The sequence below is a fragment of the Bacillus sp. OTU2372 genome (assembly GCF_038440275.1).
Classification (GTDB): Bacteria; Bacillota; Bacilli; order Bacillales; family Cytobacillaceae; genus Neobacillus; species Neobacillus bataviensis_B.
Window position 1 is genome coordinate 57,672 of record NZ_JASATK010000001.1, and the last position, 230,686, is coordinate 288,357.

225 protein-coding genes, 1 tRNA gene, 1 riboswitch and 1 other annotated feature (1 of these 228 running past the window's edge) are annotated in these 230,686 nt (G+C 38.2%); of the genes, 147 read left to right on the forward strand and 79 right to left on the reverse strand.

All coding sequences use genetic code 11. The annotated features are described in order from the left end of the window. Positions 1 to 120: 120 nt before the first annotated feature. On the reverse strand, positions 121 to 375 hold the full coding sequence (locus tag AAHB15_RS00325) for a YhdB family protein (protein WP_098529714.1): 255 nt from the start codon (positions 373 to 375) through the stop codon (positions 121 to 123). Positions 376 to 524: 149 nt separating this feature from the next. Between AAHB15_RS00325 and AAHB15_RS00330 the strand changes: the two genes are divergently transcribed. Both AAHB15_RS00330 and AAHB15_RS00335 read left to right on the forward strand, forming a co-directional pair. Beyond that, complete coding sequence (locus tag AAHB15_RS00330) at positions 525 to 1,508, forward strand: M14 family zinc carboxypeptidase (RefSeq protein WP_335573353.1); 984 nt, start codon at positions 525 to 527, stop codon at positions 1,506 to 1,508. 141 nt (positions 1,509 to 1,649) lie between these two features. Beyond that, a complete protein-coding gene (locus AAHB15_RS00335) occupies positions 1,650 to 3,065 on the forward strand; it encodes a SpoVR family protein (protein ID WP_098529716.1) in 1,416 nt (471 codons plus the stop codon). 82 nt (positions 3,066 to 3,147) lie between these two features. Here AAHB15_RS00335 and ald read toward each other — a convergent pair whose 3' ends face one another. Beyond that, positions 3,148 to 4,281, reverse strand: coding sequence for an alanine dehydrogenase (gene ald, locus AAHB15_RS00340; protein ID WP_342041532.1), 1,134 nt, complete (start codon positions 4,279 to 4,281; stop codon positions 3,148 to 3,150). Between the two features lie 135 nt (positions 4,282 to 4,416). After that, the gene (locus tag AAHB15_RS00345) at positions 4,417 to 5,649 is read right to left on the reverse strand and encodes a PucR family transcriptional regulator (RefSeq protein ID WP_342041533.1); all 1,233 of its coding nucleotides are present in this window, start codon (positions 5,647 to 5,649) and stop codon (positions 4,417 to 4,419) included. Positions 5,650 to 6,239: 590 nt separating this feature from the next. On the opposite strand from AAHB15_RS00345, the gene alaP reads away from it, so the two are divergent. Continuing rightward, on the forward strand, positions 6,240 to 7,640 hold the full coding sequence (alaP, locus tag AAHB15_RS00350) for an alanine permease AlaP (protein WP_342041534.1): 1,401 nt from the start codon (positions 6,240 to 6,242) through the stop codon (positions 7,638 to 7,640). Positions 7,641 to 7,769: 129 nt separating this feature from the next. Next, positions 7,770 to 8,588 (forward strand): 5'-nucleotidase, lipoprotein e(P4) family, encoded by an 819-nt coding sequence (locus tag AAHB15_RS00355; protein ID WP_446715833.1) that lies wholly within the window; start codon positions 7,770 to 7,772, stop codon positions 8,586 to 8,588. A 66-nt stretch (positions 8,589 to 8,654) separates the two neighbouring features. Here the strand turns inward: AAHB15_RS00355 and AAHB15_RS00360 are convergent, their stop codons facing one another. The 4 genes from AAHB15_RS00360 to AAHB15_RS00375 all read right to left on the reverse strand — a co-directional run bounded on the left by AAHB15_RS00360 (position 8,655) and on the right by AAHB15_RS00375 (position 11,727). Beyond that, entirely contained in the window at positions 8,655 to 9,020 is a 366-nt protein-coding gene (locus AAHB15_RS00360) for a cytochrome-c oxidase (protein WP_342041535.1), read from the reverse strand. 130 nt (positions 9,021 to 9,150) lie between these two features. Beyond that, a complete protein-coding gene (locus AAHB15_RS00365) occupies positions 9,151 to 10,407 on the reverse strand; it encodes a DUF445 domain-containing protein (RefSeq protein ID WP_342041536.1) in 1,257 nt (418 codons plus the stop codon). Positions 10,408 to 10,510: 103 nt separating this feature from the next. Beyond that, a complete protein-coding gene (locus AAHB15_RS00370; protein WP_335571669.1) occupies positions 10,511 to 11,176 on the reverse strand; it encodes a DUF3939 domain-containing protein in 666 nt (221 codons plus the stop codon). 248 nt (positions 11,177 to 11,424) lie between these two features. Beyond that, a complete protein-coding gene (locus AAHB15_RS00375) occupies positions 11,425 to 11,727 on the reverse strand; it encodes a HesB/YadR/YfhF family protein (RefSeq protein WP_335571670.1) in 303 nt (100 codons plus the stop codon). Positions 11,728 to 12,084: 357 nt separating this feature from the next. Between AAHB15_RS00375 and AAHB15_RS00380 the strand changes: the two genes are divergently transcribed. Next, entirely contained in the window at positions 12,085 to 12,381 is a 297-nt protein-coding gene (locus tag AAHB15_RS00380) for a hypothetical protein (protein ID WP_098529724.1), read from the forward strand. A gap of 98 nt (positions 12,382 to 12,479) precedes the next feature. Here AAHB15_RS00380 and AAHB15_RS00385 read toward each other — a convergent pair whose 3' ends face one another. The 5 genes from AAHB15_RS00385 to AAHB15_RS00405 all read right to left on the reverse strand — a co-directional run bounded on the left by AAHB15_RS00385 (position 12,480) and on the right by AAHB15_RS00405 (position 17,826). Beyond that, positions 12,480 to 13,832: a hemolysin family protein gene (locus tag AAHB15_RS00385; protein WP_098529725.1), complete on the reverse strand. Its 1,353-nt coding sequence runs from the start codon at positions 13,830 to 13,832 to the stop codon at positions 12,480 to 12,482. A gap of 61 nt (positions 13,833 to 13,893) precedes the next feature. Beyond that, the gene (locus tag AAHB15_RS00390; protein WP_335571688.1) at positions 13,894 to 14,295 is read right to left on the reverse strand and encodes a MerR family transcriptional regulator; all 402 of its coding nucleotides are present in this window, start codon (positions 14,293 to 14,295) and stop codon (positions 13,894 to 13,896) included. Between the two features lie 192 nt (positions 14,296 to 14,487). Beyond that, a complete protein-coding gene (locus AAHB15_RS00395) occupies positions 14,488 to 15,798 on the reverse strand; it encodes a hemolysin family protein (protein WP_098529727.1) in 1,311 nt (436 codons plus the stop codon). Positions 15,799 to 16,002: 204 nt separating this feature from the next. Continuing rightward, positions 16,003 to 16,554 (reverse strand): GNAT family N-acetyltransferase, encoded by a 552-nt coding sequence (locus tag AAHB15_RS00400; RefSeq protein ID WP_144567387.1) that lies wholly within the window; start codon positions 16,552 to 16,554, stop codon positions 16,003 to 16,005. A 117-nt stretch (positions 16,555 to 16,671) separates the two neighbouring features. Next, a complete protein-coding gene (locus AAHB15_RS00405) occupies positions 16,672 to 17,826 on the reverse strand; it encodes a histidine kinase N-terminal domain-containing protein (RefSeq protein ID WP_335571671.1) in 1,155 nt (384 codons plus the stop codon). Between the two features lie 212 nt (positions 17,827 to 18,038). Further along, positions 18,039 to 18,147: riboswitch (TPP riboswitch) on the forward strand. A gap of 119 nt (positions 18,148 to 18,266) precedes the next feature. Here AAHB15_RS00405 and thiT point away from each other — a divergent pair. The 7 genes from thiT to fumC all read left to right on the forward strand — a co-directional run bounded on the left by thiT (position 18,267) and on the right by fumC (position 26,160). After that, positions 18,267 to 18,857, forward strand: a complete 591-nt coding sequence (gene thiT / locus AAHB15_RS00410) for an energy-coupled thiamine transporter ThiT (protein WP_335571672.1) — start codon at positions 18,267 to 18,269, stop codon at positions 18,855 to 18,857. A 174-nt stretch (positions 18,858 to 19,031) separates the two neighbouring features. After that, complete coding sequence (locus tag AAHB15_RS00415) at positions 19,032 to 19,256, forward strand: FeoA family protein (protein WP_098529731.1); 225 nt, start codon at positions 19,032 to 19,034, stop codon at positions 19,254 to 19,256. Then, complete coding sequence (gene feoB, locus AAHB15_RS00420) at positions 19,256 to 21,259, forward strand: ferrous iron transport protein B (protein WP_342041537.1); 2,004 nt, start codon at positions 19,256 to 19,258, stop codon at positions 21,257 to 21,259. Before AAHB15_RS00415 ends, feoB begins: the two co-directional genes overlap by 1 nt. Positions 21,260 to 21,280: 21 nt before the next feature. Further along, entirely contained in the window at positions 21,281 to 21,436 is a 156-nt protein-coding gene (locus tag AAHB15_RS00425; protein ID WP_342041539.1) for a FeoB-associated Cys-rich membrane protein, read from the forward strand. Positions 21,437 to 21,595: 159 nt separating this feature from the next. After that, entirely contained in the window at positions 21,596 to 22,051 is a 456-nt protein-coding gene (locus AAHB15_RS00430) for a helix-turn-helix transcriptional regulator (protein ID WP_335571675.1), read from the forward strand. 133 nt (positions 22,052 to 22,184) lie between these two features. Next, positions 22,185 to 24,224, forward strand: a complete 2,040-nt coding sequence (locus tag AAHB15_RS00435; protein ID WP_342041540.1) for a transglycosylase domain-containing protein — start codon at positions 22,185 to 22,187, stop codon at positions 24,222 to 24,224. Between the two features lie 511 nt (positions 24,225 to 24,735). Beyond that, positions 24,736 to 26,160 (forward strand): class II fumarate hydratase, encoded by a 1,425-nt coding sequence (gene fumC, locus AAHB15_RS00440; protein ID WP_446715834.1) that lies wholly within the window; start codon positions 24,736 to 24,738, stop codon positions 26,158 to 26,160. Positions 26,161 to 26,346: 186 nt separating this feature from the next. Here the strand turns inward: fumC and AAHB15_RS00445 are convergent, their stop codons facing one another. Next, the gene (locus AAHB15_RS00445) at positions 26,347 to 26,553 is read right to left on the reverse strand and encodes an alpha/beta-type small acid-soluble spore protein (RefSeq protein ID WP_098529737.1); all 207 of its coding nucleotides are present in this window, start codon (positions 26,551 to 26,553) and stop codon (positions 26,347 to 26,349) included. A 374-nt stretch (positions 26,554 to 26,927) separates the two neighbouring features. Here AAHB15_RS00445 and AAHB15_RS00450 point away from each other — a divergent pair, with 374 nt between their 5' ends. Further along, on the forward strand, positions 26,928 to 27,125 hold the full coding sequence (locus tag AAHB15_RS00450; protein WP_285857767.1) for a hypothetical protein: 198 nt from the start codon (positions 26,928 to 26,930) through the stop codon (positions 27,123 to 27,125). Between the two features lie 50 nt (positions 27,126 to 27,175). On the opposite strand, the gene AAHB15_RS00455 is transcribed toward AAHB15_RS00450, so the two are convergent. The 8 genes from AAHB15_RS00455 to AAHB15_RS00490 all read right to left on the reverse strand — a co-directional run bounded on the left by AAHB15_RS00455 (position 27,176) and on the right by AAHB15_RS00490 (position 34,877). Then, a complete protein-coding gene (locus AAHB15_RS00455) occupies positions 27,176 to 28,276 on the reverse strand; it encodes an ABC transporter ATP-binding protein (protein ID WP_144567396.1) in 1,101 nt (366 codons plus the stop codon). 106 nt (positions 28,277 to 28,382) lie between these two features. After that, the gene (locus AAHB15_RS00460) at positions 28,383 to 29,285 is read right to left on the reverse strand and encodes a PucR family transcriptional regulator (RefSeq protein ID WP_335571678.1); all 903 of its coding nucleotides are present in this window, start codon (positions 29,283 to 29,285) and stop codon (positions 28,383 to 28,385) included. Positions 29,286 to 29,405: 120 nt separating this feature from the next. Further along, positions 29,406 to 29,591 (reverse strand): hypothetical protein, encoded by a 186-nt coding sequence (locus AAHB15_RS00465; protein WP_335571689.1) that lies wholly within the window; start codon positions 29,589 to 29,591, stop codon positions 29,406 to 29,408. A gap of 135 nt (positions 29,592 to 29,726) precedes the next feature. Next, entirely contained in the window at positions 29,727 to 29,936 is a 210-nt protein-coding gene (locus AAHB15_RS00470; RefSeq protein ID WP_335571679.1) for a YheE family protein, read from the reverse strand. Between the two features lie 77 nt (positions 29,937 to 30,013). After that, positions 30,014 to 31,057: a YheC/YheD family endospore coat-associated protein gene (locus tag AAHB15_RS00475; RefSeq protein WP_342041543.1), complete on the reverse strand. Its 1,044-nt coding sequence runs from the start codon at positions 31,055 to 31,057 to the stop codon at positions 30,014 to 30,016. Beyond that, positions 31,054 to 32,418: a YheC/YheD family endospore coat-associated protein gene (locus AAHB15_RS00480; RefSeq protein WP_342041544.1), complete on the reverse strand. Its 1,365-nt coding sequence runs from the start codon at positions 32,416 to 32,418 to the stop codon at positions 31,054 to 31,056. Before AAHB15_RS00480 ends, AAHB15_RS00475 begins: the two co-directional genes overlap by 4 nt. Continuing rightward, a complete protein-coding gene (locus AAHB15_RS00485) occupies positions 32,396 to 33,499 on the reverse strand; it encodes a YheC/YheD family endospore coat-associated protein (protein WP_342041545.1) in 1,104 nt (367 codons plus the stop codon). Before AAHB15_RS00485 ends, AAHB15_RS00480 begins: the two co-directional genes overlap by 23 nt. A 1-nt stretch (position 33,500) precedes the next feature. Beyond that, positions 33,501 to 34,877, reverse strand: coding sequence for a YheC/YheD family endospore coat-associated protein (locus AAHB15_RS00490; RefSeq protein WP_335571684.1), 1,377 nt, complete (start codon positions 34,875 to 34,877; stop codon positions 33,501 to 33,503). A gap of 150 nt (positions 34,878 to 35,027) precedes the next feature. Here AAHB15_RS00490 and AAHB15_RS00495 point away from each other — a divergent pair, with 150 nt between their 5' ends. From AAHB15_RS00495 to AAHB15_RS00505, 3 genes are all read left to right on the forward strand, one after another. Continuing rightward, positions 35,028 to 35,375, forward strand: a complete 348-nt coding sequence (locus tag AAHB15_RS00495; protein WP_098529746.1) for a YlbF family regulator — start codon at positions 35,028 to 35,030, stop codon at positions 35,373 to 35,375. A 118-nt stretch (positions 35,376 to 35,493) separates the two neighbouring features. Continuing rightward, positions 35,494 to 36,363 carry a Cof-type HAD-IIB family hydrolase gene (locus AAHB15_RS00500; protein WP_335571685.1) on the forward strand — a complete coding sequence of 290 codons (870 nt, stop codon included), beginning with the start codon at positions 35,494 to 35,496 and terminating at the stop codon, positions 36,361 to 36,363. A 496-nt stretch (positions 36,364 to 36,859) separates the two neighbouring features. Beyond that, positions 36,860 to 37,651 (forward strand): enoyl-CoA hydratase, encoded by a 792-nt coding sequence (locus AAHB15_RS00505; RefSeq protein WP_335571686.1) that lies wholly within the window; start codon positions 36,860 to 36,862, stop codon positions 37,649 to 37,651. Positions 37,652 to 37,987: 336 nt separating this feature from the next. Here the strand turns inward: AAHB15_RS00505 and AAHB15_RS00510 are convergent, their stop codons facing one another. Then, the gene (locus AAHB15_RS00510) at positions 37,988 to 38,173 is read right to left on the reverse strand and encodes a YhzD family protein (RefSeq protein ID WP_144567405.1); all 186 of its coding nucleotides are present in this window, start codon (positions 38,171 to 38,173) and stop codon (positions 37,988 to 37,990) included. 165 nt (positions 38,174 to 38,338) lie between these two features. Here AAHB15_RS00510 and AAHB15_RS00515 point away from each other — a divergent pair, with 165 nt between their 5' ends. From AAHB15_RS00515 to AAHB15_RS00540, 6 genes are all read left to right on the forward strand, one after another. Then, positions 38,339 to 39,238: an ABC transporter ATP-binding protein gene (locus AAHB15_RS00515; protein ID WP_335572686.1), complete on the forward strand. Its 900-nt coding sequence runs from the start codon at positions 38,339 to 38,341 to the stop codon at positions 39,236 to 39,238. Next, positions 39,231 to 40,484, forward strand: a complete 1,254-nt coding sequence (locus tag AAHB15_RS00520; protein WP_335572685.1) for an ABC transporter permease — start codon at positions 39,231 to 39,233, stop codon at positions 40,482 to 40,484. The genes AAHB15_RS00515 and AAHB15_RS00520 overlap by 8 nt, the downstream gene beginning before the upstream one ends. Before the next feature lie 110 nt (positions 40,485 to 40,594). Next, positions 40,595 to 41,815 carry a metallophosphoesterase family protein gene (locus AAHB15_RS00525; protein WP_342041546.1) on the forward strand — a complete coding sequence of 407 codons (1,221 nt, stop codon included), beginning with the start codon at positions 40,595 to 40,597 and terminating at the stop codon, positions 41,813 to 41,815. A gap of 16 nt (positions 41,816 to 41,831) precedes the next feature. Further along, the gene (locus AAHB15_RS00530) at positions 41,832 to 44,831 is read left to right on the forward strand and encodes an ATP-binding protein (RefSeq protein WP_342041547.1); all 3,000 of its coding nucleotides are present in this window, start codon (positions 41,832 to 41,834) and stop codon (positions 44,829 to 44,831) included. 55 nt (positions 44,832 to 44,886) lie between these two features. Further along, complete coding sequence (yhaM, locus tag AAHB15_RS00535) at positions 44,887 to 45,831, forward strand: 3'-5' exoribonuclease YhaM (protein WP_098529754.1); 945 nt, start codon at positions 44,887 to 44,889, stop codon at positions 45,829 to 45,831. Positions 45,832 to 45,955: 124 nt separating this feature from the next. Further along, positions 45,956 to 46,144: a sporulation YhaL family protein gene (locus AAHB15_RS00540; protein WP_176541166.1), complete on the forward strand. Its 189-nt coding sequence runs from the start codon at positions 45,956 to 45,958 to the stop codon at positions 46,142 to 46,144. An 83-nt stretch (positions 46,145 to 46,227) separates the two neighbouring features. On the opposite strand, the gene AAHB15_RS00545 is transcribed toward AAHB15_RS00540, so the two are convergent. Beyond that, positions 46,228 to 47,100: a peptidylprolyl isomerase gene (locus AAHB15_RS00545; RefSeq protein ID WP_342041549.1), complete on the reverse strand. Its 873-nt coding sequence runs from the start codon at positions 47,098 to 47,100 to the stop codon at positions 46,228 to 46,230. A 221-nt stretch (positions 47,101 to 47,321) separates the two neighbouring features. Between AAHB15_RS00545 and AAHB15_RS00550 the strand changes: the two genes are divergently transcribed. Both AAHB15_RS00550 and AAHB15_RS00555 read left to right on the forward strand, forming a co-directional pair. Further along, positions 47,322 to 47,408 (forward strand): YjcZ family sporulation protein, encoded by an 87-nt coding sequence (locus tag AAHB15_RS00550; protein ID WP_098529756.1) that lies wholly within the window; start codon positions 47,322 to 47,324, stop codon positions 47,406 to 47,408. A 33-nt stretch (positions 47,409 to 47,441) separates the two neighbouring features. Then, the gene (locus AAHB15_RS00555; protein ID WP_040204450.1) at positions 47,442 to 47,534 is read left to right on the forward strand and encodes a YjcZ family sporulation protein; all 93 of its coding nucleotides are present in this window, start codon (positions 47,442 to 47,444) and stop codon (positions 47,532 to 47,534) included. Between the two features lie 91 nt (positions 47,535 to 47,625). Here the strand turns inward: AAHB15_RS00555 and AAHB15_RS00560 are convergent, their stop codons facing one another. Further along, a complete protein-coding gene (locus tag AAHB15_RS00560; protein ID WP_098529757.1) occupies positions 47,626 to 47,805 on the reverse strand; it encodes a hypothetical protein in 180 nt (59 codons plus the stop codon). Positions 47,806 to 48,083: 278 nt separating this feature from the next. On the opposite strand from AAHB15_RS00560, the gene AAHB15_RS00565 reads away from it, so the two are divergent. Further along, positions 48,084 to 48,422: a DUF1878 family protein gene (locus tag AAHB15_RS00565; protein WP_251564153.1), complete on the forward strand. Its 339-nt coding sequence runs from the start codon at positions 48,084 to 48,086 to the stop codon at positions 48,420 to 48,422. An 11-nt stretch (positions 48,423 to 48,433) separates the two neighbouring features. Here AAHB15_RS00565 and AAHB15_RS00570 read toward each other — a convergent pair whose 3' ends face one another. Both AAHB15_RS00570 and AAHB15_RS00575 read right to left on the reverse strand, forming a co-directional pair. Then, the gene (locus AAHB15_RS00570) at positions 48,434 to 49,009 is read right to left on the reverse strand and encodes an HTH-type transcriptional regulator Hpr (RefSeq protein ID WP_098529759.1); all 576 of its coding nucleotides are present in this window, start codon (positions 49,007 to 49,009) and stop codon (positions 48,434 to 48,436) included. Positions 49,010 to 49,177: 168 nt separating this feature from the next. Continuing rightward, entirely contained in the window at positions 49,178 to 49,540 is a 363-nt protein-coding gene (locus AAHB15_RS00575; protein WP_342041551.1) for a YtxH domain-containing protein, read from the reverse strand. A gap of 171 nt (positions 49,541 to 49,711) precedes the next feature. On the opposite strand from AAHB15_RS00575, the gene AAHB15_RS00580 reads away from it, so the two are divergent. Further along, entirely contained in the window at positions 49,712 to 49,903 is a 192-nt protein-coding gene (locus tag AAHB15_RS00580) for a hypothetical protein (protein ID WP_144567413.1), read from the forward strand. 54 nt (positions 49,904 to 49,957) lie between these two features. Here AAHB15_RS00580 and AAHB15_RS00585 read toward each other — a convergent pair whose 3' ends face one another. Both AAHB15_RS00585 and AAHB15_RS00590 read right to left on the reverse strand, forming a co-directional pair. Then, on the reverse strand, positions 49,958 to 50,485 hold the full coding sequence (locus AAHB15_RS00585; protein ID WP_342041552.1) for a tryptophan transporter: 528 nt from the start codon (positions 50,483 to 50,485) through the stop codon (positions 49,958 to 49,960). Between the two features lie 154 nt (positions 50,486 to 50,639). After that, positions 50,640 to 51,059, reverse strand: a complete 420-nt coding sequence (locus AAHB15_RS00590) for an HIT family protein (protein WP_098529763.1) — start codon at positions 51,057 to 51,059, stop codon at positions 50,640 to 50,642. Positions 51,060 to 51,699: 640 nt separating this feature from the next. Between AAHB15_RS00590 and AAHB15_RS00595 the strand changes: the two genes are divergently transcribed. The 3 genes from AAHB15_RS00595 to AAHB15_RS00605 all read left to right on the forward strand — a co-directional run bounded on the left by AAHB15_RS00595 (position 51,700) and on the right by AAHB15_RS00605 (position 54,463). Continuing rightward, on the forward strand, positions 51,700 to 52,440 hold the full coding sequence (locus tag AAHB15_RS00595; RefSeq protein WP_144567415.1) for an ABC transporter ATP-binding protein: 741 nt from the start codon (positions 51,700 to 51,702) through the stop codon (positions 52,438 to 52,440). Continuing rightward, the gene (locus tag AAHB15_RS00600; RefSeq protein WP_342041554.1) at positions 52,433 to 53,644 is read left to right on the forward strand and encodes an ABC transporter permease; all 1,212 of its coding nucleotides are present in this window, start codon (positions 52,433 to 52,435) and stop codon (positions 53,642 to 53,644) included. Before AAHB15_RS00595 ends, AAHB15_RS00600 begins: the two co-directional genes overlap by 8 nt. A 96-nt stretch (positions 53,645 to 53,740) precedes the next feature. Further along, positions 53,741 to 54,463, forward strand: a complete 723-nt coding sequence (locus AAHB15_RS00605; protein ID WP_098529766.1) for an EcsC family protein — start codon at positions 53,741 to 53,743, stop codon at positions 54,461 to 54,463. A gap of 20 nt (positions 54,464 to 54,483) precedes the next feature. On the opposite strand, the gene AAHB15_RS00610 is transcribed toward AAHB15_RS00605, so the two are convergent. Then, on the reverse strand, positions 54,484 to 55,659 hold the full coding sequence (locus tag AAHB15_RS00610; RefSeq protein ID WP_342041555.1) for a M20 family metallopeptidase: 1,176 nt from the start codon (positions 55,657 to 55,659) through the stop codon (positions 54,484 to 54,486). A gap of 146 nt (positions 55,660 to 55,805) precedes the next feature. Here AAHB15_RS00610 and AAHB15_RS00615 point away from each other — a divergent pair, with 146 nt between their 5' ends. Then, positions 55,806 to 56,441: a phosphatase PAP2 family protein gene (locus AAHB15_RS00615; RefSeq protein WP_342041556.1), complete on the forward strand. Its 636-nt coding sequence runs from the start codon at positions 55,806 to 55,808 to the stop codon at positions 56,439 to 56,441. A 200-nt stretch (positions 56,442 to 56,641) separates the two neighbouring features. Here the strand turns inward: AAHB15_RS00615 and AAHB15_RS00620 are convergent, their stop codons facing one another. Together AAHB15_RS00620 and AAHB15_RS00625 are read right to left on the reverse strand one after the other, a co-directional pair. Continuing rightward, complete coding sequence (locus AAHB15_RS00620) at positions 56,642 to 58,039, reverse strand: hypothetical protein (RefSeq protein WP_335571394.1); 1,398 nt, start codon at positions 58,037 to 58,039, stop codon at positions 56,642 to 56,644. Between the two features lie 132 nt (positions 58,040 to 58,171). Then, positions 58,172 to 58,666, reverse strand: coding sequence for an antibiotic biosynthesis monooxygenase family protein (locus AAHB15_RS00625; protein WP_342041559.1), 495 nt, complete (start codon positions 58,664 to 58,666; stop codon positions 58,172 to 58,174). Between the two features lie 245 nt (positions 58,667 to 58,911). Here AAHB15_RS00625 and hemE point away from each other — a divergent pair, with 245 nt between their 5' ends. The 10 genes from hemE (at position 58,912) to AAHB15_RS00675 (ending at position 69,606) form a co-directional block, all read left to right on the forward strand. Continuing rightward, positions 58,912 to 59,958 carry a uroporphyrinogen decarboxylase gene (gene hemE, locus AAHB15_RS00630; protein WP_335571396.1) on the forward strand — a complete coding sequence of 349 codons (1,047 nt, stop codon included), beginning with the start codon at positions 58,912 to 58,914 and terminating at the stop codon, positions 59,956 to 59,958. A 313-nt stretch (positions 59,959 to 60,271) separates the two neighbouring features. Continuing rightward, a complete protein-coding gene (hemH, locus tag AAHB15_RS00635; protein ID WP_335571397.1) occupies positions 60,272 to 61,201 on the forward strand; it encodes a ferrochelatase in 930 nt (309 codons plus the stop codon). A gap of 39 nt (positions 61,202 to 61,240) precedes the next feature. Further along, entirely contained in the window at positions 61,241 to 62,653 is a 1,413-nt protein-coding gene (gene hemY / locus AAHB15_RS00640) for a protoporphyrinogen oxidase (protein ID WP_342041874.1), read from the forward strand. 109 nt (positions 62,654 to 62,762) lie between these two features. Next, positions 62,763 to 63,497 (forward strand): MBL fold metallo-hydrolase, encoded by a 735-nt coding sequence (locus AAHB15_RS00645; protein WP_342041561.1) that lies wholly within the window; start codon positions 62,763 to 62,765, stop codon positions 63,495 to 63,497. Between the two features lie 16 nt (positions 63,498 to 63,513). Beyond that, positions 63,514 to 64,503, forward strand: coding sequence for a lipoate--protein ligase (locus AAHB15_RS00650; protein WP_342041563.1), 990 nt, complete (start codon positions 63,514 to 63,516; stop codon positions 64,501 to 64,503). A gap of 136 nt (positions 64,504 to 64,639) precedes the next feature. After that, a complete protein-coding gene (locus tag AAHB15_RS00655) occupies positions 64,640 to 66,202 on the forward strand; it encodes a fatty acid--CoA ligase family protein (RefSeq protein WP_342041564.1) in 1,563 nt (520 codons plus the stop codon). 69 nt (positions 66,203 to 66,271) lie between these two features. Further along, complete coding sequence (locus tag AAHB15_RS00660) at positions 66,272 to 67,048, forward strand: enoyl-CoA hydratase-related protein (protein WP_335573043.1); 777 nt, start codon at positions 66,272 to 66,274, stop codon at positions 67,046 to 67,048. Positions 67,049 to 67,207: 159 nt separating this feature from the next. Continuing rightward, positions 67,208 to 67,939: an AzlC family ABC transporter permease gene (locus AAHB15_RS00665; protein WP_342041567.1), complete on the forward strand. Its 732-nt coding sequence runs from the start codon at positions 67,208 to 67,210 to the stop codon at positions 67,937 to 67,939. Then, entirely contained in the window at positions 67,929 to 68,237 is a 309-nt protein-coding gene (locus tag AAHB15_RS00670; protein ID WP_335573045.1) for an AzlD domain-containing protein, read from the forward strand. Before AAHB15_RS00665 ends, AAHB15_RS00670 begins: the two co-directional genes overlap by 11 nt. Before the next feature lie 97 nt (positions 68,238 to 68,334). Then, positions 68,335 to 69,606, forward strand: coding sequence for a M48 family metallopeptidase (locus AAHB15_RS00675; protein WP_342041568.1), 1,272 nt, complete (start codon positions 68,335 to 68,337; stop codon positions 69,604 to 69,606). A gap of 112 nt (positions 69,607 to 69,718) precedes the next feature. Here AAHB15_RS00675 and AAHB15_RS00680 read toward each other — a convergent pair whose 3' ends face one another. After that, positions 69,719 to 69,955, reverse strand: coding sequence for an IDEAL domain-containing protein (locus tag AAHB15_RS00680; RefSeq protein WP_098529780.1), 237 nt, complete (start codon positions 69,953 to 69,955; stop codon positions 69,719 to 69,721). 193 nt (positions 69,956 to 70,148) lie between these two features. Here AAHB15_RS00680 and AAHB15_RS00685 point away from each other — a divergent pair, with 193 nt between their 5' ends. Continuing rightward, positions 70,149 to 70,706 (forward strand): competence protein ComK, encoded by a 558-nt coding sequence (locus AAHB15_RS00685; RefSeq protein ID WP_335573047.1) that lies wholly within the window; start codon positions 70,149 to 70,151, stop codon positions 70,704 to 70,706. A 6-nt stretch (positions 70,707 to 70,712) separates the two neighbouring features. Here the strand turns inward: AAHB15_RS00685 and AAHB15_RS00690 are convergent, their stop codons facing one another. After that, entirely contained in the window at positions 70,713 to 71,075 is a 363-nt protein-coding gene (locus tag AAHB15_RS00690) for a hypothetical protein (protein WP_335573048.1), read from the reverse strand. A gap of 274 nt (positions 71,076 to 71,349) precedes the next feature. Here AAHB15_RS00690 and AAHB15_RS00695 point away from each other — a divergent pair, with 274 nt between their 5' ends. The 5 genes from AAHB15_RS00695 (at position 71,350) to addA (ending at position 81,060) form a co-directional block, all read left to right on the forward strand. Further along, positions 71,350 to 72,288: an LCP family protein gene (locus AAHB15_RS00695; RefSeq protein WP_342041569.1), complete on the forward strand. Its 939-nt coding sequence runs from the start codon at positions 71,350 to 71,352 to the stop codon at positions 72,286 to 72,288. A gap of 18 nt (positions 72,289 to 72,306) precedes the next feature. Next, positions 72,307 to 72,972 (forward strand): TVP38/TMEM64 family protein, encoded by a 666-nt coding sequence (locus AAHB15_RS00700; protein WP_335573050.1) that lies wholly within the window; start codon positions 72,307 to 72,309, stop codon positions 72,970 to 72,972. Continuing rightward, entirely contained in the window at positions 72,962 to 73,516 is a 555-nt protein-coding gene (lepB, locus tag AAHB15_RS00705; RefSeq protein ID WP_098529785.1) for a signal peptidase I, read from the forward strand. The genes AAHB15_RS00700 and lepB overlap by 11 nt, the downstream gene beginning before the upstream one ends. Positions 73,517 to 73,793: 277 nt before the next feature. After that, on the forward strand, positions 73,794 to 77,288 hold the full coding sequence (gene addB, locus AAHB15_RS00710; protein ID WP_342041570.1) for a helicase-exonuclease AddAB subunit AddB: 3,495 nt from the start codon (positions 73,794 to 73,796) through the stop codon (positions 77,286 to 77,288). After that, complete coding sequence (gene addA / locus AAHB15_RS00715; RefSeq protein ID WP_342041571.1) at positions 77,281 to 81,060, forward strand: helicase-exonuclease AddAB subunit AddA; 3,780 nt, start codon at positions 77,281 to 77,283, stop codon at positions 81,058 to 81,060. Before addB ends, addA begins: the two co-directional genes overlap by 8 nt. A gap of 36 nt (positions 81,061 to 81,096) precedes the next feature. Here the strand turns inward: addA and AAHB15_RS00720 are convergent, their stop codons facing one another. From AAHB15_RS00720 to AAHB15_RS00745, 6 genes are all read right to left on the reverse strand, one after another. Beyond that, positions 81,097 to 81,315 (reverse strand): spore germination protein, encoded by a 219-nt coding sequence (locus AAHB15_RS00720; RefSeq protein WP_101649170.1) that lies wholly within the window; start codon positions 81,313 to 81,315, stop codon positions 81,097 to 81,099. Positions 81,316 to 81,371: 56 nt separating this feature from the next. Continuing rightward, positions 81,372 to 81,761: a spore germination protein GerPE gene (locus tag AAHB15_RS00725; protein WP_335573053.1), complete on the reverse strand. Its 390-nt coding sequence runs from the start codon at positions 81,759 to 81,761 to the stop codon at positions 81,372 to 81,374. Continuing rightward, positions 81,742 to 81,948 carry a spore gernimation protein GerPD gene (locus AAHB15_RS00730; protein WP_144567437.1) on the reverse strand — a complete coding sequence of 69 codons (207 nt, stop codon included), beginning with the start codon at positions 81,946 to 81,948 and terminating at the stop codon, positions 81,742 to 81,744. Before AAHB15_RS00730 ends, AAHB15_RS00725 begins: the two co-directional genes overlap by 20 nt. Beyond that, positions 81,945 to 82,562 carry a spore germination protein GerPC gene (gene gerPC, locus AAHB15_RS00735; RefSeq protein WP_342041572.1) on the reverse strand — a complete coding sequence of 206 codons (618 nt, stop codon included), beginning with the start codon at positions 82,560 to 82,562 and terminating at the stop codon, positions 81,945 to 81,947. Before gerPC ends, AAHB15_RS00730 begins: the two co-directional genes overlap by 4 nt. A 111-nt stretch (positions 82,563 to 82,673) precedes the next feature. After that, positions 82,674 to 82,922: a spore germination protein GerPB gene (locus AAHB15_RS00740; RefSeq protein WP_144567439.1), complete on the reverse strand. Its 249-nt coding sequence runs from the start codon at positions 82,920 to 82,922 to the stop codon at positions 82,674 to 82,676. 18 nt (positions 82,923 to 82,940) lie between these two features. Beyond that, complete coding sequence (locus AAHB15_RS00745) at positions 82,941 to 83,162, reverse strand: spore germination protein (RefSeq protein WP_335573054.1); 222 nt, start codon at positions 83,160 to 83,162, stop codon at positions 82,941 to 82,943. A gap of 344 nt (positions 83,163 to 83,506) precedes the next feature. On the opposite strand from AAHB15_RS00745, the gene AAHB15_RS00750 reads away from it, so the two are divergent. From AAHB15_RS00750 to AAHB15_RS00760, 3 genes are all read left to right on the forward strand, one after another. Continuing rightward, positions 83,507 to 83,866: a YisL family protein gene (locus AAHB15_RS00750; protein WP_335573055.1), complete on the forward strand. Its 360-nt coding sequence runs from the start codon at positions 83,507 to 83,509 to the stop codon at positions 83,864 to 83,866. A gap of 117 nt (positions 83,867 to 83,983) precedes the next feature. Next, positions 83,984 to 84,256, forward strand: a complete 273-nt coding sequence (locus tag AAHB15_RS00755) for a ubiquitin-like small modifier protein 1 (RefSeq protein WP_098529796.1) — start codon at positions 83,984 to 83,986, stop codon at positions 84,254 to 84,256. 1 nt (position 84,257) lies between these two features. Continuing rightward, the gene (locus tag AAHB15_RS00760; RefSeq protein ID WP_335573056.1) at positions 84,258 to 84,530 is read left to right on the forward strand and encodes a hypothetical protein; all 273 of its coding nucleotides are present in this window, start codon (positions 84,258 to 84,260) and stop codon (positions 84,528 to 84,530) included. A gap of 43 nt (positions 84,531 to 84,573) precedes the next feature. Here AAHB15_RS00760 and AAHB15_RS00765 read toward each other — a convergent pair whose 3' ends face one another. Next, positions 84,574 to 86,403: an aldehyde ferredoxin oxidoreductase family protein gene (locus AAHB15_RS00765; RefSeq protein WP_342041573.1), complete on the reverse strand. Its 1,830-nt coding sequence runs from the start codon at positions 86,401 to 86,403 to the stop codon at positions 84,574 to 84,576. A gap of 227 nt (positions 86,404 to 86,630) precedes the next feature. Between AAHB15_RS00765 and AAHB15_RS00770 the strand changes: the two genes are divergently transcribed. Beyond that, entirely contained in the window at positions 86,631 to 87,662 is a 1,032-nt protein-coding gene (locus tag AAHB15_RS00770) for a ThiF family adenylyltransferase (protein ID WP_342041574.1), read from the forward strand. Between the two features lie 320 nt (positions 87,663 to 87,982). Here AAHB15_RS00770 and AAHB15_RS00775 read toward each other — a convergent pair whose 3' ends face one another. Continuing rightward, on the reverse strand, positions 87,983 to 88,546 hold the full coding sequence (locus AAHB15_RS00775; RefSeq protein ID WP_335573059.1) for a DUF2777 domain-containing protein: 564 nt from the start codon (positions 88,544 to 88,546) through the stop codon (positions 87,983 to 87,985). A gap of 238 nt (positions 88,547 to 88,784) precedes the next feature. Between AAHB15_RS00775 and asnB the strand changes: the two genes are divergently transcribed. Further along, positions 88,785 to 90,632, forward strand: a complete 1,848-nt coding sequence (asnB, locus tag AAHB15_RS00780; RefSeq protein ID WP_342041575.1) for an asparagine synthase (glutamine-hydrolyzing) — start codon at positions 88,785 to 88,787, stop codon at positions 90,630 to 90,632. Positions 90,633 to 90,759: 127 nt separating this feature from the next. Further along, on the forward strand, positions 90,760 to 92,265 hold the full coding sequence (locus AAHB15_RS00785) for an alpha-amylase family glycosyl hydrolase (protein WP_342041576.1): 1,506 nt from the start codon (positions 90,760 to 90,762) through the stop codon (positions 92,263 to 92,265). 33 nt (positions 92,266 to 92,298) lie between these two features. Here the strand turns inward: AAHB15_RS00785 and AAHB15_RS00790 are convergent, their stop codons facing one another. After that, positions 92,299 to 93,171, reverse strand: coding sequence for an SDR family oxidoreductase (locus tag AAHB15_RS00790; RefSeq protein ID WP_342041577.1), 873 nt, complete (start codon positions 93,169 to 93,171; stop codon positions 92,299 to 92,301). Positions 93,172 to 93,324: 153 nt separating this feature from the next. Further along, entirely contained in the window at positions 93,325 to 93,816 is a 492-nt protein-coding gene (locus tag AAHB15_RS00795) for a YajQ family cyclic di-GMP-binding protein (RefSeq protein ID WP_335573062.1), read from the reverse strand. A 259-nt stretch (positions 93,817 to 94,075) separates the two neighbouring features. Here AAHB15_RS00795 and AAHB15_RS00800 point away from each other — a divergent pair, with 259 nt between their 5' ends. Continuing rightward, positions 94,076 to 94,939 (forward strand): CvfB family protein, encoded by an 864-nt coding sequence (locus AAHB15_RS00800; protein ID WP_335573063.1) that lies wholly within the window; start codon positions 94,076 to 94,078, stop codon positions 94,937 to 94,939. A 72-nt stretch (positions 94,940 to 95,011) separates the two neighbouring features. Next, a complete protein-coding gene (locus tag AAHB15_RS00805; RefSeq protein ID WP_081810752.1) occupies positions 95,012 to 95,143 on the forward strand; it encodes a DUF3941 domain-containing protein in 132 nt (43 codons plus the stop codon). 256 nt (positions 95,144 to 95,399) lie between these two features. On the opposite strand, the gene AAHB15_RS00810 is transcribed toward AAHB15_RS00805, so the two are convergent. After that, positions 95,400 to 96,248 (reverse strand): DegV family protein, encoded by an 849-nt coding sequence (locus AAHB15_RS00810; RefSeq protein WP_144567451.1) that lies wholly within the window; start codon positions 96,246 to 96,248, stop codon positions 95,400 to 95,402. Positions 96,249 to 96,367: 119 nt separating this feature from the next. On the opposite strand from AAHB15_RS00810, the gene AAHB15_RS00815 reads away from it, so the two are divergent. After that, positions 96,368 to 97,210, forward strand: coding sequence for a YitT family protein (locus AAHB15_RS00815; RefSeq protein WP_144567452.1), 843 nt, complete (start codon positions 96,368 to 96,370; stop codon positions 97,208 to 97,210). Between the two features lie 199 nt (positions 97,211 to 97,409). Here the strand turns inward: AAHB15_RS00815 and AAHB15_RS00820 are convergent, their stop codons facing one another. From AAHB15_RS00820 to AAHB15_RS00830, 3 genes are all read right to left on the reverse strand, one after another. Further along, the gene (locus tag AAHB15_RS00820) at positions 97,410 to 97,595 is read right to left on the reverse strand and encodes a DUF3813 domain-containing protein (RefSeq protein ID WP_098528332.1); all 186 of its coding nucleotides are present in this window, start codon (positions 97,593 to 97,595) and stop codon (positions 97,410 to 97,412) included. Position 97,596: 1 nt separating this feature from the next. Continuing rightward, complete coding sequence (locus AAHB15_RS00825; RefSeq protein WP_176541100.1) at positions 97,597 to 97,749, reverse strand: hypothetical protein; 153 nt, start codon at positions 97,747 to 97,749, stop codon at positions 97,597 to 97,599. A gap of 128 nt (positions 97,750 to 97,877) precedes the next feature. Beyond that, positions 97,878 to 98,687 carry a Cof-type HAD-IIB family hydrolase gene (locus tag AAHB15_RS00830; RefSeq protein WP_335573065.1) on the reverse strand — a complete coding sequence of 270 codons (810 nt, stop codon included), beginning with the start codon at positions 98,685 to 98,687 and terminating at the stop codon, positions 97,878 to 97,880. A gap of 307 nt (positions 98,688 to 98,994) precedes the next feature. Here AAHB15_RS00830 and AAHB15_RS00835 point away from each other — a divergent pair, with 307 nt between their 5' ends. The 3 genes from AAHB15_RS00835 (at position 98,995) to AAHB15_RS00845 (ending at position 101,492) form a co-directional block, all read left to right on the forward strand. Continuing rightward, positions 98,995 to 99,303 (forward strand): metal-sulfur cluster assembly factor, encoded by a 309-nt coding sequence (locus AAHB15_RS00835; RefSeq protein WP_098528334.1) that lies wholly within the window; start codon positions 98,995 to 98,997, stop codon positions 99,301 to 99,303. A 10-nt stretch (positions 99,304 to 99,313) separates the two neighbouring features. Next, complete coding sequence (locus AAHB15_RS00840) at positions 99,314 to 99,652, forward strand: DsrE family protein (protein ID WP_335573066.1); 339 nt, start codon at positions 99,314 to 99,316, stop codon at positions 99,650 to 99,652. A gap of 712 nt (positions 99,653 to 100,364) precedes the next feature. Then, on the forward strand, positions 100,365 to 101,492 hold the full coding sequence (locus tag AAHB15_RS00845; protein ID WP_342041578.1) for a TIGR04053 family radical SAM/SPASM domain-containing protein: 1,128 nt from the start codon (positions 100,365 to 100,367) through the stop codon (positions 101,490 to 101,492). Positions 101,493 to 101,541: 49 nt separating this feature from the next. Here the strand turns inward: AAHB15_RS00845 and AAHB15_RS00850 are convergent, their stop codons facing one another. Continuing rightward, the gene (locus AAHB15_RS00850) at positions 101,542 to 102,240 is read right to left on the reverse strand and encodes a Crp/Fnr family transcriptional regulator (RefSeq protein ID WP_335573068.1); all 699 of its coding nucleotides are present in this window, start codon (positions 102,238 to 102,240) and stop codon (positions 101,542 to 101,544) included. A gap of 319 nt (positions 102,241 to 102,559) precedes the next feature. On the opposite strand from AAHB15_RS00850, the gene moaA reads away from it, so the two are divergent. Beyond that, the gene (gene moaA, locus AAHB15_RS00855; RefSeq protein WP_342041579.1) at positions 102,560 to 103,576 is read left to right on the forward strand and encodes a GTP 3',8-cyclase MoaA; all 1,017 of its coding nucleotides are present in this window, start codon (positions 102,560 to 102,562) and stop codon (positions 103,574 to 103,576) included. Between the two features lie 68 nt (positions 103,577 to 103,644). On the opposite strand, the gene ric is transcribed toward moaA, so the two are convergent. Continuing rightward, positions 103,645 to 104,343, reverse strand: a complete 699-nt coding sequence (ric, locus tag AAHB15_RS00860; protein ID WP_342041580.1) for an iron-sulfur cluster repair di-iron protein — start codon at positions 104,341 to 104,343, stop codon at positions 103,645 to 103,647. 230 nt (positions 104,344 to 104,573) lie between these two features. On the opposite strand from ric, the gene AAHB15_RS00865 reads away from it, so the two are divergent. The 3 genes from AAHB15_RS00865 (at position 104,574) to AAHB15_RS00875 (ending at position 107,410) form a co-directional block, all read left to right on the forward strand. Next, on the forward strand, positions 104,574 to 105,839 hold the full coding sequence (locus AAHB15_RS00865) for a molybdopterin molybdotransferase MoeA (RefSeq protein WP_342041581.1): 1,266 nt from the start codon (positions 104,574 to 104,576) through the stop codon (positions 105,837 to 105,839). Beyond that, positions 105,827 to 106,363, forward strand: coding sequence for a molybdopterin-guanine dinucleotide biosynthesis protein B (gene mobB / locus AAHB15_RS00870; RefSeq protein ID WP_335573072.1), 537 nt, complete (start codon positions 105,827 to 105,829; stop codon positions 106,361 to 106,363). Before AAHB15_RS00865 ends, mobB begins: the two co-directional genes overlap by 13 nt. 318 nt (positions 106,364 to 106,681) lie before the next feature. Further along, a complete protein-coding gene (locus tag AAHB15_RS00875; RefSeq protein WP_342041582.1) occupies positions 106,682 to 107,410 on the forward strand; it encodes a YwiC-like family protein in 729 nt (242 codons plus the stop codon). Between the two features lie 43 nt (positions 107,411 to 107,453). Here AAHB15_RS00875 and AAHB15_RS00880 read toward each other — a convergent pair whose 3' ends face one another. Then, on the reverse strand, positions 107,454 to 108,146 hold the full coding sequence (locus tag AAHB15_RS00880; RefSeq protein WP_446715835.1) for a Crp/Fnr family transcriptional regulator: 693 nt from the start codon (positions 108,144 to 108,146) through the stop codon (positions 107,454 to 107,456). Between the two features lie 271 nt (positions 108,147 to 108,417). Between AAHB15_RS00880 and AAHB15_RS00885 the strand changes: the two genes are divergently transcribed. Continuing rightward, positions 108,418 to 108,597 (forward strand): YjzC family protein, encoded by a 180-nt coding sequence (locus tag AAHB15_RS00885; protein WP_098528344.1) that lies wholly within the window; start codon positions 108,418 to 108,420, stop codon positions 108,595 to 108,597. A gap of 120 nt (positions 108,598 to 108,717) precedes the next feature. After that, positions 108,718 to 111,318, forward strand: coding sequence for an ATP-dependent chaperone ClpB (clpB, locus tag AAHB15_RS00890; RefSeq protein ID WP_335573074.1), 2,601 nt, complete (start codon positions 108,718 to 108,720; stop codon positions 111,316 to 111,318). Between the two features lie 47 nt (positions 111,319 to 111,365). Here clpB and AAHB15_RS00895 read toward each other — a convergent pair whose 3' ends face one another. Further along, positions 111,366 to 111,551, reverse strand: a complete 186-nt coding sequence (locus AAHB15_RS00895; protein ID WP_098528346.1) for a YjzD family protein — start codon at positions 111,549 to 111,551, stop codon at positions 111,366 to 111,368. 183 nt (positions 111,552 to 111,734) lie between these two features. Here AAHB15_RS00895 and AAHB15_RS00900 point away from each other — a divergent pair, with 183 nt between their 5' ends. The 4 genes from AAHB15_RS00900 to AAHB15_RS00915 all read left to right on the forward strand — a co-directional run bounded on the left by AAHB15_RS00900 (position 111,735) and on the right by AAHB15_RS00915 (position 114,700). Then, a complete protein-coding gene (locus AAHB15_RS00900) occupies positions 111,735 to 112,457 on the forward strand; it encodes a hydrolase (protein ID WP_335573535.1) in 723 nt (240 codons plus the stop codon). Between the two features lie 80 nt (positions 112,458 to 112,537). Then, positions 112,538 to 113,359 carry a hypothetical protein gene (locus tag AAHB15_RS00905; RefSeq protein WP_335573534.1) on the forward strand — a complete coding sequence of 274 codons (822 nt, stop codon included), beginning with the start codon at positions 112,538 to 112,540 and terminating at the stop codon, positions 113,357 to 113,359. Between the two features lie 170 nt (positions 113,360 to 113,529). Next, positions 113,530 to 114,477, forward strand: a complete 948-nt coding sequence (locus AAHB15_RS00910; RefSeq protein ID WP_335573533.1) for a BMP family ABC transporter substrate-binding protein — start codon at positions 113,530 to 113,532, stop codon at positions 114,475 to 114,477. Between the two features lie 22 nt (positions 114,478 to 114,499). Further along, a complete protein-coding gene (locus tag AAHB15_RS00915; protein WP_261380761.1) occupies positions 114,500 to 114,700 on the forward strand; it encodes a ComZ family protein in 201 nt (66 codons plus the stop codon). 19 nt (positions 114,701 to 114,719) lie between these two features. Here AAHB15_RS00915 and AAHB15_RS00920 read toward each other — a convergent pair whose 3' ends face one another. Then, positions 114,720 to 114,992 carry a hypothetical protein gene (locus AAHB15_RS00920; RefSeq protein WP_335573532.1) on the reverse strand — a complete coding sequence of 91 codons (273 nt, stop codon included), beginning with the start codon at positions 114,990 to 114,992 and terminating at the stop codon, positions 114,720 to 114,722. Between the two features lie 203 nt (positions 114,993 to 115,195). On the opposite strand from AAHB15_RS00920, the gene AAHB15_RS00925 reads away from it, so the two are divergent. From AAHB15_RS00925 to AAHB15_RS00940, 4 genes are all read left to right on the forward strand, one after another. After that, a complete protein-coding gene (locus AAHB15_RS00925) occupies positions 115,196 to 116,128 on the forward strand; it encodes a beta-ketoacyl-ACP synthase III (protein ID WP_144567467.1) in 933 nt (310 codons plus the stop codon). A 53-nt stretch (positions 116,129 to 116,181) separates the two neighbouring features. Continuing rightward, positions 116,182 to 117,420: a beta-ketoacyl-ACP synthase II gene (gene fabF / locus AAHB15_RS00930; RefSeq protein ID WP_144567468.1), complete on the forward strand. Its 1,239-nt coding sequence runs from the start codon at positions 116,182 to 116,184 to the stop codon at positions 117,418 to 117,420. Positions 117,421 to 117,554: 134 nt separating this feature from the next. Next, positions 117,555 to 118,340 carry a DUF2268 domain-containing protein gene (locus tag AAHB15_RS00935; protein WP_335573531.1) on the forward strand — a complete coding sequence of 262 codons (786 nt, stop codon included), beginning with the start codon at positions 117,555 to 117,557 and terminating at the stop codon, positions 118,338 to 118,340. Positions 118,341 to 118,549: 209 nt separating this feature from the next. Beyond that, positions 118,550 to 119,296, forward strand: a complete 747-nt coding sequence (locus AAHB15_RS00940; RefSeq protein WP_144567470.1) for a YjbA family protein — start codon at positions 118,550 to 118,552, stop codon at positions 119,294 to 119,296. A gap of 65 nt (positions 119,297 to 119,361) precedes the next feature. Here AAHB15_RS00940 and trpS read toward each other — a convergent pair whose 3' ends face one another. Together trpS and AAHB15_RS00950 are read right to left on the reverse strand one after the other, a co-directional pair. Continuing rightward, positions 119,362 to 120,351, reverse strand: coding sequence for a tryptophan--tRNA ligase (trpS, locus tag AAHB15_RS00945; RefSeq protein WP_335573530.1), 990 nt, complete (start codon positions 120,349 to 120,351; stop codon positions 119,362 to 119,364). 52 nt (positions 120,352 to 120,403) lie between these two features. Next, positions 120,404 to 120,659 (reverse strand) — a binding site (T-box leader). A gap of 56 nt (positions 120,660 to 120,715) precedes the next feature. Continuing rightward, positions 120,716 to 121,072: a DUF3899 domain-containing protein gene (locus AAHB15_RS00950; RefSeq protein ID WP_335573529.1), complete on the reverse strand. Its 357-nt coding sequence runs from the start codon at positions 121,070 to 121,072 to the stop codon at positions 120,716 to 120,718. 223 nt (positions 121,073 to 121,295) lie between these two features. Between AAHB15_RS00950 and AAHB15_RS00955 the strand changes: the two genes are divergently transcribed. The 5 genes from AAHB15_RS00955 (at position 121,296) to AAHB15_RS00975 (ending at position 127,055) form a co-directional block, all read left to right on the forward strand. Next, a complete protein-coding gene (locus tag AAHB15_RS00955) occupies positions 121,296 to 122,981 on the forward strand; it encodes a peptide ABC transporter substrate-binding protein (protein ID WP_342041583.1) in 1,686 nt (561 codons plus the stop codon). 112 nt (positions 122,982 to 123,093) lie between these two features. Next, positions 123,094 to 124,023: an oligopeptide ABC transporter permease gene (gene opp3b, locus AAHB15_RS00960; protein WP_144567474.1), complete on the forward strand. Its 930-nt coding sequence runs from the start codon at positions 123,094 to 123,096 to the stop codon at positions 124,021 to 124,023. Further along, the gene (opp3C, locus tag AAHB15_RS00965; protein WP_335573527.1) at positions 124,024 to 125,052 is read left to right on the forward strand and encodes an oligopeptide ABC transporter permease; all 1,029 of its coding nucleotides are present in this window, start codon (positions 124,024 to 124,026) and stop codon (positions 125,050 to 125,052) included. Between the two features lie 17 nt (positions 125,053 to 125,069). Further along, positions 125,070 to 126,113 carry an ABC transporter ATP-binding protein gene (locus AAHB15_RS00970; protein ID WP_335573526.1) on the forward strand — a complete coding sequence of 348 codons (1,044 nt, stop codon included), beginning with the start codon at positions 125,070 to 125,072 and terminating at the stop codon, positions 126,111 to 126,113. Then, positions 126,114 to 127,055 (forward strand): ABC transporter ATP-binding protein, encoded by a 942-nt coding sequence (locus AAHB15_RS00975; protein WP_335573525.1) that lies wholly within the window; start codon positions 126,114 to 126,116, stop codon positions 127,053 to 127,055. It begins immediately after the preceding gene. Between the two features lie 79 nt (positions 127,056 to 127,134). Here AAHB15_RS00975 and AAHB15_RS00980 read toward each other — a convergent pair whose 3' ends face one another. Next, positions 127,135 to 127,320: a hypothetical protein gene (locus AAHB15_RS00980; protein ID WP_098528362.1), complete on the reverse strand. Its 186-nt coding sequence runs from the start codon at positions 127,318 to 127,320 to the stop codon at positions 127,135 to 127,137. A gap of 562 nt (positions 127,321 to 127,882) precedes the next feature. On the opposite strand from AAHB15_RS00980, the gene spxA reads away from it, so the two are divergent. From spxA to pepF, 5 genes are all read left to right on the forward strand, one after another. Continuing rightward, a complete protein-coding gene (gene spxA, locus AAHB15_RS00985) occupies positions 127,883 to 128,278 on the forward strand; it encodes a transcriptional regulator SpxA (protein WP_144567479.1) in 396 nt (131 codons plus the stop codon). 273 nt (positions 128,279 to 128,551) lie between these two features. After that, entirely contained in the window at positions 128,552 to 129,223 is a 672-nt protein-coding gene (gene mecA / locus AAHB15_RS00990) for an adaptor protein MecA (RefSeq protein ID WP_335573524.1), read from the forward strand. Positions 129,224 to 129,299: 76 nt separating this feature from the next. Then, entirely contained in the window at positions 129,300 to 130,811 is a 1,512-nt protein-coding gene (cls, locus tag AAHB15_RS00995) for a cardiolipin synthase (protein WP_342041876.1), read from the forward strand. Positions 130,812 to 130,919: 108 nt separating this feature from the next. Beyond that, complete coding sequence (locus AAHB15_RS01000) at positions 130,920 to 132,116, forward strand: competence protein CoiA (protein WP_342041584.1); 1,197 nt, start codon at positions 130,920 to 130,922, stop codon at positions 132,114 to 132,116. 143 nt (positions 132,117 to 132,259) lie between these two features. Further along, a complete protein-coding gene (gene pepF / locus AAHB15_RS01005; RefSeq protein WP_335573522.1) occupies positions 132,260 to 134,080 on the forward strand; it encodes an oligoendopeptidase F in 1,821 nt (606 codons plus the stop codon). Positions 134,081 to 134,192: 112 nt separating this feature from the next. On the opposite strand, the gene AAHB15_RS01010 is transcribed toward pepF, so the two are convergent. From AAHB15_RS01010 to AAHB15_RS01025, 4 genes are all read right to left on the reverse strand, one after another. Beyond that, entirely contained in the window at positions 134,193 to 134,366 is a 174-nt protein-coding gene (locus AAHB15_RS01010) for a hypothetical protein (RefSeq protein WP_335573521.1), read from the reverse strand. Positions 134,367 to 134,837: 471 nt separating this feature from the next. Further along, complete coding sequence (locus AAHB15_RS01015; RefSeq protein ID WP_261380762.1) at positions 134,838 to 135,716, reverse strand: ClpXP adapter SpxH family protein; 879 nt, start codon at positions 135,714 to 135,716, stop codon at positions 134,838 to 134,840. Further along, on the reverse strand, positions 135,700 to 136,110 hold the full coding sequence (locus AAHB15_RS01020; protein ID WP_335573538.1) for a globin domain-containing protein: 411 nt from the start codon (positions 136,108 to 136,110) through the stop codon (positions 135,700 to 135,702). The genes AAHB15_RS01015 and AAHB15_RS01020 overlap by 17 nt, the downstream gene beginning before the upstream one ends. A gap of 130 nt (positions 136,111 to 136,240) precedes the next feature. Then, positions 136,241 to 136,831, reverse strand: coding sequence for a CYTH domain-containing protein (locus tag AAHB15_RS01025; protein ID WP_342041585.1), 591 nt, complete (start codon positions 136,829 to 136,831; stop codon positions 136,241 to 136,243). Positions 136,832 to 136,988: 157 nt separating this feature from the next. Here AAHB15_RS01025 and AAHB15_RS01030 point away from each other — a divergent pair, with 157 nt between their 5' ends. From AAHB15_RS01030 to AAHB15_RS01045, 4 genes are all read left to right on the forward strand, one after another. Further along, the gene (locus tag AAHB15_RS01030) at positions 136,989 to 137,357 is read left to right on the forward strand and encodes a UPF0738 family protein (protein WP_144567486.1); all 369 of its coding nucleotides are present in this window, start codon (positions 136,989 to 136,991) and stop codon (positions 137,355 to 137,357) included. A 66-nt stretch (positions 137,358 to 137,423) separates the two neighbouring features. Beyond that, positions 137,424 to 138,062 carry a GTP pyrophosphokinase gene (locus AAHB15_RS01035; RefSeq protein WP_098528371.1) on the forward strand — a complete coding sequence of 213 codons (639 nt, stop codon included), beginning with the start codon at positions 137,424 to 137,426 and terminating at the stop codon, positions 138,060 to 138,062. 39 nt (positions 138,063 to 138,101) lie between these two features. Further along, positions 138,102 to 138,896 (forward strand): NAD kinase, encoded by a 795-nt coding sequence (locus AAHB15_RS01040; RefSeq protein ID WP_335573519.1) that lies wholly within the window; start codon positions 138,102 to 138,104, stop codon positions 138,894 to 138,896. A 17-nt stretch (positions 138,897 to 138,913) separates the two neighbouring features. Next, on the forward strand, positions 138,914 to 139,819 hold the full coding sequence (locus AAHB15_RS01045; protein WP_335573518.1) for an RluA family pseudouridine synthase: 906 nt from the start codon (positions 138,914 to 138,916) through the stop codon (positions 139,817 to 139,819). 32 nt (positions 139,820 to 139,851) lie between these two features. On the opposite strand, the gene prpE is transcribed toward AAHB15_RS01045, so the two are convergent. Continuing rightward, complete coding sequence (gene prpE / locus AAHB15_RS01050; RefSeq protein WP_342041586.1) at positions 139,852 to 140,592, reverse strand: bis(5'-nucleosyl)-tetraphosphatase PrpE; 741 nt, start codon at positions 140,590 to 140,592, stop codon at positions 139,852 to 139,854. 91 nt (positions 140,593 to 140,683) lie between these two features. Here prpE and AAHB15_RS01055 point away from each other — a divergent pair, with 91 nt between their 5' ends. The 3 genes from AAHB15_RS01055 to AAHB15_RS01065 all read left to right on the forward strand — a co-directional run bounded on the left by AAHB15_RS01055 (position 140,684) and on the right by AAHB15_RS01065 (position 144,345). Next, on the forward strand, positions 140,684 to 142,543 hold the full coding sequence (locus AAHB15_RS01055) for a monovalent cation:proton antiporter family protein (protein WP_342041587.1): 1,860 nt from the start codon (positions 140,684 to 140,686) through the stop codon (positions 142,541 to 142,543). Positions 142,544 to 142,651: 108 nt separating this feature from the next. Further along, positions 142,652 to 143,416: an enoyl-ACP reductase FabI gene (fabI, locus tag AAHB15_RS01060; protein WP_335573515.1), complete on the forward strand. Its 765-nt coding sequence runs from the start codon at positions 142,652 to 142,654 to the stop codon at positions 143,414 to 143,416. A gap of 215 nt (positions 143,417 to 143,631) precedes the next feature. Beyond that, a complete protein-coding gene (locus AAHB15_RS01065; RefSeq protein WP_342041588.1) occupies positions 143,632 to 144,345 on the forward strand; it encodes a CotO family spore coat protein in 714 nt (237 codons plus the stop codon). A 128-nt stretch (positions 144,346 to 144,473) separates the two neighbouring features. Here AAHB15_RS01065 and AAHB15_RS01070 read toward each other — a convergent pair whose 3' ends face one another. After that, a complete protein-coding gene (locus AAHB15_RS01070) occupies positions 144,474 to 144,992 on the reverse strand; it encodes a CotY/CotZ family spore coat protein (protein ID WP_335573513.1) in 519 nt (172 codons plus the stop codon). A gap of 142 nt (positions 144,993 to 145,134) precedes the next feature. Here AAHB15_RS01070 and AAHB15_RS01075 point away from each other — a divergent pair, with 142 nt between their 5' ends. The 7 genes from AAHB15_RS01075 (at position 145,135) to AAHB15_RS01105 (ending at position 148,974) form a co-directional block, all read left to right on the forward strand. Beyond that, positions 145,135 to 145,488, forward strand: a complete 354-nt coding sequence (locus AAHB15_RS01075) for a DUF1360 domain-containing protein (RefSeq protein ID WP_342041589.1) — start codon at positions 145,135 to 145,137, stop codon at positions 145,486 to 145,488. Positions 145,489 to 145,810: 322 nt separating this feature from the next. Further along, positions 145,811 to 146,278: a YhcN/YlaJ family sporulation lipoprotein gene (locus AAHB15_RS01080; protein ID WP_335573537.1), complete on the forward strand. Its 468-nt coding sequence runs from the start codon at positions 145,811 to 145,813 to the stop codon at positions 146,276 to 146,278. Positions 146,279 to 146,294: 16 nt separating this feature from the next. Further along, a complete protein-coding gene (gene spoVAC, locus AAHB15_RS01085; RefSeq protein WP_144567495.1) occupies positions 146,295 to 146,771 on the forward strand; it encodes a stage V sporulation protein AC in 477 nt (158 codons plus the stop codon). Then, positions 146,772 to 147,797: a stage V sporulation protein AD gene (gene spoVAD / locus AAHB15_RS01090; protein ID WP_342041590.1), complete on the forward strand. Its 1,026-nt coding sequence runs from the start codon at positions 146,772 to 146,774 to the stop codon at positions 147,795 to 147,797. It abuts the gene before it with no gap. Positions 147,798 to 147,801: 4 nt separating this feature from the next. Beyond that, positions 147,802 to 148,158, forward strand: coding sequence for a stage V sporulation protein AE (spoVAE, locus tag AAHB15_RS01095; protein ID WP_144567497.1), 357 nt, complete (start codon positions 147,802 to 147,804; stop codon positions 148,156 to 148,158). A 109-nt stretch (positions 148,159 to 148,267) separates the two neighbouring features. Next, a complete protein-coding gene (locus AAHB15_RS01100; RefSeq protein ID WP_144567498.1) occupies positions 148,268 to 148,384 on the forward strand; it encodes a YjcZ family sporulation protein in 117 nt (38 codons plus the stop codon). Positions 148,385 to 148,719: 335 nt separating this feature from the next. Continuing rightward, positions 148,720 to 148,974, forward strand: coding sequence for a stage VI sporulation protein F (locus AAHB15_RS01105; RefSeq protein ID WP_098528385.1), 255 nt, complete (start codon positions 148,720 to 148,722; stop codon positions 148,972 to 148,974). Between the two features lie 22 nt (positions 148,975 to 148,996). On the opposite strand, the gene AAHB15_RS01110 is transcribed toward AAHB15_RS01105, so the two are convergent. From AAHB15_RS01110 to AAHB15_RS01130, 5 genes are all read right to left on the reverse strand, one after another. Beyond that, positions 148,997 to 151,297, reverse strand: coding sequence for an ATP-dependent helicase (locus AAHB15_RS01110; protein ID WP_342041591.1), 2,301 nt, complete (start codon positions 151,295 to 151,297; stop codon positions 148,997 to 148,999). A 109-nt stretch (positions 151,298 to 151,406) separates the two neighbouring features. After that, complete coding sequence (locus AAHB15_RS01115; RefSeq protein ID WP_335573510.1) at positions 151,407 to 151,853, reverse strand: GNAT family N-acetyltransferase; 447 nt, start codon at positions 151,851 to 151,853, stop codon at positions 151,407 to 151,409. Positions 151,854 to 151,859: 6 nt separating this feature from the next. Continuing rightward, positions 151,860 to 152,372: a YjcG family protein gene (locus AAHB15_RS01120; protein WP_335573509.1), complete on the reverse strand. Its 513-nt coding sequence runs from the start codon at positions 152,370 to 152,372 to the stop codon at positions 151,860 to 151,862. Between the two features lie 113 nt (positions 152,373 to 152,485). Continuing rightward, positions 152,486 to 153,208, reverse strand: coding sequence for an alpha/beta hydrolase (locus tag AAHB15_RS01125; protein ID WP_342041592.1), 723 nt, complete (start codon positions 153,206 to 153,208; stop codon positions 152,486 to 152,488). Between the two features lie 100 nt (positions 153,209 to 153,308). Beyond that, the gene (locus tag AAHB15_RS01130) at positions 153,309 to 153,533 is read right to left on the reverse strand and encodes a hypothetical protein (protein ID WP_335573507.1); all 225 of its coding nucleotides are present in this window, start codon (positions 153,531 to 153,533) and stop codon (positions 153,309 to 153,311) included. A 166-nt stretch (positions 153,534 to 153,699) separates the two neighbouring features. Here AAHB15_RS01130 and AAHB15_RS01135 point away from each other — a divergent pair. Together AAHB15_RS01135 and AAHB15_RS01140 are read left to right on the forward strand one after the other, a co-directional pair. After that, a tRNA-Val gene (locus AAHB15_RS01135) sits at positions 153,700 to 153,772 on the forward strand. A 354-nt stretch (positions 153,773 to 154,126) separates the two neighbouring features. Further along, on the forward strand, positions 154,127 to 154,879 hold the full coding sequence (locus AAHB15_RS01140) for a GntR family transcriptional regulator (protein WP_342041593.1): 753 nt from the start codon (positions 154,127 to 154,129) through the stop codon (positions 154,877 to 154,879). Between the two features lie 112 nt (positions 154,880 to 154,991). Here AAHB15_RS01140 and AAHB15_RS01145 read toward each other — a convergent pair whose 3' ends face one another. From AAHB15_RS01145 to ttdA, 3 genes are all read right to left on the reverse strand, one after another. Next, complete coding sequence (locus AAHB15_RS01145; RefSeq protein ID WP_342041594.1) at positions 154,992 to 155,789, reverse strand: fumarylacetoacetate hydrolase family protein; 798 nt, start codon at positions 155,787 to 155,789, stop codon at positions 154,992 to 154,994. Between the two features lie 262 nt (positions 155,790 to 156,051). Then, positions 156,052 to 156,663, reverse strand: coding sequence for a L(+)-tartrate dehydratase subunit beta (gene ttdB, locus AAHB15_RS01150; RefSeq protein ID WP_342041595.1), 612 nt, complete (start codon positions 156,661 to 156,663; stop codon positions 156,052 to 156,054). Next, positions 156,660 to 157,571 carry a L(+)-tartrate dehydratase subunit alpha gene (ttdA, locus tag AAHB15_RS01155; RefSeq protein WP_335573503.1) on the reverse strand — a complete coding sequence of 304 codons (912 nt, stop codon included), beginning with the start codon at positions 157,569 to 157,571 and terminating at the stop codon, positions 156,660 to 156,662. Before ttdA ends, ttdB begins: the two co-directional genes overlap by 4 nt. A gap of 636 nt (positions 157,572 to 158,207) precedes the next feature. Between ttdA and AAHB15_RS01160 the strand changes: the two genes are divergently transcribed. Further along, positions 158,208 to 159,554: an MFS transporter gene (locus AAHB15_RS01160; RefSeq protein ID WP_342041596.1), complete on the forward strand. Its 1,347-nt coding sequence runs from the start codon at positions 158,208 to 158,210 to the stop codon at positions 159,552 to 159,554. A gap of 201 nt (positions 159,555 to 159,755) precedes the next feature. Here AAHB15_RS01160 and AAHB15_RS01165 read toward each other — a convergent pair whose 3' ends face one another. Next, positions 159,756 to 160,604 (reverse strand): DNA-3-methyladenine glycosylase family protein, encoded by an 849-nt coding sequence (locus AAHB15_RS01165; protein ID WP_342041877.1) that lies wholly within the window; start codon positions 160,602 to 160,604, stop codon positions 159,756 to 159,758. Positions 160,605 to 160,802: 198 nt separating this feature from the next. Here AAHB15_RS01165 and AAHB15_RS01170 point away from each other — a divergent pair, with 198 nt between their 5' ends. Both AAHB15_RS01170 and AAHB15_RS01175 read left to right on the forward strand, forming a co-directional pair. Beyond that, positions 160,803 to 161,408: a bifunctional transcriptional activator/DNA repair enzyme AdaA gene (locus AAHB15_RS01170; protein WP_342041597.1), complete on the forward strand. Its 606-nt coding sequence runs from the start codon at positions 160,803 to 160,805 to the stop codon at positions 161,406 to 161,408. Continuing rightward, on the forward strand, positions 161,392 to 161,919 hold the full coding sequence (locus tag AAHB15_RS01175; RefSeq protein WP_335573500.1) for a methylated-DNA--[protein]-cysteine S-methyltransferase: 528 nt from the start codon (positions 161,392 to 161,394) through the stop codon (positions 161,917 to 161,919). The genes AAHB15_RS01170 and AAHB15_RS01175 overlap by 17 nt, the downstream gene beginning before the upstream one ends. A 264-nt stretch (positions 161,920 to 162,183) precedes the next feature. On the opposite strand, the gene AAHB15_RS01180 is transcribed toward AAHB15_RS01175, so the two are convergent. Then, positions 162,184 to 164,757, reverse strand: a complete 2,574-nt coding sequence (locus AAHB15_RS01180) for a rhamnogalacturonan lyase (RefSeq protein WP_342041598.1) — start codon at positions 164,755 to 164,757, stop codon at positions 162,184 to 162,186. A 491-nt stretch (positions 164,758 to 165,248) separates the two neighbouring features. Between AAHB15_RS01180 and bglB the strand changes: the two genes are divergently transcribed. The 26 genes from bglB (at position 165,249) to AAHB15_RS01310 (ending at position 198,523) form a co-directional block, all read left to right on the forward strand. Continuing rightward, positions 165,249 to 166,334: a beta-galactosidase BglB gene (gene bglB / locus AAHB15_RS01185; protein WP_335574788.1), complete on the forward strand. Its 1,086-nt coding sequence runs from the start codon at positions 165,249 to 165,251 to the stop codon at positions 166,332 to 166,334. 17 nt (positions 166,335 to 166,351) lie between these two features. After that, entirely contained in the window at positions 166,352 to 167,365 is a 1,014-nt protein-coding gene (locus AAHB15_RS01190; RefSeq protein WP_342041599.1) for a sugar kinase, read from the forward strand. 41 nt (positions 167,366 to 167,406) lie between these two features. Further along, a complete protein-coding gene (gene kduI / locus AAHB15_RS01195; RefSeq protein WP_335574790.1) occupies positions 167,407 to 168,237 on the forward strand; it encodes a 5-dehydro-4-deoxy-D-glucuronate isomerase in 831 nt (276 codons plus the stop codon). 66 nt (positions 168,238 to 168,303) lie between these two features. Beyond that, entirely contained in the window at positions 168,304 to 169,146 is an 843-nt protein-coding gene (locus AAHB15_RS01200) for a sugar phosphate isomerase/epimerase family protein (RefSeq protein WP_335574791.1), read from the forward strand. A gap of 24 nt (positions 169,147 to 169,170) precedes the next feature. Further along, on the forward strand, positions 169,171 to 169,926 hold the full coding sequence (gene kduD / locus AAHB15_RS01205) for a 2-dehydro-3-deoxy-D-gluconate 5-dehydrogenase KduD (protein ID WP_335574792.1): 756 nt from the start codon (positions 169,171 to 169,173) through the stop codon (positions 169,924 to 169,926). Positions 169,927 to 170,058: 132 nt separating this feature from the next. Further along, positions 170,059 to 171,366, forward strand: coding sequence for a Gfo/Idh/MocA family protein (locus AAHB15_RS01210; RefSeq protein ID WP_335574793.1), 1,308 nt, complete (start codon positions 170,059 to 170,061; stop codon positions 171,364 to 171,366). 202 nt (positions 171,367 to 171,568) lie between these two features. Beyond that, positions 171,569 to 172,597, forward strand: coding sequence for a glycoside hydrolase family 88/105 protein (locus AAHB15_RS01215; protein WP_342041600.1), 1,029 nt, complete (start codon positions 171,569 to 171,571; stop codon positions 172,595 to 172,597). Between the two features lie 77 nt (positions 172,598 to 172,674). Continuing rightward, positions 172,675 to 174,756, forward strand: a complete 2,082-nt coding sequence (locus AAHB15_RS01220; RefSeq protein WP_342041601.1) for a glycosyl hydrolase 115 family protein — start codon at positions 172,675 to 172,677, stop codon at positions 174,754 to 174,756. Positions 174,757 to 174,886: 130 nt separating this feature from the next. Further along, complete coding sequence (locus tag AAHB15_RS01225; protein ID WP_335575765.1) at positions 174,887 to 175,567, forward strand: rhamnogalacturonan acetylesterase; 681 nt, start codon at positions 174,887 to 174,889, stop codon at positions 175,565 to 175,567. A gap of 47 nt (positions 175,568 to 175,614) precedes the next feature. Next, complete coding sequence (locus tag AAHB15_RS01230; RefSeq protein ID WP_342041602.1) at positions 175,615 to 177,618, forward strand: beta-galactosidase; 2,004 nt, start codon at positions 175,615 to 175,617, stop codon at positions 177,616 to 177,618. Then, positions 177,615 to 177,929 (forward strand): L-rhamnose mutarotase, encoded by a 315-nt coding sequence (gene rhaM / locus AAHB15_RS01235; protein WP_335575763.1) that lies wholly within the window; start codon positions 177,615 to 177,617, stop codon positions 177,927 to 177,929. The genes AAHB15_RS01230 and rhaM overlap by 4 nt, the downstream gene beginning before the upstream one ends. A 276-nt stretch (positions 177,930 to 178,205) precedes the next feature. Further along, positions 178,206 to 179,996: a sensor histidine kinase gene (locus AAHB15_RS01240; protein WP_342041603.1), complete on the forward strand. Its 1,791-nt coding sequence runs from the start codon at positions 178,206 to 178,208 to the stop codon at positions 179,994 to 179,996. Next, entirely contained in the window at positions 179,974 to 181,536 is a 1,563-nt protein-coding gene (locus AAHB15_RS01245) for a response regulator transcription factor (protein ID WP_335575063.1), read from the forward strand. The genes AAHB15_RS01240 and AAHB15_RS01245 overlap by 23 nt, the downstream gene beginning before the upstream one ends. 25 nt (positions 181,537 to 181,561) lie before the next feature. Continuing rightward, positions 181,562 to 182,854 carry an ABC transporter substrate-binding protein gene (locus tag AAHB15_RS01250; RefSeq protein WP_335575062.1) on the forward strand — a complete coding sequence of 431 codons (1,293 nt, stop codon included), beginning with the start codon at positions 181,562 to 181,564 and terminating at the stop codon, positions 182,852 to 182,854. 182 nt (positions 182,855 to 183,036) lie between these two features. Beyond that, positions 183,037 to 184,347, forward strand: coding sequence for an ABC transporter substrate-binding protein (locus tag AAHB15_RS01255; protein ID WP_335575061.1), 1,311 nt, complete (start codon positions 183,037 to 183,039; stop codon positions 184,345 to 184,347). A gap of 161 nt (positions 184,348 to 184,508) precedes the next feature. Next, positions 184,509 to 185,393 (forward strand): carbohydrate ABC transporter permease, encoded by an 885-nt coding sequence (locus AAHB15_RS01260; RefSeq protein ID WP_335467830.1) that lies wholly within the window; start codon positions 184,509 to 184,511, stop codon positions 185,391 to 185,393. A gap of 3 nt (positions 185,394 to 185,396) precedes the next feature. Beyond that, on the forward strand, positions 185,397 to 186,236 hold the full coding sequence (locus AAHB15_RS01265; RefSeq protein ID WP_335575060.1) for a carbohydrate ABC transporter permease: 840 nt from the start codon (positions 185,397 to 185,399) through the stop codon (positions 186,234 to 186,236). Positions 186,237 to 186,309: 73 nt separating this feature from the next. Continuing rightward, the gene (locus AAHB15_RS01270) at positions 186,310 to 186,954 is read left to right on the forward strand and encodes a YesL family protein (protein WP_342041604.1); all 645 of its coding nucleotides are present in this window, start codon (positions 186,310 to 186,312) and stop codon (positions 186,952 to 186,954) included. Positions 186,955 to 187,131: 177 nt separating this feature from the next. Next, positions 187,132 to 190,320, forward strand: a complete 3,189-nt coding sequence (locus AAHB15_RS01275; RefSeq protein WP_446715839.1) for a rhamnogalacturonan lyase family protein — start codon at positions 187,132 to 187,134, stop codon at positions 190,318 to 190,320. Between the two features lie 117 nt (positions 190,321 to 190,437). Beyond that, positions 190,438 to 191,229, forward strand: a complete 792-nt coding sequence (locus AAHB15_RS01280; protein ID WP_335572591.1) for an alpha/beta hydrolase — start codon at positions 190,438 to 190,440, stop codon at positions 191,227 to 191,229. A gap of 47 nt (positions 191,230 to 191,276) precedes the next feature. Further along, positions 191,277 to 192,149 carry a glycoside hydrolase family 43 protein gene (locus AAHB15_RS01285; protein ID WP_335572590.1) on the forward strand — a complete coding sequence of 291 codons (873 nt, stop codon included), beginning with the start codon at positions 191,277 to 191,279 and terminating at the stop codon, positions 192,147 to 192,149. 155 nt (positions 192,150 to 192,304) lie between these two features. Further along, positions 192,305 to 193,021 (forward strand): (Fe-S)-binding protein, encoded by a 717-nt coding sequence (locus tag AAHB15_RS01290; RefSeq protein ID WP_342041606.1) that lies wholly within the window; start codon positions 192,305 to 192,307, stop codon positions 193,019 to 193,021. 51 nt (positions 193,022 to 193,072) lie between these two features. After that, positions 193,073 to 194,497, forward strand: a complete 1,425-nt coding sequence (locus AAHB15_RS01295) for a LutB/LldF family L-lactate oxidation iron-sulfur protein (RefSeq protein ID WP_335572588.1) — start codon at positions 193,073 to 193,075, stop codon at positions 194,495 to 194,497. 1 nt (position 194,498) lies between these two features. Next, positions 194,499 to 195,218, forward strand: a complete 720-nt coding sequence (locus AAHB15_RS01300) for a LutC/YkgG family protein (RefSeq protein WP_335572587.1) — start codon at positions 194,499 to 194,501, stop codon at positions 195,216 to 195,218. 152 nt (positions 195,219 to 195,370) lie between these two features. Continuing rightward, positions 195,371 to 196,333 (forward strand): Gfo/Idh/MocA family protein, encoded by a 963-nt coding sequence (locus AAHB15_RS01305; RefSeq protein ID WP_342041607.1) that lies wholly within the window; start codon positions 195,371 to 195,373, stop codon positions 196,331 to 196,333. 120 nt (positions 196,334 to 196,453) lie between these two features. Next, entirely contained in the window at positions 196,454 to 198,523 is a 2,070-nt protein-coding gene (locus AAHB15_RS01310) for a bifunctional aldolase/short-chain dehydrogenase (RefSeq protein ID WP_335572585.1), read from the forward strand. A 205-nt stretch (positions 198,524 to 198,728) separates the two neighbouring features. Here the strand turns inward: AAHB15_RS01310 and AAHB15_RS01315 are convergent, their stop codons facing one another. Further along, positions 198,729 to 199,616, reverse strand: a complete 888-nt coding sequence (locus AAHB15_RS01315; RefSeq protein ID WP_335572584.1) for a LysR family transcriptional regulator — start codon at positions 199,614 to 199,616, stop codon at positions 198,729 to 198,731. A 267-nt stretch (positions 199,617 to 199,883) separates the two neighbouring features. On the opposite strand from AAHB15_RS01315, the gene AAHB15_RS01320 reads away from it, so the two are divergent. From AAHB15_RS01320 to AAHB15_RS01345, 6 genes are all read left to right on the forward strand, one after another. Continuing rightward, positions 199,884 to 200,936 (forward strand): quercetin 2,3-dioxygenase, encoded by a 1,053-nt coding sequence (locus tag AAHB15_RS01320; protein ID WP_335572583.1) that lies wholly within the window; start codon positions 199,884 to 199,886, stop codon positions 200,934 to 200,936. A gap of 2 nt (positions 200,937 to 200,938) precedes the next feature. Further along, positions 200,939 to 201,889 carry an alpha/beta hydrolase gene (locus AAHB15_RS01325; RefSeq protein ID WP_335572582.1) on the forward strand — a complete coding sequence of 317 codons (951 nt, stop codon included), beginning with the start codon at positions 200,939 to 200,941 and terminating at the stop codon, positions 201,887 to 201,889. A 524-nt stretch (positions 201,890 to 202,413) separates the two neighbouring features. After that, positions 202,414 to 203,352 carry a fumarylacetoacetate hydrolase family protein gene (locus AAHB15_RS01330; protein WP_342041608.1) on the forward strand — a complete coding sequence of 313 codons (939 nt, stop codon included), beginning with the start codon at positions 202,414 to 202,416 and terminating at the stop codon, positions 203,350 to 203,352. Continuing rightward, a complete protein-coding gene (locus AAHB15_RS01335) occupies positions 203,349 to 204,308 on the forward strand; it encodes a VOC family protein (protein WP_335572580.1) in 960 nt (319 codons plus the stop codon). Before AAHB15_RS01330 ends, AAHB15_RS01335 begins: the two co-directional genes overlap by 4 nt. A gap of 19 nt (positions 204,309 to 204,327) precedes the next feature. Then, positions 204,328 to 205,512 carry an acyl-CoA dehydrogenase family protein gene (locus AAHB15_RS01340; protein ID WP_342041609.1) on the forward strand — a complete coding sequence of 395 codons (1,185 nt, stop codon included), beginning with the start codon at positions 204,328 to 204,330 and terminating at the stop codon, positions 205,510 to 205,512. A gap of 20 nt (positions 205,513 to 205,532) precedes the next feature. After that, positions 205,533 to 205,976 (forward strand): pyridoxamine 5'-phosphate oxidase, encoded by a 444-nt coding sequence (locus AAHB15_RS01345; protein ID WP_335572578.1) that lies wholly within the window; start codon positions 205,533 to 205,535, stop codon positions 205,974 to 205,976. Positions 205,977 to 206,107: 131 nt separating this feature from the next. Here AAHB15_RS01345 and AAHB15_RS01350 read toward each other — a convergent pair whose 3' ends face one another. Continuing rightward, positions 206,108 to 207,001, reverse strand: coding sequence for a LysR family transcriptional regulator (locus AAHB15_RS01350; protein WP_342041610.1), 894 nt, complete (start codon positions 206,999 to 207,001; stop codon positions 206,108 to 206,110). Positions 207,002 to 207,197: 196 nt separating this feature from the next. On the opposite strand from AAHB15_RS01350, the gene AAHB15_RS01355 reads away from it, so the two are divergent. Together AAHB15_RS01355 and AAHB15_RS01360 are read left to right on the forward strand one after the other, a co-directional pair. After that, positions 207,198 to 208,226 carry a quercetin 2,3-dioxygenase gene (locus AAHB15_RS01355; RefSeq protein ID WP_335572576.1) on the forward strand — a complete coding sequence of 343 codons (1,029 nt, stop codon included), beginning with the start codon at positions 207,198 to 207,200 and terminating at the stop codon, positions 208,224 to 208,226. 57 nt (positions 208,227 to 208,283) lie between these two features. Next, on the forward strand, positions 208,284 to 209,237 hold the full coding sequence (locus AAHB15_RS01360) for an alpha/beta hydrolase (RefSeq protein WP_335572575.1): 954 nt from the start codon (positions 208,284 to 208,286) through the stop codon (positions 209,235 to 209,237). Positions 209,238 to 209,535: 298 nt separating this feature from the next. Here AAHB15_RS01360 and AAHB15_RS01365 read toward each other — a convergent pair whose 3' ends face one another. Then, entirely contained in the window at positions 209,536 to 210,294 is a 759-nt protein-coding gene (locus AAHB15_RS01365; RefSeq protein WP_335572574.1) for an MBL fold metallo-hydrolase, read from the reverse strand. A 117-nt stretch (positions 210,295 to 210,411) separates the two neighbouring features. Here AAHB15_RS01365 and AAHB15_RS01370 point away from each other — a divergent pair, with 117 nt between their 5' ends. The 6 genes from AAHB15_RS01370 to AAHB15_RS01395 all read left to right on the forward strand — a co-directional run bounded on the left by AAHB15_RS01370 (position 210,412) and on the right by AAHB15_RS01395 (position 217,462). Beyond that, positions 210,412 to 210,822, forward strand: coding sequence for an Lrp/AsnC family transcriptional regulator (locus AAHB15_RS01370; RefSeq protein ID WP_335572600.1), 411 nt, complete (start codon positions 210,412 to 210,414; stop codon positions 210,820 to 210,822). 241 nt (positions 210,823 to 211,063) lie between these two features. Further along, a complete protein-coding gene (locus AAHB15_RS01375) occupies positions 211,064 to 211,360 on the forward strand; it encodes a hypothetical protein (protein WP_335572573.1) in 297 nt (98 codons plus the stop codon). A 5-nt stretch (positions 211,361 to 211,365) separates the two neighbouring features. Next, entirely contained in the window at positions 211,366 to 211,875 is a 510-nt protein-coding gene (locus AAHB15_RS01380; RefSeq protein ID WP_335572572.1) for a family 43 glycosylhydrolase, read from the forward strand. Continuing rightward, entirely contained in the window at positions 211,826 to 212,410 is a 585-nt protein-coding gene (locus tag AAHB15_RS01385; RefSeq protein ID WP_342041611.1) for a hypothetical protein, read from the forward strand. The genes AAHB15_RS01380 and AAHB15_RS01385 overlap by 50 nt, the downstream gene beginning before the upstream one ends. A 781-nt stretch (positions 212,411 to 213,191) precedes the next feature. Further along, positions 213,192 to 214,463 (forward strand): MFS transporter, encoded by a 1,272-nt coding sequence (locus AAHB15_RS01390; RefSeq protein ID WP_342041612.1) that lies wholly within the window; start codon positions 213,192 to 213,194, stop codon positions 214,461 to 214,463. A gap of 173 nt (positions 214,464 to 214,636) precedes the next feature. Then, positions 214,637 to 217,462, forward strand: coding sequence for an alpha-L-rhamnosidase (locus AAHB15_RS01395; RefSeq protein ID WP_342041613.1), 2,826 nt, complete (start codon positions 214,637 to 214,639; stop codon positions 217,460 to 217,462). A 77-nt stretch (positions 217,463 to 217,539) separates the two neighbouring features. On the opposite strand, the gene AAHB15_RS01400 is transcribed toward AAHB15_RS01395, so the two are convergent. The 5 genes from AAHB15_RS01400 to AAHB15_RS01420 all read right to left on the reverse strand — a co-directional run bounded on the left by AAHB15_RS01400 (position 217,540) and on the right by AAHB15_RS01420 (position 222,556). Further along, positions 217,540 to 217,668: a hypothetical protein gene (locus AAHB15_RS01400; RefSeq protein ID WP_335572569.1), complete on the reverse strand. Its 129-nt coding sequence runs from the start codon at positions 217,666 to 217,668 to the stop codon at positions 217,540 to 217,542. A 17-nt stretch (positions 217,669 to 217,685) separates the two neighbouring features. Next, positions 217,686 to 219,275 carry a DcuS/MalK family sensor histidine kinase gene (gene dcuS, locus AAHB15_RS01405; protein WP_335572568.1) on the reverse strand — a complete coding sequence of 530 codons (1,590 nt, stop codon included), beginning with the start codon at positions 219,273 to 219,275 and terminating at the stop codon, positions 217,686 to 217,688. A gap of 31 nt (positions 219,276 to 219,306) precedes the next feature. Next, positions 219,307 to 219,984 (reverse strand): response regulator, encoded by a 678-nt coding sequence (locus tag AAHB15_RS01410; RefSeq protein ID WP_335572567.1) that lies wholly within the window; start codon positions 219,982 to 219,984, stop codon positions 219,307 to 219,309. 111 nt (positions 219,985 to 220,095) lie between these two features. Further along, complete coding sequence (gene dctA / locus AAHB15_RS01415; RefSeq protein ID WP_335572566.1) at positions 220,096 to 221,349, reverse strand: C4-dicarboxylate transporter DctA; 1,254 nt, start codon at positions 221,347 to 221,349, stop codon at positions 220,096 to 220,098. A gap of 190 nt (positions 221,350 to 221,539) precedes the next feature. After that, positions 221,540 to 222,556, reverse strand: a complete 1,017-nt coding sequence (locus AAHB15_RS01420) for an AraC family transcriptional regulator (protein WP_342041614.1) — start codon at positions 222,554 to 222,556, stop codon at positions 221,540 to 221,542. 239 nt (positions 222,557 to 222,795) lie between these two features. On the opposite strand from AAHB15_RS01420, the gene AAHB15_RS01425 reads away from it, so the two are divergent. The 6 genes from AAHB15_RS01425 to AAHB15_RS01450 form a co-directional block, all read left to right on the forward strand. Next, positions 222,796 to 223,713 (forward strand): DMT family transporter, encoded by a 918-nt coding sequence (locus AAHB15_RS01425; protein ID WP_342041615.1) that lies wholly within the window; start codon positions 222,796 to 222,798, stop codon positions 223,711 to 223,713. Between the two features lie 246 nt (positions 223,714 to 223,959). Then, entirely contained in the window at positions 223,960 to 225,378 is a 1,419-nt protein-coding gene (gene rhaB, locus AAHB15_RS01430) for a rhamnulokinase (protein WP_342041616.1), read from the forward strand. A gap of 20 nt (positions 225,379 to 225,398) precedes the next feature. Continuing rightward, complete coding sequence (gene rhaA, locus AAHB15_RS01435) at positions 225,399 to 226,652, forward strand: L-rhamnose isomerase (protein ID WP_342041617.1); 1,254 nt, start codon at positions 225,399 to 225,401, stop codon at positions 226,650 to 226,652. A gap of 239 nt (positions 226,653 to 226,891) precedes the next feature. Beyond that, positions 226,892 to 227,908 (forward strand): AraC family transcriptional regulator, encoded by a 1,017-nt coding sequence (locus tag AAHB15_RS01440; RefSeq protein ID WP_342041618.1) that lies wholly within the window; start codon positions 226,892 to 226,894, stop codon positions 227,906 to 227,908. Positions 227,909 to 228,068: 160 nt separating this feature from the next. Continuing rightward, positions 228,069 to 229,337, forward strand: a complete 1,269-nt coding sequence (locus AAHB15_RS01445; protein ID WP_342041619.1) for a glycoside hydrolase family 1 protein — start codon at positions 228,069 to 228,071, stop codon at positions 229,335 to 229,337. Positions 229,338 to 229,549: 212 nt separating this feature from the next. Continuing rightward, positions 229,550 to 230,686 carry the 5' portion of an MFS transporter gene (locus AAHB15_RS01450; RefSeq protein WP_342041620.1) on the forward strand. It continues 156 nt past the right edge of the window, so 1,137 of the gene's 1,293 nt are visible here — the first part of the coding sequence; the start codon lies at positions 229,550 to 229,552; the stop codon falls past the right edge of the window.

Here is a 230,686-nt window from a genome sequence, read left to right on the forward strand (position 1 = left end):
GGGTGTAGATTAGCGTTATCAAGAATAAAACGGCCTCCATATAGGAAGCCGTTTTTTTTGGTGGAATTCTATTTTCCCGGTAGAAAATTTTTCTTAACAATTTGGTATCCACTTTTTTTTTCAGGAAAGACTATACATCGGTAAGCCATTTTCATCAGGATCAAGTGATTCATTAGCATGGTCAATGTAACGGAGAAGATTATATAATTTTGTCTCAATCACGGTGTAGTCTCGTTCAAAATTATATGCGTGCAGGAATTGTTCAATCTTTTTCGATAAAAATTGGTCCTTTGTCCGGACCATTAAAATTAATAAATTGTCCCATTCGGATCTATGCGTATAATATAACGCTCGGTCGTAATCCAGTTTATTCATTCGTTTTTGCCTCCTCCATATTAGGAGTTGACTATATTTTATGACATTCCCCGGATAACTTTCACAGAAAATGTTGGACACCTGATGTTTACGCTGTTTTTAAGATTTACCAGTATAAAAAAGTTTTTTAAAGAAACGTGGTGCCTTAATTGGGTCGATTAATTTGTGTGCTTTTCTGCTTATTCACACTAACAAATTCTGCGGCTGATGCGAAGATTGTAAAAGTGGATAAACCGTACTCATACGAATGTCTGCAACAAGATCTGAAACAAATTAGTAAAAAGTACCGGGAACATATTGAAATTAAAACAATTGGAACAACGCATTTTGGAAGGGAAATTTGGGGAGTAAAGTTAGGAGAGGGAAAAACTAATATTGTATTGATTGGTGCTCATCATGGACGAGAGTGGTTGACAAGCGCCCTTTTGATGAACATGCTCGAGAGTTATGCCGAAGCATATCAGAGAGGTAAGAGAATTGGGTTTAGGTCAACAGATATCCTAAATCAGGTTTCTATTTGGTTTATACCAATGCTTAATCCGGATGGAGTGACCATTCAACAAAATAATCTCAAATCATTTTCGCCGGATTATCAAAAACAATTGTTACTGATGAATGAAGGCTCAAGAAATTTAAAGAGATGGAAGGCTAATGGGATAGGAGTGGATTTAAACAGACAATACCCCGCAGGCTGGAGAAGGCTTAACCAAGAACAGTCAAACCCAAGCTATGCATTTTATAAAGGTAAAAAACCTCTTGAATCCAAAGAGGTCATTGCTTTAACCAATTTTATTAGAGAGATAAAACCTTCGATTGCAGTTGCTTATCATACAGCAGGCAGGGAGATTTTTTGGAATTACAAAAATGGAAAACATATGAATCGTGATTATAAGGTTGCAAAGAAGGTATCCAGGCTGACCAACTATAAATTAGCAAAACCAGACCCAGAGGCATTTGGCGGTGGCTTTACAGATTGGTTTATTACAACATATCACAGACCGGCTATGACCATTGAAATTAGTTACCTAGTTGGGGAAACTAGTCCGCCCCTGTCAGTTTTTAATACCGAATGGAAGCGGAATAAATATGTCGGTCTTCTTCTTGCGAAGGAAGCAAAAAAGATGGGTCAATAAATTAAATAACTAATAATAAACTTTTATCCTAAACAGTAGAATCACAAAAACATAACGGCTTGCATTGTTTTTTGGCCATCTCTCTCATCAATCCCACCTTTTCTTCATACATTGTGTTAAGAGGAAAAGGGGGAGTGAGGAATGAAAGTTGAAGATCGCAAGCAGCTAGAATATGCAATTAGTGAAATTACCGAAATTGCCAGAGGCTTTGGTCTGGATTTTTATCCAATGCGCTATGAAATCTGTCCAGCTGAAATTATCTATACTTTTGGTGCTTATGGTATGCCAACTCGATTTTCACATTGGAGCTTCGGGAAACAATTCCATAAAATGAAACTGCATTATGATTTAGGTCTAAGTAAAATTTATGAGCTCGTAATAAATTCTAACCCTTGTTATGCATTTTTGCTTGATTCTAACACCCTTATTCAAAATAAGTTAATCGTTGCCCACGTTTTGGCTCATTGTGATTTCTTTAAAAATAATGTCCGCTTCCAGAATACCAAGCGGGATATGGTAGAAAGTATGGCTGCTACTGCAGAGCGAATCCATAAATATGAAATACAATATGGAAAGAAGGAAGTAGAAACTTTTTTAGACGCTGTGTTGGCAATTGATGAGCACATTGACCCTTCTCTAATGAGGCCGAAACTTTCATGGTCCATAACAGATGTAGATGACGATGAAGATGATGAGCAGCGAAATGTAACCCCATATGATGATTTATGGAAGCTGGATGAAAAGGAAAATAAGGTAATCAGCAGCCCGAAGAAAAGGAAGTTCCCGCCCAAACCGGAAAAGGACTTATTATTATTTATTGAAACCTTTAGTCGAGAGTTAGAGGACTGGCAGCGCGATATTTTAACCATGATGCGTGAGGAAATGCTCTATTTCTGGCCGCAGCTTGAAACGAAAATCATGAACGAGGGTTGGGCTTCATTTTGGCATCAACGGATATTACGCGAATTGGACTTAACAAGTGGTGAAGCGATTGAATTTGCAAAACTGAATGCGGGAGTTGTTCAGCCATCCAAAACGGGAATCAACCCTTACTACCTTGGTATAAAAATCTTTGAGGATATCGAAGAAAGATATAATAACCCAACTGAAGAGATGAAACGAAGAGGTGTTCAGCCAGGGTCTGGCAGGGAAAAGATGTTCGAGGTGCGGGAAGTTGAATCAGACATATCTTTCCTGCGTAATTACTTAAACAAAGATCTAGTGATGAGAGAGGATATGTATCTTTTCCAAAAGCAGGGAAGGGATTATAAGATCGTTGATAAAGAATGGGAACATGTCCGTGATCAATTAGTGAATATGCGTGTGAACGGAGGATTCCCTTACATCACTGTCAATGATGGCGATTTCTTGAAAAATGGAGAGCTGTACTTAATGCACTGGTATGAGGGTGTAGAATTAGACGTAAAGTATCTTGAAAAGGTACTTCCGTATATTCACCAGCTTTGGGGCAGACCTGTCCATATAGAAACCATGATTGAAGAAAGAAAAATGCTGTTTTCCTATGATGGTAAAGGTGTACATCGAAAATATTTATAAAGTAAAGGCAGCTATTTTAAATAGCTGCCTCTTTGCTTATGCCTCTAAACTGTTTGGAATGGATGGAGGAGAGGATCCTGTATTAGATAACAACAGATTCTTTCTCAAGTGCCTCTTCTACTGAAACATATTTAAATCCTAGGTCTTTTGCCACTGCTTCATAAGTAATATCCCCATTTGCAACATTAACGCCAAGCTTTAAAGCAGCATTTTCCGAAATGGCTTTTACAACCCCTTTATTAGCGATTTGTAATGCATATGGAACGGTAACATTCGTAAGGGCAATTGTTGAGGTTCTTGGAACTGCCCCAGGCATATTGGCAACGGAATAATGAACCACACCATGTTTGACAAAAGTAGGATTATCATGTGTTGTTACATGGTCAATGGTTTCAACAATTCCGCCCTGGTCAATCGCGACATCGACAATAACAGATCCTGGCTTCATTGTCTTCACCATTTCTTCAGTTACTAGTTTCGGAGCCTTTGCACCTGGAATTAACACCGCTCCAATGAAAAGATCGGCTTCCGCAACTGCTTCTGCGATGTTATATGGATTTGACATTAATGTTTTAACTTGATTTCCAAAAATATCATCTAACTGGCGTAAACGGTCTGCGCTTAAATCGATGATCGTTACATCAGCACCTAGCCCAATTGCCATTTTAGCAGCATTAGTTCCAACAATACCACCACCAAGAATAGTTACCTTACCACGGTTAACTCCTGGTACGCCAGCTAGAAGGATTCCTTGACCGCCATTATTCTTTTGTAAGAATTGTGCACCAATTTGTGCGCTCATGCGACCGGCTACTTCACTCATTGGGGTAAGCAGCGGAAGAGTTCTGTTCACAGAGACTGTTTCATAGGCAATGGCAAGAACACCTTTATCTTTAAGTGCCTTTGCTAAAGCAGGTTCAGCAGCTAGGTGCAAATAAGTAAATAGGATTAACCCTTGGCGGAAATACTGATATTCACTCTCTAATGGCTCTTTTACCTTCATAATCATTTCTGATTTTGTCCAGACATCTTTAACATTTTCAATGATTTCTGCGCCCGCTTTTGAATAGTCCTCATCAGTGAAACCGCTTCCAACACCGGCGTCTTTTTCTACTAATACATTATGGCCAGCTTTTACTAATGAAACAACACCAGCTGGAGTTAGTGATACACGATTTTCGTTATTTTTAATCTCTTTAGGTACACCAATAAACATATCTGAAGTCCTCCCTAATACTTAAAAGTATTTCCTTGCTATGGCTAAAGTATAAAATGTTTTTCTCGGAAATACTTTGTTTAGAAAGTAGAAAATTTTTTATCCCATTTGGAGATTTTCACAAAATGTTCAAATCTATTTATATTTCTCGAGCTTTAGGTCAATATAGAGAAGCATTTTCTGGCTAGGGTCCTTAAAATTCACATCGCCAATTTCAGAAATCCGCTTTAACCGATAATTGAGAGTGTTCGCATGAACATTTAGTTCCTTAGCGGCATCATTTATATTGTTATCTTTATTTAAGAAAACCTCTAACGTTTCAACTAAATTACTATGATGTCTTTGGTCATATTCTTGCAGCCTTTTTAAAGAATAATTTTCAGAAGCCTCGCTTTGTCTTTTTTCCAAAATAAGTTCAAAAAGTTGATAAATTCCCAGTTTTTGATAATTAAAAATTTCTTTAGTTTCTGCTGGAAATTTTTCTTTAATTGATAAAACACTTAAGGTTTCTTTATATGCTTGGCCAATTTTTTGATAATCATCATAAATACTGCTGTATGCAGGAGTGATTCCTTTAATCTGGTACCGCTCGTCCATTGTCGAAACAAAGGTCTGAACAAAACGGTTAAACTCTTGATAAGGCTCTTTATTATTAACAGCGGAGATTAAGACAATTAGTTGATTACAGTCAATTGTATAGAGCAGAATTTTCATCAGTTGACTGGTTTTTAATAAATAAGAGATGTTTTGTTCTACTTTACTTGTTATGTTTTCAGGAAATTGAAATACCGCAATAACAAAGGAAGGGGAGGGAGTAATTTTCAATGCATGAAAACGCTCATAGATGTCCTTTTCACCCTTCAAGTGTCCTGTTAGTAGTTTCCAGAAGAATTCCTGAGAATGTTCTTCTTTTTTATTTTTCCTTGTTTGTAGCTGTAAAAGTTTATTTTTGGCCGAATCTGCCGCTTTTTTGAGTAAATCAAAATCCTTATCAGTTAAGGTTTTGTCAATTTCTATCGCCCAAATAAAACCTAATACCTCATCTTGCTTCCAAATAGATATAGCAACTCTATTATTAAGTCCAATATCATCCATATTCTTAACACGGATGGGTTCACGGGTTTGCAGAAGGGCTGGAATGGTTCCTTCTTTCCATAATTGATTAATCACCTTCTCAGGCACTCTTCGTCCGATGATGGTATAGATCCTTGCGGGGTCAGTCCGTTCATCATGTGTGCTATAGGCAAGAAGTCGATGGTTAGCATCTTCAATAGTAATCGGGCAATTTAAAACTTGGCTTATTAAATCAGCAAATTCTTCTAAACTATCAAAAGCGGTTTTAAACGGATCATGTTGTCTCGTATTCAAAATGAAAACCTCCACAATGTCTATCACGGAAATGATTTTATTCTTTAGTAGGTAAGAAAGTATAAAAGTTTTTACCTAGAGAATTGTCCAGCTCCAGCGCCTAGCCCCTCGAGGTCACAAGCATATCCAGTTGCGGCTCCTTGGAACTCGAAGCCTAAGCCACCCCCTGAAGAAGGCAAAAAGCACCTTCTTGCAGGGTGCGTCTTAGTCTAGAGTCCCAGGGCAGTCGCCTCACATTTAGGTCAATCCGTCCAAAAGGTTAAAGAGCAACCTTTCGGCCGGCTCGTCTTGTGCTTGTTGGGGCTGACCAAGGAGCTTGCGATTTTCTTAGTTTAATTCTACAAAAAGTTATAGTAAATTTCTCGATATTCTACAAAAAAGATTGTTCATAGAAATGTTAAAATAATGTCAGAAAATGTTCAAAAATTTTTTCAGTAGATTTGAAAGCGCTAACAACAAAAAAGAGGAGGATGGTCAGTCGCATTAATTGCTGATAAGTAGTATGATAATAATTCATAAATTATTTTTTGTCAAAAGTCGAACAAGTGGATGAATGGGAAATTGAAGTTTTTTCAGGAGGAGATTCATAGATGGGGAAAAACACTCAGAACAAAGAACTTCATCGCGGTTTAGAGGAAAGACATATAACGTTAATGTCTCTCGGTGCAGCTATTGGGGTAGGATTATTTCTTGGTTCAGCGTCTGCGATCAAAATGGCGGGACCAGGTATTTTGGTTGGTTACGCATTTAGCGGGTTAATCATGTTTTTTATAATGAGAGCCTTAGGTGAAATGGCAATTCAAAAACCGGTAGCCGGTTCTTTTAGTAAATATGCTCGTGATTATTTAGGGCCACTGGCGGGATACATAACAGGTTGGAATTATTGGTTTTTATGGGTCGTTACTTGTATGGCTGAAATTACTGCCATCGGTATTTATATGGAATATTGGTTTCCAGCTGTTCCAAGATGGATATGGGCGTTAGCAGCACTTGTCATTATGGCGTCAGTCAACTTCCTTGCTGTTAAAGCGTATGGGGAATTAGAATTTTGGTTTGCCTTAATTAAGATTATTACAATCATTGCTATGATCCTAATCGGTGTCGGGATGATTATCTTTGGTCTTGGGAATGGCGGAATTGCAACTGGTGTCAAGAATTTATGGGAGCATGGCGGTTTCTTCCCGAATGGAATAAAAGGTGTGTTATTATCCCTGCAAATGGTTATGTTCGCCTACTTGGGAATTGAAATGATCGGGGTTACAGCTGGAGAGGTAAAAAATCCGGAAAAGTCGCTTGCAAGAGCAATAGATACAGTCTTTTGGCGGATTCTTCTATTTTATGTTGGAGCACTGTTTGTAATTATGTCAATTTATCCATGGGAGGAAATTGGTACAAAAGGGAGTCCATTTGTACTGACCTTTGAAAAAATTGGCATCCCTGGGGCGGCTGGTATTATAAACTTTGTTGTTCTAACTGCAGCTCTTTCATCTTGTAATAGTGGTATTTTTAGTACAGCTAGGATGCTATTTAACCTTGCTGAGCATGGTGAGGCACCTAAAAACTTTGGTAAGGTTACCAAAAGTGGTGTTCCCGGAGTGGCTGTGGTTGCCTCTGCAGGAGCTTTACTGATCGGGGTTATCCTAAATTATATTGTCCCTGCAAAGGTATTTACTTGGGTTACGAGTATTGCTACGTTTGGTGCGATTTGGACTTGGGGAGTCATTCTTTTATCGCAAATTCGTTATCGCCAAACTCTTAAACAGAGTGAAGTAAAGGCACTAAAATATAAAATGCCATTATTTCCTTATACATCATATCTCGCCTTAGCCTTTTTAGCGTTTGTCATAGGATTGATGGGTTATAATCCTGATACAAGAATTGCTTTAGTAATCGGACCGTTATTCCTAGTCTTCTTAGTAGCAGTCTACTATATCAAAGGTTTTCATAAACGAGATAAGATAGAAACTAATGTAAAAAAACGAATCATTTAAACAGGAAAGAGCAGTAAGTCGTTTTAATTGGACTTGCTGCTCTTTTTTTACAAAAATATCTAATACTCAAATGTTAGGATGTTCCTTTCTTTCACATACTATTATTGTAAAAAAAGGAGGGTATTGTGATTGAAGAGGAAGATTGGATGGCTATTAACCTTAATTATGGTTCTGTCACTCTCAAGTCTAAATGTAAAAGCTGAGACGAAAGGCAGTTCTTCGTTAAACCTGTATGATCAAAATACCATGTCTGTACTTTGGTTTCAAAACTCAGCCGAAGCAAAAGCTTTATATTATCAAGGTTATAACATGGGGAGAATGCGATTAGATGAACTATTAAGGGACCGACCTAAAACAACCGGATTAAAACCCGCAATTGTCCTAGATATTGACGAGACGATCCTTGATAACAGTCCGCATCAGGCGTGGTTTGTCCTTCATGGCAAAGGAGTCCCGTTCGGCTGGAATGAATGGTTTAGACGTGGGGAAGCAAAAGCCTTGCCTGGTGCAATTGAATTTTTGCAATATGCTAATGCAAGGGGAGTCGATATTTTTTACATATCGAATCGAAACGAAACGGAAAAAAAAGCAACCATGAAAAATTTATTAAATGTAGGTGCTCCTCAGGTAATTAGTGAGCATGTGTTATTACAACAGCCCGGAGAAAGAGGGAAGGAGACCCGCCGCATTCAGGTAGCAAAAACTCGCGACATTCTTTTGTACTTTGGAGACAATTTAGGTGATTTTAGCGGGTTTGATGGGTTAACGGTTTCAGAAAGATCTCATGAGGTGAATAAACGTAAGGATGAGTTTGGCCGTAAACTGATTGTTTTCCCAAACCCAATGTATGGCGATTGGGAGGGTGCTATTTATCAATACGACTATAGAAAAACAAATGAAGAAAAGGACAGGCTAAGAAAGAAGTTACTAGAAATTTATATACGGTAAATCCATAAAAAAGAAGACACCTATTGGGGTGTCTTCGCTTATTTTAGGAGATAGATAAGGACAAGTTTATTGTTTTACATTTTTCAAGATGTTTATCGCAAAGACTATAATCCCAATAACTAGTAATGTTCCACCAACAGCAACTGTAGGTCCGGCACTATCTACACCGGAGACCAAAAGGGCAAGCCCAATCATCATAATTGGAAGTGAGATATTATGGAGCCAAAAATGAACCTTCGCAAGTTTTGTTTCAGCCGCATTTGGAAACCCGACATAAATCAAGCCGGCAAGTGCCATTGACATCCATCCTAATAAATTAATATGCACATGAACAGGTGTAAGGTCAAAGGCTTCCGTCATCGACATATACATACCAATGAGTACCCCAATAACAAAATAAATCACAGAAATTTTAATCAATTTAACTGCCATTTTCCTGCCCCCTTATGTTGAAAATATGACTATAGTACTAAATATGAAGGGAGGAACTGAAAAAGAACCATTTTCTGGTAGGGGCTTTTGGAAGATCTCAAAAAAAAAAGCCTTAATATATAAGGCAAATTTAAAAGAAAGCTCTAAACCCAACTAAGATAAGTCCTATCAAAAATCCGCAAACAGCTCCATTAACCCGGATCCATTGCAGGTCTTTTCCAACGTTATTTTCGACCATGTTAATCAATGTTTTATCATCCAATTTGTCTAAATTTTCTTTGACAAGCTTACCAATTTTAGAATGATTTTTATCTACAAAGGAAGAAAGTTTTGATTTAATCCACGTATCAATGGCCTCTATTTTTTCGGGGCTATTTTTTAATTCTGTTAGCGTGTCATTTATAAATGGAAGTAAGTAATGATTTAAAAAGCCAGGTTCTGCAACGAAATCGATAGCTTTTTGCTGAAACTGTTCCAATATATCATTAATTTGCTCTTGTGACTCCCATTTAGTAATGGCATGTGATTTCAAATTCGAAAGTTCTTCATAGATTTTTTCGTCTGTTTTAATTGATTCAAGTTTATTTCGGATATGAATCAATAAAGTTCGGCGATTTGGGTTATAGGGGTCACTGTAACTGGCAACCCCTTTTTGAATTAGGTTTTGGATAATGTTACCCAATTTTTCCTCGTTAACAAGATTACTAAAAGATTTCAGGGCAAACTGCATAAAGCCATCTGCTTTGATGTTTTCCACAGCATCCACTGCCATTCCGCCCAGCTTATATTTAGTGGAATCTTTCGCGGCCCATTCATCGATTTCCTTGAGAATGTAATCTAAGGTCTTTTCGTCGTATTTTCGTTCTGTTACTTGCTCAATAAGTAAGGGAAGATATTTTTTTATATCCCAGTCATCTAATTTAGCTTTTAGTTCTTTTTCGATAATTGGTGTTAGCTTTCTTACCTCTATTTTTTTAATCAAGTGTTGAACAAGCGTGACGACATTTTTTTGCAGCGGTTGGGAATTCATTTCAGTCTCTAAAATCTCTATAAGCTTATTTGTGAAAGCAATCGTATTGATTTTTTTACGAATACTTTCCTTAGTAAGCCACTCATTTTCAAGCATGGATATTATTCCTGCAGTAATTCTTTGCCGGTTCTTTGGCAGCAGGGCAGTATGGGGAATTGGAATTCCCAGAGGATGCCGAAAAAGTGCAGTTACTGCAAACCAGTCTGCTAGTCCACCGACGAGCCCTGCTTCAAAACCCCCCTGGAGGATATTTCCCCAAAATGAATCCTGCAATGGAATGGTAGCAATAAATCCGATTCCCATGATTATAAGAGAAATAGTCGCTAAATGATGCGATTTATTTTTCTGTTTTACCATCTTTGTATCCCTCGTTTTTAAATTTTATTAATTAGTTAGTGCTATTATCTCAATATAGTTGAAAGAAAAGCAAAAAAAACTACCTAAAAGAAAGAAATTCCTCTCAAAGTTGAGAGGAGTTTTTATTCTCGGGTCTAATATGTGTGATGAGACCATCTAAATCGGTAATATAAAACTGTGTAACAGGGGCCTTTTTTAAGTAGTGTTCTTGGAGGAGAATATAATAGTTTACCCTGTGCAGCGGATCAAAATTTAACATAGGATATTCTTTATGGTCCTTCACATATTGATCAACCGCCTTTTGGACCATATCCATTTCAATTGGTATTAGTTTTTCATTCTCTTCGAATAGATCATAGGTTTCCTTCGACATATAAAATTTTTTATAAGGAATTCCGCCAAGATAGGGAGCAAGCTTCTCAAAATCAATGCTATTATCATCTTGAACTAAAATGGTACGGAAAACTCCTTTTGGAAGTTTATCAGAATATTCCCTAATGGCTTTACGCACTTGGTCGATCGTAACCTCGATTGGTGGATAGTTAATAATAGAGTCATTATTAGACTTTTTATCATCTTTAGTTGTATCGCCTGGCATTTTAATATTTTTGGGGATTTTTGAATATAAGGTTAGTCCACCAACTCCGATTACCAACAATATTCCTATTATGGTGAGGGTTGAATCAATTTCATACCAGTTTTCAAGAACCACTCCCAATTTATAGCCAACATAAACAAATATAGGAATGATGGCTATACCAAAAATCATGAAGTCCGACCCCTTTCTTTGAAAGTTTTAATAATAGTGGGAACTATTTAGTAAGAGGAAATTTATGTCATATTTATTATACCTAAAAAAGTTATTATTGTAACATAGATCCAAATTTATTACTATTTGAAAAAAAAACAAGGTTGGATAGCTTGGAATTAATATTCAAGCTGATGTTGAGGAGGCATATAAACTATTTGGAGAATCCAAAAGACCAGCCATTTTAAACACGGCTGGTCTTTATCATACTAATAAATGGCTTTTTCTTTATATGTAATTTGAATTTCCTCAAGTGCTTCATCAACAGATAAGTATGTCTCGGTGTCTTTAAAAAACCATACATCATTTCCTTCTACATAAAAGGTAATTCCGTTCATTTCTTGTGCATAGCCGGCATCTGCAGGCTGCTCAATTGAAAAAGCAAGACTATAACCTTTATTCTTTTCTCCAAAGCCTGCATATTGAGGAAACAGGCGAATACTGATTGGCTTATTCATTTCAAATTCCTTCGTGAACCATAAAGCTGCTTTTTCATCGATCGATATGAACATATTCTTTACACAAACCTTTTAAGTTAATTATTCGTCATAAGGATAGATGAAAGGTTAAGATTAAAAATGTAAGCCCTCTATTCCTTATAGTGTAAGACTATAATATTTATAGTGAAATTAATGTGATTATATTCACATAAATAGGTTAATTAATTAAATGTTCAATTTTTTGTTAGATTGTTCAAATTATAAAGGGCAGAATCTTTTTAAAATGGTTAATAAATTTAACTATTGTTGACGATTATGTGAATACGACCAGGGAGTTTATCCTTTGGAGGGGAATGTGCTGTTTTTGTAACATATATACAGTGAAAATGATGTTAAAATTAAGGAACAAATAGAAGGGAGGTTTGTTCAATGGGCAATGAATTTGAAAAATTACCAGAGAACGAACTGGATTTAAGAAGCTTAATTCAAACATTCAATGCTACATTAGAAACCATTGAAAAAAGGCTCTCAAGATTAGAAAAAATGGATAGCATTGAACATAGGGTGGAAGTAAATCAGATTGATTTGTCTGATATTAAAGATTCACTGCAGAGGATTGAAGAGACACACGGCATTGAGCTTCAGCATGTAAATCGCCGGCTTGACTCCCATTTAGTGAAAATCGCGAAGCTAGAAGAAGAAATGATCATCTCAAAAAATAAATAATCTTAAGTGGAGACTGTTGTCTAATACAGTCTTTTTATTTTTGTCTATTTAAACATAGTAAAAGCAAAAAAATAGACCGAATGATTCGGCCTATTTTTCTATGAAAGAACTCCTGATTTTGTTACTGCCATTTGTTGAGTATTTGATTCTTCATTATTTGTGTTTTTTGTTACTTCAATATACTTGATATGATGCTCATCCATATCTAGAATTTTAAAGGTATATGAATCGTGATGGATGATGTCGCCTTCTTTAGCTTCATAATTCTCAGTTAGAATCCAACCGCCTATTGTATCGACATCTTCATCATCAATTTCAACGCCTAATAAATCATTAATCTCACTTACTAAAACCTTTGAATCGATGATGTAATGATTTTCCTTAATCTTACGGATTTCTGAAATTTCATCCATATCAAATTCATCCCGAATTTCACCAACAATTTCCTCGAGGATATCCTCAACCGTAACAAGTCCTGATGTTCCACCATATTCATCCATTAAGACCGCCATATGAACACGATCTTTTTGCATCTTAACTAATAAATCATGAATAGGAATCGTTTCTATTACTCTAATAATCGGTCGAGTAAAGTTTTCTAGAGTTTGTGATGAAAGATTTTCATTGCCAATTAAATCAGTCATGATTTCCTTGATATTGATTAAACCAATAATATGGTCTTTATCGCCATCAATGACAGGATATCTGGTGAATTTTTCTTCCCGTAAGACCTGAAGAAATGTTTCTAATGAATCGTCCTTTGATAAAGAAACCATCTCTGTTCTAGGTACCATGATTTCCTTGGCAATCCGGTTATCAAATTCAAAAATTTTATTTACATACTTAAACTCTGATTGGTTAATTTCGCCACTTTTATAGCTTTCAGACAGGATAATTCGAAGTTCTTCCTCCGTATGGGCAATTTCATTTTCCGATACCGGCTTTAACCCGAAAAGACTAGAAACAATCCGTGCAGACCCATTTAATACCCAAATAAAAGGGTACATAATCTTATAAAATAAGATTAAGGGACGTGACATGACTAAGGTAATCAATTCTGCCTTTTGAATAGCAAGAGTTTTAGGTGCTAGCTCCCCAACCACAACATGAAGGAAAGTAATGGTCGCAAATGCAATGCCAACTGAAAATATTTGCGTTGCGCTCTCAGGCAAGTTCAATTTTAGGAAAAGTGGGCTAAGCAAATGCTCGATTGTCGATTCCCCAATCCAACCTAATCCCAAGGCAGTTATGGTTATACCCAGTTGACAAGCAGATAGATATTCATCTAAGTTTGATATCACTTTTTTTGCGGAAACAGCCCTCGAATTTCCTTCTTCTATTAACTGATCAATTCTTGAACTTCTGATTTTGACGATCGCAAATTCTGAAGTTACAAAAAAGGCAGTTAAGGCAATTAAAATGGCTATAATAACCAAGTTAAATATGTCCAAATAAGTTCCCTTAGCCCGTTGGTGGACGGGTAAGGTGTCACCTCCCAGTTATTTAAAAAAATTAAGTCGTAACACTTAAAAGTGATTTCATAAGTACTGTTCGAAGCAGACTAAGATTGTTGGTCAGCTTTTCTTTCTGATCCTCATCCAATTTTTCTAAAATGGGGATTAGGTCAAACAAGTCGCTATGCAGCTGCCTCATTTGCTGCGTTACAGCACTTACATGCTTTTCAACCTCTGATTCCTGCAGGTTTTTTGCTTTGCGCATTTCTAGTTTTCTTTTAATCTCGTCTAATGGAAAGTGCAGACATTTACATTCCTCTATAAATTTCAAATCATCCAGTGCTTCATCCGAATAAATGCGGTAGTTTGACTTAGAGCGTTCTGCCTTTAACAAGCCAATAGACGTATAATAGTCAATGGTACGTTTCGACACATGCGCTATTTCTGCTATTTCACCAATCCGATAGACAGCCCCATCTTACCACCTCTATATTTTACAAATTAACAATAATTATAAAGAAATTAAACTGTACAGTCAAACGTTCTAGTTTAGATAGTAATATATACTTATATTTTATGGGGAATTGCCGTAAGTATGAATATAAAAAACTAAATATTACAAAAAATGTGTAAAAAAATATAACGCCTCGATTTACTCGGAGGCGTTTTTATCAACCTTACTTACTTCAATATAGACTATATGATGACCTTCGATTTCTTTTATTTGAAACGTGAAACCTTCTTTTTCAATTGAATCACCCTTTTTGACATCAAACTTTTGCGTTAAAAACCATCCGCCAATTGTGTCTACTTCCTCTTCTTCAAGCGTTGTTCCCAGAAGATCATTTACCTCGCTTATTAGAACTTTCCCATCTAAAATATAATGATATTCACCCTTTTTTTGGATAAGAGGAAGCTCATCCAAATCAAATTCATCTCGAATCTCACCGACAATTTCCTCGAGAATATCTTCAACGGTGACAATCCCTGCAGTACCGCCATATTCATCAGATAATACCGCCATATGGGAGCGGTTTTTTTGTAATTTCACTAAAAGTTCCTGAATAGGGATATTTTCAATTACATGAATAACAGGTTTGATATAGGGGAGAAGGGGCTGTTCCCCAGTACATTTTTGCTGAATACAATCGGTAAGGACCTCTTTAATATTCACCACTCCCAGAATATTATCTTTATCACCGTCAATGAGGGGATACCGGGTATATTTTTCCTCGCGGACAATTTCGATAATTTCCTCCATTGTCGCATCTCTTGAAAGGGTGACGATTTCAGTCCTTGGTACCATAATTTCCTTTGCAATTCGATCGTCAAATTCAAAAATATTATTCATATAACTATATTCCGAATGATTGATCTCGCCGCTTTCATAGCTTTGCGACAGAATTATCCGCAGTTCTTCTTCAGATAAAACAATCTCTTGCTCAGAAGTTGGTTTAATCCCGAATAATCCCGTTACAAACCGGGCAGACCGGTTTAGAATCCAAATAAAGGGGTACATCAACCGATAAAAAAGTATCATTGGTTTTGCAAAAAGCATAATGATTTGTTCCGACCTTTGAATCGCAAACGTTTTTGGTGCTAATTCACCAATAACTACATTGAAAAAGGTAATGATAGAAAAAGCAAGAATAAAGGAGATCACTTGTTTCAATGATTGCGGTAACTGAATCCAATTAAAAATAGGTTCTAAAAGTCTACGGACTGTTGGCTCTCCCAACCAGCCCAAGATTAAGGAAGTAATCGTAATCCCGACCTGTGTGGCTGATAAATACCCATCTAAATTAGAAATGAGTTTTTTTGCTGCTTCTGCTTTTTTATTACCTTCTGAAATTAATTGATCTATTCTAGTCGTCCGCACCTTTACCATCGCAAATTCTGATGCAACAAAAAATGCGGTAAAGGTAATCAGTATAGCGATAATTAAAACGTTCATCCAAATCATTTAGCACCTTACAAAGGGTAAGGCATGCCACCTCACTTACTTTTTACTCTATGTAATGATTATTCCCTATAATTCCAACTTCTAACTTTTTCAAATTGCCAAGTTTTCTTTTATTATTTCAAATATGACTCTTATTAGCAAATTAGCTATCAATTCAACAAAAAAAGCAGCCATGTTGGCCGCTTGATCATTGGTATTATGGTACTAAATATGCACAGTCTTCCATTCCCGCGCCAGCATGCTATAAATAATAAGGTCATGAAAATGACCGTTTAAATGTTCTCCATCACGAACCGTCCCTTCCCTGACAAACCGCAGCCGCTCTGGAATGGCACGGCTTTTTATATTATTTACTCCGCAGCGGATTTCAATCCGGTTTATACCTAATTGGAAAAAGCAATAATTCAGCAGGGCTTTAACGGACCTTGTAATAATTCCATGACCTTCCGCTTTTTTAGCTAAATAATAACCAATACTCGCCATGCTGTTATACCAATCAATTTGGTGCAAACCCAAGGAGCCGACAAGCTCCCCCCGGTAAAGAATCCCTACATTAAGGCCGCTGTTTTCAGCAAATTGATTAAGCCATACCGGGATTATGGTTTCTATCTGATAGGGGGAGGCCATACTATCCACCCATGGCATCCATTCCCGTAAATGTTCACGATTCTCCTCAATAAGTTGGAAAAGTGTTAAGGCGTGATGCCGTTGAAACAATTGTAACTCAATCTCATGATCCACTTTTAATGTAAACATAGGCCTATTCTCCTGATGATGATTTTTGGTACATCATATGCGCGTGCAGGCCGGAATGGGAGATGAATTTAAAAAGAAAAAAATCCCTGCTTATTTGAAAGTGGGATTCGATGTCCTCTATAGATTAATTTCCTGCTCATCACTTAGGTCCAAAGCAACTGGCAAGTAAATGGAAAACGTTGTTTTATCTTGTGAAGAGTCGCAGGTTAATTTTCCTTTATGTTTTTCAATAATTTCTTTACAGACAAACAAGCCGAGGCCAGTCCCCAGTTTTTTTGTAGTGAAAAACGGTTCGAAAATGGTTTTATGCAACTCAGTTGGAATGACGGGCCCATTATTTGAAATACTAATTTTTATCGTTGTATTGTCTTCTAATAAACTGTTTATCTCAATCGTCGGATTTGCGACCTCGTGGTGATTCAGAACATCAATGGCATTAAAAATGATATTAATAAAGACCTGCCTGATTTCATCTGCATAGCCATTCAATGTATAGTCGCCGTCTAAATGATTTTGAATTTTAACTTTACCGTCCAAAATACTAGGGTAGAGGAAGTTTAAAACCTCATCAATTAAGTGGTTTAATTTGAAAAATACCTTTTCCTTACCAATAAGCTCTTTTTTCGAAAGTAACAAAAACTGGGAGATACGAAAATTAAGCTGGTCCAATTCACTTGAAATGATATCTAAATATCTCATATTTGGATAATCGGCTTTCAGTAATTGAATAAATCCCTGAACAGATGTAAGTGGGTTTCTAAATTCATGAATAAAGCTTGAAGTCATTTGGCCGAGAAGTGTTAAGCGATCCTGGTGGGTTGAATCAATAAACATCGTCTTTTCTTCAATAATTTTATTCTTCGCTTCAGAGTAATGGGATACGGCAAAATATAAGAATTTATCAAAACAAAAGTTAATATCATTAATAGATTTTTGTAATTCGGACCATGTCAGTCCAGTCTTACTTAAATAGCTATATAAAATTGTCCTCCCGATATTGACATTGTATACAAAATCACCAATGTTAATGTCGGCCATAACCCGTTCCTTTGATATGGCAATGGCGATTTTTTCGATAATCGTTAATAATTCTTCCTTAGATATGGTATGCATCGTTAGAATAACATCTAATAGGGCTTCCCCATTTTCACGTATTTTACCTTTAAAGGGATCACCATGATATATCATGATTGCATTTTCCCATTCTTGTACTAATTGCTTTTTGTTATGAGCAAAAAAGGCGATTAAATCCGTTTGTTCTCCCGTAAACATGTTGTTTCCCCCTATTGGTTTTAACCAAACTGATTACCATGATAATTCGCTGAAGAATGAAAAAATCCTTTATGAAATTTAAGGAAAAAATTTTTATCCAGTGAAATGTTATTAATTATCCATAATTTATAATGTCGTATATAACATTCTCTATAACAAATATCTTGTTTAATTAGTGGTAGAGTAGTATATTTTCTATGGATACAATTGAATACTTCCACAGGGGGAGCTGCTTTCTGGGCGGCTGAGAGTGAACGTTAGCGTTCTGACCCTATGAACCTGTTAGTTAACACTAGCGTAGGGATGTGGTTTGCTTAAATACAAAGCAATTCAGACATTCCAAGTTCTGAATTGCTTTTTTTCTTCCACATTGTTATGGCAACATATAGTCTTTCGGAAGAGATCAAGCGGGTCTATTTATATAGAGGGGGAAATGTTTAGTGAATCAAACAAGAAGTAATACTTTATTTATTGCAGAAGTTGCTGTATTTACTGCACTTGCTTATTTATTAGATTTTGTCGCGGGAATTGTATCTTTAAGAATTTGGCCGCAGGGTGGTTCCATCTCCATTGCGATGGTGCCGATATTCCTGATTGCCTATCGCTGGGGGATAAAGGGTGGACTTTTAACAGGCTTTTTATTAGGTTTCCTTCAGTTTATTCTAGGGTTTTCCCAAGTTTATACGATTGTACAAGGGATTATTGATTACTTTATTGCTTTTACAGTTGTTGGTTCCGCAGGAGTTTTTGCACCTGCCATTAAAAAATCAATCAATGAACAGAACAATGGTAAATGGATGGCTTATGTAATTAGTGGGGCATTTTTGGGAAGTGCACTTAGATATTTTTGTCATGTGATTTCTGGGATTGCCTTTTTCGGCGAGTATGCTCCAAAAGGCCAGCCGGTAGCTATCTACTCTCTACTATATAATGGAACCTATATGCTGCCTAATTTCATTATTAGTGCAACCATTACTATTGTACTAATTAGTGCCCTTCCAAAGAAAATGATTTTGCAAAAAAGTCTATAATAAAGGAAAAAAGGAAAGGATTAGTTCTTTTCCTTTTTTTTATATAGATATCGATGACCTTCTGAATATATTTTCGAACTTTTGTCAAATTTATCATGCTTATTAACTCAAAAAAGTGTTAAAATACAATTAGAAAGATAATCATTCTCAATTAACGTAGATAGGGTGATATACATGTTTGGTTCTTTAAAAACAGGAGATAAAGGAAAAATAATTGACCTATCTCATGTTGGTCACCTCGTTCAAAGGCGCTTACTTGATTTAGGAATTACTGAAGGATCTGAAGTCTGTGTAAAATGTGTGATGCCATTTGGCGGCCCAATTATGATCGAATCCTGCGGCCAATGTGTAGGGATTCGCCGAAAAGAAGCCGTTCAGATTGAAGTGGAGAGAATATAATGGAAATCGCTCTAATTGGAAACCCGAATACTGGAAAAACTTCATTGTTTAATAATTTAACAGGTTCCTATGAGTATGTTGGCAACTGGAGCGGTGTAACGGTTGAAAAAAAAGTCGGAGTTTTCAAGAATAATATTGGACAATTAATAGATTTACCGGGAGTATATACTCTTAATCCTTTATCAAAGGATGAGGGGGTTGTAACTTCGTTTTTTTTAACTGAATCAGTTGACCGGTTATTAAATATTTTAGACGCATCACAATTAGAACGTAATTTACATTTAACACTGCAATTACTTGAGTTTGAGAAGCCTGCACTTATAGGTTTAAATATGATTGATGTTGCCAATAAACGCGGCATTCATGTTGATGCTCCGAAGCTGGCCAAAGTTCTAGGCGTTCCGGTTGTGCCTGTCGTGGCTCGGAGTGGAAAAGGGTGTGACAAGCTTGTAGATGTAATCTCTACAAAATCCATCCAGCCTGCCAATAAGCACATAGTCTATTATGGCAAAGAGGTAGAAGAGGCGATTACGGCAATTACCGGTGAAATTAGTGGGAAGACCGGCCACTCTATTCGTTTTCTTGCTATTCAATATTTTGAGGGAAATCAATATGTTCAAAACTATGTAAACAGTATCGCCAATCCTCAAAGAATAAATGATATTGTGAGAAATTTGGAAAACAAGATTCAAGCACGATTGGATGGAAAGTCACTCTCTAATTTTATTTATTTAAAACGAAAAAAAGTCATTGAAAAAATCGTTGCCGAAGTAGCTAGCAAAAGTGACTCAGGTTTACCACTATCTGAAAAAATTGATAGCATTGTAACGAATCGCTTTCTTGGGATGCCAATCTTTTTGCTGCTCATGTATTTCATGTTTATGCTGACATTTGATTGGCTGGGCACGCCTTTATCAAATGTGCTCGATGCCTTTTTAACGGGACCTGTCACGTCCGGGTTTGAGGCGGTCTTAAGTTCTATTCATGCCTCAAATTTTATTCATGACTTAATTATTGAAGGGTTAGTAGCTGGAGTTGGCGGCGTACTTGTGTTTGTACCGCAAATCTTTATCCTGTTCTTCTTTATTTCCTTATTAGAAGACTCTGGTTACATGGCGCGCGTAGCCCTTGTAATGGACCGTATAATGGAATCAGTAGGATTAAATGGCAAAGCTTTTATCCCAATGATGATTGGCTTTGGCTGTAATGTTCCTGGGATTATGGCGGCTAGAACGATTGAAACTCCTCGCGAGAGACTATTAACTATACTATTAACACCATTAATGTCATGCTCAGCCCGGTTACCGGTATACGCCTTATTTGTAGGATCCTTTTTTGCAGGCCATAAGGCATTTGTTGTTCTTAGCCTATACTTGTTGGGAATTGTAGTAGCATTGACGTTAGCCAAAGTATTTTCTAAAACTCTGCTAAAATCTGAAACATCTTTATTTGTTATTGAACTTCCTCCATACCGACTTCCACAGTTTCAATCATTATGGAGAAGTACTTGGGATAAAGGGAAAGGATTTGTTAGAAAGGCGGGAACATTTATTTTTGCCGGTTCCGTCTTTATCTGGCTATTATCTTATGCAGGTCCTAATGGCCTGAAAGTTGATATGGACCATAGCTATTTAGCTGCTGTTGGTAATATAATTGCCCCTATTTTTAATCCGATTGGCTTTGGAACCTGGCAGGCATCTGCTTCCTTAATAACAGGTTTCCTGGCTAAAGAAGCGATCATTTCAACCATGAATATTATTTACTTCGTTCCAAATGATGCAAGCCTGCAAGGGTTGTTGGCTAATTACTATACTCCGCTGGCAGCCTATAGCTATATGGTCTTTATCCTATTGTATATTCCTTGTTTGGCAACGACAGCAACCATTTATAAGGAAACCGGTTCTAAGAAATGGACTGCTTTTTCGATGATTTATGCGTTCGTTATTGCTTATGTATTGTCCTTGGTCATTTACCAAGGAGGAAAATTATTTGGATTGATGTAAAATCTTGAAGGGGTGGACCCAATGATTGCGAGTATAATAATCGGTTTGGCTATTTTTGGATATGCTGCCTGGGCATTAGTGAAATTCATTAGTAAATCCAAAAAGGGAAAATGCGCCGCCTGTGATTTGAAAAATTCATGTTCCAGTCAGTGCGGTATCCCACCACGAAATGCGTAAACGCCCTGGTCAGCGGCGTATGGCCTGGAGTTAGACAAATATAAAAGATAAAGTACTTAAACTGCTAAGTGAAATATAGCAGTTTTTTTTCTTGAAATTTGAATAGTCCTATAAACTTGTGTAAAATTACACTAGAAGAAATTGAAGGAAGGGCTTACTGTGACCAGGGATGAAATTATTATACAGGTTTCTGAGAAGCTTCGGCTGATTAGGACAGAAGCGGGTTATACCCAGGATAAAATGGCTGATATTATCGGTATTTCGAAGAAAACCCTTGTACAAATTGAAAAAGGGAGGGTTCTGGCTGGCTGGTCGACAGTTGTTTCCATTTGTGCCCTTTTTCGAGAAACGGAAACCGTCCAATTTTTATTTGGAAATGAACCCCTAGAGGTATTAGAAACAGTTGCCCTAAACGGAATCGACCTTCGTAAAGCAAAAACCCTTGGCGGACGAGTTTGGTGGAGGGGGATTTCGCAAAAAAACGGCTTTATCCTTCAGCAAAATATATTAAGTAAGCATTTTCGGATTCTAGACGATCAAAACTATCGTATCTTTTCAAGCTTTGATGAAAAGCTTTCTAGACAACGCTTTAAAGAACTGGCAAAAAGTGAATAATAATGCGAAAAAAAGATGAGGCCTCGGCCCATCTTTTTTTCATAGTGATGTTTTTTTTCAAATTTTTACAAAGACTAATAAATAATCGAAGAGTATTCCTGTTAAAAGATTACAGCTAAAGGATGTCCTCATAGTGATTTTTACAGAAAAAGTAATTGTTCTTTTTAAGCGGTTGAGGAAGTGGCATTTGTTTCAAGTGATTTTGTTGTTGATATTGATTCTAGTGTTAGTCTTTTTCGGTCTTCTTTCTTATTTCTCAAAGGATGCAGATATTTCAGGATTAAAGAATGAGCTGCCACAGCCGACTGTTTTTTATGATGTAAGTGGAAAAATCGCCAGTAAGGTATCTGCTAATAAGAATGAAGGGGTTCCAATTAAGGAAGTCCCGAATTCCTTGAAGAATGCCATTATTGCGATTGAAGACCATCGATTTTACCAGCATAATGGAGTTGATTTAATCGGAACTTCACGTGCACTGTTTCGTGACATGAAGGCAGGAGGGATGGTTGAAGGAGGCAGTACGATTACGCAGCAATTAACCAAAAATACGATTCTTACATCAGAAAAGACCCTTAAAAGAAAGTTACAAGAGGTATTTTTAGCCATTGCTGTTGAACGTGAGTATTCTAAACAGGAAATCCTTCAAATGTACGTGAATCAAATTTACTTTGGTAATGGTGCCTATGGTGTTAAACAAGCGGCTAGCAAATACTTTGCGAAAGATGTGCAGGAATTATCAGTAAATGAATCTGCCCTACTTGCCGGTTTAATTAAGGCGCCATCAGCTCTAAATCCCTATAAGCATTTGGAAAAGGCAACAGCAAGACGCAATCTAGTCTTATCTGAAATGGAGAAGCAAGGTTTTATCGATACTGAGCAATATCAACAGGCAAAGGCGGACAAGGTTGTCTTAATGAATAGAGGAGACGATCCGTTTCGTGGAAAATACCCTTATTACGTTGATCAAGTATTAGATGAAGCCGTAAAGCAATATGGCTTTACACAGGATGAATTATTAACTGGCGGTTTCCAAATTTATACGGAACTTGATCCAAAAATGCAAACCGCAATGGAAACAACCTATCAAAATAGCTCCCTATTTCCTAAAAGTGCGGATCGCCTTGTCCAAAGCGGCGGTGTATTACTCGACCCAAAAACAGGCGGGATCAGGGCCATTGTTGGTGGAAGAGGAAAGCATACCTTTAGAGGGTATAACCGTGCTTCCCAACTAAAGGCACAGCCGGGCTCTTCGTTTAAGCCAATTGTTGTATATACACCAGCCCTAGAGCAAGGCTGGAAGATTACCGATATGCTAAAGGATAAACTAATGAAGTTTGGATCTTATCAGCCAAGTAATTATGACCATCAATATGCAGGTGAGGTTCCTATGTATGAAGCGGTCAAGGAATCAAAAAATGTTTCTGCTGTGTGGCTCTTAAATGAATTAGGGATTGAAAAGGGAGTTGATGCTGTTAAGCGGTTCGGGATTCCATTGGATAAAGAGGATGATAATTTATCAATGGCTCTAGGCGGTTTGCATAAAGGGGTATCACCCTTAAATATGGCTGAGGCATTTTCTGTTTTTCCTAATAAAGGAAGTCGGATTAAGGCGCATGTTATTAAAAAAATCGTTGATTCAGAGGGGAATGCAGTCGCCGAGTGGAAAGAAAAAAAGGTCAGGGTAACATCAAAAGCTGTAACCGACAATATGACGACCATGCTTCTTGGTGTAGTGGAAGAAGGAACAGGAAAAGCAGCGCAAATCCCTGGCAGGGAAACAGCGGGAAAGACAGGATCTACGCAGGTACCAATTAAAGGAATAAACGGCTTGAAGGATCAATGGTTTGTCGGCTATACGCCACAGTTAGTCGGGGCGATATGGGTCGGTTATGATAAAACAGACGCTGACCATTATATAACCCCAGCTAATGGAACTGGTTCAGCTGTTGTCTTTCGTACAGTGATGGAAGAAGCATTAAAGGGCACCCCGAGCCAGCGTTTTAATGTCCCACATATCGCTCCATTGATAGAAAAAAGGAAAAAAGAAGAAGAGAAAAGTAATTTTCAAGAGCATTTCAACAATGAAGTCCAAAAGTGGGAAGACAGATGGAATAAACAAATCGAGAAGTGGAATAAAAAGTGGAAGAATAAAGGAAAAGGACATATTGATTAACGAATTTGCTGGGAAGAGAGGGTTTGGCTTTAATGGATGTCTACCGGTCACTTCCAAAAAGCTATATATTCACAAAAAATTCACTTCAAGTCACAAAGGTGTAATTTATATCACTTGCTGCATCCTGTCTTTATGATATTTTAAAAACAAAATCAAAGGGTGGGATATATATGTCAGAATACTCGGTTGTACTAGCGATTGGTAGTCTTCTAATTCTTTCCTATTTTATTGGATATACACTCATTAAATCTTAGACTGCAGACATGTGTCTGTAGTTTTTTTAATCGTTTGGAAATTATAAAATTTTCGCTTGTGGATAACTGTTAATAAAAGGATTGTCGACGTCCAGCTCCAGCACCTAGCCCCTCGATGGTTTACAGCCACTCAGGGAATGAAGGCAAAGAACGCCTTCTTTCCCTGAGCGTCTTATGCTTGTCGGGGCTGTTCAAGGCGCTTGCGCTTTTGTTCTTTAACAAAAGAAATTATTGCGATGTTAATAAATTAGGTAACAATGGATATATATATTGAAGTAGTCGAAAATGTGAGGTGGAAGGTTTTGGACAAATTTAGAATTGAGAAGGATACTCTAGGTGAAATTCGAGTTCCCGAAGATAAATATTGGGGAGCTCAGACACAGCGGAGCAAAGAAAATTTTAAAATTGGTGAAGAAAAAATGCCTATTGAAGTCATTTATGGGCTGGCATTTATTAAAAAAGCTGCGGCGATCGTTAATTCAAAATTAGGGAAGCTTGATGAAGTTAAAATGAGTATTATCCTAAACGTATGTAATGAGATACATAATGGGGATTATGATCAGCATTTTCCATTACTTGTTTGGCAAACCGGCAGTGGTACCCAATCTAATATGAATGTCAATGAAGTGATTGCCAATCGGGCAAATCAAAAACTTGTCGATATGGGAAGAGCAGAAAGAATTCATCCAAATGATGATGTAAATATGTCTCAAAGTTCGAATGATACGTTCCCAACAGCCATGCATATAGCAGCTTATATGAAAATTACTAGCCACTTAATCCCAGAGATTTTAGAACTGAAAAATACTCTACAAGAAAAAGAGAAGTCTTTTGCTGACATTGTCAAAATAGGCAGAACCCATTTACAGGATGCAACCCCACTTACCCTTGGCCAGGAAATCAGCGGCTGGAGGGCGATGCTTGAAAAAGATGTACAGATGATTAAGGAAGCTAGCCAGCATCTATTGAATTTGGCAATAGGAGGAACAGCGGTAGGGACAGGCATTAATGCCCATCCACAATTTGGACAAATGATGGCTGAGGAACTTAGCAAGCTAACAGGTTATTCCTTTAAATCTTCGGATAATAAATTTCATGCATTGACAAGTCATGATGAAATTGTTTTTGTGCACGGTGCATTAAAGGCATTGGCTGCCGATTTAATGAAAATGGCTAATGATGTCCGTTGGCTTGCCAGTGGACCACGCAGTGGAATAGGAGAGATTAGCATTCCTGCAAATGAACCGGGAAGTTCCATTATGCCGGGAAAAGTCAACCCAACACAAAGCGAAGCCTTGACAATGGTTGCCTGCCAGATTTTTGGGAATGACGCTGCGATTGGTTTTGCTGCCAGTCAGGGTAATTTCGAGTTAAATGTTTTTAAACCAGTTATTATTTATAATCTCATTCAGACAATAAGGCTTCTTAGCGATGGGATTCATTCCTTTAATGAAAATTGTGCAATAGGAATTGAAGCAAACGTAGAAAAGATTAAAAATAATGTCGAGCGGTCGTTAATGTTAGTTACAGCGCTTAATCCACATATTGGCTATGAAAAAGCAGCTGAAATTGCAAAGCTTGCTTTTAAGGAAAATTGTACCCTAAAAGAAGCAGCACTTAAAACTGATTACGTAACGGAAGAACAATTTACTGAGTGGATCCAGCCTGAAAAGATGGTGTAATAAGAAAATCGCAAGGCGCTTAGACTTTGGCTTGTGACCTCGAGCCGATGGCGCATGGAGCTGGACAATTCTCGAGGTCAAAAACTTTTATACTTTCTTTCTTATCTCAAAACTGTGAAAGCCCCCTCCGTCAACAGGAAGGGGCTAAGCCATATTATTAATTTGTACAATAAAGTTTTTTAAAGATTAGCGTTGGAATCCGCCGCCAAGTTGAGATTCTGCCATAGCTACAAGACGCTTAGTGATTTCTCCTCCGACAGAACCGTTTGCACGTGAAGTAGTATCTGCACCAAGATTTACGCCAAACTCTTGAGCGATTTCATACTTCATTTGGTTAAGTGCTTGTTCTACGCCTGGTACTAAAAGTTGATTAGAGTTGTTGTTACTTGCCATAGTTGAATAACACTCCTCTTATTAATTTTGGGGTCAGTATGGAATTGAACCATAATATTGCCACCTGGCCTAACCCATATTATCAATGCTGCTGATAAAGAATATTAGTAATTGGAGATAATTCATTTTGGTTGGATGATCCGGAGTTGCACCGGATACTACCCTTGTTGTTGGCTTCATCCATCGGTGTAATTGTTGCTTTGTAATCTTTATTATGATTAATTTTTAGAGTTCTATTCAAAAAAATAAATTAGAAATTTATTCCATTACATATGAAGTTTAAGTTAACACAAACTAAGATTATCTTATAAATAAAAGGGTGAAGAATAGTGGCGATATGCCCGGTATGTAATGGATTAAGGGAAGTCTATTTAATGTGTACGAATTGCGGAGAACCTATGTTAGAAGCGGGGAGGCTCATTGATTTTTTTGATGATTACAGCCCCTATATGGAAATTGATTTAATGAAGCTTGAGGATGGATATCCAGATACGAATTCAGGTCAAAAGTGCCCGCATCTATATAGATGCCCTGCCTGTCATCATGATGAAGTGATTTTTATAAAAGAATAACCCCGTTACCTTAGATAACGGGGCCGATTCTCTTTAATATTTATCTTTCATTAATTTCTAATACGAGATTCCGTATCAGCATCAAAGAAATGTGCTTTATTTAAGTCAAAAGCAAGATCAACAGTTTCTCCAGGGTGAACATCAGCACGTGAATCTAAACGAGCAACGAAGTCCTGACCGCCGATACTAGAATATACCATTAATTCTGCACCAGTTAACTCGGCGACATCGATATTGGCTTTAATCTTTGTTCCAGCTGAGGCTTCGATAAAGACAGGCTCATCATGGATATCTTCTGGACGTACGCCAAGGATTATTTCTTTTCCAACATAACCTTGCTCACGAAGGAATTTCATTTTTCCTTCTGGAACAGCAATCGTAATATTACCGATAACAAATTTTCCATCTTGAAGTTTACCATTAAAGAAGTTCATTGCAGGTGAACCGATGAAGCCGCCAACAAAAACATTCTCAGGCTTTTCATATACTTCTTTAGGAGAACCAACCTGTTGGATAACACCGTCTTTCATAACGACCAAACGTGTTGCCATTGTCATCGCTTCTGTCTGGTCATGGGTAACGTAGATCGTAGTAGTATCAAGACGGCGGTGAAGCTTAGCAATCTCTGCACGCATCGCAACACGAAGTTTAGCGTCCAGGTTTGATAATGGTTCGTCCATTAAGAATACTTTTGCGTCACGAACAATCGCACGGCCTAAGGCAACACGTTGACGCTGACCACCTGAAAGTGCTTTTGGCTTACGAGTTAAATAAGCTTCTAATCCAAGAATTTTTGCTGCTTCTTTAACACGACGGTCGATTTCATCTTTTGGAAATTTACGTAACTTCAATCCGAATGCCATGTTATCATATACAGTCATATGTGGATAAAGAGCATAGTTTTGGAATACCATCGCGATATCACGATCTTTAGGAGCTACATCGTTTACTCTTTTTCCATCAATGTAAAAGTCACCTTTTGAAATATCTTCAAGTCCAGCGATCATTCGAAGTGTTGTAGATTTACCGCAGCCAGATGGACCTACAAACACGATAAATTCCTTATCTTCGATATGCAAGTTGAAATCCTGTACAGCCGTTACTTTATTATCGTAAATTTTATAAATATGATCTAATTTTAATTCAGCCATTTTTTCTTCCTCCCTGTGTAAGTTGTATCTTTAGTTTACAGGGAATGAAAACATTTACATATGGACAGGTTGCACAAAAAGTGAAAACGCTTTTTTGGGCATGTTGTCATTTTTTTTGTTCATATAGGAGGCAGGCTAAGAAGACGGTAAAAGCTCCGTAAAAATCTTTGAGGCTAATACCTGTTTTTTCAACAAATTTATCGATTCGATACTGTAGCGTATTTCGATGAATATATAATTTTTTGGCTGTCATGCTAGCGTTTAAATTGTTTTCAAGAAAGACTTTAATCGTTGAAAACATTTCATAATCCTCGTTAAATAAGTCAATAATTTCTTGACTAACTTTTGCTTTTAATTCAGGGGACAACTGATAGGCTATATATACAGGTAATACCCGTTCAAACGTAAAGATATTAAATAAGCCCATTTGTGAAAGGGCAAATGTAAAATATTCTTTCTCTTGGTGAAATTTGCTAGGTAATTGCCTTGAAAAAAGGATTGGTTTACCGATGTAAAAAGAAATTTTTACATAAAAATCGCTTTCTAGTGTTTCAGACATAGAAAGGATCTCTTCCTCTGAAAGTGACATCGTATTCTTATCTTCTATCACAATCCCTCGGCTTCCGCCTTCCCAAATAATGATTATATCTTCAGTGAAAAAACCTTTCAAAGCTGATTCTATTTCAGGCTGATTTGTTTCAGCTCCGTTTATGTTGAATTGAATTATTCTTAGAGAATTTCCAGCTAAGTGACTAGGCATGGGACCATTTGAATATAGAAAGTCATGCCACGCTTTTACAGCTGGGTGGAGGTTTGAACTTGGAAATTCTACCAAAGTATAGAGTACTGTAAGGAGGTTTAATTCCCGTTCATTTAGCTCTGTTTTAGGAATCCCAATCCATTCATCCTCTGATTCACTGCAAAAGTAAAGAAACCGTTCTGATGGATTTTTAGGCTTGCTGGGAAAAAGGATGGAATTTTGATAGAGTGGCAATAATTTTTTTATCATGTTTTATTTCCCCGTTTATTAAATTTTTCAGGCTTTAGGAAATATTATACCAATAGTGTGGCAGCGCATAAAAGATAAATGGCTGTACCTGTTAAATTATTAGGTACAGCCACTACACCATTATTCAATTTCTGCTGGTGGTTGTTCTTTAGGAAGATCATGCGCTTCTTCAATATTTGCAGCATCCTGGCGGGCATGGACTGAACCTCCAGACAAGCCTTCATTGATCATACGGTCTACATCTACATAAGCCTTATCTCTGCCTTCATAGGCTGATTCATTATTGGTTTTATTATTTTTACTCATCACAGACACCCTTTCCTCCTAAAAAATGAATCATTTGAATTTTTATCCTTTCTGGCTCAGGGTATACTCCCTTGCACAATAAGAGATTATTACCTTAGTGTGAGGCAAAGGGTGAGAGTTCATGCATTTTTCTCTTTATTCATAAACATGAAAAAGCATTAATTCGTGAATTTGGCCCTTTAATCGTTCAAGGTCCACTTGTTCTGGCGCAGTTCCAGTCCATTCAATGGTTCCAGTTTGGTGATAAATTCCGGTATATCTCTTTTTTTTATAATAAAAGGAAATTGACCAGCCAGGAATATTTTGATTTGAAAATAACGGATTATATTGAAAGTGCATAAGCATGGGAAACATCCTCCTTAAAGACGGTTATAAGTATAGCTTACCTTGTCTTATAGATGATGGATATCCTTTTTTTAAACTCAGGAAGATTCGTCTATTAGTTGGAGAAATAAGCGGCACAGGTTTTCGATTTTCCTTTCCTCAATATCCGTTTCATCAAAGCTCATCGGTTTTGAATTTACCTCATAAATATAATATCGACCTGTTTTACTTAATCCTGCGTCAATGGTAAACTCACCGAAGTAACCAAATTGGCTGGACAGTGATTTACCGATATTAGATATAATCGTCTGAAAAAATTCATCATGCTCATTTGATTGAAACAGGTGATAGGGAAGGAGCCTGCCTCCTGTTGGGATATGAGTTGTGATTTCCTGCTCCTGGGAAAGCCGGATTCCCACGCCTGTTAGAGTATAATCATCCTGATTGCCGTGTGCTAAGATACGAAAATCAAAACGTTTTCCTTCATACTCTGCCGAAAGAATTTCTTCCTGGGCTAGATATTGTTTCTTAAATAACTCTTCGGCCCATTTCTCCCAAAAATGAGTAAAGGATGGGTAGCTGTCTTGTTTATTAATGCCCTTAAGTTGAATTTCTGAAGGGCCGTTCAGTCTTAAACGAACAATACCTTTTCCCTTTGAGGATTGCGTAGGTTTTAAATAAATACCCCCGAATTTCTTTAGAAAGTCTAATAATTCATATTGCTCCTGCACAAGGATGGTTTCTGGTAAATAATCTCGAAGGATGCTATCCTTTTTTAATAATTGGAAAAGTTTATATTTATCGATAAAACAAGGATTAAAAAAAGGTATTTTCTTTTCCTGTAAGTACGCAAATAACCATTGGCTCTTTACATCTTTTTCTGAAGAACGAAACGGGATTCGATTATAGACAAGATCCGGGAGAGGAAAGGATCCTTTTTTCCAACAGTTTTCTTCAGGCGAATAGGAATATCCGTTTATATAATTAGTTTCCACTTCTTCCGGTATAAAGACAAAGCTTATTCCATTAAGTGAAATAAGCTTCTTTTGTATTTCTATAAAAAGTGGACCATTTCCGGCAATGGCTCCATCTGATTTACTTGCTGTCAAGATTCCAATCAATGGCGTGCTGTTACTTTTCATTTAAATAATTCCTCTGGATGTAATAAGGACTGCTCCGTTATAAAAACGGCAAAGGCAATCGATAATTTCCGGGTTAATAAATCAAATTCTTTTAATTCCGGATGACTAAAGATCGACCTGCCCGGTTTTGAATTTGCTTCAAAAAGCCAAACATCTCCGTTTCGGTCAATACCTAAATCAAAGCCAATCTCACCAATTATTCCTTCGATATTTTTATCGAGTGCTTTACTTAGCAAGAGCGCGGCGTTACTTAGTTTTTCACGATAAATTTCTGCTTCTTCCTTAGGGAAAATTTCGCCAATTGTTTTGATATCCCCGCCGCTTCGTGCGTGGGTGGTTACACTGCCTTGACCGGCAATTTTTCCGGCAATGGCTGTTACCTGCCATTCACCGTTTTCGTCCTTATTAGTATGGACGCGGAAATCAACCGAACGTTGATCATTTCTAAGCAGATGAATCCCTTGCTGGACTAACATTCTATCTAGTGATTGTGCTGCAAACACCGATTGGAATAATCGTTCCAAGCTTGAGTATTTACGTAAACGATTAACATCTGCTTCATCTTGATACCGGCAATAATAATCGTCAGTGTGTTTGTCGTAGATGACTTGATGAACACCATGACCAAGACTGCCATTCTTTGGCTTTATAAAAATATGACCATACTTGGATAGCATCGTTTCGATTGAAGAAAAGGACGTAAATGGAAAAGTTTCTGGCAAGTAGGCTGTAACGGAAGAGTCTTGTTGCAGTCTTTCATAGATATCAAGTTTATTAAAGAAACCGGGATTGTACCATGGAATCAGATATTCTTTTTGGAGACGATTTCTCACTTTAATTAATTTAGGGTTTTCCTCACTTTTTCGATTCGGCAGGCGGTCATAGATAACATTGGGGAAAGGGACTTCGACTGTTTGCCAAACATTCTCTTCAAAAAAGTATCCTTCTATTGTTCCCAACTCCCAATTAATATGCTGTTCCCCAAAAACAAAGGCAAGCGCACCGACTGATCGATTTACAGAAAGGAGTTTCGCAAAAAACAAGGTCCGTTCACCAATAGGCTGTTCTGGGTATGAAGTAAAACCAGCAGTAAATATGCCAACTAACGGACCAATATAGAGAACTTCATCCTCTAGAAAGGCATGTAAGGGGACTTTAAAATAAGGAAACTGAATCGTCTCTTGGATTTTCCTGCTAATGACAATTCGGTCATTTTTATCAGGATGAGGAAAAAATTCCACATCCATTGATTTTGATCCAAAAGCAATTCTTTTAATCTGTTTATCCTGAATTAAATTAGAAGGGCAAAAGACGATTAATTGATCATTTTGTGCAACTTCAATGAGATAATGTTTTCTCATAATAGACCTTCCTTTCCGTTTGATCCGTCTCTGAAAGGTATTTTCCGTAAAGGAGCGGTTGGGTGTATAGAGATTCTTGTAATTCAGGGTTTGTAGATAGTAGGACCTTCCTTCCTGGTTTAGAGTTTATATCAAGAATCCAGATCGATCCGTCTTTGGCAATGCCAATATCAACACCAATTTCAAATAGTGGCATAAACGCACTCTCTAAGGTAGTAGGGAGGCAGTTGAGTATATAAGTAAGCTCCTCCCTTATATATTCAGCCTTAGCCGGCGGCAGGGAAACGAGCCACTCTTTAAAATTAATTACGGTCCCCCCGGCAGCTAAGTTTGATAGAATACCGCCCGTAGTTCCAATCCGAATTCCCCGCCCTTGTTCACCCCAGATTCCCAGCTCATTTTTTTGCAGCAAAATCCGAATATCAAAGGGTTTGTGTTCCTTATTTGATAGCTCCAAATACGGTTGCAGCAGATAATGGCGCTGTTTCAATAGAAGTGTTAACCATTGAATAAGCCTTGCTTCATTCGGAAAAATGCGTGAAATAATTCTTTTTTGCTTTTCTGTTTTAACATGTATCGTCTTTTCATTTTTCTTTAAATAGTAAATACCGTACCCCTGGGAACCATTGATCGGTTTTAATATAATTTTTTTCTTTAAAGTAAGTTCCTTTAAAACACTTTCAACATCTGAGACGGCTTGTGTTGAAGGTAAATAGGAGGATAGGGCAGTAGTCTTTAAAGCTTGATATAGTTCGAATTTATTAGGTAAGCCATAGCCTAAAAATGTAATATCGCTACGGCTTTTTAACCAGGTTACGATGGGCAGGCATAGTTTGGAATGTTCATCCTCTCCATAAAAACAGCGATCATAAATGATAGTTGGGACAGGTGCTTGGCAAGGGATCCAAGAGTTTGACATTGAATCAAACCTCCTCCCTTTTACATGAAGGTTATGGGGATTGATATCGGATGGGATGAACCGGAATACCTCCATTCCCAATAACTCTGCACGGTTGGCCAACTCGTTAATATAAGCATTTTCACTTTCCAAATTTAATGTCATAATACCAAATGTTAGCAATTTACATATCCTCCTTCATAAAGGCTGTATCAAATGCAAGAATGGTGCAGAACAGAATAATGGCCTTGGCAGAGGGTCTAATTTTTGTTAAGCCATCCTCAAAGTTTTTGGAAGGCTTCGAATTAACCTCAATTAACCATGGTTTTCCATCTTGATCAACACCAATATCAATACCAAGCTCACCAATAACGCCTTGTGAATTTTGGCTTATAATGGAGGCAGCCTCAAGTGCCAATTCCTTCATTTCGGCTAGAACTTCTAAGGCTTTATTATCGTTTAGACAAGTCTTTAATGCGTTTAATGGTCGTGTAAGGGTGCCGCCTCTTGCTAAATTAGAGACAAATTCTTGTTTTCCGGCAATCCGTGCCACAGTTGAAGTTACCCGCCAATTGTTATCCAGATTTTGATGGCATAGAACTCGGAAATCCATCGAAGATGATTGATAGGACATCAATAAAATACCTTGTTGAATAATATAAATACGATTATGGATAAGTGGCTTAATTTGTTGAAATAGTTCATCCAATGAAAATAATTCTCTTTGTTTAGCCGGCCCAGATTTTAATGAGGTTTCAAGAGAATAACAGGAACCTGGTTCACGACTTACCTTAATAATATTTCTGCCCTGACTTCCATGGATAGGCTTTAGAAACAGGGTGTCATATTTTTGTATCATTTCATAAAAATGATCTTTCGAAAAAAGCTTTGTTTTCGGCAGATAGGAATCAAGATTCCTTATGTCTTTTAGGTGTTCGTATACTTCCCATTTTGAAAGAAAACGGTCGTTAAAAAACGGAATCAATAATTGATTCACTTTTGCTCGAAATTGTTTGAATTCTTTTTTATACTCTAAAGCTCTTGAATGAATCCGGTTATAAATGACATCAGGGGCAGGCAGCTGTGCAGCAGTCCATTTTCCATCTATCAAGTAATATCCTTGACTTAAAAACTGTTGATAGGAAAAAACATAAAAGAACCCGCCAGTCTCACTAATTCCTTGTTGAAGCTCCTCACAAAACAAATGTATGGAACGAAAGTAAGGTTCATTATTTTGGTTATCAATTGAATCTGTTAATAATGCTGCGACAGGTCCGAGCTTTAATGTCTGACTCTCGGGAAGAACCATTGCTTGAAATTTAAGAGGGTGAATGGGGAGATAAAAAGATTCCATTAAATCTTCGGAAAAATAGATCGTATTATCTGGTAAGTCTTTGGTTTGAACTTTAATTGGAATGGTTTTTCTGCCAATCGAGACGTTTATCTCGTGCATATTTAATTGGAGCAGCTTAAACAATTGGGCAGACATCTGGATAACATCCTGATCTTTGTCTGATAATTTTATTGGAACGACTAGGATCGAGGTTAACGAAAATGACATAATCACTCCTCATTTACTGGGATTTTGGGCATTAGGTGATATAAGTAATTTATGTAAATGCTTGAGGAAAGGTGATTTGAACATTCTCGCATTTAATTGAATAGTTTGTTATAGTTGTGAAGATGTTTATACAAAAAGGAGTGGCTTAAAATGGCAGTAAATTTATATGATTCCGCCTATGCATTAGAAACTGCAATTCGTCAAAGTAATGAGTATATACAATTACAGCAGGCTTATAACGAGGTAAATAAAGACCCTCAGTCAAAACAAATGTTTGACCAGTTCCGTCAAATGCAAATGAATTTGCAGCAAAAACAAATGATGGGCCAAAATATCTCTGAACAGGAAGTCCAGCAGGCACAATCCACTGTTGCCCTTGTTCAGCAGAATCAGAAAATAGCCCGGCTAATGGACGCAGAACAACGAATGAGCATGGTGATTGGTGAATTAAACAAAGTTATTATGAAACCATTGGAAGATTTATACGGAAATCTGTAAGATTAGTTGAAAGCCTTCGGTCCTAAAACCGAAGGCTTTTGCATTTCTGTTCTATATGTTTGTGGAAGGTCATAAAAGTGATATAAAGGCATTTTCACCAAGAACAGGGGGCAACATAATGATTTATCGCTTGCTTGCGCTAAATATCGATGGCACTCTTCTACAATCGAATGGCAAAATTCATAAATCAACAAGGGAAGCAATTGAATATGTTCAGCAAAAAGGAATTTATGTAACATTGGTTACATCGCGGAGCTTCCCTTCAGCCAAAAAGGTGGCGAAGGCGTTAAAAATTACAGCACCGCTTATCACCCACCAAGGGGCATTTATTGCAAATACCTTGGAGAAACCAGTTTATGTGAAAAGAATTAATGAGGACATTACGTATGATACGATTCGTTTTTTAGAGGCATTGCCGTGTCAAATTAGGCTAGTCCACGAGCAATTTTCATTAGCAAATAAATTAAAGCTTCATAATCAATTACTGGCCAAAACTGTATTTACTTCAGGAGACCCCGTTTTCTATTCCCAACAATTTGTGTCTACCTTAAGTGAGTATTTACACGACCAGCCGGTAACGCCTCCAAAAATAGAAGTGTATTTTGAAGATGAGCGGGACCTTAATGATGCCATCCAGGCATTAAGAAAAATGTTTACAGAGATTGATGTGATTCAATTGGATTCACTCAGGCTTGATATTGTTCCAGCCGGTGTTTCCAAGCTAATAGGATTAACATACTTAGGCAATCAACTAGGAATTAAGCGAAGTGAAATGGTGTATATTGGTGATGGACTTGATGATATCCCCTTAATCGAAGCAGCGGGTTTAGGAGTTTCGATGTGGAATGCCGACTTTGAGGTCAAGAGGTCATCCGATTGGGTAACAAGGTCCAAAAATGAACATGGTGTGGCCTACATGGTAAAAGAACACTTCCGCAAGCAGCAGCCTATTGAGTTCTTAAGAAAAATGAAAATCATTAAAAATTAAAAAACAAAGATATCAAGGCAACTTTAGAAGCCAATAAAGGTCAGGATGGAAAAGTACTGGTCTCTAATCAAAATCTCCTGCTTAATTTAGCAGGAGATTTTTAATTAAAAGAAAATTTGACCTTGAGAATTGTCTAGCTGCAGCGCCTAGGGGCTCTTAGGTCTAAGCTTATCCAGTTGCGGCTCCTTGGGACTCGAGACATAAGCCACCCCCTGAAGAAGGCAAAAAGCGCCTTCTTACAGTGTGCGTCTTAGTCTAGAGTCCCAGAACAGTCGCCTCCACATTTAGTTCAATCCGTCAAGAAGGCTAAAGAGCAGCCTTCTCGCCAGCTCGTCTGTAGCCTTGCGCCCCTAGGAAAAAATGAACTACTTTTTTCCCTGGTCAAGGCGCTTCCACTTTTCTGTTAAAATTCAATATATTTAGAAAGCTTGTTTTTATTCTAATCATTTCCATATATAATGAAAGTGAGTGAATAATAAAGGGGAGGAGATTTCCCATGTCAATTAATTTTGAAACAGATAAGGTCAATTTGCGAGTGAATAATCGTGTTGCCACCATTGAATTAAACCGGCCAGATGCATTAAACGCCATGGATACGGACGTCATCAAGGGGCTAGTTTATAAACTGAAGGAAATTAGTGATTCAGATGAGATTGATATTTTAGTAGTAACAGGAAAAGGAAGAGCCTTTTCATCCGGTGGAGATATTAAAACAATGCTGTCCAATATGAATGAAAGTGATTTCTTTCCTGTAATGGATTGCATTAGCGAATTAATTATTACCCTTTATAGCCTACCAAAACTAACTATTAGTGCTGTTTCGGGTGCGGCAGCAGGTTTAGGATTTAGTTTGGCGCTTGCCACTGATTATATTATTGCAGACAAAACTAGTAAGCTGGCGATGAATTTTATTGGTATTGGCTTAATACCCGATGGCGGGGCACACTTCTTTTTGGAAAAAAGATTAGGAGAGACGATGGCTAAGCAGGTCATTTGGGACGGAAAAATGTTAAGTGCTGACGAAGCATTTAAAATGGGATTAATCCAAGAGGTAGCTGAAAGCGGCCTTCAAGAAACGCTGGAGGCAAGGGTGCAAGATTGGCTGAGCCGACCGGTTCAGGCGATGATTAAAACTAAAAAAATAATGGCTGAGAAGAATCGTCCACAATTACTTAAAGTGCTGGAATTAGAAAAATATGGCCAGCAAAAAATGCGGGAAACGCTTGACCACCGTGAAGGTATCAGGGCTTTTATCGAAAAAAGGAAGCCGTTCTTTATAGGGAAATAAAACAAACAAAGAAGCCATAGGGCTTCTTTGTTCTGGTCAGGGAAATTAAAGATTTACTACTTGTGAATATTTTTTTACAGGTTTAGAAACGTCCAGCTCCAGCGCCTAGCCCCTCGATGGTCTACAGCTTATCCAGTTGCGGCTCCTTGGGACTCGAGTCATAAGCCATCCCCTGAAGAAGGCAAAAAGCGCCTTCTTGCAGGGTACGTCTTATGCCTTCGTCCCAGGACAGTCGCCTCCACATTTAGGACAATCCATCCAAAAGGTTAAAAAGCAACCTTTCGGACGGCTCGTCTTATGCTTGTCGGGGCTGACCAAGGCTCTTGCGCTTTTGTTCTAGGAATGAAATAGTAAAAGCTTGCCGCTAGGTGAGGTTAATCGATGTGTCTTTTCTAGCAACTGTTTCTCTTGCAATAGCTGTTCCCCTAGTTTCTTTGCTGCCTCATCATTCCCGGCTTGAAGACTCTCATCTAATAATTTTTCCCCATTTGCCTCAAAGACTGTTAATTTATACGTTTTCATCGACAACCCCCCATATATATCATGATTATTTTGGAACTGGTGTTTACTAATGCAGCCGTTTCCACCTTTATATTATTTTCACACAATTATTTAAATTTTTCAAAAAAAATAAACAGAAACCAAATTATGGTATATTCGTATTAAAGAAGGAAAGGGGTGCGTAATATGGTACTCAAACTTGAACATGTTACCAAGAAGTTTGGTCAATTTACAGCTGTTAATGATTTATCGATAACAATTCCTGAAAAAGAGATGTTTGGTTTCTTAGGGGCAAACGGGGCCGGTAAAACGACGACATTTCGAATGATATTAGGACTGCTGGACAGTTCGGCTGGCCGTATTACTTGGGATGATCAACCAATTGACTATTCCACCAGCCATCTGGTTGGCTATTTGCCTGAGGAAAGAGGCTTATATCCTAAATTAAAAGTACGTGATCAAATTGTCTATTTAGCCAGATTAAGAGGAATGCAAAAGACTGAGGCATTAATTGAACTAAAATCGTGGTTAGAGCGTTTTAAAATCCTAGAATATGAGAATAAAAAGGTTGAAGAGCTTTCGAAAGGAAACCAGCAGAAAATCCAATTTATTGCCGCGGTGGTCCATAAACCTAAATTAATAATCTTAGATGAGCCGTTCAGCGGACTTGACCCTATTAATGTAGAGATGCTAAAAGAAGCCGTTTTAACCTTGAAGGAAAATGGAGCAACGATTGTGTTTTCGAGTCATCGGATGGAGCATGTAGAGGAGATGTGTGAACATCTATGCATTTTACATAAAGGGAGTCCGGTCGTAAGTGGTTCCTTAAAGGAAATCAAACGTGAATTTGGTAAAAAGAATTTAGTGATACATGCCGATTTTTCTTTAGACTCATTAAAGAGTTTCCCTGGGGTAGTTAAATCTAAAGTGACCATGGAGGGCATTCACTTGCAAATTGAAGGGGAGGATGTTGCAGGAAAAATCCTTAAAGAAATTGTTGATAAAGGGTTTATTCGCAAGTTTGCGCTAGAAGAGCCATCATTGAATGATATTTTTATTGAGAAAGTAGGTAATTCCTATGAATAGCTTCTGGATTATCTTATTTCATACCTATCTTAACAAGCTCAAAACGAAATCGTTTCTTGTCACGACGCTATTAACCATAGTTATCGTTTTAGCGATCACTAACATTAATAGTATCATAGATTTATTTGATAAAAATGGCGGTAAGGAAAGGGTTGCCGTAATCGATCAATCTGGCCAGCTTTACGAGCCATATAAGCAGCAAGTAAGAAGTGTTAATAAAGAAATTCAACTGACTTTTTTCAAGGGCAGTGAAGAACAAGCAGAAACACTGGTCAAAAAAGGTGAGTATGCAGGGGTTATTCAACTGAGTGTAAACGAGCAAAAGTTACCTGAAGCTACCTATAAAGCCAAGAGTATCGCCGATTCTTCCCTATATTCTGATCTTCAAACAGGACTGCAGCAGCTTAAAACGACGCTTGCGGCCTCACAGATTAATTTGGCGCCAGATCAGCTCCAAAAGCTATATGACCCCGTTTCCTTTAAGAAAATCGCACTTGAGAAAAATGCAAAGACGGAAGAGGAATTAAATCAGGCAAGAGGGTTAGTCTATGTCTTACTATTTGTTATCTATTTTGCCGTTATTATGTATGCCAACATGATTGCAATGGAAGTTGCAACCGAGAAATCTTCACGTGTTATGGAGATATTAATATCAAGTGTTTCTCCAATTAAACAAATGTTTGCAAAAATAGTCGGAATTGGATTATTAAGTCTGACACAATTGGCCGCTTTCTTGTTGGTTGGTTATTATTCATTTACGAGAAATATGGAATCATTAAAGGATGGCTTTTTCGGTGTGTACGGATTTGGAGGAATTCCTGCTGGGACAATCTTCTACGCTGTTATTTTCTTTATTCTCGGCTATTTTCTTTATGCCACACTCGCGGCCTTTTTGGGGTCCCTAGTCAGCCGGATCGAAGACGTACAACAGATGATTACACCGATGACCTTATTAGTTGTTGCTGGATTTATGATTGCCATGTTTGGTCTAGGTAAGCCTGATGCTCCGTTTATAACTGCAACATCTTATATTCCTTTCTTCACACCGATGATTATGTTTTTGCGTGTAGGTATGCTGACGATCCCGGCCTGGGAGGCAATATTAGGAATAATTATCCTAATAGCAACCATTACGATACTGGCTATTTTTGGTGCCCGGGTGTACCGGGGTGGTGTCTTAATGTATGGAAAATCCAACTCTTATAAAGACATTAAAAAGGCATTACAATTAACAAAAAAGGAATAAGAACAAAAGAGTTTTACCATTTTGGTAAGACTCTTTTGTTTTAGAACATGCATTCGCATTTTTGCGGTAAAGGTGCTACAATGGAGAAAAGGAAGTGAAAGGAATATTTTATGAAAAAAATATCGTTTATTCATGCAGCCGACCTTCACTTAGACAGTCCGATGGTTGGGTTTAAGCATTTGCCAGAGAATATCTTCACTAGAGTAAAAGACAGTACGTTTACTGCATTGAAAAAACTAACAGTTACTGCAATTCAGCGGCAAGTTGATTTTGTCATTATTGCTGGGGATATATTTGATGGTGAGGATCGCAGTTTACGTGCACAAGCTCGGTTTCGGAAGGAAATGTTTAAACTTAGCGAAGAGAATATCCCTGTTTATATCGTTCACGGAAATCATGACCATTTAAACGGTTCTTGGGTTCACCTTGACATGCCAGAAAATGTTCATGTTTTCGGCAGCAAGGTTGAAACAATGGAGCTGCAGACAAAAAGCGGTGTAATCGTTCATCTTTACGGTTTTAGTTATGGAACAAGACATGTTTTTGAGCGAAAAATAGATGAGTACCAAAAAAAAGATGGCGCAGATTACCATATCGGTATCCTCCATGGAAATGAAAGTTCCGGGACAGAGCACGCTAATTACGCTCCATTTACAGTAAAAGACCTTGTCCAGAAAAATTTTGATTATTGGGCGCTTGGACATATCCATAAACGTGCTGAATTGTCTTTGAACCCGCCCATTATTTATCCCGGCAATATCCAAGGAAGAAATAAAAAAGAGTCTGGTAGTAAAGGATTTTATCATGTTTCTTTTACAGATTTGGATGCAACAATGGACTATATTGAGGCCTCCGATATTATTTGGGAGGAAGTAACCGTTAATGCAGAGACCGCAGTTAGTTTTGACGATCTCTTTCATTTATGCCAAACAGCCATTAATGGACTAAGAAAGGAACATACTGGCACACTGTTAACCTTTCTGTTGAAAAATACACAGCTTGCTGATACCCGGGAACAAAAAAGCATTGATAATGAATTGCTTGATCTTCTTTTAGAAGATGAAACTGAAGAAGAATCCTTTGTTTGGGTGACGGACTTGAAATTGACGGAAAAATTGCCTATCGATAAAGAAAAAATAAAGACCGAAGCCAATTTCTATGGAGAACTATTTGAGACCATCGATCAGTTTGACCAAATTGATCAGGCATTAGCGCCCCTCTTTGAGCATCCATTAGGGAGAAAATACTTGCCACAGATAGTAACAGAAGAGAAAGATGAATTGCTTGAAAAAGCAGAGAAAATATTAATTGAATTACTTTATCAGGCCTAATTAAAGGAGAAGAGGCATGAAAATTCTTGAAATATACATATATGGATACGGCCAATTAGAAAATGTAACAATAAAGTCTCTTTCAGATTTTCAAGTTTTCTATGGCGAGAATGAAGCAGGAAAGACAACCTTGATGGCCTTTATTCATGGCATTTTATTTGGTTTTCCTACCAAACAGTCATCCGAGCTGCGCTATGAACCAAAACATAGCACTAAGTACGGTGGAAAGCTTAGAATTTATCATGAAGAGCATGGATACGCTGTGATTGAACGTGTCAAGGGGAAAGCCGCAGGGGATGTAAAGGTGATGATGGATAGTGGAGCTGTCGGCGGTGATGAGCTCTTAAAACATTTGCTGGGAAACTTTGATAAAAGTTTGTTCCAAGCCGTTTTCTCCTTTAACTTACAGGGACTTCAGAACATTCACCAAATGAAGGGGGAAGAGATTGGTAAGTTTTTATTTTCAGCCGGAACCTTGGGTACTGAGCAGCTATCCAAAGCGGAAAGCTTTTTACAAAAAGAATTAGATGTTCGTTTTAAGCCATCAGGCAAGAAACCCATTTTGAATGAAAAATTACAGGAACTTCATGAACTAAAGGGTCAATTAAAAAAGGCTGCAGCCAAAAATAACGAATACGAAGAACTTCAACGGAAAAGTGAAACATTGAAGCTAGAGATCCTTCGAATAAATGATACGCTTCAGAAAACAGGCGAAAGGATCAATAAAATAAAAGAATGGAAGAGAATTGAATCTGTTGTAAAGGAAGAAATTTGGACCGAAAAAGAATTATACGAGTTAGGTGCAATCGATTTCCCTGCACGTGGGATTGAAAGAATGGAAAAAATAAATCAGCTGATCCATCCGTATAAAGCGGAGATTACGAGTATCGCCAATAGAGTAGAACGTTTACAGGAGGAATTAGCTGGTATTAATCCGGATCTTGAGTTTCTTAAAAACGAGCCTTCCATTTTAACATTGCTTGACCAAGTTCCAATTATGGAGCAATTAAGGAATGAAAAACAGCAATCTGAACGGAAACTCAGAGATTATGAAGAAAAGCTTTCGATAACAAGAGAAAAACTTCATTTGCCTTTGTCCGAAAATGAAATTCTAAAAATTAATACAAATATCTACATGAAAAATCAAGTAGAAATGGTTACCCGTAAAAAGCAAAAACTAGAAGAAGTGAAGGACGAATTAGACAATCAGTATCAAGAAGAAAAAAGGGCACTTGATGAAGTAGAAAAAGAGGTTCGTGGTGCTGAGGGTAAGATTCTGCCGCAAAAAGAGAGACTATTACTCGAGGAGCAGCTAAATCAGAAGAGTGATAAAAAAAGCCTAGAATGGGAAATAAAATCGATACAAGACAAAATAGAATTCTATCAACAAGAACATGAACGAAATCAAGCAGCCAAAAACAAGTTAAAGAGCGACCGTAAGCTTCAGTTACTTCTCTTTGAATTAATTCTATTCGGAGTATTTTTGTATGGATTATTTACAAAGCAATGGTTTCTGCTAGCCGTTGGCGTGTTAGGTTGCATTGGGCTTGTATACTTTTTGGTAAAAGGAGGGAAGCAGACTAAAGAGGACAGCATTTGGCAAACGATTAATGGCCTAAAAGAAAAGGAAAAAATATTGCAAGAAAAACTTCAATCATCCCAATATCTCGATATTACATTACTCGAGAATCAATTAATCCTTGATAATCAAAGGCGTCAAGAACTGCAATTGTTAAAACTGAAGCTTAAGCAGCAGCAATCCCAATTTGAGAAGATCATTTCTAGATTTGAAGAATGGGAATTGGCAGCAGCACAAAATAAAGAAAAAATTCTTTCCATAAGTAAAGAATTAAATATTCCAAGTTATATTGCAAACAGTTTTTTAGACGAGGCTTTCGAGTATATTGAACAGTATAAATCCATAACACGAGATAAAAATCAGTTTGTACTTAGGATAAAAGAAATTAATCAACAACTCTCCTTAGTAGAGGAGGGCTTAAGATCATTTGAAACACGCTTTTTACAAGAAAAGGGCCTTGATTTACACAATTCTGCCTATCTATTACGAAACAAACTCAAAGAAGAACATGAAAAGCTTATTATGAGCAAAGAGAGAGTCCTAAAGCTAGAAGAACTTAAAGCAGATTTAAATCAAAAAGTGCAGGAACTAGAACTTTTACAAACAGAACATACTAAACTCTTACTAGCTGCCAAAGTAGATTCGGAACAGCAATTCTATAATTTGGGGGAAAAGGCTAAAAAGCAAGAAGAATTGCTTGAGAGACGTCGTCATCTACAAAACCAACTACAATATTCTATTCTCTCAGGAGAGGATAAAGAAGGATTTTTGTCCGTACATGACAGTGCAGAGTTAATAAAGCAATGGGATCTTGAAATAAAAGATTTACAAGAAAAGTTAAAGAAGGTTCAGGATGAAGTGGCTGCCAATAATTTTGAAATTCAAGTTCTCGAGGAGGGCGGGATGTACACTGACATCCTCCATCAATTTAAACAAAAGAACTATGAACTGGCAGAGGCAGCAAAGGAATGGTCTGTCTATCGTTTGGCGCAAGAGGTATTGAAGGAAACAATTGATAAATATAAAAACGTTCATTTGCCAAGGATGCTTTCCAAGGCAGAGGAGTATCTGTATTTTTTAACAGATGGAAGTTACAATAGAATCCATTTGCAAAAGTCAGGGACAGGTTTCCTAGTTGAACGGAATGACCACACTGTCTTTGAAGCAAATGAATTAAGTCAAGCAACAACTGAACAGTTATATGTATCCATTCGTTTGGCCTTGGCTACGAGTCTTTATGAAAAGTATCAGTTTCCGATTATAATTGATGATAGCTTTGTTAATTTTGATGCGAAGAGAACGCAAAAGGTAATTGAACTTCTTAGTAGATTGAAACATAATCAGATTCTATTTTTCACTTGTCATAACCATTTATTATCTTATTTCCAAAAGGAAAATATTCTTTGTTTGGAAAAAGGTACTGTTCAGATTACTTAATAGAGTCCTAGCTGGATATGTTATACTCTAATTATCGGAGGGGAGAGTGAAGAGGTTGAGCAAGGGTGTATTACAGTATGATGTAGGGGCACAGGTTGATTTATACCTCCTTATAAAAAGTTCGACAAAAGGGATTGCCAGTAATGGTAAACCATTTTTGACATTAATTCTGCAAGATCAAAGTGGGGAAATTGAGGCAAAACTCTGGGATGCTGGGGCTGATGATGAAAAGAATTATTCAGCACAGACCATTGTAAAAATATTAGGGGATGTTCAAAACTACCGCGGTAAAAGTCAGTTGAAAATTCGCCAAATCCGAAAAACCGGCCCTTCTGATGGTGTAAGGCTTGATGATTTTCTTGAGACAGCACCTGTTAGTCAGGAAGAAATGATGAGCAAGCTGACCCAATATATATTTGAAATGAAAAATCCGAACATCCAGAGAATCACCCGTCATTTAATAAAAAAACACCAAAAGGCATTCATGGAATATCCTGCAGCAACCAAAAATCATCATGAATTCGTTTCAGGGCTTGCTTATCACGTCGTCAGTATGCTGGACCTGGCTAAAGCGATAGCATCTTTATATCCTAGCCTCGATAAAGATTTACTCTATGCCGGTGTTATTTTGCATGATATGGGAAAGGTCATGGAATTATCAGGTCCTATTTCAACATCATATACTATTGAGGGGAATTTACTTGGACATATTACTATTATGATCACTGAAATTGGTAAAGCGGCTGAGGAACTAAGCATTACTGGGGAAGAAGTATTAATTCTCCAGCACCTGGTTTTAAGCCATCATGGTAAAGCTGAGTGGGGAAGTCCAAAACCACCATTAATAAAGGAAGCCGAAATTCTTCATTATATAGATAATCTTGATGCAAAAATGAACATGCTTGACCGGGCCTTAGAAAGAGTCAAGCCAGGGGAGTATACGGAGCGCATATTTGCATTAGATAACCGAGCCTTTTATAAGCCGGTTTTCCATAAATAACGTCAAAAATAACCCGAATCGGGTTATTTTTTTTGAAAAAAAGAATATTTTAGGTGTCGCTGAAATATGTTGTAGTAAAAGAAATCTAAAAGTGGACAAACAGTAGCGAAGGGAGCAGGAGACATTGATGATACCTATTTGGATTTATGCAGTAGTGGCAGGAATAGTAATTAGTGCCCTAATGGCGATTAAAACGGGGCGGGAAGAACGGCAAGTAGAAATGGAAAGTATCGAACGTGAAGGGGAAATTTATATTGAACGGCTCGAGCGTGAGAAAGAAATGCGAGAGGAATTGAAAGCAACAGGTGAATAAAATGAGTGGCAAAGGAAAAAACATAAAGCGCGATGTAAAAAAAGCGGAAGTCCCTTAATAGGTCTTCCGCTTTCCTATGTTTATTATTGCGCTGGAGTTGTCGGTGCATTTAGAGCATCTTTTAAGTCTTTGTCATTTACTTTTACGTCAGCTGCTTTAAGTTCGTTCTGCATTGCCTTATTAATATCATCACTTGTTAATTTAGATGATTTTACCTGATATTCAATATCCTTCTTCATTTCATTATAAGACTTCTTCTCTTTTTTCTCAGTAACCTGAATGATATGGTAACCAAATTGTGTTTTTACTGGTGCACTAATTTCATTTACTTTAAGAGCATATGCCGCTTTTATGAAATCAGCATCGTACTGGTCTTTATTTGTATTATTGATGGTACCCAGATCACCGCCGTTTTGAGCAGAAGCCGTATCCGTTGAAGATTTTTTTGCAACATCCTCAAATTTTGCGCCGCCATCAAGTTGTTTCTTAACGTCAAGGGCTGTTTTTTCATCTTTAACAAGGATGTGGCGAACCTTTATATCAGGCTGATAGGAAGCATAATAATCCTTTAATTCTTTATCCGTTACCTTAACATCTTTCATTGCTGCCTTTTCTTGTAACATTCCAAGTTTCATGGTTTTCTTCAAATCTGCTTCGTTTTTGTAACCATACTGGGCAAGAGTAGCATCAAAATTTGTACCAAGCTGCTCTTTTAAATCTTTCACCTTCGCATTTAACTCTGCATCCGTTACTTTGTACTTTTTAGATAGCACCTTTTCATATACAAGTTGTTGAAGGGCTTGCTCACCGTATCTGGCCTTCATTGTATTGTATAGTTCCTCTTGAGTAACATTCCCAGCCTTACTTTCTGCCACTTTTTCAGAACTAGTTTGATTACATGCACCTAATGCAAGTACACTGCCAGCCATTGTAAGGGCTAATATCCATTTTTTCATGCTGAAATCTCTCCTAAATAGTTAAATTCTGTGAAAAGGTTTGTCCACAATGATTACTATAACATAAATGGGTACTGCTGCAAAAATATTAGTAAGCGTTTAGCGAAATTTCAAACAAAAGAAGCTACTTGGACTTTTCCAGAAAAAATAAGCTAAGTGCCTAAACGAAATTAAACCTTTATGAATAGTATATCTTAGCAAATGAAAAAGGAGGTTTTATGATGAGTGCAGGATATGGCGGAGGATTCGCTCTAATTGTAGTCCTTTTCATCCTATTGATTATTGTTGGGGCTTCTTGGGTTTATTAATGTAACAAAATGACAATGAGGGGAGGTTAAATTATGTCTGGTGGAGCAGGTTACGGTGGAGGATTTGCATTAGTTGTAGTCCTTTTCATCTTATTGATTATCATTGGAGCTTCTTGGATTTACTAAGAAAAAATAATAAAAATAAAAAGCGATGAGAATTACCTCATCGCTTCGCTTTTTTTACTCTTATTACATATCCCCAAATTTTATTTATGGATTATGTATATAGGATTTCTAAGTATGATGAAATCAATAAAATGGTAATGAGAACATTAATGGTACGGAATACCTTATGCTGGTTCTCTTCCGGTATTTCCTTTTGGATACAAAGGGAATTGGTCATTTTATTTACATAGAATAAAATAAATATAGCGAAGACAATAAAAATGGAGATCATCGATGATTCCCTCCCAGATGGTTTACTTATGATTTTTCAGCGATATATTTTTTGAAATCTAACTGGTATAGCTTTATAAGGAAAGCTTCCGCTTTTCTATATACAATATCAAAAAACATAAGAAAAAGATAGTAAAAAAGAATGGAAGTTTTCTAGAATGTTATAGAGTCTAAATATTTGCAATTTTTTTTTGATTATCGTAAAAAAAGGTTTACCCATCTCTTTAAAAGGTGAATAATGAACATAGGTAAAGTAAGGTATTAAAAAGAGGTGTTAATATGAATGAACAGGATATTCTTTTACAACGGATTAATCTTCTTGAATTTCATCAGAGGTTATTAATAAAATTGCTAGACAATCCCAATTATGATTTTTATCGGTTAATTATTGAAAACGGGATCTCGGAGCAGGAAGCCAACAAGTTCTATTATTTGTGTGATAAATTGAACATGAAATTGGCAGAACAAAAAGCGGAAGGCTTCGTTCATTTCCATCCGCTTTTTAAACAATTATCTGCTACGTTACCAGCTAATTTGAAAATTGAAGAGGTCGTAAGGGCCTGTTTGAAGCAAAAATTGTTCGAGCCTCTTTTTGAGGAGATACAAAAGTACCTATAAGACAGGCCAATTTAAACTAGTTCTTGTTCCGTTTTTTTGGCCTTCTTCAGTGTGCCATTTTCTTCAACAAACTCACTTTCGATATTATGGAAAGACCGTTCAAAGATTTCCATGAAATCTTCGCCATAAATATTGCGGACAATGGCCATCATTTCAATAATATCCGGAAATTTTCCATATAGTTCTCGAAGGGGTAACGCCCCTGAAAAAGCAGCATTTCCTTTTGGCTGATAGGTTTCCATTGATTGAAGCAGAATCTCTTCGCCTTTATCTGTCAGTTGAATATACGTATTTCGCTTGTCATTTTCCTTTTTTGAAAATTTCAGCAATCCTCGTTCTTCTAACTTTTTCGAAAAATTAAAAGCTGTTGAGACATGCATGACCCCAAATTTTGCAACGTCTGAGATGGAAGCTCCATTCAAATGGTAAGCGATCCAGAGAATATGGTGTTCATTAATATTTAAATCATAGGGTTTAATCCATTGCTGCCAATCTTTTTCAATTGATTTCCATAGCGCTTTGCTTAATTGTGTTATTCGCTGACTAAATATCATCGCTTCCTTTAACGAATATTGTTTCTCAGTCATCCCCATTTTCACCTACTTTTAATTTCTCTATTTTCATTATGCCAATAAAATAAAAATTAATAAAGTATAAATTCACAAAATTTTTAGAAATCACACAATTTTTATCTTGTTTTTTATGTTTTTTGTGTAATATCTACTTAAAAGACAATTTCGGAAGGTTTAATTTGACTATTTACTATTATCTAAAAGTTTTTCATCTAATTCTTGAATGGTTTCTTTCATCTCAATAATTTCTTTTTGAATTTTTTGTTGCTGAGGACGCACTTCTTCTTCCCAGAGTGCAAGAGCAATCTTAACATCTGTTAAAAATGTTGAAATTTTTGTCCTGCCTTCTTTTGTTGCATGTAAAGCAGAGCTTTTTAAGTCCAATAAATTATGCTTGAGGACCTGTAATTGATTTAGAGCAACCTGGCTGTTTCTTTTCATTTTAACCCTGGTTACTTTGCCTGAATTTGGTGTGGTTAGTAAAATACTAATACCAGCAGCAAGCCCTCCGGTCAAAAATCCGTATAGAAAAGGTTTAACTTTCATTTTTCTTACTTCCTCCAAAAAGGCAACTTTTAAAAGCATTTGTAGTAGTTTTTAATATAGTACTCCCTTTACGTTTTCCCTTACACAAGTCCTTCATAGGAATGAACGATGTATCATATAAATAGTTACAACTATTGTTCGAAAATGATTCAAAGTAGGGGGAACAAAGGGATGAAGACTGCAGCTTTGACTTTTTTAATTTTAAGTGTAATCATGCTCTTTGGCACACTTAAATATTTAGTTGAATTAAAAAGACCAGGTGTCTATCCACCTAAACAAGTAATAAAGAAAAGGGCTGCCGGTCTAGCCGGCTTTGCCTGTATTTGTCTATTGGTTGCGCTGATGCTCTCGTATTTTTCATAGAAGTAATTTAAGAAAAGAACCCCATGGGGTTCTTTTCTTAAAAAATCCCGTGGGTTACTTTTGAATCACGGAAGCTGATGTTAATTTAGTTCTCTTAACAATCGATTGAGCTACTGGATACAAAATAACCATAACGACCGTATTTAGAACAGTTGCAGGTAATACAGCTGCTACAAATAACGCTGTAAATGGGGCAGGTAAGCCAGCTATAAAGAAGGCTGCACCTAAAAATACGCTTCCTGATACCAATGTACCGATGGCGGTTAAAACCCCCACACTAATAATCGATTTTCGATATTTGTTTAAGGCTAAAAATAAACCGAAAAAGACTAAAGCTGTGATTGGCTTATCAATGATATTCGGAATTGTACCACCAGGAAAACTAGTTGTGATGCCAGACAATACACCAGTTACAATTGCAAGCAGCATGACACTTTTTATTTCTGGAATAAGGATAATTCCTAAAAACATCATAGCTAGCATCATATCCGGCTTAATACTAAGGAAAGCTGGCATTACAGTGTGCAACACGACCCCAATCCCCGCTAAAAGTGCTAAAACAACAAGATTCTTTGTATTCATTTCTCATCTCTCCTCTGCTATCCTAAGCTATTAGTTTCTCCTGCAGTGCACTCATTGCCTACAGCGAAAAACTTAAACTCATTATACCATATTACGATAATATTTTTAAAGAATTAATTTTCAGAAAATTTATGTTTAACCCTTGTTAAATAAACTATAGTTGTTTTTGAATCTTTGCAGCCATGTCCTGTAACACTTGTGGAGTATAATCACTTTGATTGTTTTTCCAGACAGCGCCGAAGCCATCACCTTTTCCATAGCGCGGGATCAAATGCAAATGGAAGTGAAAGACGGATTGTCCTGCATGTTCACCATTATTATTAACGGAGTTTAACCCAATAGGTTCAAATTCCTTTTTTAACGCATTGGCAATAGAAGGTACTACTTCATATAGGTTCCTGGCAATTTCGGGTGTTAACTCATATAAGTTTTCTTTATGTATTTTCGGAATAACAAGGGTATGACCTTTTGTTACTTGACTGATATCTAAAAATGCTAAAACATGTTCATTCTCAAAAACTTTTGCAGCCGGAATTTCTCCCTTTATAATTTTACAAAAAATACAATCACTCATAACATACAGCCCCTTTTAAAATGTTTGTATTATTTTACCATGATTAACCTAAAAAGAAAAAGACAGGATCCGCGTGGAATCCTGTCTTCCCGAAGGGGAATGCTTCAAATCTGCGTTCATTTAGGAATGTTCTTTGATAAACACCTCATTTTTCATAGAGTGTTTTTTTATAAAGATACATCATTGTTCAAGCTGACCATCCCCTATTTGTTTTTATTGGTTACCTAACCTTTAAAAACGGGTTGTGATCTGCGGTAAACACCTCATTTGCTTATTTTTTTAAGATAAACAGTGGTGTTACTTGAACTCTAAATGGTTAAAATGCACATTGTACAAAACAACCATCCCCTTATCTGAAACGAATAGGAAGCTCACTTGTTTGAAAGGAAATTGTCTTTAGCAGACACCTCATCTCAAATTTTGATGAATCACTTCATCGGAATAAGTTATTTCCCCTTCGAATACTATGATGTCCGTTTGCTGAAGTTTTATACAATAAGTTTAAGAAAAATTGATTTTCTATTTTTTACGGGTGTTATTTGTTAAAATTAAAATTAATGGATTTACGGTTTTTGAATTCATCATTACATAGAGAATTCTTTCTAATCGCGATAAACTTGAAACGGAAGGACGTTTTATAATGGCTTTATTAACGATTGATCATCTAGTCGGTGGATATACAAGAAATCCTGTATTAAAGGATGTTTCCTTTGACGTAAAAGAAAAGGAAATTGTCGGTCTTATCGGGCTAAATGGGGCAGGAAAAAGTACTACAATTAAACATATTATCGGGCTAATGGAGCCTCATAAAGGTTCCATTAAAATTAATGGTCAGTCCTTTATGGAAAATAAAGAAGCTTATCGCCGTTTATTTACGTTTGTTCCCGAGACACCGGTTTTATATGAGGAACTTACCTTAGATGAGCACTTAAGGTTAACCGCGATGGCATATGGTTTAGATGAATCTACCTTCAAAGAGAGAATTGCCCCATTGCTAACAGAGTTTCGGATGGAAAAACGCTTAAATTGGTTTCCAGCCCATTTCTCAAAAGGGATGAAACAAAAGGTAATGATTATGTGTGCCTTCTTGGTTCAGCCATCCCTGTATATAGTGGATGAACCATTTGTTGGGCTCGATCCTCTTGGGATTCAATCACTACTTGATTTAATGAAGAGGATGAAAGATAACGGTGCAGGAATTTTAATGTCAACCCATATTCTTGCAACAGCAGAGAAGTATTGTGATCGTTTTGTTATACTACATGAAGGGAAAATCCGGGCTAAAGGAACACTTTCTGAATTAAGGGAACAATTTATGATGCCAACAGCATCTTTAGATGATTTGTATATTCAATTGACAAAGGAAGAAAATTATGTTTAATGAAAATAAGCTTTGGAGGGACCGTGCCGGCGGTCGCATGAAGGACTTAGGAAGATATTTACGTTATATTTTCAATGGTCATATTGTGATTGTCTTATTATTTTTAATTGGAACCGCCGCATTTTATTACCAAGAATGGATTAAGACTCTTTCGCCCAATTTTCCAGCTGCGTTGGTAATAGCGATTCTTATTGGAATAATTGTTACATATAGCCCGGTTTATAATTTTTTACTTGAGGCGGACAAGGTGTTTTTACTTCCTTTAGAGGAGAAATTAAAAGGGTATTTCCTTCGTTCAGGATTTGCAAGTTTAGTGTTTCAAGGGTATATCCTTTTATTAGTTCTAGCTGTCTTAATGCCTATCTATGCGCATGTTAGCGAAAATGGATTCGGCTCGTTTATCCCGTTTTTGCTCGTTTTGCTTTTGATAAAAGCTTGGAATCTAGCTGCAAACTGGAAAATTCAATTTTACGTAGAAACATCTGTACACCGCTGGGATTTCCTAGTCCGTTATTTGATTAATACCGTATTTACTTATCTCATGTTTAAACAGGCAAATCTCTTTATCCTCATTGTAATCGGGATAATCATGATCTTTTATTATTACTCCTTTCACATTAGGACAACAAAGATGGGGTTAAAATGGGATTTATTAATTGATGCTGAAGAAAAGAGGATGGCCTCTTTTTATCGACTGGCCAATTTATTTACAGATGTTCCAAAATTAAAAGATACGGTTAAAAGAAGGAAATACCTCGATTTGTTCATTGGCAAAATTCCATTTTTGCAAGAAAAAACGTACCTTTATTTGTTCGCTAGGACATTTTTACGTTCATCCGATTATCTGGGATTGTTTGTTCGGCTGACCGTGATTGGCTCACTTGCTATCTATTTTATCTCATTCGGAATCGGACAACTTGTGCTTACCATTTTATTCGTATACTTAACCGGATTTCAATTGCTGCCATTATGGAATCACCATCAAAATAAGCTTTGGGTGGATTTATATCCGGTCTCACAGAGAGACAAGACAGTGTCATTTCATTTCCTATTAATGATAATATTAGTGGTGCAATCCTGTATTTTTGCGTTATTAATTTTGATTAAGGGAGAATGGTTCTATTCACTGCTTGTTTTAGGAGCCGGTCTGGTGTTTAGCTATTTATTTGTTTATTTTTACAGTAAAGGTCGTTTGAAAAAATAATCTGAGTATTCCCCTTTTTTAGGGGATTTTTTTTTGGAACTATTGGGCGGTTCGCTCGTATAGATTCATAATATAAAGTGAGAGGAGTTGGTCCAATTGAACGAGTATGAGGTAAAAGTTTATGAAGAAGTGGAAGAATGGAAACGAAGATTGATCAGACGGTCAGGAATGATGAATCGGTTATCCAAGAAAGCCCAAGTGAAAATAAATGAATGGATTCCAGAAAAGGTCCATGAAATGATGACAGAAAGCATTAAGGCAATGGTTAAGGCAACCTTATTTGGGTCGCAGCTCACCACTAGTAAAGTGCAGGCTAATCCTTTATCCCTCGCTGAAAGAGATGAATTAGTTCAAAAAAAGATTTCCGTCTACCAAAAGACGGCCATCGTTGAAGGAGCAGGAACAGGGGCAGGAGGAATTTTGCTGGGACTTGCCGACTTTCCGTTACTCCTAACGATTAAAATGAAATTTTTGTTTGAAGCTGCCGCAATCTATGGTTTTGATACAAAAAAGTATGAAGAGAGATTATTTATTCTCCATGTGTTTCAATTAGCTTTTTCAAGTGATGAAATTCGAAAAAACACTTTATCAGAAATTGAACATTGGGAACATAGAAAAATAGAACTCATCGAAATGGATTGGCGCAAGTTTCAGCAGGAATACAGGGATTATATTGATCTCGCCAAGCTTTTTCAGCTTGTGCCGGGGATTGGGGCGTTCGTGGGTGCCTATGCTAATAATAATCTTCTAAAAATTTTAGGTGAAACTGCGATGAATGCTTATCGATTAAGGTTGCTGCAAAAAGCCCCTGAACAATAAAGTAAGGGGCTCTAAGATGTTTATTCGCTTTGGACATTCAGTGCCACTGAACCTAATGTTTTAGCAGCTATTAACATGGCTTTTTCATCAATATCAAATTTTGGATGGTGATGAGGGTACCCATCTTCTTCCCTGATTGGTTTTGCTCCAGTAAAAAAGAAAGTTCCCGGAACTTTTTCTAAATAATAGGCAAAATCTTCTCCACCCATTTCCTGTTCTGTTTCCACAATGTTTTTAACTTCTGGAACAAACTGAGCACAACGGATGAGAATCCCCGTTTCCTTCTCATGATTAACCACAGGCGGATAACCTCTAAAGTAGTCAAACTGATAGGAACTGTCTGATGCATAACATGTACCATGGATGATTCTTTCCATTTCCTCCTCAATAAACTGTCTGACTTCTTCATTAAATGTCCGAACTGTCCCTGTCAGCTTTGCTTTGTCAGCAATCACATTAAAGGCATTTTCAGCAATAAATGAAGCTACCGTAACCACTGCTGCATTAACCGGACTAACTTTGCGGCTGACGATTTGCTGCAGATTCACGACAAGCTGTGAAGCTGTCACAATGGCATCTCGAGTTTTATGAGGCTGTGCTCCATGCCCGCCTTTCCCTTGGATTTCTATTTCAAAACGATCGGCTGCAGCCATCATCGGCCCTGTTCGGAATTGAATGGTACCTGTCTGTTCACTTGCCCATAGGTGTGTCCCAAAAATGACATCCACTCCTTCTAAACAGCCGGCTTCAATCATGGATGCAGCGCCGCCTGGTGCATATTCTTCGGCGTGTTGATGAATAAATACATAGTTCCCTTCTAACTCATCTCTAAGTTCATTTAATGTTTTTGCAAGAATAAGCAGTGTAGCGGTATGGCCGTCATGTCCACAAGCGTGCATGACGCCGGGTACTAATGATTTGTAGGGTACATCTTTTTCATCTTGAATCGGTAATGCGTCAAAATCTGCTCGTAATGCCACCGTCTTACCCGGTTTTTTACCATAAACCTTTGCCACTACACCATTGCCGCCGACTTGTCCCTTTACTTCTATATTCAGTTTCTCATAATAGTCTTGAATAAACCTAGCAGTGTTATATTCCTGAAAAGATAATTCCGGATGCTGATGAAGGTAGCGGCGGATGGAGACCATTTCATCGTAGTAACCTTCTAATTTAGTGAATAGGTTGTTTAACATATGTAATCCCCCTTATGGTTAAAGTTAAAGAATGTATTTTCAAACAATTTTAACACTTTTAATACTATTATATAGATTTTTATATTGATTTTTTATACTTTTAAAAGTATGTAAACAAGGAGATTCAAGGGGTTGGGGGAATAATTTTGAAAAAGAAATCGTTTGTTTTTCTTATAATAGCTATTTTAAGTACTTTATTTACCTCTATTAAAGTGTCTTTACACAGTGCTTTTTGGATGGATACTTATGTCGGAGATTTGTTTTCACACGTACCCAATAGTGCAGATCCATTTTTTATTCAGGTGACGGAAATGGGAGATAAAAAAGGAATTGGCCTTATAGCATTGATCATGTTAGTGTGGTTATTGCTAAAAAAACGGAACTATCCTGGGGCAGCAATGCTTGCTTTATCGCTGGCTTTAGCAAATGAAGCTTATAAGGTATTAAAAGATTGGTTTGTTCGTCCTAGACCTGATTTAGAGCACCTTGTTGAGGTTAAAAGCTACAGTTTTCCTAGCGGCCATGCGATGGTTAGTATGGTGCTTTACTTTACAGTTGCTTATTTATTAATTGAGGAAATCCAATCGAAAACTGTCAAATGGCTGGTTGCTATTCTAGCTTCCTTATTAGTGCTTCTGATTGGAGCAAGTCGGATCATTCTGCAGGTCCATTATCCTTCCGATGTGCTTGGAGGTTATGCCTTTGGCTTTATTTGGGCTGCAATTTGGATATTTTTATACAAATATTTTAAACATCAATATAGGAAGAAGAGGCCGAGCTAATGCCGGCCTTTATTTTCGTTTAGGAAATTATAAAATTTTCGCTTGTGGATAACTGTTAATAAAAGGACTGTCGACGTCCAGCTCCAGCGCCTAGCCCCTCGATGGTCTACAGCCACTCAGGGAATGAAGGCAAAGAACTCCTTCTTTCCCTGAGCGTCTTATGCTTGTCGGGGCTGTTCAAGGCGCTTGCGCTTTTGTTTTTATATTAAAAACATAGCAACAATCGTAGTTACAACCAGTCCTATTAATACTGGGAGTAGGTTTCGTCTGGCTAATTCAAACGGATCGACCTTACAAATTGCTGCTGCAGGAATTAAGGCCCATGGTACCAAGGTTCCACCGCCCACCCAAATGGCGGCGATTTGTCCAAGGGCAGTTAGTGTTGCGGCACCTTTTCCAATGGCTGCAGCAAACAAACTGGCAATCGATCCAGCGAGCGAAATGCCTGAGAAGCCTGAACCATCTAAACCGGTAATTGCCCCAACGGTTGTGAGTGTCACAGCACCTACCACCTTACTAAGAGGAACAATGTTGGCAAGGGCAATCCCCAAATCGTTCACAATTCCTTGGGAAGCTTTCGGTAAATAATCTCCAATAATAGTTGTGAAACCGCTGTCACCTAAATAAAAGAATGCTGCAATTGGAATAACTGGACCAAACACTTTAAACCCAAATTGAAAACCCTCAATTAAATATTGAGTTGTTTTTTCTAGGCCTTCGTTCTTGTGACTCATAATGGTAATGAGAAGAAGGATAAGGATGGAGGTTCCACCAATTAGGGCTGTAGCATCTCCACCGGTTAAATTGAGGACGGACATAGCAGCTACATCCGCTGCAAATAGAACTGGTACTAATATTGCGAAGAAACGTCTCTGGGAGAGTGATAAGAGAGTGGGTTTATTCCTTTCTTCATCAGGTATATCTTCTAATACTGATGAAGCTGTTTGAAGAGTTCCACGCTTCATATCTCTCCTTAAAAAGTAGAAGGCGGTAATGGTTGTTACTAACCCCATAACAAAAACTAGTGGAATGCTGGCTTCTATGACATCTTGGATGGGAAGTCCGGCAGCATCCGCTGTAAGTTTAGGAGCCGCTTGAATAACAAAGTCACCTGATAGGGCTATTCCGTGCCCGAACAAATTCATTGCCATGGCGACCCCAAGTGCAGGAAGCCCCGCTCTAATTGCTACCGGCAGCAGGACGGCGCCAAGCAGGGCAACAGCAGGAGATGGCCAAAAAAACCAGGAAATTACCATCATTAGGATCCCAATCGTCCAATAGGCAAGCCCTGGATTACGGATTAATTTTCGAAATGGTGAAATCATCACATCATTTATTCCAGTGGACGTTAGGGTATGGCTCATAGCGACAATAATCGAAATAACAAGAATAGTAGATAATAGTTCGGTTATTGCATAGCTAAAACTGTTAAAAATACTGCTGACGGAGTGGCTTAAACTGCCGGTGGCTGTCAAGGCAATTAAGAATATCCCGACAATACACACAATGGTTGTGTCCCTTCTCATGACCATAAAGCCAATAATTAATATTATAAAGACCACATATATCCAATGCAGGGCTGTAAGTTCAATAAGCATTGAAAATCCTCCTTTCTAATCTAAAAAGGGCTATAGCCCTTTTTAAGGTGTAATACAGAATATGTAATCTGTATCAAGTGGTGAGATGGAGGAATAAAAAAAATGGAGCAAAAACTCCATTTTAGGTTAAGATTAACTGTTACCTGCGATTGTATATTTGTTTATATATGGTGAGCTTGTGAAGATTTTTTGCTGCCCGTCGAAACCGGCTTTAAGTGCATCAAATGTGGAATTAGAACCCTGCCATTTTTGATACAAGGCTTTGTTTTCCCAGACAGTCATAATAATATAGGGATTTGAGGATATAGGCCGAAGCAGTCGTAATGCTGTTAAACCTTGGGCGGTTACTACATTTCCCGTCAGCTGTTTAAACTGGTGTTCAAATAAAGGACGGCCTTCATCGGTAACGGAAATGTTATTCATAACAACAAAACCCTCTTTATTTAAGTCTCCATAGGATTCTAAAACCTCATACCTGCGTGGTTCATTAAAAACGGTTTGGCCTTTGGTTTCATGCAGCAGTATTGCCCCATTTTCATTCAGCATCGCCAACATTCGCTCATTAGGATATTTACTTTCGATCTTCTGTAAAAAGTCCAGTGTTCCAGCCGTAATATAAACATTCATTTTTGTCACCCCTAATTAATAAATCTTCCATATTTTATACATATTCAATCTCGGTATGCTCTCTATTTATTTACACAATTTTAGTCACTTAAAAACGACTTTTTTTTGACAGATCATTTCGTACGCTATACAGAAATACGAATAATCGTTATATTGAGTACAGCTATGTATACCAATGGTTTTTAATTTTACCTGTAATATATTAAAATGGAAAACAGACAGTCTTTGAAAGGTGGATATTCTTCATGACAAGAACAATTAATGAAACATTTTTAAAAGCCGCTAAAGGAGAAAAGACAGACTATGTACCTGTATGGTATATGCGCCAGGCTGGCCGCTCGCAGCCAGAGTATAGAGAAATAAAAGAAAAATATTCCTTATTTGAGATTACACATCAGCCGGAGCTATGTGCTTATGTTACACGCTTGCCTGTAGAACAATATAACGTCGATGCCGCCATTTTATATAAAGATATCATGACACCGCTCCCAGCTATAGGAGTGGAAGTAGAAATAAAGGGTGGAGTTGGCCCGGTCATTGATAAACCGATTCGCTCTTTAGCTGATGTAGAAAAATTAGGTGAAATACATCCGGAAGAAGACGTTCCATATGTGCTCGATACGATCAAATTACTAACACAAGAACAGTTAAATGTACCATTAATCGGTTTCTCTGGTGCGCCCTTTACACTTGCCAGTTACATGATTGAAGGCGGTCCATCCAAAAACTATAATAAGACCAAAGCTTTCATGTATGCAGAGCCAAAGGCATGGTTTGCATTAATGGACAAACTTGGCGATATGATTATTACATATGTAAAATCGCAAATTAAAGCTGGTGCAAAAGCCATCCAAATCTTTGATTCATGGGTTGGTGCCTTGAATGTAGAAGATTATCGGTACTTCATCAAGCCAGTCATGAATCGAATTTTTACTTCCTTAAAAGAGGAAAATGTGCCGCTCATTATGTTCGGCGTAGGTGCAAGTCACCTTGCCTTAGAATGGAATGAACTTCCGCTCGATGTGGTTGGTCTTGATTGGCGTCTGCCCATTCGTCAGGCTAGAGAAATGGGTATCCAAAAAACTGTACAAGGCAACCTTGATCCGGCGATCCTTTTAGCTCCTTGGGAGGTTATTGAAGAGAAAGCTAGAGAAATATTAGATCAAGGAATGGCCCAAGATGGATATATCTTTAATTTAGGTCATGGTGTATTCCCATCGGTCAATCCAGATACGTTAAAAAGATTAACTTCCTTTATTCATGATTATTCGGGATCCAAATTAAGCCGTTAATTCTTAAAAGGAAGTCGTAAAATTGGTAAGCAGTCCAATTTTTTGGCACAATATAATAAGCTGTTTCAAAAAGGCATTAAAGGATAGTACGCCTATAATGCCTTTTTGAAAGATAAGCGTATAAAAGTTTTTAACTTTGAGAATTGTCTAGCTCCAGCGCCTAGCCCCTCGATGGTCTACAGCCAATCCGGCCAAAAGGTTAAAAAGCAACCTTTCGGCCGGCTCGTCTTATGCTTGTCGGGGCTGACCAAGGCGCTTGCGCTTTTCTTACATAAACCTGAAAAAGTAGGACTTAAAACGAGGTGCTTTTGAGATGACAAAGAAACGAATGGGTCTGTTAGTAATGGCATATGGTACCCCATATTCATTAGATGATTTAATACCATACTATACCCATATTCGCCATGGCCGTAAACCAACACCTGAACTGATAGAGGATCTCAGGAACCGTTACGAAGCAATTGGGGGAATCTCTCCATTAGCCAGAATTACCTTAGATCAGGCAGAAAAGCTTGAAGAACATCTTAATCAGATCCAAGATGAAATTGAATTTAAAATGTATTTAGGGTTAAAACATATCGAACCATATATTGAAGATGCAGTTAAAAAAATGCATGAAGATGGTATTGAAGAAGCTGTAAGTCTTGTGCTTGCCCCGCATTTTTCAACCTTTAGTGTAAAATCATACAATGGAAGAGCGGTTGAAGAAGCAGAAAAATTAGGTGAACTTAAAATTAAAACGATTGAAAGCTGGTACAAGGAACCGAAATTTATTAGCTACTGGGCTGATAAAATAAAAGAAATCTTTGACCAAATGCCTAAAACTGAAAAGGAGCAGGCTGTTTTGATCGTTTCTGCCCACAGCTTGCCGGAGAAGATTCTTCAATTTGGCGACCCATATCCAAGTCAGCTGAAAGAAACGGCTGAATTAATAGCCAAACAGGCTGGAATTGAAAACTTTGAAATTGGCTGGCAAAGTGCCGGCAATACACCAGAACCGTGGATTGGTCCGGATGTACAGGACTTAACGAGAGAACTGTTTAATCAGAATCATTACAAGTCTTTCGTTTTTGCACCTGTAGGATTCGTATGTGACCATCTTGAAGTGCTTTATGATAATGATATTGAATGTAAAACAGTAACAGATCAATTAGGGGCAAAGTATTATCGACCGGAAATGCCTAATGCTAAAGGCGAATTTATTGATTGTTTAGCAACTGTAATCTTAAAAAGTTTAGCTTAAATGGAATAGACAGGAATTTTTATGGAAGCAGGTGAGTCCGTGGCGGAGGATAAAAAGAAGGTTGTTATTGTTGGTGGAGGAATAGCTGGACTAGCATCAGCTTTTTATCTGCAAAAAATGATTCTAGAAGATCATCTCCCCATCGAAATTCAGCTGATTGAATCATCACACCGTCTCGGCGGCAAATTACAAACCGTCAGAAGAGACGGGTATACGATTGAAAGAGGTCCTGATTCTTTTTTAGCAAAAAAAACAAGTATCATCAAGCTGGCAAAGGAAGTTGGTATGGAAGGCCAATTGGTGCCAAATGCAACGGGTAAATCATACGTTTTGGTGAACGACAAGCTTCATGCAATGCCCGGCGGATCAATTATGGGAATTCCAACAGAAATTGGACCATTTATAACAACTGGTCTTTTTTCCGTTCCCGGTAAACTAAGAGCGGCAGCTGATTTTATTTTGCCTCGTTCTGAGAGCGGAAAGGACCAATCTTTAGGTCAATTTTTCAGAAGAAGATTGGGAGATGAAGTAGTTGAAAATTTAATTGAACCATTATTATCCGGTATTTATGCCGGCGATATTGACCAATTAAGTCTCATGTCAACATTTCCACAATTTTATGAGGTCGAACAAAAATACCGAAGCTTAATCATGGGGATGAAAAGAACAACGCCATCACAGCCAAAACAAAAGGATACGATGGACAAGAAAAAAGGCGGATTTTTAACCTTCAGAACAGGTCTACAATCATTTGTAGAGGCGATTGAGGCTAGGCTTAATCCCAAAATAATTTTAAAAGGCCACCGTGTTGATAAAATAATCAAATCAGAACATGATTACGAAGTTCTTCTCAACAATGGAGAGTCAATTAAAGCTGATACTATTATCGCTGCAACACCACACCAGATAACTCAATCGATGTTTTCGGATTATCGTTTCTTTGACCCATTTAAATCGGTGCCGTCAACCTCAGTTGCAACCGTTGCATTAGCTTTTCCTGAGGAAGCTATTAAAAATGATATCGATGGGACTGGCTTTGTTGTTTCAAGAAATAGTGATTATTCGATAACTGCCTGTACTTGGACACATAAAAAATGGGAGCACTCCACACCAAAGGGAAAGGTTCTGCTCCGCTGTTATGTTGGAAGAGCTGGGGATGAGACAATAGTGGACTTGTCAGATGATCAGATTATTAAAAATGTCCTTGATGATTTAAAAAGGACGATGAATATTACGTTAAATCCTGACTTTTCGATTGTTTCACGTTGGAAAAAGTCGATGCCTCAATATACGGTGGGACACAAACAACGCTTAGCAAAGATTCAGGAGCATATGAAAAAGGAATTACCAGGTGTTTTTTTGGCTGGCGCCTCTTATGGAGGAGTAGGAGTCCCAGATTGCATCGATCAGGGTGAAACAGCAGTCCAAAATGTATTAGAATTTTTAAAATGAAAAAATCCAATCAGGAGCTGTCCAATAAGATCAGCTTCTTTTTTTATAGAATGAATAGATGCCGTTTTTTGAATATATTAAAGTTAGACTAAGATTTGGAGGGGATTTCATGAAATTGACCGTTATCGGATATTGGGGAGGTTACCCCAAGAAGAATGCTGCAAGTTCTGGTTATTTATTGGAACATGAAGGATTTCATTTACTAATTGATTGTGGGAGTGGTGTTCTCTCAAAACTGCAAAATGTCGTACAACCTGAGGAATTGGATGCAGTCATCCTCTCACATTACCACCCGGATCATATTGCGGATATTGGAGTTTTACAGCATGCCAGGTTAATACAAGGCTTCCTTGGAAAGGAGCTTCCTAATCTGCCTGTTTACGGGCATTCATTTGATGAACATGAATTTAGCAAACTGACCTATAAAACCATTACTAAAGGAGTACCGTATAATCCTAAAGATATCCTATCAGCAGGTCCGTTTAAAATATCATTTTTAAAAACGAATCATCCCGTTTCCTGTTTTGCAATGAGAATTGAGGCGGGTGGAAAAACCCTTGTTTATACTGGGGATAGTTCATTTAAAGAGGAATTTATTGAATTCAGTCATGATGCAGAAATCCTTTTATGCGAATGTAACTTTTATGGAAATCAAAACGGCAAGTCTGCTGGGCATATGAATAGTATTGAGGCGGGGCAGCTTGCACAAAAGGCTGGGGTAAAGCAACTAATTCTTACGCATCTGCCCCATTATGGGAACCTTGATGAGCTAATTACGGAGGCATCCCGGGAATATAGCGGTATAATAAAACTTGCAGAAGAATTTCTATCTATCACACTATAAGAAAGGGAATATGACCATGTTATTTATCGATAACAAAGGGATTACTGATCCTCGTATCAATCTGGCGATTGAAGAATATGCTTTGAAAAATCTGGATATAAACGAAACATATTTATTGTTTTACATAAATGAACCATCGATTATTATTGGAAAAAATCAAAATACGATTGAAGAAATAAATACGGATTATGTGGATAGGAATGGAATTCATGTCGTCCGCAGATTATCTGGTGGTGGTGCCGTTTACCATGACCTGGGGAATTTAAACTTTAGTTTTATTACAAAGGATGACGGGGAGAGCTTCCATAATTTCCGTAAATTTACCGAGCCAGTGGTTGCAGCCTTGCAAAAACTAGGGGTAAACGCGATGTTGAGCGGTAGAAATGATTTAGAAGTTGAGGGCAGGAAAATATCTGGTAATGCCCAATTTTCTACAAAGGGCCGAATGTTTAGTCATGGAACCTTGATGCTTAATTCGGAAATAGAGAATGTGGTGTCAGCTCTAAAAGTTAAAAAGGATAAGATTGAATCAAAAGGAATCAAATCTGTTCGCAGCCGAGTCGCTAATATTTCCGAATTTTTAACAGAAAAAATCAGTATAGAAGAATTCCGTTCTTTACTGTTAAAGAATATTTTCGGCGGACAAGATGAAATATCAGAATATATTTTAACAGAGGAGGATTGGGAAAAAATCCACCAGCTTTCAAAAGAACGTTACCAAAACTGGGACTGGAATTATGGAAAATCCCCAAAATTTAACCTTCAGCATTCGCATCGTTTCCCAGTAGGTTCGGTTGACGTTCGCTTAGAGGTAATTAAAGGAAAAATTGAAAATTGCAAAATATATGGTGACTTTTTTGGTGTTAGTGAGGTAAGTGAGATTGAGAAAAGATTAACAGGCATCCGCTATGAAAGAAGTGAAATTGAGCAGGCTCTTGACGACATAGAGACAAAGCATTATTTCGGAAATATATCAAAAGAGGAACTTATTAATTTAATCTATTAAAGATCAGCGATGTCACTTAGACATCGCTGATCTTTTTCCATTTTTTACGAATTATACTTGAATACTTAAAATTCAAGCAATATAATATATTTAGAAAATTTAAAATGAATGATCATTCATTCAGGGGAGGGAAAAGATGTATCTTTCAGCTCAGCTTCAAGAAACCGCCAAGAAATTTGCCGACAAACCAGCCTATTGTTTTATGGGGCAGCAGAGTACTTATGCAGAATTAGAAACTGCTATCCAAAAGTTTGCTTCTGGTTTAGAAAAAATAGGAATCAAGCAAGGAGACCATATTGCCTTGTTATTGGGAAATACACCACACTTTGTCATCAGCTTATATGGGGCATTACGGCTTGGGGTAATCGTTATTCCCGTTAATCCTATCTACACCGTAGATGAAATTGGTTATATCTTAGATAATGGGGATGTAAAAGCGGTAGTTGCCCTTGATTTAGCATTACCACTTGTAGAAAAAATGCATACCTTACTCCCAAATGTAGAGCACTATATTTTTTGTGAAACCAAGCCCCATTGTCTCGTGCAATCAGAACTAGAGAAATTGTCTGTTTACTCTAAAATGAAATCGTTTACAGAAGTGATTGCCTCAGGGGAACTATCATTCCAAGGTCCAGCTCTGAAGGAAGATGATGTGGCGATTATCCTTTATACCTCTGGGACAACAGGAAAACCAAAGGGTGCTATGTTGACTCACAAAAATCTATTTAGTAACGCTAAAGATGTTGGCGATTACTTAAAAATGAATCAGGATGACAGAGTTGTCACGGTTCTTCCGATGTTTCACGTATTTTGTTTGACTGTCTCCTTAAACGCCCCATTACTAAACGGAGCAACCTTATTAATTGCGCCGAAATTTAGCCCAAAAGAAGTTTTCTCGTTAATAAAGGAACATAGGGCCACTGTCTTTGCAGGTGTGCCGACCATGTATAATTTCCTCTATCAATATCCTGATGGAGACCCTAATGATCTCCAATCCTTACGTTTATGTATTTCCGGTGGTGCCTCCCTGCCGGTTGCGTTATTAAAGAATTTTGAGAAAAAATTTAATGTCTTAATTTCAGAAGGGTACGGATTATCGGAAGCATCACCGGTAACCTGCTTTAATCCGCTTGATCGTCCGCGCAAGCCTGGTTCGATTGGCACATCAATTCTCCGAGTGGAAAATAAAATTGTCGACGAACTTGGGCAGGATGTTCCAATCGGTGGTGTAGGAGAGCTGATTGTTCGTGGGCCAAATGTGATGAAAGGGTATTATAAGATGCCAGAAGAAACACAAGCTGCAATTCGGAACGGCTGGCTTCATACCGGTGATATGGCCAGAATGGATAAAGAAGGTTACTTTTATATTGTTGATCGGAAAAAGGATTTGATTATTGTAGGCGGCTATAACGTTTATCCTCGTGAAGTAGAGGAAGTAATTTACAATCACCCGGAAGTGCTTGAGGTGGCCGTGGTAGGTATACCGGACCCTAATCAAGGGGAGACAGTCACTGCCTATGTTGTCAGCAAAAACCCCGGACTAACACGAGAACAGGTTCAAGAATATTGCAGAGAGCACCTAGCCAAGTATAAAGTGCCGACAACCATTGAATTTATAGATGAACTTCCCAAGAATACAACTGGAAAAATACTTAGACGGGCTCTTAAACATCAAATCTCCCAAAAGGTGAATAATTAAAAATTTTCTTGTAAAGGCAGGCATTTTCCCTGCCTTTTTAGAATTCTCTTAATAAAGGGAGGCGTTAAAATGGAGCAAGTTTTACTTGAGATTCAAAATCATGTAGCAGTCATCACCATTAATCGTGCAGAAGCACTAAATGCTTTTGATTATGACACTTTACTGGAATTAAAACAAAAAATAGAATCCATCCGAGTTAATCAAGAGGTAAGGGCGGTTATTTTCACCGGCGCAGGGGAGAAAGCCTTTAGTGTAGGCGCAGACTTAAAAGAACGAAGGAATTTAACAGAGGAGCAAGTCAAACGAAATTTAAATAAAATCAATGAGGTTTTTACCGATATTGATCTGCTGCCCCAGCCCACGGTTGCAGCTATAAATGGCTTTGCATTCGGCGGAGGGATGGAACTTGCTTTAGCCTGTGATTTTCGGATTGCAGCTCATGATGCGGTAATGGGATTAACAGAAACGAGTCTAGCCATTATTCCGGGTGCTGGCGGCACACAGCGGCTTCCTAGACTTATTGGCCAGGCAAAAGCTCTTGAACTCATCCTGACGGCAAGACGGCTTACAGCAAACGAAGCCGATCATTATGGAATGCTTACAAGGGTTGTCAATAGGAGTAATTTGTTAAGTGAATGTTTTGCTTTTTGTTCACAGCTGTTAGCTAACGGACCGGTTGCCTTACAGCAGGCTAAGTTTGCGATAAAGAATGGTATGAATGCGGATATGCATACTGGCCTGCAAATTGAGCGGAAGGCCTATGAGATAACTCTCCCAACAGAGGACCGAATTGAAGCATTACAAGCTTTTTCAGAAAAGAGGAAACCAAATTTTAAAGGTAAATGACACGGTGCCTAGCATCGTGTTTTTTTATGAGATAAAAAAGTATAAAAGTTTTTGACTTTGAGAATTGTCTAGCTCCAGCGCTTTTCTTATTCCGTTCTGAATAAAAGTTTGCTAAAATTTATGTTTATGAATGTTTAGAAACAAAGGGGGGAAATCAGGATGGCTGATTTTGCAGTAGGGAGAGAAACATCAGAATTTAAGAAGGGTTTTCAGGCGGGTGTAAGCATCGGGATTGGTTATTTTCCGATTGCCTTGACATTTGGTCTCCTTGCCAAAACATCAAGTCTGTCCATTTATGAAACCGTACTGATGAGCTTAATTGTGTTTGCGGGTGCTGCACAATATATTTCCTTAAGTCTTATTGCTTACGGAACAGGAATTTTTGAGATTATTTTAACAACCTTTATTGTAAACATACGCCATTTTTTAATGTCTGCCACATTAAATGAGAAGGTGGAAAAGGACCGTCTTCTTAAAAAATTGCTCTATGCTTTTGGAATTACGGATGAAACCTTTTCGGTTGCTGCAACAAGAGAAGATTCAGTATCTACAGGGTATATGTTTGGGATCATATCGGTCTCCTATTCTAGTTGGGTCGTCTTTTCGGGGGTTGGCCATTTAATTGGTGCCAGTCTTCCGCAAACACTGCAGCATAGTATGGGAGTAGCACTTTATGCCATGTTTATCGGGCTTCTTGTTCCGTCCATGAAAAAAAGTGCGAAGGTTATATTTTTAGCAGTCCTAGGGGCAGTTTTTAATTCCATTTTTACCCTAAGCCACATCATGGCACAGGGATGGTCAATTGTAAGTGCAACACTACTGTCTGCCATTATCATGGAGATTGTTGAGGTCCTTAAAAGTATGCATCGGGGGGTTCAGAATGAAGAGTGAAATATTATGGATGATCATAGGAATGGGATTGGTTACATATATCCCGCGGATGCTTCCGTTTCTCCTCTTTAAAGGGAAGGAACTTCCGCCATTTCTTCAAGGGGTACTAAAAAATGTTCCTTATGCCACCCTCGGTGCACTTATTTTTCCAGCTATTATCTTTATTCAAGACGACGACATTTGGTATGGGGTTCTGGGAGCAGCCGCTGCTTTTATCACTGCGTTTTTAGGAGCCAATGTAATAGTGGTCGTCCTAGGCTCGATTGCTGTCCTTGCCCTATACTCTTATCTTTTGTAGCCAGTAATAAGACTGGCTTTTCGTTTTCTTAGTTCTAAATCCTCCATTTTAAACTAAACTAAGTATAGAGAGGTTGTACAAAAAGGGGGACAAAATCATGGTGCGGAAAATGGGGGTCTATGCGGTTTTGGCCTTTTGTTTATATGGTTTGTTTATTTATTGGTATTTATTTCATTTTGCTGATACCTCATTACCATTTGAATTCCAAGGCTCCAAAGCAGACCCATCAACTTTCCTTAATGGAAGGGAGTTAGACTTAAGCGAAGAGTATTCAAAGATTAGAAATTTATTGTTTTTTTTATCGACTCCATTTGAATGGCTTTTCTATTTTCTTATCCTGCTATTTGGGTTTTCAAAGGCCTTTAAGCGTTGGGCAGATCAGTCAGCAAAGTATAAGGTATTGCGAATGCCAATTTATTTAATTTGGCTATCCTTTTTTGCATTTGTGGCCACCTTTCCTTTGAATTATATCAGCTATTCATTATCTCGGACCTATCATATTTCCACCCAGACCTTTGCTTCCTGGATGAAAGATGAATTAATTGACTTCTGGCTCAACTATGGTACCTGGCTGATTATTGTTCCAGTTCTCTACTGGCTAATGAAGAAAAGCCAAAAGCGCTGGTGGCTCTATGGCTGGCTGTTATCTGTACCTTTTACATTATTCATGATGTTCTTGCAGCCGGTTGTGATTGACCCGTTATACAATGATTTTTATCCTTTGAAAAACAAAGAATTGGAAACAAAGATTTTAGTATTGGCAGAGAAAGCAGATATCCCGGCACAGCATGTTTTTGAGGTTAACATGGCGGATAAGACCAACGCGTTAAACGCTTATGTAAGCGGGATTGGTTCAAATGCTAGGATTGTCCTTTGGGATACTACATTAAACAGGTTAAATGATGACCAAATTTTATTTATCATGGCTCATGAAATATGCCATTACGTTGAAAAACATATTTATTTTGGGATAGCTGGTTACTTACTGCTCTCACTGCTTGGACTTTATCTAACTTACAAAATTATGAACTGGGCTGTAAGAAAATGGGGCAAGGAACTGAAAATAGATGATGTTAGAGATATTCGCTCTTTGCCGTTATTTTTTATGATTTTATCCCTGTTATTATTTTCTGCGAGTCCACTGACTAATCTTGTTTCACGTTATGAGGAAACGCGTGCGGATAAGTATGCAATTGAAATGACCAAAAATCCGGAGGCTGCCATTAGCTCTTTCCAAGAATTAACCCGGTCTGGATTAAGTGAGGTAAACCCGCCATTACTAGTAAAAATATTCCGGTATACCCATCCATCGATGCTAGATCGAATTTCCATGCTTGAGCAATATGAAATTAAGCATCGTAATCAATAGTATGAGAGCATTTTAAGGCCAAGGATTTTTATCCCTGGCCTTTTCTAACGGGCGCTGGAGCTATTAAGTGTTACAAAATAAAAAACCGCCGTTGATAATGGCGGTTAACATTTTAGGTTCCGAATCGTTTGTTAATCTTCTTTAGCTCAATTGAAAGTAGCTGAAAGGTCTTTTTATCACGAGTATCAATGGCTTTGTCAATTTTTTGCAGAAGCTTTTCTTTTTCCACATTTAATTGGATTTCCGACAACAGCATCTCAATGTATAAATCTTGGACGAAGTTCTCTTTCATACGGGTTCGTTTCATGGCACCAATTTTCATTAATTCTTGGTATGATTTATCGTTCATGAAAATCACCTCTGAGCTTTTTTAAAGTATATGGTCTTTTTGTTATAATATCAATACTTTTTAAAATTTTCTAATAGTTTTATTCTTGACAAATAGTTGTGAATATTTTCTGAACAATACAAAGAAAGTGAGGGAGTTAAAAGTAAAAAGTGGTAAGATATGGTGGATAAATGTAACCAAAGGAGTTGGGATTTTGACACACAATCAAACCGGAGATTATATAGTAAATTCCTGTACCATGTATATAAAACCAGAAGAGTATGGAAATAAAGTATTTTCACTTATTGGTGAAGTTGAAGATGAAATCCTATCTCCGCTTAAACCATTCAGTATTATTCAAAAAAGCTGTGCTTATTATGGTGTCGATTATGAAGGCAGAAGGAAAGGGACACGGCTATTGATTGATTACTCACGTAAGCTTCCGATTCTAATTGAACCCATTAACAATATCTATACATTCTGTACCGCTTCCCCTGAGAGCCCTAAATGTATCTGGTTCTTCGCAGAACATATCAAAGATTATCGCCGTGTTTCCGCACGGGAAACATTGGTCATTTTCCGCAATAATCAATCACATATTTTCCCTGTTTCCTATAATACATTTAATACCCAAATGTTACGGACTTCTCACTTACAAATGAAGTTAATGCAAAGAGTGGAGTTTAGTCGGAAAAAATTAGCTTTTTTACTTCATGGTTCCAAGCCTTCAAAAGCATCAGAGAGTCATGAGCTTTATTTGAATAAGAAATAAGAGCTATTACGATAGGTGTTTTTTTGATAAGTATGTTTCTAATAATTCTTGTACTTTGTTTCGAATTCTTGGATTAAAATAATTATGATTTTCTTCGTAGCCCTTATAGATAAACATATACATTGTAAAAGCATCATCCCGTTTTATTTCAATTACCTGAAGTTTATTCTTCAGCATGTATTGTTTGACTTCAGTTAACTCCCGTTGAATTTCCTTCATGGTTTCTTCAATTAAATTCAAATAGGGCTTCTTTAATTTAAAAGGGCTGTTTGTTACTACGGATAAATCACGGTTAAGGATTATAAGTACCATCGGTAAATAAATAGCCTTTTCCATGATGTCACGCTCATCCTCCGGAATTCTGGTCATCTTATCTTCACCTTTCTTTGCAAAAGAACGAACAAGTGTTCTTTGTTAATTTTAACAAAAACAGACCAAAAAATGCAATAGGAGATTAATTTATGAAAGCTTGTCATAGGACGAGCTTTCTTTGTTGCAAAAATAGGGAAAGATATGAGAAAGTTTTTAGTAATAGAAGGATATTTAATAGGGGAAAATGAATTAACATGATGAAACTAAAAAAGAAAAACATCGTCATATAAAAGTTGAAGGGAAATAACGTGGACGAATGGGTGATAAACAAATGAGAGCTGATCGACATCAGAAAAAGAGAAGAAAAAGATGGCCGTCCATTTTACTTGTGTTCCTGCTGTTAATTGGTGGAGTAACAGGATATGCTTATTATCAATATAAACAAGGCGTTAATCAATCATTGAAAGACATTAATACAGATCAAAAAGAAGCTAATGTGGTTTATAATTTTAAAGGGCAGAAAGATCAGTATGGTGATACAAATGTCCTGCTGCTTGGAAGTGATGCAAGGGGAAACGAAAAATCGCGCGCTGATACCATTATGATTTTACATTATAACCAAGATAAAGGGACCTTTAAGCTAACATCCATTATGCGAGACAGCTATGTGGCCATTCCAGGTCATGCCAAACATAAAATTAACTCTGCTTTCGCACGCGGAGGCCCAGAGTTAATGCGACAAACGATTAAGGAAAATTTTGATATTGATTTACAATACTACGCTATTGTTAATTTTCAGGGATTTGTCCAGCTTATTAATGAAGTTTTTCCCAATGGTGTAGAGATTAAAGTTGAAAAAGAAATGTCAAAGAATGTTGACCCTCCATTAGAGCCGGGTCTTCAAAGACTAAATGGCAAACAGATGTTAAGCTTCGTTCGTTTTCGTCATGATGCTGTTGGTGACTTTGGCCGTGTAGAAAGACAGCAAATAGCTATTAAGGCCATTAAAGAACAATTAAGTGGTGTGAAAACTATTGCGAAACTACCAAAACTAATTGGGGTCGTTACACCGTATATAAATACCAATATGCCGACCACTGATGGGTTATTTATGGGAAAAGAATTCCTTTCAGGTGACCAAAATATTGAGACCCTTCGAATCCCCATTGATAATAGCTATACAGATCAGCGGATAAGTGGAGAAGGAGCAGTACTTGATATTGACGTGGAGAAAAATAAAGAGGCGCTCCATCAATTTATAACACAGTAAGATAAAGGAGAAAGCGGGATGGACTTCGAATCACTTAAAGCTTGGTTTACACTTGAACATATAATGAGCCTCATACAAGAGTATCGGGCTCTTGGACCGATACCAGGCATCTTGTTGATTATTGTGGAAGCATTTTTACCGTTTCTCCCTTTAGTTGTGTTTGTAATGGCAAATGCTAATGCCTTTGGTCTATGGTTCGGATTTTTGTATTCTTGGCTTGGGGCATGTTTAGGTGCAATGCTTGTTTTTTTTCTAATTAGAAAGTATGGGCAAAAACGGTTATTATCGTTTTTGCCCAAGCATCCAAAAGTCCGCAAACTTATGGATTGGGTAGAGAGTCATGGGTTTGGCCCGCTTTTTTTACTATTATGTTTTCCATTTACCCCATCAGCAGTTGTGAACATTGTTGCTGGTCTTTCAAGAATTAGCTTTGCTCAGTACATGCTTGCAGTGTGTATTGGGAAAATGGTGATGATTTTTACAATTAGCTTTATCGGTTATGATCTTCATTCATTGATAACTAAACCTCTTCGGACGGTCATTGTTTTGCTTGTTATTTTTATTCTTTGGTTAGTAGGGAAAAGAATTGAAATGAGAATGAATAAGCGTTTGGAAATTGACCATAATGGAGAAATAGATAGAAAGAAAGAAAAGGAGAAACGGAGGAGTTTCAATGAAGATTGAATGGAAAAAAGAAGGGTTAGAATGGGTTAAGGCTTTTGCGATTGGAATTATTATTTTTGCTTTTATTCGAACTTTTTTCTTTTCTAATTATATAGTAGAAGGAGAATCTATGATGCCGACTCTCCAGGACGGAAACAAACTCGTGGTTAATAAGCTAGGGTATCAGGTTGGCGAGTTAAACCGATTTGATGTGATTGTTTTTCATGCTAATGCCAAAGAGGACTTTGTTAAGCGGATAATCGGTCTGCCTGGTGATAAAATTGAGTATCGGAATGATACGTTATATATTAATGGCCACAAGTATGAAGAACCCTTCTTAGATAATTATAAAAGGAAATCCCCTGGTTTGAAGTTAACGGGAGATTTTAGTTTAAAGGAAATTACCGGTGAAGATATTGTACCCGAGGGGAAATTATTCGTTCTCGGTGATAATCGATTAGGAAGCTGGGACAGCCGTCAATTTGGCTTTATCAATGCCAGTAAGGTCGTCGGTAAAGTCGATTTGCGCTATTGGCCGTTAAATGAAATAAACGTTCATTTTTAATAAGGAATACTGACGACACGATTTAATGAATCGTGTTTTTTCTTTGAGACTGTCCAGCTCCAGCGCCTAGAGGGCTAAAAGCAGCCATCTCGCTGGCTCGCCTGTAGCCTTGCGCCCCTAGGAAAAAATGAACTACTTTTTTCCTGGTCAAGGCGCTTCCGCTTTTCTAGGTAGATTTACCATTATTGGTTAAAATCCGTCAACCTGAAATACAAACATTTGTACTCTTTTGTGATAGAATGGGAGATACAGAGTTTTTGGAAAAGGAGGTTTTCTTATGTCATTAAGAGTCATTACAGGCCGGTCCGGCAGTGGAAAAACTGCATTTTTCCTTAATGAAATCCGCGAACGTCTTTTAGAAAATCCGGAAGGAAAACCGATTATTTATATCGTACCGGAACAAATGACATTTTTAACAGAATATCGTTTGGCGACAGATTCGCTCGTTGGCGGGATGATTCGTGCTCAGGTGTTCAGCTTTTCCCGTCTCGCATGGCGGATTCTGCAAGAGACAGGCGGGATCACGCGTTATCATTTAAGCAGTGTTGGTATGAACATGTTGATACGTAAAATAATTGATGAACAAAAAGAAAATTTAAACATCTTCCAGCGGGCTGCTGATAAAAATGGATTTGTTCAGCAGCTTGAGCAAATGATTACTGAATTTAAGCGGTATTGTATTAGCCCAGAGGATCTAATCCAAAAAGCAGCACAGCTTGGAACAGATGGCTCCGTATCGAAAGCATTACATGATAAATTAACAGATTTAGAGAAGGTTTATTCGAAATTTGAGGATGAAATCTTTGGGAAATATATTGATTCGGAAGATTATTTCCGCCTTTTGGCAGAGAAAATATCAGTCTCGTCTTACTTAAAAGAGGCGGAAATTTATATTGATGGGTTTTACAGCTTTACGCCTCAGGAATATCAAATTATCGCAGAATTAATGGGTCAGTGTAAGCAAGTTTCGATTACGATGACAACAGACCGCTTGTCTGTTGATTCAGCGCCAGATGAACTCGATTTATTCCGCACTTCGGCAGATGCCTGTTACAGCCTTTATGATATTGCTAAAACATGTGGTTTTGAAATAGAAGAACCTATCATACTGAACGACCAAAAAAAGTGGCCATCTCCCTCCTTACGCCATTTGGAGGCACATTTTGATACTCGCCCACCACTGCCCTTTCATGGGGGAACAGAGATTCAAATTAGCCAGGCCGTTAATCGGAGAGCAGAGATTGAAGGAATCGCCCGGGAAATCCGTCATGTGGTTCAAACAAAAGGGTACCGTTATCGAGATATTGCCCTGTTAATTAGAAATGGCTCAGACTATCATGAAATCGTTGAACCGGTTTTTGACGATAATCAGATACCATATTTTATTGATCAGAAAAGGACTATGCTTAATCATCCCTTAATTGAATTAATTCGCTCAACGCTAGAAATCATGAACTCTTTTTGGCGCTATGAAACCGTATTTAGAGCGATTAAAACAGAATTGCTCTATCCTCTCCAGGAGAATCCTGCTAAAATGCGCGAAAAGATGGACAGGCTTGAAAATTATTGTTTGGCCTATGGAATTAATGGCGGCAAATGGACGAAAAAGGATCGTTGGGTTTATCGGAGAATAAGAGGTCTGGAATTAACGGGAAGCGGCCAGACAGATGCCGAAAAAGAGATGGAGAATGAATTAAATGAATTAAAACTTCTCATTACAGCTCCAATATTACGTTTGTCCAGACGCTTGAAAAAAGCCGATACCGGACGAAAGCTGTGCGAGGCGATTTATTTATATTTGGAAGAATTGGATATAGCCGATAAACTAGAGCATTGGAAAATGACAGCAGAGGAAAGTGGAAACCTTGTAAGAATGCGAGAACACGAGCAAGTATGGAATGCCGTGGTAGATCTTCTCGATCAATATGTAGAAATATTAGGAGATGACCAAGTTAGCTTAAAGGCCTTTGCTGCTATTTTAGAAGCAGGCTTTGATTCCTTACATTTTTCACTTATTCCCCCTGCACTTGACCAAGTCTTAATTGGCGACCTGGAAAAATCGCGGCTAAATGATAGTAAGATTGTTTTTGTTGTTGGCGTAAATGAAGGTGTATTACCAGCCAAAATCTCAGACGAGGGCATTCTTGCTGATGAGGACCGGGAACTATTGTTGGCAGAAGGAATGAATCTGGCACCAAGCAGCCGTACTCGTCTGTTAGATGAAAACTTCCTTGCCTATAAAGCTTTTACGGCACCCTCAGAGTTTCTTTATGTAAGCTATCCTCTTGCCAATGATGAAGGTAAAGCTCTAATTCCTTCGTCATACATTAAGCGTCTTAAGGAACTGTTCCCGGAGATTCAGGAGGCTTATTATGTTGCAGACCCTTCAGAACTTGACGAGGAGGGGCAGCTAGGGTTTGTATCTAATTTTACGACCACCCTTTCTTACCTAAACGCACAATTGCAATTGAAAAAGAGAAACTATCCCATTGCTGATTTGTGGTGGGATGTGTATAACTACTACCTCCATAGCTCGTGGAAAAATAGGGCAGCTAAAGTGTTCTCAAGTCTTTTTTATACAAACGGGACAGTCCAATTGTCCACTGAGGTAGCAGATGCATTATATGGTGATATCATTCAGGCTAGTGTTTCAAGAATGGAATTATACAATGGGTGTGCTTTTTCTCATTTTGCCCAGCATGGACTAAAGCTTCGTGAACGGCAAATCTTCCGGTTAGAAGCACCAGATATTGGGGAATTATTCCACGCTGCTTTAAAACAAATTGCTGAGACAGTAAATGAACAGAATATATCATGGGCAGAGTTAACACGCGGGCAATGTGAACATCTAGCAAAAGATGCTGTCAAAACCCTTGCTCCAAAGCTGCAAAATGAAATTCTACTAAGTTCCGAAAGACATCATTATATTCAGCGCAAGTTAGAACAAATCATTACCCGTGCCTCGATCGTTTTGAGCGAGCATGCAAAGGTAAGTGGTTTTTCGCCGATTGGATTGGAATTAGCTTTTGGACCGAATGGGGAACTGCCTCCACTAAGCTTCTCTTTGAAAAATGGCAAAAGAATGGAGTTAGCAGGGCGGATTGATAGGGTTGATCAAGCAAAAGCTGAGGATGATAGTGTCTTTTTAAGGGTAATTGATTATAAATCAAGTGAAAAAGATGTTAATTTAACAGAAGTATACTATGGTTTAGCCTTACAAATGCTTACCTACCTAGATATCGTCATGACACACTCTACTGAATTGGTGGAAATGAAAGCGAGCCCTGCAGGTGTCCTTTATTTTCATGTTCATAATCCCTTTATTAATACAAAGAAAATGCTGACCATAGATGAAATTGAAAATGAAATTATGAAAAAGTTTAAAATGAATGGGTTAATGCTTAGCGATCAAAGGGTAATCCAGCTGATGGACCAATCTTTGGAGTCTGGGGACTCACAAATTATAGCAGCCGGAATCAAGAAAGATGGAAATTTATCCAAAAAATCAAAGGTTGCCAGCTTAGAAGAATTTAATCAGCTAAGAAACCATGTCCGTACCATCTATCAAAAAACTGGGAACGCCATTATAAATGGTCAAATTGATATATCACCATTTAAATTGAAAGACAAAACACCTTGTACTTTCTGTTCCTATAAATCTGTTTGTCAGTTTGATGAATCTATTGATAGTAATCATTTTCGGATTCTAACACAACATTCAAAGGATGAGGTATTGGAATTGATCAAAGGGGAGGTTTCTGGAAATGAATAGTATTGTGATTCCTCCAAAACCAGAAGGGGTTACCTGGACGAATGACCAGTGGAAGGCCATAGCAGCGAGAGATAAGGATATCCTTGTCGCTGCAGCTGCCGGTTCGGGGAAAACGGCAGTCCTTGTCGAAAGAATCATCCAAAAGATTCTTTCGAAAGAAGTACCAATCGATGTCGATCAATTATTAGTCGTTACGTTTACGAGTGCTTCCGCTGCAGAGATGAGGCATCGAATCGGGGAGGCACTAGAAAAAGCAATCGACCAAAATCCAGAATCAAGAAATTTACGAAAACAGCTTAATCTTTTAAACAAGGCTTCCATTTCGACGCTGCACTCTTTTTGTATGGAAGTCATCCGTAAATATTATTATTTAATTGATATTGACCCCGGCTTCCGTATCTCCGATCCAACAGAGGCCCAATTAATTAGAGATGAAGTGATGGAAGAATTATTTGAAGAGGAATATGGAAAAAAAGAGAATGAAGCATTTTTTAATTTAGTAGATTCGTTTACAAGTGACCGCAGTGATGCTGCATTAATGGATATTGTTCGTTCCATTTACGACTTTGCTCAGTCAAATCCTCTTCCTGACCGATATTTGGAAAAAATAGTCGCTATGTATCAGGTGGAGGAAATAGCGTCTATTGAGGAGCTTCCTTTTATCGATGCACTCCTTTTTGATATTAAGCTGCAATTAGAAGCTGCTAAAGAAATGATTAAGCAAGCTCTTGAAATCACAAAGCAGCCAAATGGACCGGCACCTCGTGCGGAAAACTTTTTAGATGATTTAGAGGTTATTGACACTCTTATCAAAGCCGAGCAGGATTCCTGGAATACACTTTACCAGGCAATGCAAACATGGTCTTTTACAAGAGCTAAACAGGTAAAAGGCGATCACTATGATAAGGAATTAATAGAAAAGGCACAAAAACTGCGGGACAAAGCTAAGAAAAAAATTCAAGGTATAAAGGATGAACTCTTTTCTCGCCGGCCTGAAAGCTTTTTACGGGATATGGTGGAAATGCGTCCTTTAATTGCAACATTAGTTTATCTTGTAAAAGAGTTTTCAAAGCGATTTGAGAAGGCAAAGCAGGAAAAAGCACTGGTCGACTATAACGACCTCGAGCATTATTGCCTCGCTATTTTAACAGAGGGAATTTCGGATAAGGGTGAATTTCTTCCATCCGAAGCAGCCCTTGCGTACAGACTTCATTTTAAAGAAGTCTATTGCGACGAGTACCAGGATACGAATTTGGTACAGGAGACCATTTTGAAGCTGGTGGCACAGGATGAAGAAGAAAACGGTAATCTCTTTATGGTCGGTGACGTTAAACAGTCCATTTACCGTTTTCGCTTAGCTGAACCACAGCTTTTCCTTTCCAAATATAATCGTTTCACAGCGGATGGGTCCGCATCTGGTCTCCGAATTGACCTGGCTCAAAATTTCCGAAGCAGGAAAGAGGTCCTTGATGCCACTAATTATCTCTTTAAACAGATTATGGGGGTCAAGGTAGGAGAAATCCAATACGATGAGGCCGCGGAACTGCGGAATGGTGCGCCATATCCTGAAAATACAGAATTTCCGGTGGAGTTAATGCTCATTGACCAAAATGCTGAGAGTCACAAGTCTGAAGAACTAGAAATAGAAAACGAAAATGAAGCAGTAGAATTCGACACAGCCGATCTTGAACAATCTCAGCTAGAGGCAAGGGTAATCGCTGCTAAAATCAAGAAATTAATAAGCGATGGCGTTCCTGTTTTTAACGCTAAAGCCAAAACAGAAAGACCGTTAATGTACCGGGATGTTGTGATTCTTCTCCGCTCGATGACTTGGGCACCGCAATTTATGGAGGAGTTCAAACAGCAAGGAATTCCTATTTATGCAAATTTATCAACTGGTTATTTTGAAGCGACCGAAGTATCCATTATGATGTCACTTCTTAGAGTTATTGATAATCCGTATCAGGATATCCCACTTGCCTCTGTACTGCGTTCACCTATTGTTGGGTTAAACGAGGAGGAACTATCGAAAATACGGATTGGCAGGAAACGTGGTTCGTTTTGGGAGGCTGTTACTGCCTTTTGTTTAAGTAAAACTACAGAAGTAAATGAACCTTTTTATGAAAAGGTTCGAGCCTTTTTTGACTTGTTAACAGAATGGCGCTCGTTGGCAAGACAAGGTTCGCTCTCAGAGTTGATCTGGCAGTTATATCGTGATACTCAATTTTATGACTTTACTGGCGGGCTGCCTGGCGGGAAGCAGCGGCAGGCGAATTTACGCGCTTTATATGACAGAGCTCGACAATATGAACAGACATCGTTTCGAGGACTGTTTCGATTCTTACGTTTTATTGAGCGCATGATGGAAAGAGGAGACGATCTCGGGGCAGCCAGAGCGCTTGGCGAGCAAGAGGATGTTGTCAGAATTATGACCATCCATAGCAGTAAAGGATTGGAATTTCCTGTTGTATTTATGGCGGGAATGGCACGAAACTTTAATATGACTGATATTCGCAAACCATATATGCTCGATAAAGAACATGGATTTGCAGCGAAATATGTGAATGCTGAAAAAAGGATATCATATCCATCACTGCCGCAAATCGCCTTTAAGCAGAAAAAAAGGATGGAAATGCTCGCTGAAGAGATGCGAGTTCTATATGTTGCGATGACAAGGGCAAAGGAAAAGCTGTATGTGACCGCAACATTAAAAGATGCTGGCAAACAAATTGACAAGTGGAAAGACGTTTCCTTGCATAACAAATGGCTTTTGAAAGACTATGAGCGAGCTTCTGCCATGAGTTATATAGATTGGATTGGACCTGCACTCATCCGACATCAAGATGCTAGCGAACTATGGAATGGAGGAGAGGCTAATTGGCGGATGTCGGAGGAAATCTCAAACCATCCATCTTCATGGAAAATAACGTTACAACATGCTGATGAAATAAAAAAACAGGCTATTTCCATCGAAAATGAAGAGGATCACTTTCTTAAAAAGGTTGAAAATTTAGAGCAGGTGCCATCTAATTCAAATCTAACGGATGAAATACATGCACGGCTTACGTGGGAATATCCTTTTCCTGGTGCTGCAAGTCATCGGTCAAAGCAATCAGTTTCGGAAATAAAACGTGTTCGGGAATTAACGGATGAATATAGCAGTACAGAATTGGTTGGGCGTTTTCAAAAATCCATCATGAAACGGCCTAAGTTTATGCAGGAGAAACAATTAAGTCCCGCTGAACGTGGGACAGTCATGCATATGGTCATGCAGCATGTGGATTTGACAAAAGAAGTGAATCAAAAAACAATTGTTGACCAATTAAATTGGATGGTTACCAATGAACTATTAACCCCTGAACAAAGTGAAGTGATTGATGCTAAATTAATTGCCCAATTTTTCACTTCACCGCTTGGACAAAGGTTTTATAAGGCCAAAACTGTTCACAGGGAGGTCCCCTTTACGGTTTCCTTACCTGCAAGCAAGGTTTATCCCGATTGGAATGAGGGGGATGAATCTGTTTTTGTTCAAGGGATTATAGACTGTATCTTAGAGGATGAAGATGGTCTGGTGTTAATTGACTATAAATCAGATGGGATAACGGACAGATATAAAGGTGGTTTCCAGCAGGCTAAAGTAATCCTTGAAGATCGCTACAAATTGCAAATAAACTTATATACGAAAGCGATCGAACAAATTTGGAAAAGAAATGTAGTTGAAAGGTATCTATTTTTCTTTGATGGTGCCCACATATTGAAGGTAGAAAAATAAAAAAAATGACATAGACCATTGTGGTTTATGTCATTTTTAGTTATTACCCGCTATAGGCTGGTCAATCAGATTCGTGTCAAGTACATTGGTGCCGCTTAAGCCGTTATTCGTCACAATTATTCCTCCGGTATTAAATGCACCCGAGCCAGCATTCGTTTTAGAACTGCTTTTCGGGGAGATATAAACAGTATCACCAAATTGTACAATTCCTCCGCCTACATTAACAATTTGTACTGGACCAAGGATTGCTGGCATGAAAAACATCCTTTACTATTTAACTTACAGTTTTGGGCCATACATTAACATATGCATTATCCCATATCTTGTTCATGTCCGAGTGGAAGAAGCTGGCGGATATGTTTAATTCTTACCTCCATTGAAGCATGTTTTGTGTTTCCAATATGGACAATAGATGAATTTGATACGGCTGTAATATTAATATTATTTGCTTTAATAATGGGTGTTCGATTATGTGTTATAAAAGAGATAGATTCATTGATAGGAGGGAGTTGGAGCGGCATTCTAAAAATGGCATACGAAGGAAAGTTGCCCTCGTTTCCGAAAAATATTTCAGCTTCCCTTTGAACGGCAAGAGCTCGGGAGAATCCATTAAGGATGCAGGAATCACCAAGTTGAATAACTGATGAGAATGAAAGAATTATGTTCTTAAAAGTGTCGACACTAGAGATTCGGGTTAGCATAGCCTGGAGTCACGTCCTGTTCTAATGGAACAAAAGGTCCGATAATCAGAGACTCTGGAGGGGTGTCAAAAACAGAGGCCAACTGAATGGTCTCCGCATCGCCGACTAATAATAAGGAGGAGCTCGCAACCCCGATAACTTTTATGTTTTCTACATGAAGGATATGGTTGTAAACTTCAAAATTCATTCTGGCTTCATTCCTTTCATATTTTCAGGCAGGTTATTTAAAAAGGTCCAAACGCCATTTTGGATTTCCTGTTTGATTGCGGTAATGACAATTTCATCAATTGAAGGATCATTCTCATCGGACCGAACTTTTCCTGTGTTAACTTTTAGATGATGATCAATTCTGTTAGGCAGCTGGCGAATAATATCTTCCTTTATAAAAGCTAGATAAGAATCGTTTGGTTGAAGAGCTAACCTATTTTGAGCATCAAAAATTATTTGTGGTAAGTCAGCTTCTAAATAATGATAAATGGCTTCTTCTATCTTTATCGATCTCTGCATTTGCTCTTTTGGAGATATTGGTGATTTTAATGACTGGTTTTGGACGGCAAAGTCTTCGATGTTAGACAAATCATTTGGATTTAAACCAATATTTAATGTGCCTTCTAGGGTCTCTACTTTCAATTGATCAAAGCTATATTCAATTCTATCTACATGAATCGTGGGCTTTTCTTTAACCTGTTTGAAATCCTTTTGTAAATTTTGGATGGCTTGTTCTAACGCAGCAATCCTTTTTTCTTGGGCTTGAATATACATTTGCATCCATTGAAGATATTGGTTCAAATCCTGATACATATAAATCACCTCACAAGCTTAATCCCCTATTTTTAACTATATGCACAATCAACACTCGATTTGCATAATTTAAATAAGTTCAACAGGAATAACTTTTTTTATTTCCCCTTTTTAAGAGGTTCGAACAGCTGCTTGTAGAGGTACTGAAGGGGCTAATAACATTTGTGATCCAGATGGGTAGAATGGTAATCCTCCGGGCTTTATTCCTGACGGTGCAGGTTTTGTAAACCCTCCTGTATTAAACAAATTGGCTTGAGGTTTTATGATGCCAGCACTGCCGATTTGTAAAACACTGGAGTTGGTTATACCTCCAATTTTAATGAAATTTATATGAATGGATTGCTGGATATAAAAATTCATTATTAAATCCTCCAATCACTACATATTCAGGAAATTGTTTTGATCAATGACATCTGGGTCACTTGTATTTGTTGAACTTAATTGGTTATGAACGTTTAATTGTTCACCGGTGTTAAAGGAACCAGCACCAGCATATGTTTTAGCAGTAGCAAATGGCATAATTTTATATACATCCCCAATGTGAAAAACAGAACTGCTCCCCAGTGTGATAACCTGTGCAACTCCAACAATCGCTGGCATAAACAACACCCTTTTTTATTTTCAAATTTTCTCCTAAAAGATAGCATCTAGAGTTAGCGTTTAAAATTTCTTTATTATCTTATGACTGGGCATTTGTAATGTGAATCATTTGCCCAAATTATATTTATTAAACAGTTCTGTTTATTCTATTATATAAGTGACTGGTTAATTCTTTACGGAGGGATTTATATATGAGGTTGGTAACTTTTGCGTATAAGATCAACCATCTGTAGGAAGTAATTTCTAAGTAGTCTGTTACGATAAATGCCTTACTTATTTTCGTAATTTAACTTCTCCTATGGTATGATAGTGTGGAGCAGCACATACATAGGGAGGAATTTTTCGTGATTCATGCACATATTACAGCGTGGGTTTTAGCTCTAATATTATTCTTTGTGGCTATTTCATTAACTAAAAGCGGTAAAGCAAAGGGAGCTAAAATTGTTCAAATGATTTTAAGAGTACTATACCTGCTGATTATTGCGACAGGTGTAGGTCTACTATTCTCAGTGTACAAAATTGATGTGTGGTATATTTTAAAAGCGGTTGTGGGTTTATGGATTATTGGTTTATTTGAAATGATTCTTGGCCGTGTCATTAACAAGCGAAGAACTTCTACTTTTTGGATTCAGTTTGTTGTTGCATGGTTACTAGTACTCTATTTAGGATTTGTAAAATTGCCAATGTCATTTTTACATCCATAATTAAAAAAGCTGTCGGAGTTCCGGCAGCTTTTTTGATTTAAAGTGGGGTGATAAACGATTCACTAGTGACAACTTGTTAGTTTGGTTTTAATATTTATGATAGGGGGGAATTTACATATGCTAGTAAAAGTGTTTGCAAATCTCCGGCAAATTTGCGGAGGGGTAACGGTAGAGGTAAAACCTGACGGTAATCGCGTAATCGATGTTTTAGATAAAATGGTAGACATGTTTCCAGATTTACAGGCTGAAATTTTCACGTCTGATAAAACGCTGCTTCCGTTTGTTCACGTATATGTAAATGGAAGGAACATCATTCATCTTGATGACCTTGAAACTATCGTAAAGGATGAAGACCAATTTGCCCTCTTCCCGCCAGTTGCAGGTGGTTGAGATGGTAGAAAAAGATTTAGAGTTTCGCGGTATAAACAAAGACCATCTCGGCATGTATTTTCAAGAACTTGGGGCAAAACAGGTAACTGATATTTTTCCTTATATTTATGAGGCCGAAGGGTGGAGCGGCCAAATCTTATCAGAAGAGGAAATTTCATTTACGGCCATCTTTAAAATTAATGCTGTAAAGGTCCGTTTTATGGCAGAAGATGAGGATAAGCTAGTGCGGGTGATTAAGAATTATCGTTATAAAACAACGAGGATAGGCGGATAAAAAAGCATCTGCGAAATTTACATTCGCAGATGCTTTTTTCATACTACACCAGCTGACTTTCTGAATCGATAATGCCTAATTCACGAAGCTTTTGCTCAGGTACTAGACCATCTTTCCAGCCGCGGACTTGATAATATTCTTCAAGCATAATATCCATCCGGCTTACATGACCTGCACTGTTGCCTGATGCTGGTTCTTCAGTAAAGCGTTTTGGAAGGAAATCATCTTCGCGTGTATTGAAACCAGCAAGGTTATTATAGTAACGTTCAAGATTATATATTCTTTCCCCGGCCTTCATCACATCATCAGCAGTCATTGGAATACCGGTCATTGTACTGTATTGCTCAGCATAGTGCTCAGCGTTTTCCGAGAATGAAGAGAACTTACAAATATTCATAGAGTCTGAGAATGCAAGCATATCTTGGAATATTTTTAATAGTTCCCCTTTACCTTCTGGTTTTAAACGGTCAGTGGGTTCAGGTATACCAGCAATTTCACTTGCTACGGTATAGCCGCGTAAGTGACATGCACCACGGTTACTAGTGGCATAACCAAGTCCGATACCTTGGATTCCACGTGGATCGTAGGCAGGAATAGACTGACCTTTAACCGACATAGAAAGCTCTGGTGCACCCCAGGCAGCTGTTGCACGGGCAGGGCCTTCAGCAAGAATACCACCGAAGCCTTCACGAAGAGCGATTTTTCTTGTCAATTCAATCATGGAGTCGGCATCGCCCCAGATTAATTCTTCCGTAATGATTCCTTTTTCAAATGCTTCCATTGTAACGGAGAAGCAATGACCAAGCTCGATGGTATCGAGGCCATATTCATTGCAGCGGTCAATTAAATAAGAAATTGCTTCGGCATCACTTAGAAGGCAGTTAGAGCCAAGAGACCAGGCAGATTCGAATTCAACACTCTCAACCCGAGTTTTGTACTTGCCATCTTTTACTTCTACTTCGATTTTGCAGCCAACCGGACAGGCATGGCAGGTGTTATTAGCAACCCGAAGATGTGTATTAACATATTCACCACTATGTTTTTCTGCTTCATCCCAGTGAGTTAGCTGTGAGTTTTTAGTTGGAAGCGCTCCCACTTCGTTGATTAAGTTTGTAAGCACATTTGTTCCATAGACGGATAAGCCACCTTTGTTTGGTGCTGTTAAGCCACCATCTAAGATCGCTTTAACCGCTTTCTTATTGGCTTCTTTATATTCAGCCTCTAACGTAGGAGCCGGCATATTTCCCTTTTGAGCTGCCTTAATAACAATCGCTTTTAATTTTTTATAACCAGCCACTGCTGCAGTACCGCCACGGCCTGCTGCACGGTCATGTTCATTTATAAAGGAAGAAAAGCGAACAGTGTTTTCCCCAGCTTGACCAATCGTCATCACACTTAGGTCTTGTTCACCGTATTGGTCTTTCATAGCCTGAATAAATGCCCTCGTACTTGTTCCCCAAAGATTGGAAGCATCGCGGAGTTCTGCTTTACCGTCTTCAATATAAAGGTAAACCGGCCTGTCACTTTTCCCTTTAAAAATAAGATTATCAATGCCGGCCCATTTTAAACGTGCAGCAGTCCAACCGCCAATGTGAGAATCTGTAACCGTTTCTGTAAGTGGAGATTTGGTTACGACACAAAGACGCCCGCTCATGGATGAACGTGTTCCGGTAACAGGTCCTGTCATAAAACATAAGATGTTTTCAGCGGATAATGGCTCGACTTCTGGGCCGTTATCTAATACATATTTGACACCGAGACCACGGCCGCCTATGTATTTTCTGGCATCATCTTCATTGATGGGTCTGTAATCTACTGTTCCACTTGTTAAATCCACTAGAACCTCTTTGTTTTTGAAACCGCCAATACTCATATCTTCCCTTCTTTCTATTATTCTTTTTATATAAATCTCCTAACCTTCTTACTAAAAAAGTTAAAAGACTTCTCCAAAATTTGCTAATAATCCAATTTAAATTATACACTCTTTCAAATTGTAATAAAATTAAAAATTTTAGTTATAGATTATAATTATTTGATAAGATAAAAGTATATGAATCTATTACAGCTGGACTTGAATTGGGATAGAAAAGAGGGAGCACAATGAATGATTTATCACGGTATTCTAGACAAATCCTTTTTAAAGCGGTTGGAGAAGAGGGACAGAAGAAGATGCTGAAGGGCCGCGTTGCCATTATCGGGGCAGGTGCACTAGGTACTGTTATCGCCAATCATCTTGTCCGATCTGGGGTTGGGTACTTAAAGCTAATCGATCGAGATCTAGTGGAATGGTCTAATTTGCAACGGCAAATTCTTTATACGGAGGAAGATGCACGCATGCAGCTTCCAAAGGCCGTTGCTGCTCAAAAAAGGCTGTTAGGTATCAATTCTACTGTTACGGTGGATGCCGTTATTGCTGATTTAACTCTAGACAATGCCGAGGATCTATTATCAGGTATGGACGTAATTGTTGATGGAACTGATAATTTTATGACCCGTTTTTTAATTAATGATGTGGCAGTAAAGTATAGAATTCCGTGGGTACATGGAGCGGCAGTAAGTTCACGGGGGATGTTTGCTGTTATAAAACCAGGGGTAACTCCCTGTTATCGTTGTCTCTTCCCAAACGTTCCAAGCAGCAATGGAGAAACCTGTGATACTGTCGGGGTATTGTCACCATTAACCGATATCATCGGATCCTATCAGGCTATAGAAACCATTAAACTACTGTTAGGTGCAGAAACGACTCCTAATTTAGAACAAATTGATATTTGGGATCATTCATCCATGCAAATGGATATATCACAAGGAAAAAATCCTAATTGCCCTGCTTGCGCACAAGGCCAATTTGATTTTTTGGATCGCTCCTCAGGACATCAGGTTGCTTACACCACACTTTGCGGCCGTGACACAGTGCAAATTAGTCCGAGACATTCTAGAGAGTTGGAGTTAAAGAAGACAGCAGAGAATCTTCGGAAAAGTGGAAAAGTAACGGTTAACGAATTTTTACTTCGCTTTTCTTCGGGTGAAGAAGAAGTATCCATTGTAATCTTTAGAGATGCCCGGGTTCTAATTCATGGTACAAATGATATTGTAAAAGCAAAACAGCTGTATGCAAAGTACATAGGGAGTTAATAACAAAAGGCTGGGAGTATTCTCAGCCTTTTGTACAAAGATTAGAAGATATAAATTTCTACTTCGAGAACTGTCCAGCTCCAGGCGCCATCGGCTCGAGGTCACAAGCTTATCCAGTTGCGGCTCCTTGGGACGCAAGGTCTAAGCCACCCCCTGAAGAAGGCAAAAAAACGCCTTCTTACAGGGTGTGTCTTAGCCCAGAGTCCCAGAACAGTCGCCTCCACATTTAGATCAATCCGTCCACAAGGTTAAAGAACAACCTTTCGGCCGGCTCGTCTTGTGCTTGTCGCCGAAGTCTAAGCGCCTTGCGCTTTTCTTAGTTAGGATATCATTTTTTCAATCACTAGCCGTTTTCCGGTGTTTAATGTGAATTCAAACCGATCATTGACTTTTTCAAAGTAGCAAAAATGATGCTGAACATTACAAATTTGCTCCTGATTGTCAAAGACCATAAAATTCACCCCATCTTTTCGATTTTCGTCCGATAAAAAAGACAAATGGTTATAACAATAGATGCAATCATAAATCGAAAAATTCAAGGAATTTAGTGTCGTAACAAATTGGAAAAATGCGTCATCATTCACCCCATCCAAAAGGCGCTCAAGAGAGTAAATCAAGTGTTTTCTCATTCTAATGGTATCGTGATCACGAAGCATAATCGCTTCCTTCCCACAGTGAATTTTTCCGGGTTCACCCAATATCCCTTTCTTCCATCGGTTCAACCGGAAGACCTCAATTTCTTGATGAACGAAATCATCTAACATCGTTGCTTCTTCTGTTTCCTCATCGAAAAAAATCCATTGATCATTAATTTGTTCGACTGTACCTACATTGTAAGCTCGCTGTTGAAAATCATATAGTTTTAATCGTTGTTGTCGACTCATCACTAACCTCCGTACACAGTTGCTTTCCTTTTTCTTTTTTGACATCTTCCTGTCTTTTTAAACAATGGTTATTTCTAAAACGTAAGTATAAAAATTTTATCCAGAAGAATCCGCGTTCCAGGCGGCAATTTATACCATTCTAATTAGGACAATTAACCATTTAATCTGGGCTGAATAGTATAGAGCATGTAATACCTGTTCAGTTATTCATATCTATTTGTAAGGGAGTGAGATGCGAATGTGCGGAATCTCAGGATGGGTTGATTTTAATAAAGCGATAAAAAACGAAACAGAAACCCTTGTAAAAATGGTGAATACATTAGCAAAAAGAGGTCCGGATGAAACAAATATATGGCATGATACACACGCCGGTTTTGGACATAAAAGGCTAATTGTGGTTGATCCTGAAGGTGGAAGACAGCCAATGACCAAACACAAAGAGGGTTATGATTACACCATTTGCTACAATGGGGAATTATACAACACTGAAGATATTCGCAAAATCCTTCTTACTAAAGGATATTCGTTTAAAGGCCATTCTGATACAGAAGTTCTGTTAACAGCCTATATAGAATGGGCGGAAGAGTGCGTAAATCATTTAAATGGTATCTATGCCTTCGCCATTTGGGACCCAAAAAGGGAACAACTCTTTATCGGACGTGATCGTCTAGGGGTCAAACCGTTATTTTTCACAGAACGCCAAAAAGGGATCATATTTGCCTCAGAAATTAAGGCGATTTTAGCTCACCCGGATATCAAAACCGAAATCACTCATGAGGGACTGGCGGAGGTCCTTGGAGTAGGTCCATCAAGAACACCGGGATCAGGTATTTTCAAGGGAATGAAAGAACTACGGCCTGCCCATGCTTTAACTTTTTCACGAAACGGCTTAAAGATTTGGCGTTATTGGAATGTAAAAAGTGAGGAACATAAAGAAGATGTGGAAGAAACAGCAGAGAAGGTCCGCTATTTAGTGACGGATGCTGTCACAAGACAGCTAGTTTCCGATGTACCACTATGTACCTTTTTATCTGGCGGTCTCGATTCCAGTATCATTACAGCAATTGCTGCAAAAGGATTTGAAGAACAAGGAAAGGGACAGCTTCATACTTATTCGATTGACTATGAAGGAAACGACCAGTATTTCACCTCGAATGAATTCCAGCCGGATGCAGATGGAAAATTCATTCAAATGATGACAGAAAAGTTCGCTACCCAGCACCATAACAAGACCATCTCACAAGCACAATTAGTTCATGACCTAGTAGAGGCCACTGCCGTTAGAGATTTTCCTGGAATGGCCGATGTTGATTCCTCCTTGCTTTGGTTTTGTAAAGAAATTAAAAAGGACTTTGTTGTTAGTTTGTCTGGCGAATGTGCAGATGAAATTTTCGGTGGATATCCATGGTTTCATCGTAAACAGGATTTAGAGCGGCCAGGATTTCCTTGGATGCGTTCGGTAAATGAGCGGCAAAATCTGCTGAAGCCGTATTGGCGTGATCAACTAAAATTAAGTGAATTTTGTATGAAACAGTATCAACAGGCCATAGCAGAAACACCAAAATTGGAAGGCGAAAGCTTTGAAGAAGCCAAGCGAAGAGAATTATTTTATATCAATATGACTTGGTTTATGACCACATTACTCGATCGAAAAGACAGAATGAGTATGGGGGCCAGCCTTGAGGTAAGGGTTCCATTTGCTGATCATCGTCTTGTAGAATATTTGTGGAATATCCCTTGGGACATGAAAATGTATCGCGGCAGAGAAAAAGGACTTCTTCGTAAAGCATTTGAAGGAATCCTGCCAGAGGAGGTTCTTTATCGGAAGAAAAGCCCGTATCCAAAAACCCATAATCCGGAATATACAGCTGCTATACAAAAATGGATGGAGACGATATTACAGGATAAATCTTCAATATTACATGAATTTTTCCAAAAGGACCAGCTCCAAAGTATTGTAGAGACCGGCGGGAATTCATTCAAAGAGCCATGGTTCGGTCAGCTTATGACAGGGCCGCAATTATTAGCCTATCTTGTGCAGTTCCATACATGGTTTAAGGACTATGATATTAATATAGTGAATTAGGTTTTAATCTTTAAAGTACGCTTAATCTAAAAATAATTATTAAAATTTGGAATAAAAGCGGTATTAGATTAAAATGTTTATTGGAAGAGGAATCCTTACCTCTTCCTTTTTTAAGGAGGAAAAAGCCGTGAAAAAAATAACGCTCTTATTATTAACCTTTTTGCTGTGCTCATCTTTTCCTGCCCATGCAGAGATAAAAAAAGAAAACCGCTTATGGCAGGATGAATCCATTTACTCGCTTATGATAGACCGCTTTAATGATGGGGATATAAAAAATGATTTGGATGTAAATGCAAAAGATCCCTTAGCGTATAATGGCGGTGATTTTCAGGGGATCATTGACAAATTAGATTACATACATGAGATGGGATTTACAGCGATACGGTTAACTCCCATCTTTGATAATACCAAAAATGGCTATCATGGTTATTGGGTAAAGGATTTTTATAGAACCGATGAGCATTTTGGAACAATCAAGACCTTTCAGAAGCTTGTGAAAGAAGCTCATAAACGGAAAATGAAGGTGATTATCGATTTTGTCGCCAATAATACCGCTGCCGATCACCCATGGGTAAGTGATCCTTCCAAAAAGAACTGGTATCATCCAAAACAGAATATGGACAATGGGACTAAAAGCTGGGTAGATGGCTTGCCTGACCTAAATCAGGACAATCCTGAAGTGAATAAATATCTGATTGATGCCGCAAAATGGTGGATTAACAAAACGAATATTGATGGGTATAGCCTGCCTGAGCTCAATCAGATTCCATTAAGTTTCTGGACTGATTTTTCAAAAGCAGTAAAGAAAGAGAAGAAGGACTTTTTGTTAATGGGTGTTCCAACAGAAGATGCTGCAATCGATGCGGCGAAGTATCAAAACGCTGGAATTGACAGCGTATTTGATTATACCAAAAGCAAGAAATTAAGAGAGGCGTTTGCCACCACAAATCAATCGTTTTCTGATTTGAACTCTGTTTCAGGTCAAGATGGTAAACCAGAATTAATGGTGAATTTTTTGGATAATGAGTATACGATAAGATTTACGTCTGACATTGTGGATAAACGGCAATATCCAGGTTCACGGTGGAAAACAGCGTTGACATACCTTTACACAACCCCGGGAATTCCTATTTATTACTATGGAACGGACATTGCCTTGATAGGCGGAAAAACTCCTGATAACCGCAGGCAAATGAACTTCCGAACCGAGAAGGACCTGATTGACTTTACAACCAAGCTGGCTGAATTAAGAAATAAGCTTCCATCCTTAACAAGAGGGAACATGGAAATGCTTTATGACAAAGGCGGTATGGTTGTATATAAGCGTGTCTATAAAGGAGAAACAGCGATTATTGCGATCAATAATTCCACAAAATCACAAAAGGTTGTTTTAACAGACGAGCAATTAGCTGCTGATAAGGAACTTCGTGGTTTACTTGGCGGGGATTTAGTCCGCAGTCACAAGAATGATTACATCCTTATCATAGACCGCGACAATTCGGAAATCTATGTCCTCGCTGATAAAAGCGGGATTAACATTACCTTTATTGCTGCTTTAGTCGGTGTGGTCATCTTAACGTTAATCTTCTTATTATTCATAATTAAACGTGGGAAAAAAATGAGAGTAGAATAATTGTAATCGGCGGAAGATATTCCGCCGATTTTTTTAACCATTTACGATAGTACCCCCGTTTACGTGGATCATCTGTCCACTAACATAGGAGGCGTCATCTGAGGCTAGGTATACGTAACTTGGGGCGAGTTCATGCGGTTGTCCCGCTCTGCCCAGCGGTGTATTTCCTCCAAAGGCTGCAACCTGATCCTCAGGAAAAGTGGAAGGGATCAGTGGCGTCCAAATCGGACCCGGAGCGACACCGTTCACACGGATTCCCTGTTTTGCCAAGGACATCGCCAATGAGCGTGTAAAGGAGACAATCGCCCCTTTAGTAGCGGAATAGTCTAATAATTGTTCGTTTCCATGATAAGCTGTGATGGAAGCCGTATTAATGATGGATGCTCCTTTTTTTAAATGAGGCAGAGCCATTTTTGTCATATAAAAGAAGGAAAAGATATTAGTTCGAAAAGTTTTTTCCAACTGTGTTGAGGTAATATCTAATAAGCTTTTTTGTGGGTGCTGCTCGGCTGCATTGTTGACGAGAATATCAAGTTTTTGAAACTCGTTAATCGTTTTGTCTAAAATATCCTTACAGGTATCTTCGGACCCAATATCACCAGAGAAAAGGAGACAACGGCGGCCTTCCGCTTCAATAAGCTGCTTAGTTTCCTCTGCATCTTGATGTTCTTCTAGATAAACAATCGCGACATCAGCCCCTTCTTTTGCAAAATAAATCGCAACAGATTTTCCAATGCCGCTGTCACCTCCCGTAATAATCGCAGTTTTACCTGCTAATTTCCCACCTGGTTTATAATTAGGATCGACCGAAACCGGGCGAGGATTCATCTCACTCTCTACCCCAGGCTGGTGATTCTGATGCTGTGGTGGAAAGGTTTGTTTTTGTTGATTTTGATTATTACTCATTCTCGTAACCTCCCAATGTATTTAGTCACTGTTAGTGTGAGAAAAAAGGGCCCAATTCATGAACAAAATAAAAAAGGCAAAGGAAGATTTTCCTTACGCCTTTAATATTACCCGCGACTACGAGTAGTAAAACCCCACACTTCTGAGATTTTATTATCGATAATTTATAAATTGAACATCAATACTAAGGTCAGCTTCACGGACTAAAGAAATAATTTTTTGCAAATCGTCTCGGCTTTTGCCGCTTATACGCACTTGATCGTCTTGCACCTGGCTCTTTACTTTAACACCACTATTTTTAATAATGGTATTAATTTTCTTAGCGTTGTCCTTATCGATTCCCTGGACTAGTTTCGCCCGTTGTCGGACAGTACCGCCTGATGCTTTTTCGATTTTACCATAATCTAAGTTTTTAACTGGCACGCCACGCTTAATTAATTTACTAAATAAGACATCCTTTAATTGGTCCATTTTATATTCATCATCTGAAACAAGAACAAGTTCTTCTTTATCAAGTGATACTTCACTTTTACTGCCTTTAAAGTCATAACGGGTCGCAATTTCTTTCATGGTTTGAGTGATTGCATTGGTGACTTCAGAAAAGTCTACTTTGGATACAATATCAAATGAGCTGTCTTTAGACATTAGCCATACCTCCAATTAATTGATACATTCCCTGCTAAAGTTTCCCTTTACGGGTACATTATAGTAAAATATAGCAGTTCAAACAAGTAAGAAAAGCGAAAGCGCCTTGAACAGGGGCGACAGGCATAAGACGAGCCGGCGGGAAGGTTGTTCTTTAACCTTTTCGACGGATTGGCTTATGACCCCGAGCCCCTAGGCGCTGTAGCTAGACAAGAAGAAAAGCGGAAGCGCCTTAAATAGAAAAAAGGAGTTAGAATAGATGTCTTTAACTGAACTTATTGGTCAAACTGCAACATTAAACGTAGCCCGAATTACGGACTTTGGTTATTTCTTATCTGATGGTAATGAGGATGTTTTATTGCATAAAAATCAAGCACAACAAGAATTGGCGGAAGGGGATGAGGTAGAGGTCTTTTTATTTACGGATTCTCAAGGAAGAATTTCCGCATCCATGACAATACCGGAGCTTGCTGTTGGTACTTATGCCTGGGTCAAAGTGACAGATACAAATCCAAAAATTGGTGTATTTTTAAACATCGGTCTCCCAAAGGATATTTTGTTAGGTGCAGACGATCTACCTGCTCACCAGTCAGTATGGCCGAAGGTAGGGGATATGGTTTATATTACTTTAAGGGTAAATCGTAGTAACTTGCTTTATGCACGGTTGGCGAGTGACCAGGTAATCCAATCCATCTCGATTGAAGCAACGAGAAAGGATTTTAACAAGAATATACAAGGGCATATTTATCGAACCGCCAAGGTCGGCAGCTGGGTTTACACAATTGAGGGATTTAAAGGATTTATTCATGAATCGCAACGCATGGTCGAGCCTCGTTTAGGTCAAAAGGTTGAGGGGCGGATTATTGACGTTAAGGAAGATGGAACGATCAACGTATCGTTATTGGGGAGAAAAGAAGAATCGCAAGATTTAGATGCAGAAAAAATCTACGAATATTTGATGAGCCGTAATGGTGCGATGCCATATAACGATAAAAGTGCGCCTGAAGATATCCAAGAACGTTTTAGCCTAAGTAAAGGGGCATTTAAGCGGGCATTAGGAAAGTTATTGAAAGAAGGAAAGGTCTATCAGGAAGGAAGTTGGACCTACGCAAAAAAAGATTAAGGTTTACTTACATACTCTTTTTCTAAATGACAGACAATAAGTCTTGCAAGAAATTTAGAAAGGAGTAAGGATATGCCGCACACTTCTGATAACGATAAAAAAGCACAGGACAATAACGCCTTACGACATGAAAAAAATATGATGCGAGAAAAAAATCGTCAAGCAGGAAAAAATCAATACTCAAAGAAAACAGATCACAAGTAAGAAAAGCGGAAGCGCCTTGAACAGGGAAAAAGTAGTTCATTTTTTCCTGTTCAAGGATACAGACGAGCCGGCGAAAAGGCTGCTCTTTAGCCTTCTTCAGGGGGTGGCTTATGTCTCGAGTCCCAAGGAGCCGCAACTGGATAAGCTTATGACCCCGTGCCCCTAGGCGCTGCAGCTAGACAATTCTCAAAGTCAATTTTTATACTTCTTAATAAAGAAAGAGCGGGAGACCCCCGCTCTTTTTTCAAATTCAGATTTAATTTAAAAAGAAAATAGAAATCGTTCCCGGGCCTGTATGGGATCCAATTGCTGAGCCGATGGAAGAGATATATACTTCCTTAGGTTGGAACTCATTGATAATCATCTCTTTTACTTGTAGGGCAGTTTCTTCAGTATCTGCGTGACTAATACCGATGACTTGTTCATTCAAACTTGAGCTCCGTTCTTTCATAATTTCAATAATCCGGCGGAAGACTTTCTTTTGCCCTCTTATTTTTTCAATCGGAACAAGTTTTCCATCCTCCATATTTAAAATCGGCTTAATATTTAGCAATCCGCCTAAGAATGCAGAGGCCTTAGAAACCCTGCCGCCTTTTGCCAAATAATCTAAATCCTCAACCGTAAATATATGCTCCATATGTTCACATCTAAATCTGACATCCGCTAAAATTTCCTCTTTGTTTGCACCATGAAGAGCAAGTTTAGCAGCCTCTATGACAATGAGACCCACTCCAAGCGAGGCACACTTTGTATCAACAATAGTTAATTGAAAGTTTGGATATTTTTCCTTAACTTGGTCAAGAATCATAACAGCAGTTGAATATGTACCAGATAACTCAGAGGAAAAGGCCAAATAAATTCCCTCTTCATTTTTTTCAGCCATTTCGGTGAAAACTTCCTCAAATAAAAGGGGGGAAACCTGAGAGGTCTTAGGGACAACTCCACTTCTAATCGCATTATAAACAGTTTTAGGATCAATTGTTTTTACATCTTCATAGTCTTGGTCATTAATTTGAACCTTAAGTGGGAATAATATAACATTATTTTCCTTATAAAAACTTAATGGCAAATCACATGCACTGTCAGCAAGTATTTTTACTGTCATAAGCTCACCTGCTTTCCAATCATATCTTTAATTACAGTTTATCGGTTTCATCTTTAAATTACAATTTCTAAATGAAGAAGTATTCAGTTCGTAAATTCAATGAGTTAGGGGGAGTTCCATTGCTTTGGCTCCAAACTAAAAAAATCGTGATTGTTATTGCTGGTGCATTCATAAATGCGCTCGCCATGAATCTATTTCTTATTCCGGCAAATGTTTATTCCAGCGGTTTTACTGGTGTTGCTCAATTACTCTCAAAGGTACTTAGCGATTATACACCAATTAATGTTTCAATGGGTTTTTTATTGCTTTTATTAAATATTCCGGTTGCCATTCTCGGTTGGAAAAAGGTCGGGAAATCATTTACCGTATACAGCTTTATTAGTGTTTTGCTTACTTCCTTATTTCTTTCTCTGATTCCCATAAAGCAAGTTTCACATGATATTTTACTCAATGCTGTTTTTGGAGGAGTTATTCTGGCAATCGGGGTAGGTATCACATTAAAATGGGGTGCCTCAACTGGTGGGGTAGACATTATAGCAATGGTTCTTTCGCGGATGAAGGACAAGCCTGTTGGTCCATATATGTTTGTCTTAAATGGGGTAATCATTATTACGGCTGGTTTCCTTTATGGCTGGGAAAAAGCGCTCTATACTTTAGTTACCTTATATACTTCTACTAGGGTAATTGATGCGATTCATACCAGACACGCTAAATTAACAGCTATGATTGTTACAAAAAAGGCCGATGAAATGAAAAAGGCCATTCATGCTTCTCTTGTAAGGGGAATTACGATGATTCCGGCTAAAGGTGCCTTTTCAAATGAAACAAGAGAAATGCTGATGATTGTCATAACTCGATATGAACTGTTTGATTTAGAACGGATTATTCAGGAGGTCGATCCTAATGCCTTTACGAACATTGTTCAAACTACAGCAGTTTATGGGTTTTTTCGAAGAGAATAATGACGGGCGGGTACACAAGGTTTGTTCTTAATACCGTTGATGTCTTTCATAAACAGGAATGAAGGACACTTTGGTACTGAGCAATTCAAATTTAGTCCTTCATAGGTTGTGCTCTTGAAATTGAAACTAAACAAACTTATCAATGAGCAAGCGCCCGTTTTAGCGACTAGTGTCGGCACTAAAACGGGCGCTTTTGCTACTATCTAATCTGATCTAGCTCTTGTTGCATTTGTTGGAGCTGGGCTTGTTCTGCTACAGTCGAATTGGCATAAGCAGAACTAAGTGCATTCTTTGCTTTCGCGACCGCAGAATCAAGGTCAGCAGGGTTGGCAGATTTCGCCATCTCCACAAATCTTCTGGCTTCCTGGAACAATTGGTTTCCCATGTTATATTCCTCCAAGCGAGGATTCATGCACATTGGCCATTTTCTGAGCTTCCGCTTCAGCATAGGTCATGTGATAAGGAATACGTGCAGCATGCTGGCTGACAGTATCTACTCCTTGTTGGACAAAGCGTTTTGATTTGTTTCGTTTACCCATTCGAATCCCTCCAATATGCTCAAAGCTAAGATTGAAACAGCTTTGCTGCCTCAAAACTAGTATGCACATCTATTCCCCGGTTCATTTAGGTAAACAATGGCGAAAATCTGAATTTTAAGTTTGTCCTTTTATAAATTTAACAAATCTGCTATATATTCTCCAACACCGTCTTCCTCATTGCTATGGGTGACATCCTTTGCGATATTTTTTACTTGGTCAATCGCATTGCCCATCGCAATTCCGTGGCCCGCAAACTCAAGCATCTCTAAATCATTGTCCTCGTCACCAAATGCCACAACTCTTTCAGCAGGAATTCCGTAATAGTCAGCTGCTTTTTTCAGACCAACGGCCTTATTCAAACCACTTCTAATAATTTCAATTACATGCCATGGTGCTGCCCAACTGCGCTGTTCAATGACTTCGGCATGAATAGCCGATAAGTGATCGCGAATTTTCTGAAGCTGATCTTCTTCTGTATGAATAAGCAAACTTGTTGGTGAATCAGTTAAATAGTTCGCTAAATCTCCTGTAGTAATCCTAGGGTTACCGTAGTTAAAAATCTCTAAAAGCTTTTCATCATGATAATGGAAATAAACATCATCCATTACCTCAGCAATAATATTGTGAAATTGAAAGCTTCTACATGCATCTACAATGTCTTTTGCTACCTTAACATCGAGCGGCTCATGATAGAAACCCCAATTTTGGTCAAGCGGATGATGTGTAAATGCTCCATTAAAATTAACAATTGGGGTATCCAATTTTAATTCGTGATAATACATTTCACTAGAACGGTATGGCCTACCTGTTGCAATCATTACGATATGACCTTCTGCTTTTGCTTTTTCAATCACTTCCTTATTTCTAAAGGAAATGGTTTTATCATCTTTTAACAATGTCCCATCTAAGTCTAATGCAATTAAATGTTTCTCCGCCACGTGGACACCTTCTTTTTTAAAAATTTAATCAATAATGCGTTGGTTTAGAAAAAATTTATTCAACATGATACACTACTTATGAGTTTCATTTGAAAAATGAGGATAAATATTCCTATAATTACTATGTTAACAATTTAATAGCCAAACTGTAAAAAAATTCACACCAACTTGTTGTTAAAAAAGATATACTTGTTTTACTTAATTGCTTTAGGTTAAAGTTTACCATAAGTGAATAGGTGAGCCAAAAGCAGTGCAAGGTAGTTTTAAGAGTTTATCTAAAAAAGGTGAAATTAAGGAGTGTTACCATATGAATGAAGAATTAAAAGATAATATAATGGGCGCATTAGAGCTTGTTATCGACCCCGAGTTGGGAGTAGATATCGTGAATTTAGGCTTAGTATATGATGTTGATATGAACGAAGAGGGATTGGTTACTGTAACCATGACTTTAACTGCAATGGGTTGTCCGCTGGCTGGTACCATTGTTGATCAAGTAAAACGATCATTGGCAGATATTCCTGAAATTAAAGATACGGATGTTAATATTGTTTGGAATCCACCATGGAACAAAGATATGATGTCACGCTACGCAAAAATTGCCTTAGGAATCCGTTAAAGGTATAGATATGAAAAATAAAGTTATTTTGGTAAGCTCTAATCAACTTGGCAGGGGCGACCAATCAATTGGTGAAAATATTCTGGAAACTTTTTTCACGCTCCTTAAGCAAAAGGAAGAACTTCCTGTGGCTGTTTTTTGTATGAACAGCGGTGTGTTAACGATGACAGAGGAATCATTTGTTTCCGTCCATTTGCAGGAACTAGAGGAAAAAGGTGTCGATATTTTAGCATGTAAAACTTGTGCGGACCACTATGAGGCAGCGGATCGTTTAGTGGTCGGAAAAATTAGTGGTATGGCAGACTTTGTAGATTTAGCATCTAAGTATAATGTCTTAACTATATCTTAAACAGTAGATAATATAGTGGGTAGGAGAAACACACGGTATTCTTCAGGAATATATCGTGTGTTTTTTGTTGTTATCCTACCTGTGGGTTCATATAGATTGGATTAACTGGCACAATTCCTAAAATTTAGGCTCATTTAGACAGTCGCAGCTGGAAATTTGCTAAGTGAGTCCGAATGGATGATATTGTTATCCGCAAGTTGGAGTTGCTTTCCGCAAGTTGGAGTTGCTTTCCGCAAGTTGGAGTTGCTTTCCGCAAGTTGGAGTTGCTTTCCGCAAGTTGGAGTTGCTTGCCGCAAGTTGGAGTTGCCTTCCGCAAGTTGGAGTTGCTTATCCGCAAAAAGGGGTAGGCTATCCGCAAAAAGGGATAGGCTATCCGCAAGTGGCGGCCTCATATCCGCAAGTAAATTTGCATTTCGCAAATAGGAGTTGCTTATCCGCAAAAAAGGGTAGGCTATCCGCAAGTGGCGGCCTCATATCCGCAAGTAAATTCGCATTTCGCCAAATAGGAGTTGCTTATCCGCAAAAAGGGATAGGCTATCCGCAAGTTGTAGCCTCATATCAGCAAGTTAATATACTTTATTTTCGTCACAAAAGATACACATATCATTTCCCTCATGTGAGATAGTTCACTTTTTTATAATATAAACAACATTATAATACAGTTAATCAATGCTGTTTGAATTTAAAATAGCAGATTGAGGGGGAGTTTTAAGTGTCTTTTAATCGTGATTTTAATAAAGATCCGTTTATTGTAATCTGGGAACTAACACGTGCCTGTCAGCTAAAATGTTTGCATTGCCGTGCAGATGCCCAGTATACACGCGATCCACGTGAACTAACTTTTGAAGAAGGTAAAAATTTAATCGATCAAATATATAATATGAATAACCCTATCTTGGTCTTTACAGGCGGAGACCCTTTAATGAGAGAGGATATCTTTGATATTGCTAAATATGCAGTCCAAAAGGGAGTCCGTGTATCCATGACTCCAAGTGCCACTCCAAATGTAACAAAAGAAGCAATCGAAAAAGCAAAAGAGGTGGGACTGTCACGCTGGGCCTTTAGCATTGATGGACCTACTGCAGAGATACATGATCATTTTCGCGGAACGGCAGGTTCATTTGATTTAACAATGGAACGAATTAAGTACCTGCATGAGCTCGAAATTCCTATTCAGATAAATACTGTCATTTCAAGATATAATGTTGAATACTTGGAAGAAATGGCTAAAATGGTTGAGGATTTGAATTGTGTACTTTGGAGTGTCTTTTTCCTCGTACCAACAGGCCGAGGCCAAGTAACAGATATGATATCACCTGTGGAGCATGAAAAGGTATTGAGGTGGCTGTATGACCTAAGCAAGCGTGTGACTTTCGATATCAAAACCACTGAGGCTATGCACTACCGCCGGGTCGTCATACAGCAAAAAATGCGTGAAGCGCATACACAGACGGATGAAATTGATTATTTAAGTGCTCTGACTGAAAAAGGCCTAACAGGTTCGATTGATGGACTTGGACGCGCCCCTAAAGGTGTAAATGACGGGAACGGCTTTGTGTTTATATCACATATTGGCGATGTCTATCCAAGTGGACTTTTACCAGTAAAAGCAGGGAATGTCAGGGAAACGCCATTAGCAGAAATTTATCGGGAATCCCCTATCTTCAAGGCTTTAAGAAATCCAGATGGATTTAAAGGAAAGTGCGGCGTGTGTGAGTTCCGTTATGTTTGCGGCGGTTCAAGGTCAAGAGCCTATGCAATGACAGGAGATTACCTTGAGAGTGAACCATTCTGTGTTTATATTCCTAAAGCATTAAGAGAAAAAAAGGAACAAAGATAAACTATAAAACAAGAGGCTGCCTCATAACAGAGACAGCCTTGAAATTAGTCTATTCAATATTGCAATATACTGCAGAACAGTTTTCACAGCCAATTTCATCCTTTAAATATTGCAAATCTAAGATGGAGATTTTGCCTTTTTTAATAGAGATTTTTTTATCTCGTTTTAATTCACTTAAAATTCGATTTGTACTTTCGCGGGATGTACCGCAAAAATTAGCAAGCTCTTGATTGGTTAGAGGTAGATCAATTAAAATTTCCTGAGCCCTTTGTATGCCATAACTATTGGACATCCTGATTAAGGTTGAGAATAAGGCACCGCGTTTGCCGTTCAAAACGAGATCACGGAATTTGGTTTGAGTTTTACGGAAATGGTCACTCATCCATTTCATAAATTCAAACGCAAGCTTACTGTTTTGAAAAATTTCACTTTCAATAATATCTTTATTAATGGCGACAATTTCGCCTTCTTCAAGTACTTTTGCACTTAGTAAATATCTAGGATTATCTGTGAATAAGGTTAATTCTCCGCAAATATCGTTTGCTCCGCAAATTCTTAAGGAAAGTTCACGGCCGTCGGATGTAATTTTACTGATTTGAATTTTACCGGAGAGAATAATGTAAAGCTCTTCTGCCACCATTCCTTCTTGAAAAAGAAAAGTTCCTCTTTCACTTTTAAATTTCCGATCAGCAAATGTAAGTAATTCTTTTATTTCAATTGAATGAGTTGGTTTCATTGGCAAAGTCATTTCTTTCACCTCTTAGTTATTTATAAACGAGTCTAATTCCGTATTTTTAGTTTGTAATCTAATTTTAACTGATGACTGGTTCATAAAACGGAGTAAACCATGACAATATAGTGAAAACCTAAGTGATTTATAAAATATTTGAACTTGTATGAAATTGTAGAACATCTTTTCCAAAACAACCGTTTATTCAATTAGAAACATCTGTTAAGATTAGAATAAATAAAATGTTTGTTAATAGTGAATAAAATAACAGTCTTTTCCTTGTAATCCTGTTACACTTATCAAATAAGCTTCCTTTAATATAATGGAGTTGATGTAAATGGAAAAAACCATTATTAAAGATAAATTAAACAGACCTTTACATGACTTACGAATTTCAGTCATTGACCGATGCAACTTTCGTTGTCAGTACTGTATGCCTGCAGAGAAATTCGGACCTGATTTTGAATTTCTTCCTAGAAGTGCATTATTAACCTATGAGGAAATAGAACGGCTGGGAAAAATATTCGTCCAATTAGGTGTTGAGAAAATACGTCTGACTGGTGGTGAACCACTCCTTCGTAAGGATTTGCCTCTTCTTGTAGAAAAGCTTTCAGCAATCGAAGGGCTTAGTGATATCGGGTTAACAACAAATGGAGTGTTGCTGCCGAAATTGGCCAATGACTTAAAGGCAGCTGGTCTTAAAAGAGTAAATGTCAGCCTTGATACGTTAAACGATGAATTGTTCGGTCAGATTAATGGACGTGGAGTTGGGACCGCCCCCGTGTTGGAAGGCATAGAGGCAGCTAAACAGGCTGGTCTCGGGGTCAAAATCAATATGGTTGTTAAAAAGGGCTTAAATGATACAGAAATTATCCCAATGGCGGAATATTGTAAAAAACATAGCCTGGAATTGCGTTATATTGAATTTATGGATGTGGGATCAACAAATGGCTGGAAAATGGATGATGTAGTGACAAAAAAGCAGATTTATCATTTGCTCAAGGAACATTTCGAGCTCGAACCAGTTGGTCCTGCATACTTTGGTGAGGTAGCCAAGCTCTATAAATATACAGATAAGGATGTTAATGTCGGTTTTATTACGTCTGTTTCTGAGTCATTCTGCTCCAGCTGTACTCGGTCAAGACTGTCTGCAAATGGACAACTTTTCACCTGCTTGTTTAATGGCAATGGTCATGATATTCGAAATTTCATGAGAAATGGAGCAACGGATGAGCAAATAACCGAGCGGATTACGGCGATATGGAATGGCCGGGATGACAGATATTCAGATAAAAGAACAGCGGAAACCAATAAAAATCGTAAAAAAATTGAAATGTCCTATATTGGCGGATAACTCTCTTTTAAAAAGAGGGTTATTTTTTTACAAAAAAACAACCCGCTGTGTAAGCGGGTTGACTTCAATTAGCTTGAAAATCTTGGGAATAAAATGTTGTTTTCAAGATGCACATGCATAAAGGTTAAGCCTTCCAATGCTTCTAAACGGGCATAAACTAAACGGTAAGTACCACAGGCATCTGCAGGAAGGGCAAAGTCAGAGGTAACTGCTCGGATTTTTCGTAAAATTTCTCCTGCATGGTCATGTTCTTTTTCAAGCTCGACAATCATCTTGATGGTTTCCTCAGGATTTGGAGCAGTACCATCCGCAAGCTGCTTAATAAGTGGGAACACAATTTCTTCTTCTTTTGCCATATGCTCAAGCAGTTCCTTTTTAAACTCATAAAAAAGCTCATTCATTTTAATAAGTTCGGGATGGTGTTCACCGTGAACGCGTGAAACCTTAGTAACATATTGGCTCAACATTGCTAATTCTTCTTCAGAAACACGATGGTAATTATTAATAACATGATTAATAATGGTATAGGAGTCTGAGCCTGTCCACACATCTACATTTTTCTCAGTGTTTTCATACTTTTCAAAGACATCTTTTAATTCTTCTATGATTTTGTTAACTTTTAGCCCGTTTTGTTCTGCAGCTTGTGATAGTGGGATATTTCCCCCACAGCAAAAATCAATTCGGTTCTTCTTAAATATATCACTTGCTTTTGGAAGTTCGTTAACAATATCTCTTACTAATGAATTGGCTGTTATGGTGAAAGTCATGATAATTCCTCCTAAAGATAAGGTAAGTTATTTATGACTTAAGCATAATAGAAATATTGAATATTAAAGGTGACCTGTATCACACATTGGCTATGTTTTTTTCTTTTTCGTCTAATTTGTGACATTTGATACGTTTGTAAGTCTTCTATAGACTTATAATCAATATTAGCTGTTATAATCCATTACATATCTAACCAAAATTATCTGTTTTGAGGCAGGAGCTGATTTATTTGCTAGAAAGAAGAAACCCAATTTCGATTGGAGAAGCAGTAAAACAAATTATGAAACATCAAATAAGTGGCGTGACGGAATACGTTTCTATAAGTGAAAGCTATGGTCGTTATTTATCAGAAGATTTAATAGCTATGAGTAATGTTCCGCACTTTGATAGAGCACCATATGATGGCTTTGCAGTTCGTTCTATCGATACCCTTGAAGCATCCCAATCAAATCCGGTCGAATTTGAAGTAATCGACCACATTGGTGCCGGAATGGTCTCGTCTAAATTAGTTGGTGAAAACCAAGCTGTTCGGATTATGACCGGTGCGATGATGCCAAATGGAACAGATGCGGTTGTCATGTTTGAAGTTGCAAAAGACTATGAAAAAAATGGTATTCCATATATGTCCATTAAAAGACAAATTAATAAGGGTACGAATGTTTCTTTTATAGGAGAAGATGCTAAACAAGGCGAAGTTCTCGTTGAAAAAGGCACCTTGATTAACCCGGGAATACAAGCAATGTTGGCGACCTTTGGCTATAAAGAAGTTCCTGTAGCAAAAAAACCGCTTATCGGTCTATTTGCTACGGGTACCGAATTGTTAGAAGTAGATGAAGAATTAGTGCCCGGCAAAATTCGCAACAGTAATTCCTATATGATTGCAGCTCAAATTGAACGGGCAGGGGGAACAGTTCATTATTATGGGAAGTTGCCTGATGAATTTGATACGTGTTTTAAAGCAGTTAAAGATGCTTTAAGTGAAGTGGATATACTCATTACAACTGGGGGAGTATCGGTGGGTGACTTTGATTACCTGCCTGGGATTTATAAAAAACTTGGAGCAGAGGTATTATTCAATAAGGTAGCTATGCGCCCTGGCAGTGTAACTACGGTTGCGATTTATGATGGAAAAATCCTATTTGGACTATCTGGTAACCCTTCAGCTTGTTATGTGGGATTTGAACTATTTACCCGTCCGATAATCCGGACACAGCTTTTTTCAAACAAACCCCATTTGCGAAAAGAAAAGGCTTTACTTGAAGTTGATTTTCCTAAGGCTAATCCGTTTACTAGGTTTGTCAGGAGTGCCACCTTTATTGATGAAGGAAGGTTAAAATCAACACCGAGTGGTTTGGACAAGTCGAATATTATTATGAGCTTGGCCGGTGCAAACTCATTAATGATCCTTCCCGGAGGAACAAGGGGATTTATGGCAGGAAATGAAGTCGAGGTATTGCTGCTTGAAGATCAGGTAGGAAGTGTATGGCCTTGGTAGAACCTTTTATTTTTCAGGTGGTTGGATATCAAAATAGTGGTAAGACAACAATTATAACTAAACTGATAAAATCACTGACAGACCAAGGAATAAAAACCGTCACAATCAAACATCATGGGCATGGCGGTAAACCTGACGTAATGGAAGAAAAAGATTCTTCAAGGCATCTAAGTTCAGGGGCGATTGCTGCTATTGTCGAAGGCGGTGGAAGAATGATTCTACAGGCTGACAAGCTGAACCTAAGCCTGGAAGACGAAATAGAGCTATTAAAATTCTATCAACCCGACGTCGTCTTAGTGGAAGGCTATAAACAGAAAAATTATCCTAAACTCTTCTTATTAAAAAAGAAAGAGGACTTGCATTTATTAAACTCTATAACCAATATTTACGCAGTTGGGTATTGGTCTGACGAGCTGGTCAATGAATATATGCAACCTTCCTTCTCGATTAAAGATGAAGCACTGATTAATTGGACAACTGAATTAATTTTGGAGCGTGTTCATAAAAATGATGAAAAAAGTTAATAAAATTGTCAAATATGTTACTTTTATCACAGTAATACAAACTGATACAAATTATAATACTTGCAGGGGTAATATGGTTTGTTAATATAGGTAGTTCGATTATGTACTGGAAATGCAAGTTCCAATCAGTGGATAGCTACTCTAGAGAAGATCAATGTTATCATAGCCTGATTGGTTCCGATGCATTTCCATTTCTATCTAAGTTCATGTAAAGAAGGTAAATTGCCTTCTTTTTTTCATATTTAATGTGATACTCTTCACTTTTTTTTCAGGACAGCTCTTTTATAGTAAGGCTATCAGGAAAAGGAGTGATAAAAGATGAAATTATTTTTACCCAAACAACATGGCGCATGGGCAATGCTGATCATTCCCTTTTGGCTAGGTGTTATTAATGGTGGATATGTATGGCAGGACATACCGTTTTTTATTGGCTGGATTTTTTTATATTTAGCGACCTATCCTATACTCCTATTATTTAAGAAGAAAAAAGTTCAATCTTATGCCAAATGGACCATTATTTATATGATACCTGCTTTAATACTGCTGGTGTTTCCGCTTCTCCAAAGACATGCTATCATCATCTTTGGATTTTTGATGCTGCCATTTTTCGCAATAAATGCTTACTATACATCTAAAAATAAAGATCGTGCGTTTATGAATGATATGAGTGCAATCTTTGCATTTTCTATCGCTGGTTTGGCTAGCAGCTACTTGGGGCAAGGCTCGCTAAACCTTAAAACAATGATTTTTCCCTTTTTAACATCTGTCTTATTTTTTATGGGCTGTACCTTTTATGTGAAAACCATGATAAGAGAAAAGAGAAATGATATGTTCAAATGGATTTCATGGACATATCATCTTCTTGTAGTAGGTGCGTGGTTCTTTAGTGGCCTTTGGATGGTGGCGATTGCTTATATTCCGAGTTTACTACGAGCTTATTTCTTTTATGGAAAAAAATTATCGCCACTGCAAATTGGTGTGTATGAGATCATTAATTCGGCCCTCATCTTTATAATCCTTTCCATTCAGATTGTTACCTTAAATTAAATTAAAAAAATCGGTCAGCTTGACCGATTTTTTTTTGCCTATTTTAATCAACCTTACATATTTCAACCGGGCAATCCTCACAATCGATTTCCCTTTTTAAATAATCAATATCATGAATGGTGATGGAACCTTTATCAATTGAAATAATATCTGACTTTCTTAAATCACTAAGCAGCCGATTGACAACCTCTCGGGAGGTACCACAGAAATTTGCCAGCTCTTGATTTGTAAAAGGTAATTCCACTAGAATACCTTGATCCGTTTTCATCCCATAACTATTGCTAATACGAATAAGAGTCGAATACAACGCCCCTTTTTTACCATGGAGGACTAAATCACGAAATTTAGTTTGTGTCTTCCGAAATTGCAGGCTCATCCATTGGATATATTCAAATGAAAGAGCTAGATTTTGGGATAGCTTCTCTTCTAAGACGTCCTTCAAAATGACAGCAACTTCACCGCTCTCTACAACCCGTGCACTTAGTAAATATCGAGATGAAGGAGAAAATAAATTTAACTCTCCAACAAAATCTCCTTTGGAGCACATTCTAATTGTTAGTTCTCTTCCGTCAGGAATAATTTTGTTAACTTGAAGGATCCCGCTTTGGACAATATACATTTCATCAGCTTGAGAACCCTCCTGAAAAAGAAACGTCCCTTTTTCAATCTTTTTTATATGATGGACCGTTTCAAAGAGATGTGATAATGTTACAGGCATTTCTTTTACTGACTGCATACTATAACCACCTTTAAAGGTACAATTTCAATTCCTAAAAAATTCAAGTCATGGTTAATGAGATTCCCTAGATAATACTATAATTATATTGTTAACGAAGAATAATTATCAATATCTGTAGAATAAGTTCATATAATCGTCAAAACTTAAGTCTAACGGCATATTACCTAGGAAATATTGTCGACCTATGTTGAATTTGAAAGAATTTCCCTTTAATGCTGTTGCAGGCAAACGGGGATAATAAAAATGTATTGGAAAAGGGGGGATAAGAATGGGACAAAATCATCAATTTAAGCCAGGTAAAAAGGCACCAAATAATGGCTTTTATATTGAGGTTGGTGACTCTGGAAGCAATGTAACTAACCCGAAAAAGATAAAACTTAAAGCAGGAGACTCATTTCCTGAGACATCAAATGATGATCGCGTTTGGAGCTACGTTCGAAAACCTTAATAAGTTTTAAAAAAAGTCATCTATTTGGATGGCTTTTCTTCTGTCATTATTTTACTTATTCTAATAAATTTTTTATAATAAAGTTAATAGGTCAAAAAAGGTCAAAAAGGAGTGAGGGAAATGGACCTAAACCGAATGACAGAGCGTATGCAAAAAGGCATTATGGATGCACAGGTTTTAGCGATAAAGGAAAATCATCAAGAAATTGATGAACTTCATTTGTTATTATCGCTTATAAATCAGGAAGATAGTTTAATCGCTGCCATATTAGAAAAAGCAGGCTTACCGGCGGATAGGTTAAAGAATTCTTTATTGGGAGAATTGACCAAAAAACCACAGGTAACAGGAAGTGGTGTCGAACAGGGAAAACTTTATATTACAGCTAAACTGCAAAAGTTACTAGTAAGTGCCGAGGAGTTTGCATCTAAATTTTCGGATGATTACATTTCTGTGGAACACATACTGTTAGCTGCCGTTTATGCAAATGATTCACATATGAAAAAAATCATTCAAGCATACGGTCTAACACCGGAAATGATTTTAAAAGCAATAAAGGAAATAAGGGGGAACCAAAGAGTGACATCACAAAATCCAGAAGCAGGATATGATGCTCTTAAAAAGTATGGCCGAGACCTTGTAGCCGAAGCAACAAGCGGCAAAATCGATCCGGTTATTGGCAGAGACGCTGAAATTCGTAATGTGATTCGAATTTTATCACGTAAAACAAAGAATAATCCTGTCTTAATCGGTGAACCAGGGGTTGGGAAAACAGCAATTGTCGAGGGATTAGCCCAAAGAATTGTGAGAAAAGATGTTCCAGAAGGACTTAAGGATAAAACCATTTTTTCATTAGATATGAGTGCATTAATTGCTGGAGCAAAATTCCGCGGTGAATTTGAGGAACGGCTTAAAGCGGTCTTAAATGAAATTAAGAAAAGTGAAGGACGTATTTTATTATTTATCGATGAAATTCATACCATTGTTGGTGCAGGTAAAACTGAAGGGGCGATGGATGCCGGAAATATGTTAAAGCCCATGCTTGCTAGAGGGGAACTCCATTGTATTGGGGCAACCACACTTGATGAGCATCGGAAATATATAGAAAAAGATCCAGCGCTTGAACGGCGTTTTCAACAAGTACTGGTTCAAGAACCAAATGTAGAAGATACAATCTCCATATTAAGGGGACTAAAGGAACGATTTGAGGTCCATCATGGGGTAAAGATTCACGATCATGCCTTAGTGGCCGCGGCCACATTGTCAGACCGCTATATTACAGACCGGTTTTTACCTGATAAGGCAATTGACCTTGTCGATGAAGCCTGTGCCATGATTCGTACGGAAATTGACTCCATGCCTACCGAACTTGATGAAGTGACACGCAGGGTCATGCAGCTGGAAATTGAAGAGGCAGCACTTCGGAAAGAAAGTGATGAAGGAAGTAAATTAAGACTTGAATCCTTATTAAAAGAACTGGCTGATTTGAAAGAACAAGCAGATACGATGAAGGCAAAATGGATGCAGGAGAAACAAACGATTCAAAAATTGCAGGAGAAAAGGGAGCAGCTTGAAAAACTCCGCCGCGAGCTTCAAGCATCAGAAGACCGATATGATCTAAATCGGGCAGCTGAATTAAGGCATGGACAAATCCCTTTAATGGAAAAAGAACTTAAAGAATTGGAGGAAAAAGCAGAAGAGGATGAGCGGTTGCTCCGAGAAGAAGTAACAGGGGAGGAAATTTCAAATATCGTCTCAAGATGGACAGGAATACCACTTTCCAAGCTAGTCGAAGGGGAAAGAGAAAAATTACTTAAATTAGAATCCATTCTACATCAACGGGTGATAGGCCAAAATGAGGCAGTTAGCTTGGTATCGGATGCGGTTCTAAGAGCGAGGGCTGGTATTAAAGACCCGAACCGGCCAATTGGATCATTTTTATTTTTAGGTCCGACTGGCGTAGGGAAAACAGAACTTGCGAAGGCGCTCGCTGAGTCCTTATTTGACAGTGAAGAGCATATTATAAGAATAGATATGTCGGAATATATGGAGAAACATGCTGTTTCTCGATTAATTGGTGCACCTCCGGGATATGTAGGATATGAAGAAGGCGGCCAGTTGACAGAAGCTGTAAGAAGAAGACCCTATTCTGTTATTTTGATGGATGAAATAGAAAAGGCGCATCCGGAAGTATTTAATATTCTCTTGCAGGCCCTTGATGATGGCCGAATTACGGATTCGCAAGGTCGAGTGGTAGATTTTAAAAACACCGTCATTATTATGACTTCCAATATCGGTTCCCACTTCCTGCTCGATAGAAGTGAAAATGAGATCGAAATTTCGGATGAAACAAGGGAGAAGGTTATGAGTCAATTAAGGTCTCATTTCCGCCCGGAATTCTTAAATCGAATTGATGAGACGATCCTCTTTAAGCCTTTATCATTAGGGGAGATAAAGAATATTGTTGTAAAGATGCTGATCGATTTGCAAAATAGGTTAAAACAGCAGCAAATTAATATCACGATAAGTGAGGATGCGAAGGAATTTATTGCTGTAAATGGATTTGATCCTATTTATGGTGCACGGCCCTTGAAACGGTATATTCAAAGGAATATCGAAACGAAACTTGCACGTGAAATCATTGCAGGGAAGATCCATGATCAATCAACGGTTGAAATATCCATTGCTGAGGGTGAAGTATCTATAAAAGTACGAGAAAAGTAGTTAAAACAGAAAAAAAGGTCCTCCAGTTGCTTGGAAGACCTTTTTTATTAATGATTTTCTACAGGTTCATTTGGAATTACTGCTGTAGCAATGAGAATTAATATGGTTACCCCAACAGCAGCAATAGAACCTTGAGCAAAATTATATTCCGCACCGGCTGTCATTGAACTAACAACATATGTAAGCATTTGCACTAAAAGGAAAGACCAGAAAAAAGTCCAAAATATACGCACTCATTTTCACCTCTTACTTATTATACATTAATTTAAATACTACCATACAATACAGAAAAAATATATAAAAAACAATTTTCTGATTTATGTTTTCAAGTCTTGAGAAAAATGGGCAAACTCCCTTTCATCTCATGTGAAACGGCATACAATATCTTGAGGAATTATGTAAAAGGAGATTTAGCGATGGAGAATCGTAATTTTCAGATGGATACCCAATGGAATATCATTCATTACCCCGAAAAGCCTACAGGATTTGGGATCTTAATAATTGGAGATGAAAGGCACTTTGTCGATGAAAGCAAATGCTTTTGGACGCAAAACGAAGGGAAGCTGGCTATTATCAATGAATTAAAAGATGCCGGGTACACCATTTTTTCCTCAAATCTTTATGGACGAAACTGGGGGAGCGAAAATGCTGTCGAGCTTGCTCAAAGGTTATATCAGCATGTAATCAGAAGTGAAATTCTTAATAATAAAATTCATGTTTTAGCAGAAGGAATGGGGGCATTAGTGGCTGTAAAGCTATTAGAAAAGATGAAGGGGTCAATTCGTTCGGTAGTCCTCCTTAATCCCATTCTTTCCCTAAAACATCATTTAGAACAAGAAAAAGAACATAAGTTCTTTTATAAAAAATTAATGAGGGAATTAATTGCTGCACATCAACTCGATCAGTCTACCCTTGAAAACGAAATATTCAACATGGAAGAAATGGTTCATCTTGATTTTGACTGTCCGATAAGGATTATCCAAGTTTTAGCTGGCGGGAGATCGTACACTCAATCAAAACTTTATCAAAAAATCCTTAATACCCCAAAGATAGATCCAACCTTCATTCTACCCGAAAAAAAACCTCAGCTCGGAAATATGGTTATCAAATTTTTAAACAGTCATGAATCAGTGCTATAATGGTAAGCCTCCCCAAAATGAAATAATTCCTATTAATTGAGCATAGGATTCATTAAGGTTATTTTGGGGAGGAAGATGTAATGGACAAGGCTATCATTTTTGGTATTTATAATTTTGTTAGTTTTCATATGGGAAGTACGCTCTTAAATAAGGGTTTAGAGGTTATTGGCCTTCATATTGGTGAAGCTCCATTTCTTGAGGAGAAAAGGCTGGAGGTAGGCAGGAATGCAAACTTTAAGGAAATCTCCTTATCACAATTAGATGCTTACAGAGAAGATGACACCGCTAAAACAACGTTGATCATTTCACTTTACGATGTATATATGTTGAATACTGAAACCATTTTACAAAAACAAACCGTTACAAGCTTACAACCATTTATTGAAAAAAATAAAAATTTGACTGATATTATATTCATTCTACCAATCCAATTACTAATTTCTAATGAGGCACAGGCTTTGCGGACATTTATTGAGCATGTGATTGCCTGGCGGAAGAAAAATCGTTTTTATTATTTACCATCTATTTATGGTCCTTGGCAGCCGTCCGTGTTTACTTTCCAACAAGCACTGATGGCAAAAAGGGACGAAAGTGTAATCAAGGCAAGTAAACGGGAATGGACTGGCGATATCTTATTTGTCGATGATGCGGTAGAAGCTATACTTGCATCGATCGAAAATTCAGATGCTGTGGACAATATGAACTTTTTGATAGAAAGCGGTAAAGAGAATTATTGGGTTCAGTGTGCGGAGCAGTTGAAATTAGATAAAGTGATTTTAGAAGGTGTACAATCTGAACAATTGGAAATAGATAAAACGATCAAACGAGTATCAGTAAAAAGGGTAACCCCATTCAGTAATTCAATTGAAGAACAAATAGAAATAGTGAAGCGTTTAATTTAAATTTTACTAATGTGCTGAATAAGGAATAATTCCTAATTAAATACACTGAAAAAGTTGGTATTCGAGACTTTTCAATTAATTGTTCTAGGGTTAAAATAGAAAGAAAAAAAGACGTATTTTACAATTTGGGTATATAATGGAAAGGGTGTCGTACAAAGGAGTTGCAGCAAATGGTAAACCGTTTCGGTATCATTCTCTTATGTCTTCTCCTACTGGCGGCATGCGGAGAACCAAAAGCTTCGGGAAAGTTACATAAGGTTGGCTTGTTAGTCCCTGAAACGATCAATGACCAGGTGTGGGGAACAAAGGGGTTTAATGGGATGCTAAAAATTCAATCGAAATTTCATGTGGAAGTATTTTATAAAGAAGGAATGACTTCTCAGGCTGTTGTCGAACAAGCGGTGAAAGAATTTGACCAAAAAGGTGTAAATCTTATTTTTGGTCATGGATCTGAGTATGCCGAATTCTTTAATAATATTTCAAAACAGTATCCTAACATCCACTTTGTCAGCTTTAATGGTGATGCAAAGAACAAGAACACCACAAGTTTAACCTTTAAATCCCATGCAATGGGTTTTTTCGGTGGAATGGTTGCATCCCATATGTCTCATACTAAAAAGGTCGGTGTTTTGGCTGCATATGAATGGCAGCCAGAAATTGAAGGGTTTTATCAAGGGGCATTGGCAGAAAATAAAGATACCAAGGTTAGTATTGAATATGTTGGAAATTGGGATGACAAGCAGAAAGCAATTCAGTTGGCCGACCAAATGCTGAAAAATGGTGTCGATGTGGTCTACCCAGCAGGGGATGGATTTAATGTACCTGTTATCGAGCAGGTCAAAGAACACGGGTTATATGTGATTGGCTATGTTTCTGAACAGTCTGATTTAGGTGAATCAACTGTTTTAACAAGTACCATTCAGCAGGTTGACAAATTGTATGTAAAGGTTGCAGAGCAATATAATAATGGGGATTTACATTCCGGTAATCTTTCATATGATTTTCAAGATAACGTTATTTCCCTTGGGAAGTTTAGCCCATTGGTCTCGAAGGAATTTATTGGTCAATTGAATCGGCAAATTGACCACTATAAGAAAACAGGAGAATTACCTAAATAATTTAATCAAAGGAGTACATAAAGTGAACAATCAAGACAATACACTACAATTTATGCAAATCGCAATGAAATATTTACCGGAAGCAAAAGAGCAATTAGATCAAGCAGGTGTTGAACTGTCCATGGAACTCATTCAGCCATTTATGAATTTATTCTCTAAGGTAATGCAGGAAGCATACGAGCTTGGTAAGGAGGATGCTCTTAAGGAGAGTCTAAGTAAATAAGCTGCCAGTTGTTGGCAGCTTATTTTTTTTTCCATAATTGCTCAATGAATGGGTATACTTTATTAAACAATGGCCTTAACCCGCGAACTGAATCAACTAAAGTATCGATATTCGTCATTAGTGCCTCATAATCAATGCTAGAGTCTTGTTTAGGTTCTGAATGGTGCTGAGATTTTTGCCCATTGTTATCACTCCTAGGGCCAAACATTAAATTAGTAAATCGGTCTTCCTTTATCTGCTCTTCCCTTTCTTCTTGATTTTCCAATTCCTGCCCATCCTCAAAATCTGCCATACCTTTCCTTCCTCCCTAAAAATACCTTTTAATGTAGAATATGTGTCAACAAATAAAAGGTATGCACATTAGCGGATTATAATTAGGAAGAAACAGTTGCTTAAAAGAGGAGGAGTTTGATAAAATTAGTACCAAGTCATAATAATTGATATTAATCCTAAAAAATAGATAGGGTCTGATCAAAAATTAAAGGAGATGGAATAATGAGAGCTGGTATTGTTGGAATGGGCAGATATTTACCTGAAAAAATTCTCACCAATCATGATTTAGAAAAGATGATGGATACCTCTGATCAATGGATAAGAACCATGACAGGGATTGAAGAAAGAAGAATAGCTGCCGATGATGAAACCACATCTGATATGGCATTTGCTGCTGCTCAAAAAGCAATCCAAGATGCCGGTATAACCCCGAAGGATATAGATTTAATATTGGTAGCGACTGTAACACCTGATTCTCCATTTCCATCCGTTGCTTGCCGAATCCAAGAAAGATTAGGCGCTACAAAAGCGGCAGCAATGGATATTAGTGCTGCATGTGCTGGATTTATGTACGGTATTATAACAGGTAAACAATTTATTGAGTCCCAGGCTTACAAATATGTATTAGTTGTAGGTGTTGAAAAGCTTTCAAAGATAACTGACTGGAATGATCGGAACACTGCTGTGTTATTTGGCGATGGTGCCGGTGCAGCCATTATTGGACCTGTTTCTGAAAATCGTGGGATTTTATCTTTTGAATTAGGTGCTGATGGAACTGGGTCAAAACACCTATATCAAGACGAGTACATTATCATGAATGGCCGAGAGGTCTTTAAATTTGCTGTTAGACAAATGGGAGAAAGTTGTATAAATGTACTTGAAAAAGCGGGGTTAACAAAAGAAGATGTCGATTTCTTAATCCCGCATCAAGCAAACATTCGGATTATGGAGGCATCAAGACAAAGATTGGAATTACCAATCGAAAAGATGTCAAAGACGGTAAATAAATATGGTAATACTTCAGCCGCATCCATTCCTATTTCATTGATAGAGGATATTGAAGCAGGTAGAGTCAAAGATGATGACCTAATTGTTATGGTTGGCTTTGGTGGCGGCTTAACTTGGGGCGCCATTGCGATGCGCTGGGGAAAATAAGGGACGAATGATTATTATTTATGGATAAATAGAATGAAAAAGGAGATGTCTAAATGGAAAAGAGAAGGGTCGTTGTTACAGGAATTGGTGCAGTCACACCGCTTGGAAACGATGTTGAGACCACATGGAAAGGGATTCTAGAAGGTAAGTCCGGTGTCGGACCGATGACTAGAGTAAATGCAGATGAATATCCGGCTAAGGTCGCTGCCGAAGTAAAAGACTTTAATCCGGAAGCTTTTATGGATAAAAAAGACGCACGTAAAATGGACCGGTTTACACAGTTTGCTGTTGCCTCGGCATTAATGGCGGTTCAGGATGCCAATTTGACGATAAATGAAGAAAACTCACATAGAGTGGGTGTATGGATTGGTTCGGGTATCGGCGGGATGGAAACATTTGAAAACCAATTCGAGATATTCCAAAAAAGAGGATATAAACGCGTCAGTCCTTTCTTTGTACCAATGCTGATTCCTGATATGGCAACAGGTCAAGTTTCTATTATACTTGGTGCCAGAGGCTTCAATTCATGTACAGTTACAGCGTGTGCAACAGGAACTAACTCCATTGGTGACGCCTTTAAGGTAATTCAGCGAGGAGATGCCGATGCGATGGTAACGGGCGGAGCAGAAGCGCCGATCACAAAAATGTCAGTTGCAGGATTTTGTGCGAATACTGCGCTATCAACAAATCCAGATCCTAAAACCGCCAGCAGACCATTTGATAAAAATCGAGATGGATTTGTCATCGGTGAAGGTGCAGGCATCGTGGTATTAGAAGAATTAGAGCATGCCCTAGCACGCGGAGCAAAAATTTATGCAGAGATTGTAGGATACGGAGCAACTGGAGATGCCTATCATATTACTGCTCCAGCACCAGGCGGTGAAGGTGGTGCCCGGGCAATGAAAATGGCGATAAATGACGCTGGTTTAGCACCTGAGGATATTGATTATGTTAATGCTCATGGAACAAGTACGGATTATAATGATAAGTATGAAACACTTGCAGTAAAAGAAGTATTCGGTGATCACGCCTATAAATTTGCAATCAGTTCGACAAAGTCCATGACAGGCCACCTTCTAGGTGCTGCAGGTGGAGTAGAAGCAATTTTTACTGTATTGGCGATGAGAGATAGTATTCTTCCGCCAACAATCAACTATGAGACACCTGACCCAGAGTGTGATTTGGATTATGTAGTAAATACAGCACGCACGAAAGAAATCAAAGCAGCGATGAGCAATTCACTTGGCTTCGGTGGTCACAACGCTACAATAGTCTTTAAAAAATACGAATAAGATAAAAAACAGGTCAGACGCTAAGTTTGGCCTGTTTTTTTGTTTTAAATGATACTCCCCATGATTGGTCGAACGTCTTTAAAAAAATTTCATAAAATGACCAGAAGACGTAAATAAGTTAATGGGGTGACGGAATGGGGACCATTAGGACTGATCAATGGCTTGAGATGGATTTTGATAATCCATTAAAAATTTGTGAAAGGCTTCTTCCTTATTTTAAAGGGCAAAAAGAAAGAGGAATATATCGTGAATTAATGCAATTTGGAATGTACCAGCCGTCTCGATCCACTAAAAAAAATCAACTAGAGATGCTCAAACAGCAGTCATGGGATAAAGTAGAAAAAATTTTTGCTAAATATAAAAATAGATGGAATGGTCCGGATATCCCTATCTTCCTCTTTCCGATTGCTCAGACTGGCGGTTTTTTTAGAAAGGAAGAAAAAGGGAAAGCGGGCGTGTCCTTCCCGGATAAGATGTTTCTATTTCTATCGAATTTTAATAATCCGAAAGACGTAGAAGCACTCTTTGTTCATGAATATCATCATGTTTGCAGGATGCGTTTGTTAGATAAGAATATAGGGGACTACACGTTACTAGATTCTCTAATAATTGAAGGGTTAGCAGAATATACTGTATTAAAAAATTGTGGGAGTGAATATTTAGCCGCCTGGTGCGGTATGTATTCAGAAAAAGAGATAAAAAAGTTTTGGAATCGATATCTAAAAAATCAGCTAGGAATAAAGAAAAAGGAGAGAGAACACGATGAACTGCTATATGGAGGTGGAAGGGTCCCCAAACTATTAGGCTATGCAGTAGGATTTTATCTGATTGAAAATTATTACAAAAAGAATCATTATTCCACAAAGTTATCTTTCACTACACCTGCAGAAAGTTATCTAAAAGGGGTGGATTTATTTTAGTTAATATTTCAATGATTTTCTAGAGATCGATGAATTCCCTCAACCCAATCGAAAATCTAAAAGATAAAATCTACCATGACGAGTGGTAGTTTTTTATGGATATAACTTTTTTAAAAAAGGAATTGGATCAAAATATATATATAGGAATAATTTAACTGAGGTCTGCCCATACTGATTGACAAATAGTTTCTTGAAGTGAGGGGATGTACATGTTGTATCTTCATGATGTTTGGGTAAATTGGTTTGAAGGTGAAGAAAACGGATATAATGTTTGCCACTTTCATGAATGGAGGAAGGATGACGGAGTAGAGTTGTTAGATCAAGTGCCGCTACTTAAAGTTGAGCCGCTTCTATTTGATTATATTGAGAATGATCTATCTGAGTTACCTCAACAACTTCTCGATGATATTTATCAAAAAGCATACTTAAGAAAAAACCATGAAAGAATTCAAATGGACTATTGCTTTGTAGTTACGGACGGGACGGGAATATTAGCAGTTGATACAATTGGCTACAATATTCCAATTCGAAAAAGCAGATTAATACCTAGACAGGAACAGCTTGTTTACGAAATGATAAGCCAGCATGAAGCGAAACCATATCATTTCTACGCCCAGCCTAAAACAAAGGACTTTCATATACTCTCACCGGAACCGGATTTGATGAGAGGGTTAACAAGAAAAGAACGACAGTTAAAGCAACTATTATTTATGGCACTTGATCAACTTTTAACTTCTAACAATCAAGCAGAAGTAAGATATTGGTACACTGAATGGTGTCCGGAGCAATATTCTACCATTCAAGAAATGAATTTTGAAGAAGCTTGGGAACAGTTATTTGAAGAAACAAAGTATGGCTGGTCAAAACGTCATGAAACATTCTGTGAAAATTTAATAAAAGGGCAGCCCTTCTTTGAAAAACTTTGGGAGATGGAACATGGTCCAAAGGTAAATTAAAAAGCCTGACTGCAAAAGGTATGTCCCGCATACCTTTTGCCCGTCAGGCTTTTAGTTTTTAATATTTATCTTTTCTTCCTGCCAAGTCCCATTGCATTTTCCATCTTCTTCAATGTTCTGCTGGCAACCTGGTTGGCCTTTTCAGCTCCGCGGTCTAAAATATCATCTAGCTCACTTGATTCTAACAAATTATAGTATTTTTCTTGGATAGGCTTAAGAAAATCAACCACTACCTCAGCTAAATCACCTTTGAAATCTCCGTAGCCTTTTCCAGCATACATTTCTTCAAGCTCTCCAATGTTTTTTCCGCCAAGGATAGAATAAATCGATAACAAGTTAGAAACGCCAGGTTTATTCACCGCGTCAAATTTAACAATTCCTTCGGAGTCCGTAACAGCACTCTTAATTTTCTTCACAATTTGATTTGGTTCATCTAAAGGAGTAATAAATGCCTTTTTATTTGGGTCGGACTTACTCATCTTTTTAGATGGTTCTTGGAGTGACATAATACGGGCGCCGACCTTAGGTAAGCTGATCTCAGGAATAGTAAGAATATCATTATATTTTTTATTAAATCTCTCAGCCAAATCTCTTGTTAACTCCATATGCTGTTTTTGGTCCTCGCCAACAGGAACAAGATCTGTGTTATATAAGAGGATATCAGCTGCCATCAACGGCGGATAAGTTAACAAGCTTGCAGACACCGCTTCTTTACCTGATGATTTATCCTTAAATTGCGTCATCCGCTCAAGTTCTCCTATATAGGAAATACATTGCATGATCCATCCAGCTTGTGCGTGAGCAGGAACCTCAGATTGAATAAACAAAGTTGCCTTTTCCGGATCAATTCCGACAGCAAGATATAATGCAGCTAAACTGCGGATATTTTTCCTAAGTGTTTGTGGATCCTGGGGTACTGTAATGGCGTGCTGGTCGACAATGCAAAAGAAACAATTGTATTCGTGTTGTAATTCTACGAATTGTTTCATAGCCCCAATATAGTTCCCAAGTGTTATGGTTCCACTTGGCTGGATACCTGAAAAGATTGTTTTCATTGTGTTTCTTCCTCCTAAAAATATATAAAAAAACCACTCATCCCTAAAAAACTATAGGGACGAATGGTTCGCGGTACCACCCTAAATTACTCAAAATGAGTCACTCAGTTTCAATACATCTATTATCGATATTTTGAATTCCTTTTAACGCAAGGTTAACGTCTGCTCCTACTGATTCTATCACAAAGGACAAAAGGTTCAGGCAGAGGCTCAAAAGTCCATTCCGTATTTTTTCGCGTTTGTTTTCACCGGCCACAAACTCTCTGAATCGAAGGGAAATACGTACTACTCTTTATCAATGCTTTTGAAATTTTTATGCGGTTAGTCACATTATAGCTGAAAGCAAACATTGATTTCAAGTTAGTTAAGCATAATAGGCAATTAAAGCGGCTGCCATCAACAGTCCAGTAATCAGTCCGTGAAGAAAGAGGGGCTTTTCATTTATTGTGATTAATTCCGATAGTCCTGGAATGTCCTCGAATCTTCTTTTTTCTTCCCTTCGTGATAACACATGATTAAAGGATTTTGACATGACATCATAAAATCCGCTATGAATGGTGAAGAGCAGTAAAGATAACAAAATGTACCCTGCAGTAACGAAAAAAGATATATCGATATAGCTATTTAACGTAATATTATGGTGGGAAATAAATGAGATCATGACAATCACTAACTGCGTAATCGAAATAATTATAAGATTTTTCTTAAGGTTAAATTTCAAGAGATTACCTCCAAAAAGATTGATTTAACAGGTATAACTAATGAAAAGTATACAAAAAATTACTGTATAAGTCTAAATTAAACTATAGACAATTGTAATCATTACGTAATGAATGTTTGAAAAATGTAATTTAATTTTCAAAAAGTAATGTACAATTTGTTGAAAATATGTATAATAGAGAATGTAGTAATTTTTCAGAATAATAGAAAAGGGAGGTCTACTAGTGAAGAAATCAAAACTTTCACTACTTTTAGTACTATCACTAGTACTTAGCATGTTCTTAGCAGCATGTTCTGGCGGTGGTAAGAAAGACACAAGTTCGTCTAATAGTAAAAACACTGCTGATTCAGAACAATTAGCTGATTCGCAGGAAATAAACGTTCTTGAATCTGCTGAAATTCCTAACATGGATAGCGTTATGAACGAAGACGTACTTGGCAGCGAGATGGTAACTCAAGTAACAGCAGGGTTATACCGTTTAGATCAAACCGGTACTAAGGTAATTCCTGATGTTGCTGATGGTGAACCTCAATTTAATGCTGATAAAACAGTATTGACCATTAAATTAAAAAACAATGTAAAATGGTCTAACGGTGACCCTGTTACTGCAAATGACTTTGTTTATTCTTGGCGCCGTGCGATTGATCCAAAGGTAGCTGCACCATACGGCCCGTATTTTATGATGGACAAAATCAAAAATGCGACTGAAATCGTAAATGGTAAGGCTAAAGTTGAAGATTTAGGTGTTAAAGCAGTTGACGACTATACATTAGAAGTTACGTTAGTAAGACCACTACCTTACATCGAGTCTTTCTTGACATTCTCACTTTTCTATCCACAAAACCAAAAGTATGTTGAGTCACAAGGCGCTAACTATGCAAAAGATGCTGACCACCTGCTATACAGTGGTCCATTTAAAATGACAAAATGGGATGGCCCGCAAGCAACTGAATGGGTTATGGAAAAGAATGCTGATTATTGGGATGCTAAAAACGTAACGTTAACAAAAATTAACTTTAACGTTTCAAAAGATCCACAGGCATCTGTTAATGCATTCTCGGCTGGTGAAGCGGATATTACACCAAAGCTGGCACAGGCAGCGATTATTTCTCAGTATGAAGGTTCGGAAGAATTAGTTCGTTACCTTGAACCATCTATGTGGTGGTTGAAGATGAACGAAAAGAACCCAGCGTTGAAAAACGTGAATATTCGTAAAGCTATTGCATTAGCAATTGATAAAGAATCACTTGTTAAGGACGTGCTTGCTAACGGTTCTGTCGCAGCCAATTACCTTGTACCAAAAGAGTTTGCATTCAATAATGGCAAAGACTTCCGTGATGGAGCAGGATCTTATCTGAAAACTGATAAGGATGAAGCGAAGAAGCTTTGGGAACAAGGTCTAAAAGAAACTGGACTTAAAGATGTAACTTTCACATTCGTTGGTCAAGATACAGAGACTGCGAAGAAAGAAGATGCGTTCATTAAAGACCAATTGGAGAAAACACTTCCAGGTATGAAAGTTAATATCCAAAGTGTTCCGTTTAAAATCCGTATTGACCGTGAAGATAAACAAGATTATGATATATTACATGCTGGTTGGGGACCTGACTATGCTGATCCAATGACATTCATGGATCTATTCTTAACTGGCGGCGGCCAAAACCACATGAGCTATGGCAATCCAAAATATGATAAATTAATTAAGGATGCACAAGGTCCTTTAGGGGCTAAAGCTGATGAGCGTTGGAAAGCTCTTCAAGATGCTGAAAAAATTCTATTAGAAGATGATGCAGCATTTGCACCGCTTTATCAACGTGCGGTAAACCTTTTAGTTAATCCAAAAGTAAAAGGTTTGCAACACAATGCATATTCTGATTTCAGTTTCCAATGGGTTAAAGTGTATAAATAGTATCAATTTCTAACCAAATAAAAAGAGAGTATATTTTTCAATATACTCTCTTTTTACCTGTATCAGAATTGTCGAACAAAGTCGAAAATTCAATTAATTAGGAGGTGTAGGCATGGCGAAATATCTTTTACAACGGATTTTCTATATGATTTTAACCTTATTCATTGTTGTATCTATAACCTTTTTCCTCATGAAATTAATTCCAGGTACACCATTTAATAACTGGGAAAAACTCACGGAAGCCCAGCGTAATATTCTGAATGCCAAGTATGGATTAAGTGATCCATTGCCTGTACAATACTTTCATTATATGGTGAATATGTTTAAAGGTGATTTAGGTATCTCCTTCCAATTTAATAATACCCCTGTCACAGAACTTCTTGCCCAGCGAATCCAACCTTCCGCTATTCTCGGTGTGCAGTCCATGGTTGTAGGTGCACTATTAGGGATCTTATTAGGAGTTATCGGTGCGCTGAAACAAAATACTTGGGTAGACTATGGTGCAACTTTCATAGCTGTTATTGGAAAGTCTATTCCTTCTTTTATTTTTGCGGGATTACTACAGTATTATGTGGCCGTTAAATTAGAATGGTTCCCTGTTATGTTTTGGAGAGGGCCGGAATACACTGTACTTCCTACAATTGCTTTAGCGATGTTTCCAATCTCTATTGCAGCCCGTTTCATGAGAACAGAAATGGTTGAAGTATTAGGTTCAGATTACATTACCTTGGCTAAAGCAAAAGGGGCCAGCTATTGGCAAATTAGTTTAAAGCATGCACTCCGTAATGCTTTAATTCCAGTAGTAACAGTAATGGGGCCGTTAACTGTCAGCCTTATGACAGGTTCTTTAGTAATAGAAAATATCTTTGGAATTCCAGGTATTGGAGAACAGTTCGTAAAATCAATTATGGTAAATGACTATCCAGTCATTATGGGTACAAATATATTATTTGCAGTATTATTCGTATTTGTAATATTAATAGTCGATATTCTTTACGGTATTATTGACCCGCGTATACGGATTTCGGGGGGGAAAAGCTAAATGGTAAACAAAGAAACTAGCATCTCAAAAGAAATGTTTGCACCCGCCGATATTGACCCTGCCAAAAGTGAAAAAATTGCTAAGCCAAGCTTAAACTTTTGGCAGGACTCATGGCTTCGGCTTAGAAAAAATAAAGGTGCTGTTGTCAGTTTGGTAGTAATTGTAATTTTGATAATATTGGCATTAGTAGGTCCATATTTAACGCCATACCAATTTGATACGCAAGTTGCAAAAAATAATAACCTGCCGCCTCGTGTTCAAGGTTTAGAAAATGTACATTGGCTTCCGTTTGATGGTACCTTAACTAGAAGAAATGGTACCGAGTATAATGCTTATGAAGTTCGCAATGTTAAAGAATATTATTGGCTGGGTACAGACGGCCTTGGCCGGGATATTTTTGCCCGCCTTTGGAAAGGTACGCAAATTTCTCTTTTCATTGCATTTATGGCTGCGTTAGTCGATATGCTTATTGGCGTAACCTATGGAGCTGTTTCTGGTTATATTGGTGGAAGAGTAGATAGTGTCATGCAGCGGATTCTAGAGGTCATAGTTGGGATTCCAAACTTAATCGTTGCGGTATTAATGATTCTTGTCTTGAAACCGGGAATAACCCCAATTATCATTGCAATCACACTTACAAGTTGGACAAGTATGGCTCGTGTTGTCCGTGCACAGGTGCTGAAGTTTAAAAACCAGGAATTTGTGCTGGCAGCTAAAACATTGGGTGCCTCAAATAGTTCAATTATCTTTAAACACATGATTCCAAACATGTTTGGCGTTATCATAATTAACACGATGTTTTCTATTCCAAATGCGATCTTTTTTGAAGCGTTCTTAAGCTTTATCGGTTTAGGGCTTCAAGAACCAAATGCATCTTTAGGTACATTGGTGAATGACGGATTTAAATCAATGATTGCTTTTCCATATCAAATGGTTGTTCCATCGATCATGATCGCATTAATTATGGTTTGCTTTAACTTAGTAGCTGATGGATTACGGGATGCCCTTGATCCAAAAATGCGTGATTAGAAGGCAGGTGAATAAGAATGGATAAAATTTTAGAAGTTAAAGATTTAAATATATCGTTTCATACTTTTTCAGGTGAGGTAAAAGCTATTCGAGGTGTCAGCTTCGATTTAATAAAAGGGGAGACTTTGGCGATCGTTGGTGAATCTGGTTCTGGGAAATCGGTTACGTCGAAATCAATCATGGGTCTGCTTCCTGCACAAAATTCAGAGATTAAAAGTGGTCACATCCTTTTTGATGGGAAGGATTTAACGAAGTTGTCAGATAAGCAAATGCAAAAAATCCGAGGTCATGAAATATCAATGATCTTCCAAGATCCGATGACTTCACTAAATCCAACCATGAAAATAGGAAATCAAATCATGGAGCCGTTAATAAAACATCAAAATATGAGTAAACATGCGGCAAAAGAAAGAGCAATTGAGCTTCTAAGACTTGTTGGAATTCCTAAGCCTGAAATTCGAGTGAATCAATATCCTCATCAGTTCTCAGGAGGAATGAGACAAAGGGTAGTTATCGCGATTGCACTTGCATGTAATCCTAAAGTTCTGATTGCTGATGAACCTACAACTGCACTTGACGTTACGATTCAAGCCCAAATTCTTGAATTAATGAAAGATCTCCAAAAGAAGATTGATACTTCGATTATTTTTATTACACATGACCTTGGAGTTGTGGCAAATGTGGCTGATAGGGTGGCGGTAATGTATGGAGGTAAGATTGTAGAAATTGGGACCTCGGATGAAATTTTCTACAATCCGCAGCATCCGTATACATGGGGGCTAATAAGCTCAATGCCTGACATGGATACAGATGCTGAAGAGCTATATTCCATTCCAGGAACACCGCCTGATTTATTAGATCCGCCAAAAGGGGATGCATTTGCACCTCGTAATCCTTATGCTATGAAAATTGATTTAGTGCAAGAGCCTCCTTTTTTTAAGGTGTCAGAAACACATTATGCTGCAACATGGCTATTGCATCCCGACGCTCCAAAGGTTGAACCTCCAGAGACAGTGAAGAGGCGCCAAAGTCAATACCAAGGGGTAAAGGGGGGGAAGTAAATGGCTGAAGCAAAAAAACTGCTCGAAATCAAAAATTTGAAGCAGTATTTTAATGAAGGAAAACCAAATGAAGTTAAAGCGGTAGATAATGTTTCTTTTGATATTTATCAAGGGGAAGTATTAGGATTAGTAGGTGAGTCAGGATGTGGAAAATCTACAACGGGCCGTACGATTATCCGATTATATGATGCTACTGGCGGCGAGGTTTTATATGACGGTATAAACGTACATGGAAAAAAATCAAAAAATGATTTAAAAATATTTAACCGTAAAATGCAAATGATTTTTCAGGATCCATATGCTTCACTAAACCCAAGGTTAAAGATTGCCGATGTAATTGCAGAGGGAATCGATATTCATGGTTTAGCAAAAACGCGAGAAGAGCGCATGAACCGTGTATATGAGCTGCTGGAAACAGTTGGTTTAAATAAAGAACACGCAAATCGCTATCCACATGAATTTAGCGGCGGGCAGCGTCAGCGGATTGGAATTGCCAGAGCGCTCGCAGTTGAGCCTGAATTTATTATTGCGGATGAACCAATCTCTGCATTAGACGTATCAATTCAAGCACAGGTAGTTAATTTAATGAAAAAGCTTCAAAAAGAAAAAGGGTTAACCTATCTGTTTATTGCGCATGATTTATCAATGGTTAAATATATAAGTGACCGGATCGGTGTAATGTATTTTGGTAAGATGGTCGAGCTTGCACCTGCAGATGAGCTTTATAAAAATCCACTTCACCCATATACACAGTCACTATTATCAGCAATACCTGCTCCTGATCCAATCAGCGAGCGAACAAGAAAACGTAAAACCTATGATCCTGCAAGTCACAATTATGCAGACAATGAGTCCATTGAATTTAGGGAAGTAACTCCGGGGCACTTTGTCCTTTGTTCAGAAAAAGAATTCAAACAAATCCAATCAAATTCTAAGAAATAAGAAAAAACGATCTCGATTTTTAATTGAGATCGTTTTTTTATCTGAAGGTAAGAAAGAAAGACGCTTCCGATTTTATAATTTAATTTTTTTTACCGCCAACCATTTTCCATCCAGTCCGGTATTTCGCACTTTCATCAGTAAATTCGGTTCTACGTTTACCACCGAATATTTTTTCCCCAATACCATTGGTTATAACACCCATTAAAGCAGTAATACCAATAATTAATAAAGCAACGATCATCAAATCTGTTATGTAAGCACCCATCATGAATCCCTCCATTAAGCTAATTAGTGAAAACGATCTGATAATAAACCTTCCCTTATTTTATTGTAAAAGAACTCGTAATTTATTGAAAGTAAAAATTGTAGAAATTCATCAATGAATGAATGCGTTTTCATTTAGTTTCATTTAATTGAGAATTGAAGTTAAGAGTAAATTAAGATTAGACTTATAAAATTAAGACAGTAAAAAGTATGCTTCTTTCTATATGGAAATTACCCATATAGAAAGGAGCTGAATACGAAGATTTTAATGTTGGAAGTAATTTTTATTTTAATGTACAAGCTTTATAATGAAAAAAATATGAAACCTTTTAGAAAATTTTTCGTCTAATATCATGTAACCAAATAGATTGAAATAAGCTTCTGTCGATTTTATTTTTTTAAAAAGGGATACCTTTTTTTGAGATAGTGGTGTATAATTTATGATAGAAATTACTTATTTATAATTATTTTAATTACGAAAAAGGGTTTCTTTCACGATAAAAATGGGTACATGACTATATAAGATTACAAGTATGTAAATTAAAGAGGAGTGTGAAGAACGGATGGTTACACTATACACTTCACCAAGTTGTACATCATGCAGGAAAGCAAAATCATGGTTAGAAGAACATGAAATTCCATACACTGAAAGAAATATCTTCTCTGAGCCATTATCCATGGAGGAGATTAAGGAAATTTTACGAATGACTGAAGATGGTACTGATGAAATCATCTCTACAAGATCAAAAACATTTCAAAAGTTAGATGTAAACTTAGATTCAATGCCATTACAGGATTTATTTAAATTAATAAAAGAAAATCCTGGTTTATTACGCCGCCCAATCATTATTGATGAAAAACGTCTACAAGTTGGTTATAATGAGGACGAAATCAGACGCTTCTTGCCTAGAAGGGTTAGAACTTTTCAGCTGCGTGAAGCGCAAAAAATGGTTAATTAAATAAAAAGACCTTCTTCAGAAGGTCTTTTTTGTCTATACGCATTTAATTTGAATATTATCAATCATTTTGCTATGATTAAGGGAATATCTTATATTAATCATTAGGCTAACTAACGGTTTTTAAGATTTTATTTTTTTTTATTTCCCATATAAGTACTTTTGTCATAAAATGAAAGTACAAGAGTATTTCCTTTTTTAGATGTCAATCATAATAGTATTATCTGCTTGGGGGTATTTGTCCCTTCAATACGGAAACGGAAGGGAGAGGTTATGATGGAGATTGAACGAATTGATGAATATACTGTGAAATTCTACATTTCCTACGGTGATATTGAGGAGAGAGGCTTTGATCGCGAAGAAATCTGGTACAATCGAGAGCGCAGTGAGGAACTCTTTTGGGAAATGATGGATGAAGTTCATGGTGAGGAAGATTTTGTTGTTGAAGGCCCACTATGGATCCAAGTCCAAGCACTTGATAAAGGGTTAGAGGTTCTTGTTACCAAGGCCCAACTTTCAAAAGACGGACAAAAGTTTGAGCTCCCTATCCCTAATGACAAAATAAAGGACATTCCCGTAGATGACAAAATTGAAGAAATCTTAGATCAGCATTTTAGTCATCATCATTCAGATGAAGATGAATTATTGCTAGAGGAAGAAACTTTGGAATTCCTACTTGCCTTTAAGGATTTTGAGGATATTATTAGCTTATCAAATCGAGAAGGTTTAGATAATTTAGATACAAAGCTTTATCACTTTGAAGGAAAATATTATTTATATACTGAATTTCCTGAAGATGTATATGAAGAAGATGAAATAGATGATATTCTCAGTATTTTACTGGAATATGGTTATGAAACACAGCTTACCATTCATCGGATTCAAGAATACGGTAAAGAGATTATGCCGAAAGACGTTTTCGCGGAAATACGAAAATATTTTAGTTAATAATTATACCGATTTCACATTTGAAATCGGTCTTTTTATCATTAGATATACTTGAAAATTTTGGCAGGTGAGTGCACTGAAAAACACGGTTAGGGTGGTCTTATTTTTAGCAGTTTTATCCGGACTATTGTTTTATTTTAAAGACCAACTGGAAAGCGGCATCTTCGGATTTTTGAGTGTTTTAATTACACTGTCTGTTATTTTTATAGGCTTTGTCATTTTCTTTGAGAATCGTCATCCTACACAAACCCTTACCTGGCTAGTGGTTTTAGGGAGTTTTCCGTTAATCGGCTTTATTTTTTATTTATTGTTCGGGCGCAATTATCGAAAGGAAAGGATGTTCAGGAAGAAATATTTCCTTGATAAGCAAGCGTTTCTAACAGTGGAGGGAGAGGACGATCTAAGAAGTCAGGAGAAACTCAGTTTAATGGGGGAGCATCAGGGGAAATTATTTAAGTTGGCTCAGAAACTGGGGAATAGTCCCATTTCCTTTGATACTTCTACAAAAGTTTTAACAAATGGCGAGGAAACCTTTAGCCATATTACCGAACAACTAAAAAGGGCAAGACATCATATTCACCTTGAATATTATATTGTTCGTCACGATTTGATCGGTCAGGAAATTAAAGAAATATTAATTCAAAAGGCAAGTGAAGGGGTTAAAATTCGTTTTCTTTTTGATGCGGTCGGATCCTGGCAGCTTTCTAAAAACTACATTAATGATTTGAGAAATGCAGGTATTGAGGCCGTTTCGTTTGGGCCTGTAAAATTGCCTTTTTTAAATAATAAATTCAACTTCCGTAATCACCGAAAGATAATTGTCATTGATGGGACCATTGGGTTTGTCGGCGGGTTGAACATCGGGGATGAATATTTAGGGAGAAACGAAGAAATTGGTTTTTGGCGTGATACCCATTTAATGCTGAAGGGTGAAGCAGTCCGTACGCTCCAATTAATTTTTTTACAAGACTGGTATTATATGACCAATCATAGCTTTCTAACTGCGGAATACCTTTCACCTCAATTAGATAATAAACGTCATGGTGGTGTACAGCTTATAGCAGGTGGGCCTGATAATGAATGGAGCGTCATTAAAAATATCTTTTTCTCGATGATTGCATCAGCTGAAAAATCTGTTTGGATTGCATCCCCTTATTTTATCCCAGATGAAGATATATTCTCAGCGATTAAAGTGGCAGCCCTAAGCGGTGTCGATGTGAGACTCCTCGTGCCAAATCGGCCAGATAAACGAATTGTCTTTCATGCATCAAGGTCCTATTTTCCGGAACTGCTTGAAGCTGGGGTAAAGGTGTATGAATACCAACGCGGATTTATGCATAGTAAAATTATAATTGTCGATAACGAACTCGCTTCGATTGGAACCTCTAATATGGATATGAGGAGCTTTCACTTGAATTTTGAAGTGAATGCGTTTTTATTTCGAACTAATAGTACGGAAGAGCTTGTGGAAGAATACACCAATGATTTAAAGTATGCTAGACAGCTCGATTTGGAAACCTTTCAGCAAAGGCATATTGGTTTTAGAATTTTAGAATCAACCGCTAGGTTATTATCACCACTACTTTAATTATATGAACATGTAGAAACTCGTCGAAAAAACGGCGAGTTTTTTAATAATTAAAAGGATTATAAAGGGGGAAAGTCGAATTGATAGATATAAAAGGAGGGGAACGATTTGTTAACTGCATTAACCAAAACTGGGAAAAAGATTTGCCTGGGGTTTGATTACAAGAAGGAAACACTTATGTCGCTGCGCGATAAGGAGGAATTTGTTTGTCCGGTCTGTAGAGAAACGGTTTTGTTGAAACTCGGGGATCAAAGAATCTTTCACTTTGCCCATAAACAAAGTAGTCAATGCCGTGAACTATACGAAAATGAAACATATGAACATCTAGAAGGGAAGAGGCAGCTTTTTCAGTGGCTTATCAAACAAAATATAGCATCAGCTCTTGAGTATTATGATCGAAACATCCAGCAGCGGCCCGATATTATGTTTAAATATAATGGTCAAAGGTATGCGTTAGAGTATCAATGTTCTACATTACCTGATAAAGTTTTAGCGAAAAGAACTAGTACTTATTTAGAAAATAGTTACACCCCGTTATGGGTCATATCTAGCAGTCATCTTCATCAGAAACGAAAAGATCTTATCACATTGTCAAACTTCCAATATTCATTTTTAAGAACTGCATCATCCGGGAGACTTTATATCCCTGCTTATTGCCCCGAAAAACAACTCTTTCAATTAGTGGAATCAATTACTCCCTTCTCCATAAAAAATTCTTTCGCACATCTTTCATCACTACCAATTCAAACCATTGAGCTAGATTCTATACTTGAGCCACAGAATGACCATCCCCTATCCCAGGCAAGTTGGAATAGGGAAGTGGAAAGATATATGTTTAACTGGGCCCTTCATCCAAGGACTGAGCATAAGCCATTTTTGCAGGAGATTTATAACAATGGATTAAATATCTTCCTGATTCCTCCTGAAATTGGTCTTCCAGTTGCCCATTCTGTCCTTATTCAAACACCTCCGTTTATTTGGCAAACCTATTTGTTTGTCGATGTTTTTGCCCACAAAAATCCCCGAGATTTAATCACACTTAAAGAAATTGACACTTCCTATCAAAAGAGAATCCATAAAAAACAGATTATAGTTCGTCATCTGCCACAAGTAAAAAATGTAACTCCGTTTACTGCAATGATTGAATATCTACAACTTCTTGAGAAATTAAATTTCCTAAAGCAGAAGGGTGACACGATATTTGAAGTGCAAAAGAAAATCTTAATCCCTCATTCGAACCGTGAAAGAGAAGAAGCAAAACAGAATTTTTTAGCAAAATATGAAAATGTGCTATCAAGATGGTAGACGTGGGAAATTAATACTAATAGTCCCCATATGGGCATAATATAGTAGGAGGGTAATTTGATTTGTTTTTAGAGGATAAAAGCAAAATAAGGAGAATAAGTTAATAGTAAGTTTTTCCAAGAAAAATGAATGGAGGATAAATAATGGCGAATGAAACAAAAGTAAAGCAGCTGCCAGCAAGAAGTGAAATTCCTGTTGAGGACACGTGGAAATTAGAAGATATCTTTGCGAGTGATCAGGATTGGGAAAAAGAGTTTCAAGAAATTAAGAGTGAGATACCTGAGATAAAGCAATACGAAGGAAAATTAGGAGAAAGTGCTGAAACGCTCTATCAAGCTTTACAGTTTCAAGACAAATTGTTAGAACGAATCGGTAAGCTCTATACATATTCCCATATGCGCTATGACCAAGATACAACAAACTCCTTTTACCAGGGGTTAGATGACAGGATGAAGAATCTCTATTCCCAAGCGGCAAGCCAGCTAGCATTTATTGTTCCGGAAATTCTATCAATTGACGAAGAGAAAGTAAATAGCTTCTTAAATGAAAAGGCAGAATTAAAATTATATGAACATGCAATCGCGGAAATCAATTTACAAAGACCACATGTACTAAGTGCAGAACAGGAGGCGTTACTCGCTGAGGCTGGTGAAGTAATGGATGCCTCTAGTAATACATTTGGTATGTTGAACAATGCAGACTTAGAATTTCCAAGCATTCAAGATGAAAACGGCGAAGAGGTTGAAGTAACTCATGGACGTTACAGCCGCTTCTTGGAAAGCGCAGATCAGCGTGTTAGACGTGACGCATTTGCAGCCGTTTATAAGACTTATGGAGCTTTTAAAAATACTTTTGCTAGTACGCTAAGCGGGAATGTAAAAAAGGATAATTTCAATGCAAGAATTCGGAAATATGATTCCGCAAGACATGCAGCATTATCAGCTAATAACATTCCTGAGAGTGTATATGATAACCTAGTGAATACAGTAACGGAAAATCTTCACTTGTTACATCGCTATATAAAGCTCCGTAAGAAGGTACTCGGACTTGAGGAGCTTCATATGTATGATTTGTATACACCGCTAGTGAAAGATGTAAAAATGGAAATCAAGTATGAGGATGCAAAAGATTTAGTGATAAAGGGTCTAGCACCATTAGGAGATGAATATTCAAATATTCTAACAGAAGGATTCGAAAACCGCTGGGTGGATGTTCATGAGAACAAAGGCAAACGCAGTGGTGCCTATTCATCCGGTGCCTATGGCACGCATCCGTACATCTTAATGAACTGGCAGGATAATGTAAATAATTTATTTACGCTTGCTCATGAATTTGGCCACTCCGTGCATAGTTACTATACTCGCAAAAACCAGCCGTATGCATATGGTAATTATTCAATTTTTGTGGCGGAAGTAGCTTCCACGTGTAATGAGGCACTGCTCAATGACTATTTATTAAAAACAATTGATGATGAACAAAAAAGAATTTACCTATTGAATCACTATTTGGAGGGCTTTAGGGGGACTGTGTTCCGTCAGACCATGTTTGCTGAATTTGAACACTTAATTCATCAGAAGGCACAAAATAATGAGGCATTGACGGCGGATTCCTTAACTGAAGCATATTATGCGTTAAATAAGAAGTATTTTGGTGAAGAGGATATTGTTATTGATGAGGAAATCGGTTTGGAATGGGCAAGAATTCCGCATTTTTATTACAATTATTATGTATACCAATATGCTACAGGATTTAGTGCTGCTACAGCATTAAGTAAACAAATTCTCGAAGAAGGCGAGCCTGCTGTGAAGCGTTATATTGAAGAATTCCTCAGTGCAGGAAGTTCTGATTATCCGATTGAAGTTCTTAAAAAAGCAGGGGTAGATATGACCAGTGCTGCTCCAATTGCGGACGCTTGTAAGGTATTTGAAGAAAAATTAAATGAATTAGAAAAACTGTTATCATAAGAAAAGCGGAAGCGCCCGTTTAGCGAAGTACACTAGTCGCTGGGCGCAGGAGCTGGAGAATTATCAAAGATTTTCTATCAAAAGGGGATGGGGCCGTTTGGGCTCCATCCCTTTAAAAGCCTCTAAAACGTCTCCGATCATTTAGATAAACAATAAAAATAAGTATAGATATAAACATGATGGGCGCACTTAGCAGCATAGGGAAGATGTGGATCAATGCAAGAAGATTAAGAAAAAAGGCAATCGCAATAAAAAGAATCATAATGATATAAGGTAATTTACCCATGGATAGATACCACCTTTACTTGTGGATTACAAAGTATAGATTCTTGAATATGAGAATTGTCCAGCTCCAGCGCCTAGGGGCTCGGGGTCATAAGCCAATCCGTCAAGAATGCTAAAGAACAGCCTTCTCGCCGGCTCGTCTTATGCCTGTCGCCCCTAATCAAGGCGCTTCCGCTTTTCTTATTATTTCTATTGTCCAAATCATGAATTTATTACTTTATGACAATATTGTGAAATAAGGCACAAACTTATTGTCATAGGATTATGTTGCATGGTATATTTTATACGTGAAGTTGATCACAACAAACATATACCCCTTTTGTTTGACCGTGAAAAATTTCTCCCATCCCCTTTGTTCGTATTAATAGAAAAATGCCTTACAGTCGGAAATACTGTAAGGCATTTTCGTTTCTGTCAAAAAATCTAATTATAAAAAAAGACAAGTGTCAATCGTCTCGTGATTGACACTTGTCTATTCATCAATATATCGCCAAAATGTACCATATTTAGCTGGTATTTGCTCGACCACCTGCTTTAACAAAAGCTTCTTCATTTCACGTTCAATCTGTGAAATCGACATATTATAAACAACGGCAATTTCCTTAGAAGCAACAAACTTAAAAAACTTAAGAAAAGATTCTAGTGGCGGCGGTGGTGATTTCTCCGGTCTTTCAGAAAGCATCTCTTCTAATATTTGTACATAAACCTCATAGTGGTATGAACCGGCAATTTTAATCCCTTCATCCTCAATATTTTCATTAAAAAATACGAGGGTTGGAATTTCAGTTACATCCATCTCTGAAGTAATTTTCAAATCACATTGAAAGGCTTTGGCCGCGCTGTCGGAATGAATATCTTTCATAAATTCCTCGACATCTAAGCCAGAACTATCCGCACATTCCTTTAATACTTCTAAGTTTGAAGGGTTTTGCTTTTCTAAAAATAACATTTCCTGAATTCTGCGAAAGAAACGTAATCCCGCGCGTCTTCCTTGTAATTCAGCCGCTTTAATCGCTATGGAGACAATATAAGGATTATCAATCGGATTCTCTAACCAAAGACTGCCGTCGCAAGACATTCCCGACCTGCTGGCTGTTTTTTCCCAAACTTGAGCAATATTCTCATAGTTCTTCTTTTTACTCAAATTTAAGTTAGCTAATCGTCCACTTAATACATGTTTAATGGAAAAGTACCGGCCATATTCAATTCGAAGTTTTTTGATAATCGGCTCTAATGCCCAGCACTCGGGACATAACGGGTCAATAAACATATATATTTCGATTGGTTTTTTCTCATTCCCATTGAAAGGGTTCTTGGGAACAGGTGACGCAGAATTATTCACAATTTTCACCCGTTCTCTCGCCATCATCAGGCGTGTTAATCATATGTTGGGCAGTAAGATGCAGCCTTGCGTAAAATTCTTCTCTTACCGGCCCTTCTAATCCGATTATATCCATCGCTTTCTTCATACAAGATAACCAAGCATTTGCACGGGTCGGTGTAACGGGAAATGGCAAATGACGTGCACGCATCATAGGGTGACCATGTTCTTCTGTATAGAGAGGAGGACCTCCTAAATATTGAGTTAAAAATTGCTTTTGTTTCCGGGCAGTCTCTGAGAATTGATTCGGAAATATGGGCGCAAGGTCAGGATGTTGTGCAACAAGGCTATAGAAAGTGTCGACAAGACGGTGCAGTGTATCTTCACCAATTACTTCGAATGGTGTAAGCTTTTTATCGATCATGTTGACAACTCCTTTCATCGATATTGTATTCATATTTTAACAATGCCCATTTCATATCTCAAATGAATTGCCTTGAAAAAGACTGATTTTTAAGATTGAAATTATTTTTTTGTAATAAAAGTGGCTACTGCTAATTAGTTTTAGTTTGTTTATATTTTTGATTATAGAAACGGCGGACTTTATTTTCGGTTTGCCGTTCTGGGATCTTAAATCGGTTTAGAAGTGCATGAAAATTTTTAAGGCCTTCTTGATAATCATCTACTTCATATTCCATTTCATAATCTTCGTGTTCAAGATAAATACTGTGGTCAAGTACGAGCAGTCCGTTTTCATAAGAAATCTCTGTTCGATTGGTCATAAGTGAACCAAAATATTCAATATTGGCAAAAGGGATGTTATTTTCTTCAATTAATTGTTTTATTTGTCCACTAGGTAGTCTGCCATCATTAATAGCCGCAGATGTTTCCTCATAAGTTAATTTTTGATTGGTTTCAAGCAGCCCAATCTCTCTTGGCTGTTTGAGAGTCATCACATAGTCCGTGCCTTTTTTTCGAATCCTTAATGCGCTTTCTGCTTTTTTTAAAGCAAAATCAGGGGTATCAAAGTACAGGTTTTCCTGAGTGAAAATATGCTTTTCCCCAATTTTAAATGAAAGTAAAATTCTTTCATATTCTGCTTTTGTGAGCATGTTTTTAAACTCAATTTCAATATTTTGTGACATTATTTGTCTTCCTTTCGCAATATTGATGATTTCATCATACCGATGAACTTTGGGAGCTGTCTAGTTTCCGATTCTTGGTGCGTATTTAAAAAAGCAATCCTTGGGAGAAATGGTCTGATTATGCTAAAATAGGAAAGTGAAAGATGGAGGTTTAATCATGAAAAAGAAAATAATCATTCAAACAGCAATAGTAACCGATCATAAACTAATTTTAGAAACTGATGAATCTATTACTGGGTTAATTCCTAGCGAACAAATACTTGTTGATTCAGATAATAGTGCATTTATTTACCTTTTGGAAGATCAAGAAGACTATACATATATTGTTTTAGCGGAAGATCTCTGGTCTTATTTAAAAACAGCAAACGAACTAAAACTACCTGTATTAGTTAAATCTAATCAGGAACAAATTGAACTCATAAACTTTCATGATGAATTAGAGTATATCCTGAGTAATATTAAAGGCAACAGTAACTATGGTGATGAGTTTGTAACGAAAGTGGAAGGATTTTTCCTAACTGTTTGAGCTTTGCGCTGAAGCGGAAAAAAGTTTCGCTCATCTAAACAATTTGTTTTTCTTTGAGGTGAAATCATGAAGCATTGGGATCAATTTTTAGCACCATATAAACAGGCAGTTTCTGAATTGAAAGTAAAATTAAAAGGGATGAGAGGGCAATATGAGTTAGATTCCTCTCATTCACCGATTGAATTTGTAACAGGCAGAGTCAAACCAATTGCAAGTATTCTTGATAAAGCGAACCAAAAAGGGATTCCGCTTGAAAGCTTGGAAGAGGAGATGCAGGATATAGCCGGCATGCGGATTATGTGTCAGTTTGTCGATGATATTCATACTGTGGTTAATTTATTAAGGATTCGCAACGATTTTGAAATAGTGGAAGAAAGAGATTATATTTCTCACGAAAAAACTAGTGGATATCGCTCTTACCATGTTGTCATTCAATATCCCGTCCAAACTATTCATGGGGAAAAGAAAATTCTTGCTGAAATCCAAATACGGACGTTAGCGATGAATTTCTGGGCGACCATCGAACATTCACTTAACTATAAATATAAAGGAGTATTTCCTACAGATATCAAAATGAGATTACTAAGAGCTGCAGAAGCGGCATTTCGTTTAGACGAGGAAATGTCTTTAATTCGTGGTGAAATCCAGGAAGCACAAGCATTTTTTACCCGAAAAAAGGAATTGACACAAGAAGAAAAAAACTAACATCCGCCTGTGAAAGCCGATTTGTAAGGAGAAAATAAGATGAAATTTGCGATTACATCAAAAGGGGATCAAAAGTCCAATATTTTAATGAGTAAAATGAGGACATATTTACTTGACTTTGATCTTATTTACGATGAAGACCAACCTGATATTGTTGTTTCCATTGGCGGTGACGGGACACTTCTCTATGCGTTCCACCGCTATAGCAGCCGGCTAAGTAAAACAGCATTCGTCGGAATACATACGGGGCACCTTGGATTTTACGCAGATTGGATACCAGATGAAATTGAAAAACTGGTAATTGCCATCGCAAAAACCCCATATCAAGTCGTAGAATACCCGCTTCTTGAAGTCATTATCCGCTACACACATGCAGGAAAAGAATCCCGTTACTTAGCACTTAATGAATCCACGGTGAAAAGTGTCGAGGGTACACTTGTGATGGATGTAGAAATTCGAGGACAGCATTTTGAACGGTTCCGTGGTGATGGCCTTTGCATTTCTACTCCATCAGGCAGTACAGCGTATAATAAAGCTCTTGGCGGGGCCATCATTCATCCGTCGATTTCAGCCTTACAAGTTGCAGAAATGGCCTCCATTAATAACAGGGTGTTTCGGACGGTTGGCTCTCCGCTAATTTTGCCAGCACACCATACCTGTATGCTTAAGCCAGTAAAAAAATCTGATTTTCAGGTAACCATTGATCACCTGACATTACTTCATAAGGACGTAAAATCGATCCAATATAGGGTACCGGAAGAAAAAATTCGTTTTGCCCGCTTTAGACCGTTTCCATTTTGGAAAAGGGTCCATGATTCATTTATATCTGATTAAGCCGGAGGACCTTATTGATGGAAGCACGATTTAAATTGAACTGGATTATTGATGAGTCCAGTGCCGGTTTACCAATTAAAGAGTTCTTAAAACAAGAAGAAATCTCCCGAATTGCTTTAACGGATATTAAATTTAGGGGCGGCTTGATTCTTGTTAATAATGAGGAAGTAAATGTAAGATATAAGCTAATCAAAGGTGATTCGTTGTCTGTGATTTTTCCTGCTGAAATTCCGAGTGAGGGAGTAATGGCGGAGAATATTCCGATAACCATATTGTATGAAGATGAATTTTTACTTGTGGTAAACAAACCAGCGATTATGAACACGATCCCATCTCGTGAACATCCAAATGGCAGCCTTGCTAATGCTCTTGTAGGATATTACAAGCGAGTTGGAATTCAGGCTACTTCCCATATTGTCACAAGGCTAGACCGTGACACTTCAGGAATAGTATTAATCGCCAAGCACCGTCATGTTCATCATTTATTTAGTAAAATGCAGCAAAATGGATTGGTGAAAAGGACATATGAAGCTTTGGCGGGCGGTTTACTCGCAACTGTTAATGGAACTATTATTGAACCGATTGGCCGCAAACAGGATAGCATTATTGAACGGGAAGTACGGGCTGACGGTCAATATGCTTGTACCCATTATAAGGTAATTAAGAGCTACTCTACATTTACTCATCTCGAGCTTAGACTTGAAACAGGGCGTACACATCAGATAAGAGTTCATATGTCGTTCTTAGGACATCCTCTGCTCGGAGATGATTTATATGGAGGAGATACTTCCTTAATCAAACGGCAAGCCCTTCATTGTAAAAAAATTCAGTTCCTTCATCCCTTTTATAAAAAAGAGATGTCCTTTTCGGCTTCACCCCCAGAGGATATGAATAGTATTTTAGAGGCTGGCCTGCTTGAATAGCGGTCAGCCTTTTGTATTATTTTTAAACCAAACTAGTCAAATTGTTTAAATTTTTCCTGAACATATGGCATAGTAGAAGGAACAGACACCAATTCCATTTCCGGATAACGTAATGCCGTCAATTTACCGCCAAACACAGCTCCTGTATCAATGTTATACGTGTTATTAATAATACGCGGCTCTTTGACCGGAGTATGACCATAAACAATACAGGCATCGCCATGATAGTTTTTTGCCCAATCCAACCTAACTGGTGTTCCATCCGGATTTTTTTTACCAGTAATATCACCATAAAGGACAAATTCTTTTACTTTTCCATGTGTTTGGCCGATATATTCCTGTTGTATCCCGGCATGTGCTATAACTAGCTTTCCATTGTCCAATACTAAGTAGAGTGGGGCTTTTTCATACAGCTCGATAAATTTTTTACGAATGGATTGTTGATCTTTTTTATATAATGATTCATATTCAGCCGCCGTCGTTTCTAGCCCGTGTGTCACCTGAACTTTATTACCGAGAAAAAAGCGATACAGCTTATTGCAATGATTGCCCGGTGTGTAATGTGCATTTTGGTGATGGACTACGAGCCGCCAAACGACCTCAATCACCTTAATGGATGCAGGTCCTCTGTCCGTTAAGTCACCAACAAAACCAAGAGTCCTCCCTGAGGAATGGACTGGTAACCCTGTTTCCCAACTGTAACCAAGCTTTAAAGTTAGTTCTTTTAATTCGTCAAAACAACCGTGAATGTCACCGATAATATCAATTTTCATAGGATTGCACCCCCTGTTAGTTCGTATTTATCTTTAGTTTATTCGGTTACTTTTATAAGAAAGAAACCTAGTTTTGAAAGGTGGTTTAAATATGGAACAACACATTTCTGTACTTTCGCTGCTTGTTGTTGTGACGACAGCGTTTTTAACTCCAATTATTCTGCATCGATTTAAATTGAATTTTATCCCGGTTGTGGTTGCAGAAATTATTATGGGTCTAATTATTGGGAAAAGCGGCTTTGATATTGTCCATCAGGATGCCTGGCTGTCCACCCTTTCGACACTTGGCTTCATTTTCCTTATGTTCTTAAGCGGGCTGGAAATTGATTTTACCGCCTTTAGCGGCAGCAAAAAACGGGATGCACTTGCGAATGGAAAAAAGGAGCCCAATACTTTTGTTGCAGCAACGACGATTTTTGCTGGAATTTTTATTTTTTCTCTAATTCTATCCTATCTATTTGTTCTAGCAGGATTTATTGATAATGCCTTTTTGATGACGTTAATTATCTCAACCATTTCCCTAGGAGTAGTAGTTCCTACCTTGAAAGAGGCCCATTTGATGAAAACGGTCATCGGGCAAATTATCTTGCTTGTTGCGGTAATAGCTGATTTAGTTACGATGATTTTATTAGCTGTATTTGTTTCAATATATGAGGCTGGCCATGGGAATACGTGGCTGCTCTTGATATTATTTGGGGCAGGTATTGTTCTTTATTTTATTGGTAAGAAATTTAAAACTCGTACCTTTATTGAAACATTATCAACGGGAACTGTGCAAATTGGCACAAGGGCGGTATTTACGTTGATTATTGTATTAGTGGGGTTATCGGAGACGGTCGGTGCGGAGAATATCCTTGGCGCCTTCCTAGCCGGTGTTTTAGTTTCATTACTGTCACCCAACCAGGAACTCGTCCATAAACTGGATTCCTTTGGCTATGGCTTTTTAATCCCTATCTTTTTTGTGATGGTTGGGGTTAACCTTGATGTTTGGTCACTCTTTAGTGAGAAGAAGCTTCTTTTACTTATACCGCTTTTATTGATTGGACTGCTGTTATCAAAGCTGGTGCCAGTTTATCTATTAAAGATTTGGTATGATACGAAAACCGTTATTTCTTCAGGCTTTTTGCTTACCTCCACTCTTTCACTTGTGATTGCTGCTGCAACCATTGGTGAAAGGATGAAAGTAATAACCCCCCAAATGAGTGGTACCTTGATATTGGTGGCTGTGATTACATCGATTTTTACACCAATGGTATTCAAAAAGCTCTTTCCGTTGGAGGCTGCGATAAGCAAAAAGGTTAGTGTGGCATTTTTAGGTGCTAACCAGGTAACCCTATCTTTATCGCAAGAATTAAAATCAGGCCTGTATGATCCGGTTCTTTATCATACGAAAATGGAGAAATCAGATAAGCAAATTGCTAATTCACTCTTTGATATTGTTGAAATCACTGATTACTCCATCGATTCTATTTCTAAAACAAATGTTTTTCAATCAGAAATTGTAGTCATTTCTACTGGTGATGAGAATTTAAACGCAAGTTTGTCCATTGAAGCGAAGGAAAAAGGTGTTTCCAGGGTCATAGCCCGGATTGAAAGCATAGAACTAGAACAAAATTTACGGGAGCAAAATATTGAGGTATTCTCTTCATATATGTCAACCAAAACACTGCTTCGGGCATTAATTGAATCTCCAACAGTAATTAAAATCTTGACTAATCAAGAGACAGGTCTATATGAAATTAAGATGTTAAACACACACTTTGATGGAATGCATTTGCGGCAATTTCCTTTTACAGGCGATGTAATCTTTGTTCGTATTTTTAGAGGAAAGGATTCGATTGTCCCTCATGGTGATACGGAATTGCAAATGGATGATCGTTTAATTGTTACCGGGTCAAAGGAGTATGTTGTTGAATTGAAGCGGGAATTGGAATTCTGTGAGACATGCTAAAGAGTTTGGGAAAGAATAGTATCCGAACCTTTTCATTTTAGGGGAAGTAGTGTAAAATTAGTACCAAGTACTAATATCATGTAATTATAGTAGGAGGACTATTTCAATATGAATCTTTCTGGAAAAACTTTTGTTGTTATGGGTGTAGCTAATAAACGCAGTATTGCTTGGGGAATTGCTCGTTCACTTCACAATGCAGGAGCAAGATTAATTTTTACATATGCGGGTGAAAGAATTGAGAGCAGTGTTCGTGATTTAGCTAACTCTTTAGAGGCAGAGGGAACTCTTGTGCTTCCATGTGATGTAACAAGTGATGAAGCAATTGCAAGCTGTTTTGCAGAAATTAAGGAAGCTGTGGGTACCATTCACGGTTTAGCACACTGTATTGCGTTTGCAAAGACTGAGGATTTAAAAGGTGAGTTTGTAAGCACATCAAGAGATGGATTCCTGCTTGCACAAAATATCAGTTCTTATTCATTGACAGCAGTGGCGAAAGTAGCACGCGAACTAATGACTGAAGGAGGAAGTATTGTAACTCTAACATACTTAGGCGGAGAGCGAGCTATACCAAACTATAATGTTATGGGTGTTGCGAAAGCCTCTTTGGATGCAAGTGTCCGCTACTTGGCTTCTGATTTAGGAAAAGACGGCATTCGTGTTAATTCCATTTCTGCTGGTCCGATCCGAACATTATCAGCAAAGGCAATTGGGGAATTCAATTCGATTTTAAGTGAAATTGAAGCAAAAGCTCCATTACGGAGAACGACAACTCCAGAAGAAGTCGGTGACACAGCTCTATTCTTATTTAGTGATCTTTCACGGGGAATTACTGGTGAAAACATCCATGTAGATTCTGGCTTCCATATCCTTTAAAAAAACAGCCTGCTAGCTCTTTAGCAGGCTTTTTTGTATGACATTGGAGAATTGACCAGCTCCAGCGCCCTAGCGGCGAGACGCCTTCGCGCTCCATAGCTTTTTCGAGGAGGCCATACGCCGCTGAACAGGGCGCTTACGCTTTTCTTGTGAACCAAGATAGGCAGATTGCATATATATAATGTGTGTGATTTCGTAACAAGGAGGTGAATTGCTTGTCAACGAAGAAGAGCCAGGGACCCATGTTATTTATCAACCAGGCGTTTGTAAGGCCGCCTTCAAATTTAAATATGCAAGATGTTTATACGAATCGGCAGGAACTAGCACCGCTCGAGGATGAATCGCCAGTGCTGCAAGAAACTAAGAAAACAATCCCCTTAGCAAAAGAGGAACTGGCACCATACAAGGTTGAGCCGTCTGTGCTACAAGAAACTAAGAAAACAATCCCCTTAGCAAAAGAGGAACTGGCACCAAACGAGGATGAGCCGTCAGAGCTAAAAGAAACTAAGAAAACAATCCCCCTATCTAAAGGGGAACTGGCACCATATGAGGATGAGCCGTCAGTGCTGCAAGAAACTAAAAAAACAATCTCCCTTGCAAAAGAGGAAATGGTTCTTGAAAATCAGGATAACTCGAAGCAGCTAGGGGTTCAATCCACAGCAAAACCAAAGGGGAAACAAAGGTCTTTCTTAAAAAAGGTCAAACCATTTAAAGAGATGGACCTGTTTGAGCGTTTAGACTATCTAATTAACTTTCCAAAAGTTCTGCCCCCTGTACCATGCGTCTTTTATACTGCGCGAGGAACCTTTCAAGGTTATTTAACAGAATACACAGACCAAGATGTAACCATACGTTTCCACAATCAAACCTCGAAAACCATTCCATTAGAACAGTTAACGAAAGTTATGATGATTGGAATACAGAGATAAAGAAAATAAAAAAGCCAGCCGTTTTACGACTGGCTCATTTGTTCAATTTCTGTTAATCATCTTAAACCTGATTAATAGTAGCCTCAGCTCCAAGTAATTGGTCAGCTTTAATACTGCTGTTTTCGTCCTTAATTGCAAAGTCCAAGGTTAACATCAGCGATACATTGCACTGCACAGAAGCAGCTTAAGTCAACGGTGATGCAATCTCTGCTCGCGCGGAATCTGTCAACTTTACAAACCTTTTGAAGGTCAATGCAGCATTTTTCTCCGCCTGAAACGAGATTAACCGGAACAAATTGTCCGTTGCTGTCTCGATGGCCTGGTACTAACACACGAAGAGTTGCACAGCAGTTATCAAATACGTCCTCAACGCGAAAGAAGATAGATACACATGCATCACATTCTTCTGTTAAGAATGCATGAAATGGCGTACCATCAGCAGTACTTAGAACAAATACTCGCGTATCAACCGGGTCTCTCCTTGTAGGCGACACCATCGATCCTAGCGGTTCGGTAAAGCAGCTAGTACACTCAGTACATTCTTGTTCAACTGCTTCAACTGCATTATCTTGAATATCTTTAATCGCACGAACTACTTCGCAAACGCAGTTTTCTCCGTGAAAGTTGTTTTTATTTCCACAACCCATTAATTTTTCCTCCTTATTCCGTGATATATCTTACAGTACTAACATATTTATGTGAGCGCTTTTGGGAAACGGACAAACGCCTTGTTTGTCAAAATTAGGCTGGTCAATCATCTATTTAATCTCAGAAAGGATAGTAGCCGGTATGAATATAACCTATTTAACGTTGCTTCTATTATCGCTGGCAAGCTTTCGGCTGACGAGATTGCTTGTTTTCGATCGAATCTTTGAGTTTATTCGCGAACCTTTTTTTGACGAAGTAAGGGAGGAACATGAAGGGGAAGTTGAAATTTATTATGTTCCAAAAAAAACAGGAATTAAGAAGTTTATAGGGGAACTGCTTAGTTGTTATTGGTGTACAGGAGTGTGGTCAGCTGCCTTTATAGTCAGTTTTCATTATATCTGTCCAGAACTTTCTAGACCATTAATCTTAATTTTAGCAGTGGCAGGTTTTGCTTCCCTGTTGGAGTTATGTGTGCAGCTTTTTATCGAAAAATAATGCTTTCGTGGAGACAAGATTCATTAATTCGACATATTCTAACTAGTAGTAAACATTGAAAGGGGAGGGAGAAGTGAACAATAAAAACCAAAACCAAAACCAAAACAAACAAATGACGCAATCCAATCGCAAATCGACAACTACTAAAAAGAATCAAGGCTGCGGATGCAGTAAAAAAACTTCAAAGTAACGGAAAAACTGCTGGTAAAACTGGCAGTTTTTTTAATTTAAGCTGCCAAGGTTATTCAGTCATAATTTTGCAGGATATTGAAAAAACTAAAATAGTATTCAAACACTCAACGGGACAAGGAAAGTGAAGCATATGAAAGCGGCATATCGTTTGATTGTAAGTATGAGTTTATTTTTATTGACGGCATGTTCTCAAAATCAGCCGGTAAAAGAAAGCCAATTAGCGCTCATAAAAACAACAAATCCGACCCCGCTTGGTACGGAGCGGAAAAACAATAGTGATCGGGTAGAGGATATCAAAAGAGATGTTAGTTCTTTACCGGAGCTGTATGACGTTGCGGTTATAAAAGGAGAAAAAGATACATTAGTGGTCTATAAGGTAAAGCATATGCAGAGATTTAAAATGAAGACAATCGAAAAGAATCTAAATAAGAAGCTAGAAAAAAATCATCCAAAGGAAAACTTTACAGTATCAAGCGATTATAAGATTTTCTTGGAAGCTGTCAGGCTGAACGAGGGGATGAAATCAGGAAGGTTATCACATTCTAAGGCTGAAAAGCGTTTAGAGGAAATTGTTAAGATGACGGAAGATATGAAGTAAGAAAGGATGTATCGGAATGGCTAGCAAGCAGAAAAAGATGACCCCTCAGCAGAAAAACTATCAAACACTCCAACAAAAACATGAACTGAAGCGTCCAGTTTTAAAAAATTGTATTAAAGCATTTTTAGTTGGCGGGATTATTTGCATGATTGGCCAAGCTGTCAGTTATTTCTACATATATTATTTTAACTTCACCGAGCAGAGCGTCGGAAACCCTACCGTTGCAACAATGGTCTTTTTTTCGATGTTGTTAACTGGTTTTGGCGTCTATGACCACATTGGCCAATTTGCTGGTGCAGGGAGTGCGGTACCGGTAACCGGGTTTGGGAATTCAGTAATCTCTGCAGCCATCGAACACCGAACTGAAGGGTTTGTACTCGGTGTAGGTGGAAATATGTTTAAACTCGCAGGTTCAGTGATTTTATTCGGAGTATTTTCAGCGTTTGTTGTTGCATTAATTAAGACGCTACTTGTGATGTGGGGGGTTTTGTAATTGTTAAAGGGGCACCAATCGTGGGTTTTTAACAATCGGCCAATGATTACAGCAACAGGTGTAACAGGGGGACCGTTTGAAGCAAACGGCAACTTAGCGAGTGACTTTGACCTGCTGTACGAAGATTTATGGATGGGACAAGAATCTTATGAAAAAGCCCATCGGTTATTGCTGGAAGAGGCGATCAAAGCAGCTTTAAAAAAGGGGAATATCCAAAAAGAACAGGTTCAGTTTTTATTAGCAGGTGACTTACTTAATCAGATCACTCCGACAAGTTTTGCCGCAAGGACCATGCAGATTCCCTATTTCGGTTTATTTGGCGCCTGCTCAACATCCATGGAGGGTTTAGCCTTATCTTCCTTTATCGTTAATTATCAAGGGGCTAACTATGTTTTGACAGGTGCATCCAGCCATAACTCTGCTGTCGAAAAACAGTTTCGCTATCCAACCGAATATGGTGGACAAAAGCCACCAACTGCACAATGGACGATTACAGGTGCAGGAGTAGCGCTGGTTGAGAAGAATAAATCTGGTAAAAATCATCCGGTGACTACGTCGGCAACAATTGGAAAAGTTATTGATATGGGTTTATCAGATCCTTTTAATATGGGAGGGGCAATGGCTCCGGCAGCTGTGGATACCATTACCGCTCATTTTCGTGATTTACAATTAGACCCATCTTATTATGATTTAATTGTGACCGGTGACCTAGGGCGAATTGGTCATGATACTGCTTTTGAATTGCTAAATAAAAATGGATTGAAATTGGACAAAAAACAATTTCAGGATTGTGGATTATTGATGTATAAAGATGACCAGCCTGTTCAAGCTGGTGGCAGTGGAGCAGGGTGTTCCGCAACTGTCTTATATGGACATTTACTAAATGAAATGAAAAAGGGGACTTATAAACGAATATTAGTCGTCGCTACAGGAGCATTATTGTCCCCGCTAAGCTTTCAGCAAAAAGAGTCCATTCCATGTATTGCCCATGCTGTTTCAATTGAAATGAATGGTGAAAAGGGGTGAGTCGATGCTTGCAATGTTTTTTTGGGCCTTTGTTGTAGGCGGGTTAATCTGTGTAGTGGGGCAATTATTATTTGATGTAGCGAAACTCACACCTGGCCATACCATGAGTTTGCTGGTGGTTGCTGGAGCGGTCTTAGATGGATTAGGCTTATATGAGCCACTAGTTGACTTTGCAGGTGCCGGAGCAACGATCCCAATTACCAGTTTTGGTAATTCTCTTGTTCATGGGGCACTCCAAGACGCTAAGGCACATGGGATTATTGGCGTTTTAACTGGGATGTTCCAAGTAACAAGCTCTGGTATTTCTGCTGCAATTATTTTTGGGTTTATTGGCGCACTAATTTTTAAGCCAAAAGGGTGAAATACTCATTTTTATAGCCAATTTTCCCATAAGGCTGTCATGCCTAGTACACATGATTAAGTAATTTCATATGTTATTAATGAGATTACCGAAAGTGAGGTGACAGTCTATGTGCTTTGGATACGGCGGCTACGGCTACGGCGGCGGTTTTGGCTACGGTTCCACTTTCGTGCTTATCGTAGTATTATTCATCCTTTTAATCATTGTTGGCGCAAGCTTCTATTAATAGACAATGAGATGGAGGGGGCTGGACCTAAAAAGGGCCAGCCCTTTCTGTTATTTACATAAAAGCTTTTGATTGTCCGAAAGCAAGGTGACTTCGGACAGAACTCGCTTCAAAAAGCTATTGATTGTCCGAAGGTAAGGCATCTTCGGACAGGACTCGCTGCCAAAATGTTTTTTATTGTCCGAACACAGCAATTATTCGGACAATACCAGCATGAATCCACTGATGACAGTTGAATACATAACCTTAATCTTTGTAGTCAATTTCATCACATTCACCTTTTTTTCCCAACTTCATAGAATAAAGTAGTCTATGAAGGAGCGTGAAATTTTACCATGGATAATGGGTTCTTTAAGAATATAGAAAAGAAAACAGGCGTTAATATGAAAGATATTTTTGATTTAGCTAACTCCCTACAAAATGCTAACTTTAAAGATGAAAAAACAGTTCGTAATGTCATCCGGAGAGTTTCTCAAATTGCCAACAAACCGGTAAGTAAAGACATGGAAGATCAAATTGTGAAATCGATTATTAACGATGGAAAGCAGCTTGATTTTAACACGATTGCTCAAATGATGAATAAAAAATAAAAAGAGGAATGACCAATTGTTTTTACAAATTGGTCTTCCTCTTTTTATTGATGGGAGCTAAAAATCTGGAACGATTAGCTTTCTTTCCTCGCCTGTTACTTGGAATGGAGATTAACAGCTCCTCCTTTGCTCTTGTCATCGCTACATAGAATAATCTTCTTTCTTCTTCAAGCGGAGCATTATCGCCGGCTCGGTAAGATTCAAGGGCAAAGTCGTGCGGTAAGCTGCCGTCTACAGCACTTATCATATAAACGGTATTATATTCCAGCCCTTTAGCCCGGTGGATGGTACTAAGCGTGATCGCGTCAGTGAAATGTCTGCTCATATTCTTAATTTCCTTATTCATGGCCGACATATGCAGTGCGTGTTCCAACAAAGCCTCTATTGTTGTAAAGCTTTTGGCTGCAACTTTAAGATCTTTTAGGTCATCAGAGCCTTTTTCAAGCTTACTCGATTCATTCCCGCGTTTCTTTAGAAAATCTAGGAATCCAATTTCTTTTTCGATTTGTTCAATCGCAACAGACGGAGATAAATGTTTAAGCCCGCGGATAAGGGTAACCGCCTTTTTTAATTTTTTCTCTTGAAAAGCGTGAGCAGTTTTTAGGTGCGAAAGGGCCTCCAGAAGGCTGCAATCCTTCAGAATGCTTTCGGCTTTTAGGTCTTTAAGGACTGATTGTTTTAAAAATAATAAGGGCAATAAATCGCTCATGGCATTCGGGTCGTCTTCATTTAAACTTACCTTTAAAAAGGCAAGGGCGCTTCTAACGATAAAACGATCGTAAAATGCTTCGGCATCTTGATCAATTTTAAAAGGGAGGTTCGAGGCGGCTAATCTTTCAAAGACTGCCCGCGAGCTGACATTTGTCCGATAAAGGATGGCAAAATCCCCCGGTTTCGCACCTTGTGAAATTTTCTCCTGTATATCGGTAATAATCATTGTAGCCTCTTCTTCTTCATCATATGGAAAAAATAATTGAGGAAGGATCCCCGAAGCGTATTGTGCTTCCATGCGTTTTAATCTGCGTTTTTTATTAAGGGCAATCATTTGATTAGCTGCAGCAACAATTTCATGTGAAGAACGATAATTCTGCTCAAGAGTTACTAATTTTGCCTCAGGAAAGTCTTTTTCAAAATCTAAAAGATAACTTGGGTCGCTGCCCCTGAATGAGTAGATGGCCTGGTCATCATCACCAACCGCACAGACATTTTTATGTTTGTCAGATAAAAGTTTAATCAGCTCATATTGAACCCTGTTTATATCTTGAAATTCATCAATTAGAAAGTATTGGAACTTGTCTTGGTAATACTCTAGAAGGGGAGGAGATGAAATAAATAACTGATAACAGCCAATTAACATATCGTCAAAATCAAATAATCCTTCTTTTTGTTTATATTCTTCATATTTTTTATATAAAAACACCGCGCATTCTTCCCAATCAGATGTGGGTTTAACTTCATGCGGCATGAGAAGAGAATTTTTCCAAAAACCAATTTGCTGCAGTGCTAAATCATAGGCAAATTCCTTTTCAGACAATTGGAGGTCTTTCCCAGCCTCTTTAAGGATTTTATCGCGCTGCCAATCCTTCTTGAGTAATTTATTTGAGGACCAATGGGCGGCATCATGGAACATTAAGATTCGATAAAAGATACTGTGAAAGGTACCGGTAACAAGTTGATTGATCTTTCCCCGCTGCATATTTGGATAGGAAAGCAACCGATTTTTCATTTCTGCAGCCGCCTTGGAGGTGAAGGTTACAAGCATAATAGAGCCAGGATCGGCGTGTTTCACCTCGAGCATGTAAGCAGTCCGCGCCGTTAAAACACGCGTTTTGCCGCTCCCTGCTCCTGCTAGGACTAATAACGAGCCATCTGTTTCCATGACGGCATCCACTTGGCTTTTATCAAGCACTACTCCTTTTTCAGCAAGCAGTCTTAAATAGGTTGGCAGTTCCTGTCCAACATTTTTATTAGTTGGTGTATAAGGAAGAGAGTATTCAATCGGTTTAGCATGCTGAAATAGTTCTAGGTTTGTATTTGTCGCGGTAATGGTCCGTCCTTGGGGGATTTTGAAACCATTCCGCTCGATATAAAGTGGAGCATCATCTGAATCTATAATGGGGTCAGGATCAAGGCATTTTTTTTCGGGTGTATGGACATGAAAAAAATGCGGCTCCATCTGTATTCCTAGAAACAATTTTACCTTTTCATGACAGGTGGGGCAGTCAAGTTCTCCATTTTTCCCTGCTAAGTAAATTTTTTGATACTGATCTCGAGCCAATTGTGAGAGTGTAATTAGCTGTTTTTGGTAGATAGCTGTTTTCATATATTTAAAACCTCTATTTCGCGAAAATAACACATGTTCTATCTTAACAAAACCGGCCAGCTTCGGAAAGTGTTTGATTAATTATCCAGCTAAAAGAAGCACCTGCCGGTTAGTCGGCAAGTGCTTCTGTAGGAATTTGTTTTACCATCGTTTTATGAGGAATCCCTGCATCCAAAAATTCTTCCGATACTACCTCATAACCAAGTCCGGCATAGAAGGGAATCGCATGGGTTTGGGCATTCAGTTTTAATTTGTGCAAGCCTTGTTTCCGGGCGAAGGTTTCGATGGCATTCATCATCAATCTCCCCGCTCCGGTCTTACGAGCTTCTTTTAACACACAAATTCGTTCGACTTTACCATAACCATCAATGACACGGAATCTACCGGCAGCAAGGGGATTGGCTGTATCTCCATACATAACAAAATGAGTTGCTTCATCCTCGTATTGGTCTATTTCCTCTTCGATTGGAACATTTTGCTCCTTAACGAAAACAATTTTTCTAATAGAAAAGGCGTCTTCAAGTTCTTTTTGATTTTCAACCACTTTGATTTTCACGTCTTACTATTCCTTTCCAAGCCGAAATGTTTCATATACGGTCCAAGAACCATTTTCTAATTGATAAAGCAGATGAAAGCGGTCAATCGTTTCTTCATGATCAATCTTTGTCATCCGGAGTGACCCATAAACGTCAGAGTGTTCATCATTTGACAGCTTTTGGCCAATCGTAATATGAGGGACAAAGGCATATTCTGTATTTTCATCATTCAATTCGCGATTGATTTCTGAATGTAGGGTGGAAAGCTCGTCCGTTGGTTCCACCTTAAAATAGATTACATTATTTACGGGCTTGAAGGAACTGATTTTCGCCGTTTTTAAAGTAAAAGGGCCAGTTTTTTCAGCAATTTTACGTAGTTTATCAGCAAAAATCTTGGCATTTTCTTCTGTGGCTTCAAAAGCACTTTTTAATGTCAAGTGCGGAGGAATAAGAGCATAATGCGGATCGTAACGTTTACGATAAGAATTCACTACATCTTGAAGCTTTTTCGATGGGAAAATGACAACACCAAATTTCATGCGGTTACCTCCAATATTGAAATTATTTTACAAAAACATTGATAAAATCGCTTTCAATTATTATAGCAAATTTTCTAAATATATTAAATAAATTAAAATATCTATAAGAAGTTCTAAAAAAACATTTTAAGCGCCCGCTTTAAATCAGGCTGCCAATAGGTCCATGTATGGGTACCATTAAATTCTTCAAAAAAGTATGTAATTGGTTTTGCTTGTATTTTTTTGGCAAGAACCCTGTTTGGACTTAAAAAGTTTTTTACTTTTCCGTCTGTAGTTGGGACCTTTGTTTCTTGAGTTCCAATCACATGATAAATTTCTAAAAGCTGCCCTTCTTTAAAATTTTCTACTAAATTGAGGACATCCTCATCGACATATGGTGATTGAAGCAATACTTTTCCAAAGGAATGCGGATAGTGGACCGCCGTCATTAAGGAAACAGTGGCACCAAGAGAGTCACCAATTAATGCCCTGGTGGAACCCATCTGATAGGTTGGAAATTCCTTATCTAGAAAGGGAACTAATTCGTGTGCTAGAAAACGAATATACTGGTGGTTTTGATCACCATCGGGATGGTATTTGCGACGTCGGTCGTTTACATTCTTATAGGGTACCCCAACTATAATTAAATTTTCAATTTCTTGTTTAAAAAGTAATTCATCTGCTAATCGTCCGATTCGGCCAAGCTGAAAATAATCTCTGCCGTCCTGAGCAATTAGCAGTGAGTATTTGAAAAGTGGTGAAAAGTTTACAGGCAGATAGATAAGAAGCTGCATCGTTTCTTGTAGTTCTGAGCTATGAAAGGTATATTCTTTGATTGTGCCTTTTGGATACTGCATGGAAAGCCCCCCGTAGTTCGTTTGATTCAACTGCATTTTATCATAACTAGAAAGAAGTTGCTTAATAGGGTAGGGAATGGTTGTGGGAGGTGGGGTAGGTTTAATGGAGGTACGTTCTAGGTGAACGAGTTTCCGGCATAATTGATAAAATGTTCTCGCGTTTAAAGGTCCGAATTTGTTTCCGAAGCAGGCAATAAGCACGAATGTAGTCATCGTTTATTTCTTTCACGATTAGCTTTCTTTGGGAAAGTTCTTGGTTTTCAGCAAGATAAATCATCTCAATTGGCATATGTTCTTCGATTGAGCGTATTAAAAGGCCATCCATGGTAAACACTCCTTTTGGTTTATAATATATATTATAACCGAACATTAGTTCTTTATTCAAGTTGATAAGGAACAAGTGTTCCTATTTCGTTTTTTTAAAAAGTTGATTAAAATGGTATTGACATTCTGAGCATTTTCACTATAATTAAATTTGTAGCTTAATAAGAGATCTGTTAGCTCAGCTGGGAGAGCGCAACCTTGACAGGGTTGAGGTCGGGGGTTCGAACCCCTCACAGGTCATAACTAGTCCTAACATCTACGGTGTTAGGACTTTTTTTGTTTTTGGCTTTTACCAGAAAAATTTTGATTCCACCTTTCATCCAAAGGATATGAGTTTACGTTCTTAAATGTAAAATATATACGAGTGATTTCGGAGAGTTTTAATCGTAAATAGCTTATAATCCATAATGATGAAGGTTATTCAAATGAATAATAGTGTTCAAAGAAAATTGTCATGATCTGCTCTTTATTGAGTTTAGAATTGTTTTTCTGGTATGATTTCTTAATAGAGCCGTTTTTTTATATAAACTTAGATACAGTGCTAATCATTACCATGTTATTTTAATCAAATTTATTAGGAAGTGTGTTAATAGTATGAATTCGCCAGATGAACTTGCAACGGCAGATGTTAATTTTAAAGAACTAGATCATTCTGCTCTTTCTCAAAACATTCATTTATTTTTAAATAGTTTAGATAAAAATGGGGAATCACGCTTGCCACAACTTGCTTATCTTGCAACAAGGCATGCCATACGACAACTTCAACTCCCTCCAGGACAAACAGTACTCGAAAGGGAAATGGCTGACATCTTGGGGATGAGTAGAACGCCGGTTCGTGAGGCTCTCGTGCGTTTAGAGATGGAGGGGTGGGTACGGCTCATACCACGTCGCGGGTTTGTTGTAGCACCCATTGTAGCGCATGATCTCCAACAAATTTATGAAGTAGTAGAAGCGCTTGATGGGATTTCTGGCAGCTTGGCTACCAAGCGTGCTACCTCTGAAGAATTAGACAAACTTGACCATTTGATTGAGGAACAAGAAAAGGCACTAGACTCTGAAGATTTACTTTTATGGACTGACCTTGATGAGCAATTTCATCAACTCATTGTCGATTTAGCCCAAAATCCCCGTCTTAGAGTGGTTATGGATAGTCAATCTGATCAACTATATCGTGCCCGGTTATATACGATTAAGCACCGGCCTAAACCAACACGCTCCATAATGGACCACAAAGCCATTGTTGCTGTTATGAGGGCATCAGAACCGGATGCTGCACGATCAATGTTACAATCCCACCGTTATAGAGCCCGTAGTGAAATTTTAAATATTATCCGATCTCTGACTTAATTAGTGGTAAATAACTTAGATATATGTAAAAGAAAACTTCCTACATAAAAGAAAAAGGCTGTAGAGATTTTCAAGAAATCCGCCACAGCCTTGGCTGGAAAAAATATATAAGCTAGATTACATAATTACATAGTTTCCCGATATTCTCTACTTCCACAGAAACAACGTCACCTGACTTCATTGGACAACTGCCAGAAGGTGAACCAGTTGCCAAAACATCACCGGGCTCGAGTGTCATAACCTTTGATATCCAACTGATAAGAAAAGGAATGGAAAGTGACATCTGATTAGTATTACCCTCTTGTACGACTTTACCATTTAGGGTTGTAACTATTTGTAAATTGGTTGGATCTATACCCGTCACGATACACGGACCTAAAGGACCAAAAGTGTCAAACCCTTTGCCGCGTGTAAACTGGGGATCGGTTTTTGTAAGATCTCGTGCCGTTACATCATTAAAGATTGTACAGCCGAAAACATAATCCAATGCCTCTTCTTCTTTTATATTTTTGCCGCGTTTTCCAATAACAAGTGCAACTTCCCCCTCCAATTCAACCTGCTTGGTTAAATCGCTTGATGGAAGAATGATTTCACCGTGATCTGGAATCAAGGAAGATGTCGGCTTTAAGAACAAAAACGGTTCCTTGAGATTGGCCTTTCCTCCAGTTTCTTTTGCGTGTTCAGAATAGGTCCACCCGAAATTAATTACTTTTGAGGGTGCAACAGGTTCCAAAATTTTCACATCACTATAGTTAACTCTTACGCCATCATATTTTAGTACATTGTTAACTACTTCTATAAAATTACTCGATAATTGTAGAATTGCATCATGCTCAACCACTCCGTAATATACTTCCCGGTTATAATTCTCATAGCGAACTATCGTTTGTGTTTTTTGTAGTACCTGCATTACCATACCGCACCAACTCCATCTATAGATAAAATAATTGCAGCTCCTCCAACCAATTACAAATCCAGATTCGTCATCGCTAAAGATGTCAAATACGAATCTGTCTTAAACCGGTTTTTTAAGACTATGATTTCCATCTTAATCTAGTAAAACGGTTGAATGCGTTTCCACTTACAATAAAAAAATAATTTTATATAGTACACAAATTTGAGAATGCTAACATTTTTTATCATATCCAAAAGACATCATGTGACGGAAAAACTCACTTGATGAATCGTACTTGCTGGCTTATCAACTCGTATTGTTCATCCTTCTTTTTATTGAACTCCACTTTATTTTCTTCAAAGATGTTATTTCCTTCTGCGTCAATGGAAACAATCAGAGGACCGAACTCATTCACTTCACATACCCAAAGAGATTCAGGCATTCCAAGGTCTTTCCAATGTACTTCTTTGATTTGTTCAACCTTTGTTGCCGCAAGAACAGCATTTCCTGCTGGGAATACGAGGTGCAGCGCTTTATGAGTCTTACATCCTTCTTCGGTGTTTTTCCCCATTCCACCTTTTCCAACAATGAGTTTAACACCTGTTTCTTCGATAAATTCCTTTTCAAACTTTTCCATTCTCATGCTGGTTGTGGGACCAACAGAGACAATCTCGTATTGATCATTTCCAAGGTCTCTAACAATAGGACCTGCATGGAAAATAGCTTTACCCCTAAGGTCTACAGGTAAAGGGATTTTTTCCTCGATGAGTCTTCTGTGTGCAACATCTCTGCAAGTAACCAGTGTCCCTGTCAGGTAGATGATGTCTCCGATTCGGATATTTTTAAGATCTTCATTCTTTATAGGTGTTGTTAAAACTTTCTTACTCATAGTGTTACCCCCTCGTGAGTACTAATTTCATAGTTCAAATTACTATCGAAGGTGATCTTTCCTCTTCTATGGGACCAGCATCCTGTATTAACTGCAACTCCAATTGTAGAAGGATGTCTTGCTGTATTCACAACATTTACACCCATGACAGATTTAGATCCCTTAAGTCCCTGAGGTCCAAGGCCAATAGCGTTAATTCCATCTTCAAGAAGTTTTTCCATCTTAGCCGCGTTTTCATTTTCATTATGACTTCCAACAGGTCTCATAAGGGCTAACTTTGAATTTAAGGCAGCTGTTTCAACAGAAGTACCGACGCCAACACCTACAAGAAGTGGAGGGCAAGCATTAAGTCCATAACTTGTCATGCGGTCAAGTACAAATTTTACTACGCCTTCATAGCCTTCCCCGGGCATTAGGACTGTTGCCACTCCAGGGAGGGTACATCCGCCCCCTGCCATATAAGTATAGATTTCCACTTTGTCACTGTCTTCTTCGATTTCCCAGAAGATACTAGGTGTACCGTTGCCGATATTCTTTCCTGTATTGTACTCATCGAATGTCTCTACAGAATTATGACGCAAAGGGGTTTCTTTGGTCGATTTATACACGCTATCCCTTAGAATGCTATCCAACTGCCCAATCAAGGGGAAGTTCTGTCCACACTTTACAAAAAATTGAAGAACTCCTGTATCTTGACATGAAGGTCTCTTTAACTCGTAAGCTAGCTTCTGGTTATCAAACATTGTTTTGTAGATGATTTTTGCAAGAGGATTATTTTCTTCTTCGCTCAATTCTTTCAGTTTTTTTTCTACATCATCAGGAAGCTTGTAGCTGACGAGCGATATAAATTTGGCCATCATCTCAATCATCTTTTCCTTTTGCTGTATTTTATCCATAGTAGCTGCCATAAATTAACTCTCCTTCTCTATCCTTAATGTTTAGTCACCAAATAGTTAGGTGATTTAGGAATAACTTATACGTTTATTATTAAACAACGTATACATTAGTGTCAATGGTTTTTGTGTGACAAATATTACTTTTTGATGACTAACATTTAAAAATCCTTATTATTATTGAGTTTTATGTGTAAATTTTGTGAATTTAAATAATAGGGTAAGTGAAAACTAAAATAAATTATTGACATTAACGTATACATTAAGCGATAATTGTTGTAAGGGTTTTCAGTAAAATTGAAGGAGGTAGACGAATGTCAGAAAAAAATGGTTTTCGTATAGCAACTGTCCCGTGAGATACTTGAAAAGAGATAGTTTGAAGAATACTGCGATCAACTTGCATTAGTACCAAAATGTTAATGAAGAATAATAGATTGTTATATAGGAATTCATCAGGAGAATAATCAGGACTTGGTGATAGAGTCTTTCAAATAAGGTACATAACAGAGGTTATCATCCAATACTTGATAGTCGAAATAAGGTTTCTGAATAAAAGAATGGTCATACTTTTTCCATAACTAGTATTCGAAAAGATTGAAAGTTTACCAGTTTATCTAAGGATAATGTTCACATATTTAGGGAGGGAATCTTATGAGTGTTAACTTGCAAGATTTGAGAGCGATTACCAAAAAAACTAATTTTCGTTATTTGACTTTGGCTATATTATTTATCACGACAGCAGTTAACTATATCGACCGATCGGCGCTAAGTGTAGCTGCCCCTGTAATGAACAAGGATTTACAATTAGATGCCGTAGCATTGGGAATCGCTTTCTCTGGGTTCAACTGGGCCTATGCCTTTCTGCAAATCCCAGGAGGATGGTTATTGGATCGATTTGGGGCCCGTGTTGTTTATGGGATTGGGTTGTTCCTATGGTCGCTATTCACCTTTTTTCAAGGGTGGGTTAGCGGTTTCCTAATGTTATTCCTTCTACGATTCGTCGTAGGGGCTGCAGAAGCTCCTTCGTTTCCGGGAAATAGCAGATTAACAGCCATGTGGTTTCCTCAGCATGAACGTGGCAGGGCAGTTTCCGTCTATAATTCTGCCCAATATTTTGGACTAGCTTTGTTTACACCAGTGTTGGCTTTGCTTCTACAGAAGTATGGTTGGCATATGATATTCTATATTGCAGGTATCGCTGGCATTGTGGTCTCGTTCTTTTGGTTCAAACATATCCATGAGCCCAAAAAGCATCCAAAAGCAAATCAAGCCGAAATTGACTATATTCTTGAGGGGGGCGGTCTGGCGAATGCAGGGGATAAACCGATAAAAATAAGGTGGGCCCATGCAAAACTCCTGTTGACCAACCGTCAAATGGTAGGAATTTATATAGCGCAATTTTGCCTAAATACAATTGTTTGGTTTTTCTTAACCTGGTTCCCTACGTATCTTGTTGAAGAAAAACATATGTCTATGCTCAAGGTTGGATTTATGGCTTCTATTCCATATGCAGGCGCCTTTTTCGGCGGAATCATTGGCGGATATATATCGGACTACTTGTTAAAGCGCGGGAAGTCTCTCGGAGCAGCACGTAAAACTCCAATTATCATTGGGTTCTTGTTTTCAAGTGTTATCGTCTTGGCAAACTATACTTCATCTCCAGCACTTATCATGCTCATCATGTCAGTTTCCTTTTTTGCCAAAGGGATGGCAGGTGCCACTTGGACTCTAGTTGGCGATATGTCTCCAAAAGAAATTATAGGACTGAGCGGCGGTATCTTTAATACATCGGGTAACTTGGCAGGTATCGTGATTCCTATCGTAGTAGGATATATTTTGAGTACAACGCATTCCTTTAGTGCCGCATTATTCTTTATTGGCGGAGTATTGTTAATCGGAGCATTTTCTTACATTTTCATCGTGAACAAAGTTGAACGACTTGAATTACCTCCTGAACTAAAAGAGGAAAAGCAGCCTCAATTAAAGGTACAGGCATAAAAAAGTTCAAGCACTAAAAAAGGCTAGCCTACATTGGCTAGCCTTTAATCATATTGGGTGGACAAATAGGTGAATATTTTAATAGATTAATTTTTATTACAAAAGTAGTAATAAGTTGTTCTATACTTACATGTTTGTTTGCTCTCACAGGTCACCATAGAAGCCTAACATCATCCAATTAGGCTTCTATGTTTTTTTTGCCTAATAAAGAACCCGCCATAAGTAAAACGTAGCATAGGCCTGCCAGCCGGACCAGCTTAATGAAAGTTCCATTAGTTCTTCCTTCGAAGGCTTTTTCTCCGAACCCCTCATGAACTTGATCGCGTTATGCAAACCGACATCATCAATCGGAAAAGCTGTCGGAAACCGTAGGCAGCGCATTAAAACGTAATTGGCTGTCCAAGGACCAATCCCGCGTATCTTAATCAAACTTTTTTCCGCCTCTTTAAAGTCCATAGCCAATAGTTTTTCTTTAGAAAGTTCACCATTGTCCATTAACTTGGCAATGCCAATGATGTATTCACTTTTTCTCACAGTCATTTTAATATCCGCTAAATCCTCCGGTGATAATTTACTTATTTGTTTATAGGCAGGGAAGGTCCAATATTTTTTATCATTCCATTCAATGGATTCCCCAAATCTTTCAACAAACTGTCTTTTTAGCGTGTAGGCAAATGCTAAATTAATTTGCTGCCCTAAAACGCCCCAACAAAGAGCCTCGAACAAATCCGGCACACCAATCACTCTTAATCCGCGAAATTCTTGGACTGGTTTTTCGAGCAGCGGATCTCCTTTGGCCATTTCGTAAAATGGAGATAAATCCCGCTCTAAATCAAACCATTCCCAAATGAAACTAAAAACTTTTCTCCATTCTTTTTCGTCTGGTGTAGAATCTATAAACTGGACAATCATTTGGTTTTTATCATTTACGTGCATCTGAACAAGTCTGTTGGCTGCCCTTGTCTGAACTACTCTTGTAATAACATTATTTTCAATGTCATACATGCATTCATTCTTATTTCGTCCTAAATAGCCAAGATTTGCAGCCATATCAAAGTCTAGCGGTAAATTAATATAAAGCTTATCATTCTCAACAAACCAATTATTTTCACTTACGTTTATCAAAATTATCACCCGCATTCATTTTCTATTATTATCACAAAAAATGATTTCGTAATCTTGCTTTTCTATTTTGAAAATAAGGCTATTTCTATTTGGGGTGCGTTATAATATGGTAGAGGTGGAACAATGAGTGGACAAAAAGATTTTGATAACGGAATGATAACAGCTGAAAAATGGCGGGCAATTATTGAAAATGACGCTTCGTATAATGATTCATTTTTTTACGCGGTAAAAACCACAGGGATATTTTGTAAACCCTCCTGCAAGTCACGTGTTCCCAAAAAAGAGAATGTTCGAATCTTTCAAAGTTCTGAACAAGCCATGGCAGCCAATTTTCGCCCTTGTAAACGCTGCAAGCCCACTGAACAAAACCTGCCTGACCAAGAATGGATCAGTACGATTACTAATCATATCAATGAAAATTATCATAGCAAACTGACGCTTGAAACCCTGGCAATCATCAGTCATGGAAGTCCCTACCATTTGCAGCGAACCTTTAAAAAAGTTACAGGAACGACTCCTGTTGAATATATTCAGGAAGTTAGGATTGGAAAGGCTCAAGAGCTTTTAGTAAAGTCTGACCGAGCAGTTACGGATATATCTAGAATGGTAGGTATCCCTAATACACCATATTTTATAACACTTTTTAAAAAGAAGACGGGAGAAACACCTGCACAATACCGTCAGTCAAAATATATCACGGAGGAATCGGAAAGTGAAATCTCAGACTAAGCCGACTATTTATTGGTCAATATTAAACTATAAGGATTGGAAGATGTACATAGCGGCTACCTCAAAGGGACTTTGCTTTGTAGGTTCTCAGGGTATGCCGTTTGAAGAATTAAAATCATGGGCCAACAGACGGTTTCCAGGAAGTCCCCTTAGTGAAAGTCAGGAAACGCTCATGAAGTATGAGGGAGAATTGTTTGAATATCTTGACGGCAAACGGAAGACCTTTACCATTCCGTTTGATTACAATGGAACCGACTTCCAACTATCAGTTTGGAACGCTTTGTGTGAGATCCCCTACGGTGAAATCAGATCTTATTCCGAGATAGCCAATAAAATAAACAAACCCGCAGCTGTTCGGGCAGTAGGTACAGCAATTGGCGCTAACCCCATTTTAATAACCGTGCCTTGCCATCGAGTGGTTGGAAAGAACGGAGCTTTGACTGGTTATCGTGGCGGTTTAGAGATGAAGACCCGGCTTCTGGAGCTGGAACGACAAGGATTATCACAATAAAAAAGGGTGTCAAACAACTAATTTTCATCAGTTGTTTGGCACCTTTTATTAGTTTAAGTTTCTTTTACAGTTAATAATTTGCTTTACGCAAATTGAAACACTCTATCTGCAAGTGAGAGTAGACTATCCGCAAGTAGGAGTAACTTAACCGCAAATTGAACCCTCTATTTGCAAGTGAGAGCAGACTATCCGCAAATTGAAATACTCTATCCGCAAGTAGTAGGAGCTTAACCGCAAGTTGAGACACTCTATCCGCAAATTATCTTATTTATTCTCTACTTTTTCTAACATATCTATCATTTCTTGTGCATCATGGCTTAAGTTCAATTTAGCATTGGATGAAAGATCGTTTTGATTTGTTTTCTTGGCTAATTCAGAAGCCAATTTTTCCATAAAAGTTAGTGCAGTATCAACTGATCCTTTTTCCAAATGGAACTGAGCCTGTTTCAGTGAATTTTCTAATTGTGGAACAATCGGTCCAGACAACTCTCCATTTGCTTTATAATCCTCAATCTTATTGTCTAATACCGACAACACACCAGGTGTCCAGTATACATTGATTGGAACGTTAGCCCAGTTGAGATCACTTCCAAAATAAAAGCTTGTATAAGAAGGCTGATTATAGGCTGTGTTCTGCCTAGCTACTTCCGCGCGATATTGAGGATCATGCATTAATGTATACAATTTATGATTTGTTACTTCCGTGCTGAGGTAAACCCGGATGGCAGAGCTATCGGCAGTTCTGACAAGGAGCTCTTCACGCCAATCACCGAATATGTCAGCTACTAATCCAGGATTTCCCTTTGTATCATTATTTGTTCTAGTACCCTCAGCAGTAAGTACAGTACCTTTCAGCCAATCTTTAATAGTAGGTGTTACATCCTTTGCACCATCCACAATCTGTGTAGTCATATCTGCAGCCCACTTAATATTCATATTAGTTCCTGGTGCAGTATTACTAATTTTTTGTCCATCCGCTGTCCATAAACCAACAGCCCATGTTTCTAAACCAGGATGTGATGGATCAATATCTCCAACCATCCCTCGGCCAGTATCTTTACCAGTATAACCACCATAAATCGTTTGACCTGTTTTAGCATCACGGAGTGAATACCCATATGGAGCTCCTGTTGCTCCCTCATGAACCATAAAGGTTTCCAAACCAGGTCTATTTGGATCAATGTCTGTTACATGAAGTGCATCCCCATGTCCTAATCTGGCAAGTGTTCCTGGTGATGAGCTTTGTGGCGGCAAGATATCTTTTGAGCTATATAACAGAGAGCCGTCATGGTCGATGGTAGCTCCTCCATAAACGATTTCTTGCTTTCCATCACCATCCACATCTGCAGCACTTAACGAGTGTGCCCCCTGGGTAGTAATTGAACCATATTGTGGATCTGTACCATCTTTTCCATGTGGACTGTCATTAAATGGATTAGTCATTGGTGTCCAGCCGCTGTCAACCGCCCAGTTTTCCTTCAGGTTTTTTCCATCCCAGCTATATGTAACCAGATTGGTTCTGGTGTAATAACCGCGGGCAAAAACAGCAGAAGGCTTTTCACCATCGAGGTAAGCTACACTTGCTAGGAAGCGGTCGACACGGTTTCCTGGCTCAATTCTTGCCATCGCGTAGTCGCCCCACATCAGGCCATCGTCATAACGTCCAGGTTTATAGTCAATGGTATCCATTTCGGCACCTGTTTCACCATTAAAGACAGACAAATACTCAGGGCCGTCAACAATAAATCCTTCAAAGTTTCTGAGCTTGTTATTGCTGCTTCGGCTAGGGGCATATACATCCATGAAATAATCGGTTAAGCTTTCAGCATCTTCTTTCGAAAGAGGGTAGCTGTATTTCTTTGCAATTCCAAAACATTCTTCCAGTGTTTTTGGCCAATGCCCATTCACTACCTCTTCCTGCTTGTCCCAGTTCATAAACATTTTAACTACATGATTATAATAGTCTTCTTTACTCATCCGATAATCATCGGTATTACTATATCCAGCCTCAATGTCTTTTTGCTGCATCGTGATATATTTTTCAGAGGTGACGTTACCTGCTTTGTCGTATTTAATCACCTTTGTTCCTGGCGCCGTTTTGAACATGATTTCCGATTTCCCGTCCCCATCAAAGTCATATACAAGGAACTGGGTATAATGGGCACCGGAACGAATATTCACACCTAAATCTATGCGATAGAGGAGAGTGCCGTCAAACTTATAGCAATCAATATACGTATTTCCGGTGTAGCCTACTTGTGACACATCCTTGGCATTAGAAGGATACCATTTGACGAAAAATTCGTATTTCCCGTCGCCGTCAACATCTCCAACACTCATATCATTTGCCGAATAAGTGTAGGTCTCACCAGCTGGGGTTACTCCATCTGCTGGCTTTTTTAGGGCTAAATCATAATAGGCTTGACCCCATGCGGTGACGGAAGCACTTTGGTCTAATTCTTTACCGTCCAAAACGGAACTTACATAGTATTTAGATTTAGTACTGCCATCTTTATCTAAGAAGTTGGTACTGTCCGTAACCGTGGCGATCTTTTTACCATCACGATAGACATTAAAATCTACACCAGTTAAACCAGTTTTAGAAGATCCTTTTGCTTCATTTGCCAGCAGGCGCCAGCTTAAAAAGACTCCTTCAGATGTAGAGGCGGCTACTAAACCTCTGTCAAGGTACTCTAACTGGACTCCTTTTCCCTGGAATTTGCTTGAAGGCTGGGTGTTTTGGACTCCGCTGGCAGTGACAGTAGAAACACTTGTTAATAACAGGGGTAAGGCGATTGTGGTAGATAAAAGCTTTTTAGTAATAGAACGTTTCTTCAAATTTTTATCCTCCTAAAGACTGTATTTTATTAAACAGATATAAATGACTGCGCTTACAATAGTGAGTGCCAACACCTCTCTCTATTAAAAGTACAAGACAAAGTAAATTCCAAGATGAAAAGACCCTCTTCATTATATTTTAATTATTCCGAACATTTAATTTAAAATTCCGTTATTTTTAGTGAAAATACAGTGTGTTCCTATCACTAAAAAGACAATTTGTAACTATTTTCACAGTACAAAAGAACCGATATGCTGCTGTTTCAAAAAGGTACTAACAAGGTAAAAAAAAATAAGGAAAACTGCACATTTCAAAGAATGTATATTTGCTTGAAAATCAGTCTTAAGAAAACACTGTTTTTTAATAAAAGAAAACGGAATTTTAAATTTATTTAAAGAAAGGGTTTCCATATAATAAAAGGTGAATGCTTAACACTAAAATTCCATTTTATACGCATGCTCTTGCAATAACATTAGTGGAGGTAATCAAAGTGCACAGACATGAAATAGAAAAGAAAATTGAATTACTGATTGATAACCTAGTTAACTTAAATGACCCAGACGGGAAGTATGCCATTCCGCTTGCCGATGGCAGAAAAATTGATAATAAGAGCTTTAACTATTGGGAATGGACAGCAGGTGTCGGCCTGTATGGAATGATGAAGTATTATAAACTGACAAAAAATGAAAACGTATTAAATATCATTGTAAAATGGTTCGACAATCAGTTTAAAGAACCGCCAGTCGAAAAAAATGTTAACACGATGGTGCAAATGCTAACCCTAGCCTATTTGTATGAAGAAACAAACAATCCTGCTTATCTTCCATACTTAGAAACTTGGGGGGATTGGCTCTATCATGATATGCCAAGAACTAAGGATGGCGGGATTCAGCATGTCGTGTTTGGATCGGAGAATTATCAACAATTATGGGATGACACCTTAATGATGAGTATTTTACCATTAACCAAAATCGGTTTATTACTGAACAAGTCTGAGTATATTGAAGAAGCAAAAAAACAATTCTTGGTACATATTAAATACCTGTTTGATAAGAAAACGGGATTATGGTTCCACGGTTGGACGTTTGAAGGAAATCACAACTTTGCGGAAGCGCTATGGGGCCGCGGCAATTCCTGGGTCACGATTGCGATTCCAGAGTTTTTAGATTTAGTAGATTTACCAGACAACGATCCTGTCCGTCAAATCCTAATTGACACGCTTAATAGACAAATTGAAGCGCTTGAAACACACCAAAATGAAAGCGGTTTATGGCATACAGTGCTAAATGATCCAACCTCTTATGTGGAGGCGTCTTGTACAGCAGGCTTCGCTTTTGGAACCTTAAAGGCTGTTCGGAAACGTTATACGGATAAAAGGTATTTAAATATGGGACTAAAGGCGATACAGGCAGTGGTTGAGAATATTGACGAAAACGGGGAATTGCAGCATGTATCGGCAGGAACAGCAATGGGAGAAACACAAGAATTTTACAAGGAAATCCCCGTAACTGGGATGCCTTATGGACAATCCATGGCTATTCTTTCTTTAGTAGAGTACCTGTATTACAGAATTTAAGTTAGAGGGGCATTTACATGAAAAAAATAGTGACGCTTGGAGAGATTATGCTGCGTCTCTCTACCAAATCAGGAGAAAGACTTTTTCAAGCAGATAACCTGTTGATGCATTATGGCGGAGCAGAGGCCAATGTGGCGGTTTCGCTTTCGCAGTTTGGCCATGAAGTCAAATTTGTGAGCAAAGTCCCAAGTAACCCACTGGGCGCTGCGGTGGAAAGACATCTCCAATCTTATGGTGTAAATACCAATTCCCTTATTAAAGGCGGAGAGCGGTTAGGGACCTATTATCTGGAGAGCGGAGTAGGTGGGAGAAGTGCACAAGTAACGTATGACCGGAAATATTCAAGCTTTTCAGGTCTAACTGTCGAAGAATTAAACTTTGGTGAACTATTCCAAGGAATTGACCTATTTCACGTTACTGGAATCACTCTTGCATTATCACAGAATTTAAGAGATCTCGTGTTGTTGGCAGTTAAGAAGGCAAAAGAAGCAGGAATTATGACCAGTCTTGATTTTAATTATCGGGCATCGTTATGGAGCCAGCAAGCGTGCGCGGAAGCGATAAAACCGCTCTTGGGCTATATTGATATCTGTTTCTGCGGAGAATTGGATGCTATTCATTTACTAGGTATCGGACCTGCAAATGACTCACTTTTAAAAGAAAAAAAACTTAAATACTATTATGAAAAAATAAATGAGTTGTACCCGAATATCCAATACATGAGTTCCACTTTTCGGACGGTTCTTTCGGCCTCGACCAATAAGCTTCAAGGCAACATCTATACGAAAGGTGAGCTGATCCAATCCACGGAGCATTTGATCGATCATATTGTGGATAGAGTAGGAGGAGGGGATGCTTTTGCGGCGGGGGTGTTGCACGGCATCTTAGAAAAATGGTCATTATCTCGAACCATTTCCTTTGCGTCAATGGCATCAGTACTAAAGCATACGATTCATGGAGATTGCAATGCTTTTACAATAGAGGAAATAGTGAAAGTAATGGACAGCGAAGCAGGCAAAATTGTCCGCTAAGGAATTTTTAAAAATAGAAACATAGAAAAGGAGAATGAAAAATGGAAACTCGTTATGCACATCATCCGGAAGATATGAAGAAATATAATACTGAGGAGCTAAGAAGGGAATTTTTAGTAGAAACGCTCTTCGAAGCGGACCAAGTCCATCTAACTTATACCCATGTGGACCGCATGATATTCGGAGGCGTTACACCGACAGAAAAGGAATTGGCCATTAAACTTGATAAAGAGCTGGGGGTTAGTTATTTCTTAGAACGCCGTGAGATGGGGATTATCAATATTGGCGGAGACGGCCTTGTCATTCTTGACGGTGAAGAATATGATATGCAGCGTTATGACGGATTATATGTAGGAAAAGGAACCAAAGAGGTTTTATTTAGATCCAATGATCCTAAAAATCCGGCTAAATTTTATATCAATTCCACTCCTGCACACCATAAATATCCGACAGTAAAGATTGATATTAATGAAATTAAACCGCTTGAAGCAGGCAGCCCTGGAACCCTAAATGAACGAAAAATCCACCAATATATTCATCCGAATGTATGTGAGTCCTGCCAGCTTCAAATGGGATTAACAATGTTATCCCCTGGAAGCGTTTGGAATACCATGCCATGCCATACTCATGAACGCCGGATGGAAGTTTACTTATATTTTGATATGGAACCAGAAACTCGTGTCTTCCACTTCATGGGTAAGCCGGATGAAACAAGACACTTGGTTATGAAAAACGAACAAGCGGCCATCTCCCCAAGCTGGTCCATTCATACAGGAACTGCTACAAGCAATTACACCTTCATTTGGGGGATGTGCGGTGAAAATATCACGTATGATGACATGGACCATGTCAAAATGGAAGATTTAAGGTAGTTGCTTCCAGGGATAATTTAACTCTGGGATAAGAACGTTTTATTCTCGAAAAATTGATTGTAGGTGATGAAGTTGAACATTGGTATACGAGCACATGATGTGGAAAATCGTCCCCTAGAAGAGTTAGTAGAAGAGATAGCAGGAAAAGGGCTCACATCTGTTCAGTTAGCCTTAGGTAAATCCTTTGATTATATGAAGCTCGAACCAGGGACATTAAGTCCTGGTTTGGCCCATCATATTGGAACAGCGTTCGCACGAAAAAATGTTCAAATTGCCGTATTAGGCTGTTATTTCAACATGATTCATCCTCACCATGCAGAACGGAGAAAAGGGATCGAGCGTTTTAAAGAGCATATCCGCTTTGCCAGGGATTTTGGCTGCAGTATAGTGGCGACCGAAACGGGTAACGTCAATCCCGAGATTGTTTATACAGTTGAAAATTTTAGGGAAGAGCCGTTTCTGGAAGTGGTTGATAGTGTTCGGGAACTAGTGCAGGAAGCGGAGAAATTTGGAGTCATTGTAGGAATTGAAGCTGGTGTGAATCATCCTTTTTATTCTCCGAAAGTGATGAAGCGACTTTTGGATATGGTCAACTCCAATAATCTTCAAGTAATTCTTGACCCTGTCAATCTATTAACGATTGATACCTATCAAGATCAGGACAAAATTATCCAGGAAGCATTTGAACTGCTTGGTGACAGAATTGTAATCCTCCATGCCAAAGATTTTGTTGTAGAGGATAACCAATTGAAGACAGTGGCAGTTGGCCAAGGACTATTAAATTATGATGTTGTCTTAAAACAGACCAAACAGAAAAAGCCTTATCTCAATATTTTAATGGAAGAAACGACAGAACCTTTTATTAATGAGAGTCTCGTGTTCTTAAAAAATAAGTACGAACAAGTCTAAAAAGACTTGTAAGGAGGAAGTAACATGAAATCTTTATTTTCATTAGAAGGGAAAGTGGCCCTTATCACTGGTGCAAGCCGGGGACTTGGCCAAGGCATGGCAATAGGTCTAGCCGAAGCGGGGGCAGCCGTCATTGGTGCAGGCATGAGCGATATGTCAGCAACCCGTGAGCAGATTGAAGCCATCGGCGGAACTTTTCATGACCTTAAAATAGATTTGTCCAAGCAAGGGGCGCCCAGTGAGCTTGTTGTGGAAGCTTTATCCGTTACCGGCCAAATTGATATTTTAGTAAACAATGCCGGCATCATTCGTCGTGCACAAGCGGAGAATTTCTCAGATGAAGATTGGTATGAAGTCATTAATGTTAATCAACATGCCGTTTTCCAATTATGCCGTGAAGTGGGCAAACATATGATTGAAAAAGGCTCAGGGAAAATCATTAATATTTCCTCCATGTTATCTTTCCAAGGGGGATTACGTGTACCTGCTTATACAGCCAGCAAACATGCGGTGGCAGGCCTGACAAAATCATTTGCAAATGAGTGGGCAGGAAAAGGCGTCAATGTAAATGCGATAGCACCAGGCTATATGGTGACGGATAATACGGCTCCAATTCGTGGAGATGAAAGCCGGAATGCTTCCATTACCTCAAGAATTCCACAAGGACGTTGGGGAACTCCAGAAGATTTAAAAGGAGCGGTCGTTTTCCTAGCTTCTGACGCCTCCAATTACGTTAACGGTCACATCTTACCGGTCGACGGCGGCTGGTTAAGCTCTTAATAGAATAATCCATAAAGTTCATTCAATCACAAATACCCATTTTAATTTTGCTTACAACAGAATTACGATGGGGATTTTTTATAGGTAAATAGGTAAAAAACAAACTTAACATGCGGTAATGGAGGGAACAAAATGAATAGAATCGTAGTTTGCGGCCTGAGCAATCGTGCACTTGGGATGTTTATACAGCCAGTATTAACACAATTTTCGCAGCAAAATGAAATCGTTGGATTGCTCGATCCAGATGAACGCAGAATGGAAGTCGCAAAGGAAAGTTTTCCATCCTTAAGTTCTATCCCTGCTTATCATCCAAATAAATTTCAACAAATGATTAAAGAGACTAATGCCAATACTGTTGTGGTGACGAGCCGGGATGATACCCATATCGATTATATTTTACAAGGTTTAGAGAATGATTTAACGGTTATCACGGAAAAGCCGATGGTTACTAATGCTAACGATGCCAAAAGGGTCATGGAGGCGGAGGAAAGAAGTAATGGAAAAGTAATTGTAGCCTTCAATTACCGATACAATCCTTTCCATCGAAAAATTAAGGAGATGATTTTAGAAGGGAAAATTGGCAGAGTTACTTCTGTTGATTTGAACTGGTATATCGACACCTATCACGGTGCCAGCTATTTCAAAAGATGGAATCGCGATCGAAATCGTTCAGGTGGTTTATCGATTCATAAATCAACTCACCACTTCGATTTGGTCAATTGGTGGATTGACCAAAAACCGGAGCAGGTCTTTGCCTATGGTGCCTTAAATTATTACGGCAAAGACGGAGAATTAAATCCAAGTCCAACCGATCATCGTTATTGCAGTACTTGCCAGGAAAAACAAGATTGCCAATATTATATGCGCTGGTCGAATCGCCGAAATAACTTGGCAATTAAAGATGATCATATTAAATCCGAAGGTATTGAAAAGTCGGCACATAATTATACGAATTACCGCCCAGATTCTTGTATTTTCGATCATGAAATTGAAATTGAAGATACCTATGCCGTGACGGTTAAATATGATAAAGGTGCTTTTTTAAGCTACTCCGTTAATTTTTCGCTTCCATATGAAGGTTATCGCTTAGCTATAAACGGGACAAAAGGGAGAATTGAAACGACGGAATATCATGAACCAAGCAGAATTCCTTTCCCATTCCCGGAACAGACGATTGAATATTATCCACTATTTGGTTCAAAAGAAATCATTCATGTCCTGCAAAATGATGGGGGACATGGTGGGGGAGATCCGTTACTTCAAGAAGATTTCTTCATGGGGGTGGATCCGAGCCGTCCTTATCAAATTTTAGCAGGTGCCGAAGCGGGGGCCTATTCCATTGCATTAGGTGAGGGCGTTTGGCGGTCAGCTATGGAAAATCGACCTTTTAGTATTAAAGAATTATTAAAGCAGACAAGTGATTCTTCTCAATTAGTCTAGTGAACTATTAGGGGACAAACGGTGTTTTTGAGTTCCGCCGATAAAATGGGAAAAAGCGCCGATAAGTAATTAAAAAGGCCGATAAAATTCCAAAAACCGCCGATATGGCTCAAAAAAGCGCGGATAAAGTTTCATTTCAAGCTCAATTGAATCAAAAAGTTATGCCAACTATCTATATTTATTAATTTTGGGTGGGATAAAGATGCCTCAACTTGTATTTGATGAAGAAAAAGTAAAAGAAGCTATTGAACTCGTTGTCGATAGGACTTCAAAAATGGATTTCAGCTGGGACTGGCCGGGCGGTGTTGCCTTTTTCGGTGTTGCCGAGGCATATGAAGCAACTGGCGAGAAAAAATATTTAGAGTTTATTAAGAATTGGGTCGATGAAGAATTAGATGATGGACTGCCCAAGCTAACCGTGAATGCCTCCTCCATCGGACATACACTCATTACATTATATAAAGCAACAGACGAGGAAAAATATTTAGAATATGCCATTCAAATGGCAGACTTCTTATTAAATGATGCAGAGAAATTTGCAGATGGTGTTTTGCAGCATACTGTAAACGGTGTCAAGAACGTGTTCCCCGAGCAGGCATGGGTCGATACGATGTTTATGGCGGGCTATTTTCTCTTACGAATAGGGCATATACTCGATCGGAAGGATTACATTGATTTCGGCTTAAAGCAATATCATGCTCATGAGCAGTTTCTCCAGGATGACTTGACCAACCTATACTATCATGGCTGGGACAATATCGCCCAAGACCATATGTCCGGCATTTTTTGGGCCCGTGGAAACAGCTGGGCAGCCTACACAATGGCTAGAGCTTTGGAGCTTGTGAAGGTGCAGCATCCATCTTTTATGATTATAGAAGGGTCACTCCGTGATCAGCTAAGTGCATTGGTTCGCTTACAAGATGAATCTGGCCTTTGGCATACAATTGTGACAGATCCTGAATCATATTTAGAAACGTCAGGTTCCGCGGGGATTGCAGCAGCTTTACTAACAAAAGGGAAACTGTATAACAAATATGTTCAAAAATCAACGGATGGTATCCTGAAGCAAGTTAAAGAGGACGGGTCTATCATGAATGTTTCAGCCGGAACAGCAGTCATGGATGATGCCGAAGGGTATAAATGGGTTCCTTATAAAAGAGTTCAGGGCTGGGGGCAGGGCCTGGTCCTTGCCTTTTTATCCTTATTACTAAAACACCATAGTGGAAATTGAGAATAAAAAAACATCAACCTGCGGAGGGGGCTTCCTTCCACAGGTATTTTTACATAATAAAAAGATAGGGGAGAAATATGTTCAATCACTCGTTTATTCTAATTGATAAAAGTACAGCTATTTTTCCGCCAGAAAACATAACAACCCCAGTTCAAAATGCACTAGATATGATCGTCAGGGACCATACTAAGGTATTTGGTAAGCCACCTATATTAACATCATCCTTTCAGGAGGAACCTGATTTAATTATTAGATATGCCACCAAGGAAGATGATTGTCCCGAGTGGCCAGAGAGTTATTGTTTTCGGTTCAATCTTCAAGATGGGAAACCGGTCATGCACATCATTGGGAATGATGATCTGGGGATTATTTATGGACTTCTCTATTACAGCAGACACTACTTAGGGGTGGATCCATTCTGGTTCTGGGCAGATCTTCCAATTGAACAAAAAGCGGAGGTACTCATCCCTGTTCAAGACTATGATTCTCAAAAACCAAAGGTGAGATATCGAGGCTGGTTCGTTAATGATGAGGTTTGTTTAATAGGTTGGAAGGAAGAATATCCACCAACAAAAGAAGTATGGTACCCCGTGTTTGAAGCTCTATTACGCAGTAGAGGGAATATGGTGATCCCGGGAACGGATCTTCCAAGACATGGGATTCATGCCGATTTGGCGTCAGAGCTGGGACTATGGGTGACCCATCACCATGCGGAACCATTGGGAGCAGAAATGTTTTTACGGGCCTATCCTGGTAAACAACCAAACTATCAAGAAAATCCAGAACTCTTTGAGAATCTGTGGAAGGAAGCTATTGAAAAACAAAAACATCAAAAAATCATCTGGGTCCTCTCGTTTCGTGGACAAGGGGATGCACCTTTTTGGCAATATGCCCCGGAATTTGACACACCAGAAAAACGGGGCGATATGATTTCCAAGGTAGTCGAAAGGCAATATGAATTGATTAGGCAGTCTATCGAACAGCCAGTATGTTCTATGGCCTTATATGGTGAAATAGCAGAGTTATATAAAGAAGGGCATATCAAAGTGCCTGAGGGTGTCATCTACATTTGGGCTGATAATGGATACGGGAAAATGGTTTCACGCAGACAAGGGAATGAAAACCTCAGGATCCCTTCTTTACCGACTGCGGAGGATCATGGTGAACATGGTATTTACTATCATATTACTTTTCATGACCTGCAGGCCTCCAATCATTTAACGATGTTCCCCTCACCACCCAAGATGATGATCGAGGAGGTGGAGAAAGCTTTTGAAGCAAGAGCAGATTCGTATCTATTGTTAAACAGCGGAAATATTCGGCCCCATCTTTATCCTTTAGATCTCGTGAGTGAATTATGGAATAAAGGAACAGTGAATCAAGAAAAACACTTAGAGGGTTTTATAAAACGTTTGTATCAAACAGGAACCAAACAGATCACACAGCTTTATCAAAGCTATTTTAACCTCTCCATCCCATATGGTGAAAATAAAGATGATAGAGCGGGAGAGGAATTTTACCATCACCCCGCCAGGGAAATCATCGGCCACTGGCTTCAGGGAAAAGCTGATATCCCTTTATCCAAACTTTTTTGGGCAACAGGTAAAATCCCCTTTGATGAACAGGTCCTTTGGTTTAAGAACAAATGCGAAAATGGGCTCATGGGCTGGGAGAAGTTATTACAGCAATGCCGGAACTTGAGCGCCGAACTTGGCGAAGAGGATCAGCAGCGCTTCTACGACCAGTTTACCTTGCACGTTGAACTACACGTTTCCGGATGTAAAGGTTTTATAGCCTTATGTAATGGATATTTCCATTTTAAAAAACAAGAATACGTTCTTGCATTTGTTCGGGTGTCACGATCATTACGCTATTATAACGATAGTATTCTTGCATTAAAACGGGCGGAACACGAGAAATGGGAAAATTTTTATCGTGCAGATTGGTTAACCAATGTTAAAAGTACCCTGTATTCACTCGATGCTTTACGCAAATTTATCAGAATGCAAGGGGATAGCCCGGATTTCTTCTTATGGTATAAGGAGTATTTGATGCCGGAAACTGAAAAATATATTTATTTGGAAAATACTCATCGCAATCCATTATCTGATGATGAACTTTCAAAAAGATTAGAAGAATTACAAGAAATGGTAAATTAGTTCTATAGCATATTTTATAAAAAGGAATATTAATCCTACTTCCATTACCCTTATGGTGTCGCCTTATCAAGAGTTTATGAAGTAAAACCTGTACAAAAATTAAAGGGAAAAAGTAATAGGAGGGGTTCAAATGGTTTCGAAGAGACCAGTCCAAATTTTTTTAGCAGGAGATTCTACAGTAGCCAACTGCCCGCCGCATGAAGCACCCATGGCAGGCTGGGGACAGGTATTACAATCTTTTTTTACGGATGAGGTAAAAGTCCATAATCATGCAAAAGGTGGAGCCAGTACAAACAGTTTTATTGAAGAAGGACGGTTAGAAGCGATTCTAGAGTCAATTCAACAGGGAGATTATTTGTTCATTCAATTTGGACATAATGACCAAAAACCATATGGGACAGAAGCCTTTACAACGTATCAGTCATACCTGACAGAATATATTAAAGGTGCTAGGGAAAAAGGAGCTGCTCCGATCTTGATTACCTCCGTAAATCGCAGACATTTTGATGAAAAGGATAACTTAGTGCACTCACTGGGGGACTATCCTCAATCAATGATTCAGTTAGCTGGACGGTTGGAAGTACAGCTAATTGATTTATTAACAAAGACAAGTAAGCTATATGAATCATTAGGCGTAGAGGGTTCAAAGCAATTATTTACATGGTTTGAGCCTAAAGTACATCCTAATTACCCAGAAGGGATACAGGATAACACTCATTTTTGTGAACATGGAGCAAGTGAAGTCGCCAAATTAGTCATAGAAGGAATAAGGGAATTACAATTACCCATCGCTAATTTTATTAAAGAATAGAATGATAGAATCATTAAGCCTAAATACAAATACTGAGGTGAAGTCCATTGGGCAAAAAGTTATATCACGGTGCAGCTTATTATCCTGAGCTATGGGATGAAAACGTAATAAATGAAGACATTGAAATAATGAAACAAACAGGAATTAATGTTGTAAGAATGGGTGAATTTGCTTGGTCCAATATGGAGCCGAAAGAAGGCCAGTTTGATTTATCCTTCTTTATGAATGTAATTAATAAACTCTATGAAAATGGTATTGAGACTGTAATGTGTACTCCGACTCCCACACCGCCAATCTGGTTCACAGACGGACACCCGGAAAGGATGTATGTCGAGCGGGATGGAAGAGTTATGGGGCATGGCTCAAGACAGCATGCCTGCACCAACCATTCCTATTTCCGTGAAAGAGCCGCACTGATCACGGAACATATTGCCCAAGCAGTGGGAAGTCTCCCAGGTGTGATTGGCTGGCAGATTGATAATGAATTCAAATGCCATGTTAGTGAATGTATGTGTGCTGCATGTAAAGAATTATGGCATCTGTGGTTAGAGGAGCGTTATGGGACGATCGAGCAGCTAAATGAAGCATGGGGTACGCAAATTTGGAGTGAATATTACCATAGCTTTGAACAAGTACCACAGCCAGGTCATGCACCATTTTTACACAACTCATCGTTGAGTACCATGTATCAATTATTTTCAATGGAAAAAATTGCGGAGTTCTGCGATGAGCAAGCAGCGATTATTAGAAAATATTCAGGTGCACCGATTACTCATAATAGTTCAATTATGTTTAGTGTGGATAATGAGAGATTATTTAAAAATCTTGATTTTGCTTCTTTTGATACTTATGCAACGATAGATAATTTCCCTGCCTATCTTATTAACAGCGATTTGTGGCGGAACTTTAAGAAAGGCAAGGACTTTTGGGTAATGGAAACGAGCACCTCGTATGCAGCATCGCTCGAGAGCTATTCAAGCCCGCATCCCAATGGCTATTTAAAAGCCGAGGCCGCTGCAGCTTTTGCATTAGGGGCGGAAGGATTTTCATATTGGCTGTGGAGACAGCAGCGGGCCGGCTGCGAGCAGCCGCATAGTTCGGTTATCAGTGCATGGGGAAAACCAACAGTAGGGTATGCCAATGTGCTGGAAGTTGAGAAGATGAGAAAAGAAATTGAACCGATTATCCTAGCGACAAGACCGAGGCAGGCAGAATTGGCGATCACCTATTCCGATCGGGCAAAGGCATTTTTGAAAACGGAATCACATCGCGGGTTAAATCACCGCGCGTTAGTAACAGATTTTTATGAAAAAGTATTATCAATGGGGATCCATCGCGACCTTATTCCTGAAGGGGCAAGCCTTGAGGGATATAAAGTATTATTGACACCGTTTATCCCTTATGTATCAACAGAGTTTTTAGCCCGTGCGAGGCAGTTTGTTGAAAATGGGGGAGTCTGGATCGCAGGTCCATTAACAGGAGAAAGGACTGAGTTCCATACGGTCCATACAGATCGGGCTTTGGGGGAACTTGAGAATACTGCTGGTGTAGAGGTTTTATTTACCTATCCTATGGATGGCACCGGAACCATTGGCCGTGCCTTCGATGTATCTGCGCCGCTTGGAATGTGGAGTACCGTATTCGAATTTGACCAAGAAAAGTCAGTTGGGATGATTGAAGAGGGACTTTCTGAAGGAAAATCCTTTATTACTGAGCATCGTCTTGGGGCAGGAAAAATGGTCATGCTTGGTTCCATGCCTCAAGGGCCGGATGGAGCTCTAATGTTACAGAAACTTGTGGATCATTATTCACTAGAAGCTAATTTAACACTTAGAACAGACGTAACAAAAGGAACCATTGTTGCTCCAAGACAGGGTGATGGATATACTGTTTGGATTGTAATCAACATGGACGGTAATGGTGGAAGCGTCACCTTGCCAATGGAAGGAATCGACTTACAGAATAATAAGAAAGTAAGCCCGGGAAAACTTGAAATCGGCAAATTTGAATATAGGGTCATTCGTATTAATGATAAGGAGTGTTTTAGATGATTCGAAAAGCAACAGTCATGAAGGTGTTTGAAGAATTTCACGAAGAATACAAGAAACGCCATGATGAAATATGGCCTGAGCTGGCACAAGAATTAAAAAACCACGGAGCCAATCATTACTCGATTTTTCTCGATGAAAAAACGAATAATCTGTTTGCCTATGTTGAAATCGAAAGTGAAGAAAAGTGGAATGCTATGGCTCAAACCGAAGTTTGCCAGAAATGGTGGGCTTATATGAAAGATATTATGGAAACCAACCCTGATAATAGTCCGGTAGCCATCGAACTAAAGCAAGTATTTTATTTGGATTAAAGGTTGGGTTATGTCTTAAAATTTTTGAACTCAGCTTACTTAGAAACAGGATAGCAATCGTTAAAAAACATATAGAAATAGTTGAAATCCATATCATGTCAGGTGATATGGTTTTTTATAGTTTTAATTGATTTGAAACCATCTCTAATTTTCTAGTATTTCAGTGGTTTAAAAAAATTGTAGAATGATATACAATATAAGGAATATGATTACGCTTACACTGCGCTGAATTAAAAGTTTTGAATATTCGAAATTAAATATTTGGAGAAAACATTAATGAAGAAAGTTTTTGATTTATTGAAAAGAAAATATGCGAATCTAAAAATTAAATATAAATTGTTTATTTTAGTTTCATGGATTATGATTAGTTCCTTTTTATTTACCTTCTTTGGATTACAATATGCTTTTCATATTTATGATGAACAAATCTACAGTAAATCTTCCCAAGTGTTAAGTACATCCTCCAATATCATTGAAAATGAACTTCAAAAAATGGAAGATGTTTCTTACAATATCTTAACCGATCCTCAAATTCAACAGTACTTAGCAACAAACGGTGAAAAGAGGACAGAGTACGAGAATTATCGTATTCATTCAAATATGGTGGATAAATTATTAAGCTACGTGAACAATGAGAAATACATACAATCCGTCATTCTTGTCGATACGAATGGGGAAGAGTACGTTGCTGGGCCTAGATCTTTTAAATTACCATCTGATTTAAAAATGAGTATTTTGCGAGAAGCCTTGTTAGCAGATGGAAAAAACATCTGGGTTAACCCCCATGGAAATGATTTTACGATTGTCACAGCTCGAGAAATAAGACAATATAAGAATTTGAGTTTTGAACCACTAGGTACATTGATTATTAATATGAATATGGACAAACTTGTCAGCAGCCTCTTTGAGGGATCAAGTAAAATTGATGGCGAATTTTTAATTACCAACGATCAAGAACTTATTTATCCGACAGAATCTGCAAGTCCATTGAAAAAAATAGCCATGTCTATAAATGAGAAACCTGGCTATCAAATAAAAACAATCGAAGGTAAAAATTATTTTCTGGTTCACATAAACTCTCATTACTTTGATTGGAGTTATGTAAATGCCATCCCATTTAATCAAATCTTTAAAAATATTAGTTTCATAAAAACAGTACTTATTATCATTTTTATTTTAATGTTTTTTATTGTAACGATTCTCGGCATCAGATTTGTTAGAAATATCACTATTCCTTTAGAGAACTTAGTTGAAGGTATGCATTATGTGCAAAACGGTGATTTTAAGGAAGCTCAGAAGGGTTTCATGAAGTCTTCCGTTCTCTCTAATGATGAAGTAGGTAAGTTGCATGAAACCTTTCAAACGATGACTCAACAAATGGATGAATTGGTAAATGAAAACCTCACTAAGCAGCTGACAATTAAAGAAACTGAATTTAAAGCCTTACAGGCACAGATCAATCCTCACTTTTTATATAACACTTTGGAGTCAATTAACTGGCTCGCTAAAATGAATGATCAAGACCAAATATCGAAGATGGTTGAAGCACTTGGTTTTCTGCTGCGAAATTCAATCAGCCTAAAGAAACGGCTCATCCCGATTGAAGATGAGCTAAACATTGTTAAGAATTATATTGTCATACAAAAATATAGATTTGAAGAAAGATTGGACTTTAGCATGCAGGTGGATTCTGACCTGTTTGATGCCTATATACCTAAATTAACCTTGCAGCCCCTAGTGGAAAATGCCATTCATTATGCGTTGGAGAATATGGTAGATGTATGTAAAATAAGAATTTATTCTGAAGTAAATAAGGATTATTTTCAGCTAATCGTCGAAGATAATGGTCCTGGAATGGAACCTTCTTTTCTAGAAAAGTTAAAGAAAGGGGAGGTAAAGACAAGGGGACAAGGAATTGGCTTAGCCAATATTATGGAGCGGATTAAAATTTCATTTGGAAGCGATTACGGAGTTGAAATTGAAAGTGAACCTAATAAAGGAGCTAAAATCATTTTAGTTCTGCCATATGACAGGGGGGAAGAACATGTACAAAGTATTGTTAGTTGATGATGAAAGAATCATAACCGACGGTATGTCAAAAGTGATTAAATGGGGGTCAATCGGGACAAGTTTAATGGGGACGGCGAAGAATGGACTTGAAGCCTTTGAAAAAATCACACAGAATAAACCGGATATTGTAATTAGTGATATTAAAATGCCTGGAATGAATGGACTTGAATTGGTAGCAAAAGTACATGAACATTATCCAGAGATCCGTTTTATCTTGTTATCAGGGTTTAGTGAATTTGATTATGCCAAGCAGGCAATGTTGTATGGGGTAAAACATTATTTGCTTAAACCCTGTAATGAAAATACGATTATCGAAGCACTTAAGGAAATTAGTGAAGAGTTAAATCAGGAGAAAGAACGGGAACAATTTATTACAAATATGCAAGAAACCCTTGAGAATGTTCTTCCCTATGCAAAGGAACAGTGGTTAAAGGAATATATAACAAATATATATGCAAATACAGACTCTACATCCTATCAAAAACTTCTTGAGTTCGATTTAGACCTATCCAATGTTCGACTAGTTTTATTCCAGATAGAGGGCAAATTTCAAGTTGAGCAATTGTTTGCCATAAAAAACATTGCTGAATTGAATTTTAAATCATACATTCTTAGTTGCTCAGTAGGTGAATTAATTTTAATCCTTTTGAGGGATGATGGTGAACATAGTCAGCTGCATGAAAAAATTGAAAAGATTAGAAAAAACTTTTATCAATATTATCAACTGGATTGCACCATTGCTGTAAGTGAAACGGGGAAAATCAGCCATGCGAATAAATTATACAAGGAAGCACTGGATTGTCTAAATTATCGTTTTTATTTAGGTGAAGGCAGTATTATTACCAAAGAAGACATAGATAATCATAATGACGATTATGATCAGCAGGAATTTTATTATGATGATCAGAAATTCTGCCGAATGGTTAAATCAGGGTGTTGGAGAGAAGTTGAGGATGAAATTATCAGTTTTTTCAACTGCTTAGCCGATTTAAGATTAGATATTAGTGCGACCAAATCCTATGTCATTCAACTTTTTAATAGTATGATTCGTTTGTGCGATGCCCATAGTATGAACTCCTACTTAACGAAGCTGCAGGTTCTATTAGAATTAGAAACAATACATAGCATGAAGTCCTTTTTCAAGGATATCGCTGAGGAAATCACGGATGTATTTTTTCAACAAACCAAAAATAAACATTCCTCCATTATTAGCAGAGTACTTGAAGTTATTGAAAATCATATCGCAGATCCTCAGCTTAGCCTGCAATGGGTTGCAAATGAGATGTTGTATATGAATGCTGATTATCTCGGAAAGCTGTTTAAAAAAGAAACGGGTGAGAAATTCTCTAATTATCTGACTCGAGTTCGCATCGATAAGGCGATTTATATGATTATCAATGAAAGTGATGTAAAAATCTTTGAGTTAGCTGAAAAAATTGGGTTTGGAGAAAATGCCCAATATTTTAGTCAGGTTTTCAAAAAGCAAACTGGGTTTACACCTTCTGAATATAAACGAGAAGCAGTCCAAGGTATGTAATATGAGACAAAAGGGGAATAAAACGATGAAAAAACTATTAATCTCCATTTTACCCCTGGTAGTAATGTTGGCCTTTACTGGTTGTTCAGAAAGCAGCAGTGCGGATTCTTCCAAAAATCAAGAAGAAAAAATCACCCTTAGGTTTGCTTGGTGGGGCGAACAGCCTAGAAACGATTATACATTGAAGGTTATAAAATTGTTTGAAGAAAAGAATCCAGACATCCATATTGAATTTGAATTTTCAAATTGGGATGACTATTGGAAGCGGTTAGCCCCCATGGCCGCTGCCAACCAGTTACCAGACATTATGCAAATGGATCTTCTCTATTTAAAAGCATATAGTGCCAACAACTTACTTGAAGATTTAACACCCTACATCGAAAATAACACCATCAATACAAAGTACATTGATGAGAAAATCCTTTCAGGGGGAAAAGTAGGGGACAAACTATATGGTTTCCCATTAGGGTTAAATGCCCCTGCTGTAATCATGGATTCCCATTTAGTTGCTTCTGCAACCAATCAGGTCCCTAAACAGAACTGGACCTGGGAGGAATTTGAAAAAATAGCCATGGAGGTTCACAAACAAAAAAATATATATGGAACGAATGGAATGAAACCGCCAGAGGTATTTTTCCCCTACTTTCTGCGCACCAATGGAAGGGATTTATATAATTCGGATGGCACTTCATTAGGATATGAGGATGATCAATTATTTGTCGATTACTTTGATAGGCAATTAAGATTACTAGACGAAGGAGCTTTCCCGAGGGTTGATGTAACAGAACAGATTAAAGGGATTGAAGATGAGTTATTAGTGAGACAACAAGCTCCGATGACATGGGCCTATTCCAATCAATATTATGGTTTTTCAAAAGAATCAGGACGCTCGCTGGAGATTCTTGCCCCACCAGGGCCAAATCAACAGACAAGTTTGTCTGTAAGAGCCAGTATGCTTTTTTCAATCACCAAAGGCTCGAAACATAAGGAGGCCGCCGCAAGATTTATTAACTTTTTTGTTAACGATATAGAGGCTAATAAGTTAATTAAAGGTGAACGAGGTGTTCCTGTTTCATCCAAAGTGGCGGAGACCGTTAAAAAGGGCCTATCCACAGAACAGAAAAAAGCTTTTGACTACGTATTTAATGTTGAAAATACAAATAGCAAGGTTGAGATAGCAGATCCAATTGGAGGAATTGAAGTTGTTCATATGTTACAGGATATCTCTGAACAAATTCTTTTTAAAAAAATCACACCTCTAGAAGGGGCACAGAAATTTAGAAAAGAGGCAAATGAAATACTACAGAAAAATAAATAAATAACTTAAAAGACTCCGTTGGGGATTGTGTATAATCCAAATCGGAGTCTTTTTTATTTTTAATAATAGAATGTCTGATTTTTAAACAAACTACTCGGTTATTTATATTCAGACAATTCTAATAGTGAAGGTATAATTACAAATGTAAACACTTACAAAAAAGAATAAGGGGGATTCAATTAATGAAAAAATTCATGGTTATGCTGTTTTCACTGATTCTAGTATTCTCATTAGCAGCATGCAGCGGAAGCAGTACCACAAGTAAGAGCGAATCTAATGGGAAAGAAAAAGCTGCAAGTAAAGATGAAAAAGTTACACTTCGTATTGCTTGGTGGGGATCACAGCCAAGACATGATTACACCTTAAAAATCATTGATATGTATGAGAAGCAAAACCCTAATGTGAAGATTGAAGCAGAATATGCGAGCTGGGATGATTACTGGAAAAAGCTAGCTCCACAAGCAGCTGCTAACCAGTTACCTGATATTATTCAAATGGACCTTTCTTATTTCTCACAGTATGCTGAAAACAATCAAATCGCTGATTTGACTCCATATTTAGATAAACAAATCGACACCAAAGATACGAATCAAAATATTATTGATGGTGGAAAACTTGGTGACAAGTTATACGGACTTAATGCAGGGGTAAACGTACTTGGTTATCACTATGACCCAGCCTTACTTAAAAAAGCCGGTGTAGAATCTCTTGATGAAAACTGGACATGGGATGATTATAAAGAACTCGCCAAAAAAGCAAAGGCTGCAGGCCTATTTGTAGATACTGGTGTTAAGGCAGACGTATTTTTTAATTACTATTTAAGAACACAAGGAAAGTCTCTTTATAACAAGAATGGTACAGGTTTAGGATATAAGGATGACAAATTATTTGTAGATTTCTTCAAAATGACTTCAGGTTTAGTAAAGGATAAAGCGGTTCCAACGCCTGACTATATGGCACAGGTAAAAGGAATCGAAGATGATCCTGTTGTAAAACAAAAAGCAATCGGTATTTGGCAATGGTCTAACCAGTTTGTTGGCTTACAGCAAGTTGCAAACAGACCGCTTGATATCAGCAGCATGCCAGGACCAGATAGTGATAAAGGATTATTTTTAAAACCAAGTATGTTTTGGTCAATTGGGAATAACTCTGAGCATAAAGAAGAGGCAGCAAAGTTTATTAACTTCTTAACTAATGATATTGAAGCCAACAAATTAGCGCTTGGAGATCGTGGTGTACCGGGATCTGCAGCTGTCAAAGAAGCCTTAAAGCCGCTTCTTTCTCCAGCACAGCAACAAGTATTTACTTATGTTGAATGGGCTGAAAAACATAGTTCAGCATTTAATGGTCCAGATCCAGTTGGAGCAGGAGAAGTTATCGAGCTTTTTGATAGCTTGAATGAGCAAATGAGCTATGGAAACCTAAAAGTAGAAGATGCTGCAAAACAATTTAGACAACAAGCTGAAAGCATTTTGGCTCAAAATAAGAAATAATTTTAATCCGATAGCTGGTCCTTTCTCGGATCAGCTATCGCCCTTTCAATCTTAGGGTGATGGTCCGAAGAAAAGGAGATGGCAAAATGGCTACACGCGTCGTAAAAGAACACGTACAGGAAAGTATTTATATTGCACCTGTGAGCGCACGGAAACGGGCAATGAAGGAAAATATAAAAGGCTATTTATTTATTAGCCCTTTTGTGGTTGGATTCCTTGCCTTTACATTAATACCTATACTTGTTTCATTATACTTATCATTTACGAAATATAATCTATTTTCCGCGCCACAATGGATTGGATTAGAAAACTATAAAAAAATGTTTACGGCAGATCCAAGGTATTGGCAGTCATTAAAAGTTACCCTCATTTATGTATTCGCTGGTGTACCGCTAAGACTAGCATTTGCCCTTCTAATTGCGGCGATATTAAATACGGCATCTCGGGCAGTTGGCTTATACCGTTCCTTATTTTATCTGCCATCACTGATTGGCGGGAGCGTGGCTGTCGCAATTATGTGGCGTAACATCTTTGGAGACAAAGGGATTATTAATCTACTATTAGAACTGCTAGGGATCCCCAGTGTCAGATGGTTCGGTGACCCCACAGCTGCTTTATGGATGTTAATCTTTTTGTCAGTGTGGCAGTTTGGTTCCTCGATGTTAATCTTCTTAGCTGGATTAAAAGGGATTCCAAAAAGCTATTATGAAGCCGCAAGTGTGGACGGAGCTAACGGATGGCATAAATTCATCAAAATTACCCTTCCCATGTTAAGCCCAGTCATCTTATTTAATGCAGTCATGCAGACGATTGGTGCCTTTATGACATTTGTTCCAGCGTTTATCATTTCAAAAGGTACCGGGGGACCTTTGGATGGAACACTTTTATACTCCCTTTATTTATTCTTACAAGGTTTCGAATTCTTCAACATGGGCTATGCGGCTGCAATGGCATGGGTCATGCTCATTATCGTAGGGGTTTTAACGGCTATCATTTTTGCAACATCAAAATTCTGGGTTCACTACGAATCAGAAGGAGGGAAATAGCGTATGCGGATAAAATCAGTAAAATGGTGGACTTATCATATCCTTGTAGGTGGATTTGCCGTCCTAATGCTTTATCCGGTTATTTGGCTTCTGATGAGTTCGTTTAAAGAAAGTAATGCCATCTTCGTAACAGCCAAATCACTAATTCCTGATCCCTTTATTTTGGATAACTTTGCTGAAGGCTGGAAGGGGATTGGCGGTAATACCTTTGGAGTGTTTATAAAGAATACTGCCATCTTGGTTATCGTAACTTTAATTGGTCAAGTCATATCATCGTCTTTAATTGCCTTTGGTTTTGCAAGGTTAGAATTTAAGGGTAAAGCACTCTGGTTTGGACTTATGATGGTAACATTGATGCTGCCATATGAGGTTGTCATGGTTCCGCAATATATCATCTTTTCAAAACTTGGGTGGCTTAACTCGATTAAGCCAATTGCAGTACCAGCATACTTTGGGCATCCATTCTTTATTTTCTTACTAGTTCAATTTATCCGTACGATTCCAAGAGAATTGGATGAAGCAGCAACGATTGATGGGTGTAATACCTTTCATATTTTCTATAAAATCATCTTGCCATTAATTAAACCGGCCTTGGCAACGGCAGCGATTTTCTCCTTCTATTGGACTTGGGATTCCTTACTAGGACCGGTTTTATACTTAAACAGTCCCGCAAAATATACGGTTTCAATGGCATTAAATATGTTCTTAAGTAATGAAACCGTTTCTAACTGGGGTGCCATGTTTGCCATGTCCGTAGTTACCTTGGTTCCTGTATTTGTTATCTTCTTTATCTTCCAAAGATATGTGGTAGAGGGAATCAGTACAAGCGGATTAAAAGGTTGATGATTCGTGCCATTCCTTAATTTAGGAGTGGCAGGGCTTGATCAACTTTTAAAAAATCAGTAGGAGGATGGGTATGGAGACTTCGAGTATTTTGGGCGGTATTTATAAACTGATGGATTGGATCTCGAAACTAGCGTTATTAAATCTTTTATGGATTGCTTCAACTATTCTGGGTCTGGGTGTTTTTGGCTTTTTTCCTTCGACTGTGGCGATGTTTGCGGTTGTGCGAAAATGGATGATAGGCGAAGAGGAGGTTTCCATTGTTAAAACCTACTGGGCTTCTTTTAAAAAGGAATTTGTAAAAAGTAATTTTCTCGGTGTGTTTATTGTGGCTGCAGGATTGGTGTTATATGCAGATCTGTTATTCATCCAAAACGCAGCAAAAAATATGGCCCCATTTCTCTATATACCATTATTCATCATCACTTTTATTTTTGTATGTACGCTTTTTTACCTCATTCCGATTTTTGTCCATTATGAGATGAAACTAACGGATGTAATTAAGAATTCATTTTTTGTTATGATTATGAATCCTTTATCTACTCTTTATATGTTAATTGGAAGTTTTGGAATCTGTTTTGTTCTTTCCTATGTACCGCCTATCTGTATCTTATTTAGCGGAAATTTATTAGCAATGTTATTTATGAAACCGGCATGTAACGCGTTTAACAAAATTCAACGTAAGCATGAGGTTTACTTACAGGAACAAAGTATATAGGAATCGGGTTCCCTAAATGGCTGCCCGATTTTTTTATATAAATTTTATGGAAAGGGGGATTAGGACTGCATCTAAGAATCTTCTCATAAAGAATTTCGGCTATCATTCTTTACTAGGAGGAAAATTGTGAATAAAAAATTCTCAAAGAAAAAATTACCGGTTATCGTAAGTTCTGCTATGGTCTTATCGATGTTTTCTGGAATTGGAATGGTTACCCCAAAACAAGCTCATGCAGCTGAGTTGACTAGTCTCAAATTTGACTTTGGTTCCAGCACTAGTCCCGTTGCTAAAGGATATACACAAGTAACTAACGCAATGACTTATAGCGGCGAAAGAGGATACGGACTAACCAAGTCAGTAGATTTTCGCGATCGTGGAAATCCAGATGATCTGTTAAGAGATTTTGTTATTAATAATAATTTTGGATTTTCGGTGGATGTTCCAAATGATGAATATTATGTAAAAGTTGTAGCTGGTGACTCAATTGCTTCTAATAAGACTAATCTAACGATTGAGGGAGAATCATTCGGTACCATTTCGACAAGCAGTGGAAAATTCTCAGAGAAAGATGAAATGATTTCTGTTCAGGATGGACAAATGAATTTTTCATTTAGCGGCGATGGCCGAGTCAATGCCATTGAAATTTTCCCCATGACTACTCCTACGGGTTTAACCATAACAGAAAAGAAACTGTATCCGAATACATCTGTCTCCTTAAAGTGGGATGAATTAAATGGTGCCGAAAGTTACAATATTTATCGTAAAGCAGATGGTGACGCAGCACCAACGAAAGTGGGAAGCACAAGTACGCCTGAATTTATAGATGAAACAGTTCAGCTTGGGCTTAAATATGAGTATACAGTTTCACAAGTAAACGAGAGTGGCATCGAGTCTGGGAAAAGCACACCTATCAATGTTGCTTTAGTGGATGAAACAAAAGCAGTGCCTGAATCTCCAGCGAGGCTTACTCTTGTTAATTCAACCGATAAATCTATAGCTTTTACCTGGAATGGTGTCGAGGATGCTTTGATGTATTACGTGTATCGGGCAAAATCACCACAAGGGCCATTCGAAAGAGTCGGCATCTCGAATAATGGAGAATTTACTGACAAGTCTATTTCACCAACAAGACACTACTACTATAGGGTTTCGGCTGTTAGTTTAGGGGGTATTTCTAATCCTTCGAATTCAATTGAGACACCCATAACGAAAGTAGTCCAACGTCAAATGGAAAAACTAGATCGAGGTTTAGTTGCTGTTCAGGTGGAAAATGGTGTTTATGTTAGCTGGCGTATGTTAGGGACGGATCCGGAAGGTGTTTCTTTTAACATTTACCGTGATGGGCAAAAGGTTAATAAAGAGCCGATTACCTCTAGCACAAACTATTTAGACAAAAATGGAACAAAGGATTCCATATATGATGTCCGTGCCGTATTTAATGGGAAAGAAGAACCGCTCGCAGAAGCTGCTGCAACTGTTTGGGAACAGAATTATTACGACCTCCCAATCCAGAAACCAGAGGGTGGGACTACGCCTGATGGAAAAGCCTATACATATAGTGCCAATGATGCCAGTGTAGGGGATGTGGATGGAGATGGTCAATACGAAATCATCTTAAAATGGTATCCAAGCAATGCAAAGGATAATTCCCAATCAGGCTATACTGGAAATACGTATGTTGATGCTTATAAGTTTGATGGCACAAGACTGTGGCGGATCGATTTAGGCAAAAATATTCGTTCCGGGGCTCATTATACTCAAATGATGGTTTATGATTTAGATGGAGACGGTAAAGCAGAAGTTGCAATGAAGACAGCTGATGGAACCGTTGATGGTCAAGGAACTGTAATTGGTGATGTTAATGCGGATTACCGGAATTCAAGCGGCTATGTTTTAAGTGGACCAGAATTTCTAACTATATTCGATGGATTAACGGGGAAAGCACTAACAACCACTGATTATGATCCACCGAGAGGCAATGTAGCTGATTGGGGAGATAGCTACGGTAACCGTGTAGATCGCTTCCTCGCTGGTATTGCCTATCTGGATGGGGAACGACCAACCCTGATTATGGCACGCGGATATTACACTAGAGCGGTTATAGCAGCTTATAATTGGCGTGATGGAAATTTAACTAAAGTGTGGACGTTTGATAGTAACAAGCCTGGAAATGAAGGATATGCGGGCCAAGGGTATCATAATCTAAGTATTGCCGATATAGACCAGGATGGAAAGGATGAAATTGTCTACGGTGCAGCAGCCATTGATGATGATGGAACCGGTCTTTATACAACTGGACTTGGACATGGTGATGCCCAGCATCTAGGGGATTTAGACCCAACGAGACCAGGCTTAGAATTTTTTGCGGTACATGAGCATACAGATGCCAAGTACGGAATTGAATTCCGTGATGCGGAAACTGGAGAAGCCATTTGGGGTGAATATACTGGAAGAGACACTGGGAGAGGCTTGTCTGCTGATATTGATCCAAGGTACCCTGGTGAGGAGTCATGGGCTGTAGGGGGAGAATGGAATGATCCTACTGGAGGTTTGTTCACTGCAAAAGGGGAGAAAATCTCAACTAACATTCCCGGGGCCAACTTTGCGATTTGGTGGGATGGTGACCTGCAGCGTGAAATACTGGACCATGGGAATTTTGATGATGCTAAACAAGTTGGAGTCGGAACGATCTCCAAGTGGGACTATCAAAATAATAAACAAGTTAATATTTTAACAGCGAATGGGACTTTCTCAAACAATGGAACAAAAGGAAACCCAAGTTTACAGGCAGATTTATTAGGTGACTGGCGAGAAGAAGTCATTTGGAGAACGGTAGATAGCAGTGCATTACGTATCTACACAACAACAGATGTGACCGAACAGCGTATTCGGACACTCATGCATGACCCTGTTTATCGTTTAGGTATTGCTTGGCAAAATGTTGGCTACAATCAGCCGCCTCATACTAGTTTCTTTTTAGGAAATGATATGGCTGCTCCTCCAGTGCCTAGCATGTACTTAAATAAAGTGATTCCTGCCACTGTTGATGTCAATCCGAATTCAATTGATACGAAACAGACAAACGGCAATGTTCCTCTGACTGTTAATATTGAATTGGATAAAGAACACGAAGTGTCAGAAATTAATTCTGCTACTGTGAAAATGGTTGTCAATGGTAAAACAATCTTTGCCGAATCTCACCCATCTGTCAATGGAGAGAAAACAAATAAGTTAATGGTCAAATTTGATAGACAACAAGTTTCAAAAGCTTTAAAAGGATACACTGGAACTGTTCAAATCAATATCAACGGGTTCTTACATGATGGGGAAAGCTTTAATGCGAAGGCTGAATTAATTATAAAATAATTCAAAAAGTGGGAGAGACAGCGGTTAATAGGCTTTCTTTCCCATTTGAATTCATTTTAAAGAACTTTTCTTACATACGATTTTCATACTGAATTTTAAAAGTTGGAGGGTGAAAGAATGACAGAATTAATACCACTTTGGGATGAGTTAAATATTGAAGAAAATGGACCAAATGAAAGTGCTCCAAGCATTCAAAGATATTTGCTCGATGGATCTGGACCCTTTCCTGTTATGATCGTTGCCGCAGGTGGAGCTTATGCAAGACGAGCAGAACATGAGGCTTACCCGGTTGCAGAATGGTTAAATTCAATTGGAATTTCCGCTGTAGTGCTCAACTATCGGGTCGCACCTTACAAACATCCTAGTCCATTAAATGATGCGAAACGGGCAATCCGAATGGTTCGATCTCATGCTGCAGATTGGAATCTAGATCCCAATCGTGTAGGAATTCTTGGTTTCTCTGCTGGTGGACATCTTGCATCAAGTGCGGGGACTCATTATGATTTTGGAAACTCGGTTGCAGAAGATCCTATCGAACAGTATAGCAGCCGTCCTGATTTGATGGTGCTTTGTTATCCCGTAATCTCGATGGGTGAATATACGCACGAAGGAAGCCGATTAAATTTATTAGGTGAAAAACCAGAAGCAGAGTTAGTTGAACTATTATCCAATGAAAATCAAATTACAGAGGAAACTCCACCGGCATTTTTATGGCATACAGCCGACGATGCCTCCGTACCTGTCCAAAATAGTTTAAAGTTTGCAGCGGGATTAAGCCGTCATAAAGTTCCTTTTGACCTTCATATCTTCGAAAGTGGCAGGCACGGGTTAGGTTTGGCTGAAGAACATCACGAGGCCAGAGAATGGCCTAGACTATGTGAATTATGGTTGAGGAAACAGGGGTTTTAAACAATTGATTTCTTTTAAATTATTATCAATAAAGGGTGGAAGGTTATATGTTAACAAAGAACGATATCCGTATCAGGGACCCTTTTATTCTATCAGACAGGGACTCTAACACTTATTACTTGTATGGCACTACGGATGAAAATGTCTGGAATGGGCCTGCGGCCGGCTTCGATTCTTATAAAAGCAGTGATTTAAAAAACTGGGAAGGGCCTTATCAAGTGTTTCGACCAGACGCTGAATTCTGGGCGGACCAACATTTCTGGGCACCGGAGGTTTTTTATCATAATGATCAATATTACATGTTTGCCAGTTTTAAAGCCGAGGGAAAGTGCCGTGGAACCCAGATCTTAAAATCGAACAACCCATTGGGCCCATTTCAGCCGTTAACAGAGGAGCCTGTAACACCACGAGATTGGGAATGTCTAGACGGAACTTTATTTATCGATAAGAACAATAATCCTTGGCTCATCTTTTGTCACGAGTGGTTGCAGGTCCACGACGGAGAAATTTGCGCTGTTCGATTAGCTTCAGATTTTAAAACTGCAATCGGGGACCCAATTGTTTTGCTTAAGGCTTCTGATGCAGAGTGGACAATTCCTGTGCGGGGAGAGACAGATTATGTTACAGATGGTCCATTCCTCTATCGGACACAAAATAACGGTTTATTAATGTTATGGTCGAGTAGGAGTGCGCGTGGTTATGCTGTTGGGATAGCCCGATCATTAACAGGAACAATAGATGGACCGTGGATTCACGAGGAGCAGCCATTAATGGATGAAGACGGAGGGCACGGCATGTTATTTAAAACATTCAAAAATGAATTAATGCTGACCATTCATGCGCCTAATCAAACTCCGAAAGAACGTCCAGTTTTTTTACTAGTTGAGGAGCAAAACGGAAAATTAGAGGTTAAGAAATAATCGATAGATGCTATGCATCTGTCGATTTATTTTTTTATTAGAAGATAACTATTCAAAAACAAACAAACATGTAATATAATTAAAACAAAAATAAATAAAAATAAAAAATCGATTTCATCAGGTTTTTTAGCTTCATTTGAAGGGATGGAGAAATAATGAGGGTAAGCTTGTTTGCAACGTGCCTTGTAGATATGTTTCAGAGTAATGTAGGTAAAGCTACAGTTGAACTACTTGAGAGACTAGGCTGTGAGATTGAATTTCCGGAATCCCAAGTATGCTGCGGTCAGCCAGCTTATAATAGTGGTTATACAAAAGAATCCAAAGAAGCAATGAAGCGGATGATTGACACCTTTCAGGATGCTGAATATGTGGTGTCCCCATCAGGCTCATGTGCCTTTATGTTCCACGAATATCCTCATATTTTTAAAGGTGATCCGATTTGGGAACCAAAGGCCAAAAAACTGGCAGAGAAAACATACGAACTCACGCAATTCATTGTTGATGTATTAAAAGTAGAAGATGTGGGCGCAAAATTTGAGGGGAAAGCTACCTATCATACCTCATGCCATATGACAAGATTACTAGGTGTTAAAAGAGCACCAATGATTCTATTAAATAATGTCAAAGGATTAGATTTTACCGAATTACCAGGAAAAGAACAATGCTGCGGATTCGGAGGAACCTTCTCTGTTAAAATGACTCAAATCTCTGAGCAAATGGTCGATGAAAAGGTTTGCCATGTTGAAGATACAGAGGCGGATTATTTAATTGGTGCGGATGCAGGCTGTTTGATGAATATCGGCGGACGGATTGATCGCAAAGGAAAACAAATTAAGGTTCTGCATATTGCGGAAGTATTAATTAGCCGCTAATAGATTTTTTGATGACCAAATACGAGATTGCTTGGAATGGGGGAAGAATAGATGGCAATGAAAATCAGCGACCAGCAATTTAAGGAGCGCGTTGATAATGGGATTCACGATTCCTTTATGCGCGGGGCAGTGGCCAATGCGCAAGACGGAATGGGTGTAAAAAGACGTGTTGCCGCTGAAGAACTAGGAAATTGGGAAGACTGGCGCTCACATGGAGAAGAAATCCGACAGCATGTTTTAGAACACCTGGATTATTATTTAGAACAATTAAGTGAAAATGTGGCAAAACGGGGCGGGCATGTATTTTTTGCCCAAACAAAAGAAGAAGCCAATGAATATATTCGAGGCATTGTTCAGCAAAAAAATGCTAAAAAAATTGTTAAATCAAAATCAATGGTAACCGAGGAAATCAGCTTAAATGGTATGTTGGAGCAGGAAGGCTGCCAGGTGATTGAAACCGACCTTGGAGAATACATACTCCAAGTGGATGACCACGATCCTCCGTCCCATATTGTCGTACCTGCTCTTCATAAAAACAAAGAGCAAATCAGGGATGTTTTTACGGAAAAGCTTGGTTACACAAAGACATCCAAACCGGAGGAATTGGCTTGGCATGCAAGGGAAACGCTGCGTCAGGAATATTTAACTGCAGATATCGGAATCACTGGCTGTAACTTTGCTGTCGCCGAGACAGGTTCATTCAGTCTTGTCACAAATGAAGGGAACGCGGATTTAGTTACCGCCTTACCTAAGACACAAATTACTGTAATGGGAATGGAGCGGATTGTTCCAACCTTTGAGGAGATGGAAGTTCTCGTTTCTTTATTAACTAGAAGTGCAGTTGGACAAAAGTTAACAAGTTATATCACTGTTCTAACAGGACCAAGAGAGGAATTGGATGTGGATGGTCCGGAAGAATTCCACCTAGTTATTGTGGATAATGGCAGGTCTAATATCCTTGGCGGAGAATTTCAATCCGTTCTCCAATGTATCCGCTGTGCAGCATGTGTCAATGTTTGTCCCGTTTATCGTCATGTCGGAGGCCATTCCTATGGATCCATTTATGCAGGGCCAATTGGAGCGGTCTTGTCACCATTACTCGGCGGCTATGATGATTACAAAGAACTTCCTTATGCATCGACACTTTGCGGGGCCTGTACCGAAGTTTGTCCAGTAAAGATTCCGTTGCACAACCTTCTTCATAAGCATCGAGAAGTAATCGTCGAAAAAGAAGGCAAAGCACCGATCTCAGAAAAGTTAGCAATGAAGGCGTTTGGACTAGGAGCAGCTTCACCGACACTCTATAAAATTGGTTCAAAAATTGCTCCAGCGGCAATGAATCCTTTTACGGTAGGGGATAAAATTTCCAAAGGACCAGGACCTTTAAAAGCTTGGACCGATATTCGCGATTTCCCGGCACCAAATAAAGAAAGATTCAGAGATTGGTTTAAAAACCGTGAAAAAGGGGGCCAATAATATGGCAGGAGCAATACAAAATCGTGAAGCCTTTCTTAATCAAATTGCCACAAGACTTGGACGGCCGCGAATCTCTAAACCTGTGGAGAGACCAAACTGGAAATTCCGCCCTCAGGATGAGGTTTTAAAAGATGCTACACAAGATGAATTGTTAGAAGTATTAAAAGAACATTGTAAGAAAATCCATACGACTATTTATTCAACAGATAGCAGGGAGTTATCATCGACACTTAATGAAGTCGTCACAAATTATGGCGGTGGTCCCATTGTTACTTGGAAGGATGAGCGTTTTTCCCAGTGGGGCCTCGATTCTTTAATTAAGCAAGAATGGCCAAATCATAATATCGATGTCTATGAATGGGATCATACAAAAGGCGAAGAAAACATCGCTAAAGCAGAGCAGGCTAATGTCGGGATAACCATCAGTGAAATCACACTTGCTGAATCGGGAACAGTTGTTTTATTCAGTGATGAGAATAAAGGCCGGACCGTAAGCTTTTTACCAAGTACTTATATTGCCCTAATTCCTAAAAGTTCAATTGTTCCTAGAATGACACAAGCAGCTCAAAAGATGAGAGAGATCCATCAAAAAACAGGGCATGTTGCATCCTGCATTAATTTTATAACTGGACCAAGTAATTCAGCTGACATTGAGTTAAACCTTGTTGTGGGTGTACACGGACCAGTAAAAGCAACTTATATCGTTATTAATGATCTATAATAGGAAATAAGAATTTAAGGCTGTTCGAAGAGATCATGTCAATTGATTTTTTCTGGACAGCTTTGTTTATAGGAGCAACTTTTCTTTTTTGTCTCAGGAAATATGAAAGCGTTTAATTTGTTGGTAGAAGTTTAAAAAAAGGAGAGATTTCTATGAAGGTTGGTTTTGTTGGTACGGGGTGGTTTACCAAAACTCATGCAAATATTTTAGGGGAAATGAATGGAGTGGATGTTACAGCATTTTGTGGAACAAGTCTAGAAAAGGCTGAGAAAGAGGCGAGGAATTGGTCAAATGCCACCGGATATACAAATGTGGAGGAGATGTTAGACAAGCAAAAATTAGATGCAGTCTATATTTGTGTACCACCGCATTCGCATGGACCTATTGAATATGCCTTAATTGAAAGGAATATCCCATTTTTTGTGGAAAAGCCGCTTGCAATGAATGAAGTACCAGATGAAATTGCTAAAAAAATAGCAGAAAAAGGACTTATAACATCAGTTGGTTATCACTGGCGTTATAAGGCTTTAACAAACAGAGCTGTATCGTTGTTGAATGAAAGTCAAGTTGGGATGGCACTCGGCTATTGGATGGGAAACATGCCGATGGTTCCTTGGTGGAGAGATGTTCATAAATCAGGTGGGCAGTTTGTAGAACAGACGACACATATTGTTGACTTATTACGTTATTTATGTGGTGAAATAATAGAAGTATATGCAGCTTTTAATAATCAAATCATGCAGGGAAAGGTAGAAGGAACCACGGTGTCCGATGTTGGCAGTGTCACGATGAAGCTAGAAAATGGAATCATTGCAACCATATCCAATACCTGCATCCTCCATAACTCGAGCAAGGTTGGACTTGATATCTATACAGATAACGGGGTTATTGAACTTAGTAATGATTTATTACGTGTAGTAAAAGGTAATAAAGTTGAAGAATACAAGGAAGAAACAAATCCTTACCTTGAAGAGAATAGGATTTTTCTTCAGGCCGTCCAAACCGGAGATCCATCTAATATATTATCAACATATCAGGATGCTATAAAAACGCATCGCGTAACAGTTGCAGCAAATCAATCTGCGATTGAAGGGCAGCCCATATATTTGGGATAAATCCAATAAAACAAAAAAAATGAAAGATTTTTGAACTTTTTATTCAAAAATAAACAAACATATATTATAATAAAAACAGAAGATAACAAACATAAAAACAAAACAAACGGAGGATTTCGGATGGTACAGAATCTTTGGAATCAAGAAACAGCTTCACAGGTAACAAAAGGGGTAGAAGAATTAGTATATCGTTCCAATTTAATTGGGTCTGATCGTGCGGTATGTAACTATGGCGGCGGTAACACTTCCATGAAGACAATTGAAAAGGATTTCCGCGGCCGTGATGTTGAAGTTATGTGGGTAAAAGGAAGCGGTTCGGATTTAGCAACTATGAAAGCAAACAATTTTACTGGTCTTAATTTAGAAGACATTCGTCCATTATTCGAACGTGACGAAATGACAGACGAAGACATGGTAGCATATCTATCACATTGTATGATCGACAGCAAGCACCCAAGAGCATCGATCGAAACATTATTGCATGCATTCTTACCTTTCAAACACGTGGACCACACACATCCTGACGCGATCATTAGCCTTTGCTGCGCAGACAATGGTAAGCAATTAGCAGAAGAGATTTTTGGAAATCGCTTTGTATGGGTCCCATATATTCGCCCAGGATTTACTCTTTCAAAAATGATCGCACAGGGAGTATTAAATAACCCAAATGCAGAACTAGTATTAATGGAAAAACACGGTCTTGTAACATGGGGAGAAACTTCTGAAGAAGCCTACGCAAAAACGATTCAGATTATTAACGAAGCAGAACAATATATCAATGAAAGAATGGATGAAGCATCTGTATTTGGCGGTCAAAAATATCAATCTCTTTCTGAAGAAGATGCAACTAGCATTCTAGCAAAAGTATTGCCAGTCATCCGCGGCGCGGTAAGTGATGAGAAAAAAATGCTTTTGACTTACGACCGTGGTGATGATGTACTGCAATTTGTGAACAGCTACAATGCACCAGAACTTTCACAAATAGGTGCTGCATGTCCGGACCATCTTGTTCATACAAAAATGATTCCACTTTATGTGAATTGGGATCCTCAAACAAAAGATGTTGAAGCATTGATTGCTAGTGTGAAAGAAGGAGTAGCAAGTTTTAAGCAGTCTTACACAGAATATTTTGAGCAAAATAAAAATGAAGGCGACAAAATGTTTGAGCCCGCACCACGTGTTATTCTAATTCCAGGTGTTGGTATGGTTAATACTGGTAAGGACGTTAAGAACTCAAGAATCAGCGGAGCATTATATCACCGTGCAATCGCTGTTATGAAAGGCGCTACTACACTAGGCGAATTTGTTTCTCTAAGTGCAAACGAATCCTACAATGTAGAATATTGGCCATTAGAATTATATAAATTATCTCTAGCTCCAGCTGAAGCAGAATTCTCTAGAAAAGTTGCATTTGTTACTGGAGGAGCAGGCGGAATTGGAAGTGCAACAGCACGCCGTCTTGTCTCTGAAGGGGCTGCAGTTGTTCTAGCTGACCTAAACCTTGAAGGTGCGGAAAAAGTAGCCGCTGAAATTAACGAACAATTTGGAGCTGATCGTGCGCTTGCTGTTAAGATGGATGTTACCAGTGAAGAGCAGGTTAAAGCTGCATTCGATCAAACAGCTTTAACATTTGGCGGAGTTGACATTATTGTTAATAATGCAGGTCTGGCAACATCTAGCCCATTCGATGAAACAACTCTTAAAGAGTGGAACCTGAACATGAACGTATTAGGTACAGGCTACTTCTTAGTTGCCCGCGAAGCGTTCAAGCAAATGAAAGATCAAGGCATTGGCGGTAACATGGTATTTATCGGTTCAAAAAACTCTGTGTATGCTGGTAAAAATGCAGCTGCATATAGCTCTGTTAAAGCTCTAGAAACTCACTTGGCAAGATGTATTGCAGCAGAAGGCGGCGAGTTTGGCATTCGCGTTAACTCTGTTCTTCCAGATGCAGTTCTTCAAGGTTCAGCTATTTGGGGATCAAGATGGCGTGAAGAGCGTGCCGCAGCCTATGGCATTGACCCTGATCAATTAGAAGAGCACTATCGTAAACGTACTACTTTACTAGTAAACATTTATCCTAGCGATATTGCAGAATCAATTGCATTCTTTGCTTCAACAAAATCAGATCGAACAACTGGTTGTATGTTGACAGTAGACGGCGGGGTACCTGCAGCGTTTACTAGATAATAAAGGAATAAAGACAAGCCTGTCTCAATTGACAGGCTTTCTTTATGAGATATGAAAGTATAAAAGTTTTTGAATTTGAGAATTGTCTAGCTCCAGCGCCTAGCCCCTCGAGGTCATAAGTCAATCCGTCCAAAAGGTGAAAAAGCAACCTTTCGGCCGGCTCGTCTTATGCTTGTCGGGGCTGACCAAGGCGCTTGCGCTTTTCTTATTTTATGCCCAGAACATCTAGAAACAGTGATATAGACGGATTCAAATTGTTTTTCTTCCACGCCATTACGAGTTCAAAATCATGCCCCTCCAGGCCGTCAATTTCGATAAATCGAAGCGTAGGGCTGGACACGGCTTCAAAGCTTTTTGGCAGTATAGAGATGCCCATTTCAGATTCAACGAGAATCGGTACAGTATCAACAAAGCGTGGTTGACTCACAATTCTTGGAGTCAGCCCATTTTGTTCACATAAATGGACGATAAAATCATAAGAACCTATAGGTGAATCATGGCGGTTATGGATAATGAATGGCTCTGTTGCAAGTTCAGCAAGCCTGATTGTTTTACGATTAGCAAAAGGGTGGTTCTTATGCATAACAATACAATATTTCTCGTTTGCTACCGTTTGAATCTCAATCTCTTCTATTCTATGTAACCCAGACGGTTGTGTAAAAGCGATGTCCAATTCTCCTTCTTCCAACGCTTCTTTTAGCATTTTACTTGGGAAGTGGTTCAGGTGAAGTTCTACTTTCGGATAGAGTTCACGGAACCGTTTGATAACCTCTGGTAGAAAACTACGAACATGAACACTCAAAAAACCAATCGAAAGACTGCCAATCAAACCTGCATCCGTTTGTTTAGCTTTTTCAATGGCCCCCGATGTTTTTTCTACAATCTCCATAGCTTCTTTTAAAAAGACAGACCCAGCTGGTGTAAGCTGAACGGAACGTTTATTTCGAATAAATAGTTTTACCCCAATCTGTTCTTCCAAATCGGCAATTTGATGGCTGATCGCTGATTGAGCGACATAGAGTTGATTGGCTGCCTTTGTAAAATTTAAATGCTCAGCTACGGTAATAAAATAGCGCAATTGTCGAATATCCATAGGATCCTCACTTGTTATTTATTTACCGTTATTTTATCATAATAGGTAATAAGTAGTCGAAATTATGCGAGTATTCTTATATTGACACGATGTTAAAAACTAGTATTCTACTAAAAATATTCAACTCTTAAAGCAGCAATCCTAACAAATAATATGAAAATGGGATTACAGAAATCGAATAGGTATATTTCCAATTTTTCTTCATTCGTATTATGGTTATTTTGAAAGCGCTTAATCATTTAAATGAATTTGATAAGGAGTGGTTAGATGGTTCTAAAAGTCGTTGGCAAGTTACCTAACGAGAAGAAACCATATTTTATTAAAAATGGAGAGGGAGAGCGATATATTTTCGATACCCAGGTTGCCTCCATTGTGGCTACTACTGAAAGCACTGGTGATATGATGGAGATCGTTCAATTATGGGGAGGCAAAGGCGATAGTTTCCCGGCTCATGTTCATGAACAAGCTCACGAGGGAATTGTTGTGCTCGACGGAAGACTTGAAGTCGAACTGAATGGGCAATTGTATTTATTAACTGCAGGTGACTATATAAGTATTCCCGCTGGAACTGTACATGCTTACCGAATGCAGAGCCATCGAACACGCTTCTATTCTTTCACCATTAACGGTCATGTCGCAAAGTTGTATTCGCTAATAGGAGAGCCATTTACTAAATTTGAACGCCCTCCAGTTTCTATGAACCTCTTAAACCAAGATATTTTTACCCAACTACCTGCTGATATTGATATAAAATTGGTCTCTAGTCATCCAATTGCTGGCTCACCAGAATTGGCTAAAGGCTCTACCATTCCGCAGGAAGTTCAACCGTATGTACTGGAATCAGGGGAAGGAGTCCATCTTCTTAGCGGTGATACTGTTCATACACTCCTAACAACAAAAGAAGCAACAAACAGCCAATTTCTTGCACTCGTTTCCGAAGGACCAAAAGGACAAGCCATTGGTGAGCATGCTCATGAATTGACCAATGAAACATTTATGTGTTTAAAAGGGGAAATGAAACTATGGGTGGATGGCGAGGAATTGCACTTATTACCAGGGGATTTTGCCTATGTACCGGCAAATACACCTCATCGCTTCCGCTGTGATGCCCACTATACAAAGTTTTTTGGATTATTGACCCCAGGGGACTTTGAAGACTTTTTCCGTATCCTTGGAGATCCATATGAACACCCAATCTTCCCTAGTGAGCCGGCACCATATCGGTTTGACCGAGTGATTCAACGTATTCATGAGCTCGATTTAAAATTATTAGGCAAGCCTCCAGGTCCACCACCAGCTAAAGTTGAAGAGGTTCATTGAAAATGAGTCAACGTTATGAAGTAAGGGTTTTAACTGATCTTGAATTTGCCTCACCAAATGGGAAATCGTTACTTCTCGATCTTTATTTGCCTATCGGAGCAGAGGGGCCAGTGCCAGTGATTGTCTGGCTCCACGGCGGAGGTTGGCGAATTGGGGATAGAAAGCTAGGACCGGATTTTAAAGTTAGATTTGCTGAAAGTGGATATGCCATGGCTAGTATTGAGTATCGATTAAGCAGTGAAGCGATTTTTCCTGCGCAAATTTATGATGTAAAGGCGGCAATCCGTTGGCTCCGTTCGGTCGCTAAGGAGTATGGGCTTGATAGCAATCATATTGGTCTCTGGGGGTCATCAGCTGGAGGACATTTAGCGGCACTGGCGGGTACCACAGGTTCAGGCAGACTAGAAGATTTGGAGTTAGGGAATTGGGAATCCTTGAGTGACGTACAAGCAGTAGTTGACGGATATGGTCCTACAGATTTCTTACAGATGGAGGAATACGATATTTCAACGGCCACTTCTTCTGATGATTCGGAATCCATTCGTCTTAATTCCGTTCAGCGCCATACTGACCCGAATTCGCCAGAGTCAAAATTGCTGGGAGCACCCATTCAAACGGTTCCACATCTTGTTCGTGAGGCGAATCCAATCACCTATATTGATGAAAATGTCCCGCCGTTTCTTATTTTACACGGGTTAAGTGATACAGCCGTACCAGTTCATCAAAGTGAGCTGCTTTATCAATCACTGATTGAACATGGGAATGAGGCCATTCTTTGTTTGATTGAAGGAATGGGGCATGCATTTTTTAATAGAAATGATTTGGATGAACAGCCTCTAGAAGTTACCTTTCGTAAGGCTGAAGCTGGGGAACCTGAACAGATAGAGTCCAGTAAAAAAAGAATATTTGAGTTAGTAGAATCATTTTTTCGAAAGCATCTCCATGAAAATTGAATTAAGCAAATAGATACTCCGTTTAGGCGGGGTATTTTTTTTTGTTCTACCATGAAATTATCAATTTAGAAATTGGGATTTGCCCCCGGACTTTTTACTTTGATTCTGTTTAATTGGTCAAAATTTACAATTTTTGTTGCTAATTCATTCGACTTTGTAGAATTATCCTCCTTTTTTGTAAAAATTGGGCCATTAATTTTTAAAATGGTAATTGATTACCAATTAATGCAGAATCGAAGCCATCATTTGTAGAATAAATTTAATAATTGTAGAATTCCTTCTCTATTTTGTAGAATTCAGCTTTTAATTTGTAGAATTCCTATGAATTAACCAAATTCTTATAAAATCGACTTAAAAATTAACGGGTACTGGTACGGCAGAGGAAAAGACAAAGTGACATATTATCTAAAATCATGATTTCTCAAATGCAATATGTGTATTTCAAAAAAATTTCATTGTGGCTTATCATTAATTTTAAGTGAAAAACACATCGTTGTGTTGTAAAAATACGAGGAGGAGATCCCTTGAAATTACTAACCTATTCCACAAACAATAAACCTTTACGACTTGGCATTTTAGTTGACGAAAATACGATTGTAGACCCACAGGAAGCATATATCGAGCTTTTAAATCAAAGTGGACAGCAAAGAGCAAAAGAAATTGCAACCGCTTTATTGCCAGCCAATCCAACAGAGTTTATTGCAAATGGCGTCAGGGCTCTAAAGACCGCGAAAGAGGCAGTTTCCTATGCACTTGAAAATCCTGCACAGTCTTCCGCCATCTATAAAAAGGAAAATGTTCGAATTGGAGCACCGGTATTGAAGCCGAATAAAATCATTTGCGTTGGACTAAATTACAAGAATCATATTCTTGAAATGAAGCGCGATTTCCCAGTTCACCCTGTTATTTTTGCCAAGTTTGCTACAGCGATTTCCGGTCCCAATGACACCTTTCTGCTAAATTCCAATTTGACTAAAAAGCTAGACTACGAGGCAGAATTAGCATTTGTTATTGGGAAAGAAGGAAAGGACATTCCGTATGAGGATGCCTTGGACTATGTGTACGGCTACACAGTTGCAAACGATATTACAGCCCGTGACATGCAAAAAAGAACCATTCAATGGCTGCAAGGTAAGACGTTAGATAAGGGTCTTCCCCTCGGTCCAGTTTTAGTTACAAAGGATGAAATACCAGATCCGCACTGCCTGGACATTTCTTTAACAGTTAACGATGAAGTAAGGCAAAAATCCAATACGGAACAGCTGCTCTTCAATGTCAATCACCTAGTTGAATTTTTATCAGGCATCGTTACTTTGGAGCCAGGGGATATTGTCCTCACTGGTACACCTGGTGGTGTAGGGGAAGCACAGAACAAGTTTTTACAGCATGGTGACAGAGTAAAAGTTGAAATTGCTGGGATTGGTGCTATTGAGACGACCATTATGGAGGTGACTGAATCATGACAACAAATCATGAACCCATTCGAGATATTGCTTATTTATCCCATATTGAATTGTTAACACCAAAACCAGCTGAGAGTTTAGAATTTTTCCGTGACCTACTTGGAATGGAAATCGTCCATCGTGAAGGACAATCGGTTTTTCTCCGCGGCTGGGGGGATCAGCAGCTTTACAGCTTGAAGCTGACGGAAGCAAGTCAGGCTGGATTAGGACATGTGGCGTTAAGGACCTTTTCCAAACAAGCACTTGAACGGCGTGTAATTGATTTGGAGAAAAGCGGATACGGAATTGGATGGACTGATGGAGATTATGGTCATGGACGATCCTACCAATTTCACGATGCGGATGGGCATGTATTAGAAGTATTTTATGGGGCGGATAAATATGCAACACCGGACCACTTAAAGCCGGGTTTGAAAAATCAGCCTCAAAAGTTTTCGGCTAGAGGTGCAAGCGTGACACAGCTGGATCATATTAACTTGTTCAGCTCCAATGTCGATGCCGATAGCAATTTTTATCGAAATCACCTTGGTTTCAGATTAAGTGAGCTGGCGATAACGGACGAAGGCAAACAAACCACTGCTTGGCTTCATGTTACCAATAAATCATATGATCTTGCTATTTCCCAGGATAAATCAGGTGCACAAGGACGTTTCCATCACGCCGCATTCAAAGTGGAAAGTGCCGAAATGGTACTCCGGGCAGCAGATGTATTTTTAGATAATGGAATTTTCATTGAAGCACCTCCTAATAAACATGTTGCAGGCCAAACGATGTTTGTATACGTGTATGAGCCTGGCGGTAATCGAATTGAGATATGCTCGGGCGGTTTTCTCATCTATACACCGGATTGGGAAACGGTAACTTGGACCCCGGAAGAACGGAAAAAAGGTTTAGCGTGGGGAACACCGCTTCCATCCACTTTCCACACATATGGGACACCTAACATTGATAAATAAACCTAAGGAGGATGAGAAAATGAATGAAGTATTAAATAGGTTCTCATATGAGGAAGCGATCGAGCGTGCGAAAGAATTATCTGCTTCCCTACGAATGCGGCCAAACCTTGGCGAAGAACTAAGACACCAACCCCCCGAAACAATCCAAGAATTCATTTCATCAGGCTTGGTTCGATCCTTGGTTCCGAGCCGTTGGAGTGGGCATGAACTGAGTTGGAAAACATTAGCTGATACAGCAATAGAAGTATCTAAAGGAGATGCTTCGACAGGCTGGTGCTATTCACTTCTGCTGTTACACAGCTGGATGCTGGCATTTTTTCCAGATCAGGCACAAGCGGATGTATGGAAAAATAACCCTGATGCATGCCTTGCTACGTCGATTAATCCAAGTCCAGATTCAAAAATTAGCCGTGTTAATGGTGGATACAAACTAAGTGGTAAATGGGGATTCTCCTCAGGAATCAATCACTGTGAGTGGGTCATGATTAGTGCGCCGGCACCGGTTTCGGAGGAGGGAGACGAAACAAAAGTTTTGTATTTCCTCGTTCCTAAAAGCGACCTAAAAGTGATTGATGTTTGGCGAGTTATTGGTATGAGAGGAACAGGCAGTAATTTATTGCAGTTAACGGACGTTTTTGTTCCCGAGTACCGCACAATGGAGTTAGAACCTTGGAATCTTCATGGGATCTCCCCTGGGATGGCCCTGAATACAGCACCACTTTATCGTATTCAATTGTCAGCTGTTATGCCAGTTACGCTTTTATCTGTTATTCTCGGAGCAACCAAAGGAGCTTATAATATTTGGCGTGACCAGGTTATTGGGAAAAATAAAGCTAGGGGTGGAGGAGCAGTCGCAAACTTAACCCATCAGCAAATTCGTCTGGCAAACGTAGCTGCAAAAATTGAAGCAGCGGACGCTCTTCTCCATAAATCCTTAGAACTGGTAGAGTCCGGACGGGTACTTGAATATCCGGAACGGGTACGCTTGCGCTGTAATTATGCTTATTGTACTGAAATGTGTACAGAAGCTATGGAAACCATCTATACAAGCAGCGGTGCAGCAGCATCTGCAGAAAGTCACCCGCTTCAACAGTTTTGGCGGGATATCCATGCCGGAGCACAGCATACGGCCTTCAATTTTGATTGGGTAGGAGAACTGTTCGGTAAGCTTGAACTAGGTCTTCCGGTAAAAGTGGAATACTAATAAAGTAGGAGAGAATCATAATGACTAAAACTATAGATCGTCTGAGCCCTGAGCTCGCTTCCTCTTTGCAGGGAGAAAAGATGGTTTCGTTGATTACGGTTGATGCAGAAACAAAACTTCCGCAATTAAGTGTTGTTTCATGGGTAAATGCAAACCCAGAAGGTACACAAATAAAAGTAGCTCTTGGTCATAAAGCATCAAGTATTAACAATATTCAAAGCAATCCTAATGTGATTGTTGGAATGATAGGAGATGGAAGCTGCTATTCAGTAAGGGGGAAGGCTTCAGTTTCTGACGTAATTAAAAGGACTATGAAGCTATGTGTGGTAACAATAGAAATTGAAGAAGTGGAGAATGTTATGTTCTACGGCGGCAAGGTGACGGTTGAACCGGAATATGAAAAAACATATAATCCCGAACTTGCGAAAAAATTAGATACAGAAGTTTACGAGCTTCTTGGTTAAAATGGCTTTAGAATAATGAACTCTATTGAATTAGAAAAACAAAAAAAGGAAAAGGGAAGAGAACTAGAAAAAAACTAGTTCTCTTTTTTACCGTGTTGTTTGAAAAGTAGGAAAAACAAAAAACGAGGCCGTTAAAATTCATATGTGTTCATTAACGCTTCAAATTCCTTTGTAAATAAAGGAACTAAAGGATTTTGATTATTTTTATTCCATGCAATGATGAAGTCAATATCCTCGACATATTCTTCTAATTCATTAAAACGAAGAGTTGATGGGGGATTTTGCATTGCAACGGGGAGAATCGATATACCGATACCGGCCTCAACCATGAGTAATACCGTTTCAAATTGAGAACATTCCTGAACTATGTTTGGGGAAAAACCATTTTTTGTGAATAATTCAAAAATATGTTTGAATCCATCAGGAGATATTTCTTGATTAATAACAATAATAGGTTCAGAGGCAATCGAATTTATACTGATTTTTTTATGGTTAGCTAGTGGATGTTCACTATTCATGACAACAGCAAAAGGTATATTTGATATTTTCCTAGATACTATTTCAGTGTATTTATCAATTGATAAAGAGAACGTGAATCCAATGTCAATTTCTCCAAGTTTTAAAGAGGCATTTAGTGTATCCCTGGTGTACTGGATTAGCTCAATATTAACATCAGGGTATGTCTTGGTAAATTGATTAATGAGTCTTGGTAAAAAAGTCTTCTCAAGTCCTAAATACCCAATTTTTATATTTCCAGACAGCCTGTTTTCCGCAAGTCTGGCATTGCTGATTGCTTTTTCATAATGGGTGATAACCCCTTTAGCATCTTTTAAGAGTTGGGTTCCCGCCTTTGTTAATTGGACAGTCCTTCTATTTCTAATAAACAATTGAACTCCTATTAGGTCTTCAAGATTAGAAATTTGCTTGCTAATAGCTGATTGAGCTACAAAATGTTTCATTGCCGCCTCAGTAAAACTCAATCGTTCCGCGACAGAAACAAAGTAACGTAATTGTTTAAGATCCATAGGCAATTGCTCCTTTCTTGTTGAATATGTTCAGTGGACTAATTACCTATATGAAAAAAAGGTATAACTGTGAACGATTAGTTATATTTCTCTCCTATGTCATTCTACCATATACTATGACTTGAAGTTAGCGCTACCGACAAGGTAGCTTAGCAATTAACTAGATTATAAAGGTTAATTATAGAGGAGGATTACAATGAGTAATTTATTTACGAACAACCTGCCAAATCACAAGATTCCTTATTTGTTAAGAAATGGGGAAGGGGAACGGTATATATTTGGCAGGCAATTAGCTACTATTATTGCGAATGGAAAGAGTACGGAAAACTTAGTAGAAATGGTCATTCTTTCAGGAGGAAAGGGAGACTCTTTCCCAACTCATAAACATTTACATTGTCATGAAGGAATCTATATACTTCATGGGTGGCTTGAGCTTGTGATTGCTAATAAGAAATATTTACTTACGGAAGGAAACTATGCTTATGTTCCTGCTGGTACGGAACACAGCTATAAAATGCTCAGCCATCGAACTCAGGTTTTATCTTTTACTTCGAAAGGAAATGTGTCACAACTTTATTCCGTTATTGGCGAGCCCTATGACAGATTTGTGCACCCTCCAAAAGCCGTGAATGAACCATCCATTGAAAAATTTGAGAAAGCCTCACGCACTGCAGATGCAGAGTTTTTCTTTGATGGTTACGTACTTGGTACATCACAACTAGTAGAAAATGGGGAAGTACCCGAAGAGGCTGCGCCATATGTCCTTAATACGGGAGAGGGCATACGCTTAGTTACGGGAGATCAACTTCATACCTTGATGACCACTCAAGCAAATTCTAATGGTGAATTTATATTTGTTGTTTCAGAAGGTCCTAAAGGTGAAGCTATCCCTGAGCATTATCATGAAGAGCATACGGAAATTTTCTTCTGTATCGAGGGTCAAGTTACATTGTGGGCAAATGGAGAAGAAATCACTTTGAGTCCTGGAGATTTTCTACATGTGCCTGCTAACACGGTTCATTCTTACCGAATGGATTCTCATTACACTAAAATGATTGGTATCCTTGCGACTGGTCTATTTGAGCCATTTTTCCGTACTCTTGGTGATGTTTATGATGATTATATTTTCCCGAGTGAGCCGGCTCCACTCCGTTTTGATCGAGTACTCCAAAATTTAGATATTCTTGATCTGAAAGTGCTTGGCGGTCGTCCTGTAAAAGATTAATAGTGACAAGAAGATTATCATTAATTAAAAAATACCATCTTTAAAGGAGGATTTTCATTGGAAAAGGTAGTAGATCATTCTGTGGAAATCATAACAGATCTCGTTTACGCGGAGATAAATGGAAGACAGTTATTAGCTGATATATATTTACCCAGGTTGAAAAAAGAGCCTCTGCCAGTGATTATTTGGCTGCATGGAGGGGGATGGCGGTTTGGGGATCGCAAATTAGGTCCGGATTTCACCTGGTATTTTGCCAGCAAGGGCTATACAATGGTAAGCATTGATTACAGGTTAAGTGATGAAGAAATCTTTCCAGCGCAAATTCATGATGTAAAAACAGCCGTTAGATGGGTTAAGAGCATCGCAGGGGAGTATGGTTTAAACGGTAATAAAATAGGCCTTTGGGGCTCATCGGCAGGAGGGCATCTTGCGGCACTTGCTGCAACAACTGAACCTAACCAATTCATCGGAGAAAATCCTCTTTATTCTGAAATGACAAGTGAGGTGCAAGCAGTTGCGATTGGTTATGGGCCAATGAATTTCCTTCAAATCGATGAACAACGAGAACTGTACGGAATAAGTGAAGAAGATCCTGAGTCAGTCCAAATTCCAAAAGATAAAAAAACATCTGACCCTGATTCATTTGAATCGTTGTTTTTAGGAGCACCTATTTTAACATGTCCGGAACGTGTGAAGGAAGCGAATCCGTTGACGTATGTAAAAGAAGGGCTTCCACCGGTTTTAATTATGCATGGGTTAAGTGACATCGCAGTTCCTGCACATCAAAGTAAGTTACTCTATAAAGCACTGGTCGCTAAAGGGAATGAAGTAACACTTTACCTGATAAATGGACTTGGCCATGGATTTCTTAATCGCACTAATTTAGATGTAAGTGGCCTGAGGATAGCAAGGTATTATGCCTCAAAGAACGGGTTGGAGGAGATTAATAAAGGAAAAGATTTGTTGATTTTTGACACAATTGAGGAATTTTTTCAAAGGGAACTTTCATAAGGGGAAACGATTACAAGTAGGGTCAATTTTTAAATATAGAAATTATATTTTAGGATTATAGTTCATTATGTGGATAATTACCCCCCTTATTTACCAAAAAGCATACTTCTTGATACGTTAATTCTCCTAATCTCAATTGTTCAAATAGGGTTTACCCTTATTGAACACGAGACGAAGAAATTTGAAAAGGCCAGCTTTCAATTTCTTACCGAAAGCTGCCTTTTTCATTAGAAGGTTTCAACTGATTTGATTGTCTTTCCTCTCATATAAAATTAAAACTATAATTTCTGTTTTTTTCTTAAAATGTATATGATTCGCCATCATCTGGCACTAGAACGTGAGAAGAGATTCCTTTTTCCTCAATAAAGTTTTTTAGCTCTTCTCTGGATAATTTCCAATGGTTGACAGCTTCCATATGCACAGAAATAATTTTGGCGGTAGGAGCAGCTTTATACACCTCGTAGATGTCATCTTTCCCCATTACTAGAGAACCCCCTTCAAAGAATTGATTATCTCCGCCATTTACCACAATGATATCTGGTTTATGTGTATCGATCATCTCTTGGATCGCTTCATACCATACCGTATCTCCAGCTACATATAAGGTTTTCTCATTATGATGTTTCAAGACAACGCCACACACTAAACCAGTACGTTTTAATATTTCTCCTCTTCCGTGCTTGCCTATTGTTTTAATTAATTGGATATCCTCAAAAACTGTATCTTCTTGTAAAACTTCTACATTTTGAAAACCAGCGTTACTAACTTTTTTAGCATCTTCTTCATTTTGAACATACATTTTTATGTCTTTTGGCAATATATCTTTGGCAACATCATCAAAGTGATCTAAATGTAAATGTGTTACAATTACAGCATCTACGGTAATAATATTGTCAAGTGACAAGGGTAAGCCAACTAGAGGATTAAATTGATCTTGTCTTAAGGAGTTTGGAAAAGGGGGGTAAGTACCTTTTTCAGCTAACATCGGATCTATTAAAAACCTTTTGCCTGCATATTCGACAACTAGTGTTGCATTACGAATTTGTTGTATCTTCATATTTTTAACTCCTTTTCTCTGATATACGTATAGTTTATTCTATGACCGAATAACATTTACATAGATAAAATCAAGTCTTTTGGCCGTTTCACTTGAAAAATGAAAGGATTTGAATACATGTTAGATAGCACGGATATGCGAATCCTAGATGAACTATCCAAGAACAGTCGAATCACGATGAAAGAATTGGGGGAGAAAGTCCATTTGACTGGACAAGCAGCCGTATCTAGAGTAGCTAAATTAGAAGATAATGGGGTAATTGAAGGTTATACCATTAAAGTTAATCATGCTAAAATAGGGTTTTTTATACATGCTTTAATTAATATCTATACAAAACGTACGCATCATGAACCTTATTTGTTGTTCATAAAAACACAACAACCATACGTCATAAACAATTATAAAATTAGTGGAGATAGTTGTTACATCCTCGAATGCAGATTCCCATCCAATGAAATATTAGATGAATTTTTGGTAAACTTAAACAAGCATGCAAACTATAAATTATCGATTGTTATTAATAAATAGTCAGTAAAAGTATCTATCAATATATTGCCTATGTAAAAAACAAAAATCCTTAACCTTTTTATCGGTTGAGGATTTTTTATTGAAGTGAGAAAACAGCCGACTATTTTTTTGTGTGAAATGGATAGAATTTAGTAGGATATCGATATAGTCATCTCACATCTTATTCTATAAACTTAAGACGGCGCTATCATAGATTACTAATTTATTGGAGTCTAGTTTGCATTATGAAGATCTTTGAGGAGTGGAAAAAAAGAAAGTATATAAAGATTGCCGAAATCCAGTTTTACTGCCAGACCTGCACATTCCTGACCCGGAAGCACATGTGATGCCAGATGGAAGGGTGTATGTCTATGGTTCTTGGGATCAAGAAGAGAATATTTATTGCAGTAAGGAATATCGAGTCTTTTCTTCAGATAATATGATTGATTGGGCAGGCCATGGGAAATCCTTTGATGCCAGCCTAGTTCCCTGGATATTTGATGAGAATGCTCCAAATATCCATCAAGTATTGATTGGTCAAAACCAACCCCATTCTTGAAAAAAATGATCGAAAAAGATACCAAAGACGGAAAGTTAGAAATTCCTAAGTTCCCAAAAGATATGTTGTTTGCACCAGATGCCATTCATAAGGATGGAAAATATTATTTGTATTTTTGTATGGCAGATGCAAGCGAAGGGGTTGCTTTTGCAGATAAGCCAGAGGGGCCTTTTAGGGATCCGATTCAATTACCTTGTGGCGGAATCGACCCAGCTGTTTTTGTTGATGACGATGGACAGGCTTATTTTTATTGGGGACAGTTCTTTGCACATGGTGGGAAACTGAAAGATAATATGGTAGAGTTCGAGGAAGGCTCAATTGTAAATAAACTTGTAACGGAAGAAGAACATTATTTTCATGAGGGAAGTTCTGTTCGAAAACGTGGAGATACCTACTATTTCGTGTATTCCAGTATGGTCCGAGGTAAACCAACATCTCTAGCCTATGCAACTAGTAAATCACCACTTGGGCCATTCAAGTATCAAGGGGTCATCGTGGATAAACGATGGATGTGATCCTCAGAGTTGGAATAACCATGGCTCGATCGAAGAAGTAAATGGGCAGTGGTATGTATTCTATCATCGAAGTTCTCAGAACAGGCAGCAAAAACGCCGACTTTGTATTGAACCGATTTTTTTCAATGAGGACGGGACCATTCAGGAAGTAAAAATGACATCCCAAGGGGCTGGTCGGCCATTTGGAATCAATGAAAAAATCGAAGCCTACCGTGCTTGTCAGTTATCCGGCAGTGTTTACATTGCACCATCCAATAATGGGAATGAGGTTTTAACTGGTATTAAGGATGGAGATGAGGCTGTCTTTCGATATGTTGAATGGGATACATTGTCCAAGGAAATTTCAATAGAAGCCAGCGGCAGTGGTGAAATTCATATTTATCTAGATGACGAGAAGCAGGCAACCGGAAGTATTGTCTTAGATGAAGGGAAAATTGTAGCTTCTTCCTTCCAAGGTTCTTCCGGAAAACATCAAATTAAATTACAATTTAATAGGGTAAAAGAAATGGAGATTCATTCATTGTACTTTAGATAAAAGTTTATGATTAGTAAAAGAAGTTTGGATAAGTCCACGCACATAAATGCGTGGATTTTTTAATTAACATAAGAGAGTTGATTTTTGCTTCTCTGACAGTTATGAACGACCTTTTACCATGAAAAAATCGTAAGAGTAGTGTTAAAATTAGAAAAAACTAGTGACATTTCTTAATAAAACTAATTTGAAGTTGAAGACGACATAAAAAAGATGATTTCATCATATTTATCATCAATGAGAGGTTAAAGAGGTGAAAATATGTTAAGCAATGTTGGCAGAAGATTCATTTGGTTTTTGATCGGGAGTACGATCTTTGCTACCTTTATTGGATATACCCTGTTTAAGACTGGTCTCATTTCATCCCCATATATCCCCAAATCCCAAAGAGCACTGAATATTAAAGATGGTAATCGAAATAGAAGAGTTGGTAAAATTCGAGTTACGTAGAGCTTTCTAGATCAACACTGTGTACCTTTAGTTGCTCAAATCTTGATTAATTTTAATATAGAAAATTTATTTAAGGGCAAACAGTTCGGAATAAACTGCTTGCTCTTTTTTATGATGGTTCCGATAGAATAGTTTTCCTCCATCCGTTATAAAGGACAAGCAACTAGGAGGTACTTTTTTATAGTGATTTTCTGACTATTTTATTAATTAATGTTTGAAATGGATAGGAATTATGTCACATATGGCTATAGTTAACCATTAGTGTCTCCTTTAAACTAGGAATGGAATCGCTTTCAAATCTTTCGGAAAATAAAAAAGGAAAGAAGGTTAAACAATGAATTCTAATGTAATCAAAACACCTTTTCCTCGTTTAATTGCTGGTATTTCGATAGGAAGCTTTGGTTATAATCTCGCACTCATTACACCACTAGCATTCCTGCTGACAGTGAAATTAGCTATGCTTGACCCTGCAAACGTTACCAAGAGTTTTAGTATCATTGGTCTAACTACAGGTATTATTGGTATTTTAAGTCAATACATGGCAGGCGTGATTAGCGACAGAACAACTTGGAAATTAGGACGGAGGCGCCCTTGGATTCTAATTGGTTCAATAGGGGGAGCCGCTGCACTTTACGGGGTAGGGGCTGCTAAATCCTTTACAATGGTCTTGTTATTTTGGGCACTTGCCAAACTCTTGTTAAGTTTTATGAGTACGGCCATAACCGCTTTAATTCCTGATCAAGTGCCGGAAAACAAACGTGGTACTGCTTCAGGAATATATGGTCTTGTCAGCCCGCTTGCGATTATGATTGGGATTAACTTAATGTTTATCTTAAATAGCTGGGCGATTGAGAGGAAATTTTTATTACTTGGACTTATTTGTGTGATCTTTGCCATTATTACAAGTTTATTAATAAAGGAAGAAAAAGTAGAGTATCAAAAAGAACTTGGTAACAATGATTCATTATCATTCGGTGAAAAAATGTCTCGGATTTATCCAAGTCCAAGAAAATATCCTTACTTCACATTTGGAGTATTAACCAGATTTTTCATGGGTATTGCCTATACGGCTGCTTCTTTTACTAGTGTCTATTATCTCGAGCGTTTTCATGTTTCTCAACAAGATCTAGCAGGTATTGTCTCTACAAGTATGAACATAACCATCCCAATCTTAGCAGTGGCCAGTATCATCGGCGGTGGTCTCTCTGATAAATTTGGACGCCAGAAACCATTTGTATTTCTTGCGGCAGTTGTTACTGCAGTCGGTATTTTAGGCTATGGATTTGCTCCTAGTATCGGCTTTTCCTATGTATGTGGTTCAGTCATTTCCCTTGGCTTTGGAATGTTCTTAGCAGTCGATATTGCACTGATGTCAAGAGTCCTTCCACATCCGGAAGATGCAGCAAAAGATATGGGAATCGTCAACATTGCCAATGATATTGGAGGATCGCTTGCCAACTCGGCAGCAAGTCCAATTGTTGCGGCAGGAGGCTATCCATTATTCTTTGGAGTACTGGCTATCTTCGGAATACTAGCAGGTATTATCGTTAAACCAATTCCAGAATTGGAAAGGAAAGAAGCTGCTAATATTGAAATTGCCCAGTAAAAAAATGATAAAATCCGCGCCTTAATTGCGTGGATTTTATCCATATGTTGGAGGTTACACGTGAATATAACCTTGATACTCATTGCAATAGCAGTGGTTCTTTTTGAAATAATGGTAGCACCACTTATTGTAAACAACATGAGAAATAGAGGGCAAATGAGGAGGATAAAATCTTGATCCAGGTCATCAAGTTAAAAATAGAAAATCAAGATAGTCTGATGGGAGCAGATATCCTGCAGCCGCGTTTCAGCTGGATAATAGAAAGTGAAGGGACAGGCATAAATCAGTCTGCCTATCAAATAAATGTGTTTGAAAAAGAATCTTCAGGTTTTAAAAAGCTGATTTGGGATTCCCATATGGTACATTCTCAAATTTCGGTAAACGTTCCATACGAAGGTCCTTTATTGCAGAGTAAAACCACCTACACCTGGCAAGTCCGTGTTTGGAGTTCTAATGATGAGGAATCAGCATGGAGCAGTGAAGGACATTGGGAAATGGGCCTTTTACATGAGGATGAATGGGTAGCAAAATGGATTGAACCACAGCAAGAAAATGTAGTGGAAGAACCGGAATTGACATTAGAGGATATGTTTATTAGTAAGAAGAAAGGTGATTTACCATCCACAGAAGGTAGATTGCACCCGCCAAAATTGGTTCGTAAATCCTTCCACATTGACCAAAAGAAAATAGCGAAAGCTCGCCTTTACATTACTGCTCATGGACTTTATCACGCAAAAATCAATGGTCAAAAAATCACGGATGCAGAATTTACACCTGATTACACATCATATTCCAACTATCTGCAGTATCAAACCTATGATGTTTTGCCGTATCTTTGTGACGGTGAAAATGTTTTGGGCGTGATTCTTGCGGATGGCTGGTATGCAGGCAGAATCAGTATTCCTGGAGGAAGCGCTCAATTTGGCAACAAGCTAGGACTTCTGGGTCAATTGGAAATAACTTATACTGATCAAACCAAACAGGTAATTGCAACAGACGATTCGTTTTTATCATCAAACAGTCACTATTTATACAGTGATATTTTTATCGGAGAAAAACAGGATAAAAATCTAGAAAAGTCAGGATGGGACCGGCCAGGATATAATTGTTTGGAAGATGAATGGGCACCCGTTACAGTCGTTGATTGTAAGTTAAATAACTTACGAGCACAATATGGTGAATTTGTTAAGCCGGTTGAAATTCTATCTCCTGTTGATATTTGGAAGGATCAGAGCCAAGCATATATCATCGACTTCGGCCAAGTAATTGCAGGTCGTATCCGGTTTCGCGTGTATGGTTCAAAAGGGCAGGAACTTAAATTTGAACACAGTGAAGTCTTGGATGCAAACGGTGAGTTTTTTAATAATATAGTAGGAAGAAATAAAGAGCAAACCGATTATTATGTGACGAGCGGTGAGATTGGAGAGGTTTTTGAACCAACATTTACATTCCATGGTTTCCGTTATGTCCGGCTATCAGGCTATCATTCGGAGCTTCATCGAGAGAATATCTCAGCAATTGTCTTGTACTCAAATATGAAGGTAACAGGACATTTTACAACATCTGATCCAGAGATTAATCAACTCTGGAAAAATATCCAATGGAGCCAAAAAGGCAATATGCTGTCGATTCCGACAGATTGTCCGCAACGAGAGCGAGCAGGCTGGACCGGTGATTTACAGGTTTTTGCTCCCACCTCTGCTTTTAATATGGATGTCCAGGCATTTCTGACAAGGTGGCTTTGGAATTTACAGCAAGAGCAGACAGAAGATGGAGAAATTCTCAATTTCAGCCCTGCTCCAAAGGACATTTGGAATGACAAAAAATTTACTGGAACTATTTCTTCAGCCGGCTGGGGAGATGCTATTCTTATTGTTCCTTGGGTACTTTTTCAGAGATACGGGGATAAACGTATCCTTGAACAATGCTTTCCGGCAATGGAAAAATGGCTTGATTTTGTACAAAAAAGTGCAGCAGGAAATAAAGAAAATGTGGAAGAAGACTATGTTCGCTACTTATGGGATACAAAATTCCATTTTGGTGACTGGATGATCCCGAGTTTTATGCTCGGTAAAGAGCCGCAAGGACCTATCGCTTCTGCATTTGCTACCAAGGATTCTATTGCAACTGCCTACTATGCTTATTCTACTGGTTTGTTAGCTGAGATTGCCAAAATCCTGGGAAAAGAAGAGCAGTCTGATTATTATCACACTCTTCATAATAGGGTAAAGGAAGCCTTTGGAATTGCTTATATCACAGATTCAGGGGTGATGACCTCGGATTACCAAGGTGTTTATACAATAACACTGGCTTTTAATCTGCTTTCAGAAGTGCAAAAGAAAAAAGCGGTAGAAAGATTAGTAGAGTTAATCAAGAAAAATGATTATAAAATTGATACAGGATTCTTATCTGTTCCGTATATTATGGATGTCTTATGTGAAAATGGTTATGAGGAAATTGCCTATAAGCTGCTCTTCCAAACAGCCTGCCCTTCATGGCTTTATGAAGTCAAGAATGGTGCAACAACCATTTGGGAATCATGGGAAGCGATTAAACCGGATGGTACTGTTGGGGCTTTCTCTTTTAACCACTATGCATTCGGTTGTGTAGGGGATTGGCTGGTCCGCCATATTGGCGGTTTAACTCCAACTGAACCAGGATACAGCCAGTTTAAGGTCGAACCTCATTATAATGATCGATTAAAATATGCTGAAACGAAATTTGAATCCATTTATGGCGATATAAAGGTGAAATGGGAGATAAAAGAAGAACAGAAAATGTTCTTACAAGTCGTGGTACCAGCTAATACAATGGCTGTTATTTCACTAAAAAATGTCGACCATGGCTCCGTTCAGAAACTAAATGATTATCTGACCGAGATGGAATATTCAAATTATCAATATTATGAAAAGGAAAGAAGAGTTGAATTCACTGCACCTTCTGGACAAATTAATATTGAATACAAATTAAATGAGTTATGTAGAATAAATGAGCTTTAGAGCTAAAAGGTTAAAATCCATGTAACAGCCCAGAGAAAAAGGGACCGCCTCTTATCAATGGCGGCCTTTAACTCAATTTATACTAAAAGATTATGATGGCTTAAACGTTGCACTGCTGCCCGAAGCTCTTTGCGTGCCACACCAATTTCATGCGCTGCTTTGACAACAGCTGCCCGGACTTTTTCTACTGCTCTATCAATAAACACACTTTTAGCTCTTCCCTTTAATTGTAGGGGAGAGTAACAGTAAATCTCGTTCCTTTTCCAACCTCTGTAGAAAGTTCTATCTGACCGTGAAGTTTATCTACGCTGCGTTTAACAAGAAATAAACCGATTCCTCGATCGTTCCCTTTTGTAGAAAACCCTTTCGAAAATACCTGCTTAACTATATCCTCTTCTATCCCGGGACCATTGTCCGCTATTTCAATTAAAAGCTCATGATCATAATAATCAAAATGAATGAATACCTTTTTATTCTCTTGGCCGGAAAGAGCCTCTAAGGCATTATCAGTTAAGTTTCCAATAATAGTAATTATTTCATGAGTAGTTTCAGGTAGTGCGGGTTCAGGCAAGGTACCTTCTCCTGAAAAAGAAAGTTCTGCCCCCATTTCCCTTGCGTAGCTCATTTTTCCAAGTATGAACCCTGCTAGAGCGGGGTCCTTTATTTTACTGACAATATAACCGACTTCATTTTGAAGTTGGTCGGAAATCTGATCAATATAATCGGAAAGCTTTTCATATTGCTGCAGGTGAACTAATCCTAACACAACATGAAGTTTATTCATGAATTCATGGGATTGGGCCCTTAATGCCTCTGCATAAAGTGTGACCCCAGTGAGCTCTTCTGCTAACTTATTAATTTCTGTTTTGTTACGAAAAGTAGTAATGGCACCAACCATTTGATTACCGACAATAATCGGTAGTTGGTTTGCAAATAGGGTAATACCAGATAAATCAACTTCAATATTCAGACTCGGTTTCCCTGTTTCTAAGACATTTCGCAATTGAAGTTGAGGGAGGTATTGGTCCACTAAGTGGCCGACAGGGTTTTCTTTCATTCCCGCTTCTTCGAATAACCGCAGTGCCTCATTATTAATGAGTGTGATTCGGGCATCCTGATCAACAGCTAGAATTCCTTCCTTAGTTGATTGAAGCATGGCACTTCTTTCTTCAAGTAATTTACCAATTTCAAATGGTTCCAGTCCAAACATACTTTTCTTTATTTTTCTAGCTAAAAAAATTGCCCCAATAACTCCAATTAATACGCCGAAAATAACAGCTAAATAAATGACATTTTTGCTGTTTTTAACGTCATGTTTCACCTTATTAAGAGAAATTCCTACCGCAACAGCGCCAATTTGTTTTCCAGAGTCTGAAAATACGGGAGTGAAGGCTCTTAAAGAGTACCCTAATGTTCCCTTTGCGATGGAGGTCTTTTCTTGACCCCGGAGTACGGGTCCTTCATCGCCTCCAACAAAATGTTGACCAATTTTATCAGGACTAGGATGCGTTTTCCGTATCCCATTCATATCCATCACAACAATAAATTCGACGGCAGTTATCTTAGTCATTTCGCTGGTATATTTCTGTATCTCCCGTTCATTTTGCTTTTGTTCCAAATTGTTAATAGTAAGGGGAGAATGCGCAACCATCCTGGCAATATTCATCGCTTTATCTGTTTGATTATTTAGTGTCGCTTCCCCTATTTCATTACTTATGAGCAAATCGGTGACAAATAAAGCAAGTGCAACAACTCCGCAGACTAAAAAGGTAATCGTAGTTTGAAGACGAAACCGTGGTCGTTTGTTTCGCACAGGATCCCCACTTTCATTTTTTTCTTCAAGGTTATAACCTGTACTTATTCATTGGACGGCCGACAGAACCATATTGAATCTCCATCATAATATCGCCTTTTTTCTCTAGATAGTCTAAATACCGGCGAACAGTGACACGTGCTAATCCAATGCCTGCGGCAACATCTTCAGAAGAAAGAGGTTCAGCTTGTCCTTTTAAAAATTGTACTATTTGCTGGAGGGTTCTGTCATTCAACCCTTTTGGCAAATAGTCCTCTGGCTCGCCTCCCTTGAGCTGAACTCCCATTAAAGCGTCCAAATCTGCTTGCTCAAGGGGTCTATTTTCCTTGAATTTTTTAAAATTTTGACGATATTGATCAAGTGCTGTTTGAAAACGGTCAAACCGGAATGGTTTGACAATATAATCCACAACACCTGCCCGGAAAATCTCCTGGATATGTTGTGGATCGCGATTGGCTGTTAAGAGAATAACATCTAAAGGATAATGGTTATTTCTAATGGTTTGTAACAAAGTAAGTCCATTTGTGTCTGGTAAAAAGAAATCTAACAAAACGAGATTTGGCCTTTCTTCGTTGATGAATGAGAGCGCTTCTTTACCATTGAAAGCTTTTCCAGCTAACTTAAAGCCCGGAAGCTTGGAAACGAATTGAGCATTAATCTCCATGACCATTGGGTCATCCTCGACAATCAAGACTTTGATTGGCTCCATACTTTTCTCCTTTAATATCTTTTCTACCATTATACCCTACTTTTTTTCCTATCCTCAAAAAAACAGCCACGGTTTTCGTGGCTGAAGTCTATTATCTAGATTTGAACGAGGTTAGGCCGTTTTACTAATAGATTGCTTGGAATTAACATTCTCATCGAACTCATTTTCCATTTTCGAAACAACAACTGTTGCGACCCCATTGCCAATTAAGTTTGTTAAGGCACGAGCTGTAGACATAAACCGGTCAACCCCTAGAAGAAGGGCAATTCCTTCAACAGGAACACTTGGGAAGGCAGCTAGTGTTGCCGCCAAAGTAACAAACCCGGAGCCTGTTACACCCGCAGCTCCTTTGGAGGTAAGCATTAATACTCCTAGTAATGTAACCTCTTGAACAAAGCTTAAGTGAACCCCGAAAGCCTGCGCAATAAATAGGGCAGCCATAGAAAGATAGATAGATGTTCCATCTAGATTAAAAGAGTATCCAGTAGGAACGACAAGACCTACAACTGACTTAGAACAACCATATTTCTCTAGCTTTTCAACCATTTTAGGAAGAGCCGATTCAGATGATGATGTCCCTAGGACTAAGAAAATTTCATCTTTGATATAACTTATAAATTGAAAGATATTAAATCGATAGAACTTCGCAATGCCGCCCAGAACGACAACAATAAACACTACCATAGCTAAGACAGTTAACCCGAATAATTTTCCAAGAGATACGAGGGAACCGATACCGAATTCACCAATTGTATAGGAGATAGCACCGAACGCTGCTATAGGTGAATAGTACATAATAATATTTACAATCCGAAAGAATGTTTCAGACAGTTTTTCAAATAGAACAATAACTGATTTTCCTTTTTCGCCAAGGCCAGATAAGGCAATTCCAAATAGTACAGCTAAGAAAAGAATTGGAAGAAGCTGACCGTTTACCATCGCGCCTAAAAAGTTATCAGGAATGATTCCCATGATAAAATCCATGAAACTGTGACTTCCTTCGGCGGCTTGTTTAGTAAATTGAGTAATATCTGCTTTCGCACTATGTGCATTAACTCCCGCACCAGGTTTAAAAATAGTGGCAAACAGGATTCCGATTGCCAAAGATATAGTGGAAACGATTTCAAAGTATAATAATGCTTTTCCGCCGATCCTGCCGACTTTTTTCATATCCCCCATACCGGCAATCCCAACGACAATTGTTAAGAAGATAATCGGTGCAATCACCATTTTGATCATTTTAACAAAGATATCCGATAAGACTTTTAAATCCGCACCTGCTTTAGGAAATATCGCACCAAAGATAATACCAAGAACTATTGCGATTACAACCTGTGTTGTCAGACCTTTAAAATTGATTTTCATTTCCCAATCCTCCGATTCTTATAAAATTGTAAACACTTACAAAAATGAATTAAGCCAAGATGTAAACTCTAATTGAAAGTATAAATTTTAAAGAATAGTCTGACAATGTTTTGGTTATATCGTTCTTTTTGGTGATTTTGGTCACAATTTGTTCACAAATTAATTCGTAACAAAAAACCACGAAAGTCTACTAGGGAGTAGGGCTTTCGTGGTTCTTTTTGCGATATTCGGCAGGAGTAACGCCATGAATTTTTTTAAATGATTTATAGAAAAAGGTAATATTGGTGTACCCAACTTTATTTGCGATCTGATCGATTGTAAAATCAGTATTCTCTAACAGGGTGCAGGCATTTTTTATTTTTAATTGATGTGATAATTCAATAAATGTCTTACCTAAATTGGTTTTTAGTAATCTAGTTAGATGATTCGGATGAAAGTGAAACTTCTCAGCCGTTCGTTCTAGTGTCATTGATTGATAATTTTGTTCCATAAAACTCAGAATCTCCGAGATAATCGCTTTCTTAAAGGTTGGTTCTTCTTTGTCTTTAGAATAGCTATTATAAATCCTTAAAAGCTCTGTAAAAATTAACAGCATATAAGAATTGATGGCCTCATTCGAGCAAAGCTGAGGATGAAAGAATTCTCCCAATGCTTGGATGATGATTTCTTTAAGTCGATTGTTGGAACCTTTAGGAAAAATGATATACCGGCTATCTTTCTTTTGCTGATAAATGGCATTTACGAAAAAGTCGGTTAATAAATCATTTCCTGATAGTCTTTGAAGCAGTGCCGAATCAAAATAACTTGTTCGAATCATGATGTTGATAATAATATCATTTTCGGAGGCGCTTTCAATTCCGTGCATTACATTGGTATCTAGTAAACAAAGATCTCCTTCTTTGAGGATAACCTCTTTGCCATTAATGTATTGTGTACAAGTACCTGAGTATACATAGTTCATTTCAATAAAGGAATGTCTATGTTCGGTAAATTTGATAAATCGAGGATGTTTTAAAAAAACAACATTTTGAAAAGGTTTAAAAAAGTAATCTACTGGGACAATGTCGGGTGCTTGAATGCCCTTAGAAAAAGTAAGTTCTGAGTCTTCTAAGTGGGAGTAATGTCTTGGGTGTTCCGCTGTGCCTGAATACTTTTTTTCATATTCACTCATTTCCATCAATTGTTTCTCAATAACAGTTGTATCCATGTTAATCACCCTCCTTTGTTGGCCTGAAATTCTTATAATTATAGTTTATCAATATCCTATTTCTTTATATAGTAGAAAAAGGGATAGACTGCTGGAAAATAAAGAGAATCTACTCCATTTACCCTTTAGGAAAAATGAATGAAAAAATCCCTTTGATACTTCTTTCGATATGCGAAATACCGTGCTATACTAATAAAAGTCACCAACAAAATCGTTTTAAGAAGGGTTGTCTAAGGTAAATGTCGAGTAGTATGATAAAAGCTTTTATTAGTCTCTTTTTGGTTTCTGTTTTATGGGGGTGTAATTATCCGGTCAGTGCCTATTTACTGCAAGGATTTTCACCTGTTTTTTTATCAACAGTTCGAATTTGCTTTACATCACTTTTTTTGATAATCGTTGCTATGATTCATAAAGGAATGAAGCGTCCCACCCTTTCAGAGTGGAAATACCTCATTGGTGTTGGAATCTTTGGAACCCTGTTAAATCAAACCTTTTATTTTACTGGTCTCCATCATACAACACCAGCTAACGCCTCATTAATTATTTCCTTGGCACCAGTAGCGACAATTTTATTGGAACGAATCATCTTTAAGGTCAAGTTTACGATTAAAAAATCGGTAGGAGCCATTATTAGTTTAATTGGTGTTTTTTCAATTATTGGCGTTGCAAATGGCGGTTTGGGAATATCATGGGGAGATTTTAACATACTAATCGCCATGCTTTGCCTTTCGATTAGTATATTGTTTATCCGAGGTTTATCCAAAACTATGAACACGTTTATTATTACGATATACTCAACCGTCCTAGGAAGTGTACTGATGATTCCTGCTGCCGGAGTCGAAAGTTTTGTTAGCGGCTCTGTCATCAGCCATTCTCTTTTTATGTGGATCTTGTTAATTTTTGCTGGAATCATGGCTCAAGGTATTGCCGGGTTTTGGTGGAATAAAGGCGTAGCTAAAGTTGGTGCAGGTACAGCTTCAATGTTCATGAATATCCAGCCCTTTGTCGCCATTCTTGCCTCCCATTTTATTTTAGGGAATCATATCTTCCTAAATCAAATCATTGGCGGTATTTTGGTATTACTAGGTGTATTTATTGCGAATATGCCATCGGGTAAAAGGGTAGTCTCTACTGGGGCAAATAAAGCGGCAATGTGAAGAGTCCTTCCACTGATTCGGCTAAAAGGTTGATCTTTAACCAAAAACTATCAATACATCCTGAGATAAGGAACGGGATTATGAGTTGAAACACCACAGAAAAATTCTGTGGTGTTTTTTGGTATTTAAGAATTAAAGCTGGCAAATAAGGACAATAAATTGGTCGAATCAAGTTATAGGAAAAACGTCATTTTCTAGTATTATAAAAGTATATCAGTAAGCGTTTCCAACCGAGAGGTGATGTTAATGACAAAATACAGTATTGCTGTTGATATTGGTGCATCAAGCGGCCGGCTTATTTTAGGCTATCTTGAAAATGGATTATTAAAATTAGAAGAAATTCATCGGTTTGAAAACCAGATTGTGAAAAAAGGTGACTCTTATTGCTGGGAAGCCGATATGCTTTTTCAAGAAATCAAAAACGGTTTAAAAAAGTGCAATGAACTTGGCATTAAACCCGATAGTATTGGTATCGATACTTGGGCAGTCGACTTTGTGTTATTGGATGAAAAGAATCAACCATTGACTGAAGCAGTCTCTTATCGTGACCCAAGAACAGACGGTATGATGGAACAGGTTTTTGAAAAAATAATGAAGGAACGCCTTTATCTAGAAACAGGCATCCAGTTCCAAAAGTTTAATACCATTTATCAATTATATTCGATTAAACAAAACGCACCGGAAATCTTAGACCAGGCAAAATCATTCTTAATGATTCCGGATTACTTTAACTATTTGCTCACAGGAAAAAAAGCAAACGAATACACAAATGCTACATCTACACAATTAGTCAATGCTTTTACAAAAAAATGGGATCATGACTTATTAGATCTATTGGGAATTAATAAAGAAATGTTCCACGAAATTAAAATGCCAAAGGCGGTTCTTGGAACATTAAGGGAAGAACTAGTTTCAGAGTTAGGTTTTGACCTTCAAGTGATTCTTCCGGCAACACATGATACAGGTTCAGCAGTTATTGCCGTACCAGAAGAAAATGAAACGATCTATATCAGTTCCGGTACTTGGTCGCTGATTGGAGTAGAAAATTACTTCCCAATCTGTGTTACCAAAGCACTCGACTATAATTTCACCAATGAGGGCGGAATTGATTATCAATACCGATTCTTAAAGAATATTATGGGCCTTTGGATGATTCAAGAGGTCAGACGTAACTACAATAATGAATATTCTTTTGCCGAGCTGGTTGATTTAGCTAGAGAGGCTAAGGACGTTAAGGCAGTGGTTAATGTCAATGATGACCGCTTCTTAAAACCTGATAACATGATTCAGGAAATCATGAATTATTGTGTAGAAACGGGTCAGACAATTCCTAGCACACCTGGAGAAGTCGCAAAATGCGTATATGATAGTTTGGCAGTTAGCTATCAGGATGCCGTTCACGAAATCGAAGAAATCTTTGAAAAGAGATTTGAAAAAATCAATGTCATCGGCGGCGGCTGTCAGAATGAAATGTTAAATCAACTTGTCGCTGATGTAACAAAAAAAGAAGTATATGCAGGACCAGTTGAAGCTACAGCGATCGGTAATATCGTGGCGCAGTTAATGGCCCTCGATGAAATTGAAGATATTAAAGAGGCCCGCACGATTGTTAAAAAATCATTTGAAGTAAAGAAATATTTACCAACTGCATCGATTACAAACTAACCATGGAGAGGAAGAAATACATGTCTATTCAAGAAAACTATGAACTTGCTAAAAAGGCTTATGAAAAATGGGGAATTAATGTTGATGAAGTAATCGAAACCTTAAAAAATGTTCCGATTTCGATTCATTGCTGGCAAGGTGATGATATTGGTGGATTTGAAGTAAATCCGAACGAATTATCTGGTGGAATTTCTGTTACCGGAAATTATCCTGGTAAAGCGTCAACACCGGAAGAATTAAGAGCTGACTTAGAAAAAGCACTTTCCTTAATTCCAGGTAAACACCGCGTTAATTTACATGCGATTTATGCGGAAACAAATGGAGAAGTTGTAGAAAGAGATCAATTAGAACCTAAACACTTCGAAAACTGGGTGAAATGGGCAAAGGAAAATGGTTTAGGTTTAGACTACAACCCAACACTGTTTTCACATCCGAAAGCAAATGATGGTTTAACACTTTCTCATCCAAACCAAGAAATTCGTGAGTTCTGGATTAATCACTGCATTGGCAGCCGGAAAATTGGTGAGTATTTTGGTAAAGAACTTGGCACACCAGCCTTAACAAACATTTGGATTCCGGATGGCTATAAAGATATTCCTAGCGACCGCTTAACTCCAAGAAAAAGATTAAAAGATTCATTGGATAAAATTTTTGCAGTAGAAACAGACGAGAAATACAATCTAGATGCTGTTGAAAGTAAAGTATTTGGAATTGGCTCCGAATCTTATGTAGTTGGTTCTCATGAATTTTATCTAAATTATGCAATGAAAAATGATAAATTATGCTTACTGGATACAGGACACTATCATCCAACCGAAACAGTATCAAATAAAATTTCATCGATGTTATTATTTAGCGAAAAGCTTGCCCTGCATGTTTCAAGACCTGTACGCTGGGACAGTGATCATGTAGTTATCCTTGATGATGAATTAAAGGAGATTGCCTTAGAAATCGTACGTAATGAAGCGGTAGACCGTGTCATCATCGGCCTAGACTTCTTTGATGCAAGCATCAACCGTGTGGCGGCTTGGACAATTGGTACTCGCAATATGATCAAGGCATTATTATCTGCAATGTTAGTACCAAACGAGTATCTAAAACAGCTTCAAGAAGAAGGAAACTTCACTGAAAGATTAGCATTAATGGAAGAATTCAAAACTTATCCATTTGGTGCAGTTTGGGATTACTATTGTGAAAGAATGGGCGTTCCAGTAAGAGAGTCTTGGTTAGAAGAAGTAAAGGCGTATGAGCAAGAGGTCTTATTAAAGCGATAAGTAGATTTTTTTTGGGAAGACTCAATGAGGGGATTTATAGACTCCTTTTTGGGTCTTCTTTTTTAGGGAAAAGAAGGGATTCTGCAAAAAATTGAAGAATTCAACAAAATAAATGAAGAATTCTACGAAGTTTTAAGTTATTCTACAAATTAAGGGTGGAATACTACAAAATAATGAAAGAATTCTACATTAATTGTATATTATTTTCCGGTTTCAGACAATTTGATGGGAGGGTTCATATGAACAGTGTTGAATTGCTGTCTTTCCTTCAAGCCAATAATACTAGAGAGGCACCAGATTGGGATGTTATAAAAAACATCTATCATCCAGAACAGGTAAATGTAGTAGATGGACAGCCTGTTTACAATTTTAATATGATTTTTGATCCCACCATCAATCCGATTGAAGAGAACATTTTCATATCTCAGGGTCCCGTTGCTGCGTTCGTCCCAATGCATATTCATCAATATATTGAATTAATTTATGTCTACAAAGGAAAATGCACTGTTATCCTTCAGGACCACGAAATAAACATGACTGAGGGTGGAACCATCATGATCGATAAAAACACCCCTCATACAATAAAAGAGATTTCAAAATCTGATATTGTTATTGAAATGAAACTGAAGCATGACTACTTATCAACTGGATTTCTTAGTCGATTCACGAATAAAAGTATTATCTCACAATTTTTGATTGACTCCCTGATTGATAGCCGAAGAGCAAATAACTATCTGTACTTTCCTTTTGAAGAACATTCAAAAGTGGTTAGTATGATGGAGCAAATTATGTGTGAGTATTATGACAAGGACATTTTTACTTCTGAAATGATTGATGCTTATCTTTTCATATTGTTTACAGAACTAATCCGCCACAGTAACAATTCGAACAATACAAAGAAGGACGAAATCAAGCAGAAGGATGCCATTGTCCTAGAGTTTCTAAAATATATTGATGACCATTTTAAGGATTGCAGCTTAACGGAAATGGCAGATCATTATAAATATCATCCAAACTATATTTCTGCTGTTCTTAAAAAGGCAACCGGAAAATCATTCAAGGATCTCCTGCAAATCCAAAGATTGAACAAGGCTGCTCTATATCTAAGTAACTCGGACCTGCCAATACCCGATATTGCAGAAGAAGTTGGGTATTCGAGCGTTTCTTTTTTCTATAAGAAATTTAACGAAGTCTACATGCAGACCCCAAAAGATTATCGAGAAAAAAAGTCGAGAAATTTAGTACAGAATCCGTAAACCTTAAAACCGCCTCTACCCGGCGGTTTTATTATTTTACAAAAAGTTGATATCTTTGATTCGAGCAATAAACCTCTTTGCTTTTAATATTAAATATTTTGAAACCGCTTGCTAAAATATAGGTAATCAGCAGGATATAAGAATAGAAGGAGTGTTTAAAATGGAATTACAGTTTCCATCCAATTTTCTTTGGGGTTCGACAACAGCAGCCTATCAAGTAGAAGGGAATAATTATAACAGCGATTTCTGGGCGGAAGAGCATGCAGAAGGCTCACCATATAAAGATAAATCAGGGGATACCATTGATCATTACCGGCTTTATCAAGAGGATATTGCTCTGATGGCAAGCTTTGGCTTGAACACGTACCGGTTCTCCATCGAATGGTCCAGAATCGAAACGGAGCCAGGACAATATTCACGTTCTGCGATCGAACATTATCGTGACGTCCTTGAAACCTGTCATAAACACGGAATCACACCTGTAGTTGCTATGCACCACTTTTCTTCACCTAAGTGGCTAATGAGACTCGGAGGATGGGCGAGCCCGGAGGTTCCCAATCTTTTTGCTAAATATTGTGAAGTGGTTTTTCGTGAATTAGGGCATTTAATCCCATACGCATTGACAATGAATGAAATTAACCTGCCAGTTATGTTGCGTGAGATTTTCTCGAAAATCGGCTTTATTCCTCCAGTAGGGATTGAGAGAGATGCCTGGGTGGCACCAAAATGGAGAGAGTCAGCAGCAAAATTGTGTGGAACAACCATTGAAAATTACTTCACGTTCCATATGATTTCAGATGAATCTTCTATCAAGATATTAAAGGAAACTCATCAGAAGGCGCGTGAGGCAATTAAGAGAATACAGCCTGATACCAAAGTAGGATTATCGATGGCTCTATCAGATATTCATTCAATCCCCGGAGGCGAGGAATTGGCAGAGCAGAAATGGCACAGTTATTTTAGACAATATTTACCGATGTTAGAAGGGGACGACTTTTTCGGACTTCAAAATTACACAAGAGAGGTTTATGGGCCAGAAGGACAAGTGAGGCCTGCTGAAGGGGCAGAACTCACACAAATGGGGTATGAATTTTATCCTGAAGCACTTGGTAATATCATCCGAAAGGTCGCAAAAGATCTAGCCATTCCAATAATGATTACAGAACACGGTATTGCAACGGATGATGATTCCCGACGGGTAGAATTTATCGGTAAAGCTTTAGAAGGAGTGCAGGCATGTCTAGACGATGGGATTGACGTCAGAGGCTATCTTCACTGGACCACTTTTGATAATTTCGAATGGCAATCTGGTTATTCAATGAGATTTGGTCTTATAGAAGTGGATCGTTCGACACAAAAACGAAAAGTAAAGGAAAGTGCGCGTTATTTAGGAAGTATTGCACAAATTAACAAACTAATAATGAAATAAATTACTTAGCTCCCAAGTCCAACTTGGGGGCAAAAACATAAATCTTTGATTCGCACAATATATTCCTTTGATTTTACTATTAAAATCATTGAAAACGCTTGCTAAAATTAGGCGAAGGAGGGTCAATCATCAAAGGTTAAAAGGATTAATTGTTATATCCCAGCGCGTTTAACTATTTAATAAAGCGTTTTATATTATAGGGGGTTAATAATATGGAGAATAATATGTTGAAAAAGACGCCTTTTGTAAGGTTGGTAATCGCAGCAATGCTTGGTATTGGTACATCGATCGCACCATTAGTATTATTAAGCTTTGGACTTTCTACCTTTATTGTGATTAAAATTGTCGGACAAGAACATGCGACCGCTGCCTTTGCAACTGCCACTGGGATTTCTGGTATTGCTGTTGTCATTTTTGGACTATTTAGTGGAGTCATTGCAGATAAAACACGATTAAAGATGGGCAGAAGAAGATTTTGGATGATAGCGGGCAGTATCGGGGGAGCTCTTTCCATGTTAGCCCTCACCTATGCAACATCTATTCCGATGTTTATTATTGCTATATGTCTAGTGAATTTCTTTTATGGTATGGTTTCACTTTCCTGCTATGCGATTGTTCCTGAACAAGTAGAACCAGAGAAGTTTGGGCGAGTTTCCGGTTTAATCGGTGCTGCTGCACCAGCCTTTGTTATGACAGGACAAATGGTTATGGGAGCCTTTGCTAAATCTACACTTGAAGAAAAGATGATTACGATTATTATTGTTCAATTGATTGGTGGAATACTCGCTGCCCTTCTTATCAAGGATAATTATTTTGCTGGTGAAGAAAAAAGTGAGAAAAATTCAATTGGAATTCGTGGCTTCTATCCAAGCTTTAAAAAGCATCCTTCCTATACTTGGGCGCTTTTAACAAAGTTATTTATTAATTTTTCTAATGCTGGAATGGGTATGTTAACCTTGTTCTATATAGCAAGATTTCACTTAAGTGAAACAAAGATTTTCCAGTTAATGGCCCTTACTGCTCCAGCGATTATGGTAATGGTTGCAGCGGGAATTCTTGGCGGATTTCTATCAGATAAAGTGAAAAAACAAAAGCCGTTTGTTATGGGGGCAGCCCTTGTTACTGGAATCTGTTTAATCGCTTTTGCCTTCTCGTCAAACATTACTTGGGTAATCGTAGGCAACTTTATCTTCAACTTTGGTTTTGGAATGTACGGTGCAGTAGACACTGCCCTCGTAAACAGAATTCTTCCATCCAAAGAGAATGCAGCAAAAGATATCTCGATTATGAATACAACAACAAGTTTGTCATCCACATTAGTTAATTTCGCTGCTCCAGCCTTAATCGGA

Coding starts and splice junctions, on each gene's coding strand:
- AAHB15_RS00325 (WP_098529714.1), bottom strand. CDS start 375: ATGAATAAACTGGATTACGACCGAGCGTTATATTATACGCATAGATCC.
- AAHB15_RS00335 (WP_098529716.1), top strand. CDS start 1,650: ATGAAAGTTGAAGATCGCAAGCAGCTAGAATATGCAATTAGTGAAATT.
- ald (WP_342041532.1), bottom strand. CDS start 4,281: ATGTTTATTGGTGTACCTAAAGAGATTAAAAATAACGAAAATCGTGTA.
- alaP (WP_342041534.1), top strand. CDS start 6,240: ATGGGGAAAAACACTCAGAACAAAGAACTTCATCGCGGTTTAGAGGAA.
- AAHB15_RS00360 (WP_342041535.1), bottom strand. CDS start 9,020: ATGGCAGTTAAATTGATTAAAATTTCTGTGATTTATTTTGTTATTGGG.
- AAHB15_RS00365 (WP_342041536.1), bottom strand. CDS start 10,407: ATGGTAAAACAGAAAAATAAATCGCATCATTTAGCGACTATTTCTCTT.
- AAHB15_RS00370 (WP_335571669.1), bottom strand. CDS start 11,176: ATGATTTTTGGTATAGCCATCATTCCTATATTTGTTTATGTTGGCTAT.
- AAHB15_RS00375 (WP_335571670.1), bottom strand. CDS start 11,727: ATGTTCATATCGATCGATGAAAAAGCAGCTTTATGGTTCACGAAGGAA.
- AAHB15_RS00380 (WP_098529724.1), top strand. CDS start 12,085: ATGGGCAATGAATTTGAAAAATTACCAGAGAACGAACTGGATTTAAGA.
- AAHB15_RS00395 (WP_098529727.1), bottom strand. CDS start 15,798: ATGATTTGGATGAACGTTTTAATTATCGCTATACTGATTACCTTTACC.
- AAHB15_RS00400 (WP_144567387.1), bottom strand. CDS start 16,554: ATGTTTACATTAAAAGTGGATCATGAGATTGAGTTACAATTGTTTCAA.
- AAHB15_RS00405 (WP_335571671.1), bottom strand. CDS start 17,826: ATGTTTACGGGAGAACAAACGGATTTAATCGCCTTTTTTGCTCATAAC.
- AAHB15_RS00415 (WP_098529731.1), top strand. CDS start 19,032: ATGTTTGGTTCTTTAAAAACAGGAGATAAAGGAAAAATAATTGACCTA.
- feoB (WP_342041537.1), top strand. CDS start 19,256: ATGGAAATCGCTCTAATTGGAAACCCGAATACTGGAAAAACTTCATTG.
- AAHB15_RS00425 (WP_342041539.1), top strand. CDS start 21,281: ATGATTGCGAGTATAATAATCGGTTTGGCTATTTTTGGATATGCTGCC.
- fumC (WP_446715834.1), top strand. CDS start 24,736: ATGGATATATATATTGAAGTAGTCGAAAATGTGAGGTGGAAGGTTTTG.
- AAHB15_RS00445 (WP_098529737.1), bottom strand. CDS start 26,553: ATGGCAAGTAACAACAACTCTAATCAACTTTTAGTACCAGGCGTAGAA.
- AAHB15_RS00450 (WP_285857767.1), top strand. CDS start 26,928: ATGTGTACGAATTGCGGAGAACCTATGTTAGAAGCGGGGAGGCTCATT.
- AAHB15_RS00455 (WP_144567396.1), bottom strand. CDS start 28,276: ATGGCTGAATTAAAATTAGATCATATTTATAAAATTTACGATAATAAA.
- AAHB15_RS00460 (WP_335571678.1), bottom strand. CDS start 29,285: ATGATAAAAAAATTATTGCCACTCTATCAAAATTCCATCCTTTTTCCC.
- AAHB15_RS00465 (WP_335571689.1), bottom strand. CDS start 29,591: ATGAGTAAAAATAATAAAACCAATAATGAATCAGCCTATGAAGGCAGA.
- AAHB15_RS00470 (WP_335571679.1), bottom strand. CDS start 29,936: ATGCTTATGCACTTTCAATATAATCCGTTATTTTCAAATCAAAATATT.
- AAHB15_RS00475 (WP_342041543.1), bottom strand. CDS start 31,057: ATGAAAAGTAACAGCACGCCATTGATTGGAATCTTGACAGCAAGTAAA.
- AAHB15_RS00480 (WP_342041544.1), bottom strand. CDS start 32,418: ATGAGAAAACATTATCTCATTGAAGTTGCACAAAATGATCAATTAATC.
- AAHB15_RS00490 (WP_335571684.1), bottom strand. CDS start 34,877: ATGTCATTTTCGTTAACCTCGATCCTAGTCGTTCCAATAAAATTATCA.
- AAHB15_RS00495 (WP_098529746.1), top strand. CDS start 35,028: ATGGCAGTAAATTTATATGATTCCGCCTATGCATTAGAAACTGCAATT.
- AAHB15_RS00500 (WP_335571685.1), top strand. CDS start 35,494: ATGATTTATCGCTTGCTTGCGCTAAATATCGATGGCACTCTTCTACAA.
- AAHB15_RS00505 (WP_335571686.1), top strand. CDS start 36,860: ATGTCAATTAATTTTGAAACAGATAAGGTCAATTTGCGAGTGAATAAT.
- AAHB15_RS00510 (WP_144567405.1), bottom strand. CDS start 38,173: ATGAAAACGTATAAATTAACAGTCTTTGAGGCAAATGGGGAAAAATTA.
- AAHB15_RS00515 (WP_335572686.1), top strand. CDS start 38,339: ATGGTACTCAAACTTGAACATGTTACCAAGAAGTTTGGTCAATTTACA.
- AAHB15_RS00520 (WP_335572685.1), top strand. CDS start 39,231: ATGAATAGCTTCTGGATTATCTTATTTCATACCTATCTTAACAAGCTC.
- AAHB15_RS00525 (WP_342041546.1), top strand. CDS start 40,595: ATGAAAAAAATATCGTTTATTCATGCAGCCGACCTTCACTTAGACAGT.
- AAHB15_RS00530 (WP_342041547.1), top strand. CDS start 41,832: ATGAAAATTCTTGAAATATACATATATGGATACGGCCAATTAGAAAAT.
- AAHB15_RS00545 (WP_342041549.1), bottom strand. CDS start 47,100: ATGAAAAAATGGATATTAGCCCTTACAATGGCTGGCAGTGTACTTGCA.
- AAHB15_RS00550 (WP_098529756.1), top strand. CDS start 47,322: ATGAGTGCAGGATATGGCGGAGGATTCGCTCTAATTGTAGTCCTTTTC.
- AAHB15_RS00555 (WP_040204450.1), top strand. CDS start 47,442: ATGTCTGGTGGAGCAGGTTACGGTGGAGGATTTGCATTAGTTGTAGTC.
- AAHB15_RS00560 (WP_098529757.1), bottom strand. CDS start 47,805: ATGATCTCCATTTTTATTGTCTTCGCTATATTTATTTTATTCTATGTA.
- AAHB15_RS00565 (WP_251564153.1), top strand. CDS start 48,084: ATGAATGAACAGGATATTCTTTTACAACGGATTAATCTTCTTGAATTT.
- AAHB15_RS00570 (WP_098529759.1), bottom strand. CDS start 49,009: ATGACTGAGAAACAATATTCGTTAAAGGAAGCGATGATATTTAGTCAG.
- AAHB15_RS00575 (WP_342041551.1), bottom strand. CDS start 49,540: ATGAAAGTTAAACCTTTTCTATACGGATTTTTGACCGGAGGGCTTGCT.
- AAHB15_RS00580 (WP_144567413.1), top strand. CDS start 49,712: ATGAAGACTGCAGCTTTGACTTTTTTAATTTTAAGTGTAATCATGCTC.
- AAHB15_RS00585 (WP_342041552.1), bottom strand. CDS start 50,485: ATGAATACAAAGAATCTTGTTGTTTTAGCACTTTTAGCGGGGATTGGG.
- AAHB15_RS00590 (WP_098529763.1), bottom strand. CDS start 51,059: ATGAGTGATTGTATTTTTTGTAAAATTATAAAGGGAGAAATTCCGGCT.
- AAHB15_RS00595 (WP_144567415.1), top strand. CDS start 51,700: ATGGCTTTATTAACGATTGATCATCTAGTCGGTGGATATACAAGAAAT.
- AAHB15_RS00600 (WP_342041554.1), top strand. CDS start 52,433: ATGTTTAATGAAAATAAGCTTTGGAGGGACCGTGCCGGCGGTCGCATG.
- AAHB15_RS00610 (WP_342041555.1), bottom strand. CDS start 55,659: ATGTTAAACAACCTATTCACTAAATTAGAAGGTTACTACGATGAAATG.
- AAHB15_RS00620 (WP_335571394.1), bottom strand. CDS start 58,039: ATGCTTATTGAACTTACAGCCCTGCATTGGATATATGTGGTCTTTATA.
- AAHB15_RS00625 (WP_342041559.1), bottom strand. CDS start 58,666: ATGAATGTTTATATTACGGCTGGAACACTGGACTTTTTACAGAAGATC.
- hemE (WP_335571396.1), top strand. CDS start 58,912: ATGACAAGAACAATTAATGAAACATTTTTAAAAGCCGCTAAAGGAGAA.
- hemH (WP_335571397.1), top strand. CDS start 60,272: ATGACAAAGAAACGAATGGGTCTGTTAGTAATGGCATATGGTACCCCA.
- AAHB15_RS00645 (WP_342041561.1), top strand. CDS start 62,763: ATGAAATTGACCGTTATCGGATATTGGGGAGGTTACCCCAAGAAGAAT.
- AAHB15_RS00650 (WP_342041563.1), top strand. CDS start 63,514: ATGTTATTTATCGATAACAAAGGGATTACTGATCCTCGTATCAATCTG.
- AAHB15_RS00655 (WP_342041564.1), top strand. CDS start 64,640: ATGTATCTTTCAGCTCAGCTTCAAGAAACCGCCAAGAAATTTGCCGAC.
- AAHB15_RS00660 (WP_335573043.1), top strand. CDS start 66,272: ATGGAGCAAGTTTTACTTGAGATTCAAAATCATGTAGCAGTCATCACC.
- AAHB15_RS00665 (WP_342041567.1), top strand. CDS start 67,208: ATGGCTGATTTTGCAGTAGGGAGAGAAACATCAGAATTTAAGAAGGGT.
- AAHB15_RS00670 (WP_335573045.1), top strand. CDS start 67,929: ATGAAGAGTGAAATATTATGGATGATCATAGGAATGGGATTGGTTACA.
- AAHB15_RS00675 (WP_342041568.1), top strand. CDS start 68,335: ATGGTGCGGAAAATGGGGGTCTATGCGGTTTTGGCCTTTTGTTTATAT.
- AAHB15_RS00680 (WP_098529780.1), bottom strand. CDS start 69,955: ATGAACGATAAATCATACCAAGAATTAATGAAAATTGGTGCCATGAAA.
- AAHB15_RS00690 (WP_335573048.1), bottom strand. CDS start 71,075: ATGACCAGAATTCCGGAGGATGAGCGTGACATCATGGAAAAGGCTATT.
- AAHB15_RS00695 (WP_342041569.1), top strand. CDS start 71,350: ATGAGAGCTGATCGACATCAGAAAAAGAGAAGAAAAAGATGGCCGTCC.
- AAHB15_RS00700 (WP_335573050.1), top strand. CDS start 72,307: ATGGACTTCGAATCACTTAAAGCTTGGTTTACACTTGAACATATAATG.
- lepB (WP_098529785.1), top strand. CDS start 72,962: ATGAAGATTGAATGGAAAAAAGAAGGGTTAGAATGGGTTAAGGCTTTT.
- addB (WP_342041570.1), top strand. CDS start 73,794: ATGTCATTAAGAGTCATTACAGGCCGGTCCGGCAGTGGAAAAACTGCA.
- addA (WP_342041571.1), top strand. CDS start 77,281: ATGAATAGTATTGTGATTCCTCCAAAACCAGAAGGGGTTACCTGGACG.
- AAHB15_RS00720 (WP_101649170.1), bottom strand. CDS start 81,315: ATGCCAGCAATCCTTGGTCCAGTACAAATTGTTAATGTAGGCGGAGGA.
- AAHB15_RS00725 (WP_335573053.1), bottom strand. CDS start 81,761: ATGCTAACCCGAATCTCTAGTGTCGACACTTTTAAGAACATAATTCTT.
- AAHB15_RS00730 (WP_144567437.1), bottom strand. CDS start 81,948: ATGAATTTTGAAGTTTACAACCATATCCTTCATGTAGAAAACATAAAA.
- gerPC (WP_342041572.1), bottom strand. CDS start 82,562: ATGTATCAGGATTTGAACCAATATCTTCAATGGATGCAAATGTATATT.
- AAHB15_RS00740 (WP_144567439.1), bottom strand. CDS start 82,922: ATGAATTTTTATATCCAGCAATCCATTCATATAAATTTCATTAAAATT.
- AAHB15_RS00745 (WP_335573054.1), bottom strand. CDS start 83,162: ATGCCAGCGATTGTTGGAGTTGCACAGGTTATCACACTGGGGAGCAGT.
- AAHB15_RS00755 (WP_098529796.1), top strand. CDS start 83,984: ATGCTAGTAAAAGTGTTTGCAAATCTCCGGCAAATTTGCGGAGGGGTA.
- AAHB15_RS00760 (WP_335573056.1), top strand. CDS start 84,258: ATGGTAGAAAAAGATTTAGAGTTTCGCGGTATAAACAAAGACCATCTC.
- AAHB15_RS00765 (WP_342041573.1), bottom strand. CDS start 86,403: ATGAGTATTGGCGGTTTCAAAAACAAAGAGGTTCTAGTGGATTTAACA.
- AAHB15_RS00770 (WP_342041574.1), top strand. CDS start 86,631: ATGAATGATTTATCACGGTATTCTAGACAAATCCTTTTTAAAGCGGTT.
- AAHB15_RS00775 (WP_335573059.1), bottom strand. CDS start 88,546: ATGAGTCGACAACAACGATTAAAACTATATGATTTTCAACAGCGAGCT.
- asnB (WP_342041575.1), top strand. CDS start 88,785: ATGTGCGGAATCTCAGGATGGGTTGATTTTAATAAAGCGATAAAAAAC.
- AAHB15_RS00790 (WP_342041577.1), bottom strand. CDS start 93,171: ATGAGTAATAATCAAAATCAACAAAAACAAACCTTTCCACCACAGCAT.
- AAHB15_RS00795 (WP_335573062.1), bottom strand. CDS start 93,816: ATGTCTAAAGACAGCTCATTTGATATTGTATCCAAAGTAGACTTTTCT.
- AAHB15_RS00800 (WP_335573063.1), top strand. CDS start 94,076: ATGTCTTTAACTGAACTTATTGGTCAAACTGCAACATTAAACGTAGCC.
- AAHB15_RS00805 (WP_081810752.1), top strand. CDS start 95,012: ATGCCGCACACTTCTGATAACGATAAAAAAGCACAGGACAATAACGCC.
- AAHB15_RS00810 (WP_144567451.1), bottom strand. CDS start 96,248: ATGACAGTAAAAATACTTGCTGACAGTGCATGTGATTTGCCATTAAGT.
- AAHB15_RS00820 (WP_098528332.1), bottom strand. CDS start 97,595: ATGGGAAACCAATTGTTCCAGGAAGCCAGAAGATTTGTGGAGATGGCG.
- AAHB15_RS00825 (WP_176541100.1), bottom strand. CDS start 97,749: ATGGGTAAACGAAACAAATCAAAACGCTTTGTCCAACAAGGAGTAGAT.
- AAHB15_RS00835 (WP_098528334.1), top strand. CDS start 98,995: ATGAATGAAGAATTAAAAGATAATATAATGGGCGCATTAGAGCTTGTT.
- AAHB15_RS00840 (WP_335573066.1), top strand. CDS start 99,314: ATGAAAAATAAAGTTATTTTGGTAAGCTCTAATCAACTTGGCAGGGGC.
- AAHB15_RS00850 (WP_335573068.1), bottom strand. CDS start 102,240: ATGACTTTGCCAATGAAACCAACTCATTCAATTGAAATAAAAGAATTA.
- moaA (WP_342041579.1), top strand. CDS start 102,560: ATGGAAAAAACCATTATTAAAGATAAATTAAACAGACCTTTACATGAC.
- ric (WP_342041580.1), bottom strand. CDS start 104,343: ATGACTTTCACCATAACAGCCAATTCATTAGTAAGAGATATTGTTAAC.
- mobB (WP_335573072.1), top strand. CDS start 105,827: ATGGCCTTGGTAGAACCTTTTATTTTTCAGGTGGTTGGATATCAAAAT.
- AAHB15_RS00875 (WP_342041582.1), top strand. CDS start 106,682: ATGAAATTATTTTTACCCAAACAACATGGCGCATGGGCAATGCTGATC.
- AAHB15_RS00880 (WP_446715835.1), bottom strand. CDS start 108,146: ATGCAGTCAGTAAAAGAAATGCCTGTAACATTATCACATCTCTTTGAA.
- AAHB15_RS00885 (WP_098528344.1), top strand. CDS start 108,418: ATGGGACAAAATCATCAATTTAAGCCAGGTAAAAAGGCACCAAATAAT.
- clpB (WP_335573074.1), top strand. CDS start 108,718: ATGGACCTAAACCGAATGACAGAGCGTATGCAAAAAGGCATTATGGAT.
- AAHB15_RS00900 (WP_335573535.1), top strand. CDS start 111,735: ATGGAGAATCGTAATTTTCAGATGGATACCCAATGGAATATCATTCAT.
- AAHB15_RS00905 (WP_335573534.1), top strand. CDS start 112,538: ATGGACAAGGCTATCATTTTTGGTATTTATAATTTTGTTAGTTTTCAT.
- AAHB15_RS00910 (WP_335573533.1), top strand. CDS start 113,530: ATGGTAAACCGTTTCGGTATCATTCTCTTATGTCTTCTCCTACTGGCG.
- AAHB15_RS00920 (WP_335573532.1), bottom strand. CDS start 114,992: ATGGCAGATTTTGAGGATGGGCAGGAATTGGAAAATCAAGAAGAAAGG.
- AAHB15_RS00925 (WP_144567467.1), top strand. CDS start 115,196: ATGAGAGCTGGTATTGTTGGAATGGGCAGATATTTACCTGAAAAAATT.
- fabF (WP_144567468.1), top strand. CDS start 116,182: ATGGAAAAGAGAAGGGTCGTTGTTACAGGAATTGGTGCAGTCACACCG.
- AAHB15_RS00935 (WP_335573531.1), top strand. CDS start 117,555: ATGGGGACCATTAGGACTGATCAATGGCTTGAGATGGATTTTGATAAT.
- AAHB15_RS00940 (WP_144567470.1), top strand. CDS start 118,550: ATGTTGTATCTTCATGATGTTTGGGTAAATTGGTTTGAAGGTGAAGAA.
- trpS (WP_335573530.1), bottom strand. CDS start 120,351: ATGAAAACAATCTTTTCAGGTATCCAGCCAAGTGGAACCATAACACTT.
- opp3b (WP_144567474.1), top strand. CDS start 123,094: ATGGCGAAATATCTTTTACAACGGATTTTCTATATGATTTTAACCTTA.
- opp3C (WP_335573527.1), top strand. CDS start 124,024: ATGGTAAACAAAGAAACTAGCATCTCAAAAGAAATGTTTGCACCCGCC.
- AAHB15_RS00970 (WP_335573526.1), top strand. CDS start 125,070: ATGGATAAAATTTTAGAAGTTAAAGATTTAAATATATCGTTTCATACT.
- AAHB15_RS00975 (WP_335573525.1), top strand. CDS start 126,114: ATGGCTGAAGCAAAAAAACTGCTCGAAATCAAAAATTTGAAGCAGTAT.
- AAHB15_RS00980 (WP_098528362.1), bottom strand. CDS start 127,320: ATGGGTGCTTACATAACAGATTTGATGATCGTTGCTTTATTAATTATT.
- spxA (WP_144567479.1), top strand. CDS start 127,883: ATGGTTACACTATACACTTCACCAAGTTGTACATCATGCAGGAAAGCA.
- mecA (WP_335573524.1), top strand. CDS start 128,552: ATGGAGATTGAACGAATTGATGAATATACTGTGAAATTCTACATTTCC.
- pepF (WP_335573522.1), top strand. CDS start 132,260: ATGGCGAATGAAACAAAAGTAAAGCAGCTGCCAGCAAGAAGTGAAATT.
- AAHB15_RS01010 (WP_335573521.1), bottom strand. CDS start 134,366: ATGGGTAAATTACCTTATATCATTATGATTCTTTTTATTGCGATTGCC.
- AAHB15_RS01020 (WP_335573538.1), bottom strand. CDS start 136,110: ATGATCGATAAAAAGCTTACACCATTCGAAGTAATTGGTGAAGATACA.
- AAHB15_RS01025 (WP_342041585.1), bottom strand. CDS start 136,831: ATGTCACAAAATATTGAAATTGAGTTTAAAAACATGCTCACAAAAGCA.
- AAHB15_RS01030 (WP_144567486.1), top strand. CDS start 136,989: ATGAAAAAGAAAATAATCATTCAAACAGCAATAGTAACCGATCATAAA.
- AAHB15_RS01035 (WP_098528371.1), top strand. CDS start 137,424: ATGAAGCATTGGGATCAATTTTTAGCACCATATAAACAGGCAGTTTCT.
- AAHB15_RS01040 (WP_335573519.1), top strand. CDS start 138,102: ATGAAATTTGCGATTACATCAAAAGGGGATCAAAAGTCCAATATTTTA.
- AAHB15_RS01045 (WP_335573518.1), top strand. CDS start 138,914: ATGGAAGCACGATTTAAATTGAACTGGATTATTGATGAGTCCAGTGCC.
- prpE (WP_342041586.1), bottom strand. CDS start 140,592: ATGAAAATTGATATTATCGGTGACATTCACGGTTGTTTTGACGAATTA.
- AAHB15_RS01055 (WP_342041587.1), top strand. CDS start 140,684: ATGGAACAACACATTTCTGTACTTTCGCTGCTTGTTGTTGTGACGACA.
- fabI (WP_335573515.1), top strand. CDS start 142,652: ATGAATCTTTCTGGAAAAACTTTTGTTGTTATGGGTGTAGCTAATAAA.
- AAHB15_RS01070 (WP_335573513.1), bottom strand. CDS start 144,992: ATGGGTTGTGGAAATAAAAACAACTTTCACGGAGAAAACTGCGTTTGC.
- AAHB15_RS01075 (WP_342041589.1), top strand. CDS start 145,135: ATGAATATAACCTATTTAACGTTGCTTCTATTATCGCTGGCAAGCTTT.
- AAHB15_RS01080 (WP_335573537.1), top strand. CDS start 145,811: ATGAAAGCGGCATATCGTTTGATTGTAAGTATGAGTTTATTTTTATTG.
- spoVAC (WP_144567495.1), top strand. CDS start 146,295: ATGGCTAGCAAGCAGAAAAAGATGACCCCTCAGCAGAAAAACTATCAA.
- spoVAE (WP_144567497.1), top strand. CDS start 147,802: ATGCTTGCAATGTTTTTTTGGGCCTTTGTTGTAGGCGGGTTAATCTGT.
- AAHB15_RS01100 (WP_144567498.1), top strand. CDS start 148,268: ATGTGCTTTGGATACGGCGGCTACGGCTACGGCGGCGGTTTTGGCTAC.
- AAHB15_RS01105 (WP_098528385.1), top strand. CDS start 148,720: ATGGATAATGGGTTCTTTAAGAATATAGAAAAGAAAACAGGCGTTAAT.
- AAHB15_RS01110 (WP_342041591.1), bottom strand. CDS start 151,297: ATGAAAACAGCTATCTACCAAAAACAGCTAATTACACTCTCACAATTG.
- AAHB15_RS01120 (WP_335573509.1), bottom strand. CDS start 152,372: ATGAAATTTGGTGTTGTCATTTTCCCATCGAAAAAGCTTCAAGATGTA.
- AAHB15_RS01125 (WP_342041592.1), bottom strand. CDS start 153,208: ATGCAGTATCCAAAAGGCACAATCAAAGAATATACCTTTCATAGCTCA.
- AAHB15_RS01130 (WP_335573507.1), bottom strand. CDS start 153,533: ATGGATGGCCTTTTAATACGCTCAATCGAAGAACATATGCCAATTGAG.
- AAHB15_RS01140 (WP_342041593.1), top strand. CDS start 154,127: ATGAATTCGCCAGATGAACTTGCAACGGCAGATGTTAATTTTAAAGAA.
- AAHB15_RS01145 (WP_342041594.1), bottom strand. CDS start 155,789: ATGCAGGTACTACAAAAAACACAAACGATAGTTCGCTATGAGAATTAT.
- ttdB (WP_342041595.1), bottom strand. CDS start 156,663: ATGAGTAAGAAAGTTTTAACAACACCTATAAAGAATGAAGATCTTAAA.
- ttdA (WP_335573503.1), bottom strand. CDS start 157,571: ATGGCAGCTACTATGGATAAAATACAGCAAAAGGAAAAGATGATTGAG.
- AAHB15_RS01160 (WP_342041596.1), top strand. CDS start 158,208: ATGAGTGTTAACTTGCAAGATTTGAGAGCGATTACCAAAAAAACTAAT.
- AAHB15_RS01165 (WP_342041877.1), bottom strand. CDS start 160,604: ATGGCTGCAAATCTTGGCTATTTAGGACGAAATAAGAATGAATGCATG.
- AAHB15_RS01170 (WP_342041597.1), top strand. CDS start 160,803: ATGAGTGGACAAAAAGATTTTGATAACGGAATGATAACAGCTGAAAAA.
- AAHB15_RS01190 (WP_342041599.1), top strand. CDS start 166,352: ATGAAAAAAATAGTGACGCTTGGAGAGATTATGCTGCGTCTCTCTACC.
- kduI (WP_335574790.1), top strand. CDS start 167,407: ATGGAAACTCGTTATGCACATCATCCGGAAGATATGAAGAAATATAAT.
- AAHB15_RS01200 (WP_335574791.1), top strand. CDS start 168,304: ATGAAGTTGAACATTGGTATACGAGCACATGATGTGGAAAATCGTCCC.
- kduD (WP_335574792.1), top strand. CDS start 169,171: ATGAAATCTTTATTTTCATTAGAAGGGAAAGTGGCCCTTATCACTGGT.
- AAHB15_RS01210 (WP_335574793.1), top strand. CDS start 170,059: ATGAATAGAATCGTAGTTTGCGGCCTGAGCAATCGTGCACTTGGGATG.
- AAHB15_RS01215 (WP_342041600.1), top strand. CDS start 171,569: ATGCCTCAACTTGTATTTGATGAAGAAAAAGTAAAAGAAGCTATTGAA.
- AAHB15_RS01220 (WP_342041601.1), top strand. CDS start 172,675: ATGTTCAATCACTCGTTTATTCTAATTGATAAAAGTACAGCTATTTTT.
- AAHB15_RS01225 (WP_335575765.1), top strand. CDS start 174,887: ATGGTTTCGAAGAGACCAGTCCAAATTTTTTTAGCAGGAGATTCTACA.
- rhaM (WP_335575763.1), top strand. CDS start 177,615: ATGATTCGAAAAGCAACAGTCATGAAGGTGTTTGAAGAATTTCACGAA.
- AAHB15_RS01240 (WP_342041603.1), top strand. CDS start 178,206: ATGAAGAAAGTTTTTGATTTATTGAAAAGAAAATATGCGAATCTAAAA.
- AAHB15_RS01245 (WP_335575063.1), top strand. CDS start 179,974: ATGTACAAAGTATTGTTAGTTGATGATGAAAGAATCATAACCGACGGT.
- AAHB15_RS01250 (WP_335575062.1), top strand. CDS start 181,562: ATGAAAAAACTATTAATCTCCATTTTACCCCTGGTAGTAATGTTGGCC.
- AAHB15_RS01255 (WP_335575061.1), top strand. CDS start 183,037: ATGAAAAAATTCATGGTTATGCTGTTTTCACTGATTCTAGTATTCTCA.
- AAHB15_RS01260 (WP_335467830.1), top strand. CDS start 184,509: ATGAAGGAAAATATAAAAGGCTATTTATTTATTAGCCCTTTTGTGGTT.
- AAHB15_RS01265 (WP_335575060.1), top strand. CDS start 185,397: ATGCGGATAAAATCAGTAAAATGGTGGACTTATCATATCCTTGTAGGT.
- AAHB15_RS01270 (WP_342041604.1), top strand. CDS start 186,310: ATGGAGACTTCGAGTATTTTGGGCGGTATTTATAAACTGATGGATTGG.
- AAHB15_RS01275 (WP_446715839.1), top strand. CDS start 187,132: ATGGTCTTATCGATGTTTTCTGGAATTGGAATGGTTACCCCAAAACAA.
- AAHB15_RS01280 (WP_335572591.1), top strand. CDS start 190,438: ATGACAGAATTAATACCACTTTGGGATGAGTTAAATATTGAAGAAAAT.
- AAHB15_RS01285 (WP_335572590.1), top strand. CDS start 191,277: ATGTTAACAAAGAACGATATCCGTATCAGGGACCCTTTTATTCTATCA.
- AAHB15_RS01290 (WP_342041606.1), top strand. CDS start 192,305: ATGAGGGTAAGCTTGTTTGCAACGTGCCTTGTAGATATGTTTCAGAGT.
- AAHB15_RS01295 (WP_335572588.1), top strand. CDS start 193,073: ATGGCAATGAAAATCAGCGACCAGCAATTTAAGGAGCGCGTTGATAAT.
- AAHB15_RS01300 (WP_335572587.1), top strand. CDS start 194,499: ATGGCAGGAGCAATACAAAATCGTGAAGCCTTTCTTAATCAAATTGCC.
- AAHB15_RS01305 (WP_342041607.1), top strand. CDS start 195,371: ATGAAGGTTGGTTTTGTTGGTACGGGGTGGTTTACCAAAACTCATGCA.
- AAHB15_RS01310 (WP_335572585.1), top strand. CDS start 196,454: ATGGTACAGAATCTTTGGAATCAAGAAACAGCTTCACAGGTAACAAAA.
- AAHB15_RS01315 (WP_335572584.1), bottom strand. CDS start 199,616: ATGGATATTCGACAATTGCGCTATTTTATTACCGTAGCTGAGCATTTA.
- AAHB15_RS01320 (WP_335572583.1), top strand. CDS start 199,884: ATGGTTCTAAAAGTCGTTGGCAAGTTACCTAACGAGAAGAAACCATAT.
- AAHB15_RS01325 (WP_335572582.1), top strand. CDS start 200,939: ATGAGTCAACGTTATGAAGTAAGGGTTTTAACTGATCTTGAATTTGCC.
- AAHB15_RS01335 (WP_335572580.1), top strand. CDS start 203,349: ATGACAACAAATCATGAACCCATTCGAGATATTGCTTATTTATCCCAT.
- AAHB15_RS01340 (WP_342041609.1), top strand. CDS start 204,328: ATGAATGAAGTATTAAATAGGTTCTCATATGAGGAAGCGATCGAGCGT.
- AAHB15_RS01345 (WP_335572578.1), top strand. CDS start 205,533: ATGACTAAAACTATAGATCGTCTGAGCCCTGAGCTCGCTTCCTCTTTG.
- AAHB15_RS01350 (WP_342041610.1), bottom strand. CDS start 207,001: ATGGATCTTAAACAATTACGTTACTTTGTTTCTGTCGCGGAACGATTG.
- AAHB15_RS01355 (WP_335572576.1), top strand. CDS start 207,198: ATGAGTAATTTATTTACGAACAACCTGCCAAATCACAAGATTCCTTAT.
- AAHB15_RS01365 (WP_335572574.1), bottom strand. CDS start 210,294: ATGAAGATACAACAAATTCGTAATGCAACACTAGTTGTCGAATATGCA.
- AAHB15_RS01370 (WP_335572600.1), top strand. CDS start 210,412: ATGTTAGATAGCACGGATATGCGAATCCTAGATGAACTATCCAAGAAC.
- AAHB15_RS01380 (WP_335572572.1), top strand. CDS start 211,366: ATGATCGAAAAAGATACCAAAGACGGAAAGTTAGAAATTCCTAAGTTC.
- AAHB15_RS01390 (WP_342041612.1), top strand. CDS start 213,192: ATGAATTCTAATGTAATCAAAACACCTTTTCCTCGTTTAATTGCTGGT.
- AAHB15_RS01410 (WP_335572567.1), bottom strand. CDS start 219,984: ATGGAGCCAATCAAAGTCTTGATTGTCGAGGATGACCCAATGGTCATG.
- dctA (WP_335572566.1), bottom strand. CDS start 221,349: ATGAAAATCAATTTTAAAGGTCTGACAACACAGGTTGTAATCGCAATA.
- AAHB15_RS01420 (WP_342041614.1), bottom strand. CDS start 222,556: ATGGATACAACTGTTATTGAGAAACAATTGATGGAAATGAGTGAATAT.
- AAHB15_RS01425 (WP_342041615.1), top strand. CDS start 222,796: ATGTCGAGTAGTATGATAAAAGCTTTTATTAGTCTCTTTTTGGTTTCT.
- rhaB (WP_342041616.1), top strand. CDS start 223,960: ATGACAAAATACAGTATTGCTGTTGATATTGGTGCATCAAGCGGCCGG.
- rhaA (WP_342041617.1), top strand. CDS start 225,399: ATGTCTATTCAAGAAAACTATGAACTTGCTAAAAAGGCTTATGAAAAA.
- AAHB15_RS01440 (WP_342041618.1), top strand. CDS start 226,892: ATGAACAGTGTTGAATTGCTGTCTTTCCTTCAAGCCAATAATACTAGA.
- AAHB15_RS01445 (WP_342041619.1), top strand. CDS start 228,069: ATGGAATTACAGTTTCCATCCAATTTTCTTTGGGGTTCGACAACAGCA.